Origin of the sequence: Streptomyces sp. BI87, from assembly GCF_025957665.1 — a bacterium.
Taxonomy (GTDB): Bacteria; Actinomycetota; Actinomycetes; order Streptomycetales; family Streptomycetaceae; genus Streptomyces; species Streptomyces albidoflavus.
This window is the reverse complement of record NZ_CP110079.1, coordinates 285,468-516,153: the sequence shown is the minus strand read 5'-3', so window position 1 is coordinate 516,153 and position 230,686 is coordinate 285,468. Positions and strand designations below refer to the sequence as shown.

Annotated in this window: 192 protein-coding genes, 2 tRNA genes, 5 pseudogenes and 1 riboswitch (2 of these 200 only partly in view); of the genes and pseudogenes, 112 read left to right on the top strand and 87 right to left on the bottom strand. The window is 73.8% G+C overall.

Annotated elements, in window-relative coordinates:
* On the top strand, positions 1-262 hold the final stretch of the coding sequence (locus tag OIM89_RS02175; protein WP_264490927.1) for an ABC-F family ATP-binding cassette domain-containing protein. It extends 1,376 nt beyond the left edge of the window; the window shows 262 of its 1,638 coding nt (coding positions 1,377-1,638); its start codon lies off the left edge, out of view; the stop codon is at positions 260-262.
* Between the two features lie 22 nt (positions 263-284).
* On the opposite strand, the gene OIM89_RS02170 is transcribed toward OIM89_RS02175, so the two are convergent.
* The 7 genes from OIM89_RS02170 to rsgA all read right to left on the bottom strand — a co-directional run bounded on the left by OIM89_RS02170 (position 285) and on the right by rsgA (position 8,652).
* Positions 285-1,661 (bottom strand): sodium/glutamate symporter, encoded by a 1,377-nt coding sequence (locus OIM89_RS02170; RefSeq protein WP_030694961.1) that lies wholly within the window; start codon positions 1,659-1,661, stop codon positions 285-287.
* A 350-nt stretch (positions 1,662-2,011) separates the two neighbouring features.
* A complete protein-coding gene (locus OIM89_RS02165; protein WP_264490926.1) occupies positions 2,012-4,438 on the bottom strand; it encodes a Tex family protein in 2,427 nt (808 codons plus the stop codon).
* 134 nt (positions 4,439-4,572) lie between these two features.
* A complete protein-coding gene (locus OIM89_RS02160) occupies positions 4,573-5,436 on the bottom strand; it encodes an SCO6745 family protein (RefSeq protein ID WP_030694963.1) in 864 nt (287 codons plus the stop codon).
* Between the two features lie 56 nt (positions 5,437-5,492).
* Positions 5,493-6,260 (bottom strand): enoyl-CoA hydratase/isomerase family protein, encoded by a 768-nt coding sequence (locus tag OIM89_RS02155; protein ID WP_047466629.1) that lies wholly within the window; start codon positions 6,258-6,260, stop codon positions 5,493-5,495.
* 43 nt (positions 6,261-6,303) lie between these two features.
* Entirely contained in the window at positions 6,304-6,570 is a 267-nt protein-coding gene (locus OIM89_RS02150; protein WP_264490925.1) for a hypothetical protein, read from the bottom strand.
* A 172-nt stretch (positions 6,571-6,742) separates the two neighbouring features.
* Entirely contained in the window at positions 6,743-7,252 is a 510-nt protein-coding gene (locus tag OIM89_RS02145) for a GNAT family N-acetyltransferase (RefSeq protein ID WP_047466991.1), read from the bottom strand.
* Positions 7,253-7,557: 305 nt separating this feature from the next.
* Positions 7,558-8,652, bottom strand: coding sequence for a ribosome small subunit-dependent GTPase A (gene rsgA, locus OIM89_RS02140; protein ID WP_151167529.1), 1,095 nt, complete (start codon positions 8,650-8,652; stop codon positions 7,558-7,560).
* A gap of 109 nt (positions 8,653-8,761) precedes the next feature.
* On the opposite strand from rsgA, the gene OIM89_RS29950 reads away from it, so the two are divergent.
* Positions 8,762-9,532 (top strand): transposase, encoded by a 771-nt coding sequence (locus OIM89_RS29950; protein ID WP_368423286.1) that lies wholly within the window; start codon positions 8,762-8,764, stop codon positions 9,530-9,532.
* Positions 9,525-10,067, top strand: a complete 543-nt coding sequence (locus tag OIM89_RS02135; protein WP_217685671.1) for an ATP-binding protein — start codon at positions 9,525-9,527, stop codon at positions 10,065-10,067. The genes OIM89_RS29950 and OIM89_RS02135 overlap by 8 nt, the downstream gene beginning before the upstream one ends.
* A gap of 3 nt (positions 10,068-10,070) precedes the next feature.
* Here OIM89_RS02135 and idi read toward each other — a convergent pair whose 3' ends face one another.
* Positions 10,071-10,667, bottom strand: a complete 597-nt coding sequence (gene idi / locus OIM89_RS02130; protein ID WP_175458047.1) for an isopentenyl-diphosphate Delta-isomerase — start codon at positions 10,665-10,667, stop codon at positions 10,071-10,073.
* A gap of 315 nt (positions 10,668-10,982) precedes the next feature.
* On the bottom strand, positions 10,983-11,921 hold the full coding sequence (locus OIM89_RS02125; protein ID WP_175458046.1) for a cation diffusion facilitator family transporter: 939 nt from the start codon (positions 11,919-11,921) through the stop codon (positions 10,983-10,985).
* Between the two features lie 549 nt (positions 11,922-12,470).
* On the opposite strand from OIM89_RS02125, the gene OIM89_RS02120 reads away from it, so the two are divergent.
* From OIM89_RS02120 to OIM89_RS02040, 17 genes are all read left to right on the top strand, one after another.
* Positions 12,471-14,273, top strand: a complete 1,803-nt coding sequence (locus tag OIM89_RS02120) for a DUF5941 domain-containing protein (protein ID WP_195731422.1) — start codon at positions 12,471-12,473, stop codon at positions 14,271-14,273.
* Positions 14,270-15,022, top strand: coding sequence for a sugar phosphate nucleotidyltransferase (locus tag OIM89_RS02115; RefSeq protein ID WP_151167521.1), 753 nt, complete (start codon positions 14,270-14,272; stop codon positions 15,020-15,022). Before OIM89_RS02120 ends, OIM89_RS02115 begins: the two co-directional genes overlap by 4 nt.
* Positions 15,010-16,071 (top strand): iron-containing alcohol dehydrogenase family protein, encoded by a 1,062-nt coding sequence (locus OIM89_RS02110; RefSeq protein ID WP_030694973.1) that lies wholly within the window; start codon positions 15,010-15,012, stop codon positions 16,069-16,071. Before OIM89_RS02115 ends, OIM89_RS02110 begins: the two co-directional genes overlap by 13 nt.
* Positions 16,049-16,828, top strand: a complete 780-nt coding sequence (locus tag OIM89_RS02105; protein ID WP_008413838.1) for a CDP-alcohol phosphatidyltransferase family protein — start codon at positions 16,049-16,051, stop codon at positions 16,826-16,828. The genes OIM89_RS02110 and OIM89_RS02105 overlap by 23 nt, the downstream gene beginning before the upstream one ends.
* Before the next feature lie 47 nt (positions 16,829-16,875).
* Complete coding sequence (locus OIM89_RS02100) at positions 16,876-17,721, top strand: glycosyltransferase family 2 protein (protein WP_051727042.1); 846 nt, start codon at positions 16,876-16,878, stop codon at positions 17,719-17,721.
* A 117-nt stretch (positions 17,722-17,838) separates the two neighbouring features.
* Complete coding sequence (locus OIM89_RS02095) at positions 17,839-18,777, top strand: ABC transporter permease (RefSeq protein WP_151167515.1); 939 nt, start codon at positions 17,839-17,841, stop codon at positions 18,775-18,777.
* A complete protein-coding gene (locus tag OIM89_RS02090) occupies positions 18,764-19,561 on the top strand; it encodes an ABC transporter ATP-binding protein (RefSeq protein WP_030694976.1) in 798 nt (265 codons plus the stop codon). Before OIM89_RS02095 ends, OIM89_RS02090 begins: the two co-directional genes overlap by 14 nt.
* Positions 19,562-19,973: 412 nt before the next feature.
* Entirely contained in the window at positions 19,974-20,885 is a 912-nt protein-coding gene (gene hpnC / locus OIM89_RS02085; protein WP_030694977.1) for a squalene synthase HpnC, read from the top strand.
* Positions 20,882-21,832, top strand: coding sequence for a presqualene diphosphate synthase HpnD (hpnD, locus tag OIM89_RS02080; protein WP_030694978.1), 951 nt, complete (start codon positions 20,882-20,884; stop codon positions 21,830-21,832). Before hpnC ends, hpnD begins: the two co-directional genes overlap by 4 nt.
* Entirely contained in the window at positions 21,829-23,205 is a 1,377-nt protein-coding gene (gene hpnE / locus OIM89_RS02075; RefSeq protein ID WP_264490924.1) for a hydroxysqualene dehydroxylase HpnE, read from the top strand. The genes hpnD and hpnE overlap by 4 nt, the downstream gene beginning before the upstream one ends.
* Positions 23,206-23,267: 62 nt before the next feature.
* The gene (locus OIM89_RS02070; protein ID WP_030694980.1) at positions 23,268-24,335 is read left to right on the top strand and encodes a polyprenyl synthetase family protein; all 1,068 of its coding nucleotides are present in this window, start codon (positions 23,268-23,270) and stop codon (positions 24,333-24,335) included.
* A gap of 194 nt (positions 24,336-24,529) precedes the next feature.
* The gene (gene shc, locus OIM89_RS02065; RefSeq protein ID WP_195730075.1) at positions 24,530-26,521 is read left to right on the top strand and encodes a squalene--hopene cyclase; all 1,992 of its coding nucleotides are present in this window, start codon (positions 24,530-24,532) and stop codon (positions 26,519-26,521) included.
* Positions 26,521-27,192, top strand: a complete 672-nt coding sequence (locus tag OIM89_RS02060; RefSeq protein ID WP_030694982.1) for a hypothetical protein — start codon at positions 26,521-26,523, stop codon at positions 27,190-27,192. The genes shc and OIM89_RS02060 overlap by 1 nt, the downstream gene beginning before the upstream one ends.
* Positions 27,193-27,197: 5 nt before the next feature.
* A complete protein-coding gene (gene hpnH, locus OIM89_RS02055; RefSeq protein WP_030694983.1) occupies positions 27,198-28,220 on the top strand; it encodes an adenosyl-hopene transferase HpnH in 1,023 nt (340 codons plus the stop codon).
* A 70-nt stretch (positions 28,221-28,290) separates the two neighbouring features.
* The gene (locus OIM89_RS02050; protein WP_226964740.1) at positions 28,291-29,715 is read left to right on the top strand and encodes an aspartate aminotransferase family protein; all 1,425 of its coding nucleotides are present in this window, start codon (positions 28,291-28,293) and stop codon (positions 29,713-29,715) included.
* Between the two features lie 67 nt (positions 29,716-29,782).
* Positions 29,783-30,400 carry a helix-turn-helix domain-containing protein gene (locus OIM89_RS02045; RefSeq protein WP_047466635.1) on the top strand — a complete coding sequence of 206 codons (618 nt, stop codon included), beginning with the start codon at positions 29,783-29,785 and terminating at the stop codon, positions 30,398-30,400.
* On the top strand, positions 30,397-30,579 hold the full coding sequence (locus OIM89_RS02040; protein ID WP_030694986.1) for a DUF6126 family protein: 183 nt from the start codon (positions 30,397-30,399) through the stop codon (positions 30,577-30,579). Before OIM89_RS02045 ends, OIM89_RS02040 begins: the two co-directional genes overlap by 4 nt.
* 9 nt (positions 30,580-30,588) lie before the next feature.
* On the opposite strand, the gene OIM89_RS02035 is transcribed toward OIM89_RS02040, so the two are convergent.
* Positions 30,589-31,404, bottom strand: a complete 816-nt coding sequence (locus OIM89_RS02035) for a tyrosine-protein phosphatase (protein WP_030694987.1) — start codon at positions 31,402-31,404, stop codon at positions 30,589-30,591.
* A gap of 289 nt (positions 31,405-31,693) precedes the next feature.
* Here OIM89_RS02035 and OIM89_RS02030 point away from each other — a divergent pair, with 289 nt between their 5' ends.
* From OIM89_RS02030 to OIM89_RS02010, 5 genes are all read left to right on the top strand, one after another.
* On the top strand, positions 31,694-32,482 hold the full coding sequence (locus OIM89_RS02030) for an SGNH/GDSL hydrolase family protein (protein ID WP_030694988.1): 789 nt from the start codon (positions 31,694-31,696) through the stop codon (positions 32,480-32,482).
* 147 nt (positions 32,483-32,629) lie between these two features.
* Complete coding sequence (locus OIM89_RS02025; RefSeq protein WP_264490923.1) at positions 32,630-33,859, top strand: MBL fold metallo-hydrolase; 1,230 nt, start codon at positions 32,630-32,632, stop codon at positions 33,857-33,859.
* Positions 33,860-34,256: 397 nt separating this feature from the next.
* Positions 34,257-34,664 carry a hypothetical protein gene (locus OIM89_RS02020; protein WP_264490922.1) on the top strand — a complete coding sequence of 136 codons (408 nt, stop codon included), beginning with the start codon at positions 34,257-34,259 and terminating at the stop codon, positions 34,662-34,664.
* A gap of 255 nt (positions 34,665-34,919) precedes the next feature.
* On the top strand, positions 34,920-35,348 hold the full coding sequence (locus tag OIM89_RS02015; protein ID WP_264490921.1) for a hypothetical protein: 429 nt from the start codon (positions 34,920-34,922) through the stop codon (positions 35,346-35,348).
* 10 nt (positions 35,349-35,358) lie between these two features.
* Positions 35,359-35,715, top strand: coding sequence for a DUF4190 domain-containing protein (locus OIM89_RS02010; protein WP_037664925.1), 357 nt, complete (start codon positions 35,359-35,361; stop codon positions 35,713-35,715).
* Here the strand turns inward: OIM89_RS02010 and OIM89_RS02005 are convergent.
* Positions 35,702-35,995: a dienelactone hydrolase family protein gene (locus OIM89_RS02005; RefSeq protein ID WP_229359950.1), complete on the bottom strand. Its 294-nt coding sequence runs from the start codon at positions 35,993-35,995 to the stop codon at positions 35,702-35,704. The genes OIM89_RS02010 and OIM89_RS02005 overlap by 14 nt on opposite strands.
* A 364-nt stretch (positions 35,996-36,359) precedes the next feature.
* Between OIM89_RS02005 and OIM89_RS02000 the strand changes: the two genes are divergently transcribed.
* From OIM89_RS02000 to OIM89_RS01980, 5 genes are all read left to right on the top strand, one after another.
* Positions 36,360-38,300 carry an ATP-binding protein gene (locus OIM89_RS02000; protein ID WP_264490920.1) on the top strand — a complete coding sequence of 647 codons (1,941 nt, stop codon included), beginning with the start codon at positions 36,360-36,362 and terminating at the stop codon, positions 38,298-38,300.
* Positions 38,301-38,383: 83 nt separating this feature from the next.
* Positions 38,384-38,818: a roadblock/LC7 domain-containing protein gene (locus OIM89_RS01995; RefSeq protein ID WP_047141765.1), complete on the top strand. Its 435-nt coding sequence runs from the start codon at positions 38,384-38,386 to the stop codon at positions 38,816-38,818.
* 2 nt (positions 38,819-38,820) lie between these two features.
* The gene (locus OIM89_RS01990; RefSeq protein WP_003952099.1) at positions 38,821-39,192 is read left to right on the top strand and encodes a DUF742 domain-containing protein; all 372 of its coding nucleotides are present in this window, start codon (positions 38,821-38,823) and stop codon (positions 39,190-39,192) included.
* Positions 39,170-39,763, top strand: coding sequence for a GTP-binding protein (locus tag OIM89_RS01985; RefSeq protein WP_030697734.1), 594 nt, complete (start codon positions 39,170-39,172; stop codon positions 39,761-39,763). The genes OIM89_RS01990 and OIM89_RS01985 overlap by 23 nt, the downstream gene beginning before the upstream one ends.
* Positions 39,760-40,314 (top strand): GAF domain-containing protein, encoded by a 555-nt coding sequence (locus OIM89_RS01980; protein ID WP_030697733.1) that lies wholly within the window; start codon positions 39,760-39,762, stop codon positions 40,312-40,314. Before OIM89_RS01985 ends, OIM89_RS01980 begins: the two co-directional genes overlap by 4 nt.
* A 9-nt stretch (positions 40,315-40,323) precedes the next feature.
* Here the strand turns inward: OIM89_RS01980 and OIM89_RS01975 are convergent, their stop codons facing one another.
* Positions 40,324-40,848 carry a DinB family protein gene (locus OIM89_RS01975; RefSeq protein WP_264490919.1) on the bottom strand — a complete coding sequence of 175 codons (525 nt, stop codon included), beginning with the start codon at positions 40,846-40,848 and terminating at the stop codon, positions 40,324-40,326.
* A gap of 183 nt (positions 40,849-41,031) precedes the next feature.
* Between OIM89_RS01975 and OIM89_RS01970 the strand changes: the two genes are divergently transcribed.
* The 3 genes from OIM89_RS01970 to OIM89_RS01960 all read left to right on the top strand — a co-directional run bounded on the left by OIM89_RS01970 (position 41,032) and on the right by OIM89_RS01960 (position 43,806).
* Positions 41,032-41,979 carry a lysophospholipase gene (locus tag OIM89_RS01970; RefSeq protein WP_264490918.1) on the top strand — a complete coding sequence of 316 codons (948 nt, stop codon included), beginning with the start codon at positions 41,032-41,034 and terminating at the stop codon, positions 41,977-41,979.
* A 44-nt stretch (positions 41,980-42,023) separates the two neighbouring features.
* Complete coding sequence (locus OIM89_RS01965) at positions 42,024-42,383, top strand: MmcQ/YjbR family DNA-binding protein (protein WP_030697730.1); 360 nt, start codon at positions 42,024-42,026, stop codon at positions 42,381-42,383.
* A gap of 106 nt (positions 42,384-42,489) precedes the next feature.
* Positions 42,490-43,806: an MFS transporter gene (locus tag OIM89_RS01960; protein WP_226964746.1), complete on the top strand. Its 1,317-nt coding sequence runs from the start codon at positions 42,490-42,492 to the stop codon at positions 43,804-43,806.
* Here the strand turns inward: OIM89_RS01960 and OIM89_RS01955 are convergent.
* Together OIM89_RS01955 and OIM89_RS01950 are read right to left on the bottom strand one after the other, a co-directional pair.
* A complete protein-coding gene (locus OIM89_RS01955) occupies positions 43,784-44,695 on the bottom strand; it encodes a transketolase family protein (protein WP_238470044.1) in 912 nt (303 codons plus the stop codon). The two genes, OIM89_RS01960 and OIM89_RS01955, sit on opposite strands and share 23 nt — an antisense overlap.
* Positions 44,696-44,747: 52 nt before the next feature.
* Positions 44,748-45,443 (bottom strand): hypothetical protein, encoded by a 696-nt coding sequence (locus OIM89_RS01950; protein WP_030697727.1) that lies wholly within the window; start codon positions 45,441-45,443, stop codon positions 44,748-44,750.
* Between the two features lie 141 nt (positions 45,444-45,584).
* Between OIM89_RS01950 and OIM89_RS01945 the strand changes: the two genes are divergently transcribed.
* Positions 45,585-45,658, top strand: a tRNA-Pro gene (locus OIM89_RS01945).
* Between the two features lie 79 nt (positions 45,659-45,737).
* Here OIM89_RS01945 and OIM89_RS01940 read toward each other — a convergent pair.
* Together OIM89_RS01940 and OIM89_RS01935 are read right to left on the bottom strand one after the other, a co-directional pair.
* Positions 45,738-47,171 carry a hypothetical protein gene (locus OIM89_RS01940; RefSeq protein WP_264490917.1) on the bottom strand — a complete coding sequence of 478 codons (1,434 nt, stop codon included), beginning with the start codon at positions 47,169-47,171 and terminating at the stop codon, positions 45,738-45,740.
* Positions 47,168-48,022: a hypothetical protein gene (locus OIM89_RS01935; protein WP_030697725.1), complete on the bottom strand. Its 855-nt coding sequence runs from the start codon at positions 48,020-48,022 to the stop codon at positions 47,168-47,170. The genes OIM89_RS01940 and OIM89_RS01935 overlap by 4 nt, the downstream gene beginning before the upstream one ends.
* Positions 48,023-48,183: 161 nt before the next feature.
* Here OIM89_RS01935 and OIM89_RS01930 point away from each other — a divergent pair, with 161 nt between their 5' ends.
* A complete protein-coding gene (locus OIM89_RS01930; protein ID WP_195731538.1) occupies positions 48,184-48,369 on the top strand; it encodes a hypothetical protein in 186 nt (61 codons plus the stop codon).
* A 56-nt stretch (positions 48,370-48,425) separates the two neighbouring features.
* A complete protein-coding gene (locus OIM89_RS01925) occupies positions 48,426-49,169 on the top strand; it encodes a VOC family protein (RefSeq protein ID WP_264490916.1) in 744 nt (247 codons plus the stop codon).
* Here the strand turns inward: OIM89_RS01925 and OIM89_RS01920 are convergent.
* The gene (locus OIM89_RS01920; protein ID WP_010640585.1) at positions 49,157-49,594 is read right to left on the bottom strand and encodes a DUF2267 domain-containing protein; all 438 of its coding nucleotides are present in this window, start codon (positions 49,592-49,594) and stop codon (positions 49,157-49,159) included. The two genes, OIM89_RS01925 and OIM89_RS01920, sit on opposite strands and share 13 nt — an antisense overlap.
* 128 nt (positions 49,595-49,722) lie before the next feature.
* Positions 49,723-50,154, bottom strand: a complete 432-nt coding sequence (locus tag OIM89_RS01915) for an Hsp20/alpha crystallin family protein (RefSeq protein WP_030697724.1) — start codon at positions 50,152-50,154, stop codon at positions 49,723-49,725.
* A gap of 150 nt (positions 50,155-50,304) precedes the next feature.
* On the opposite strand from OIM89_RS01915, the gene OIM89_RS01910 reads away from it, so the two are divergent.
* The 4 genes from OIM89_RS01910 (at position 50,305) to OIM89_RS01895 (ending at position 53,072) form a co-directional block, all read left to right on the top strand.
* Positions 50,305-50,979, top strand: a complete 675-nt coding sequence (locus OIM89_RS01910; protein ID WP_030697723.1) for a hypothetical protein — start codon at positions 50,305-50,307, stop codon at positions 50,977-50,979.
* Between the two features lie 55 nt (positions 50,980-51,034).
* Positions 51,035-51,673: a hypothetical protein gene (locus OIM89_RS01905; RefSeq protein WP_047466653.1), complete on the top strand. Its 639-nt coding sequence runs from the start codon at positions 51,035-51,037 to the stop codon at positions 51,671-51,673.
* Positions 51,674-51,832: 159 nt separating this feature from the next.
* Positions 51,833-52,468 (top strand): ATP-dependent Clp protease proteolytic subunit, encoded by a 636-nt coding sequence (locus OIM89_RS01900; protein ID WP_047466655.1) that lies wholly within the window; start codon positions 51,833-51,835, stop codon positions 52,466-52,468.
* 1 nt (position 52,469) lies between these two features.
* Complete coding sequence (locus OIM89_RS01895) at positions 52,470-53,072, top strand: ClpP family protease (protein WP_030697720.1); 603 nt, start codon at positions 52,470-52,472, stop codon at positions 53,070-53,072.
* Positions 53,073-53,117: 45 nt separating this feature from the next.
* On the opposite strand, the gene OIM89_RS01890 is transcribed toward OIM89_RS01895, so the two are convergent.
* Positions 53,118-53,558, bottom strand: coding sequence for a helix-turn-helix domain-containing protein (locus OIM89_RS01890; protein WP_275577957.1), 441 nt, complete (start codon positions 53,556-53,558; stop codon positions 53,118-53,120).
* 172 nt (positions 53,559-53,730) lie between these two features.
* Positions 53,731-54,594: a glycoside hydrolase family 16 protein gene (locus OIM89_RS01885; protein ID WP_264490915.1), complete on the bottom strand. Its 864-nt coding sequence runs from the start codon at positions 54,592-54,594 to the stop codon at positions 53,731-53,733.
* Between the two features lie 479 nt (positions 54,595-55,073).
* Between OIM89_RS01885 and OIM89_RS01880 the strand changes: the two genes are divergently transcribed.
* Positions 55,074-55,628 carry a type 1 glutamine amidotransferase domain-containing protein gene (locus OIM89_RS01880; protein WP_047466657.1) on the top strand — a complete coding sequence of 185 codons (555 nt, stop codon included), beginning with the start codon at positions 55,074-55,076 and terminating at the stop codon, positions 55,626-55,628.
* A gap of 440 nt (positions 55,629-56,068) precedes the next feature.
* Here OIM89_RS01880 and OIM89_RS01870 read toward each other — a convergent pair whose 3' ends face one another.
* The 4 genes from OIM89_RS01870 to OIM89_RS01855 all read right to left on the bottom strand — a co-directional run bounded on the left by OIM89_RS01870 (position 56,069) and on the right by OIM89_RS01855 (position 62,323).
* Positions 56,069-57,280: a CaiB/BaiF CoA transferase family protein gene (locus OIM89_RS01870; protein WP_175458381.1), complete on the bottom strand. Its 1,212-nt coding sequence runs from the start codon at positions 57,278-57,280 to the stop codon at positions 56,069-56,071.
* 92 nt (positions 57,281-57,372) lie between these two features.
* On the bottom strand, positions 57,373-58,857 hold the full coding sequence (locus OIM89_RS01865) for an ABC transporter substrate-binding protein (protein ID WP_175458380.1): 1,485 nt from the start codon (positions 58,855-58,857) through the stop codon (positions 57,373-57,375).
* A gap of 7 nt (positions 58,858-58,864) precedes the next feature.
* On the bottom strand, positions 58,865-60,850 hold the full coding sequence (locus tag OIM89_RS01860; RefSeq protein ID WP_047466661.1) for a hypothetical protein: 1,986 nt from the start codon (positions 60,848-60,850) through the stop codon (positions 58,865-58,867).
* Between the two features lie 210 nt (positions 60,851-61,060).
* Positions 61,061-62,323, bottom strand: coding sequence for an MFS transporter (locus OIM89_RS01855; RefSeq protein WP_051727181.1), 1,263 nt, complete (start codon positions 62,321-62,323; stop codon positions 61,061-61,063).
* Positions 62,324-62,409: 86 nt separating this feature from the next.
* On the opposite strand from OIM89_RS01855, the gene OIM89_RS01850 reads away from it, so the two are divergent.
* On the top strand, positions 62,410-63,435 hold the full coding sequence (locus tag OIM89_RS01850; protein WP_257381125.1) for an ArsR/SmtB family transcription factor: 1,026 nt from the start codon (positions 62,410-62,412) through the stop codon (positions 63,433-63,435).
* 36 nt (positions 63,436-63,471) lie between these two features.
* Here the strand turns inward: OIM89_RS01850 and OIM89_RS01845 are convergent, their stop codons facing one another.
* From OIM89_RS01845 to OIM89_RS01825, 5 genes are all read right to left on the bottom strand, one after another.
* Entirely contained in the window at positions 63,472-64,752 is a 1,281-nt protein-coding gene (locus OIM89_RS01845) for a YeeE/YedE family protein (RefSeq protein ID WP_047466665.1), read from the bottom strand.
* 382 nt (positions 64,753-65,134) lie between these two features.
* Positions 65,135-66,295 carry an acyl-CoA dehydrogenase family protein gene (locus OIM89_RS01840; RefSeq protein ID WP_151167489.1) on the bottom strand — a complete coding sequence of 387 codons (1,161 nt, stop codon included), beginning with the start codon at positions 66,293-66,295 and terminating at the stop codon, positions 65,135-65,137.
* Positions 66,296-66,387: 92 nt separating this feature from the next.
* A complete protein-coding gene (locus tag OIM89_RS01835; RefSeq protein ID WP_030697708.1) occupies positions 66,388-67,908 on the bottom strand; it encodes a 3-hydroxyacyl-CoA dehydrogenase in 1,521 nt (506 codons plus the stop codon).
* A 58-nt stretch (positions 67,909-67,966) separates the two neighbouring features.
* Positions 67,967-68,788 carry a CoA-transferase subunit beta gene (locus tag OIM89_RS01830; protein ID WP_195730063.1) on the bottom strand — a complete coding sequence of 274 codons (822 nt, stop codon included), beginning with the start codon at positions 68,786-68,788 and terminating at the stop codon, positions 67,967-67,969.
* Between the two features lie 67 nt (positions 68,789-68,855).
* A complete protein-coding gene (locus OIM89_RS01825; RefSeq protein ID WP_175458383.1) occupies positions 68,856-69,767 on the bottom strand; it encodes a CoA transferase subunit A in 912 nt (303 codons plus the stop codon).
* Positions 69,768-69,975: 208 nt separating this feature from the next.
* Here OIM89_RS01825 and OIM89_RS01820 point away from each other — a divergent pair, with 208 nt between their 5' ends.
* The 4 genes from OIM89_RS01820 to OIM89_RS01805 all read left to right on the top strand — a co-directional run bounded on the left by OIM89_RS01820 (position 69,976) and on the right by OIM89_RS01805 (position 74,298).
* Complete coding sequence (locus tag OIM89_RS01820) at positions 69,976-70,881, top strand: LysR family transcriptional regulator (protein ID WP_023415941.1); 906 nt, start codon at positions 69,976-69,978, stop codon at positions 70,879-70,881.
* 137 nt (positions 70,882-71,018) lie between these two features.
* Positions 71,019-72,257 carry an acetyl-CoA C-acetyltransferase gene (locus OIM89_RS01815; RefSeq protein ID WP_226964753.1) on the top strand — a complete coding sequence of 413 codons (1,239 nt, stop codon included), beginning with the start codon at positions 71,019-71,021 and terminating at the stop codon, positions 72,255-72,257.
* Positions 72,258-72,467: 210 nt separating this feature from the next.
* Positions 72,468-73,802 (top strand): MFS transporter, encoded by a 1,335-nt coding sequence (locus OIM89_RS01810; RefSeq protein ID WP_030697704.1) that lies wholly within the window; start codon positions 72,468-72,470, stop codon positions 73,800-73,802.
* 37 nt (positions 73,803-73,839) lie between these two features.
* Positions 73,840-74,298 carry a MaoC family dehydratase gene (locus OIM89_RS01805; RefSeq protein WP_047466669.1) on the top strand — a complete coding sequence of 153 codons (459 nt, stop codon included), beginning with the start codon at positions 73,840-73,842 and terminating at the stop codon, positions 74,296-74,298.
* An 81-nt stretch (positions 74,299-74,379) separates the two neighbouring features.
* Here OIM89_RS01805 and OIM89_RS01800 read toward each other — a convergent pair whose 3' ends face one another.
* The gene (locus OIM89_RS01800) at positions 74,380-76,464 is read right to left on the bottom strand and encodes an MDR family MFS transporter (protein WP_175458378.1); all 2,085 of its coding nucleotides are present in this window, start codon (positions 76,462-76,464) and stop codon (positions 74,380-74,382) included.
* Between the two features lie 70 nt (positions 76,465-76,534).
* Positions 76,535-77,089 (bottom strand): DUF309 domain-containing protein, encoded by a 555-nt coding sequence (locus OIM89_RS01795; RefSeq protein WP_030697701.1) that lies wholly within the window; start codon positions 77,087-77,089, stop codon positions 76,535-76,537.
* 166 nt (positions 77,090-77,255) lie between these two features.
* Here OIM89_RS01795 and OIM89_RS01790 point away from each other — a divergent pair, with 166 nt between their 5' ends.
* The 3 genes from OIM89_RS01790 to OIM89_RS01780 all read left to right on the top strand — a co-directional run bounded on the left by OIM89_RS01790 (position 77,256) and on the right by OIM89_RS01780 (position 81,269).
* Positions 77,256-79,883, top strand: coding sequence for an ATP-binding protein (locus OIM89_RS01790; protein ID WP_264490914.1), 2,628 nt, complete (start codon positions 77,256-77,258; stop codon positions 79,881-79,883).
* A gap of 86 nt (positions 79,884-79,969) precedes the next feature.
* A tRNA-Pro gene (locus tag OIM89_RS01785) sits at positions 79,970-80,043 on the top strand.
* A 335-nt stretch (positions 80,044-80,378) separates the two neighbouring features.
* Positions 80,379-81,269, top strand: a complete 891-nt coding sequence (locus OIM89_RS01780; protein WP_030697699.1) for a S1 family peptidase — start codon at positions 80,379-80,381, stop codon at positions 81,267-81,269.
* A gap of 159 nt (positions 81,270-81,428) precedes the next feature.
* On the opposite strand, the gene OIM89_RS29945 is transcribed toward OIM89_RS01780, so the two are convergent.
* The gene (locus OIM89_RS29945) at positions 81,429-81,755 is read right to left on the bottom strand and encodes a hypothetical protein (RefSeq protein ID WP_030697698.1); all 327 of its coding nucleotides are present in this window, start codon (positions 81,753-81,755) and stop codon (positions 81,429-81,431) included.
* 319 nt (positions 81,756-82,074) lie between these two features.
* Here OIM89_RS29945 and OIM89_RS01770 point away from each other — a divergent pair, with 319 nt between their 5' ends.
* A complete protein-coding gene (locus OIM89_RS01770) occupies positions 82,075-84,564 on the top strand; it encodes an SCO7613 C-terminal domain-containing membrane protein (RefSeq protein WP_264490913.1) in 2,490 nt (829 codons plus the stop codon).
* A gap of 67 nt (positions 84,565-84,631) precedes the next feature.
* On the opposite strand, the gene OIM89_RS01765 is transcribed toward OIM89_RS01770, so the two are convergent.
* From OIM89_RS01765 to OIM89_RS01755, 3 genes are all read right to left on the bottom strand, one after another.
* Positions 84,632-85,516 carry a lysozyme gene (locus tag OIM89_RS01765; protein ID WP_030697696.1) on the bottom strand — a complete coding sequence of 295 codons (885 nt, stop codon included), beginning with the start codon at positions 85,514-85,516 and terminating at the stop codon, positions 84,632-84,634.
* A 302-nt stretch (positions 85,517-85,818) separates the two neighbouring features.
* On the bottom strand, positions 85,819-88,107 hold the full coding sequence (locus OIM89_RS01760) for an FdhF/YdeP family oxidoreductase (RefSeq protein WP_264490912.1): 2,289 nt from the start codon (positions 88,105-88,107) through the stop codon (positions 85,819-85,821).
* 37 nt (positions 88,108-88,144) lie between these two features.
* A complete protein-coding gene (locus OIM89_RS01755; RefSeq protein WP_047466682.1) occupies positions 88,145-88,663 on the bottom strand; it encodes an SRPBCC family protein in 519 nt (172 codons plus the stop codon).
* 548 nt (positions 88,664-89,211) lie between these two features.
* On the opposite strand from OIM89_RS01755, the gene OIM89_RS01750 reads away from it, so the two are divergent.
* From OIM89_RS01750 to OIM89_RS01725, 6 genes are all read left to right on the top strand, one after another.
* Positions 89,212-90,156 (top strand): sterol desaturase family protein, encoded by a 945-nt coding sequence (locus tag OIM89_RS01750; RefSeq protein ID WP_030697693.1) that lies wholly within the window; start codon positions 89,212-89,214, stop codon positions 90,154-90,156.
* 70 nt (positions 90,157-90,226) lie between these two features.
* Complete coding sequence (locus OIM89_RS01745) at positions 90,227-99,637, top strand: non-ribosomal peptide synthetase/type I polyketide synthase (protein ID WP_264490911.1); 9,411 nt, start codon at positions 90,227-90,229, stop codon at positions 99,635-99,637.
* Complete coding sequence (locus tag OIM89_RS01740; RefSeq protein WP_151170343.1) at positions 99,627-101,309, top strand: phytoene desaturase family protein; 1,683 nt, start codon at positions 99,627-99,629, stop codon at positions 101,307-101,309. The genes OIM89_RS01745 and OIM89_RS01740 overlap by 11 nt, the downstream gene beginning before the upstream one ends.
* A gap of 53 nt (positions 101,310-101,362) precedes the next feature.
* Positions 101,363-103,036 (top strand): phytoene desaturase family protein, encoded by a 1,674-nt coding sequence (locus OIM89_RS01735; RefSeq protein ID WP_264491767.1) that lies wholly within the window; start codon positions 101,363-101,365, stop codon positions 103,034-103,036.
* Positions 103,033-104,088 carry an MDR family NADP-dependent oxidoreductase gene (locus OIM89_RS01730; protein WP_195730056.1) on the top strand — a complete coding sequence of 352 codons (1,056 nt, stop codon included), beginning with the start codon at positions 103,033-103,035 and terminating at the stop codon, positions 104,086-104,088. The genes OIM89_RS01735 and OIM89_RS01730 overlap by 4 nt, the downstream gene beginning before the upstream one ends.
* A 42-nt stretch (positions 104,089-104,130) precedes the next feature.
* Positions 104,131-105,330 carry a cytochrome P450 gene (locus OIM89_RS01725; RefSeq protein ID WP_030697688.1) on the top strand — a complete coding sequence of 400 codons (1,200 nt, stop codon included), beginning with the start codon at positions 104,131-104,133 and terminating at the stop codon, positions 105,328-105,330.
* A 55-nt stretch (positions 105,331-105,385) separates the two neighbouring features.
* Here the strand turns inward: OIM89_RS01725 and OIM89_RS01720 are convergent, their stop codons facing one another.
* Together OIM89_RS01720 and xylB are read right to left on the bottom strand one after the other, a co-directional pair.
* Complete coding sequence (locus OIM89_RS01720; RefSeq protein WP_030697687.1) at positions 105,386-105,988, bottom strand: N-acetylmuramoyl-L-alanine amidase; 603 nt, start codon at positions 105,986-105,988, stop codon at positions 105,386-105,388.
* Positions 105,989-107,259: 1,271 nt separating this feature from the next.
* Positions 107,260-108,690 carry a xylulokinase gene (gene xylB / locus OIM89_RS01715; protein WP_047466694.1) on the bottom strand — a complete coding sequence of 477 codons (1,431 nt, stop codon included), beginning with the start codon at positions 108,688-108,690 and terminating at the stop codon, positions 107,260-107,262.
* A gap of 186 nt (positions 108,691-108,876) precedes the next feature.
* On the opposite strand from xylB, the gene xylA reads away from it, so the two are divergent.
* The gene (gene xylA, locus OIM89_RS01710; RefSeq protein WP_030697684.1) at positions 108,877-110,043 is read left to right on the top strand and encodes a xylose isomerase; all 1,167 of its coding nucleotides are present in this window, start codon (positions 108,877-108,879) and stop codon (positions 110,041-110,043) included.
* A gap of 130 nt (positions 110,044-110,173) precedes the next feature.
* Entirely contained in the window at positions 110,174-110,701 is a 528-nt protein-coding gene (locus OIM89_RS01705) for a hypothetical protein (protein WP_030697683.1), read from the top strand.
* 79 nt (positions 110,702-110,780) lie between these two features.
* Here OIM89_RS01705 and OIM89_RS01700 read toward each other — a convergent pair whose 3' ends face one another.
* The 3 genes from OIM89_RS01700 to OIM89_RS01690 form a co-directional block, all read right to left on the bottom strand.
* Positions 110,781-111,128 carry a hypothetical protein gene (locus OIM89_RS01700; RefSeq protein ID WP_030697682.1) on the bottom strand — a complete coding sequence of 116 codons (348 nt, stop codon included), beginning with the start codon at positions 111,126-111,128 and terminating at the stop codon, positions 110,781-110,783.
* A gap of 273 nt (positions 111,129-111,401) precedes the next feature.
* Complete coding sequence (locus OIM89_RS01695) at positions 111,402-112,685, bottom strand: SWF or SNF family helicase (RefSeq protein ID WP_030697681.1); 1,284 nt, start codon at positions 112,683-112,685, stop codon at positions 111,402-111,404.
* 64 nt (positions 112,686-112,749) lie between these two features.
* Positions 112,750-115,629: a DEAD/DEAH box helicase gene (locus tag OIM89_RS01690; protein ID WP_264490910.1), complete on the bottom strand. Its 2,880-nt coding sequence runs from the start codon at positions 115,627-115,629 to the stop codon at positions 112,750-112,752.
* Positions 115,630-115,990: 361 nt separating this feature from the next.
* Here OIM89_RS01690 and OIM89_RS01685 point away from each other — a divergent pair, with 361 nt between their 5' ends.
* Together OIM89_RS01685 and OIM89_RS01680 are read left to right on the top strand one after the other, a co-directional pair.
* On the top strand, positions 115,991-117,046 hold the full coding sequence (locus OIM89_RS01685) for an acyl-CoA desaturase (protein WP_264490909.1): 1,056 nt from the start codon (positions 115,991-115,993) through the stop codon (positions 117,044-117,046).
* A gap of 104 nt (positions 117,047-117,150) precedes the next feature.
* On the top strand, positions 117,151-117,333 hold the full coding sequence (locus tag OIM89_RS01680; protein WP_047466699.1) for a hypothetical protein: 183 nt from the start codon (positions 117,151-117,153) through the stop codon (positions 117,331-117,333).
* A gap of 13 nt (positions 117,334-117,346) precedes the next feature.
* Here OIM89_RS01680 and OIM89_RS01675 read toward each other — a convergent pair whose 3' ends face one another.
* Positions 117,347-118,759: a tannase/feruloyl esterase family alpha/beta hydrolase gene (locus tag OIM89_RS01675; RefSeq protein WP_264490908.1), complete on the bottom strand. Its 1,413-nt coding sequence runs from the start codon at positions 118,757-118,759 to the stop codon at positions 117,347-117,349.
* A 142-nt stretch (positions 118,760-118,901) separates the two neighbouring features.
* Positions 118,902-119,723, bottom strand: coding sequence for a hypothetical protein (locus tag OIM89_RS01670; RefSeq protein WP_030696944.1), 822 nt, complete (start codon positions 119,721-119,723; stop codon positions 118,902-118,904).
* A gap of 204 nt (positions 119,724-119,927) precedes the next feature.
* On the opposite strand from OIM89_RS01670, the gene OIM89_RS01665 reads away from it, so the two are divergent.
* Positions 119,928-120,851, top strand: a complete 924-nt coding sequence (locus OIM89_RS01665; protein ID WP_047466703.1) for an oxygenase MpaB family protein — start codon at positions 119,928-119,930, stop codon at positions 120,849-120,851.
* A 6-nt stretch (positions 120,852-120,857) separates the two neighbouring features.
* Here the strand turns inward: OIM89_RS01665 and OIM89_RS01660 are convergent, their stop codons facing one another.
* Positions 120,858-121,457, bottom strand: coding sequence for a class I SAM-dependent methyltransferase (locus OIM89_RS01660; protein WP_264490907.1), 600 nt, complete (start codon positions 121,455-121,457; stop codon positions 120,858-120,860).
* Positions 121,458-121,646: 189 nt separating this feature from the next.
* Between OIM89_RS01660 and OIM89_RS01655 the strand changes: the two genes are divergently transcribed.
* Positions 121,647-122,225 (top strand): GTP-binding protein, encoded by a 579-nt coding sequence (locus tag OIM89_RS01655; protein ID WP_047466707.1) that lies wholly within the window; start codon positions 121,647-121,649, stop codon positions 122,223-122,225.
* A gap of 28 nt (positions 122,226-122,253) precedes the next feature.
* On the opposite strand, the gene OIM89_RS01650 is transcribed toward OIM89_RS01655, so the two are convergent.
* Positions 122,254-122,682, bottom strand: a complete 429-nt coding sequence (locus OIM89_RS01650; protein WP_030696940.1) for a PPOX class F420-dependent oxidoreductase — start codon at positions 122,680-122,682, stop codon at positions 122,254-122,256.
* A gap of 95 nt (positions 122,683-122,777) precedes the next feature.
* Between OIM89_RS01650 and OIM89_RS01645 the strand changes: the two genes are divergently transcribed.
* The gene (locus tag OIM89_RS01645; protein WP_003952166.1) at positions 122,778-123,197 is read left to right on the top strand and encodes a roadblock/LC7 domain-containing protein; all 420 of its coding nucleotides are present in this window, start codon (positions 122,778-122,780) and stop codon (positions 123,195-123,197) included.
* A 109-nt stretch (positions 123,198-123,306) separates the two neighbouring features.
* Positions 123,307-124,317, top strand: a complete 1,011-nt coding sequence (locus OIM89_RS01640; protein WP_030696939.1) for a DUF6397 family protein — start codon at positions 123,307-123,309, stop codon at positions 124,315-124,317.
* On the opposite strand, the gene OIM89_RS01635 is transcribed toward OIM89_RS01640, so the two are convergent.
* Genes OIM89_RS01635 through OIM89_RS01625 form a run of 3 tightly spaced genes read right to left on the bottom strand, consistent with a single transcriptional unit; the run spans position 124,287 to position 128,306 of the window.
* A complete protein-coding gene (locus OIM89_RS01635; RefSeq protein WP_217467540.1) occupies positions 124,287-124,820 on the bottom strand; it encodes a tetratricopeptide repeat protein in 534 nt (177 codons plus the stop codon). The two genes, OIM89_RS01640 and OIM89_RS01635, sit on opposite strands and share 31 nt — an antisense overlap.
* Positions 124,817-125,689 (bottom strand): acyl-CoA thioesterase, encoded by an 873-nt coding sequence (locus OIM89_RS01630; protein WP_217467541.1) that lies wholly within the window; start codon positions 125,687-125,689, stop codon positions 124,817-124,819. The genes OIM89_RS01635 and OIM89_RS01630 overlap by 4 nt, the downstream gene beginning before the upstream one ends.
* A 43-nt stretch (positions 125,690-125,732) precedes the next feature.
* A complete protein-coding gene (locus tag OIM89_RS01625; RefSeq protein ID WP_078951605.1) occupies positions 125,733-128,306 on the bottom strand; it encodes a DEAD/DEAH box helicase in 2,574 nt (857 codons plus the stop codon).
* A 107-nt stretch (positions 128,307-128,413) separates the two neighbouring features.
* On the opposite strand from OIM89_RS01625, the gene OIM89_RS01620 reads away from it, so the two are divergent.
* Positions 128,414-129,205 (top strand): metal-dependent hydrolase, encoded by a 792-nt coding sequence (locus tag OIM89_RS01620; RefSeq protein ID WP_047466718.1) that lies wholly within the window; start codon positions 128,414-128,416, stop codon positions 129,203-129,205.
* A gap of 40 nt (positions 129,206-129,245) precedes the next feature.
* On the opposite strand, the gene OIM89_RS01615 is transcribed toward OIM89_RS01620, so the two are convergent.
* A complete protein-coding gene (locus OIM89_RS01615; protein ID WP_217467542.1) occupies positions 129,246-131,027 on the bottom strand; it encodes an ABC transporter ATP-binding protein in 1,782 nt (593 codons plus the stop codon).
* Positions 131,024-132,832, bottom strand: coding sequence for an ABC transporter transmembrane domain-containing protein (locus OIM89_RS01610; RefSeq protein WP_264490906.1), 1,809 nt, complete (start codon positions 132,830-132,832; stop codon positions 131,024-131,026). Before OIM89_RS01610 ends, OIM89_RS01615 begins: the two co-directional genes overlap by 4 nt.
* A gap of 201 nt (positions 132,833-133,033) precedes the next feature.
* Here OIM89_RS01610 and OIM89_RS01605 point away from each other — a divergent pair, with 201 nt between their 5' ends.
* Positions 133,034-133,771 carry a L,D-transpeptidase family protein gene (locus tag OIM89_RS01605; RefSeq protein WP_047466723.1) on the top strand — a complete coding sequence of 246 codons (738 nt, stop codon included), beginning with the start codon at positions 133,034-133,036 and terminating at the stop codon, positions 133,769-133,771.
* A gap of 15 nt (positions 133,772-133,786) precedes the next feature.
* Here the strand turns inward: OIM89_RS01605 and OIM89_RS01600 are convergent, their stop codons facing one another.
* Both OIM89_RS01600 and OIM89_RS01595 read right to left on the bottom strand, forming a co-directional pair.
* Positions 133,787-136,723, bottom strand: coding sequence for an FAD-binding and (Fe-S)-binding domain-containing protein (locus OIM89_RS01600; protein ID WP_264490905.1), 2,937 nt, complete (start codon positions 136,721-136,723; stop codon positions 133,787-133,789).
* Positions 136,724-136,789: 66 nt separating this feature from the next.
* Positions 136,790-137,260 (bottom strand): MarR family winged helix-turn-helix transcriptional regulator, encoded by a 471-nt coding sequence (locus OIM89_RS01595; protein WP_047466725.1) that lies wholly within the window; start codon positions 137,258-137,260, stop codon positions 136,790-136,792.
* A 128-nt stretch (positions 137,261-137,388) separates the two neighbouring features.
* On the opposite strand from OIM89_RS01595, the gene OIM89_RS01590 reads away from it, so the two are divergent.
* Together OIM89_RS01590 and mltG are read left to right on the top strand one after the other, a co-directional pair.
* On the top strand, positions 137,389-139,242 hold the full coding sequence (locus OIM89_RS01590; RefSeq protein WP_264490904.1) for an ABC transporter ATP-binding protein: 1,854 nt from the start codon (positions 137,389-137,391) through the stop codon (positions 139,240-139,242).
* A gap of 10 nt (positions 139,243-139,252) precedes the next feature.
* The gene (gene mltG, locus OIM89_RS01585) at positions 139,253-140,089 is read left to right on the top strand and encodes an endolytic transglycosylase MltG (protein WP_264490903.1); all 837 of its coding nucleotides are present in this window, start codon (positions 139,253-139,255) and stop codon (positions 140,087-140,089) included.
* A gap of 24 nt (positions 140,090-140,113) precedes the next feature.
* On the opposite strand, the gene OIM89_RS01580 is transcribed toward mltG, so the two are convergent.
* From OIM89_RS01580 to OIM89_RS29940, 6 genes are all read right to left on the bottom strand, one after another.
* Positions 140,114-141,223 (bottom strand): NAD(P)/FAD-dependent oxidoreductase, encoded by a 1,110-nt coding sequence (locus OIM89_RS01580; RefSeq protein WP_264490902.1) that lies wholly within the window; start codon positions 141,221-141,223, stop codon positions 140,114-140,116.
* Positions 141,224-141,286: 63 nt separating this feature from the next.
* Complete coding sequence (locus OIM89_RS01575) at positions 141,287-142,453, bottom strand: LLM class flavin-dependent oxidoreductase (RefSeq protein ID WP_238470262.1); 1,167 nt, start codon at positions 142,451-142,453, stop codon at positions 141,287-141,289.
* On the bottom strand, positions 142,453-143,499 hold the full coding sequence (locus tag OIM89_RS01570) for an ABC transporter substrate-binding protein (RefSeq protein ID WP_195730045.1): 1,047 nt from the start codon (positions 143,497-143,499) through the stop codon (positions 142,453-142,455). Before OIM89_RS01570 ends, OIM89_RS01575 begins: the two co-directional genes overlap by 1 nt.
* A 61-nt stretch (positions 143,500-143,560) precedes the next feature.
* Positions 143,561-144,376, bottom strand: a complete 816-nt coding sequence (locus tag OIM89_RS01565; RefSeq protein ID WP_195730044.1) for an ABC transporter ATP-binding protein — start codon at positions 144,374-144,376, stop codon at positions 143,561-143,563.
* Positions 144,349-145,230: an ABC transporter permease gene (locus OIM89_RS01560; RefSeq protein WP_195730043.1), complete on the bottom strand. Its 882-nt coding sequence runs from the start codon at positions 145,228-145,230 to the stop codon at positions 144,349-144,351. Before OIM89_RS01560 ends, OIM89_RS01565 begins: the two co-directional genes overlap by 28 nt.
* Before the next feature lie 210 nt (positions 145,231-145,440).
* On the bottom strand, positions 145,441-145,524 hold the full coding sequence (locus tag OIM89_RS29940; protein WP_350495123.1) for a putative leader peptide: 84 nt from the start codon (positions 145,522-145,524) through the stop codon (positions 145,441-145,443).
* Between the two features lie 171 nt (positions 145,525-145,695).
* Between OIM89_RS29940 and OIM89_RS01555 the strand changes: the two genes are divergently transcribed.
* The 5 genes from OIM89_RS01555 to OIM89_RS01535 all read left to right on the top strand — a co-directional run bounded on the left by OIM89_RS01555 (position 145,696) and on the right by OIM89_RS01535 (position 154,266).
* The gene (locus tag OIM89_RS01555; protein ID WP_195730042.1) at positions 145,696-146,118 is read left to right on the top strand and encodes a secondary thiamine-phosphate synthase enzyme YjbQ; all 423 of its coding nucleotides are present in this window, start codon (positions 145,696-145,698) and stop codon (positions 146,116-146,118) included.
* A gap of 260 nt (positions 146,119-146,378) precedes the next feature.
* Positions 146,379-148,964, top strand: a complete 2,586-nt coding sequence (locus tag OIM89_RS01550) for a DUF262 domain-containing protein (RefSeq protein ID WP_195730041.1) — start codon at positions 146,379-146,381, stop codon at positions 148,962-148,964.
* Between the two features lie 550 nt (positions 148,965-149,514).
* Positions 149,515-152,928, top strand: coding sequence for a CHAT domain-containing protein (locus OIM89_RS01545; RefSeq protein ID WP_195730040.1), 3,414 nt, complete (start codon positions 149,515-149,517; stop codon positions 152,926-152,928).
* A complete protein-coding gene (locus OIM89_RS01540; RefSeq protein WP_195730039.1) occupies positions 152,925-153,593 on the top strand; it encodes a hypothetical protein in 669 nt (222 codons plus the stop codon). Before OIM89_RS01545 ends, OIM89_RS01540 begins: the two co-directional genes overlap by 4 nt.
* 151 nt (positions 153,594-153,744) lie before the next feature.
* A complete protein-coding gene (locus tag OIM89_RS01535) occupies positions 153,745-154,266 on the top strand; it encodes an IS3 family transposase (RefSeq protein ID WP_264490901.1) in 522 nt (173 codons plus the stop codon).
* 190 nt (positions 154,267-154,456) lie between these two features.
* Here OIM89_RS01535 and OIM89_RS01530 read toward each other — a convergent pair whose 3' ends face one another.
* Positions 154,457-155,488 (bottom strand): LacI family DNA-binding transcriptional regulator, encoded by a 1,032-nt coding sequence (locus OIM89_RS01530; protein ID WP_264490900.1) that lies wholly within the window; start codon positions 155,486-155,488, stop codon positions 154,457-154,459.
* 139 nt (positions 155,489-155,627) lie between these two features.
* Here OIM89_RS01530 and OIM89_RS01525 point away from each other — a divergent pair, with 139 nt between their 5' ends.
* From OIM89_RS01525 to OIM89_RS01510, 4 genes are read left to right on the top strand one after another with little or no spacing between them, the layout of a single operon-like run.
* Entirely contained in the window at positions 155,628-156,929 is a 1,302-nt protein-coding gene (locus OIM89_RS01525) for an ABC transporter substrate-binding protein (RefSeq protein WP_030696921.1), read from the top strand.
* Positions 156,926-157,819: a carbohydrate ABC transporter permease gene (locus tag OIM89_RS01520; RefSeq protein ID WP_047141959.1), complete on the top strand. Its 894-nt coding sequence runs from the start codon at positions 156,926-156,928 to the stop codon at positions 157,817-157,819. Before OIM89_RS01525 ends, OIM89_RS01520 begins: the two co-directional genes overlap by 4 nt.
* Positions 157,816-158,637, top strand: coding sequence for a carbohydrate ABC transporter permease (locus OIM89_RS01515; RefSeq protein ID WP_030696919.1), 822 nt, complete (start codon positions 157,816-157,818; stop codon positions 158,635-158,637). The genes OIM89_RS01520 and OIM89_RS01515 overlap by 4 nt, the downstream gene beginning before the upstream one ends.
* The gene (locus OIM89_RS01510) at positions 158,634-161,060 is read left to right on the top strand and encodes a beta-glucosidase (protein ID WP_195730037.1); all 2,427 of its coding nucleotides are present in this window, start codon (positions 158,634-158,636) and stop codon (positions 161,058-161,060) included. Before OIM89_RS01515 ends, OIM89_RS01510 begins: the two co-directional genes overlap by 4 nt.
* Positions 161,061-161,128: 68 nt before the next feature.
* Here OIM89_RS01510 and OIM89_RS01505 read toward each other — a convergent pair whose 3' ends face one another.
* The 4 genes and pseudogenes from OIM89_RS01505 to OIM89_RS01490 all read right to left on the bottom strand — a co-directional run.
* Entirely contained in the window at positions 161,129-162,265 is a 1,137-nt protein-coding gene (locus tag OIM89_RS01505) for a PQQ-dependent sugar dehydrogenase (protein WP_030696917.1), read from the bottom strand.
* A 208-nt stretch (positions 162,266-162,473) separates the two neighbouring features.
* Complete coding sequence (locus OIM89_RS01500; RefSeq protein WP_229359944.1) at positions 162,474-162,692, bottom strand: hypothetical protein; 219 nt, start codon at positions 162,690-162,692, stop codon at positions 162,474-162,476.
* A gap of 631 nt (positions 162,693-163,323) precedes the next feature.
* Entirely contained in the window at positions 163,324-163,923 is a 600-nt protein-coding gene (locus OIM89_RS01495; protein WP_030696915.1) for a TetR/AcrR family transcriptional regulator, read from the bottom strand.
* Positions 163,924-164,002: 79 nt separating this feature from the next.
* A pseudogene (locus OIM89_RS01490) lies at positions 164,003-164,290 on the bottom strand (malate synthase A); the annotation flags it as partial.
* 215 nt (positions 164,291-164,505) lie between these two features.
* A riboswitch (cobalamin riboswitch) is annotated at positions 164,506-164,631 on the top strand.
* Between the two features lie 62 nt (positions 164,632-164,693).
* On the opposite strand from OIM89_RS01490, the gene OIM89_RS01485 reads away from it, so the two are divergent.
* The 3 genes from OIM89_RS01485 to OIM89_RS01475 all read left to right on the top strand — a co-directional run bounded on the left by OIM89_RS01485 (position 164,694) and on the right by OIM89_RS01475 (position 168,169).
* Entirely contained in the window at positions 164,694-165,077 is a 384-nt protein-coding gene (locus tag OIM89_RS01485; RefSeq protein WP_047466743.1) for a hypothetical protein, read from the top strand.
* Positions 165,074-165,796, top strand: a complete 723-nt coding sequence (locus OIM89_RS01480) for a (2Fe-2S)-binding protein (RefSeq protein ID WP_151167445.1) — start codon at positions 165,074-165,076, stop codon at positions 165,794-165,796. The genes OIM89_RS01485 and OIM89_RS01480 overlap by 4 nt, the downstream gene beginning before the upstream one ends.
* A 144-nt stretch (positions 165,797-165,940) precedes the next feature.
* The gene (locus OIM89_RS01475; RefSeq protein WP_264490899.1) at positions 165,941-168,169 is read left to right on the top strand and encodes a protein kinase domain-containing protein; all 2,229 of its coding nucleotides are present in this window, start codon (positions 165,941-165,943) and stop codon (positions 168,167-168,169) included.
* 22 nt (positions 168,170-168,191) lie between these two features.
* Here OIM89_RS01475 and zwf read toward each other — a convergent pair whose 3' ends face one another.
* On the bottom strand, positions 168,192-169,619 hold the full coding sequence (zwf, locus tag OIM89_RS01470; protein WP_264490898.1) for a glucose-6-phosphate dehydrogenase: 1,428 nt from the start codon (positions 169,617-169,619) through the stop codon (positions 168,192-168,194).
* A 55-nt stretch (positions 169,620-169,674) separates the two neighbouring features.
* Complete coding sequence (locus OIM89_RS01465; RefSeq protein WP_151170341.1) at positions 169,675-171,087, bottom strand: sugar porter family MFS transporter; 1,413 nt, start codon at positions 171,085-171,087, stop codon at positions 169,675-169,677.
* Positions 171,088-171,836: 749 nt separating this feature from the next.
* On the opposite strand from OIM89_RS01465, the gene OIM89_RS01455 reads away from it, so the two are divergent.
* Positions 171,837-172,982, top strand: coding sequence for a peptidase C39 family protein (locus tag OIM89_RS01455; RefSeq protein WP_372588007.1), 1,146 nt, complete (start codon positions 171,837-171,839; stop codon positions 172,980-172,982).
* A gap of 163 nt (positions 172,983-173,145) precedes the next feature.
* On the top strand, positions 173,146-174,414 hold the full coding sequence (locus tag OIM89_RS01450) for an MFS transporter (RefSeq protein ID WP_217467043.1): 1,269 nt from the start codon (positions 173,146-173,148) through the stop codon (positions 174,412-174,414).
* Between the two features lie 28 nt (positions 174,415-174,442).
* Here OIM89_RS01450 and OIM89_RS01445 read toward each other — a convergent pair whose 3' ends face one another.
* The gene (locus OIM89_RS01445; RefSeq protein ID WP_217467044.1) at positions 174,443-175,141 is read right to left on the bottom strand and encodes an HAD family hydrolase; all 699 of its coding nucleotides are present in this window, start codon (positions 175,139-175,141) and stop codon (positions 174,443-174,445) included.
* Between the two features lie 37 nt (positions 175,142-175,178).
* Positions 175,179-175,646 carry an Lrp/AsnC family transcriptional regulator gene (locus OIM89_RS01440; RefSeq protein ID WP_030696906.1) on the bottom strand — a complete coding sequence of 156 codons (468 nt, stop codon included), beginning with the start codon at positions 175,644-175,646 and terminating at the stop codon, positions 175,179-175,181.
* A 301-nt stretch (positions 175,647-175,947) separates the two neighbouring features.
* Here OIM89_RS01440 and OIM89_RS01435 point away from each other — a divergent pair, with 301 nt between their 5' ends.
* On the top strand, positions 175,948-177,450 hold the full coding sequence (locus OIM89_RS01435) for an FUSC family protein (RefSeq protein ID WP_264490897.1): 1,503 nt from the start codon (positions 175,948-175,950) through the stop codon (positions 177,448-177,450).
* Between the two features lie 13 nt (positions 177,451-177,463).
* Here the strand turns inward: OIM89_RS01435 and OIM89_RS01430 are convergent, their stop codons facing one another.
* On the bottom strand, positions 177,464-178,099 hold the full coding sequence (locus tag OIM89_RS01430; RefSeq protein ID WP_030696904.1) for a DUF1345 domain-containing protein: 636 nt from the start codon (positions 178,097-178,099) through the stop codon (positions 177,464-177,466).
* Between the two features lie 146 nt (positions 178,100-178,245).
* Between OIM89_RS01430 and OIM89_RS01425 the strand changes: the two genes are divergently transcribed.
* Together OIM89_RS01425 and OIM89_RS01420 are read left to right on the top strand one after the other, a co-directional pair.
* Entirely contained in the window at positions 178,246-178,689 is a 444-nt protein-coding gene (locus tag OIM89_RS01425; protein ID WP_151167436.1) for a hypothetical protein, read from the top strand.
* Between the two features lie 274 nt (positions 178,690-178,963).
* Positions 178,964-180,569 (top strand): annotated as a pseudogene (locus OIM89_RS01420) (FUSC family protein).
* Positions 180,570-180,594: 25 nt separating this feature from the next.
* Here OIM89_RS01420 and OIM89_RS01415 read toward each other — a convergent pair.
* From OIM89_RS01415 to OIM89_RS01395, 5 genes and pseudogenes are all read right to left on the bottom strand, one after another.
* On the bottom strand, positions 180,595-182,967 hold the full coding sequence (locus OIM89_RS01415) for an FdhF/YdeP family oxidoreductase (RefSeq protein WP_264490896.1): 2,373 nt from the start codon (positions 182,965-182,967) through the stop codon (positions 180,595-180,597).
* A 150-nt stretch (positions 182,968-183,117) separates the two neighbouring features.
* A pseudogene (locus tag OIM89_RS01410) lies at positions 183,118-183,773 on the bottom strand (hypothetical protein).
* A complete protein-coding gene (locus OIM89_RS01405; protein ID WP_257381652.1) occupies positions 183,770-184,243 on the bottom strand; it encodes an Hsp20/alpha crystallin family protein in 474 nt (157 codons plus the stop codon). The pseudogene OIM89_RS01410 and the gene OIM89_RS01405 overlap by 4 nt, the downstream one beginning before the upstream one ends.
* Before the next feature lie 130 nt (positions 184,244-184,373).
* Positions 184,374-189,014: a cation-translocating P-type ATPase gene (locus tag OIM89_RS01400; RefSeq protein ID WP_264490895.1), complete on the bottom strand. Its 4,641-nt coding sequence runs from the start codon at positions 189,012-189,014 to the stop codon at positions 184,374-184,376.
* Positions 189,015-189,200: 186 nt separating this feature from the next.
* Positions 189,201-189,572 carry a hypothetical protein gene (locus OIM89_RS01395; RefSeq protein ID WP_030696899.1) on the bottom strand — a complete coding sequence of 124 codons (372 nt, stop codon included), beginning with the start codon at positions 189,570-189,572 and terminating at the stop codon, positions 189,201-189,203.
* 222 nt (positions 189,573-189,794) lie between these two features.
* Here OIM89_RS01395 and OIM89_RS01390 point away from each other — a divergent pair, with 222 nt between their 5' ends.
* Positions 189,795-190,829: a lactonase family protein gene (locus tag OIM89_RS01390; RefSeq protein WP_175458164.1), complete on the top strand. Its 1,035-nt coding sequence runs from the start codon at positions 189,795-189,797 to the stop codon at positions 190,827-190,829.
* 66 nt (positions 190,830-190,895) lie between these two features.
* Here the strand turns inward: OIM89_RS01390 and OIM89_RS01385 are convergent, their stop codons facing one another.
* Entirely contained in the window at positions 190,896-191,819 is a 924-nt protein-coding gene (locus OIM89_RS01385) for a sirohydrochlorin chelatase (protein WP_030696897.1), read from the bottom strand.
* A gap of 227 nt (positions 191,820-192,046) precedes the next feature.
* A complete protein-coding gene (locus OIM89_RS01380; protein ID WP_192831766.1) occupies positions 192,047-193,087 on the bottom strand; it encodes an N-acetylglucosamine kinase in 1,041 nt (346 codons plus the stop codon).
* A 136-nt stretch (positions 193,088-193,223) separates the two neighbouring features.
* Between OIM89_RS01380 and OIM89_RS01375 the strand changes: the two genes are divergently transcribed.
* The 4 genes from OIM89_RS01375 to OIM89_RS01360 all read left to right on the top strand — a co-directional run bounded on the left by OIM89_RS01375 (position 193,224) and on the right by OIM89_RS01360 (position 196,620).
* Positions 193,224-193,901, top strand: coding sequence for a uracil-DNA glycosylase (locus tag OIM89_RS01375; RefSeq protein ID WP_264490894.1), 678 nt, complete (start codon positions 193,224-193,226; stop codon positions 193,899-193,901).
* A gap of 150 nt (positions 193,902-194,051) precedes the next feature.
* Entirely contained in the window at positions 194,052-194,720 is a 669-nt protein-coding gene (locus OIM89_RS01370; RefSeq protein WP_030696895.1) for a DedA family protein, read from the top strand.
* Between the two features lie 95 nt (positions 194,721-194,815).
* Positions 194,816-196,012, top strand: a complete 1,197-nt coding sequence (locus tag OIM89_RS01365; protein ID WP_052231010.1) for a histidine kinase — start codon at positions 194,816-194,818, stop codon at positions 196,010-196,012.
* The gene (locus OIM89_RS01360; protein ID WP_047466754.1) at positions 195,976-196,620 is read left to right on the top strand and encodes a response regulator transcription factor; all 645 of its coding nucleotides are present in this window, start codon (positions 195,976-195,978) and stop codon (positions 196,618-196,620) included. The genes OIM89_RS01365 and OIM89_RS01360 overlap by 37 nt, the downstream gene beginning before the upstream one ends.
* Positions 196,621-196,627: 7 nt before the next feature.
* Here the strand turns inward: OIM89_RS01360 and OIM89_RS01355 are convergent, their stop codons facing one another.
* Positions 196,628-197,713: a WD40/YVTN/BNR-like repeat-containing protein gene (locus OIM89_RS01355; RefSeq protein ID WP_047466755.1), complete on the bottom strand. Its 1,086-nt coding sequence runs from the start codon at positions 197,711-197,713 to the stop codon at positions 196,628-196,630.
* A 255-nt stretch (positions 197,714-197,968) separates the two neighbouring features.
* Between OIM89_RS01355 and OIM89_RS01350 the strand changes: the two genes are divergently transcribed.
* Complete coding sequence (locus OIM89_RS01350; protein ID WP_226964777.1) at positions 197,969-199,306, top strand: hypothetical protein; 1,338 nt, start codon at positions 197,969-197,971, stop codon at positions 199,304-199,306.
* Between the two features lie 28 nt (positions 199,307-199,334).
* Here OIM89_RS01350 and OIM89_RS01345 read toward each other — a convergent pair whose 3' ends face one another.
* Complete coding sequence (locus OIM89_RS01345; protein WP_238470244.1) at positions 199,335-200,411, bottom strand: NADH:flavin oxidoreductase/NADH oxidase; 1,077 nt, start codon at positions 200,409-200,411, stop codon at positions 199,335-199,337.
* Positions 200,412-200,563: 152 nt separating this feature from the next.
* Between OIM89_RS01345 and OIM89_RS01340 the strand changes: the two genes are divergently transcribed.
* Positions 200,564-200,905, top strand: coding sequence for an ArsR/SmtB family transcription factor (locus OIM89_RS01340; RefSeq protein ID WP_030696889.1), 342 nt, complete (start codon positions 200,564-200,566; stop codon positions 200,903-200,905).
* On the opposite strand, the gene OIM89_RS01335 is transcribed toward OIM89_RS01340, so the two are convergent.
* Both OIM89_RS01335 and OIM89_RS01330 read right to left on the bottom strand, forming a co-directional pair.
* Positions 200,834-202,231: a nucleobase:cation symporter-2 family protein gene (locus tag OIM89_RS01335; protein ID WP_217465885.1), complete on the bottom strand. Its 1,398-nt coding sequence runs from the start codon at positions 202,229-202,231 to the stop codon at positions 200,834-200,836. The genes OIM89_RS01340 and OIM89_RS01335 overlap by 72 nt on opposite strands.
* Positions 202,232-202,353: 122 nt before the next feature.
* The gene (locus OIM89_RS01330; protein ID WP_047466758.1) at positions 202,354-203,016 is read right to left on the bottom strand and encodes a DUF305 domain-containing protein; all 663 of its coding nucleotides are present in this window, start codon (positions 203,014-203,016) and stop codon (positions 202,354-202,356) included.
* A 238-nt stretch (positions 203,017-203,254) separates the two neighbouring features.
* On the opposite strand from OIM89_RS01330, the gene OIM89_RS01325 reads away from it, so the two are divergent.
* Positions 203,255-204,706 (top strand): LVIVD repeat-containing protein, encoded by a 1,452-nt coding sequence (locus OIM89_RS01325; RefSeq protein WP_151167422.1) that lies wholly within the window; start codon positions 203,255-203,257, stop codon positions 204,704-204,706.
* A 186-nt stretch (positions 204,707-204,892) separates the two neighbouring features.
* Positions 204,893-205,138, top strand: coding sequence for a DUF2630 family protein (locus OIM89_RS01320; protein WP_030696885.1), 246 nt, complete (start codon positions 204,893-204,895; stop codon positions 205,136-205,138).
* Here OIM89_RS01320 and OIM89_RS01315 read toward each other — a convergent pair.
* Positions 205,126-205,848, bottom strand: a complete 723-nt coding sequence (locus OIM89_RS01315; protein WP_030696884.1) for an HAD family hydrolase — start codon at positions 205,846-205,848, stop codon at positions 205,126-205,128. The two genes, OIM89_RS01320 and OIM89_RS01315, sit on opposite strands and share 13 nt — an antisense overlap.
* A 441-nt stretch (positions 205,849-206,289) precedes the next feature.
* Here OIM89_RS01315 and OIM89_RS01310 point away from each other — a divergent pair.
* Positions 206,290-206,607 (top strand): annotated as a pseudogene (locus OIM89_RS01310) (GNAT family N-acetyltransferase); the annotation flags it as partial.
* Here the strand turns inward: OIM89_RS01310 and OIM89_RS01305 are convergent.
* The 3 genes from OIM89_RS01305 to OIM89_RS01295 form a co-directional block, all read right to left on the bottom strand.
* On the bottom strand, positions 206,597-207,283 hold the full coding sequence (locus OIM89_RS01305; protein WP_030696883.1) for a phosphatase PAP2 family protein: 687 nt from the start codon (positions 207,281-207,283) through the stop codon (positions 206,597-206,599). The pseudogene OIM89_RS01310 and the gene OIM89_RS01305 sit on opposite strands and share 11 nt — an antisense overlap.
* Before the next feature lie 147 nt (positions 207,284-207,430).
* On the bottom strand, positions 207,431-208,366 hold the full coding sequence (locus tag OIM89_RS01300) for a M56 family metallopeptidase (protein WP_030696882.1): 936 nt from the start codon (positions 208,364-208,366) through the stop codon (positions 207,431-207,433).
* A 107-nt stretch (positions 208,367-208,473) separates the two neighbouring features.
* A complete protein-coding gene (locus tag OIM89_RS01295) occupies positions 208,474-209,040 on the bottom strand; it encodes a DUF5134 domain-containing protein (RefSeq protein ID WP_151167420.1) in 567 nt (188 codons plus the stop codon).
* A gap of 229 nt (positions 209,041-209,269) precedes the next feature.
* Here OIM89_RS01295 and OIM89_RS01290 point away from each other — a divergent pair, with 229 nt between their 5' ends.
* Together OIM89_RS01290 and OIM89_RS01285 are read left to right on the top strand one after the other, a co-directional pair.
* The gene (locus tag OIM89_RS01290) at positions 209,270-210,964 is read left to right on the top strand and encodes an FUSC family protein (RefSeq protein WP_264490893.1); all 1,695 of its coding nucleotides are present in this window, start codon (positions 209,270-209,272) and stop codon (positions 210,962-210,964) included.
* Complete coding sequence (locus OIM89_RS01285) at positions 210,961-211,488, top strand: MarR family winged helix-turn-helix transcriptional regulator (protein ID WP_151167418.1); 528 nt, start codon at positions 210,961-210,963, stop codon at positions 211,486-211,488. The genes OIM89_RS01290 and OIM89_RS01285 overlap by 4 nt, the downstream gene beginning before the upstream one ends.
* A 33-nt stretch (positions 211,489-211,521) precedes the next feature.
* Here OIM89_RS01285 and OIM89_RS01280 read toward each other — a convergent pair whose 3' ends face one another.
* The gene (locus OIM89_RS01280) at positions 211,522-211,914 is read right to left on the bottom strand and encodes a VOC family protein (RefSeq protein WP_047142923.1); all 393 of its coding nucleotides are present in this window, start codon (positions 211,912-211,914) and stop codon (positions 211,522-211,524) included.
* Positions 211,915-212,040: 126 nt separating this feature from the next.
* On the opposite strand from OIM89_RS01280, the gene OIM89_RS01275 reads away from it, so the two are divergent.
* A complete protein-coding gene (locus OIM89_RS01275; protein ID WP_030696877.1) occupies positions 212,041-212,592 on the top strand; it encodes a GNAT family N-acetyltransferase in 552 nt (183 codons plus the stop codon).
* Here OIM89_RS01275 and OIM89_RS01270 read toward each other — a convergent pair.
* Positions 212,576-213,277: a glycerophosphodiester phosphodiesterase gene (locus tag OIM89_RS01270; RefSeq protein WP_030696876.1), complete on the bottom strand. Its 702-nt coding sequence runs from the start codon at positions 213,275-213,277 to the stop codon at positions 212,576-212,578. The two genes, OIM89_RS01275 and OIM89_RS01270, sit on opposite strands and share 17 nt — an antisense overlap.
* A gap of 334 nt (positions 213,278-213,611) precedes the next feature.
* Between OIM89_RS01270 and OIM89_RS01265 the strand changes: the two genes are divergently transcribed.
* The 4 genes from OIM89_RS01265 to OIM89_RS01250 all read left to right on the top strand — a co-directional run bounded on the left by OIM89_RS01265 (position 213,612) and on the right by OIM89_RS01250 (position 217,603).
* A complete protein-coding gene (locus OIM89_RS01265) occupies positions 213,612-215,060 on the top strand; it encodes a DUF6421 family protein (protein ID WP_030696875.1) in 1,449 nt (482 codons plus the stop codon).
* A gap of 5 nt (positions 215,061-215,065) precedes the next feature.
* Entirely contained in the window at positions 215,066-215,833 is a 768-nt protein-coding gene (locus OIM89_RS01260; protein WP_023415808.1) for an SDR family oxidoreductase, read from the top strand.
* A complete protein-coding gene (locus OIM89_RS01255) occupies positions 215,830-216,900 on the top strand; it encodes a threonine aldolase family protein (RefSeq protein ID WP_030696873.1) in 1,071 nt (356 codons plus the stop codon). The genes OIM89_RS01260 and OIM89_RS01255 overlap by 4 nt, the downstream gene beginning before the upstream one ends.
* A gap of 85 nt (positions 216,901-216,985) precedes the next feature.
* Positions 216,986-217,603: a transglutaminase-like domain-containing protein gene (locus tag OIM89_RS01250; protein WP_047466766.1), complete on the top strand. Its 618-nt coding sequence runs from the start codon at positions 216,986-216,988 to the stop codon at positions 217,601-217,603.
* Between the two features lie 76 nt (positions 217,604-217,679).
* Here OIM89_RS01250 and OIM89_RS01245 read toward each other — a convergent pair whose 3' ends face one another.
* Positions 217,680-218,411, bottom strand: a complete 732-nt coding sequence (locus OIM89_RS01245; RefSeq protein WP_030696871.1) for a lysophospholipid acyltransferase family protein — start codon at positions 218,409-218,411, stop codon at positions 217,680-217,682.
* Positions 218,412-218,679: 268 nt separating this feature from the next.
* Between OIM89_RS01245 and OIM89_RS01240 the strand changes: the two genes are divergently transcribed.
* The 6 genes and pseudogenes from OIM89_RS01240 to OIM89_RS29935 form a co-directional block, all read left to right on the top strand.
* Entirely contained in the window at positions 218,680-219,069 is a 390-nt protein-coding gene (locus tag OIM89_RS01240; RefSeq protein ID WP_264491766.1) for a thioredoxin family protein, read from the top strand.
* Positions 219,070-219,153: 84 nt separating this feature from the next.
* On the top strand, positions 219,154-219,738 hold the full coding sequence (locus tag OIM89_RS01235) for a flavin reductase family protein (RefSeq protein WP_030696869.1): 585 nt from the start codon (positions 219,154-219,156) through the stop codon (positions 219,736-219,738).
* A 201-nt stretch (positions 219,739-219,939) separates the two neighbouring features.
* A complete protein-coding gene (locus tag OIM89_RS01230) occupies positions 219,940-220,725 on the top strand; it encodes an electron transfer flavoprotein subunit beta/FixA family protein (protein WP_003952263.1) in 786 nt (261 codons plus the stop codon).
* 93 nt (positions 220,726-220,818) lie between these two features.
* A complete protein-coding gene (locus OIM89_RS01225) occupies positions 220,819-221,781 on the top strand; it encodes an electron transfer flavoprotein subunit alpha/FixB family protein (protein ID WP_030696868.1) in 963 nt (320 codons plus the stop codon).
* Positions 221,782-221,964: 183 nt separating this feature from the next.
* Positions 221,965-223,266 carry a DUF6986 family protein gene (locus OIM89_RS01220; RefSeq protein ID WP_195730020.1) on the top strand — a complete coding sequence of 434 codons (1,302 nt, stop codon included), beginning with the start codon at positions 221,965-221,967 and terminating at the stop codon, positions 223,264-223,266.
* Positions 223,267-223,353: 87 nt separating this feature from the next.
* Positions 223,354-223,602, top strand: a pseudogene (locus tag OIM89_RS29935) (DUF664 domain-containing protein); the annotation flags it as partial.
* Between the two features lie 34 nt (positions 223,603-223,636).
* On the opposite strand, the gene OIM89_RS01215 reads toward OIM89_RS29935, so the two are convergent.
* Positions 223,637-224,677, bottom strand: coding sequence for a LacI family DNA-binding transcriptional regulator (locus OIM89_RS01215; RefSeq protein WP_195730019.1), 1,041 nt, complete (start codon positions 224,675-224,677; stop codon positions 223,637-223,639).
* 257 nt (positions 224,678-224,934) lie between these two features.
* Between OIM89_RS01215 and OIM89_RS01210 the strand changes: the two genes are divergently transcribed.
* The 3 genes from OIM89_RS01210 to OIM89_RS01200 all read left to right on the top strand — a co-directional run bounded on the left by OIM89_RS01210 (position 224,935) and on the right by OIM89_RS01200 (position 228,295).
* Positions 224,935-225,906: an ROK family protein gene (locus OIM89_RS01210; protein WP_238470239.1), complete on the top strand. Its 972-nt coding sequence runs from the start codon at positions 224,935-224,937 to the stop codon at positions 225,904-225,906.
* 201 nt (positions 225,907-226,107) lie between these two features.
* Complete coding sequence (locus OIM89_RS01205; RefSeq protein WP_175458451.1) at positions 226,108-227,130, top strand: NUDIX domain-containing protein; 1,023 nt, start codon at positions 226,108-226,110, stop codon at positions 227,128-227,130.
* Positions 227,131-227,314: 184 nt separating this feature from the next.
* Complete coding sequence (locus tag OIM89_RS01200) at positions 227,315-228,295, top strand: threonine/serine dehydratase (protein WP_047466772.1); 981 nt, start codon at positions 227,315-227,317, stop codon at positions 228,293-228,295.
* Between the two features lie 72 nt (positions 228,296-228,367).
* Here OIM89_RS01200 and OIM89_RS01195 read toward each other — a convergent pair whose 3' ends face one another.
* Positions 228,368-229,738, bottom strand: a complete 1,371-nt coding sequence (locus tag OIM89_RS01195) for a dipeptidase (protein WP_264490892.1) — start codon at positions 229,736-229,738, stop codon at positions 228,368-228,370.
* Positions 229,739-229,898: 160 nt separating this feature from the next.
* Between OIM89_RS01195 and OIM89_RS01190 the strand changes: the two genes are divergently transcribed.
* A protein-coding gene (locus OIM89_RS01190; protein ID WP_030696861.1) for a geranylgeranyl reductase family protein crosses the window boundary here: on the top strand, positions 229,899-230,686 show its 5' portion. Its footprint extends 436 nt past the window's final position; only the first 788 of its 1,224 coding nucleotides appear in the window; it begins with the start codon at positions 229,899-229,901; its stop codon lies beyond the right edge, outside the window.

Below are 230,686 nucleotides of genomic sequence, written 5' to 3'. Positions count from 1 at the left end.
CGTGCTGCGCCCCGCCGCGACCCTCTCGCCGGGGGAGCGGACCCGCGCGGCGCTCGCCCTGCTCCAGGGCAAGGGCGTCAACCTGCTGGTCCTGGACGAGCCGACCAACCACCTCGACCTGCCCGCCATCGAGCAGCTGGAGTCGGCCCTGGAGGCGTTCACCGGCACGCTGCTGCTGGTCACCCACGACCGGCGGATGCTGGAGGCGGTACGGGTGACCCGCCGCCTGCGCGTGGCGGACGGGCGGGTCACCGAGGTCTGAGCCGGGGCGGGGGGCTACGGGGTCAGAGGCCCGCTTCCTCGCGGGGCGCGGGGACCGCCTCGCCCCCCGCTCGCCGTTTGGGCGCCCAGCCGAGCAGCCACGGCAGCAGCAGGGCGACCAGCCCGACCGCCGTCCACACCCCGCCGACCACCCAGACGGCACCGGCGGTGACCAGGACGGGCACGAAGGTGACGGTGAGCGTCTCGACCGGGGCCACCGGGATGTACGCCACCCCGAACTCCTCCAGGGTGCCGCTCTTGAGCTTCGGGTCGACCATCCGCAGCAGCGCGATGGCGGTGGCGGCGGCGCCGGTGGACCAGCCCCAGGTGACGACGGCCTTCTCGAACCAGTTGCCCGCGAAGAGCCGGGGCGCCACCCCTAGGAAGAGGAAGAGGCAGAGCGCGAGGCCCAGGGCGAACATCCCGAGCAGCGGCAGCCACCAGTCGGCGACGAAGCTCGGCACGATCGAGGCGATGCCGCAGGTGATGAGGACGTCGGTGGCGGTCCCGGAGACCGACTTCAGCGACTCGCCGTCCACGTACCCCCAGGCCGGGGTGCGGGCCAGTACGGCGCGGATGGCGAGGCCCACGATGAAGGCGAGGGCGAAGACCGGCACCATCAGCGAGGGGAAGAGGCCGGTGAACCACTCGGAGACGCCGTAGGCGACCGCCGAGATGATGAGGACCACGCAGATCTGGATGCCGAGCGGCTCCACCGAGGAGGGGGAGGTGGTGGCGAAGCCGGTCGCGGTCCGCTCCTCGGACTTGGTCACCAGGCCGGTCCGCAGCTCCTCGGGAAGCGTCTCGAAGCGGCCCATGCCCTGGGTGTGGCCCTTCCGGGCGCCCCAGTTGTTGAGGATGATCCCGCCGACGACGCCCGCCAGCATGCCGGCCGTCGCCGCGGTGAACCCGAGCGAGGAGGCGCCCTCCCAGCCCGAGGCCTCGAAGGCGGTGCCGAGCGCGGCCGCGGTGCCGAAGCCCCCCGCCCATCCGGCGAAGAGCAGCGTGCCGAAGCCGTCCGGCACGTCCCAGAAGAGGCCGAGCACCACCAGCGCGAAGATCATGCCGAGGCCGACCTGGAGCGCGTACGCCGCGACGCTGTACGAGCCGTAGGCGCCGGCCGAGCGGCCCATGCCCTTGAAGGAGAGCCCGTCGGTCAGCGCCAGGCAGGCGAAGACCACCACGATCAGCACCGAGGCGTAGGTGCCGAGCTGATCGGAGAAGGGCAGCAGCCCGAGCCCTTCGGGGCCGAGGGCCAGGCCGAGGAATCCTGCGATGACGCTGGCGGGGAGCATCAGGCGCTGCACCAGCCGGACGCGGGCCCGCAGAACGGTACCGGTGACCAGGAGGGCGGCGAGCAGACCGGCGTCGCTCAGCAGCGACCAGGGCGTGAAAGTCATACAGGCTCCGGAAGGCCCGGGTCCCTCGTGGGGACCGTGTCGAGTGGGGGGAGTCCCGGCGGCGGATCACGCGGGCCGGGATCTTCGAAAACGTTCCGGGGTTTTGTATCAGCTCCGCCACAGAAGCGGAAAATTTGCTTCCGCTTCAACTGCCGCTCAACCAACGGCTCCTCGCCCGGCAAAACCGGGCATAACGTGACCGAAGGGTGCGCCATCCGGCCTTCGGCCCGTTCATGCTGTGAGAGTCCTCGCGTCCGTTCGTGTGCGGATGCGGTGAAGTGGACGGGAACGGGCGCGCCGCGCCCGCCCCGGCCCGTGGGGGCCGGGACGGGCGCGGTGGGGGGCGGGTGTCAGCGCCGCTTCGGGTCGAGCAGCCCGGCCCGCCGCAGCGCGTCGGCCATCGCGTCGTTGGCCGGCGGCGGAGCCGACTGGCCCCGGCCGCCGCCCCGCCCCTGCCGCTGCTGCGGGGCGCGCGCGCCGCCGCGCCGCTCGCCCTGGCGGCCGCCGCCGCCCTGGCCCTGCTGCCCCGGACGGCCCCCGCCGGAGCGGCCCTCGCCGCCGCGCCGCTCACGGCCGCCGCCCGCCGCGCCCGGCTCGTCGTCCAGCCGCAGGGTGAGCGAGATGCGCTTGCGCGCCGCGTCCACCTCCATGACCTTGACCTTCACGATGTCGCCGGGCTTGACCACCTCGCGCGGGTCCTTGACGAAGTTCCGCGACATCGCCGAGACGTGCACCAGGCCGTCCTGGTGGACGCCGACGTCCACGAAGGCGCCGAACGCGGCCACATTGGTGACCACGCCCTCCAGCACCATCCCGGCCTCCAGGTCGGAGAGCTTCTCCACGCCCTCCCGGAAGGTGGCCGTCCGGAAGGCCGGACGCGGGTCGCGCCCCGGCTTCTCCAGCTCCCGCAGGATGTCCGTCACCGTCGGCAGACCGAACTTCTCGTCCACGAACTCCTGGGCGTTCAGCGACCGCAGCGTGGCCGCCGACCCGATCAGCACGTCGACACCGCCCGCCGCCTTCGCCATCCGCCGCACCACCGGGTACGCCTCCGGGTGCACCGCCGAGGCGTCCAGCGGGTCGTCCCCGCCCCGGATGCGCAGGAAGCCCGCACACTGCTCGTACGCCTTCGGGCCCAGCCGGGAGACGTCCTTGAGGGCCTTGCGGGAGGTGAACGGGCCGTTGCTGTCCCGGTGCGCCACGATGTTCTCGGCGAGGCCCGAGCCGATGCCCGAAACCCGGGCCAGCAGCGGCGCGGAGGCCGTGTTGACGTCCACGCCGACGCCGTTGACGCAGTCCTCGACCACCGCGTCCAGCGAACGGGAGAGCTTCACCTCGGAGAGGTCGTGCTGGTACTGGCCGACCCCGATCGACTTCGGGTCGATCTTCACCAGCTCCGCCAGCGGGTCCTGGAGCCGCCGGGCGATCGAGACCGCGCCGCGCAGCGACACGTCCAGCTCCGGCAGCTCCTGCGAGGCGAACTCCGAGGCCGAGTAGACCGAGGCGCCCGCCTCCGAGACCATCACCTTGGTGAGCTTCAGCTCCGGGTGGGCCGCGATCAGGTCACCGGCCAGCTTGTCGGTCTCCCGCGAGGCGGTGCCGTTGCCGATGGCGACCAGCTCGACCTGGTGCGCCCTGGCCAGCGCGGCCAGCTTCTCCAGCGACCCGTCCCACTGGTTGCGCGGCACGTGCGGGTAGATGGTGTCGGTCGCCACCACCTTGCCGGTGGCGTCCACCACGGCCACCTTCACGCCGGTCCTGAACCCCGGGTCCAGGCCGAGCGTCGCCCGGGTCCCGGCGGGCGCGGCGAGCAGCAGGTCCCGCAGGTTGGCGGCGAAGACCCGCACCGCCTCGTCCTCGGCGGCCGTCCGCAGCCGGCTGCGCACGTCGATGCCGAGGTGCACCATGATCCGCGTCCGCCAGGCCCACCGGGCCGTGTCCAGCAGCCACTTGTCCCCGGGGCGCCCCCGGTCGGCGATCCCGAACCGGGACGCCACCTCCACCTCGTACGAGGAGGGCGCCGAGGGGTCGGCCTGCGGCTCCTCCGGCTCCAGGTTCAGGTCGAGGACGCCCTCCTTCTCGCCGCGCAGCATCGCGAGGACCCGGTGCGAGGGGAGTTCGGTGAACGGCTCGGCGAAGTCGAAATAGTCGGAGAACTTCGCCCCCGCCTCCTCCTGACCCTCACGGACCTTGGCCGCCAGCCGCCCGCGCCCCCACATCCGCTCGCGCAGGGTGCCGATGAGGTCCGCGTCCTCGGAGAACCGCTCGGCCAGGATCGCCCGGGCGCCGTCCAGCGCCGCCTGCGCGTCGGCCACGCCCCTCTCCGGGTCCGCGAACGCGGCCGCCGCCGACAGCGGTTCGGCCGAGGGGTCGCCCAACAGGCTGTCCGCCAGCGGCTCCAGCCCCGCCTCCCTGGCGATCTGCGCCTTGGTGCGCCGCTTCGGCTTGAACGGCAGGTAGATGTCCTCCAGCCGCGCCTTGGTCTCGGCCGCCTCGATCGCCGCGCGCAGCTCGTCGGTCAGCTTGCCCTGCTCGGCGACGGATTCGAGGACGGCGGTGCGCCGCTCCTCCAGCTCCCGCAGGTACCGCAGCCGCTCTTCGAGGGTGCGCAGCTGGGCGTCGTCCAGCATCTCGGTCGCTTCCTTGCGGTAGCGCGCGATGAACGGCACCGTGGCGCCGCCGTCCAGCAGCTCGACGGCTGCCCTCACCTGCCGCTCCCGCACGCCGAGCTGCTCGGCGATCCTGCTCTCGATGGACCCGGTGCTGGGTGTGGTCACGATCTCCGTACCGCCTTCTCACTGAGGGTGCGCCGCAATTGTGGCAGCCCGGCCCGCCGGACCCGCACACCCGTCCACCGGCCGTGTCACCCCCGGGGCCCTGCCCGCGAGGGCGACACGTACGCCGGGAGAGCTCAGCCGCGCCCCAGCATGCCGTCGGGGAACGCCCCGGCCGCGAAGATCCGCCCGAGCAGGTCCTTGGCCAGCTCGGTCAGGCGCAGCGTGCCCTCGGCGCCCAGGTGTTCGTAGGGCCCGGCGTCCAACCGGTCGGTGCGCTCCTCCAGTTCGGCCCGGAGCGCCGACCCCTTTTCGGTGAGGGAGCCCTCCTGGTCGAGGATGCCGCGGGCGCCCAGCCGCGCGCTCGCCTCGTCCCACTCCTGCTGCGTCCAGCCGCGTGTCCCCAGCACCCACTTGGGCGCCATGCCGAAGCCGGTCGCGGTGTGGCTGATCAGCGCCTCCAGCGGGTCGAGTTCCGCGTCGAGCAGCGCGGCCAGGTGGGCGTCGCCGCGGTGCTCGCGCAGCAGGGTGGCGGCGTGCCAGTAGGCGAGGTGGGGCTCGGCCGGGACCGGCAGGTCGGCGTGGGCGGCGTAGAGCGGGCGGCCGGGGCGGGCGCACCCCTCGGCGGCGCGCAGCGCCAGCTCCGCGGCCTCGGCCACCTCCGGCGCGGCCACCGCCTCCTCGCCGAGCAGCCGCCGCAGGGTGCGGTCGGCCGCGCGCAGCCGTGCGTCGAGGACCTGGGCGGGGGTGGCCACCTCCCAGACGGCGGGCAGGTGGCGGGCGACCAGGTCGTGCCGGAAGTTGAAGAAGGTGGCGGTCACCGTGCCGGGGCCGACCGCGCCGAAGGCGGCGGCCCGGGAGGCGAAGTAGGCGGCGTCGGGGTCGGTGACGCCGAGCGCGGCCATCTCCTCGCGCAGGTCGGGGGAGAAGTAGACGGCGGAGTGGAACGGGTTGACCGCGTGGTGGCAGCGGCGTCCGGCGCGTGCGGGAAGAGTGCTCATGGCCCAGACGTTACCGACCAGTCGGTATGAGAGGGAAGGGCAGGCGCCCTCCCGGCTCACTCGCCCGTGGTCGCGGGCGTCCAGGTGAAGTGCGGCGCACGGCGCTCCAGGAAGGCCGCCACCCCCTCGGCGGCGTCGGTGCTGCGCCGGGCCTCGTCCTCCCAGTGGGCGATCCGGTCGGTACGGCCCGCCACGAACTCCTTCGCGGCCGCCTGGGTCAGCGGCGAACGGGCGGCCAGCACCGACGTGAACGCGGCCACCCGCGCCCCCAGCCCACCGACAGGCAGCACCTCGTCCACCAGGCCGCAGCGCAGCGCCCGCTCGGTGCCGATCAGCTCGCCCGAGAAGAGCAGGTACTTGGCGGTGGCGGGCCCGGTGAGGGTGGCCAGCCGCGCGGTGGACGAGGCGGGGTAGACGATGCCCAGCTTGGCCGGGGTCACCCCGAACCGGCTGCCCTCCTCGGCGAACCGCAGGTCGCAGGCGGCCGCCAGCTGGGCGCCGCCGCCCACGCAGTACCCGCGCACCGCGGCCAGTGTCGGCCGGGGGAAGGCGGCCAGCGCCTCCTCGGCCAGCACCGAGAGGCGTTGCGGGCCGTCGCCGCCCTCGGCGGAGGCGTCGAGCGAGGAGATGTCCGCCCCGGCGCAGAAGGTCCCCCCGGCGCCGGTCAGTACCAGGGCCCGCACCGACGGGTCCGCCGCCAGCTTCGCGAGGAGCGGCGGCAGCGCGCGCCACATCGCGGGCGTCATGGCGTTGCGCTTGGCCGGATGGTCGATGACGACCGTGGCGACGCCCTCGGCGACGGTGTGGCTCAGCTGCGGCTCCATGGCCCGGATGCTATCCGCACCGGGCGCGGCCTTCGCGGGCCGGCTACACCTCGTTGAAGCCGCGCGAAGCGTCGTAGATGTCGGCCTCGATGACGACCACGAACAAGCGCGTCACGACGTAGTGGATCATCAAGCGGTCTTCCGAGATCTCACGGGTCGCAGCGTCGTTCGTGTAGGCGAGGAGACTGCCGGCGGCTTCAGGATCTGCTGCGATCCTGTCGACGAGACGCTGGAACTTCTTTCGGTCTGCCGGCGGTATGCAGTCACGGAAACGTACAACCTGCTCGGTGAACTGCACGCGCTTCTTCATCGAGGCAGATCCTATGGACACGGCAGAGGCCCCTTCCCCCCCGGGCGCCCGGCGGCATGCGCTGCCGGGCCTGGGGCGTGCGGCTCTCGATTTCCGCGAAGACCGGCAGCCGGACCGCCCGGGAAAGCCGTGGCGCTCCGGGGGGACGAGCCCCGGGGCGCCACGGGAGCGGTCAGACGCCGAACGCGGCCGGGTACCGGATGGTGCCCGCCGGGACGGGGCGAGTGTCATCGAGAGCCATCGCCATCATGGCTTCGTCGGGTACGTCGAACGGGGCTCGGATGCCGAAGCGGGAGGCCGGTGTGAAGCCGAACCGAGGGTAGTAGCCGGCATGGCCCAGGACGACGACGAGGTTTTCCCCCATGGCCTGGGCGGCGGCCAGGGCGCTGCGGATGGCCGCGGAGCCGGCTCCGGCACGCTGGGCCGAGGGCAGTACCGCGCACGGGGCCAGGGCGAGGGCAGGCTGACCGCCGACGTGGCAGCGGGTGAGCAGCGCGTATCCGACCGGGGTGCTGTCAGGGGCTGTGGTGACCATCGACAGACCGTCGATCCACGCCTGGGCGTCGGCGCGCAGGGCGTCGACGATGTCGGTCTCGGCGGCGGTGGGAAAGGCCGCGAGGAGGATCTCACGGACGACGGGGATGTCGTCAGCGGTTTCGGGACGGGCGTTCCAGGTGGTCATGGTTCCGTTCTCGGTGGTGAGGTGGGGGCGGAGGATGCGGGCGGCGTAGTGGTAGCCCCTGTGTTCCCGCCGCATGTCGATCTGCGCACGGTGCGCGGAGTACACGAAGCCGTCGGCCCAGATCAGGTGCGCACCGGCCTCCTCCGCCGGCAGCAAGGCGGAGCGGCCGGGGCCGCAGCCCGCGTCCAGCACGTGCGGGCGCTCGGGCGGCGGCCCGGCCATTGCCACCGGGCGGCGTGTGGTGGCGTCCGGGCCGGGGCCCCGCCGGGGCAGATCTGTCACGGAGTCGGCGGGGCCGGCGCCGTTCACAGTTGGCGCTCCCGGAACTGGTAGGTGGCACGCAGGTGCCGGGTGATGTCCTTCCTGGCGGCCTCGCGGTCGCCGCGCAACCGGGCGTCGGTACGGGAAGCCGCATAGGCGTTCTCCCTCAGCAGTTGGCGATAGCTGTCCAGACGGCGCTGGGTGATCTCGCCTGTCTCGACGGCAGCCACTACGGCGCAGCCGGGTTCCCCCACATGCGCGCAGTCCCTGAACCGGCAGTCCTGTGCGAGGTGCTCGATCTCGGCGAAGGTCTGCTCCAGCCCGTCCTGGGCGTCGTGCAGGCCGATCGCACGCAGACCGGGGGTGTCCAGCAGGACCCCGCCGCCGGGCAGCGGAATCAGCTCCCGCCACGCGGTGGTGTGCCGCCCCTTGTTGTCCGCGTCGCGCACAGCCGCGGTCGCCAGCCGGTTCTCGCCCAACAACTGGTTGCCCAGAGTGGACTTACCGGCGCCCGAGGGCCCCAGCAGCACGACGGTGCCGTCCAGGACGGCTGTCAGGGTGTCCAGGCCCAGCCCGCTCACGGCGCTGGTGATCAGCACGTCGATGCCTGGTGCCACCTCGGACAGTTCCGTTGCGGCGCGTTGAGCGTCCGCACACTGGTCGGCCTTGGTGAGCACCACGACCGGCTGGGCGCCGCTCTCCCAGGCCAGGGCGAGCATACGTTCGGTCCTGCCGTGCTTCAGCGGCGTGTCCAGCGCGACCGTCACCACGACCGTGTCGATGTTGGCGGCCAGGACGTGGCCCTGGGAGGTACGCGAAGCGGTGGACCGAACCAGGGCGGTGCGTCGCTCCAATAGTGCGTGCAGTACCGGTCCGTGACGGGGAGTGGCAGGGCGAAGGGCGGCCCAGTCGCCCGTGCACGGTGACGACGGACTCGCCTGACCAGCGGCATCGGGGATCTCCGCACGGAGAATCCCGGCATCGGTGACCGCCTCGCACGAGCCGCGCTCGGCTCGCACGATACGAGCCGGGATCAAGCCGGCGGCCCGATGAGGGGTGAAGGTGTGCTCGCTCGCCTCGTCCCAGCCGTAATCCGTCAGGGAGTACGGCTGAGCATGGCCGAAAGTAGATTGATGCAACGTAGAGACCCTTGAACAGGGACCCCGTTGAGCGCGAGGCTCAGCCCCTTACGAGTCGTCAGGCTCAGGGAGATGAACGTCAGGTCAGACCGGGGCCCGGGACGTGAGGATGGTCCGGCGTGCGCTGCGCACGGCAGCAGCCTTCACGGCAGACATCGACTCACCTCCCTCTTCCAGCCTCGCGGTTGACCTGAAGGTCCCTTCCGCGTGGAGAATAACACGCGTCCGCGCGAACGTCCGACACGGCAAGAGACGGAGGGTGCGCCCCCCCTGCCACTCCGCTCCTCCTGCGAAGCAGCTCCTCCTCCCGATCCACGACGCGTTCCGGGCGCCGGCACCGGGAATCTCCGCGCTCGGCGATGAACGCCTTGTGCACGGCAGGCTTGGTCGGCGTCTCAGGGTCCGTGACGCGCTCACGGGGCCCCCGACTCGTCGGTGGCCGAGGTCGCCGGTGCGTCGACCTCGGCCCCGTCACCGCTGGGTGGTTCCTGGTGTCGTGACGCGTCGCCATGAACTGTCGGACGCCTGGCGGCAGTTCGTCCGGCCGCCGCTTCCGGATGCGTTGCGGGGGCGCGAGCGGCTGGACGATCGCAGGGCCTTGAACGGGACCGTGTGGAAGTTCCGGACCGGGACGACTTGGCGGGGTGTGCCCACGCGTCACGGACCGCGGGCGACGTCGCACGCGCGTTCTGGATGCCTCCTGGCCCGACCGGTCGAATCGGGACACGGGGCGCCATCGGCTGGTCGAGTCCGCTCGATACGCGGCATTTTGCGGTCAGGTACCGGACTCGGAGCCGGGCATTCCCAACACTCGGACCGTGGAAGCCACCGAGGCCCAGGACGCCGGAGAGACCGAGGACGGGGACCCGAACATGGATGACGGTGCACGAGGCGGCCCGGCGGGGCCGCCGCCGGGAGTCGCCGCACCGCCCGTGGCGGCGCCCGCGCCCCCCGGCCCGCTGCCGTACGAGGGCGTCTGGCGCTTCACCGCCGCCGCCGAGGACGCCGCGGTACCGAGCGTCCGGCACGCCGTACGGGACCTGCTGCGCCGCCAAAACGTTCCCGCACCCCCGGACCTGGTGCACGGGCTGCTGCTCATCGTCTCCGAGCTGGTCACCAACGCCGTACGGCACGCGGCCCTGCTCTCGCCGACGGTCGGCGTCGAGGTGGCCGTCGGCGCCGCCTGGGTGCGGGTCGCCGTCGAGGACAGCCACCCGTACCGCCCGACCGCGCTGGTCGCCGACCACGGGCAGACCGGCGGCCGGGGGCTGCTCCTGGTCCGGGAGATCACCGCGGAGGCCGGCGGCGTCTGCGACGTCGAGCACACCGCGGCCGGCGGGAAGATCATCTGGGCGGCGCTGCCGCTGGCCCCGGGGGCGGGCGGCGCACCGGTGCTCCCGGCCCCCGGAGGCTGAGCCTCACCAGCCGGCGCTGTCCCCGGTCAGCTCGCGGACGGCCGGGCGCGCCGCGTCCAGGACGGTCATGAACCAGGCCGAGAAGGGTCCGGCCTCGTGCCGCTCGGCCAGTTCGGCCGGGGTGACGAAGACGGTGTCGCCGACCTCCTCCGGGTCGGGCCGCAGCGGGTCGCGGACCAGCCCGACGAAGAGGTGGTTGTACTCCTGCTCCACCAGGCCCGAGACGGGGTCCGGGTGGTTGTAGCGGACCGTGCCGGCCTCGCCCAGCAGGGCGGGGGAGACCCCCAGCTCCTCGAAGGTGCGCCGGGCGGCGGCGGCGAAGGGTGCCTCGCCCGGGTAGGGATGGCCGCAGCAGGTGTTGGACCAGACGCCGGGGGAGTGGTACTTGCCCAGGGCCCGCTGCTGGAGCAGCAGGCGGCCCCGCTCGTCGAAGAGGAAGACGGAGAAGGCCCGGTGCAGGCGGCCGGGCGCCTGGTGGGCGGAGAGCTTCTCCGCCGTGCCGATGGTGTTGCCGTCCTCGTCGACCAGTTCGAGCAGAATGACGGCCTCCGGGGAGTCGTCCGACGAGCGGCTCACCGCGGTGGCAGGTGTGATCGGCATACCCATCCTTCGCTTCGGTCCTGAGCGACCAAGTCTGCCGCACAAATCCGGCGCTCTGGGTACCAGCCGTGCCCAGCGTGCCCGGATCGGACGCTACCCGTCCGCTTCCCGGCGCCCGGTGCGCGGTCCGTACCCGCCGGTCAGGAGCGGGTGCGGGGCAGGCCGGCAGGGCGTGGCGCGGCGCGGGCCTCTTCTCGGGGACGGGCCGGAGGCGGTGGATGGCTCCGGCGCACCCCGGCCCGGCCCGGGCGCCCCGGCGGCCCGCCGGGCGACCTGTGACGATCCTGTGACATCCCCCGGGGACGCCCCCCGGGCTCAGTGGCAGAGTCCCGCCTCGTGCGGCGCGTGGCCCGAGGGCTCCAGCTGGAAGGTGCAGTGCTCCACGTCGAAGTGGCCGCCCAGGCACTCCTGGAGTTCGTGCAGCAGCTTCTCGTGGGCGGCGGCGTCCAGCTGGTCCGCCTCGACGACCACGTGCGCGGAGAGGACCGGCATCCCCGAGGTGATGGTCCAGGCGTGCAGGTCGTGCACGCCGACCACGCCGGGCAGCTCCTCCATGTGGCGCCGCACCTCCGCCATGTCGACGCCCTTGGGCGCCGCCTCCAGCAGGATGTCGAGCGTCTCCCGCAGCAGCCGCAGGGTGCGCGGCACGATCATCGCGCCGATCAGCAGCGAGGCGACCGGGTCGGCCGCCTGCCAGCCGGTGGCCATGATGACCAGGGCCGAGAGGATTACGGCCACCGAGCCCAGCGCGTCGGCGGCCACCTCCAGGAAGGCCCCGCGGACGTTGAGGCTCTCCCGCTGGCCGCGCATCAGCAGGGAGAGCGAGACGACGTTGGCCAGCAGGCCCACCGCGCCGAAGGCCAGCGCCAGCGGCCCCGAGGTCTCGGCCGGGGTGAAGAAGAACCGCTCCACCGCCTCGTAGACCACGTAGCCGCCGACGCCGAGGAGCAGGAGGCAGTTGGCGAGCGCCGCGAGTATCTCCGCGCGGGCGAAGCCGAAGGTGCGCTTCTCGCTCGGCGGGCGGTTGGCGAAGTGGATGGCGAGCAGCGCCATGCCGAGGCCCAGCGCGTCGGTCGCCATGTGGGCGGCGTCGGCGACCAGCGCCAGCGAGTCGGCCAGCAGGCCGCCGACGATCTCCGCCACCATCACGAAGAGGGTGATGCCCAGCGCGATCCGCAGCCTGCCCCGGTGGGCCGAGGCGACCGTCCCGGTGGCGGGACCGTGTGTGTGCCCGTGATCGTGCCCAGCCCCCATGGGACGTGTCCTTTGCCTCGTCGGTCTCTTCGTCAGTGGCGTCGGCCGACCACAGTGAACTACGGGTGGGGGGTATCCGGCAACACGGCGGTGAATACCGTTGTCATTCCCCCTGACCTGCGAAAACGCGGTGCAGGTCAGCGCCCTGGAGGGCTCCCGGCGGCCCTGGTCGACCCGTTCGGGGAGCCGCTGCCGCCGCCTGGCGGAATCGTGCCTTCCGGCTGGTGTGCGGAGAGAACGGGCGAAGACCACCGAAGCGGGGCCATGCGGCGCGACCAGCGGCGGAAGGCGGGACGCGGTTTGTCGGCCGGGCAGTTGATCGACCATGATGGCGGCGGCCCCTCGCCGCGCCCCCCTCCGGGGAAGCCGCGTGCGCCCGGCCACGCCCGCCCTGCGCGCCCCCGCACGGGATGCGAACAGGTACCGAACGGGCGGTGAACGCGGGCTCCCCGCCTTCCGATAGCCTCAGCCGACGTGCCGCCAGGCCGTTGTCACAGGCACCCGAGCTGTCCGGCGCGGACCGCACCGGCACCCAAGGAGTGAGTTCGTCTGTCGACCGCCATCGTCACCGGTCAGCCGGTCCCCGGGTCGCCGATCGAGGGCGAACTGCGGACGCTGGGCTTCGACGTGCGGACCGCCTCCGACGCCGCCGAGGCAGCCGCCCTGCTCCGCACCGTGCCCGCCACCGGCCGCGTCGCCCTGGTCGACGCCGGCTTCGTCGGCCACCTCCACGCCCTGCGCCTGGGCCTGACCGACCCCCGCTTCCCGGCCGGTGCCGTCCCCGGTGCCGTCACCGTGCAGGACGCCTCCCGTGCCGCCCTCACTCGGGCCCTGGAGGCCGAGGCCGGCCGGCCCGTCCCCGGCGGCGCCGCGGTGCGCACCGGCACCGGGCTGCCCGACCGGCTGGCCGGCGCCCTTCAGGCCGAGGGCGTCGCCGTCCACCGGCCCGAGCTCGGCGCCCTCGTCGCCCGGGTCCCGCTCGCCCCGCAGGAGCGCAGCGAGGCCCGCCAGGCCGTCGCCGCCGTCGATGACGAGGCGATCCGGCTGCGGACCGCCGTCAAGTCCCGCGACGGCTTCTTCACCACGTACTGCATCAGCCCGTACTCGCGCTACCTGGCCCGCTGGTGCGCCCGGCGCGGCCTCACCCCGAACCAGGTGACCACCGCCTCGCTGGTCACCGCGCTGATCGCGGCCGGCTGCGCGGCCACCGGCACCCGCGCCGGCTTCGTCGCGGCCGGGCTGCTCCTCCTCTTCTCCTTCGTGCTGGACTGCACCGACGGCCAGCTCGCCCGCTACTCCCTCCGGTACTCCACCCTCGGCGCGTGGCTCGACGCCACCTTCGACCGGGCCAAGGAGTACGCGTACTACGCCGGGCTCGCCCTCGGCGCGGCGCGCGGCGGGGACGACGTGTGGGCGCTGGCGCTCGGCGCGATGGTCCTCCAGACCTGCCGGCACGTCGTGGACTTCTCCTTCAACGAGGCCAACCACGACGCCGAGGCCAACACCAGCCCCACCGCCGCCCTCTCCGGCCGCCTCGACAGCGTCGGCTGGACCGTGTGGCTGCGCCGCATGATCGTGCTGCCCATCGGGGAGCGCTGGGCGCTGATCGCGGTCCTCACCGCCGTCACCACGCCCCGCATCACCTTCGTCGTGCTGCTGACCGGCTGCGCGCTGGCCGCCGCCTACACCACCGCGGGCCGCCTGCTGCGCTCGCTGACCCGCAAGGGGAAGCGCACCGACCGGGCCGCCCAGGCCCTCGCCGACCTCGCCGACAGCGGCCCGCTCGCCGAGGCGCTCACCCCGCGCCTGCGGCCCTTCGCCAAGCTCCCCGCACCGGCGGTGGCGGCCCTCGGCGGCGTGATCCTCGTCGCGGTGACCGCGCTCACCCCGGCCGGTTCCGCCGGCCCGCTGCTCGCCGCCGTCGCCTACGTGCTCTGCTCCTCGCTCGCCGTCTCCCGGCCGCTCACCGGCGCCCTGGACTGGCTCGTGCCGCCCTTCTTCCGGGCCGCGGAGTACGGCGTGATCCTGCTGCTGGCCGCCCGCGCGGAGGACTCCGGAGCCCTTCCGGCGGCCTTCGGGCTGGTCGCGGCGGTCGCCTACCATCACTACGACACGGTCTACCGCATCCGCGGTGGCAGCGGCGCGCCGCCCCGCGCGCTGGTCCGCGCAACCGGCGGGCACGAGGGCCGCGTCCTCCTCGTCACGGCCGCCTCGCTGCTGGCCGCCTCAGGTTTCACCGTCGCGCTCACGGTTCTCGCCGTGGTCGTGGCACTCGTGGTGCTCGCCGAGAGCATCCGCTTCTGGGTCTCCGCCGGAGCACCCGCCGTACACGATGAAGGAGAACCCGCATGATCGGCCTTGTGCTGGCGGCCGGCGCCGGACGGCGTCTGCGTCCCTACACCGACACCCTGCCCAAGGCCCTGGTGCCGGTGGGTCCCGAGGGCGACGAGGAGAGCCTGACCGTCCTCGACCTCACCCTCGGCAACTTCGCCGAGATCGGCCTGGAGGAGGTCGGCGTCATCGTCGGCTACCGCAAGGAGGCCGTCTACGAGCGCAAGGCCGCGCTGGAGGCCAAGTACGGCCTGAAGATCACGCTGATCGACAACGACAAGGCCGAGGAGTGGAACAACGCCTACTCCCTGTGGTGCGGCCGTGACGCCCTCAAGGACGGCGTGATCCTCGCCAACGGCGACACCGTCCACCCGGTCTCCGTCGAGAAGACGCTGCTCGCCGCGCGCGGCAACGGCCAGAAGATCATCCTCGCCCTCGACACGGTGAAGAACCTCGCCGACGAGGAGATGAAGGTCGTCGTCGACCCCGACAAGGGCGTCCAGCGCATCACCAAGCTGATGGACCCCTCCGAGGCCACCGGCGAGTACATCGGCGTCACCCTCATCGAGGGCGAGGCGGCCGAGGAGCTGGCCGACGCGCTGCGCACCACCTTCGAGCGCGACCCGCAGCTGTACTACGAGGACGGCTACCAGGAGCTCGTCAACCGCGGCTTCAAGATCGACGTGGCGCCCATCGGCGACGTCAGCTGGGTCGAGATCGACAACCACGAGGACCTCGCCAAGGGCAGGGAGATCGCGTGCCGGTACTGACGCGCCTGATCCCCTCGCCCCTCGTCGTCGACATCCGGCGCGGCGCCCTCAACGATCTCGCCTCGGTCCTCGCCGACCAGCGGATCTCCTCCTCCGGCAAGCTCGCGATAGCGATCAGCGGAGGCTCGGGCGCCCGCCTGCGCGAGCGGCTCTCCCCGGCGCTGCCCGGGGCGAGCTGGTACGAGGTGGGCGGCGGCACCCTGGACGACGCGGTCAAGCTGGCCGACGCCATGAAGTCGGGCCGCTACGACGCGGTCGTCGGCCTCGGCGGCGGCAAGATCATCGACTGCGCCAAGTTCGCCGCGGCCCGCATCGGCCTGCCGCTGGTCGCCGTCGCGACCAACCTGTCGCACGACGGCCTCTGCTCGCCGGTCGCCACCCTCGACAACGACGCGGGCCGGGGATCGTACGGGGTGCCCAACCCCATCGGCGTCGTCATCGACCTGGACATCATCCGCGAGGCCCCGGCGCGGTTCGTGCGCTCGGGCATCGGGGACGCCCTGTCGAACATCTCCGCCGTCGCGGACTGGGAGCTCTCGGCCCGGGTCCGCGGCGAGGACATCGACGGCCTGGCGGCCGCCATGGCCCGCCAGGCCGGCGAGGCGGTGCTCCGCCACCCGGGGGACGTCGGCGACGACGGCTTCCTCCAGGTCCTGGCCGAGGGCCTGGTGCTCACCGGCATCTCCATGTCGGTGGCGGGCGACAGCCGCCCCGCCTCCGGCGCCTGCCACGAGATCAACCACGCCTTCGACCTGCTCTTCCCCAAGCGCGCGGCCAGCCACGGCGAGCAGTGCGGCATGGGGGCGGCCTTCGCGATGCACCTGCGCGGTGCCGTCGCGGAGTCGGCGCAGATGGCCGAGGTCCTCAGGCGGCACGGGCTGCCCGTGGTGCCGGCGGACATCGGTTTCACCGTGGACGAGTTCGTCCAGGTCGTGGAGTTCGCTCCGCAGACCCGGCCGGGCCGGTACACGATCCTGGAGCACCTCAACCTCTCCACCGACCAGATCAAGGACGCTTACGCCGACTATGCCAAGGCCATCGGTAGCTGAACTCCGCCCGGTCGTGCACCCCGCGGGGGTGAAGGACCGGCGCAGCGGTGAGCACTGGGCGGGACGCCTGTACATGCGGGAGATCTCGCTGCGGGTCGACCGGTACGTGGTGCCCACCCGCATCACGCCCAACCAGCTGACCTACCTGATGACGGTCTTCGGCGTGCTGGCCTGCCCGGCGCTGCTGGTGCCGGGCATCTGGGGCGCCCTCCTGGGCGCCCTGATGGTCCAGCTGTACCTGCTGCTGGACTGCGTGGACGGCGAGGTCGCCCGCTGGAAGAAGCAGTTCTCCCTCGGCGGTGTCTACCTGGACCGCGTCGGCGCCTACCTGTGCGACGCCGCGGTCCTGGTCGGCCTCGGCCTGCGCGGCGCCGACCTGTGGGGGAGCGGCCGGATCGACTGGCTCTGGGCCTTCCTCGGCACCCTGGCGGCGCTCGGCGCGATCCTGATCAAGGCCGAGACCGACCTGGTCGGCGTCGCCCGCCACCAGGGCGGGCTGCCGCCGGTCAAGGAGGCGGCCTCCGAGCCGCGCTCCTCCAAGGTGGCCTTCGCCCGCAAGGCCGCGGCCGCGCTCAAGTTCCACCGCCTGGTCCTCGGCATCGAGGCCTCGCTGCTGATCATCGTCCTCGCGGTGGCCGACCAGATCCGCGGCGACCTCTTCTTCACCCGCCTGGGCATCGCCGTCCTGGCCGGCATCGCCCTGTTGCAGACCCTCCTGCACCTGGTGTCCATCCTCGTGTCGAGCAGGCTGAGGTGACCGCCGTGAACAGCGCCTCCCCGACGGTCGGCGCCGTCATCATCACCATGGGCAACCGGCCCGAGGAACTGCGCGCGCTCATCGACTCGGTCGCCAAGCAGGACGGCGACCCGGTCCGGATCGCCGTGGTCGGCAACGGCTCGCCGGTGCCGGAGGTCCCCGAGGGCGTCCGCACCACCGAGCTGCCCGAGAACCTCGGCATCCCCGGCGGGCGGAACGTCGGCATCGAGATGTTCGGCCCCGCCGGCCGAGAGGTCGACATCCTGCTCTTCCTGGACGACGACGGGCTCCTCGCGCGCACCGACACCGCCGAGCTGTGCCGCGAGGCGTTCACCGCCGACCCGGAACTGGGCATCGTCTCCTTCCGCATCGCCGACCCCGACACGGGGGAGACCCAGCGGCGCCACGTCCCCCGGCTCCGCGCCTCGGACCCGATGCGCTCCTCACGGGTGACGACCTTCCTCGGCGGCGCCAACGCGGTCCGCACCCGGGTCTTCGCCGACGCGGGGCTGCTGCCCGCCGACTTCTTCTACGCCCACGAGGAGACCGACCTCGCCTGGCGGGCGCTGAACGCCGGGTGGCAGATCGACTACCGCTCCGACATGGTGCTGTACCACCCGACCACGGCCCCCTCCCGGCACGCGGTCTACCACCGCATGGTGGCCCGCAACCGGGTCTGGCTGGCCCGCCGCAACCTGCCCCTCCCGCTGGTCCCCGTCTACCTCGGGGTCTGGCTGCTGCTCACCCTGCTGCGGCGGCCCTCGGGCCCCGCGCTGAAGGCGTGGTTCGGCGGGTTCAAGGAGGGCTGGACCTCCTCCGCGGGGCCCCGGCGGCCCATGAAGTGGCGCACTGTGTGGCGGCTCACCCGGCTGGGCCGACCTCCCGTCATCTGACAAGCTCGGGTCTGAGACCATTCGGCCCGTACCGGTCCCCGACCGCGGACCACCCCCGTGCCGCCCGGTGCTGCCAGGGGTTCCGCCGGTGTTTCCCGAAGACGAAAGTTTCCCCTTGTGAGTGAGACAACGCAGGACGGTGGTGTCGCGGTGAGTGCTGCTCCGCCCTCCCCCGACGACGGGCTCTCCCCGGCCCAGCTCGCGGAGAAGTACGGTCTGTCGGTCAGCGGGGCACGGCCCGGCCTGCTCGCCTACGTCAAGCAGCTCTGGGGCCGCCGCCACTTCATCCTCGCCTTCTCGCAGGCCAAGCTCACCGCCCAGTACAGCCAGGCGAAGCTCGGCCAGCTGTGGCAGGTGGTGACCCCGCTGCTGAACGCGGCGGTCTACTTCTTCATCTTCGGCGTGCTGCTGGGTGCGAACCGAGGGCTGGAGAAGCACGTCTACGTGCCCTTCCTCGTGACCGGTGTCTTCGTCTTCACCTTCACCCAGAGCTCGGTCATGTCGGGCGTGCGCTCCATCTCGGGCAACCTGGGGCTCGTCCGCGCCCTGCACTTCCCCCGGGCCTCCCTGCCGATCTCCTTCTCCCTCCAGCAGCTCCAGCAGTTGCTGTTCTCGATGATCGTGCTGTTCGCCGTGGTGATGGCGTTCGGTTCGTACCCGACCTGGTCCTGGCTGCTGGTCGTTCCGGCGCTGGCGCTCCAGTTCGTCTTCAATACCGGGCTCGCGCTGATCTTCGCCCGCCTGGGCAGCAAGACCCCGGACCTGGCGCAACTCATGCCGTTCGTCATGCGGACCTGGATGTACGCCTCGGGCGTGATGTTCTCGATCCCGCACATGCTGGCCGACAAGGATCTCCCGGTCTGGCTGACCGACGTCCTCCAGTGGAACCCGGCGGCCGTCTACATGGACCTGGTGCGGTTCGCCCTGATCAAGGACTACACGCGGGAGAACCTGCCGGAGCACATCTGGTTCATCGCCCTCGGCTGGGCGCTGGTCGTGGGCTTCGCCGGATTCGTCTACTTCTGGAAGTCGGAGGAGCGCTATGGCCGAGGCTGACGTGGACCAGGGCGCCCAGGGCGGCGCCCGTACCCCCACGGTGATCGCGGACGACCTGCACATCGTCTACCGGGTCAACGGCACCAAGGGCGGCAAGGGCAGCGCCACCGCCGCGCTCAGCCGCATCCTCAAGCGCGGCGAGGAGCGCGGTGTCCGCAAGGTGCACGCCGTGCGCGGGGTCAGCTTCACCGCGTACCGGGGCGAGGCGATCGGACTGATCGGCTCCAACGGTTCGGGCAAGTCGACGCTGCTCAAGGCGGTCGCCGGCCTGCTGCCCGCGGAGAGCGGCAAGGTCTACACCGACGGCCAGCCCTCGCTCCTCGGCGTCAACGCGGCGCTGATGAACGACCTGACCGGCGAGCGGAACGTGATGCTCGGCGGCCTCGCGATGGGCATGACCCGCGAGCAGATCAGGGAGCGCTACCAGGGCATCGTCGACTTCTCCGGGATCAACGAGAAGGGCGACTTCATCACCCTGCCGATGCGCACCTACTCCTCGGGCATGGCGGCCCGGCTGCGGTTCTCCATCGCCGCCGCCAAGGACCACGACGTGCTCATGATCGACGAGGCGCTGGCCACCGGTGACAAGAAGTTCCAGAAGCGCTCCGAGGCGCGCATCAGGGAGCTGCGCAAGGAGGCCGGCACGGTCTTCCTGGTCAGCCACAACAACAAGTCCATCCGGGACACCTGTGACCGGGTGATCTGGCTGGAACACGGTGAGCTGAGGCTGGACGGCCCGACGGCCGAGGTCCTCAAGGAGTACGAGAAGTTCACCAGCAAGTAGCGACGGGCCCGCGCCGGCGGGCACGGCGTGCACGGGGCCCCGGCCCCGTCCCCCGGCCCGGGGGACGGGGCCGGGGCCCCGGCGCGCGGAGGGCCCTGTTCCGCGGCACGGGAACTCGGCGGGCCGGCCGGGAGTTGCCCTGGTCGGGGGCGCGCTGTGACCTGCCGAACACCCCGGCGCACCACGGGCGCGCGTGCCACGTAAGCTGTACCGGTGCTGATTCGCGTGAGTTGCGGCGATATGGCACCCGTCTCCCGAAGTCGAACAGATGGCGATCGCCGCCACGGCGGGCGGCGTGTCCGAAAAGGGATGTTTTGGGTCGGCAGTGTAGAACGGGAGATGTGACGGCAATGGCTACGGGTGATCTCCGGCTCCACGCGGCTTGTGCCGTTCCGGCGCGGGGCAGCCGGCGATGACCGCACCGGGCAGGGCGCAGCACGGCGCCCCGGCACGCGCCACCCTCGACAAGGCCGCCGCGGAGAACTTCCCCGTGGCCCCCTTCTTCGTCCCCCGCGCCTGGCGCCGGGGCCTGATGGCCGTCTACGGCTACGCCCGCCTCGTCGACGACATCGGCGACGGCGACCTCACCCCCGGCGGCGCCGACGCCCGCCTCCTCGGCGTCGAGGGGAGCGCGGCCGAGGACCGCCTCACCCTGCTGGACGCCCTGGAGGCCGACCTCGCCCGGGTCTTCGCCACCACCGGCCCCGGCCCCGCCCACCCGCTGGTCGCCGCCCTGCGCCCGGTGGTCCGCGCCCACGGCCTGACCCCCGAACCCTTCCGCGCCCTGATCCAGGCCAACCGCCAGGACCAGCTGGTCACCCGGTACGAGACCTGGGACGACCTCGCCGCCTACTGCGAACTCTCCGCCAACCCGGTCGGCCACCTCGTCCTCGGCCTCACCGGCACCCTGACGCCCGAGCGGGTCCGCCGCTCGGACGCCGTCTGCACCGGCCTCCAGATCGTCGAACACCTCCAGGACGTCGCCGAGGACCTCGGCCGTGACCGGATCTACCTGCCCGCCGAGGACCTGAAACGCTTCCGCGTCGCGGAGTCCGACCTCGCCGCCCCCACCGCCTCCGCCTCCCTGCGCGCCCTCGTCGCCTACGAGGCGTCGCGCGCCGGGGAGCTGCTGGCCGAGGGCGGCCCGCTGGTCGCGAGCGTGCACGGCCGGCTGCGGCTGCTGCTCGCCGGGTTCGTCGGCGGCGGGCGGGCGGCCCTGGCCGCGGTCACCGACGCGGGGTACGACGTCCTGCCCGGCCCGCCGAGGCCCACCAAGCCCAGGCTCCTGCGCGAGGTGGGAGCGGCCCTGCGAGGAGAGAGGTGAGCCCGACCGTGGAGGACAGCATCTCCCTGCCCGCACCGGTCCTCGCCGCGTACAGCTACTGCGAGACCGTCACCGGGTCCGAGGCCCGCAACTTCGCCTACGGCATCCGGCTGCTGCCGGTCGCCGAGCGCCGCGCGATGTCCGCGCTCTACGCGTTCTCGCGGCGGGTGGACGACATCGGGGACGGCACGCTGGCGCCCGAGGTGAAGGCGGACCGGCTCGGCGCCACCCGCGACATCCTCGACCGCATCCGCGACGGCAAGGTCGACGAGGACGACACCGACCCCGTCGCCGTGGCCCTCGCCGACGCCGCCCGCCGCTTCCCCATCCCGCTCGGCGGCCTCGACGAGCTGATCGACGGCGTCCTCATGGACGTCAAGGGCGTCACCTACGAGACCTGGGACGACCTCAAGCTCTACTGCCGCTGCGTCGCCGGAGCCATCGGCCGGCTCTCGCTCGGCATCTTCGGCCCCGCCCCCGGCGCCCCGCAGACCGAGAAGGCCGCCGAGTACGCCGACACCCTCGGCCTCGCCCTCCAGCTCACCAACATCCTCCGCGACGTCCGCGAGGACGCCGGCAACGGCCGTACCTACCTGCCCGCCGACGACCTCGCCAAGTTCGGCTGCTCCGACGGCTTCGACGGGCCCCACCCGCCCGCCGGCTCGGACTTCGCGGGGCTGGTCCACTTCGAGGTCCGCCGCGCCCGCGCCCTGTTCGCCGAGGGGTACCGGCTGCTGCCGATGCTCGACCGCCGCAGCGGCGCCTGCGTCGCCGCCATGGCCGGGATCTACCGGCGCCTGCTCGACCGCATCGAGCGCGACCCGCTGGCCGTCCTGCGCGGCCGCGTCTCCCTCCCCGGCCACGAGAAGGCGTACGTCGCCGTGCGCGGTCTCTCCGGCTTCGACGCCCGGCAGATCGGCCGCCAGGCCGGACGGAGGCGGGCATGACCACCGCCGCCGCCCGGGAGGCGGTCGTCGTCGGCGGGGGCCTCGCCGGCACCGCCGCCGCCCTCGCCCTCGCCGACGCGGGACTGCGCGTCACCCTCCTGGAGGGCCGCCCCCGCCTCGGCGGCCTCGCCTTCTCCTTCCAGCGCGGCGGCCTCACCGTCGACAACGGCCAGCACGTCTACCTGCGCTGCTGCACCGCCTACCGCTGGTTCCTCGACCGGGTCGACGGCGCCGCGCTCGCCCCCGTCCAGGACCGCCTCGACGTGCCCGTCCTCGACGGTGGCCGCGGGCGCCTCGGCAGGCTGCGGCGCAACGCCCTGCCCGTCCCGCTCCACCTCGGCCCGAGCCTCGCCCGCTACCCGCACCTGAGCCTCACCGAGAAGGCCGCCGTCGGCCGTGCCGCGCTCGCCCTGCGCCGCCTCGACCCCGCCGACCCCGCCCTCGACCGGCAGGACTTCGGCAGCTGGCTGCGCCGCCACGGGCAGAGCCCGCGCGCCGTCGCCGCCCTCTGGGACCTCGTCGGCGTCGCCACCCTCAACGCCACCGCCGACGACGCCTCCCTCGCCCTGGCCGCCAAGGTCTTCAGGACCGGCCTGCTCTCCGACGCCGGCGCCGCCGACATCGGCTGGGCCCACGTCCCGCTCGGCGAACTGCACCACGCCCGCGCCCTGACCTCTCTGGACAAGGCGGGCGTACGCACCGTGCTCCGGGCCCGGGTGCGCAACGTCGCGCCCGGCGGTGAGGGCGCCCGTTGGCGCGTGGAGACCGGCGACGAGACGCTCACCGCCGACACCGTCGTCCTCGCCGTCCCCCCGGCCGAGACCCACGACCTGCTCCCCGGCGGCGCCCTCGACGAGCCCGAGAAGCTCACCCGGATCGGCACCGCCCCCATCATCAACATCCACGTCCTCTACGACCGCAAGGTCGTCCGGCGCCCCTTCTTCACCGCCCTCGACGGGCCGGTGCAGTGGGTCTTCGACCGCACCGAGGCGTCCGGCCTCGACCACGGCCAGTACCTCGCGCTCTCCCAGTCGACCGCCCAGGCCGAGATCGACACCCCCGTCGCCGAGCTGCGCGCCCGCTACCTGCCGGAGCTGGAGCGGCTGCTGCCCGCCGCCCGTACCGCACGCGTCGAGGACTTCTTCGTCACCCGCGAGCGCACCGCGACCTTCGCGGCGGTCCCCGGCGTCGGCGCCCTGCGGCCCGGGCCCGCCACCCGCCTGCCCGGCCTGCACCTCGCCGGGGCATGGACCGCCACCGGCTGGCCCGCCACCATGGAGGGCGCCGTCCGCAGCGGACTCAACGCCGCCTCGGACGCCCTCGGGGCGCTCGGCCGGCCCCGGCCCGCCCCCGTCTTCGACGAGGCCGCGTGAGCCGCCCGCCCCGCCGCGCCTCTGACCCCCAGCCCTTCCGTACCGGAAACAAAGGAGCAACTGTGCCGACTGTGCCCACGGCCGACGCGGACCGTGACACCACGGACGTGGCCGCCCTGCTGGAGCGTGGCCGTACCCTCGCCACGCCCGTGCTGAAGGCCGCCATCGAGCGTCTCGCCCCGCCCATGGACACCGTCGCCGCCTACCACTTCGGCTGGATCGACGCCGCGGGCCACCCCGCCGAGGGCGACGGCGGCAAGGCCGTCCGGCCCGCCCTCGCCCTGCTCTCCGCCGAGGCGGCCGGCGCGGCGCCCGAGGCCGGCGTTCCCGGCGCGGTCGCCGTGGAGCTGGTCCACAACTTCTCGCTCCTCCACGACGACCTGATGGACGGCGACGAGCAGCGCCGCCATCGCGACACCGTCTGGAAGGTGCACGGCCCGGCCCAGGCCATCCTCGTCGGTGACGCGCTCTTCGCCCTGGCCAACGAGATCCTCCTGGAACTCGGCACCCTGGAGGCCGGGCGTGCCGCCCGCCGCCTGACCACCGCCAGCCGCGCCCTCATCGACGGCCAGGCCCAGGACATCTCCTACGAGCACCGCGAGCGCGTCAGCGTCGAGGAGTGCCTGGAGATGGAGGGCAACAAGACCGGCGCCCTGCTCGCCTGCGCCGTCTCCATCGGTGCCGTCCTCGGCGGCGCCGACGACCGCACCGCCGACGCCCTGGAGCGGTACGGCTACCACCTCGGCCTCGCCTTCCAGGCCGTCGACGACCTCCTCGGCATCTGGGGCGACCCGGAGGCCACCGGCAAGCAGACCTGGAGCGACCTCAGGCAGCGCAAGAAGTCGCTGCCCGTCGTCGCCGCCCTCGCCGCCGAGGGGCCGGCCGCCGAACGGCTCGGCTCGCTGCTCGCCGCCGACGCCAAGGCCAACGACTTCGAGAACTTCTCGGAGGACGAGTTCGCCGCCCGCGCCGCCCTCATCGAGGAGGCCGGCGGCCGCGCCTGGACCGAGGCCGAGGCCCGCCGCCAGCACACCGTCGCCATCGAGGCCCTCTCCGGCGTCGGCATGCCCGACCACGTACGCGAGCAGCTCACCGCCCTCGCCGACTTCGTCGTCGTACGGAAGAGATGATCACCATGGCCACGGAAACCGCGACGCGCGACGCCTGCCCGGCCTCGCGCGCCCTTCCCCTGCCCCCGGTCACCGGCAGTAACGGCACCACCCGCCGCATATGACGCGCTGTCGGCGGCCCGCGCCCTGATCCGGCGCGGGCCGACGGCACACCCCGAGCACACGCAGACCGACCACTGCATCAAGGGGACGCCATGACAGCGACGACCAACGGACCGGCCGGGGCCGCGCCCTCCCGCCCCGCCCCGGCCCGTACCACCGCGACCACCACCGACACCGCCGCCCCCGACGCGGCCGCCGTCGAGGCCGCCGCGGAGCGGGCCAGGGCCCGCGCCGCCGACCACCTGCTGGGCCTCCAGAGCCCCGAGGGCTGGTGGAAGGGGGACCTCGACACCAACGTCACGATGGACGCCGAGGACCTGCTGCTCCGCCAGTTCCTCGGCATCCGCGACGAGGCCACCACCCGCTCCGCCGCCCTCTTCATCCGCGGCGAACAGCGCGAGGACGGCACCTGGGCCACCTTCTACGGCGGCCCGCCGGACCTCTCCACCACCGTCGAGGCGTACGTCGCGCTGCGGCTCGCCGGGGACAGCCCCGACGCCCCGCACATGACCCGCGCCGCCCACTGGGTCCGCTCCCAGGGCGGCATCGCCGAGGCCCGGGTCTTCACCCGGATCTGGCTCGCCCTCTTCGGCTGGTGGCCCTGGGACCGGCTCCCCGAGCTGCCGCCCGAGCTGATCTTCCTCCCGCCGTGGGCCCCGCTGAACATCTACGACTTCGGCTGCTGGGCCCGGCAGACCATCGTGCCGCTCACCATCGTCTCCGCGAAGCGCCCGGTGCGGCCCGCCCCCTTCCCCCTGGACGAGCTGCACACCGACCCGGCCAACCCGGCGCCCCGCGCCCGCTTCGCCCCCCTGGCCAGCTGGAACGGCGCCTTCCAGCGGCTGGACCGCGCCCTGCACGCGTACCGCAAGGTCGCCCCCCGCGCCCTGCGCAAGGCCGCCATGGCCACCGCCGGGCGATGGATCGTCGAGCGGCAGGAGAACGACGGCTGCTGGGGCGGCATCCAGCCGCCGGCCGTCTACTCGATGATCGCCCTGCACCTGCTCGGCTACGACCTCGGCCACCCCGTCATGCGGGCCGGCCTGGAGTCCCTGGACCGCTTCACGCTCACCCGCGAGGACGGCTCCCGGATGGTCGAGGCGTGCCAGTCGCCCGTCTGGGACACCTGCCTCGCCACCATCGCGCTGGCCGACGCCGGGGTCCCCGCCGACCACCCGCAGCTGGTCCGCGCCGCCGACTGGATGCTCGGCGAGCAGATCGAGCGGCCCGGCGACTGGTCGGTGCGCCGCCCGCACCTGGCCCCCGGCGGCTGGGCCTTCGAGTTCCACAACGACAACTACCCGGACATCGACGACACCGCCGAGGTGGTGCTCGCCCTGCGCCGGGTACGCCACCCCGACACCGCGCGCATGGAGCGGGCCATCTCGCTGGGGGTGCGCTGGAACCTCGGCATGCAGTCGAAGAACGGCGCCTGGGGCGCCTTCGACGTCGACAACACCAGCTCGCTCCCCAACCGGCTGCCCTTCTGCGACTTCGGCGAGGTCGTCGACCCGCCCTCCGCCGACGTCACCGCCCACGTCGTCGAGATGCTGGCCGCCGAAGGACTCGCCGCCGACCCGCGCACCCGCCGCGCGGTCGACTGGCTGCTGGCCGAGCAGGAACCGAGCGGCGCCTGGTTCGGCCGCTGGGGCGTCAACTACCTCTACGGCACCGGCTCGGCCGTCCCCGCCCTGATCGACGCCGGGCTGCCCACCACCCACCCGGCGGTCCGCCGCGCCGTCGCCTGGCTGGAGTCGGTGCAGAACGACGACGGCGGCTGGGGCGAGGACCTGCGCTCCTACCGCGAGCAGGGCCGGATGGCCCGCGGCGCCTCCACCGCCTCCCAGACCGGCTGGGCCCTGATGGCGCTCCTGGCGGCCGGGGAGCGGGAGAGCAGGGCCGCCCGGCGCGGCGTCACCTTCCTCGCCGAGACCCAGCACGAGGACGGCAGCTGGGACGAGCCGTACTACACCGGTACCGGCTTCCCCTGGGACTTCTCCATCAACTACCACCTGTACCGGCAGGTCTTCCCGCTCACGGCACTGGGCCGGTACACCCGCGGAGCAGCACCCGAGGGTGCCTGATGACGCGCCCCGCGGCCGCCGGGCCCCGGCCGGGCCCGGCGGCCGGCCCGGCGCCCCTGGTCATCGCCTGCGCCCTCACCATCGAACGGCTCGCCCTGCGCACCGGCATCCGCGCCCCCGCGGACACCCCGACCCGGGTGCTCCGTACCGGCATGGGGCCCGAGGCGGCCGGCCAGGCCGTCGCCGAGGCGCTGCGCGACCCGGCGCTGGCCCGGGCCGGGGTGGTCGCCACCGGGTTCTGCGCGGGCCTCGGCGCGGGCATGCACCCCGGTGACCTGGTCGTCGCCGACGAGGTCCGCGACCCGCGCGGCGTCACCCGTTGCGCCGAGGCCGACGTACTGGCCGCGGCGGTGGCCCGCGCGGTGCCGGGGCGCACCGTGCACACCGGCCCGCTCACCGGCTGCGACCACGTGGTGCGCGGTGCTGAGCGGGCCCGGCTGCGGTCGCAGGGGGCTGTCGCCGTCGACATGGAGTCCGCCGCCACCCTGTACACCGCCCGGCGGGCCGGACCGCGCCCGGTTGCGGCCGTCCGGGTGGTCGTGGACGCTCCAGAGCATGAGCTGGTCCGGATCGGAACGGTACGCGGTGGAATATCGGCTTTCCGTGTACTCCGTGCCGTGATCCCCGCTTTCTACGAATGGCACCGTTCCTCGCTGCTCCCCCGGAGGTGAGCCAGATGGCCATGCCGCTCCGCCAGACCATCAAGGTGGCGACGTATCTCGCCGAACAGAAGCTGCGCAGGCGGGAGAAGTTCCCGCTCATCGTCGAATTGGAGCCCCTGTTCGCCTGCAACCTCGCCTGTGAGGGGTGCGGCAAGATCCAGCACCCCGCCGGAGTCCTCAAGCAGCGCATGCCGGTGGCCCAGGCCGTCGGCGCGGTCCTGGAGTCGGGGGCGCCGATGGTCTCCATCGCCGGCGGCGAGCCCCTGATGCACCCGCAGATCGACGAGATCGTGAATCAGCTCGTCGCCAAACGCAAGTACGTCTTCCTCTGCACCAACGCCATGCTGATGCGTAAGAAGATGGACAAGTTCACCCCCTCCCCGTACTTCGCGTTCGCCGTGCACATCGACGGGCTGCGGGAGCGGCACGACGAGTCGGTGGCGAAGGAGGGCGTCTTCGACGAGGCCGTAGCGGCGATCAAGGAGGCCAAGCGCCGCGGCTTCCGCGTCACCACCAACTCGACCTTCTTCAACACCGACACCCCGCAGACCATCATCGAGGTGCTCAACTACCTCAACGACGACCTCGAGGTCGACGAGATGATGATCTCGCCCGCCTACGCCTACGAGAAGGCACCCGACCAGGAGCACTTCCTCGGCGTCGAGCAGACCCGCGAGCTGTTCCGCAAGACCTTCGCCGACGGCAACCGCCGCCGCTGGCGCCTCAACCACTCCCCGCTCTTCCTGGACTTCCTGGAGGGCAAGGCGGACTTCGCCTGCACCGCGTGGGCCATCCCCAACTACTCCCTCTTCGGCTGGCAGCGGCCCTGCTACCTGATGAGCGACGGGTACGTCCCCACGTACCGCCAGCTCATCGAGGAGACCGACTGGGACAAGTACGGTCGGGGCAAGGACCCCCGTTGCGCCAACTGCATGGCGCACTGCGGCTACGAACCGACGGCCGTCCTCGCGACCATGGGCTCCCTCAAGGAGTCGCTGCGCGCCGCCCGCGAGACCGTCACCAGCAACCGCGCCTGACGCCCGCCGGGGCCGGGCGGCACTGAGCCGTCCGGCCCCGCGCGCGTTCCACCGAGAGGGGGACCCACCCATGACCACCGTCGACGGCGGCGCACCGGCGACCGGCGCCGGGCCCGCGCCCGGCTTCGACCTGCGGCGGCTCCTCGCCGAGCGCGGCGGCGAGCGGTACGCGCTGCACACCCGCCACCTGAACCCGCAGCTGCCCCGCATGCTCCGCACCCTGGGCTTCGACAAGGTCTACGAGCGCGCCGAGGGCGCCCACTTCTGGGACGCCGAGGGCAACGACCACCTCGACATGCTCGCCGGGTTCGGCGTGATGGGCCTCGGCCGCCACCACCCGGTGATCCGCCAGGCCCTGCACGATGTCCTCGACCTCTCGCTGCCCGACCTCACCCGCTTCGACTGCCCCCCGCTGCCCGGTCTGCTCGCCGAGCGGCTGCTCGCGTACACCCCGCACCTGCACCGGGCCTTCTTCTGCAGCAGCGGCACCGAGGCCGTGGAGACCGCGCTGAAGTTCGCCCGCCGGGCCACCGGCCGGCCGCGCGTCCTGCACTGCGCGCACTCCTTCCACGGCCTGACCACCGGAGCCCTCTCGGTCAACGGCGAGCGCTCCTTCCGCGAGGGCTTCGGGCCGCTGCTCCCCGACACCGCCGTTCCCCTCGGCGACCTCGACGCGCTCCGCCGCGAGCTGCGGGCCGGCGACGTGGCCGCCCTGATCGTCGAGCCCGTCCAGGGCAAGGGCGTGCACGCCGCCCCGCCCGGCTACCTGCGCGCCGCCCAGGAACTCCTCCACCGCCACAAGGCGCTGCTCATCGCCGACGAGGTGCAGACCGGCCTCGGCCGCACCGGCGACTTCCACGCCCACCAGCACGAGGACGGTGTCGAACCGGACCTGGTCTGCCTGGCCAAGGCGCTCTCCGGCGGGTACGTCCCGGTCGGCGCCACGCTCGGCACCGACGAGGTCTTCGCCAAGGTGTACTCCTCCATGGACCGGGCCCTCGTCCACTCGGCGAGCTTCGGCGCCAACGCCCAGGCGATGGCGGCCGGGCTCGCCGTCCTCGACGTCATGGAGCGCGAGGACACGGTCGCCCACGTCCGGCGGGTGGGGGAACGGCTGCGCTCGCGCCTCGCCGCCCTCGTCCCGCGCTACGAGCTGCTGCACGAGGTGCGCGGGCGCGGCCTGATGATCGGCATCGAGTTCGGGCGGCCCGAGTCGCTGCGGCTGCGCAGCCGTTGGGCGATGCTCCAGGCGGCCCGCAAGGGGCTCTTCGCGCAGATGGTGGTGGCGCCGCTGCTGCACCGGCACCGCATCCTCACCCAGGTCTCCGGCGACCACCTCGAAGTCATCAAGCTGATCCCGCCGCTGGTGGTGGACGAGGCGGACGTGGACCGCTTCGTCGACGCGTTCACGCAGGTCATGGACGAGGCGCAGGACGGCGGGCTGCTGTGGGAGTTCGGGCGGACTCTGGTCCGGCAGGCGGTGGTCCACCGCTGACGCCCCGGAGGTTTGCCTCTGAGGCAAGAAACTTGTCCCTGAGGCATGAATCTGGCTCAATCGAACCATGAGCACCGACCGTCCGGACGACCCGGCCGCGCTCCCCGCCGTCGCGCCCCACCTGCGTGAGCTGCGGCGCCGCGCCGGTCACACCCTGGAGACCGCGGCCCGTGCCGCCGGACTGTCGGCGGCTCACCTCTCCCGGCTGGAGACCGGCCGGCGCCAGCCCTCGCTGCCGATGCTGCTCGCCCTGGCCCGCGTCTACGGTACGACCGTCTCCGCCCTGCTCGGCGAGACGGGTGGCGAACAGCACGCCGTCATCCGGGGCGCCGAGGCCGAACCGGCCCCCGCAGGCGGCTGGACGTACTGGCCCGCCGGCGGTTCCGGGCGCGCCATGCAGGCGCTGCGGGTGCGCGTGCCGTACGGGGCGCAGGGCGACATGGTGCGGGTCCACCCCGGCGAGGAGTGGCTGCACGTGCTGCGCGGGCGGCTGCGGTTGCGCCTCGGGGAGAGCGAGCACCTGCTGCACCCCGGCGACGGGGCCCACTTCGACTCGCTCACCCCGCACCGGATCGGCGCCGCCGACGCCGACGGCGCCGAACTCCTCTTCGTCCACACCCTGCTCCAGAGCCCGGGCGCCCCGTGCCTCGGCCCGGGACACCCGAACCCGAAAGGCCCCGCATGAGCGAGCGACCCGACTCCGAGCCCGCCACCGCCGAGCAGGCTCCCGCCCGGGCCGGCCGGGACATGGAGGAGCGGCTGCCGCCCAGCCTGTGGATCAGGCTCCTGATCTACGTGGTGGTCGGCCACCTCCTGGCCGGCTTCATCTACCTGCTCTTCGAGGTGGGCAGCAAGGCGCAGTGAGGCCCGGACTCAGTCCAGCAGGCGGCCGTGCAGCTGGTCACGGAGCTCGGGGGTGAGCCGCAGCCCGTCGGTGAGGTACCGCTCGGTGCCGCCCCAGGTGGCGTCGATGGTCTCGAAGGCCGCCGCGAGGTACTCGGCGCGGGCCTCGAAGAGCGGGCTGAGCAGCTCCATGACCTCGGGCGAGAGCGCGTCGGGGGAGTCGGAGGCGCGGCGTATGCGGTAGCGGCGGTGCTGGGCGTTGGACTCCAGGTAGTCCGCCTCGATGACCTCGCGGTCCACGCCGAGCGCGAGCAGCGTGACCGCCACCGAGAGCCCCGCCCGGTCCTTGCCGGCCGCGCAGTGCATGAGCGCCGGGACGCTCTCCTCGGCGAGCGAGCGCAGCACCCGGCTGTGCTCGGCGGTGCGCCCGGTGATCATCTCGCGGTACGAGGTGGTCATCCTGAGCGCGGCCTTGCCGTCGCCCAGCAGCGAGCGGAGCTGGGGCAGGTCACCCTCGCGGACCATCTTCCAGAAGCCCGCGCCGTCGGCCGGGTCGCTCAGCGGGATGTTGACGTTGCGCACCCCGGGCAGTTCGACGTCGAGGCCGTCCAGGGCCCGGTCCGCGCTGTTGCGGAAGTCGAAGACGGTGTGCAGGCCGAGCCCGCTGAGGAAACCCGTGTCGGCCTCGGTGGCGTGGGCGAGGTGGCCGCTGCGGAAGAGCTGCCCGGCCCGCACGCGGCGCCCGTCGGACGTCGGCAGACCACCGACGTCACGGAAGTTCCGCACCCCGGTCAGCTCCGGCTCCGGCATCGACTCCGACCTCGTCGACGGGGACTGCTGCGTCACGTGGGCTCCTCCCGGTCGGCCGCCGCTCGGGTGCGGGCGGGCGCGCCTCGACGATACGACAGGTGTTCGCACCCGGGAACGGCGTGGACGTGCGGGAACGCGCACGCGAGGGGCGCTGGGCGGCACCGCGGGGCGCACGGGAGGGGGCCGCCGGGGGCGGCCGCGAGCCCGATGGGTGGCCTCCGCACCTATTCCGCCTCTGGGGGAACCTTGACCGGTGGTGTTTGTCACCCGCGTCAACCCCTTCCTACGGTGGCGTAACTCACTTCACCAGGTGAATGATGTGCCCGTGACAGCAGAGACGACTTCCCCAGCGCCAGATTTCACCTCGTACGCGGCAGTCGGCGACAGCTTCACCGAAGGGGTGGGGGACCCCGGACCCGACGGGGCCTTCGTGGGCTGGGCGGACCGCCTGGCCGTCCTGCTCGCCGACCGGCAGCCCGAACACGCCTTCCGGTACGCCAACCTCGCGGTGCGCGGCAAGCTGCTCGACCAGATCGTCGCCGACCAGGTGCCGAGGGCCCGGGAGCTCTCGCCCGACCTGGTCACCTTCTGCGCCGGCGGCAACGACGTGATCCGCCCCGGCACCGACCCCGACGACCTCGCCGAGCGGTTCGAGAAGGCGGTCACCGCCCTCACCTCGGATGTCGGCACGGTCGTGCTGACCACCGGCTTCGACACCCGCGGGGTGCCGGTCCTCAAGCACCTGCGCGGCAAGGTCGCGACCTACAACGGTCACGTGCGCGCCATCGCCGACCGGTACGGCTGCCCCGTCCTCGACCTCTGGTCGCTGCGCTCCGTGCAGGACCGGCGGGCCTGGGACGCCGACCGGCTGCACCTCTCGGCCGAGGGCCACACCCGGGTCGCGCTGCGCGCCGGGCAGATCCTGGGCGTCGAGGTGCCCGCCGACCCCGACGAGGAGTGGCCGGCCCAGCCGCCGCGCACCCCGCTCGACGGGCGCCGCGACGACATCCAGTGGGCCCGCGAGTACCTGGTGCCGTGGATCGGCCGGCGGCTGCGGGGCGTCTCCTCCGGCGACCACGTCAGCGCCAAGCGCCCCGACCTGCTGCCGCTCTGAGCCGGGGCCGGAAGGGGAGGCCCTTCCGGCCATGCCGGCCGCGTCCCGGGGCAGAGGCCAGTGGGGCGGTGCACCGCCGGGGCCGGATCGCCCGGGTGGCTCTTCCTCCCCGACAATGGAACACCTGACCGCTGCTCTGGAGGCACCGTGACCGGAATCCGTACGCCGAACCCCCTGGTCCGCGCCCTGCGGCCGGCCTCGTTCGGCGGTGACCCCTCGGGAGAGCGCCGGCGGCGCATCCTCAGCTCGCCGAACTTCGCGGACGGCTCGTTCCGCAACCCCGACGGCGGCCCGGCCACCCCCTCCGCCGCGACCCCGCGCGACCTGGTCCGCGCCTACCTGAGCAAGGAGGGCCGGGCCCGGCGTGCCCCGGCGGCCCCGATTCCGCTCCACCCCACCACCGTGGCGGACCTGGCCCGGCGGCCCGACGAGGGGCTGCGGCTCACCTGGACGGGCCACTCCAGCGTCCTCGTCGAGATCGACGGGGCCCGCCTGCTCTTCGACCCCGTCTGGGGCGAGCGGTGTTCGCCGTTCGGCTTCGCCGGTCCGCGCCGCCTCCATCCGGCGCCGGTGCCGCTGCGGGCCCTGGAGGCGGTCGACGCCGTGGTCATCTCCCACGACCACTACGACCACCTGGACATGCCCACCATCCGGGCCCTGATGCGCACCGGCACCGTCTTCGTGGTGCCGCTGGGGGTCGGCGCCCACCTGGAGCGGTGGGGCGTCCCCGCAGAGAGGCTGCGCGAGCTGGACTGGCGCGAGGCCACCCAGGTCGCCGGGGTCACCCTGACCGCCACCCCGGCCCGCCACTTCTGCGGGCGGGGCCTGCGCAACCAGCAGCACACCCTGTGGGCCTCCTGGTCGGTCCGGGGCAGCGACCACCGGGTCTTCCACAGCGGCGACACCGGGTACTTCCCCGGCTTCCGGGACATCGGCACCGAGCACGGCCCGTTCGACGCGACGATGATCCAGATCGGCGCGTACAGCGAGTTCCTGCCGCGCAGCCGGGGCGGGGCGACGCGCGACCCGGGCCCCTGGCCCGACATCCACATGACGCCCGACGAGGGGCTGCGCGCCCACCTCGACCTCCAGGGCGGCACGCCGCACGGCGTCCTGCTCCCGATCCACTGGGGCACCTTCAACCTCGCCCTGCACCCCTGGGAGGAACCGGCCGAGCGCACCCTGCTCGCCGCCCACCGCGCGGGCCAGCAGGTCATCACCCCGCGCCCGGGCGAACCGGTGGTCCCGGCGCACGCGCCCGCCGCCGACCCCTGGTGGCGCGCGGTCGCGGCGCGGGCTCCCGGGGAGGGCTGGGCCGCCTGGCCGCCGGCCGGGGAGCAGCGCGACGCACTGGACCTGGCGGCCCCCGAGCGGTGAGCCTCACCGCGGCAGGACGGCCCGGTCCTCGCGCAGGGCCCGGGCCGGCGCGGCCGGCCGGGGCAGGTCGAGGTGGACCACGGACTGCCCGGCGCCGGCGCCGGTGCCCTTGACCGGGGCGGCGCGGTAGGTGTCGGCGGGGCGCAGTTCCCGGGTGCCCCGTCACAGCAGGCGGCGCAGCACCGCGTCGCTCATCGCCCCGTCCACGCTCACGCTGCCGGTCACCGCGTCGAGGACACCCTTGAGGCCGAGCGGTCCGCCGGCGCCGGCGCGGAGCTTGGCGAGCAGTTCGCGCCGGATGAGCTGCGCCTGGCGTGGGCGAGGGCGGCCTCCCCGTCCAGGTGGCGCGCGGTCCCGTCAGGACCGGGCAGGTCGATGCCGCCGACCGGCCAACCTCGTGGCCGGGCTGCTGCTCGGCACCGGCCTCGCCGTCCTGCGCCAGCGCCCCGGCACCAGCCTCACCACCACCGCCCAACTCGCCGCGCACACCGGCGTACCGGTGCTCGGGGCCGCCCCGGTCGACGCCGACGCGGCCCAGCGGCCCACGGGGGAGAACGCCACCGGCCGCAGCCCCTGGGCCGAGTCCTTCCGCCACCTGCGCACCAACCTGCGGTTCGCCCGCATCGGCGAACGCCCCGGGGCCGTGGTCGTCACCAGCCCCCTGCCGGGCGAGGGCAAGACCGCCACCGCCACCGCCCTCGCCCTCTCGCTGGCCGCCTCCGGCACCAGCACCTGCCTGGTCGACGCCGACCTGCGGCGCCCGGTGTCGCCACCCGGTTCGGGCTCGTCCAGGACGCCGGCCTGACCACCGCCCTGATCGGCCAGGCCGAACCCGCCGACCTCGACCAGCGGGCCCCCGGCGGACTCGCGGTGCCGGCCGGCGGCCCCCTGCCGCCCAACCCTGGGTCTCGCACCCCACGCGGGGGCCGAGGAGGCCGACCGCACCGCCGGGGCGGGCGGGCCCCGGTGAGCGCACCCCGCGTGCTCTTCGTCCGCGCCGGCAACCTCTACCGCTCACCCCTCGCCGAACGCCTCCTCGCCGCCCGGCTGCCCACCGCCCGTGTCGGCAGCGCCGGCACCCACGCCCCGCCCCGGCCCCGGCGTGGACCCGGAGACCCGCCGTGTCCTGGCCGAACGCGGGGGCGACGACACCGGGTTCACCTCCCGTCAGCTCACGCCGAAGCTGGTCGGCGGGGCCGATCTGGTGCTCGGCACGGAGCGCGCCCACCGTGACGCGGCCGTCCGCCTGCGCCCGGGCGCGCTCCACCGGGCCTTCACCCTGCGGGAGTTCGTCCGCCTCGCCACGGGAACCCCGCCGGGCGCCGAGGACGAGATCGAGGACCCCCACGGCGCCGGGGAGGAGATGCTGCGCGACTGCGCCGAGCGTCTCGACGCTCTGGCCGCCGAGGTGGCGCGGGTGCTGGGCGGGCCGGGGCCGACCGCCTCCCCGGCCGGACTCACCACGCCCGCTACCTGGGCTTCTTGCTAAGGTCCTCGCCATGTCGGTCACCCAGACACTCCCCGGCTCCGCGACGGCGGAACGGGACAACCGAGCCGCCCGGGTCAGTGCCTACGCCGTAGCCTTCGCGGCGTTCGTCGGAGGCGGCGGCTACCTGCCCGCCGCGGTCTTCTTCCCGCTGACGCTCACGTGGATGGCCGTGATCTTCCTGTGCGGGATCACCGCGATCGTCGCGGGCCACGTCGCCCGCTTCCGCGCCAAACGCCATGGCCTGCGCGGCCGCTGGCTGGCCCTCGCCGGAATCGTCGGCGGCTGGATCTGCGTCCTGGTGGCCGTGCTGGCGCTGGCGGCCGTGGTCGGCGTGCTCGGCGGCCTGGCCGTACTCATCGACTCCTGAGACCACTCTCGCCGTGCGCGGCGAGGAAGTCGAGCGCCCGCCTGTTCAGCAGGGCGGCGGCCTCCGGGTCGTGGGCAGGCAGGGACGAGTCCGCGAAGAGGTGCTGGTCGCCGGGGTACAGGAACGGCTCCGCGTCGGCCGACTCCGCGACGAGCCGGTGGAGGCCGATCCGTTCTTCGCCGGGGACCGCGACACCGCCGACCGTGGACCTGCACCGGCACGCCCTGCGGCCAGGCGGGGCCGAACTCCGAGACGGGGATGCCAGGACGACCTCTGCCATGCCCGCGGCCCCTTGCCTCTCGCTCATCCGGCGCCCCTGTCGGACGCATGTGCGGAGCGTAACCCTCAAGGGATGACCGTGTCCGTCGTCCGGCCCTGCGCGCCGCCCCGCCGGGCGGCCTCCATGAGCCTTCGAACCCTTGTCCCCCTACGGATTTCGGGCTGGTGTGCGAGCTGTCGTCCGGGGGTGGGGTGCTGCCCGTCCAAGTGGTCAACTGCCCACCGCACGGGATGCTTTGATGACTACCGTGAGTGCTCGTCAGGTCGCGCGGAGCCCACGCCGGGGTGTCCGCGTTGCCCGCCAGGAGCCCCGCTACCGCACCCCCGCCCCACGCCGGACCGGGGGGTTTCTTCCGAGGACGTCGATGTCACAACTACGCGCACCGGCCGCCAACCGGGCGGACCGCCGTGAGGGCGGCGGCCGGCACGGCAAGGCCGCCCAGCAGCTCCCCGAGGCGCACATACGGCCTCAGCTGCTGCGGATCGCGGTCCTGCCGGCCGTCGCGGTCTCCCTCGGTGGCGCCGCCGCGGTGCTCTTCGCGCTGCGTTCCGCCGACGGCGGCGGAACCACCTCCCCGCTGCTCTGGGCGATCCTCGCCGGCGCCGCCGCCGTGGCCCTCGCCGGGATCGCGGTCGCCGCCGTCGCCGCCGACCGCACCGCGCGGAACATCCTGGACCGGGCCGCGCAGCTCCGCCGCACCAGCGCCCGCAACCAGGCCGAACTGCGCGACGTCCTCGACGCCCTCCGCCGGGGCGAGCAACCCACCGCCCAGCAGCCGCCCCTCGCCCCGCGCGGCGACGGCTTCGACCTGCTCGGCGAGGAACTGCACCGCGCCCACCGGATGGCCGTCCAGGCCGTGGTCCAGGCCGCCCAGCTCTCCAGCCAGGCGGGCAGCGAACAGAAGGTCGAGGTCTTCGTCAACCTCGCCCGGCGCCTCCAGTCCCTCGTCCACCGCGAGATCCAGCTCCTGGACGAGCTGGAGAACCAGGTCGAGGACCCCGACCTGCTCAAGGGCCTCTTCCACGTCGACCACCTCTCCACCCGCATCCGCCGCCACGCCGAGAACCTCGCCGTCCTCGGCGGCGCGATGTCCCGCCGCCAGTGGAGCAGGCCCGTCTCCATGACGGAGGTGCTGCGCTCGGCCATCGCCGAGGTCGAGCAGTACTCGCGGGTCAAGCTGGTGCCCCCGATCGACGGGGACGTACGCGGCCACGCCGTCGCCGACACCATCCACCTCCTCGCCGAACTGGTCGAGAACGCCACGGTGTTCTCCGCCCCCCACACCCAGGTCCTGCTGCGCGCCAGCCGCGTCGCCGCCGGGGTCGCCGTCGAGGTCGAGGACCGGGGCCTGGGCATGCCCGGCGACGAGCAGCGCCGGATGAACGCCCTGCTCGCCGACCCCGACCAGGTCAACGTCGCCAGCCTCCTCCAGGACGGCCGCATCGGCCTGTACGTGGTCGCCACCCTCGCCCGGCGCCACGGCATCGCGGTGCGCCTCCAGTCCAACATCTACGGCGGCACCCAGGCCGTCCTGGTGCTCCCCGCCACCCTGCTCGGCACGGTGCCCGACGCCCAGCCCGCCCCCGAGTCCCTCCCCGGCACCGCGGCGCCGGCCGCCCTCACCAGCACCCCGACGGCCGGTCAGCCCCTGCCCGACGTACCGCCGGCCGGACCCGTGGCCGAGCAGCCGCTCGGACCGCCTGCCCCGGCACCGCTCCCGCCCACCGCCGACGAGGAGCCCGCGCCGGCCGCCCCGTCCCTCGCCCCCGACCGCCCGGTCCCGGTCGCGCAGGACGAGGCCCCGGCGCCGCGCCCCGCCCCCGTCGACGGCACCCCGCCGCCCCTGCCGACCCGCACCACCCGCCGGCAGGCGGCCTCCCGGGGCCAGCACGCCGCGCCGCCCGAGGCCGGGCCCGAGCCGCGCGCCGCCGTGCCCGGCCCCCGCACCCTGCCGGTCCGCGACACGCAGGAGCAGCGGCCGACCCCGGCCGAGGCCCGCCCCGGCATCCGGCCCGAGCACCGGGACACCGTCGAGGCCAACGCCGCCTCCCCCCTCGTGCTCGGCAGCACCCTGAAGGACCAGCCGCCCGAGCGGCCCAGCCTGCCCCGCCGCCGCGCCCAGGAACACCTTGCCCCGCAGCTGCGCGACGGCCCCGTCGCCCGCACCACCGGCGAACTGCCCCACGTCGGCCACGACCCCGGGCTGATGGCCGCGTTCCGGCGGGGGATCGGCCTCGCCGAGGCCCAGGACGAGCTGCCCGCCGACCCCGCGCCCGACACCGGCCCCGCCCACCGGTCCGGGTGAGGCGGCACTCCAACTCCCCTCCGCAGTCCCCACGTTCCCGTAGCCCCACAGGTTCCCCCATGTATGCAAGGAGTCGATCCACCATGGCGAGCGATGCGCCGACCGGCCATGCCTCCGACCTCGACTGGCTGTTGAGCGGACTGGTCCAGCGGGTCCCGCACACCCGCAGTGCCGTGCTGCTCTCCGCCGACGGTCTGGTCAAGTCCCTGCACGGCCTCGACCCGGACAGCGCCGACCACCTCGCCGCCCTCGCCTCGGGTCTCTACTCGCTCGGCCGCAGCGCCGGAGCGCGCTTCGGCGAGGGCGGCGACGTCCGCCAGGTCGTCGTCGAACTCGACAGCAGCCTCCTCTTCGTCTCCACCGCCGGGTCGGGCACCTGCCTGACCGTGCTGGCCGGGCGCGAGGCCGACGCCGCCGTCCTCGGCTACGAGATGACGATGCTGGTCAAGAGCGTCCGGCCGTACCTGGTGACCCCGCCGCGCCGGCAGGCCCCCGAACCCACGGCGATGAGGAACTGACCATGGCCCTCCCGCAGGACGGGCCCTGGCTGGACGACGCGGCCGGGCGCCTCGTCCGCCCGTACACCGTCAGCGGCGGGCGGACCCGACCGACGACCGCGCTGGACCTGATGTCCCTGGTGATGTCCACCGGCACCCAGCCGCTCGGCTACCTCGGTCCCGAACACAGCGACGTCCTCGGGCTCTGCGAGGCGCCCACCTCCGTCGCCGAGGTCGCCGGGCAGCTGCGGCTGCCCGCCGTCGTCACCAAGGTTCTCCTCTCCGACCTGGTCGACTGCGGCGCCCTGACCACCCGGGCCCCCGACTACTTCCACCACCCCACCGACCGGTCCCTGCTGGAGGCAGTGCTCGATGGACTACGACGACGGCTCTGACCCCTTTCCCACCGCGCTCAAGATCCTGGTCGCGGGCGGGTTCGGGGTCGGGAAGACCACCTTCGTGGGCGCGGTCAGCGAGATCGCCCCGCTCAGCACCGAGGAGCTCCTCACCACCATCAGCGCCGAGACCGACAGCCTGGAGGGCGTGGAGAACAAGACCACCACCACGGTGGCGATGGACTTCGGCCGCATCACCCTCGACAGCCGCCACGTCCTGTACCTCTTCGGCACGCCGGGGCAGGAGCGGTTCTGGTTCATGTGGGACGAGCTGTCCGAGGGCGCGCTCGGCGCCGTCGTCCTCGCCGACACCCGGCGGCTGGAGGACTGCTTCGCCGCCGTCGACTTCTTCGAGCAGCGCGGGATGAGCTTCGTCGTCGCCGTCAACGAGTTCGACGGCGCCCACCGCTACGGCCCCGACGAGGTGCGCGCCGCCCTCGACCTCGGCATCCACGTGCCCGTCATCCGCTGCGACGCCCGCATCTCCAGCTCGGCCGTGCAGACGCTGCTCACCCTGGTACGGCACCTCCTCGCCGGGCACCCCGCCGAGAGCCAAGGAGCGCCCCTGTGACCTTCGACCCGCTCGGCCACCTCCTCCTGACCCCCGCCGACCCCGAGGCCCCGGCGCGCGAGGAGCGGCTGGGCAGGCTGGGGCTCGGCCGCCACGCCGACGCCGGGCTCGACGCCTTCGCCACCCGCCTCGCCGACCTGACCCGCGCGCCGTACGCCATGGTCAACTTCATAGGCACCGGCGGGCAGTTCTTCGCCGGGCTGCACACCCCGGCCGGGCCGCTCGCCGGGGGAGCCGCGCCCGCGAGCGCCTTCCGGCACATGGCCCGCGACCACGGCTACTGCCCCTACGTGGTGGTACGGCGCAAGGCGCTGGTGCTGGAGGACGTCTGCGACTTCCCGCGCTTCGCCGGGAACCCGGTGGTCGACGAGATCGGCATCCGCTCCTACCTCGGCGCCCCGCTCATCGACCGCACCGGCCTCGCCCTCGGCACCGTCTGCGTGGTGGACACCCAGCCGCGCCCCTGGGGCCGGGCGGGGCTCGACACCATCAAGGCGATGGCCGCCGAGCTGGCCGAGCAGCTCCAGCGCCGCGACCCGGGAGTCCCCTGAGCGCAGCGGTCACCGTCGCGCGGCGTACCGGAGCCGGAGCTGTCCGATCTCGGCGGCGTTCTTCATCAGCTCCGCGTTGACCCAGGCCGCCGTGTGCCCCACGGTCAGCCCCGCCTCCGCGTCCCAGGGGTACGCCGAGGGGCGGTCCAGCGCCGCGTCGTCCAGGCCGTCGAGGACCGCCGCCCACTCCTCGCGCAGCTCCCGCAGCCAGGCGACGGCCGCCGCACCCTCGCCGGGCCAGGCGACCTCCGTCCGCTCCGGCGGCTCGGCGCCCCGCACGACGGCGAGGGCGGTCGTCCACCACCAGCCGATGTGCCAGGTCAGCCAGGCGATCGTGGGGACGGGCACCGGGTCGGGCTCGCTCTCCGCCCAGTCCGGCCACCAGCGGCCGTCCGCGTCCTCGTGCACCGTCCAGCACAGGGAGGCCGGCTCGCGGAGGAAGTCGGCGGGTTCCAGCCGGTCCAGGTGGTAGGTGAAGAGCGACCAGGTCAGGTCGGCCTGCCAGCGCAGCAGCTCGGTTCGGGAAGTGCTCATCGGGCGATCCTGGCACGCGCGCCCGCTCGCGCCGATTCCTTTTCCGTCCTCGCCCGGCCGCCGTCAGGCCGTCGGCGCAGCCGAGGCATGAGCGGGCCCGTGACCGGGGAGGGGCAGGCAGAGCGCGCCCGGAGCACCCCGGGCACCGACCGCCCCAACACCGACCCCAGGGGAGCGCACCCGATGACCAGCCAGCCCGCAGCCGGCTCCACCGCCCACCGCCCGGGCGTCCTCAGCGCCCACGACGGAGTGGCCGTCGCCACCTACACCTGGCTGCCCGAGGGGCGCTCCCGCGCCTTCGTCCAGATCGCCCACGGCGCGGCCGAACACGCCCAGCGCTACGACCGGTTCGCCCGCCACCTCACCGCGCACGGCTTCGGCGTCGTCGCCTCCGACCACCGGGGCCACGGGGCGACCGCCCCGCTCACCGGCGGCTTCGGCGTCACCGGCGAGGACGGCTGGCGCTCGATCGTCACCGACCTCAAGGCCGTCGGCGACCAGCTCAGGGCCCTGTACCCGGGCGCCCCCGTCCTGCTGCTCGGCCACAGCATGGGCTCCATGCTGGCCCGCGACTACGCCCAGGAGTACCCGGACGACCTCGCCGGACTCCTGCTCACCGGCACCTTCCGCGCCCTGCCCGGGGCGGACCCCGCCCGGGACACCGCCCGCCTGGAGCAGGAGATCGACGCGCACGACCACGCGTACATCTCCTCCTTCGTCCCCGAACTCTTCGCCGCCTTCAACGAGCCCTACCCGCACCGCACCGGCTACGAATGGCTCTCCCGGGACGAGGCCGAGGTCGACGCCTACGCTGCCGACGACGCGTGCGGGTTCCCCTTCAGCGCCGGGTTCAGCCTCGACTGGGTCCGCGCCTCCCAGAAGGTCAACGACCCGGCCAACCTCGCCCGGATGCCCGCCGACCTGCCCGTGCACGTCGCGGTCGGCTCCGACGACCCCTGCCACCAGTCGATGGCCCAGGTCGACGCCCTCCTCGCCGACCTGCGCGGCGCGGGCGTCGAGGACCTCACCTTCACGGCGTACGAGGGCGCCCGGCACGAGATCCTCAACGAGACCAATCGCGAGGAGGTCCAGGACGACCTGACCCGCTGGCTCGACGCGCACGCGCTCTGAGCGGCGGCGCGCCCGCTGTCGGTGCCGTCGCCTACCCTCCCGCCATGGCCGAAGCCCAGGACGCCCGCACCATCGCCCTCTCGCTCCCCGAGACCACCGAGAAGATCGCCTGGTCCATGCCGACCTTCCGGGTCGCGGGGAAGATGTACGCCACCATGCCCGAGGACGAGACCTCGATCGCCGTCCGCTGCCCCAAGGAGGAGCGCGGCGAACTGGTCCTCGCCGAACCGGAGAAGTTCTGGGTCGCCGGCCACGAGGCGTCCTCGGCCTGGGTCCGGGTCCGCCTCGCCGCCGTCGACGACCTCGCCGAACTCCGCGACATCCTCACCGACTCCTGGCGGCAGGCCGCCCCCGGCCGCCTCCTGGACGCCCACCCGGAACTGGCCGCGCCGGGCGGCGGCTGAGCCGGCCCGGACGGAAAACGGCGCGCCCTCCGCCCCCGCCCGTGGCATGATCCCGCCCGGGCGGGGCGGGCGAGTCGCCGCCCGACGGTGAGGAGGGCGGAGGGCCATGGCGGCAGCGACCGAGGCGGGGACCGACCCGGACCCGGAGCCCCGCCGGGGCTTCTGGTCCCGCGACTTCGGCCTCTTCTTCACCGCCCGCGCGGTCGCCAAGCTCGGCGACACCATGCTCCCCGTCGCCCTCGCCGCAGGGCTCCTCCTGCACGGGTACGGCGCGGGCGCCGTCGGCCTCGCCATGGCCTCCTCGGTCGCCTGCTTCGCGAGTCTGGTGATCTTCGGCGGGGTCGTCGCCGACCGGGTCAGCACCCGGCTGCTGATGATCGGCGCCGACGCCGTCCGGCTGGTCACCCAGACGCTCGCCGCCGTCATGTTCTTCACCGGCCACGTCGTCCTGTGGCAGCTCTGCGTGATCGGCGCCCTCAACGGCGCGGCGGCCGCTCTCTTCCAGCCCGGCGTCGCCAGCACCGTGCCCCGGCTCGCCCGCGACGTGCAGGGCGCCAACGGTGCCATCCGCGTCGCCGAGTCGGTGATGTCGCTGGCAGGGCCTGCCGCCGCCGGCATGCTCGTCGCCTTCGTCTCGCCCGGCGGCGTCTTCGCCGCCCACGCCGCCACCTACGGCCTCAGCGCCCTCTGCCTGGTCCTGCTGCGCCTGCCGCCCGCCGCGCCCCGCACCGCCACCGGCAAGGGCGGCGCCGCCTTCCGCCGGGACCTCGTCGAGGGGTGGCGCGAGTTCCGTTCCCGCACCTGGCTGTGGGGGGTCATCGCGATCTGGGGGCTGTTCATGCTGGCGGTCTCCGGCCCCGCCGTCCCGCTGGTCGCCGCCGACGTCGTCCAGGAGCACGGCCCGCGCGCCTACGGCCTGGTCAACTCCGCCCTCGGCGCCGGCACGGTCGTCGGCGGCCTGCTCGCGCTGCGTGCCCGGCCGCGCCGGATGCTGCGCGCCGGGGCCTTCGCCGTCCTCGGCTTCGGCCTCTTCCCCGGCACCGTCGGGGCGGGGCTGGGGGTGCCCGCGATGTGCGCGGGCGCCGCCGTGGCGGGCGCCGGCATGTCCTTCTGGGGCGTCATGTGGGCCACCAGCGTCCAGACCCAGGTCCGCCCCGAGGTGCTCAACCGCATCCACGCCTACGACGTGGCCGGCTCGCTCGCCATGATGCCGGTCGGCCAGGCCCTCGCGGGCCCCGCCGCGGGCCTCCTCGGCACCGACGTGGTCCTCGTCTCCGGCGGCCTGCTGACGCTGGTCGTCGGCGCGCTCCTGCTCGGCGTACCCGCCATCCGGAACCTGGAGCGTGCCGAGGACCGGCCCGTCGCGGGCTCCCCCGTACCCGCTCCCGGCTCCAGCGCCGCTACGACGCCAGGAAGGCGCTGATGTCCCGGCGCAGCGAGGCCGCGTCCAGGCCGTGCGCGGCGTCGTGCTCCTCGGCGCGCCCGTAGCGCCGCAGCTCCTCCTTGCCCACGCCGAGCCCCAGCAGCCGGTGCGGCACCACGGAGAGCGCCTCGTCGGCCGCGCCCACCGAGGTCCCGGCCAGGTACGGCTCGACCAGCACCGCCTGGGCCGTCCCCTGGGCCGGGTCGACCGCCGCCCGGCGCAGCCCCGCCGCGTCGAAGGGCCGCACGGTGGTCGCGTACAGCACGGTCAGGTCGAGCCCCTCGGTCGCCGCGAGGACCGTGTCCAGCATCGGCCCGACCGCGACCACGGCCGCCCCGGAACGGCCCTCGCGCACCTGCCGGAACCGGGTGCCGTCCAGCGCGCGCCCCTCGGTGTTGGTCCGCTCGGAGAGGCGTACGTACACCTTGTCGTCCCCGGCGGCGACGGCGGCGCGGACCAGCGCCTCGGCCTCGTCCGGGTGGCCCGGGACGTGCACGGTCCAGCCGGGGAGGGTGTCGAGGAGGGCCACGTCGCCGGGGGACATGTGGGTGTAGCCGCCGGACGGCATGTCGTAGGAGGCGCCGGAGCTGACCAGTACGCCGCCCACGCCCTGGTGGCCGAAGTCGAGCTTGACCTGTTCGAAGGGCCGCTCCACCAGGAACGACGCGAAGGTGTGCAGCACCGGGCGCAGCCCCGACAGGGCGAGTCCGGCGCCCGCGGAGACGAGGAGCTGCTCGCGGATGCCGACGTTGACGACGCGGTCGGGGTGGGCGGTGATCGCGCCCTGGAGCCGGTCCCGGCTGATCTCGGCGATGACCAGGGCGACGCGCGGATCGGCGTCCATCAGCTGGTGCACGGTGTCCGCGAAGCGGTCGCGCATGGAGTCCACGGGAGGGTCCTTTCGGGAGGAGGGTGCGGGGGAGGGGTGTCGTCGGGGCCGGTCAGCGGCTGACGCGGGCCACCACGACGTGCGGGCGGCCGGGGTGGGGCGCGGTGAAGGCCCGGTGCAGCGCCTCGTGGTCGTGGCCGTCGACGGTCTCCGTCGACCAGCCGGCCACTGCGAAGCGGGCCGCGAGGTGCCCGGGGGCGGCGTGGCTGGCGGAGGCGTTGTCGACCACCACGGTGTGCAGGGACTCCAGCCCGGTCAGCCCCGCGAAGGCGATCGCCTCGTCGTTGGAGCCCTCGTCCAGCTCGGCGTCGCCCGTCATGACCCAGACCGCCGGCTCCGTCAGCCCTTGCGCCCGCAGCCCGAGGGCCACCCCGACGCCGATCGGCAGCCCGTGCCCGAGCGAGCCGCTGCCGATCTCCACCCCCGGCACCAGCGTCCGGTCCGGGTGGTGGCCGAGCGGCGAGGTGAACCCGCCGAAGCCGGTCAGCCACGCCTCGGGGAAGAAGCCGTGGGCGGCGAGGACGGCGTAGTACGCCATCGGGCCGTGGCCCTTGGACAGCAGGAACCGGTCACGGCCCGGGTCCTCGGCGGTCTCCGGCGTGACGCGGAGCACCCGGTCGTACAGCACCCAGAGCGGATCGAGGGTGGAGGTGGCCGCCGCGGAGTGCTTCTCGTCGCCGGTCTGGAGGCTCATGAGGCGGGGGATGTCGGCGTAGGACGGGGTCGTGCCCGAAGTGGTGGACGTCATGCGATCACCGTGCGACCTCAAGCTCGCTCGAGGTCAAGAGCGGCTCCCCCCCCCCGGAAAGGGGTGCGCGACCACCGACTCAAGTGAGGTATGGTTTTCCTGCGCGTTCGGCCAGGGGGAAACCCCAGGTCAGGCGGGCACCGGGACGTGGCGCAGCTTGGTAGCGCACTTGACTGGGGGTCAAGGGGTCGCAGGTTCAAATCCTGTCGTCCCGACTCGCGAGAGTCGTGGAAGGGCCGGTTCGGAGAGATCCGAACCGGCCCTTCGTCGTGTCGGGGGCCGCCGGCCGGAAGGTCAGCCGTTCCGGTGCCCGTTCTCGTGGTAGGCGTACTTCTCGTGCCGGGGCGTCATGCCGTCCGGGCGGGCGGCGAGGACGAAGGGGCGGCCCGCGTCGTCGACGGTGTGGTGGGTGCGGTTCCCGGAGTTGTCCTCGACGGTGACGTCGAGGGTGAAGTGGTACTCGGTCTCGTCGGGGCCCCATGCCTCGACCGTGAAGAAGAGCGTGCTGGTGGCGGGCTCGCCGTCGGTCTCGCGGAGGAGCTCTGCGGGCTCGCCGGTCAGGATGGGCAGGTGCGGGGTGTCGCGGGAGAGGCGCGCGGTTCCCGCCGACCGGCTGTCGTTGCTTTGGAGGCCCCAGAGGGCGGGGTAGCAGCCGTAGCCCTGGGGCGGGGGGCCCGCGCGGACGGTCTTCCTCACGTTCAGGGCGACGTCGACGATCCGTTCGGGGTCCTTGAGGGCGGACGGGCCGGCCATGCTGACGGCGTAGGCGGCACGGCCCGCCGGGAGGGCGCCGTCGGCGGCGAGGAGGCGTTCCATCCGCTGGCAGACGGCGCCGGGCACGTCCAGGTTGGCGGCGAGCCGGCTGACCTCGGGCACCTTGCGGTCCGCGACCATCCACATCTCCTGGCCGTTCTCGGCGAGGAGCCGCGACGCGCTCACCGACAGGGCGTCGGAGGGGCGGCCGACGGTGGTGCCCTCGCGGGCCAGGGCGAGATCCGTGGTGCCGTACTTCAGCGCGGCGCCCTGAGCCGGTGTGCCGATGCCCGCCACCGGCGGGGCGAGGGTGAAGGGGGAGCCGGCGTCGTCGATGCGTATCGTCCGCCGCCTGTCGCCCTCCCACACCTCCGCCTCGATCCACCACTGGCAGGAGCAGCCGGTGGTCCGGGTCTCGATCACGCCGCCGACGGTGGCGCCAGGGCTCACGGTCCGGCTCACCTTGAGGTCGCGCGGCCGGTCCAGGTTCAGCCGGCCCCAGCTCTCCATGGACGGGGGGACACCGCGGTCCACCGCGCCCAGGCACTCCACGTCGGTCCCCCTCGGCGGAGGCAGCGCGCGCCCCTTGACGACGCGCAGCGAGCGCACCACCAGGCCGCGGTCCCCGGGCGCCGTCAGTGTGAACGCGGCGGCCGCCGTGCCCCGGGGAACGGCCGAGTGCTCGGTGGCCCAGGTGAACAGTGCGGCGCAGCGCCCGGAGCCGAGCGCCCGGTCCGGTACGGCCGAGCCCTCCGGGACGGTGGCGGACCAGGTGGAGGACCAGGCCAGGCCCAGCGCCTGCCGTCCGGCCGCCCTGCTCCGGCCCTCGGCGGCGATGTTCGGCCCGGCGGAGGCGTTGGGGCGCGCAGTGGCGGGGGCCGGTTCGTCGGGAGTGAGGGCGACCGGCGCCGCCACCCCGGCCCAGACGGCGGCGGTCAGGAGGAAGGCCACGAGGAAGGGGCGGCGGCCGTTCACGGCTGCTTCTTCCAGTGGGTCATCGAGTCGTCGCACCGGTACGTGCTGTCGATGTCTCCCTCGTCGGGGGCCAGGACGAAGGGCTTGCCACCGTCGTCCACGACGACCCGGCCCTTCTCCGTGCCCTGCTGGTAGACGACGTCGAGCACGTAGGAGGCGGCCGTCTCGCCGGCCTCGACCCGGATGTCGAAGACGGCGGGCTCGTCCTGCTTGGCGAGCTGCATCTCCTGGGTCGGGTACTGGCCGACGGCCTTCTCCCCGTCGTACTCCTGCGCGGCCGTGTCCGAGGCGCCGAGGTCGATGCGGAGCCGGGTGATGCCGGTGCTGCCCTCGGCGCCGCCGCAGGAGAGCAGGTCTCCCTCGGCTGCCGGCTTCTCTTCGGTGACGCGGGCGCGGACCCCGGTGACGGAGACGGGGACCTTGGTGAAGTTCATCAGGGTGACCCGGACGCGCATCATCCCGGCGTAGGTGCCGTCGGCCTCGACCAGGCCGTCCAGGGCCGTGCCGGCGTCCATGGCCTCCTGTTCCAGCTTCGCCACGTCCGCGGTGCCGGGTATCCGGACCGCCTTGGTGTCCCGGGTCAGGTCCCACCAGACCTCGGACTCGGCGTGCAGGGCCCGGCCCGCGGGCACCGGTGAACGGCTGCTGCTCCACACGTCGAAGTAGGTGGTGACGGCCGCGGCCAGGGCGGTGCTCAGGACGACGCCGAGCGCGGCGGCGGCGATCGTCCTCATCCGGCCCCGTCCGGGCTCGGCGGCGTCCTGGGGCTGATGGGCGGCGGGCGCGTCGTCGTCAGGGGACGACGCGGGGTCGCCCGGCTCTGCGGTCTCGGTCTCCGGGGTCTCGGGCACGCGCTCGCCACCATCCGATCTCGGGCTGTGTGCAGGGGAGTTGGCGCTGAAGCGCTTCATCTTGGCACGTACACGGAGTAGGGCCGAAGGGATTTTCCCCGCAGGCCGGGCCGATCAGCAGGCGGACCGCGCGTCCCACTTCCCGGACCACTCCTGGTGCCGTGCCACCGCCTCGTGGAGAAAATGCCGGCCGAGCCGGACTGGACCCGCCCACCCCGCTGCTGCGCACCGGCGCCACCCCGGAGGAGCTGCGTGGCCCGGGCGACTTCGCCGCGCTGTGCGCCCGCGTCACCCAGGAGGTGAAGGCGGCGGCCGTGCCCGGGGAGCGGACCGGTGGCGTAGCCTGACGGGCGAGTGGGCAAGTTTGACTACTTGTCCTGACCCCCTCGGTGAGGAGGGCCGCGTGAGCGGTGAGAGAACGGTGCCGCTGCTGCCGTGCCGGTCGGTCGACGAGATCGCCGGCTTCCGCGCGATGCCGGGCTTCACCCGCACCTGCCGCCAGGAGCGCCCGAACCCGTACGTGGTGGTGGAGCGCGGCGAACTCCACCTGCACTTCTTCGGCCTGCCCGGCTTCCGCCCCGAGGACTCCTACGGGACCTGCCTCGTGGTGGTGCCCGACATCGCGGAGGTCTTCGACGCCTTCGCCGCCGGGACGCGGGCCGTCCACGGCGAGCTGCTGGTCTCCGGCATTCCCCGGATGGCCCGGCCGCGCCGGCGGAAGAACGCCGAGGGCATGACCGGGTTCGCCGTGATCGACCCCGGCGGGAACTGGATCAGGTTCACCGCGGGGGCCGAGGACGCCCCGGCCGGGCCCGGGCCCGGGGGCGGCGGGCTGGCGGGGGCGCTGCGCCACGCCGTGGTCATGGGCGACTCGCGCGGCGACCACGAGCGGGCCGCGCGTCTGCTGGACCACGCCCTTCGCCGTGGCGAGGCCACCGCCGGCCCCGCCGAACTGGTGGAGGCACTGGCCTACCGCGCCGAACTCCCGGCCCGTGCCGAAGACCCCCGGCGTAAGGGAGTTCCTCGCCCGGGCCGAGCGGGTCACCCTCGACGAGGCCGGGCGACGGGTGTCGGCCGACGCGCTGACCGCCCTTCGCGACCTGGCGGCCTCCTTCTCCGCCCGGCCCGCGCGGCTCAGGCCGGCTGACTGAGTTCCGCCCGGCCGAAGAGCAGGGCGTGCCCAGGCGGAAGCTGGTCGAGCAGGTCGTCCAGGAGGTCGGGGCCCGCCAGGTCGGCGACGACCGTGAGGACCGAGCCGGTGTCCCAGCGGGTGGTGGCGAGGGAGGCACCGGAGCGTGCGGCCAGCTCCGCCACCAGTTCCTGCCCGGTCAGGGGAGTGGTGGCGGGTATCTCGCGGACGAGGAGGCGGGCCGCTTCGGCGGGCAGCCGCGCGGCCAGGGCGACGCGCCCTTCCCCGCCGAGCTGGCGGCCCAGCCCGGCCAGCACGAGGCGCGCGGCCTCCTCGGCCCGCTCCCGGGTCGGGTAGACGCCCTGGTAGCGGACGGCCTCCAGGAACTGCGTCCACTCGGGCGCCGGGGCGGGGAAAACGGTCTGGTGGGGGCCGTGGGGCACTGCTGGTCGCCTTTCGTGTCGGAGGGTGGCCGCCGGGATGCGGCTGTCGGGGAGGGCGCGCCGCCCGGGCCCCGGGACGTACGCGGCGTCGCGGAGCCCGGGCGGCGCGGGGCAGGGGGCGGCCCGGCTCAGCCGGTGATCTGCTGGCGGGACTCGCCCTGGCCGACCTTCACCCGGCGGCGCTTGGCGCGCTCGGCGATCGGGATGCGCAGGGTCAGCACGCCCGCGTCGTAGTCGGCCCGCACCTGGTCGGTGTCGAGGGTGTCGGCGAGGACGAGCTGCCGGGAGAAGACGCCGAGCGGTCGTTCGGCGACCTCCATCCGGACGTTCTCCGCGTTGCCCGCCGGGCGTCGTTCGGCCTTGACGGTGAGCATGTTGCGCTCGATGTCGATCTCGATCGCCTCCGGGTCGACACCCGGCAGGTCGAAGGAGACCACGTACGTGTCGCCCTCGCGGCAGGCGTCCATCGGCATCGCCGTCGGGCGGCTCCAGGTGCCGGGGGCGGTCAGCTCGCGGGCGATCCGGTCGAACTCGCGGAAGGGGTCAGTGCGCATCAGCATGGGTGAACACCTCCAGAAGTCCAGGCAGTTGATGCCATGCGCTTCACCTGACACCGTTGTAACATGTCATCCGAACGATGACAAGCAAGCCGTCGTCCATCGGACGACGCACCGGAGTGCGCGACACGGCCGCGCGGCACAGGAGGCCCCATGACCACTGCCGACCGCCCCACCCCGGGCCCCAGCGGACGGCCCGGCCCGCCCTTCACCCCCGACCCGGCCTCCTTCCTGGCCGTCGCGGGCGCCCTGGAGGCCATCCGGGACGCCGTCGACGCCGCCGAGTCCGGCACGGCCGGGGCCGGCGGCGGGGGAGCGGGGGCCGAGGACGTCCTCGCCAGCCTGCTCCTGCTGCGCCAACTGCGGGAGCAGCTCGCCGTCTGGGAACCCGGCCTCGTCGAGACGGCCCGCGAGGCCGGAGCCAGCTGGGCCGATCTGGCCCACCCCCTGGGCGTCTCCAGCCGCCAGGCCGCCGAGCGCCGCTATCTGCGCAACCGCCCCGGTGCCACGGGCACCACCGGCGAGCAGCGCGTCCGGGCCACCCGCGAACGCCGGGCCGCCGACCGCGACCGCACCGCCTGGGCCCGGGCCAACGCCGCCGACCTGCGCCGCCTGGCCGCCCAGATCACCAGCCTCACCGGTTTGCCCGCCGCCGCCCGCCCCCCGGTCGCCCGCCTCGACCAGGCACTCGCCCACGACGACCCGGCCGCCCTCCTCGCCCCCCTCCGCGAGGCCGCGCGCCCGCTCCGCTCCGCCCATCCCGAACTGGCCGGCCGGATCGACGCCCTGTCCGGCCCGGACGGCACGGCCCCGTCCGGGCCGTCCTGACCTCCGCCCGGCGCTCTCGCGTGCGCGGCGGCCTCCCGTACCGCAGACTGCGGCTGTGACAGAGCGGCGGCAGCGCTTCGAGGGGTGGATCGCCGGGGTCGGGACGGGCTCCGGTACGCGGCTGGTGCTCGGGCACTGGGAACGGTCGCCGTTCGGCGCGTTCAGCGACGTGATGGTGGAGGAGGCCGACGGGCGGCGCACCCTGCTCGCGCCCACCGCCGAGGTCGCGGCGTACGTGGCCGCCACCTACCGGTTCGAGGAGGTGGCGGTGGTACCGGTGCGGGTCACTGCTGCCGGGCCCCGGTGGCAGGTGGCGGCCGGGCCGCTGCGGCTGGCGTTCACCACCGGCAGCCGGACCTTGCTGGGGCTGCTGCTGCGCGCCGTACCCGTGCCGCTCGGCCGGCTTCCCGCCTGGGCGGCGCTGCTCGACGGACCGGCGCGGCTGCTGCCCGGCGTACGGACCCGGGGGAGCGCGGGCGGCGGCCGGCGCGAGTGGTACGGCGCCCACGACCTGCGGCGGATCACCGCCGTGCGCGCGACCTGGGAAGGCCGGGAGCTGGGGCCGCTCGCGCCCGTGGCGCCGCCGGTCGCCTTCGGGTTCGGCTCCACACCGCGCCGGCCCGCGCTGGTCCGGGTGACGACGACGGTGGAGAGTGCCCCGTCCCGTCCCCGGAGGGCGACCGGAGACGGGTGATCCGGTGCCCCGGGACGGGGCCGCACCTCCCTGCCGGGGCGCGCTCTGCCCGTGGCGAATCTGCTCCCGGCAGAGAACCGGTTCCGGCTGTCCGGCAGCGGCCAGAGTGAGGTCACCGGGGCGCGTCGGCGTCCCGTACCGGACCTGAGGAGAACGGACATGGCGCCCTCGCACCCCGCCTGGTCGGCCGCTGACGCGGAGACCGCACCCACCCGCTACGACGACCAGCTCGCCGGACAACTGCTCACCCAGCGCATCGTCCTGCTCGGCACCCAGGTCGACGAGACCTCCGCCAACCGGATCTGCGCCCAGCTGCTCCTGCTGTCGGCGGAGGACCCGCGCACCGACATCAGCCTGTACATCAACAGCCCCGGCGGCTCGGTCACCGCCGGGCTCGCCATCTACGACACGATGCGGCTGATCCCCAACGACGTGTCGACGCTCGCCATGGGCTTCGCCGCCAGCATGGGCCAGTTCCTGCTGACGGTCGGGACGGCCGGCAAGCGGTTCGCGCTGCCCAACGCGCGCATCATGATGCACCAGCCCTCGGCGGGCATCGGCGGATCGGCCGCCGACATCGCCATCCAGGCCGAGAACCTGGAGTTCACCAAGCGCGCCATCGAACGGCTGACGGCCGAGCACACCGGCCGCAGCGAGGCCGAGATCAGCCGGGACAGCGACCGCGACCGCTGGTTCACCGCCGAACAGGCCAAGGAGTACGGGATGGTGGACCGGGTCGTGCACACCCTGGACGACGTCCGCCCCTCCGGCACGCGGCGGAAGGCGGGGATCTGACATGGCGCAGTACACGATCCCGACCGTCGTCGAGCGCACCGCGCGCGGCGAGCGGGCCTTCGACATCTACAGCAGTCTGCTCTCCGAGCGGATCATCTTCCTCGGCACCGAGATCGACGACGGCGTCGCCAACGTGGTCATCGCCCAGCTCCTCCACCTGGAGTCGGTCGCGCCCGACCAGGAGATCGCGCTGTACATCAACTCGCCCGGTGGCTCGTACACCTCGTTGATGGCGATCTACGACACGATGACCTTCGTGTCGGCGCCCCTGTCGACCTTCTGCGTGGGTCAGGCCGCTTCCACCGCCGCCGTCCTCCTCGCGGGCGGCGACCCGGGCCGGCGGCTGATCCTGGAGCATGCCCGGGTGCTGCTCGGGCAGCCGGCCAGCGGCGGCAGCCAGGGCACCGTTTCCGACCTGACGGTGCAGGCCAAGGAGGTGGCCCGGGTCCGCAGCCAGACCGAGGAGGTCCTCTCCCGCCACACCGGGCACAGCGTGGAGCGGCTGCGGGCCGACATGGACCGGGACAAGGTGTTCACCGCCGAGGAGGCCGTCGCCTACGGCCTCGCCGACGAGGTGCTGACCCGCAGGCGGCCGCAGGGCTGAGCGGTGGTGCCCCGGTACGGGGGTCCGGGGCACCCCTCGACGGCCTCAGGCGGCCAGCCGGACCTCTGCCCGGACCGGGCCGCTCCCGGCCTGCGGGCGGCCGGGCAGCCGGGTCACGCTCGCCACCCGCAGTGGTGCCGCCGGCGCGGCGGACGCCTCGGGCCGGCCGCGGCGGTCCGCCGGGACCAGGTCGCGCTGGGTCAGGGCGAGCAGGTCCGCGAGGCTCAGTCCGAGTGCCCCGGCGGCTGCCGCCAGGACCTCCGAGGAGGCTTCCTTGCGGCCGCGCTCGATCTCGGAGAGGTACGGCATGGAGATCCGCGCGGCCTCGGAGACCTCCTTGAGGGTGCGGCCCTGCGCCTGGCGCTCACCGCGCAGCGCGCCGCCCACCACCTGCCGCCAGAGGGGTTCCTTCGCCGCCTGTCCGCGCGGGCGGGGGCCGGGGCCCGGGCGGGCGTCGGGATCGGGGTTCGCCGAGTGGTTGCTCACCGTCCCAGCCTAGGAGCGGCCCGGCCTCCCGGGCACCGCCTGGCGTTCCGCCCGCGGCGAACCAGGCGGAGCGGGAAACTCCGTTCGGCCCGGCGCCGCGAACCGCCCCGGCCCCGGCACCGCTCAGCGGTACCAGGGCCGGGGAGGTGGCTCCCGTAAGGGAAGCGCGGGGTCAGTCGCTGGTCGTCACCCGGACGTAGTCGACGACGAGTTCCTGCGGGAAGGTGGTGTTCCCGTCCGGCGGACCGGGCCAGTCGCCGCCGACCGCCAGGTTCAGGATGAGGAAGAACGGCTTGTTGAAGACCCACGGGTTGCCGCCCGTGTCGGCGGGGGTGCGGGTCTGGTACACCTGGCCGTCCACCGACCAGCTGATGCGGTCCGGCGCCCAGTCCACCGCGAAGGTGTGGAAGCCGTCGGCGAACTGCTCGCCGCCCGGCAGGGTGTACCCGGCGCCGATGCCGTTGCCGCCGGAGTAGCCCGGGCCGTGCAGGGTGCCGTGGACCGTGGACGGCTCGTAGCCGACGTTCTCCATGATGTCGATCTCGCCGGAGGCGGGCCAGCCCACCTGGCCGAAGTCGGCGCCGAGCATCCAGAAGGCCGGCCACATGCCCTGGCCGCGCGGCACCTTGAGCCGGGTCTCGACGTGGCCGTACTGGGCGTTGAACCGCTCGGCCGTGTTGAGCCGGGCCGAGGTGTACTCGCACCGCCCGTACCAGCACTGGTAGTCGCGGGGGTTCTCCTTGCGGGCGGTGATGACGAGGTTGCCGTTGCCGTCGAGGGCGGCGTTGTCGGCACCCGGGGTGTAGTACTGGCTCTCGTGGTTGTTGACGTTGTCGCCGGTCTCCAGCTGCCAGCGGCCGCCGTCGACCGCCGAGCCGGCCGGTCCGTCGAAGTTGTCCTCGAAGGTGACGGCCTGGGCGCGGGATGAGCCGGCCGACTCGTCGGCGGCCGCGGTGGCTGCCGGGGCCAGGAGGCCCGCGCAGCACAGGAGGGAAGCCGCCCAGAGGGCGGTGGGGAGGCGTCGGGAACGGTGCACGGTGGCATCACATCGCTTCACGAGTAGTCGTGCTCATGTCAATGCGGTGGGGGGACTGCCGGGTGTCGCTGTGCTCTGTGGAGGAGGTTCCCGGGCCGGGGTGGGGTGTCCGGCCCGTTCCTTCACAGGTTGATTGAAGTGGTGTCCTGGGTGGGCGTCAAGGGTTCGTGTTCCAGAACCTTTCGGCGCTGTGAGCGTCGGCCCGCGCCCGGCGAGGGGGCATGGGTTCAGGTCGTGAAGGGGGCGCCCGCGGTGGGCTGCGGGTTTGCCGCCGCCGGCGGGTGGGCCTGGCGTGGCCGTCGGGGTCGCGAGGGGCGGAAAAGACCGGCCCGGCCGGGAGTGCATGCCCCGGGTGTCGCCGGGCACGCGATCCGGGAGCCCGGGCAGGACGTGCCGTATGCTCGCTGTTGTGAGGAATGTCTTACTTTGGAGGGCGGGGGCAGATCCCCGCCCGACGACGTACACCCGGAAGGACGAACATGAGTGACAACGGCCCGAGCCGTGTCCTGGCGATCGTGACCAACTACGGCGTCGAACAGGACGAACTGCTGGTGCCGGTCCGGCACCTGCGCGACCACGGCACCCCGGTCGACGTGGCCGGTGTCTCCGCAGGGGAGATCCGCACCCTGGTCGGCGACAAGGACCCGGGAGACTCCGGCACCGCCGACCTGGCCCTCGCCGACGTCGACCCCTCCGCCTACGACCTGCTGCTCATCCCGGGCGGCACGCTCAACGCCGACTCGCTGCGGCTCGACGGCAAGGCGATGGAGATCGTCCGCGCCTTCACCTCCTCGGGCCGCCCCGTCGCCGCCATCTGCCACGGCCCGTGGGCCCTGGTGGAGACCGGAGCCGTCCAGGGCAAGCGCCTGACCTCGTACGCCTCGCTCCAGACCGACGTGCGCAACGCCGGGGGCGAGTGGGTGGACGAGGCCGTGGTGACCGACGACACCGGCGGCTGGACGCTGATCACCTCGCGAAACCCCGGCGACCTGAAGGAGTTCCTCCGCGAGATCGACGCCACCCTCACCGCCTGACCGGGCCGCGCGGCGGCGGCGCGCATGACAGCATCGGCACCCGTGACCGACGTCCGCGACCGTCGCCGCCCGCCCCGCACCGCGCTCTCGGGCTGCTCGTCCTGTACACCGAGCGGCTGGAGGCGTGCCGGGCCTTCCACGCCGGACTCGGACTGGCGCTCGTCGCCGAGCAGCACGGCGCCGGGCCCGCCCACTGGTCCGCCCGACTCGGCCCCGGCTGCGTACTGGCGCTGTACCCGGCGGGCGGGCGGCCGCCCACCGGGAGGCTGCGTCCCCCGCCCGGCGCGCGTCCTGCTCGAACACCGTGACCCGATGGCCCCGCCGCCCCAGCATGAGCGCTGCCGCCGACCCGCCGACACCCCCGCCGATCATCGCGACCCGCGCCACAGAATCCCCTTCGCGTCGTGGTGCGCCAGGAGCCTGGCGGGGGCCCGGCCCTGTCAGTCGTCGGCCTCCGCCACCCCCGCCGCCAGCAGGCGGGCGATCTCCCCGGGGGTGCGGCCGAGCGAGGCCAGGATGTCGCGGGTGTGCGCCCCCGCCGCCGGGACCGGGTCCATGCGGGGCTCCACGCCGCCGAGATCGGCCGGGGGCAGCAGGGCCCGCACCGGCGCGGGCGCGCCGGGCACCTCGACCCGTCGCCAGCGGTCCCGCTCCGCCAGCACCGGGTGGTCCAGGAACTCCGGCACCGAGTTGACCCCGGCCGCCGCGATCCCGGCGTCCGCCAGCAGCTCCAGCGCCTCCTCGGTGGCGAGGGCGGCGAAACGCTCCGCCACCCGTGCTTCCAGCGCCTCCCGGTGCGCGACCCGGTCGGGCCCGGTCGCGAACCGCGGGTCCACCGCCAGCTCCGGGGTGCCCAGCACCACCGTGCAGAGCGCCGCCCACTCCCGCTCGTTCTGCACCGACAGCAGTACGTCCTTGCCCTCGGCGGTGGTGAACGGGCCGTACGGCGCGATGGTCGCGTGCCGTGCCCCCACCCTGGGCGGCGGCGTGCCCCCGTACTCCGTGTAGAGGGCCGGCTGCCCCATCCATTCCGCCAGCGCCTCGAAGAGGGAGACGTCGACGGTGGGGGTGCGGCCGGTCGTGGCCCGGGTGTACAGCGCGGTGAGGATGCCGGAGTAGGCGTACATCCCGGCGGCGATGTCGGCGACCGAGATGCCCGAGCGGACCGCCTCGCCGGCCGTGCCGGTGATCGACAGCAGCCCGGTCTGGCACTGCGCCAGCAGGTCGTACGCCTTGCGGTCGGACCACGGGCCGTTCGCGCCCCAGCCGGTGATCCGGCACGGGACCAGCGAGGGGTGGCGGGCCTGGAGCCCCTCCGGGGCCAGGCCGAGGCGGTCGGCGGCGCCCGGGGCCAGGTTCTGCACGAAGACGTCGGCGCCGGTGAGCAGTTCCTCCAGGATCTCCCGGCCCTCGGGCGACTTGAGGTCGAGGCAGACCGACTCCTTGGAGCGGTTGAGCCAGACGAAGTAACTGGCCTGGCCGTGCACGGCCGTGTCGTACCGCCGGGCGAAGTCGCCGCCGCCGGTGCGCTCGACCTTGATCACCCGCGCGCCCAGATCGGCCAGTTGCCGGGTCGCGTACGGCGCCGCCACCGCCTGCTCGACACTGACCACCGTCACACCGGCGAGGGGGAGAGGGGGCGGGGAGGGCATGGCGGACTCCTGGCGGGCTCGGCGCGGGGAGGCCACCGTACCCGCGGGCCCGCACGGCACCCGGCGCGGGGCCGGGCGCCGTGGGGCGGGCGTCAGCCCTGGCCGGCCGGTTCGCCCGTGGCGGCCGAGACGTCGGCGAGGACGGAGCGGCCCGAGGGAGTGAGTTGCAGGATCGGCACCGCCTTGTCGCGCGGGTCGCCGTTCTTCTTGAACGAGAGGAAGCCGCTGGCCCCGGCCACCTGCTGCGCCCCCGACATCTGGTGGAACATCCGTGCCACCGAGGGACCGGTCACCTTGTCCTGCCCCTGCCACTTGGACGCCATCTCGACGCCCTTCGCGGCGGTCAGCACCGCGTCGTGGCCCATGATGTCCTGCCCGTCGTACCGGGGGTCGTCCGGGAACCACTTGTCCATCTGACCGCCCGGCAGGAAGTGCCCGGCCGACAGCTTCGACACCGCCTGCGGGTTCTTCTCGTACATGTCCTGGTGCGCCAGGCCCGTGTAGTACACCTGCACCCCGGTCCGCGCCGCGTCGGCGAGCTGCTCCGGCGTCAGGTTGGTGGTGTCGTCACCGGTCAGCACCGTGAACTCGCGGTCCTTGCAACTGCTGCGGTTGGCAAGGGCGTTGAGGAAGTGCGCCAGGTGCCGGCCGCGCCCGGCGAAGTACACCGCCTCCGGCTTCTCCTCGCAGAGATGGCCGGGGATGTACCGCAGCTCGCCCTCCCAGGCGCTGGGGACCGAGGAGTCGTACGACAGGGAGTCGCCTACCAACCGGTGCTCGCCGTCCGGGTACTCCTCGCGGAACGCCTTCGCCAGGGTGGCGGCGTACAGGTTGGACTTCGCGTCGTCCTGGACGATCGCCGCCGTCCTGAACCCCTCCCGCTTGAGGTACGCGGCGCCCGCCCGGGCCTCGTCGACGTTGGTCGGCGCGACGCGCACGAAACCGTCTATGCCCTTGATGTTGGTGGCCGTCATGATGCTCGCCACCGTGGCCACGTCGTTGTCGGAGAGCTTCTTGAGCGCTTCGAGGTTCCGCTCCGTGCTCGGTCCGAGCCCGGTCACGGCGACCAGCCGGTCCGGCCCGTCCTTGAGCTCCAGCAGCCGGTCGACCGCGTACTCCCACTGCGTGGAGTTGCTGCCGGTGTTGGCGACCAGCAGCCGGATCTTCGGCGAGGCCGACAGGTCGCCCTGGTTGTGCCGGTACTGCGCCAGGTAGGCGCCCTCCAGCTCGTGACGGACCGAGTCCTCCGAGTTGCTGTCGTCGTCGGTGAGGGTGAACGAGGTCAGGTACGCCACCGAGACGTACGGGTGCTCGTCGCCCTCCGCCTCGACCCGGGCGTTCTCCTTGGCGATGAGCTTCTGCACGTCCTCCAGGTGCGTGTCGAAGACATGGCCTCCGGCCGTCACCCCTACGCACTCGTCGTGCGGACCGCGCCGTACGACGTCCTCGTGGCAGGTGGCCCGCGACTCCTGCCACCAGTTCCACGCCACCACACCCGCCACCGCCAGCACTCCGGCGGCCACGACCCCCACCACGGTGCGGATCACCAGGTGCAGCGGCCACTCGATCCTGCGCATCCGGCCCTCAGCTCCCGTTCGTCGTCGTCCGTGAGGGGCGCCAGTGCAGATAGCGCTCCGACTCGTTCAGCAGGGCCACGTTGTCGCTCCTCCCCAGCCGCGAGAGCTGGATGAATCCGTCCGCCAGCACATGGCCCAGCCGCATGCCGGGGTCCGCCAGCGGATCACTCCACAGCCAGCGCGCCGCCACCAGGCCGCGCACCACCGACCGGCCCGTCACCGCGCCGCCCGGTTCCGGCGGCGCCAGGGTGGCCAGCAGCTCCAGCGGGCCGCCCACGCTCGCCAGCCGGTTCGGCGCCGCCGTCACCTTCTCCAGCTCGCTGATCCAGGTCGTCGCCGGCAGCGTGTCGAAGCGGCTCAGCAGGTGGTCGGTGACCTCTTCGAGGCGGCCGGTCGCCAGCAGGTGGTACATCCGGTCGGGCGTCCTGCCCGCCTCCCGGGCGTGCTCGGCCAGCAGGTCGTGGGCGGCCTCCCAGTCGCTGGGCCGCGCGGCCAGCTTCCACAGCAACAGCCGCCGCAGCCACGGGTGGAGGGCCGGAGTGAACGCCCCCGGCCCGTCGATCAGGCGGCGGATGCGCAACTGCGTGAAGAGCGCCTCGCCGTATCCGAGCACCTGGGTGCCCACGTACAGGTCGGGCGCGGCCGCGCACTCGGCCAGCCGGTCCCGCTCCCGGTCGTCGAAGCCGTCGAGCAGCGAGTCGAGCGCGGCGTCGGCCAGCGTCCGCTGCTCCTCGCCGACCAGCACGATCCGGTCCGGCAGCGTCCTGAGCCACCGCTCCTGCGCCGGGCCGGGCGCACGCTCCCCGTCGGCCTGCTGGAGCGCCTGGAGGACCTGGCTGACGCCTTTGGGCAGGCCGCCGGTGAGCCGGTGGATGAAGGGCGTCAGCCGGGTGAAGGGCGAGAGGCCGGGGTGGGTGTGGAGCTGCTTCTCGACCAGGGTGTGCACCTCCTCCTGCTGGAGGTCGCGCAGCCGGATCGGGTACCACCACGTGTCCTCGCCGTCCCGCGGCGGCCGGTGCGCCCGCCAGTCCTCCAGCGACGCCCCGTCCGGCACCCGCAGCTGCCACGGCCACTGCTCGCCCGAGGCCGGGCCCCAGCGCGGCAGCCACCGGTTGCAGCTCGCCACCACCGTCAGCGGGTCGCAGGGGCCGCTCGCCACCACCGTGTCGTCGTGCCGGGCGCGCAGCAGCAGGTCCAGGAAGCGGCGCCCGTACCGGGTGTCGGTCTGGTCGAGCAGGAGCAGGAACGACCGGGGCGAGAACGACGGCGCCGCGCCCCGCCGCAGATCCTCCAGGAAGGCGGAGAACAGGATGCGGTCGAGCCGGTCCCGGTCCTCCTCGTGACCCCGGTGGCGCCAGGAGTTCAGCTCGGTCAGCGCCTCCCAGCGGTCCTGGGCGCGGGTCAGCGGATGGGCGCCGTACCAGTACGCGGCCTGCCCCAAGCGGTTGCCGCCGGGCAGCCGCCGCCGGCCGCGCCGCAGCGCGTCGTTGAGCAGCGCGAGGGCCGCCGTCGAGGCGCCCTCGGGGGCGCCGATCGCGCCGCCCGCCACCTCGAAGAAGGCGGCCAGGTAGTCGCCGTAGCGGTTCTCCGCCTGCTGCTGGAAGTGGCGCAGCCGCTGCTGGATGGAGCGCCGCCCCTCCTCCAGCGAGGTCATCGACAGGTCCTCGTCGGAGGCGAGCAGACCGAGCGTCAGCAGGGGGAACGACATCCGGCGGTACTGCGGCAGCCGCCGCTCCAGCTGGCGCGCGAGCAGACCCAGCGCGTACCTCGGCAGCAACGCCTGACCGGGGGCGAACCGCAGGTAGGCGAAGGGGTACGAGGGCCCGTACCGCTCCATCAGCGCGCTGTGCGTCTCGCTGGCGCCGCTGCCGCGCGGCCCGAGCAGGACGGTCACCGGCCGTTCCTCCTGAGGCGGACGGCCCAGCGCCTCACCGGCCAGGGAGACGATCCCCCAGCGTCCCAGGACGCCCGCGCCCACCGCCGAATCCGTCACCTTGCCGAGTCCCCCTCGTCCGTGCTGCGCCCGCCCCGGACCGGCCGCCGGTACGCGGCGCCCGGTCCGGCACCGCCGTGCGGCCTCGCTTCCCCGTGACCCGCCCACGCGCGGCGCCCCTGCGCTTCCCGTACCCTCCGCCGCCGTCCGGGACGCCTGCGCGACCGTGGTCCGCGATGGTACGCGCGTAGCTCACGCTTGCGAAACACCTTAAGGCGTACGCGTGTTGGGGAAACGGGCGGTCGAGGGGCCCGGGGCTGCCCGTACGGGCGACCGGCGTGTCGCGCCCCGGCAGAGCAGGAGGACCGCCGACCCGAGCAGCCCCGCCCCGGCCACCACGAGCGACGGATCGAGAAACTCGGCCACCGCCCCCGCCGCCGCGAACCCCAGCCCCTGACCGGCCATCAGCCCGGCGAGCGCCAACGTCAGCGCCCGGCCGCGCAGCGGAGCCGGAGCCGCCTCCAGGGTCCGCTGGTCCAGCGCCATCGCGTACGGGTAGCCCAGTCCGCTCACCACCAGCAGCGCGGTGGCGGCCAGGAGTCCGGGTCGGAAGACGAAGCCCAGCAGGGGGACGAAGATCAGCGCGGCGGAGGGCACCAGCAGCCGCGCCCGGGTGGCGGGGCTCAGCAGCGTCCCGTACAGCAGTTCCCCGGCGACCGAACCGGCCGGCGCGGCGCAGAGCAGCAGCGCCACCCCGGCGGGACCCGCGCCCAACTGCGCCGCGTACGGGGCGGCCAGCGCCTCCGGCGCGACGGCCAGGGCGGGCGGCAGCCAGGTCAGCAGGAGCAGCGGCCGCAACCCGGGCACCGCCCACACCTGCCGGACTCCCGCCAGCGAGGCCCGGGCCACCGACCCGCCCCGCCCGAGCCGCGCCGGCCGCCGCCGCGTCCCGTACCGCAGGAGCACGGCGGCGCCCGCGAACCCGGCGGCCGAGGCGAGCAGGGCGTGCGCCGCCGGGACCGCGAGGAGGAGCAGACCGCCGACGGCGAAGCCCGCGACCTGGGTGGACTGGGCGACCAGGCGCAGCAGCGAACGGCCCAGCGGGTAGCCGCCGTCGGGCAGCAGGTCGGGCAGGGCCGCGGCCCGCGCGCCCTGGAAGACGGGCGCGGCCACCCCGAGCACCAGCACCAGCGCCAGCAGCACCGGGACCGGCAGTCCGGGCAGCGCCATGGCGGCGGCCACCGCGCAGCTCAGCGCCTGGCAGACCACGAGCACGTCCCGTGCCGGGCACCGGTCGGCCACCGCCGACAGCAGGGTCGCGCCGAACAGGTACGGGGTGAAGCCGAGGGCGAAGGCGAGCGAGGCCAGCAGGGCCGAGCCGGTCCGGGCGTACACCAGGACCGACAGGGTGGTCTGGACGACGACGGTGCCGCAGGTCGCGAGGGTCTGGGCGAGGAGCAGGGCGCGGAACTCGGGCACGGCGAGCACCGTGCGGTACGAGGCCGGGCGGGCCGGGGAGTCAGGGATGGGCATGGCCGGGAGCCTGCGCGGGCCGCCGCATCCGGTTCAATGCATTCGTTCCCGGCCGAATCCCCGGCCGCCGGGAGAAGGGGGACGGTGTGCCCGTACAGCTCGACGTGGGAACCGCGGACCTGTTGCGCTGCCGGTTCGCGCTCTCGCCGCTGTGGGAGACGGTGGCCGCCGTGCGCACGCTGGCCGAGCCGGGGCGGCAGGTGTATCACCGGCCCTGGCTGCGCGAGGTGGCCGCCGGGCACGACCCCGCCCGCACCGCACCGCTCGCCCTGCTGCTGCCGCGCACCGGGAGCACCCCCGACTTCCTCACCCCGCCGCCCGCCGGGCCGCACGCGGAGATCGAGGAGGAGCTGGCCCGGGTCGCCGCCACCCCGCTCGACCAGGTCGAGTCGGAACTGCGCCGGTCCCTGCTCGGGCCACCCGGCCGGGACGTGGTGCCGCCTCCAGAGGCCGCCGCCCGCCTGCTCGCCGACCCCGGCCGCACCCTGCGGGAGCTGACCGAACTCCTGCGCGGCTGCTGGCACAGTCTGCTCGCGCCCCGGTGGCCACGGGTGCGGGACCTGCTGGAGGCCGACATCGCCGTACGCTCCCGGGACCTCGCCCGGGCAGGGCTCCGGCGGACGCTCACCGGCCTGCATCCGGCCGTCGGCTGGGAGGAGCCGGGGACGCTCCGGATCGAGGCGCCGCACCGGGCGCACCGGCGGCTCGACGGCGAGGGCCTGCTGCTCCTGCCGAGCGCCTTCGTCTGGCCCGCGCTCACCGTCGTCACCGACCCGCCGTGGCAGCCCACCCTCGTCTACCCGGCGCGCGGCGTCGGCGAGCTGTGGCACGGCGCCGGACCGGCCGCGCCTCGCGCGCTCGCCCGGCTCCTCGGGCGTACCCGGGCCCTGCTCCTGGCCGCCCTCGACGAGCCCGCCACCACCACCCGGCTGGCCCGCGCCCACGGCCTCGGCCCCGCCACCGTCTCCGCCCACCTCACCGCGCTGCGCGAGAGCGGCCTGGTCTCCCGGCGCCGGATCGGCCGGACCGTCGCGTACGCGCGGACGCCGCTCGGAGTGGCTCTGCTGCGCGGCGGCGAGGAACCGGGAACGCCCGCGCCCCCGCCCCGGTGAACAGGACGGGGGCGCGGGGCCCGGGTGTGCGGGTGGTCAGCAGACGCTGTCGGTCGGCTTCGGGTTGCCGAGGCCGAAGAAGGGGCGGAGCTTGAGGCCCGCCCAGGTGCCCGCGATGGCGACGGCGCCCCAGAGCCAGCCGTGCAGGGAGCCCGAGGCGATGCCCGCGAGGTAGGCGCCGATGTTGCAGCCGCCCGCGAGCCGGGCGCCGATCCCCATCAGCACACCGCCGAGCACGGCGGCCACGGCCGTCTTGGCCGGGATGCCCCGGTGCAGGGTCCAGACGCCGCCGGCCGCCGAGGCGAGGGCGGCACCGATCATGATGCCGATGTCGGTGAGGCTGTTCTTGTCGGCCAGCACCGGGCCGGAGAGCTGTGCGGCGCTGCCCGGCTGCTGCCAGAAGGCCCAGGTCTCCGGGGAGCCGCCGAGGAAGCCGACCAGCTTCGAGCCCCACAGGGCGAAGGCGCTGGTGATGCCCCAGGCACCGCCGGAGACGAGCAGCACGGCCGCGCCGAGCACCGCGAGGGCCACCGCGCCGACGGCCAGCGGCCACGAGCCGCGCACCACGCGGGCCAGGGTGGAGCGGGCCGAGGGCGGCGCGCCGACCGGCGGCGGGTTGCGCCGGGCCTGCACGGTACGGGCGATCCACCAGACGGCGGCCAGCGCCAGCACGGTCACCGCCCAGGAGCCGAACCAGCCCACGTGGTCGGAGAGCAGGACCGGGTCGAGTGCCGGAAGGTCGCTCCACAGGCCGAACTGCCAGGCGGCCAGCGTCGACCCGGCGATGAAGCCGAAGAGGGTCAGCACGATCGAGGACTGGCCCGAGCCCACCGCGAAGAGCGTGCCCGAGGCGCAGGCGCCGCCCAGCTGCATCCCCACCGCGAAGACGAACGCCCCGATCAGCAGCCCGATGCCGAGCGGGCCGGCGCTCGGCGCCGGGGTGGAGCCGAACAGGCCCGTCCCGGTGCCGATGATCAGGGCGAAGAGGGTGGCGGTGGTGCCGAGCAGCAGGGTGTGGGCGCGCAGCCCCGTCCCGTTGCCGACGGAGACCAGCTGCCGCCAGGCCGAGGTGAAGCCGAAGCGGGAGTGGAAGAGGGCGTAGCCGAGGCCGGTGCCGAGCAGGAGCAGCACACCCGGCTTGGCGCCGTGCTGGACGAAGACGTACGCGCAGAGCAGCACGCCGATGACGGCGGCCACCGTCAGCGGTACGCGGCGTACGGCGGGGGCGGGCGGCGCCTCGGGGGCGGGCACCGAGGTGGGGGAGGGGGAGATCAGGGCGGCGCGGGGAGGCGCCCCGGCGGGGGGAGCGGTGGTCACAGCGGTACTCCGGGAAGAGGTGGGGAGGCCGGACGGCACGGGCGGACGCGCACCCGGGGGAGAGGGGCGCGAGAGGGGTGTCAGCTGCGACAGAGCGCGTCGTCCACGCTCCACGGCGTGGCCGCGAAGAGGGCGAGCGCCAGGCGGCGTGCGGGTCCGAACATGTGCGCCACTGTAAGGACGGTGCGGGCGATCAGGGGAATGTGTCTCGCATCGCGAGAAGAAAAATGAGACGCGGCGGTGGGGGTGGCCGAGAAACCCCAGGTGGGAGATGGCGCCGCGCCGCGTCACGGAGTCCCGGGCCGCTCTCGCCCGCGACGCGGCCGGGCGCCCACACCCCCTGTCCAGGATGCGGACGCCCGGCCGGACGGAGCCGTGCGGCTCAGTTCATCGCGTCCACGCCGGTCAGGGCGCGGCCGATGATCAGCTTCTGGACCTGGCTGGTGCCCTCGTAGAGGGTGAGGACGCGGGCGTCGCGGAGGTACTTGCCGACGGGGTACTCGTCGATGTAGCCGTAGCCGCCGAAGACCTGGAGGCAGTTGTTGCTGACGCGGACGGCGGCCTCGCTCGCGTGGTACTTGGCGACCGAGGCGTCCGTCGCGTACTCCTTCGGGCTCGCCCCGGCGTCCGCCATGCGGGCCACCTGGTGGGTGAGGAGCCGGGCCGCGCGCACGTCCACCTCCGAGTCGGCCAGCAACTCCTGGACCAGCTGGAACGAGGCGATCGGCTTGCCGAACTGGGTGCGCTCCCTGGCGTACCGGACGGCGGCGTCGACGGCGCCCTGGGCGAGGCCGACGGCGCCGGCCGCGACCGAGACGCGGCCGCGCGAGAGGGTGCCCAGCGCGATGCCGAGGCCCCGGCCCTCCTCGCCGAGCCGCGCCGTGTCGGGGACGCGGACGCCCTCCAGGGTCAGTTCCGCGGTGGCCTGGCCGCGCAGGCCGAGCTTGCCGTGGATCTCGGTGGCGGTGAATCCGGGGGTGCCGGTGGGGACCAGGAAGGCCGTCAGGCCCTTCTCGCCGGTCCGGGCGAAGACCAGCGCCACATCGGCGACTGTGCCGTTGGTGATGAAGATCTTGGCGCCGTCGATGACCCAGTCACCGCCGTCGCGGCGCGCCCGGGTCGACACCGACCCGGCGTCCGACCCGGTCCCCGGCTCGGTCAGCGCGAAGCAGCCCAGCGCCTCACCGGCCGCCAGTCGCGGCAGCCACTCGGCCTTCTGCTCGTCGGTGCCGTGGGTGGCGATCGTCTTCGACACCAGGCCGAGCGAGACGGAGACGATCCCGCGCACCGAGGAGTCACCACGCCCCAGCTCCTCGGTGACCAGCGTGTAGGAGAGCATGTCGGCTTCGACGCCCCCGTACTCCTCGGGCAGCATCAGCCCGAGAATGCCCAGCTCGCCCAGGCGCTTGACGATGCCCGGGTCGACGCGCTCGGCCCGGTCCCAGTCGCGTACGTGCGGCACGATCTCGTTGTCGACGAACTCCGCGGCCAGGGACCGGAAGTCGCGCTGGGTCTCGGTGAGGCCGAAATCCCTTGTCAGCACGGTGTGTTCTCCTTCAGCGCGCCGGCGCGCCTGGCGTGCCGGACGGACGGGTGGGTGCGGGTGCGGGTGCGGGGCGGGCGTCGCCCGGCCGGTCAGGCGTACGCCGCCTCGGGGCCGGTGCCCGGATCGGTGAGGGCCATGCCCAGCCGGGCCCGTTCGGCGAGCCAGCGGGTCGGCCGGTGGCGCGGGTCGCCGGTCGCGGCGAGCAGCGCCGACTGGAGCTCCAGCAGGCGGTCCGCGCCGACCAGGTCGCCCCAGGCGAGCGGCCCGTGCGGGTAGCCGAGCCCGGCGGTGACGGCGGTGTCGATGTCGGCGGGCCGGGCCAGTCCGCGTTCGGCGACCGAGGCGGCGACCGAGACGATCGAGGAGAGCAGCCGCTGCGCCACCGAACCCGCCGTGTCACGCACCGCCGTGACGGTGTGCCCGCCCGCCGCCAGCACCGCCCGGGCGTCCCGGGCCGCCACCGGGTCGGCGGCCGGGGTCACCGACAGCACCCGGCGCGGCCGGCCCACCGAGAGCGGGTCGACGCCGAAGCTCCGCCCACGGGGCAGGCTCATCTCGGCCACGGCCCGCGCGACGCTGTCGCCCCAGACGGGGACCAGCACCAGCGCGTCCGGCGCGTCCTGCCCCTCGGGCAGCAGCGCGGCCCCGTCCGCCGCGAGCGCCTCGCGCAGCGCCACGGCGTGCGGCCCGGTCCCGGCGACGCGCACCGCGCGCCGGGCGTCCCCGGTCACCGGCGGTTCGGGGACGGGCTCGGGCGCGTCGGGACCGTACCGGTAGAAGCCCTCGCCGGTCTTGCGGCCGTGCAGTCCGGCGGCGACGCGGTTGGGGGTGAGGAAGGAGGGGCGGAGCCGCTCCGAGTACCGGAAGCCCTCCCAGATCGTGTCGACCACCTTCGACGTGACGTCGAGACCGGTCAGGTCCATCAGCTCGAACGGGCCCATCCTCAGCCCCAGCACGTCCCGCGCGATCCGGTCCACCGCCTCCACCGGCGCGGCCTGCTCCTCCAGCAGCGCCAGCGCCTCGGTGACCAGGCCCCGGCCCGCGTGGTTGACGAGGAAGCCCGGCGTGTCGGCGACGGTGACGGCGGCGTGGCCGCTCGCCCGGACCGTCTCCGCCAGCTCCTCGGCCAGCCCCGGCCGGGTGCGGGCGCCGGGGATCACCTCGACCACCTTCATCAGCGGCACCGGGTTGAAGAAGTGCAGCCCGACCAGCCGTTCCGGCTCGCGGAGCCCGGCGGCGATCCGGGTGACCGGCAGCGAGGAGGTGTTGGTGGCGAGGACGGCGGTGGCCGGCAGCACCTCCTCCAGGCGGCGGAACAGTTCCGTCTTGACCGCCAGGTCCTCCAGGACCGCCTCGATCACCAGCTCCACGCCGTCCCCGGGCGCGTCCGGCGCGTCCAGGGGCACGAGCCGCCCGGCAGCGTCGTCCGCCTCGGCCCGGCCGAGGCGGCCCTTCTCGGCCGCCCGGTCGAGCATCCGCCGGACGAAGGCGACGGCCTCGTCCACCGACTCCCGGCGGGCGTCGCCCAGTTCCACGGTGTGCCCGGCGGTCACCGCCCACTGGGCGATGCCCCGGCCCATGACTCCGGCGCCGACGACTCTGATGCGCATGACGGGGTGCTCCTCGGTAGGGGTGACGGTGAGGGGAAGGGTGAGCGTGGGCGCCCGCTCAGCGGAGGTAGACCCGGCCCGGGTCGACGTCCTCGCGCAGCAGCCGCAGTTCGGCGGCGGAAGGCGGCTCGATCACCGCGACCTCGTCGGCGACGGCCAGCTCCCAGCCGGTCGCCTCCCGCACCTGGTCGACGGTGACCCCGGGGTGGACGGCGGTCAGCCGCAGCTCCTCGCCGACCCCGGCCCGCTCCAGGAGCCCGAGGTCCGTGACGACCCGGGTGACCCCCGAGCCCAGTGGCCGGATGCCGTCGGCCAGCGCCCGGTCCGGCCCCGGCGAGGTGCAGAAGTCCAGCTCGGCGGTGAAGGAGCGCGGCGTGTGACGGCGCATCACCACGAAGATCTCCCGCGCGTTGGCCATCACCTCCATCGCCCCGCCCGCCCCCGGCAGCCGCACCTGCGGGCGCTCCCACTCCCCGATCACCGAGGAGTTGAGGTTGCCCCAGCGGTCGATCTGGGCGGCGCCGAGGAACCCGACGTCGATGTGGCCGCCCTGGAGGACCGCGCCGAAGAGCGTCGCCATCGGCAGCACCGCCTCGGCGCCGGTGATGAGCACCGCGTCGGCGATGGTCTCGGGCAGCCGGGCGGGGTGCGCCCCGCAGACCCCGGACTCGTAGACGATCTCCAGGCCGGGGGCGACCGTCAGGTGGGCCAGGGAGGCGGCCAGGGTCGGCAGGCCGATCCCGGCGAAGACCGTGCGGCGCCCCGCCAGCGCGCGGGAGGCGACGACGGCGAGCAGTTCGGAGGAGGTGGCGCCGGCCGCCGGGGCCTCGGCGGCACCGGAGATCCCGGGGGCGGCGGCGGGCGGGGGAGCGGTGGTCATCGGCGGGACTCCTTCGGCGGTGCGGGGGAGGGCGGGGCGGGGGCTGCCACGGTCGCGGGCGTCGGGCTCACAGCCGCCGCCCGTAGTCGACCTGCCCGCTCAGCGCCTCGCCCACCGCGAGGTGGTCGCGGAAGTGGCCGGCGAGCTTGGCGGCGTACTCGGTGTGGTCGCGGGTGCCGTACACCCACTCGTCCAGCCAGGCACGCAGCCGCTCGGCATCCTTGCTGATGTGGGACCAGGAGCGGTAGAAGGCGTTGTCCCGGTCGTAGTAGCCCTGGGCGAAGGAGGGGTGGGCGCCACGCGGGCAGTGCACCACCGCGTCCACCGCGTGCGCGGGGACCACGGTGCGGTTGGGGTCGGCACGGATCACCTCGTCGTCGACGATCTCCTCGACCACCACCACGGCGCGCTTCGCCGCGTACACCGCCTCCGCCTGGACGCCGGTCAGCCCCCAGATCTGGGTGTTGCCGAGCCGGTCGGCGCGCTGGGCGTGGATGAAGGTGACGTCCGGGTTGACCGGCGGGACCACGTAGATCTGCTCGGGCTCGCCGTCCGGGCCCGGGTAGGGCGAGGTGACCTTGCGCAGCGCCGGGTTGATGCCGGGCAGGTCGCTGCCGGCGTAGGAGCGCAGCGGGAGGAAGGGGAGGCGCTGGGCGCCGGCCTGGTAGCGGCAGACCATGCCGTGGTGGCTGTACTCCTCGAACTCCAGCGGCTCGGGGTCGGCCCGCTCGATCCGGCGGCGCAGCTCACCGAGGGAACCGGCGGAGGAGTTGCCGACGAACGAGGAGACGAGGCGCTTGACGCAGCCGCCCGCCAGCATCTGGTCGACCACGATGTCGGCGGTCATCCGCACCACCGTCAGGTCGCGGCGGCGCTGCCGGATGATCTCGTGCCCGGCGGCCGTGGGGATGAGGTGGGTGAAGCCCTCCAGGCAGACCGTGTCTCCGTCGTGCACGAACGCCGCCACGGCGTCCCTCATCGACAGGGTCTTGTCCGGCGGGGCCACGGATCGTTCCACGGCAGGCAGCTCCTCGGCGCGTACGGATCGGAAACGGCGCGCCCCCGGGGCGTCCTCGACGTCCCGCACGGCGGCCGGGTCTCACGGTGCCAGCGACTATTGATTGCCGTCCAATACCGAATTAAGGTCACATCAAGACGCCCAGCTGAACAATCTTCCGAGGAACACCGTGGAACTGCGCTATCTCACCGCCTTCGTGGCCGTCGCCGAGGAGCTGCACTTCGGACGCGCCGCCAAGCGGCTCCAGATGGCACAGCCCCCGCTGAGCCAGCAGATCCGCCAGCTGGAGAAGGAACTGGGCGCCCAGCTCTTCGAACGCAACACCCGCTCGGTCCGCCTCACCAGCGCCGGCGAGTCCTTCCTCGGCCCGGTCCGCACCGTGCTGGACGACCTCGACCTCGCTGTCCGCGCCGTCAAGGCCGCCGGGCGCGGCGAGTACGGCCGGGTCACCGTCGGCTTCGCCGGTGCCTCCAGCCACGAGGCACTGCCGCTGCTCACCGGCGCCGTCCGCGCCGCCCACCCCGGCATCGCGCTGATCCTCACCGGCCAGACCTACGCCGACACCGCGCTCGCCCGCGTCGCCGAAGGCAGCCTCGACCTCGGCTTCGTCCGCCTGCCCGCCTCCCGCCCGGGGGTGCGCACCCGGGTCATCGGCGAGGAGGAACTGATCTGCGCCCTGCCCGGCGACCACCCGCTGGCCGCCCGCGAGCGCATCGCCCTGACCGACCTCGCCGACCAGCCCTTCGTCAGCTTCCCGGCCAACGCCGGCTCCAGCCTCCGCGACGCCATGGTCCGCGCCTGCGAGAGCGCCGGGTTCACCCCGCGCGTCGTCCAGGAGGCCCCCGACTCCCACACCATCCTCGCCCTGGTCGCGGCCGGGGTCGGGGTCACCCTCACCCTCACCTCGGTCCAGCACGTCCAGTCCACCGGCCTGGTCTACCGCCCCCTGGACGCCGAGCCGGTCCGCCTCCACGCGGCACTGGCCTGGCGCGCCGACAACCCCTCCGCCGCGCTGCGCAGCGTCCTCGCCGTGGCCGAACAGGCGCTGCCCACGCCGCCCGGCGCCGCCGATTGAGACGTACGCCGTCTCAGTCAGCGAGTAACTGAGTATTGGAAGTCGCGGGCCCGCCAGTGCGAGGGTCGACGCGGGCCGCCCCCGCCCCGAACGGGGGCGGCCCGCGCACCCGTACGCGCCCTCAGGAGGCCCCGCCCATGTCCGCAGCCCCGACCCCCGCCGCGTCCCCCGACGACATCGTCGTCTGCTCGCCGCTGCGCACCCCCATCGGCCGGTTCGGCGGTGCGCTGGCAGGGCAGCGGCCCGCCGCGCTCGCCGCGCACGTCATCTCCGCCGTCGTCGAGCGGAGCGGCGTCGACCCCGAACGCATCGACGAGGTGATCCTCGGGCACGCCTACCCGACCAGCGACGCCCCCGCCATCGGCCGCGTCGCCGCCCTCGACGCGGGGCTCCCCGACCGGGTGACGGGCGTGCAGATCGACCGGCGCTGCGGCTCCGGGCTCCAGGCCGTCATCGACGCCGCCCTCCAGATCGGCGGCGGCTTCAGCGAGGTCGTCGTCGCGGGCGGCGTCGACGTGATGAGCGCCGCCCCCTACTACACGCACGAGGGCCGCTGGGGCATCCGCGGCCCCGGCCTCCAGCTCCACGACTCGCTCGCGCGCGGCCGCACCGAGGCGGGCGGCGTCCACCACCCGATACCCGGCGGCATGATCGAGACGGCTGAGAACCTGCGCCGCGCCTACCAGGTGAGCCGCGAGGACCAGGACGCGCTGGCCCTCAGCTCCCAGCGCCGCGCCGCCGACGCCCTGGCCGCCGGCCGGTTCGCCGAGGAGACGGTGCCCGTACCGGTCCGCACCCGCAAGGGCGAGATCCGCGTCGACACCGACGAGCACCCCCGCCCCGACACCACCGCCGGACAGCTCGCCGCGCTCAAGCCGATCCTGCGCGCCACCGATCCCGAGGCGACCGTCACCGCCGGCAACGCCAGCGGCCAGAACGACGCCGCCGCGGCCTGCCTCGTCACCAGCCGGGCCACCGCCGAACGGCTCGGGCTCACCCCCCTCGTCCACCTCGTCTCCTTCGCCCGCACCGGCGTGCCCGCCGAGACGATGGGGCTGGGCCCGGTCGCCGCCACCGCCACCGCCCTGGAGAAGGCCGGACTGACCCTCGCCGACCTCGACCTGATCGAGCTGAACGAGGCGTTCGCCGCCCAGACCCTCGCCTGCACCCGCCTGCTGGGGCTCACCGCCGACGACCACGAGCGGATCAACGTCAACGGCTCCGGCATCTCGCTCGGCCACCCCGTCGGCGCCACCGGCGCCCGCATCCTCGCCACCCTCGCCCACGAGATGCGCCGCCGCGAGGCCCGCTGGGGCCTGGAGACCATGTGCATCGGCGGCGGCCAGGGCCTCGCCGCGGTCTTCGCCCGCGCCTGACCCTCCCCTCCCGGTGATACCGGGACCGTCTCACTGCATCAGCTATTTGGTATTGGACCGCTCTCGGTGCCGCCTGGCACCGTAGCGGCCATCACACCGGAGGCCACCGGGGCGGGACGCCCCCGAAGCCCCGCGTTCGTACCGCGGCCACCCCCAAGGCCCGCCCCCACCCCACCCTTCCGCTGATCAACGCTGCCCATGGGAGCCGTCATGAGCACCACCGCCGACCAGGCGCGGAGCAAAACCGCCCGCCGAGCGGGAATCGGAGCCTTCATCGGCTCCACCATCGAGTGGTTCGACTTCTACATCTACGGAACCGCCGCCGCCCTCGTCTTCGACAAGGTGTTCTTCCCCGAACTCGAAGGCGCCCTCGGCACCCTCGTCGCCTTCGCCACCTTCTGGGTCGGCTTCCTCGCCCGCCCGCTCGGCGGCATCATCTTCGGCCACTTCGGCGACAAGCTCGGCCGTAAGACCACCCTGGTCATCACCCTGCTCCTGATGGGCATCTCGACCACCGCGATCGGCCTGCTGCCCAGCTACGAGAGCATCGGCATCGCCGCCCCGATCCTGCTGGTCTGCATCCGCATGATCCAGGGCATCGGCCTCGGCGGCGAGTGGGGCGGCTCCGTCCTCATCGCCTCCGAGCACGCCCCCAAGGGCAAGTCGATCCTCTACGGCGCCTTCGCCCAGCAGGGCTCCCCGGTCGGCAACACCCTCTCCACCCTCAGCTTCCTCGCCATCAGCCAGCTCCCCGACGACGCCTTCGTCGCCTGGGGCTGGCGGGTGCCCTTCCTTGCCTCGGCGCTGCTGGTCGTCGTCGGCCTCTTCGTCCGGCTCAAGGTCACCGAGTCGCCCGCGATGGCCCGCGTCATCGAGAAGCGCGAGACCGCCAAGGTGCCGCTCTCCGAGGTCCTGCGCAGCCACCCGATGCTGATCGTCCTCGGCATCGGCGCCTGCACCATCGGCCTCTCCGCCACCTACTTCAAGTCGACCTTCGCGCTCTCCTGGGCCACCACCGAGCTGAGCTTCGACCGCAGCTCCTTCCTGACGATCATCCTGGTCGCCAACATCACCCAGATCATCGCCCAGCCCTTCGGCGCGGTCCTCGCCACCCGGATGCGCAGCTGGTCGCGGGCGGTCACCTTCATGCTCGTGCCCGAACTGGTCCTGATGCCGCTGATGTTCCTCCTCATCGGCACCGAGAGCTACGGCCTGGCCATGCTCGGCGTCGCCGTCGCCACCATCCCGCACTGCCTCTACTACGCCGCCCTCGCCGGCATGCTCGCCAGCCGCTTCCCCGCCCACCTGCGGTACACCGGCATCTCGCTCTGCTACCAGCTCTGCGGCACCCTGCTCGGCGGCACCACCCCGATCATCGGCCAGTTCCTCCTCAACCAGACCGGCTCCATCACCGCCGTCATCGCCTACGCCGTCTTCCAGGTCGCCCTCACCCTCGGCTGCATGCTCCTGCTCCTCAAGCGCCGCAACTACGAGCAGGAGGACGAGGCGCCCCGCGCGGCCGCCCCCGCCGTCGCCACGGCCTGACCCCGCCGCTCCACCCCGCTCGCAGAAAGGCGCCCCCGTGCCCCGCACCGCCCACGGCATCGAGGAGATCACCGCCCTCGCCGGCCAGGACCTCGGTCACTCCCGCTGGTGGGAGGTGAGCCAGGAGACCATCGACACCTTCGCCGCGGTCTCCGGCGACCACCAGTGGATCCACACCGACACCGCCCGCGCCGCCGAAGGCCCCTACGGACGCACCATCGCCCACGGCTACCTGGTGCTGAGCTGGGGCATCCCGATGTTCGCCGAACTGCTCCAGGTCACCGGCGTCGGCATGGCCCTCAACTACGGCGTCAACAAGGTCCGCTTCCCGGCCCCCGTCCCCGTCGGCAGCCGCGTCCGCCTCCACGCCCGGGTGGCCTCGGTCGAACCCGTCAAACGCGGCGGCGTCCAGATGACCCGCGCCTTCACCTTCCAACGCGAAGGCACCGACAAGCCGGTCTGCGTCGCGGAGTCGCTGACGCACTTCTACCCGTGACAGCCTGACCGGCCCCGACGTAACGGCCTCCGCCTCTCACCGGGCGGAGGCCGTTCCCGTACGGAGGGAGGCGGCCGGGCGTCAGAGCACCGCCTTCGCCGACGTCGACCCCACCGGCCCCCGCTGCTCCGTCAGCCCCAGCGCCAGGTCCTCTGCCAGGAGCCGCTTGGCGATGGCGTCCACCGCGCGGCGCAGTTCCCGGTCGGCGGGTACGCCCCGGTCCTCGTCGAGCCGGGAGCGGAGCCAGTGGGCCCACGCCTCGGTGATGACCCGTGCCTCCCGGGCCCCGGCGGGCGTGTGGTCGATGAGGGTGCCGTGGCGGGTCAGGTAGCCCTCGTCCACCATCCGGTCGAAGACCGGGACCAGCACCTCCGGGGGCATCTGGCGGCGGGCCGCGATCAGGCCGAGCCCCGCGTGCCCCACGAGCCGGGTGAACAGCTCCACCTGCATCACCGCCCAGGCCCCGGCCGCGTCGAGCCGCGTGTCCGAATCGGCCACGATCCTGCGCGCCGTACGGGAGTCCGCCGACCGCAGGACGCCTGCCACCTCCCACTCCAGCAGCCGTTCCGAGTCGCCCGTGCCCGGGGTCGCGAACCCCTCGCCCATGTCGGTCGAGCCGTGCCGCGCGCTGTCCCGCAGCCGGACCTCCTTCAGGAAGAGCGCCACCACGAACCCGAGCAGCGCCACCGGCACCGTCCACAGGAACACCGTGTGCAGCGTCTCCGCGTACGCCTCCACCACCGGGCCGCGCGCCGTCCCGGGCAGCCCGTGCACCCCCTGCGGACTCCGTGCCGCCTGCGCCAGCGCCGCCGGGTCCACCCCGCCGGCGGCGGCCGCCGACCGTACCCCCTCGTCGAGGTTGGGGCCGAGCGCCGAGGCGTAGATGGTGCCGAAGACCGCCGTGCCGAAGGCGCTGCCGAGGGTGCGGAAGAAGGTGACGCCGGAGGTGGCGGTGCCCAGGTCCGCGTAGTCGACGGTGTTCTGCACGACGATCGTCAGCACCTGCATGGACAGGCCGATCCCGGCGCCGAGCACCACCATGTAGAGCGATTCGAGCCAGTCGCTGGTGTTCGCGTCCATCTGCGACAGCAGGAACAACCCGAGCGCCATCACCAGCGACCCCACCACGGGGAAGACCCGGTACCGCCCCGTCCGCCCCACCACGGTGCCGCTCAGCACCGACGCCGCGAGCAGCGCCACCACCATGGGCAGGGTTCGCACCCCGGAGAAGGTCGCCGAGTCCCCGTCGACGTACTGGAGATAGGTCGGCAGGAAGGTCAGCGCGCCCAGCATCGCGAAACCCACGATGAAACTGAGCACCGCGCAGACGCTGAAGACCGGGTTGCGGAAGAGCCGCATCGGCAGCATCGGCTCCCGGGCCCTGGTCTCCACCAGGCAGAACAACGCCAGCGCCACCAGGCCGCCCGCGAACAGGCCGATGATCACCGGCGAGCCCCAGGCGTACTCGTTGCCGCCCCAGGCCGTCGCCAGGATCAGGGCGCTCGCGCCCACCGCGACCAGCGCGATCCCCAGATAGTCGATCTTCGGCTTGTGCGCCGCGCGCACCGCAGGGATGGTCCGGGCGGCGGCGATCACCACGACGATGGCGATCGGGACGTTGACGTAGAACGCCCACCGCCAGGTCAGATGGTCGGTGAAGACCCCGCCGAGCAGCGGACCGACCACCGTCGACACGCCGAAGACCGCACCCATCGCGCCCTGGTACTTGCCGCGTTCCCGCAGCGGGATGACGTCGGCGATCAGCGCCATCGCCGTCACCATCAGCCCGCCCGCGCCGACGCCCTGCACCGCGCGCCAGGTGATCAGCAGCAGCATGTCGGTGGCGAGGCCGCACAGGAACGAGCCGGTGATGAAGACGACCGCCGAGATCTGGAAGACCACTTTGCGGCCGAACAGGTCGCCGAACTTGCCGACCAGGACCGTCGCCACCGTCTCGGCCAGCAGGTACGAGGTGACCACCCACGACATGTGGGAGGCCCCGCCCAGCTCCGCGACGATCGTCGGCAGCGCCGTCCCCACGATCGTCTGGTCCAGCGCCGCCAGCAGCACCCCCAGCGTGACCGTGACGAAGACGATGTTGCGCCGTCGCCGGTCCAGTACCGGCGGAGCGGCGGTCTGCGGCACGGTCTCATCGGTGCTCGTCACATCCGCCAGCCTCACACCGCCCCACCACCGACGCACCCGGACCCGGTCCGCACCGGTGACGCCGCCCCGCTCAGCGCCGGGCGCGCAACTCCGGCGCCACCGCCGCCGCGTCCGCCACCTGCCCCTCGGCGTCGACCCGCTCCGCCAGCGCCCGCGCCCACGCCACCACCCCGCCGGCGTCCAGCCCGCCCGGCGCCGGTGCCCCGGCCGAGCCCGCCCACCGCTCCACCTCGTCGGCGCCGCGCCGCAGCAGCCGGGCCCCGCCGGTCGTGTTCCCCCGCGCCGCGTGGGTGAGCCCCACCGCTGTCTGGGCCAGCCCGCGCCACAGGGCGCGCTGCTCGGCGGGCCCCGACTTCCAGGCGTCCTCGAACACCTCGTGCGCGTGGAAGGGCCGGCCCGCCCGCAACAGCTCCTGCGCCTCGTCCACCGACGCCCCCGCCGTCCGGACCACCCCCTCCGGCGCCCTCGGCACCCCCGGCGCGCCGTACGGCAGGGGGCGGCCCAGGCCGTCCCGGGGGCGGGCGTTGCGCGCCTTGCCCTCGGCGTCCCGGTCCCGTCCCCGGTCCGGCCGCACCGCCGCGCGCTCCTCGCCGGACTCCGCGCTCCTGTCATCCCTGGGTTCCATGCCCCCATCCTGCCCGCCACCCCCGAGCAAGGGCGCGCCACCGCGCACGCCTCGCGCGCCCGGGTGCGCCGGGCGTCCGGAACAGGCCGAAGTGTGTCGTCCGTACCACCGGGGCCACTAGGCTCGTCGGAGCAACCGCCCCCCGTACGAGCCCCCTTGGACAGGCATGACGACCACGCCGCCCCCGTGGCCCGGCGACCCGCTGCTCGAACGCGAGCTGGAACTCGCGGCGGCGGACCGCGCGGTCGACGCACTGTGCCGCCCCCGCCCCGAAGGCGGCCTGCTCGTCTACAGCGGCGCGGCAGGCATCGGAAAGACCTCCGTCCTCGCCCGCGTCCGCGCCCGGGCCGCCGAGCGCTGCACCGTCCGCACCACCCGCGCCGACCCCGCCACCACCGCCGTCCCCTTCCACACCGCCCGCGCCCTGTTCGCCCCCGACCTCGCCGACACCGACGGCCGCGCCGCCCTGCTCGGCCCGCACCGCGCCCTGGTCGGCCCCGCCCTCGGCCTCACCGCGCCGGGGACCGACCCCGCCGACCCGCAGGGCGTCCAGGACGGCCTGGTCGCGCTGGCCGCCCGCGCCGCCCGCCGGCACCACGCCCGCCCGCTGGTCCTCGTCCTGGACGACGCCCACTGGGCCGACGGCGAGTCGCTCGGCTGGCTCGCCGCCCTCGGCCCCCGCCTGGCCCGCCTCCCGCTCCTCCTGGTCGTCGCCCACCGGCCCACCGAGCACGCCGCCGAGGAGAGCCGCCCGCACCTCGACGCGCTGGGCACCGCCGCCCGCCTGCGCGTCACCCTGCGCGCCCTCACCCCCGAGGCCGCCGCCGACCTCACCCGCCGCGCCCTGGGCGCCGGCACCGACGAGGCCCTCGGACGCGAACTGTGGAACGCCACCGGCGGCAGCCCCTACGAACTGGCCGAACTCCTCGCCCGCCTGCGCGAACATCCCCTCGACCCCGGGGCCGACCGGGCCACCGCCGTCCGGGAACTCGCCGCCACCGTCCGGGGCCACCGGCTCGCCGACCGCCTCGGCGACCTCGGCCCCGACGCCGCCCGCCTCGCCTGGGCCGCAGCCGTCCTCGGCGCGGGCGTCCCGCTGCGGCTCGCCGCCAGCCTCGCCGGAATCTCCCCAGGACAGCAGGCCACCGCCACCGGACAGCTGTGCGCCGCCCGCGTGCTGAACCCCGGCGACACCGTCGACTTCACCCACCCGCTGGTCGCCGGAGCCGTCTACGACGCGGTGCCCCGCTCCCTGCGCACCGCCTTCCACGGCCGCGCCGCCTGGCTCCTGACCGCCGAGGGACACGGCCCGGCCGCCGCCGCCCGCCACCTCCTGGAGGTCCACCCCGACCAGGACCCCGCCCTGGTCGAGCAGTTACGCCGGGCGGCCCGCGAACACCTCGCCGTCGGCGCCCCCGACGCCGCCCGCCGCTGCCTCGAACGCGCCCTGCGCGAACCGCCCGAACACCACCTGCGCGCCCTCGTCCACCACGAACTGGGCTGCGCCGCCCTGCTCACCTCACCCGCCGACACCGTCCGCCATCTGCGCACCGCCCTCGAACTCCCCGGCCTCGACGACACCTTGCGCGCCGACGCCACCTTCCGCCTGGCCCAGGCGCTCGCCCACAACCAGCAGATGCGCGAAGCCTCCCTCAGCGTCGCCTTCGCCGCCGCCACCACCGAACCGGGCCCCGAACGCCTCCGCCTCCAGGCCGCCCACTTCATGTACGACGCGTTCCGCGCCACCGAGGACGACGGCCCCGGCCGCTCCCGCCGCCTGGCCCAGCTCGCCGACCCGCTGGCCGGCGAGACCAACGCCGAACGCGCCCTGCTCACCCTGCGCGCCTTCGACGGCATGCTGCGCGGCGAGAACCACACCGTCGTCGCCGAGTTCTGCGCACGGGCCCTCGCCGACGGCCGCCCGGCGCCGGGCCTCGGCTGGACCGACACCGCCTGGGGCTTCGAGTACCCGTGCCTCGCCGGGATCACCTACGCCTGGATCGACGAACTCGACCGCGCCGAGGAGCTCTTCGACGAGGCGGTCCGCGCGTACGAGATCTCCGGCTGGAGCGGTGGCCACCTCGCCTTCGCCCACATGCTGACCGGCGCCGTCCTGCGCCGGCGCGGGCGCCTCGCCGAGGCCGAGACCCGCCTGCGGGAGTCCCTGCGGCTCGCCGACCGGATCGGCACCGGGCTCCCCGTCCACTGGGACGCCGTCTGCCTCCTCGTCGACACCCTCCTCGCCCGGGGCCGTACCGCCGACGCCCAGCGCCTCGCGGAGGCCCGCGGCTTCGGCCCGCCCTACCCGGACGCGATGATCCTGCCCGACGCCCCCAGCGTCCACGGCCGCCTGCTGCTCGCCCTGGGCCGCGCCGACGAGGCCGTCGCCGGACTCGAGGCCGCCTCCGCCCTGGCCGGACGAGGCCGCCACAACCCGGTCTGGGCCCCCTGGCGCCGCGACCTGGCCGCCGCCCTCGCCGAGCGCGACCCCGAGCGGGCCCACGCCCTCACCGGCCGCCTGCGGGTCGACGCCGAACGCTTCGGCACCCCGACCGCCCTCGGCATGGCCCTGGGATGCGAGGCCGCCCTCGCCCCGGCCGGCGCCGCCCCGGCGCTGCACGCCCGCGCCGTCGCCCACCTGGAGGAGTCCCCGGCCCGCGACGAACTGGCCCGTGCCCGCGTCGCCCTCGGCCTCGCCACCGGCGACCGCGACCAGCTCCACCGCGGCCTGCTCCTGGCCCGCACCTGCGGTGCCGACGCCCTCGCCGAACAGGCCCGCGCGGCCCTCGCCTGAGCCCCCGCCCGACGGGTGCGGAACCACCCCCGGACGTGGGGTAAAGTTCTTCTCGCGCGGTCGGCGGAACACCGCAGAGCGCGCATCGGGACGTGGCGCAGCTTGGTAGCGCACTTGACTGGGGGTCAAGGGGTCGCAGGTTCAAATCCTGTCGTCCCGACTCGTGAGAGTCGTAGATCAGGGCCGGTTTCGGAGCAATCCGAAACCGGCCCTGAGCGTTTCCGTGGCCGGTGTTCGTCACCTCGCCGCTCGTTTTCCGTCATTCCCCGTTCCCCCGGCCGTTCTCCGATCCACCGGTTTGGTGGTGTCTGGATCTCGCTGGGGAGCTGCATATCGGCCAGGGACGCAGCGGGGGTCTTGTGTGGGTCCCCCTGGCTGTACAGGATTGAACCAAAGTTGTCAGGGACGCGTCGGCTGGATCGCGCCGCTCCTGACGACACGTCATGGGCGTCCACCCAACGCCCCGAGTTCCCCCCACGATCTGGAGGACTTGCAGTGCGACTCTCTCTCCCCCACGGCCTGTCGAGACGAGCACGACTCATCACCGGGGCCACCGCCCTGGCCGCATCCGCGGCGCTGATCGTCCCCGCCGCCACCGCGACCGCCCAGCCGGCGCCGAAGACGTTCAGCGCCAGCGCGCTGAACCAGACGGCCGACTCCGTGCGGAGCGCGGACATCGCCGGTACCGCCTGGTACGTCGACGCCGAGTCGGGCAAGGTCGTCGTCACGGTCGACAGCACCGTCAGCAAGGCCGAGATCGCCGAGATCAAGGCCGAGGCCGGCGCCAACGCCGCCGCGCTCGAGGTCAAGCAGACCCCCGGTAAGTTCTCCAAGCTCATCGCGGGCGGCGAGGCCATCACCACCGGCGGGTCCCGCTGCTCCCTGGGCTTCAACGTGCAGGACAGCGCGGGCACCAAGTTCGCGCTGACCGCCGGCCACTGCACCAACATCGGCAGCTCGTGGTCGATCGGCACCACCGCCGGCTCCAGCTTCCCGGGCAACGACTACGGCATCATCCGGCACTCCAACCCGAGCGCCGCCGACGGCCGTGTCTCCCTCTACAACGGCGGCTACCAGGAGATCACCGGCGCCGGCAACGCCTCGGTCGGCCAGTCCGTCCAGCGCAGCGGCAGCACCACCGGCCTGCACGGCGGTTCGGTCACCGGCCTCAACGCCACCGTCAACTACGGCGCCGACGGCATCGTCTCCGGCCTGATCCAGACCAACGTCTGCGCCGAGCCCGGCGACAGCGGCGGCGCGCTCTTCGCCGGCAGCACCGCGCTCGGCCTCACCTCGGGCGGCAGCGGCAACTGCTCCTCCGGCGGCACCACGTTCTTCCAGCCCGTCACCGAGGCGCTCAGCGCCTACGGTGTGAGCATCATCTGAGTCCCGCACCGCACAGGGTCCCTCTCCTCCGGACCTGAACGCTGCCCCCGCCGGTTCACCGGCGGGGGCAGTGCGCGTGGTGGACGGCCGCCGCCGCGGGCTACAGCCGCAGAATGCGCTCCGCGTTGCGGTGGGCGATCTTCTCGCGGTGGTTGGCCGTCAGGTGCGCGCTGCGCAGGAAGCTGACGGCCTGGGAGCTCCTCTCGAAAGGGTAGTCGAGGGCGACAGGACGTTGTCGACGCCCACCGCCCTGACGGCGGCCTGGAGCATGGTGTCGTCCATGACTCCGGAGGTGGTGATGGCGATGTTGTCGACCACCTGCACCCCGCCCCCGCCCCGGCGGGCGACTGGGAGATCACGCGCGACCGGCCGGAACTGGTCGGCCCGCTGTACAGCTGGGCGGCCGAGACCGCCGGACACGCGATGCGCGTCATCGTCGGCGGGGTCTTCGACGACTTCCCCGGCGCCCGGCTCGTCCTCGGGCACAAGGGCGATTTCCTGCCCTTCCACATGCCCCGGCTCGACCGGCGACGCCGTGCTCGTCCATGTCGGCGAGCCGGTACTCGGTGATGTCGGGAAGCCGCTTCAGCCACTCCTCGGCCACCTCGGGCTGCGCTCATGTCCGCTGCTTCTTCCGAGGCGTGTTCGCTTACACGCAGTGACTTCATCGATGGTGAAACGCGAGGAGCCGGTGTCAATCCTCCGAGCGCGATCACGTCGAACTGCCCGGGACGGGTTACTCAGCTCCGGAAGTGAGTACGGGAACGCATGTCCGGCCCGCCCGCCCCTCGGCACACTCCGGTGCATGACACCTCTGCCGTCGTCCCCCGCCGAGGAACTGGCGCTCCTCGAACGTGAGCTGATCTGGCTGGACACCCGCCGGGCGCAGCTGCTGCGCCGCCGCTCCTGGCTGAAGGCCGCGTTGCGCGCGCAGTCGGGGCGAGGGTGGCAGCCGCCGCCCGGCGTCCCGGGCGGCTGGGCGCACGCCCCGGCGGCGCATCCCGCCCGGGCAGCGCACCCCGCCCCGGCGGCGCATCCCGCGCCGGCGGTCCCGCCGGGCTCCGCCACCGGCGGACCCGGCGCGCAGCACGTGCTGCTGATCCTCGGCGGACTGCTGCTCGCCGTCGCGGCCATCGCGTTCACCCTGTTCAGCTGGGGTGAGCTGGGGATCGTGGGGCGGGCCGTGGTGCTGGCCGGGGTGACGGCGGGGGCGCTGGGGGCGCCCGTGCTGCTGCTGCGCCGGGGGCTCGGCGCGACGGCGGAGGCGGTGGGCGCGGTGGCGTTGCTGCTGACGGTGCTCGACGCCTACGCGCTCCACGCGGCGGTGCTGCCCGAGGCGGACGGCGCGGGGTACGCGGCCTTCGCCTCCGGGGCGCTGGCGGCGGGGTGGACGGCGTACGGGGCCGGCGTGGGCCGGCTGCGGCTGCCGCTGCCCGCCGCCGTGGTCGCGGGGCAGTTCCCGCTGGTGCTGGGGGCCTGGGCGGCCGGGGGCTCCGTGCTGGTGATCGGCTGGGCGCTGCTGGTGACGGCTGCCGCGAGTGTCGTGGTGGCGGTGCGCGGGCCGGGGCTCGCGGTGCGGGCCACCGCCTGGTCGGGGGCCGGGGCGACCTGGGCGGGCGGGCTGCTGATCGGCCTGGGGGAGTCGGTGTCGGCGGGCGGTCCGTTCGACGCGGCGGGGCCGGGGGCGCTGCTGCTCGGTGCCGCGGCGGTGGCCCTGACCGCCGCGTGGCGGGCTCCGCGGGAGATGGCGGTGACCGGGGGAGTGGTGGCCGGGCTGGCGGCCGTGGCCGGTGTCGGCGGGGTGCTGCGTACGGAGGTGCCGTGGAGCTGGGCGGTCGTGGTCCACCTGCTGTGCGGGGCGGCGCTGGCGCCGGTGGCGCGGATCGCCGTGGTGCCGCGACCGGTGCGCGGCGGGGTGCTGGGCGCGGCGGCGGGGGTGACGGGCCTCGCGGTGCTGGCGGTCCTCCCTTCGGCGGCGGCGACGCTGCTCGGGCCGGCCGCCGTGCTGACCGGGCTGTGGGCCGGGGCGCCGGGCGGGGTGCGGGAGGTGGCCGCCGGGGCCGGGGCGTGGCCGGACGACATGTCCGTACCGGTGGTGCTGCTGGTGGTGGCCGTGCTGCTCGGGGCGGTGTACGCGTCCCTGGTCCAGGAGGGCCGGGCGCCGGCGGGACGGACGGGGGCGGCGGGGGCCGTGGCGGTCGGTCTGGTCTCGGCGGCCGTGCCGGTGCTGCTGGTGACGGCGGGCGTGGCGTACGCGGCGGCGCTGGCGGTGGACCTGCTGCTGGTGGCGGGGCTGCTGGGGGCGGCTCTCGCGGTGCGCCGGGTGCCGGCGGCGGCCGGGGCGACCGCGCTGTGGTGCGCGGTGGCCGTGGCGGCCCACACGGGGCTGCTCGCGCTGGCCGCCGAACCGGCCACGTACGCGGTCTCCGGTCTCCTCCTGGTGCTCTTCGCGGCCGTGGCGGCCCGCTCCGGGGAGGTCGTGACCCGCTCGCTCTCCCTGGTGCTCTCCGTGGTGTGCGCGCTGGTGGTGGCGGTGGCGGCCGGGGCCTCGCTGGAGCTGGGCGCCCCGCGCATGGCCGTGCTGGTCCTCGCCGTCCCGGCGGTCGCGGTGGTGCTGGGGCTGTGGCTGCGGACGCCCGCCGTGGTGGTGCCGCTGGAGGCCGGGGCCGGGGTAGGCGCGCTGGTCGCGCTGGGGCTGGCGCTGACCGACGGGGCGTACCTCTCCCTGGTGCTGGCGCTCTGCGGGGTCCTGGCGGCCGCCACCGCGGTACGCCCGGAGCGCAGGCCCGGTGCCGGGTACCTGGCGGTGGGGCTCTTCGCGCTGGCGACCTGGGTCCGGCTCGTCTCCGCCGGGGTCACGCACCCGGAGGCGTACACCCTGCCCGTCTCGGTGATCGCCTGCGCGGTCGGCCTCCTGCGCCGGCGCACGGACCCGGAGGCGTCCTCGTGGGCGGCGTACGGTCCGGGGCTGGGCGTGACCCTGGGGCCGAGTCTGCTGGCGCTCTGGTCCGACCCGCACTGGCAGCGCCCGCTGCTGCTGGGCGCGGCGGCGCTGGCGGTCACCGTGACCGGGGCGGTGCGCCGGCTCCAGGCGCCGCTGCTGCTGGGCGGCGGCACGCTGGCCCTGGTCGCCCTGCACGAACTGGCGCCGCACGTGGCGCAGGTCTTCGACGCCCTGCCGCGCTGGTCGGTCCCGGCCCTCGCCGGGCTGCTGCTCCTCGCGCTCGGTGCCACCTACGAGCAGCGGCTGCGCGACGCGCGCCGGCTGCGCGAGCACGTCGGGCGGATGCGGTAGCCGCGCCGGGCGCGGGGGAGGGCCGGGGGTGCGGCGTGCGTGCCGTACCCCCCGCCCTCCGGCCGTCTCACGCCGTGTTGTTGGCCAGGGCCAGCAGACGGGCGGCGGAGCCGTTGAACTTGTTGCGGTCGACGTCCCCGCTGACGCCGCCGACCCGGCCGGTCGCCGAGTACTGCCAGAACGTCCACGTCGGGAAGCCGCTCGGCACCGTCGGCGCGCTCACGCCCCAGTGGGCCACCCAGAACGGGGACTTGGCCGCCATGCCGTTCCAGCTGCCGGTGCAGGTGTTCCACCAGCTCGCCGTCGTGTAGATGACGACGTCGCGGGTGGTGCGCGCCTTGTACCGGGCGTGGAAGTCGTTGATCCAGGTGCGCATCTGCGTGGTGGAGAGCCCGTAGCACATGGCACCCGAGGGGTTGTGCTCGATGTCCAGGACGCCCGGCAGGGTCCGGTTGTCGCGGGACCAGCCGCCGCCGTTGCTGGCGAAGTAGTCGGCCTGCGCCGTGCCGCTGGAGGCGTTCGGGCGGGCGAAGTGGTAGGCGCCGCGGATGATCCCCGCGTTGTACGCGTTGGTGTAGTTCGCGTTGAACCGGTCGTCCTTGTAGTTGGTGCCCTCGGTCGCCTTGATGTAGGCGAAGGACATCCCGGCCGACTTGACCGAGCTCCAGTTGATGGAGCCCTGCCAGTGCGACACGTCGATCCCCTGGACACCGCTGGTGTCGGCCGGGCCGATCGTGCGCTCGTCGGGGCCGGCGCCGAGCCCCTGCTCGATGCGGGTGCCGACACCCATGTACGCCTCGCCGGGCCCGACGTCCTTGCCGGGCGGGGGCGCGAGGGGCGCGGCGGCGGCGGTGGGCGCCAGGGTGAGCGCCAGGGAGGCGCTGACGAGACCGCCGAGCAGGACGACCGCGGGTCTGCGGCCGCGGCGGGCGAGAGAGCTGTACGCGGGCATGACTGCCTCCAGGCACGAGTGGGGGATGTAGCCGTGGAACGCGCGAATGACCGGTGCTTGCCCTGGCGGTGGCGCCCGGAAGAGGGCGCTCGCCATGAGCACGACACCAGTAATGCACGCGCGTAGACCCCCGTAAAGACCCACCTGTCGGCTCCGCTGGTCTATATCAATGGCGGCGCGCCTGACCTGCCGCTCCGTGCCCGGCCACGCCGAAAGTTTCCGTCATGGAAGCCCTGGGGCCTTACGGAACAGGCCCCCGTGACGTGGCGTCACGGGGGCCTGCGGGGATGTGCGCGGGACGGTCAGCCGGTGGGCTCCAGCCGGACCAGGATGCCCTTCGAGGTGGGCTGGTTGCTGATGTCCGCCACGCTGTCCAGCGGTACCAGGACCTGTGTCTCCGGGTAGTACGCGGCGGCCGAGCCGCGCGAGGCCGGGTACGGGACCACCTGGAAGCCCTCGGCGCGGCGCTCGACACCGCCGTCCCAGACGCTCACCACGTCGACCCGGTCCCCCTCGGCGAGTCCGAGGGCGGTCAGGTCGTCCGGGTTGACCAGCACCACCTGGCGGCTGCCGTGGATGCCCCGGTAACGGTCGTTGAGCGTGTACGGGATGGTGTTCCACTGGTCGTGGGAGCGCAGGGTCTGGAGGAGCAGGTGGCCCTCGGGCACCTGAGGCATCTCCCAGGAGTTGCGGGTGAACATCGCCTTGCCGGTCGCGGTCGGATAGACGCCCTCGTTGACCGGGTTGGGCAGCCTGATCCCGCCGGGCCGGATCACCCGCCGGTTGTAGTCGTGCAGTCCGGGCACGATGCGGGAGATCCGGTCGCGGATCGCCCCGTAGTCCGCCTCGAACTCCTCCCAGGGCAGGTCAGGAGTGGCCCCGAGGGTGTGACGGGCGAGCCGGGAGAGGATCGCCACCTCGCTGAGCAGGAGCGGCGAGGCCGGCTTCAGCTTCCCGTGTGAGGTGTGCACCTCACTCATCGAGTTCTCGACGGTGACGAACTGCTCCCCACCGGCCTGGAGGTCCTTCTCCGTCCTGCCGAGGGTCGGCAGGATCAGCGCCGTCTCCCCGCAGACGGTGTGCGACCGGTTGAGCTTGGTGGAGACGTGCGCGGTCAGGCGGCAGCGTCGCATCGCCGCCTCGGTGACATCGCTGTCCGGGGCCGCCCGGACGAAGTTGCCCGCCACCCCCAGGAAGACCTTGACGCGGCCTTCGTGCATCGCCCTGACCGTGTTCACCGAGTCCAGGCCGTGCGGGCGCGGCGGCTCGAATCCGAACTCGTCCCGCAGCGCGTCCAGGAAGTGGTCCGGCATCTGCTCCCAGATGCCCACGGTGCGGTCGCCCTGCACGTTGCTGTGGCCGCGCACCGGACACGCACCCGCGCCGGCCCGGCCGAGATTGCCGCGCAGCAGAAGGAAGTTGACGATCTCCCGGATGGTGGGCACAGCGTGCTTGTGCTGGGTGACACCCATCGCCCAGCAGACGATGACCCGTTCGCTGCGCAGCACGTCGTCACGGACCGCCTCGATCTCCGCGCGGGTCAGCCCGGTCGCGGCGAGCACGTCCTCCCAGCCGACCTGCCGGGCGTGCTCGGCGAACTCCTCGAAGCCACTGGTGTTGCTCTCGATGAACTCGCGGGCGAGCACCTCACCGGGCCGCGCGTCCTCGGCCTCCAGAAGTAGCCGGTTGAGCCCCTGGAAGAGGGCGAGGTCGCCGCCGGGGCGGATGTGCAGGAACCGGTCGGCGATCTGGACTCCCCGGCCGACGATCCCGCGCGGCTTCTGCGGGTTCTTGAACCGCATGAGCCCCGCCTCGGGCAGCGTGTTCACCGCGACGACGCGGGCTCCGTTCAGCTTCGCCTCCTCCAGCGCCGAGAGCTGGCGGGGATGGTTGGTGCCCGGGTTCTGGCCCACCAGGAAGATCAGATCGGCGTGGTGCAGATCCTCCAGGCTGACCGTGCCCTTGCCGGTGCCCAGCGTCTCGTGGAGCGCGAAGCCGCTCGATTCGTGGCACATGTTGGAGCAGTCCGGCAGGTTGTTGGTCCCGAAGGCACGCGCGAAGAGCTGGAGCACGAAGGCGGCCTCGTTGCTGACCCGGCCCGAGGTGTAGAAGGCGGCCTCGTCGGGGGAGGCGAGCGCCTTCAGCTCATCGGCGAGCAGGTGCAGGGCGTCGCGCCAGCTGATCGGCTCGTAGTGGTCGGAGCCGGGGCGCTTGACCATCGGCTCGGTGAGCCGGCCCTGCTGGTTGAGCCAGAGGTCGGAGCGGCGCGCCAGCTCGGAGACCGGGTGCTCACGGAAGAACTCCGCGGTGATCCGGCGGGTGGTCGCCTCGTCGTTGATGTGTTTGGCGCCGTTCTCGCAGTACTCGTTGCGGTGCCGGTGGCCGGGGGCGGGGTCCGCCCACGCGCAGCCGGGGCAGTCGATGCCGCCCACCTGGTTCATGGTCAGCAGATCGACCGCGGTGTCCCGGGGCGAGGTCTGCTCCAGGGAGTACTCCAGCGCGTGCACCACCGCCGGGACGCCCGCGGCCCAGGTCTTGGGCGGGGTGACGGTCAGGTCTTCCTTCGGCTCTTCGCGGGGCGGTTTCTTCACCGGTTCGCCTCTCGTCGTCTCTGGTGGCGCGCGGGGGTCAGCCCATGGGCCAGGTGGGCGTGGGGCTCTTGGCCTCCTCGGGCATGCCGGGCTGGATGTGCCCGTCGTGGATGGTGCCGCGCCAGCCCGCGGTGGCCTCGCCGAGCCCCTCGACGAAGTCCCGGAAACGGGTGAGGTCGCGGTGCAGGACGCGGCCGGCCACGCCGGGCACGGCCCCGAGGGCGCCCGCCAGGTTCCGGCCCCCGAGTCCGACGCGCAGGCCGACCTCCGTACTGTCGTCGGCCAGCGCCCGGAACCGGACCTCTCCGCGGGGGAGGTCGCCGCGGCCGAGGGTCCGCCAGACGAGGTGGGAATCGGGTGCCTGCTCCAGGATCTCCACCGTGAACTCCTGGCGCAGCGGTCCGGCGCCGACCACCCAGACGCTCACCCCGCACGTCTGCTGACGCACCCGCTTCACCCCGGACAGGAAGCGGGGGAATGTCTCGAACTGGGTCCATTGGTCGTACGCGGTACGCAGCGGTACCGCCACCGCGACGGTTGTCTCGATCGTCTTCATCGCATTCTCCTCCTGAGCCGCCCTGGTCAGTCTCACCGCAGGGCCGGTGAGCCGCCACGCGGCGGGGCGAAGGGGGCGCCCGGGACCCGCCTGCCCGCGCTCGCTCGGGCCACACGACGGAGCGGCCAGGGCGCGGCCACCCGGCCGCGAGAGTGACCCGACAATCATATTAAGTAACTCACATTGGCGACAGTGGCCCGCATTTTCCCCCGGCCTCCTCCGTCGTCCGGTTCAATGTGTGCGAAGTGAAATGAGGTCGTTCCGGCGGCGGTGAACCACTCTTTAGTGGAGGGTTGAAGCCGCCGGAAAGGGAAAAGAATCACTCGGATTCGCTCCGGGTGAAGGATCGGATGCGTTCCGGGCGAGGTCGGGTTCCTCGTCCGTCTCCCGAAAGCACAGCGTAGTGCTGGGTTCTTGTCGGTTTCCCCTGGTCTCTTCCTGAGGTGCCGCGCGAAATTCCTCGCGGCTTCCCCGATGTGCGCGGGCTCTTTTCGCGTGTCCGCTCACTGGCCTTTCCGTCGACGCTTGCATTCCTGGGGGTGTTCTGCATGTCCAACAGTGATCCGGAATTCGAAGGCATTGCCCCGGACGGATTCCTTTCCGGAGGAATTCCTGTTCCCGGATCACTGGCCGGACGGGCCCGGGCCGTGCTGCGCGTCGCCGCGTACCCGCTGCTCCTGGCGGCGACCGTCGTGGTGGCCGGCGCCGCGCTGAGCCTGGAGTGGGACCCCGCGCGGGTCAGCCCGCTCTTCCTGGTGGGCGTCCTGCTCTACCTGACCCTGCTGGAACGGCTGATCCCGCACCAGCGCGACTGGCACCCCAGCACCGCCGAATGGCGCTGGTACGGCGTGTACTTCCTGCTGACCATGGTGGGCAGCGCGCTGGCCCAGCTGCTGGTGGCCACCGCCGTCGGCATGGTGGCGCCGGCCGACCCGGCGCTCCCGCTGGGGGCCGAGATCCCGGCCGCCCTGCTGAGCGGCTCCCTCGCCGGCTACCTGGCGCACCGCCTCGGCCACACCAACCGCTGGCTCTGGCGTCTGCACGGGGTCCACCACGTCCCGCAGAAGGTCAACGTCGCCAACAACGGCGTCAACCACGTGGCGGACATCGTGGTGGCCCAGGGGGCCGTCCAGCTCACCCTGGCCCTCGTCGGCTTCTCCCCGGAGTCGGTCCTCGCGGCCGGCCTGTTCACCGCCGCCCAGGGCTACTTCGTCCACGCCAACATCGACGTCCGCATCGGCCGGCTCAACCACGTCCTGGCCAGCCCGGAACAGCACCGCCTGCACCACAGCACCGACCTGGCCGAGGCGGGCCACTACGGCTCCGACCTCTCCCTGTGGGACCACCTCTTCGGCAGCTTCACCTGGTACCCCGGCCGCGAGCCGGCCGCCGTCGGACTCCACGACCCCACGTCGTTCCCCGCGACCGGCGAGATTCTCGCCAGTCTGCTCCATCCCCTCCACCGCGCGAAGCGGCGCCGGCCTTCCGCCTGACCCGCCCCCGCCGCCGTACCGCCGACCGCGCCGCACCAAGGCGGCGCGACCACCTGAGGAGTGTGCGAACTTGGCTGACGCGATCAACGACGCCTCGACGGGCAAGGTAGCGATCATCGGCATCGGCTGCCGGCTGCCCGGCGGCGCCGGCGACCACCGCGCCTTCTGGCGGAACCTGCTCAGCGGCAAGGACTGCCTCACCCCCACCCCGCCCGACCGCTACGACGCCGCCACCCTCGCCAGCCGGCACCGGGACAAACCCGGGAAGCTGGCGGCGGGCCGGGGCGGGTACATCGACGGCTTCGACGAGTTCGAACCGGCCTTCTTCGGCATCAGCCCCCGCGAGGCCGACCACATGGACCCGCAGCAGCGCAAACTGCTGGAGGTGGCCTGGGAGGCGCTGGAGGACGCCGGGCAGCGCCCGGCCGACCTGGCCGGCAGCAACACCGGTGTCTACGTCGGCGCGTTCACCCTCGACTACAAGATCCTCCAGTTCGCCGACCTGAGCTTCGAGACCCTCGCGGCGCACACCGCGACCGGCACGATGATGACGATGGTCTCGAACCGGATCTCGCACTGCCTCGACCTCCGGGGACCGAGCCTCACCGTCGACACGGCGTGCAGCTCCTCCCTGGTCACCGTCCATCTGGCCTGCCAGAGCCTGCTGCGGGGCGAGAGCGACCTGGCGCTCGCGGGGGGCGTCCTGCTGCACTCGGCACCGCAGTACACGATCGCCGAGACCAAGGGCGGTTTCCTCTCGCCGAGCGGCCGCTCCCGGGCCTTCGACGCCTCGGCCGAGGGGTACGTACGCGCCGAGGGCGTCGGCCTGGTCGCCCTCAAGCGGCTGGACGAGGCGCTGGCCGACGGCGACCCGGTGCACGCCGTCATCCTCGGCAGCGGCGTCAACCAGGACGGCCGCACCAACGGCATCACCGTGCCCAGCGCCGACGCCCAGATCTCCCTGGTCCGACGGGTCTGCGCCGAGGCCGGCATCACCCCGGGCGACCTCCAGTACGTCGAGGCCCACGGCACCTCCACGCCCGTCGGTGACCCCATCGAGGCCAACGCCCTGGCCCAGGTCCTCGCCGAGGGCCGCGCCCCCGGTGCCGCCTGCCACGTCGGGTCGGTCAAGACCAACATCGGGCACACCGAGTCGGCGGCGGGCATCGCCGGGCTGATCAAGACCGCGCTGGCCCTCAAACACCGGGTGATCCCGGCCCACATCAACCTCGACACCGTCAACCCGGCCATCGCGTACGAGAGTTCGCCCTTCACCATCCCCACCGAGGCCACCCCCTGGCCGGCCCACGAGGGGCCCGCGCGGGCCGGGGTCAACTCCTTCGGCTTCGGCGGCACCAACGCCCACCTCGTCCTGGAGGAACCGCCGGTCCGCCCGGCCGCCCCCGGCCGCCGGACCGCGCGGGAACTGGCCGAGGAGACCGCCCGCCCCGAGGGCCCCGGCTGGAGCATCCTGCCGCTCACCGCCCGCCACCCCGACGCCCTCGCCGAGGTGGCCGCGGGCATCCGCCGCGAACTGGACGGGGGGAACGGCGCCCGGCCCGCCCTCGCCGACCTCGGCCACACCCTCGCCCACCGCCGCCAGCACCTGGAGTCACGGCTCTCCGTCGTCCACTCCTCCCGCGCCTCCCTCGCCGAGGCGCTCGACGCCCACCTGCGCGGCGAGCCCCACCCCCGAGTGGTCCAGGGGCGGCGGCTGGAGCCCGAGGACCGGCGCCTGGTCTGGGTCTTCACCGGCATGGGGCCGCAGTGGTGGGGGATGGGCCGGGGGCTCCTGGAGAGCGAGCCGGTCTTCCGCGAGGTCGTCACCGCCTGCGACCGGGAGATCCGGCGCCTCGCCGGCTGGTCGCTCCTCGACGAGATGGCGGCCGGCGCCGAGACCTCCCGGATGGCGGAGACCTGGCTCGCCCAGCCCGCCAACTTCGCCGTCCAGGCCGGACTGGCCGCCCTCTGGCGCTCGTACGGCGTCACCCCCGACGCCGTCGTCGGCCACAGCACGGGGGAGATCGCCGCCTTCCACGAGGCCGGCGTCTACTCCCTGGAGGAGGCGGTGGGCATCGCCGTCCACCGCAGCCGGCTTCAGCACACCCTCGCCGGCACCGGTGGCATGCTCGCCGTCAGCCTCTCCGAGGAGGAGGCCGAGCACCGGGTACGGCCGTACGCCGACCGGGTCTGCGTCGCCGCCGTCAACAGCCCCACCGGGGTCACCCTGGCCGGAGACCGCGACACCCTCGTCCGGCTCTCCGGGGAACTCCGCGACGAGCAGATCTTCGCCAAGCTCCTGACCGTCCAAGTCCCGTACCACAGCCCGCAGATGGACCGTATCAAGGACGAGCTGCTGGACTCCCTCGCCGGACTCGCGCCGCGCCCCGCCCAGGTGCCCGTCCACCTCACCGGGATCGAGGGGCCGGCCGACGGGGTGGTGCTGGACGCCGCGTACTGGTGGCGGAACGTCCGCGACCGGGTCGCCTTCCGGGCCGCCGTGGACCGGCTCGCGGACGAAGGGCACCGGCTCTTCCTGGAGATCGGGCCGCATCCGTCCCTCGCCCACTCCCTCCGCGAATGCCTGGAGGCCACCGGGCGGACCGCCGTCACCGTGCCCTCGATCCGCCGCGAGGAGGACGAACCCGAGCGGTTCGCGGCCTCGCTGGCCACCCTGCACAATCTCGGCGTCGCCGTCGACTGGGACGTGCTCCAGCCCACCGGCAGGACCGTGCCGCTGCCGCGTTACCCCTGGCGGCGCGACCGCCACTGGACCGAGCCGCAGAACGTCGCCCGGGTCCGCCTCGGCCACCTCGACCACCCGCTGCTGGGCCGCCGCACCGACCACGCGGGCCCCGCCTGGCAGAGCGCCCTGGACACCGAGCGGCTGCCCTACCTCGCCGACCACCGCATCCAGGACTCCGTGGTCTTCCCCGCCGCCGGCTACCTGGAGATGGCCACCCAGGCCGTCCTGGCCCTCACCGGCGGTACCTCGGCCGTCCTCGCCGACGTCGACCTGCGCAAGGCCCTCTTCCTCGCCGAGGACGAGACCAGGACCGTCCACCTGACGGTCGACCCGGAGAGCGCCGACTTCGCCATCGCCTCCGCACCGCCCGGACCCGGGGGCGAACGCGCCGTCCACGCCACCGGCGCCGTCCGCACCGCCCAGCACCCGGCGGCCGGACCCCCGCTCGACCCGGCGGCCGTCCAGGCCCGCAGCCGCCAATGGCTCACCGGCTCCGCCTGCTACACGGGACTCGCCGCCCTCGGCTACCAGTACGGGCCCGCGTTCCAGGCGCTCGACGAGGTCTGGATCGGCGACGGCGAGGTGCTGGCCCGCATCACTCCGCCCGAAGTCCTCGGCGCCGACGCCGCCCGCCACCACCTCCACCCGGCCCTCCTCGACGCCTGCTTCCAGTCGCTGCTGACCCGGCAGATCCCCGCCGACGGCGACCCCGCCCCCGGCACCGGCATCCGCCTGCCCCTGTCGATCGCCGAACTGAGCCTCGCCCCGGTCGGCGACCGGACCCTGTGGGCGCACGGCGTGATCACCCGCGACGACGGGAACGAACTCCTCGCCGACCTCGCTCTGTACGCCGAGGACGGCACCCCGCTCGGCCGCCTCACCGGCTTCCGCGCCGCCGACGTCGAGAAGGCCTCCGCCGCCGTCTCCCGGGCCACCGTCGACTCCTGGCTGGCCGTCCCCGCCTGGACCGACCTGCCGCTGCCCGAGGACGCCGAGGCGGCGGCCGGACCGGGCGGCGACTGGCTGCTGTTCACCGACGGCGACCCCGGCGGTGTCGGCGCCGCCTTCGCCGCCCTGGTCACCGGCCTCGGCCACCGCTGCCGCGCGGTGACACCCGCCGCCGCCTACACCCGGAACGCCGACGGCACCGCCTTCACCCTCGCCCCCGACTCCGCCGACGACCTGGCCCGCCTCTTCGCCGACCTCGACGCCGACACCGGGCCCTTCCGCGGCACCGTCGTCCACCTCGGCAGCCTCGGACTCCCGCCGTACGAGGGCTGCGCGCGCGAGACGCTGCGGCAGGCGGCCGGGGGCGGCGCCTGGGGGCTCGTCGCCCTGGCCAAGGTCCTCCAGAACCGGCCCGCACCCGGCGCCCTGCACGTCGTCACCCGAGGGGCGCAGCCCGTCACCCCCGGCGAGGCCGTCGAACCGCTCGGCGCGCCCGCCTGGGGCGTCACCCGCGTCCTGCGCCACCAGGAACTCACCGCGCACCGCGGCAAGCTGATCGACCTCGACCCCGCGCACGACCGGAGCCCCGCCGGGGCACGGGCCGAGGCCGAGGCGCTGCTGCGCGAGTTCCGCACCGAGGACGAGGAGGAGATCGGGCTGCGCGGCACCCGCCGCGCCACCAGCCGGCTGCGCCCCGCCGACGACCTCACCCGCCCCCTGCCGCCGAGGCTGCGCGCCGACGGCAGCTACCTCGTCACCGGCGCCTTCGGGGCACTGGGCCGGCTGCTCTGCCGCACCCTGGTCAAGCGCGGCGCCCGGCACCTCGTCCTGATGGGCCGCACCCCGCTGCCGCCCCGCCGGGAATGGCGGCGCACCGACCCCGCCACCGCCCAGGGCCGCGCCGTCGCCCTCCTCAAGGAGCTGGAGGCGCTCGGGGCGCACCCGGTGGCCGCGCCGGTCGACGTCACCGACGAGGCCGCGCTGACCGCCTGGCTGGAGGAGTACCGGCAGGGCGACCCGCCGCCCCTGCGCGGCGTCTTCCACCTGGCCGGGCAGGTCCGTGACAGCCGGATCGCCGACCTGGACCGGGCCGCCTTCGACGCGGTCCACGACCCGAAGACCGTCGGCGCGTACCTGCTCGACAAGCACCTGAGGGACGAACCGCTCGACCACTTCGTCCTGTTCGCCTCGGTCGCCTCCCTGCTGACCACCGCGGGACAGACCAACTACGCGGCCGGCAACGCCTTCCTCGACGCCCTCGCCCACCGCCGCCGCGCCGAGGGCCGGCCCGCCCTCAGCCTCGACTGGGGCCCCTGGGCCACCGGCATGATCGAGGAACTCGGCCTGGTCGAGCACTACCTGCACAGCCGGGGCATGAGCAGCCTCACCCCGGACGCCGGCATGAGCGTGCTGGAACGCGTCCTCGGCCAGGACCGGGCCCAGCTCGTCGTCGCCACCGTCGTCGACTGGCGGACCTTCCTCGCCTGGTACGACACCCCGCCCGCCCTCGTCGCCGACCTCGCCGCGGCCGCCCTCGACTCGGCCGCCGACAGCGGCGGCGGCTTCCTCGACACCTTCCGCGCCGCCGACGGCGCCGGGCGCCGCGCCCTGGTCGCCGAACGCTTCACCCACCTCGTCGCCACCGTCCTGCGCACCCCGGTCCAGGACGTCGACCCGGCGGGCGGGCTCGGCGCGCTCGGCCTCGACTCGCTGCTCGCCATGGAGGTACGGGCCAAGGCCCAGGCGGAGTTCGGCGTCGCGCTGCCCGTGGTCGCCCTGCTCAGCGGCACCTCCGTCGGCGAACTCGCCGACCGCCTCCACGACGGGCTCGCCGAGCGGATCGCCGCCGACCAGGACGGCGGCGCCGAGGCGGCCGCCGTGGAGCTCTTCAGCGACGAGGGCGACCACCCGCTGACCCAGAACCAGAAGGCCCTCTGGTTCCTCAAGCAGCTCAACCCGGACGGCTACGCCTACAACATCGGCGGCGCCGTCGAGGTGCGGGCGGCGCTCGACCCGGAGCTGATGTTCGAGGCGGTCCGCCGCCTGATCGCCCGCCACCCCGCCCTGCGCACCACCTTCCACCTCAGCGACGGCCGCCCCGTGCAGCGCGTCGCCGCCGAGGCCGTGCCCGACCTCGCCTTCTTCGACGTCGAGGGCCAGGAGTGGGACGAGATCCGGCGGACCATCATCCGCGAGTACCGCGAGAGCTACGACCTGGAGCGGGACGCGCTGGTCCGCTTCCGCCTCTTCCGGCGCGGCGACGACCGCTGGATCATCATGAAGGCCGTCCACCACATCGTCTCGGACGCCATCTCCACCTTCACCTTCATCGAGGAACTCCTCGCCGTCTACGAGGCGTTGAAGCGAGGCCAGGAACCCTTCCTGCCACCGGTGACCGCCCGCTACGTCGACTTCCTCAACCAGCAGAACCGCTTCCTGGCGAGCCCCGAGGCCGGCGCCATGCTCGACCACTGGCGCTCCCACCTCCCCGCCGAGGTCCCGCTGCTGGACCTGCCGACCGACCGGCCCCGCCCGGCCGTGCAGACCCACAACGGCGCCTCCGAGTTCTTCGTCCTCGACGAAGAACTGAGCGCCCGCGTCCACACCCTCGCCCAACGCCACGGGGTCACCCCCTTCATGGTGCTGATCTCCGCCTACTACCTGCTCCTGCACCGCTACTCCGGCCAGGACCACGTCATCGTCGGCTCCCCGGTGACCGGCCGCACCCAGCAGGAGTTCGCCTCGGTCTACGGCTACTTCGTCAACCCGCTGCCGCTCCACGCCGACCTCTCCGGCGCCCCCTCCGTCGCCGAACTCCTCGACCAGGTCCGCGCCACCGTCCTGGGCGGCCTGGACAACCAGGAGTACCCCTTCGTCCTGCTCGTGGAGGAGCTGGGCCTGACCCACGACCCCAGCCGCTCGGCCGTCTTCCAGGCGATGTTCATCCTGCTCACCCACAAGGTCGCCACCGAGCAGTACGGCTACCGGCTGGAGTACATCGAACTCCCCGAGGAGGAAGGGCAGTTCGACCTCACCCTCTCGGTCTACGAGGACGAGGCCGAAGGGCGCTTCCACTCCGTCCTGAAGTACAACACCGACCTCTTCGACCCCGAGACCGTCCGCCGGATGGCCGGCCACTACGTCCACCTCCTCGACAGCATGACCCGCGCCCGGCCCGAGACCCCCACCCCCGAACTGGAGATGCTCGGCGCCGAGGAGCACGAGCGGCTCGTGGAGGAGTGGAGCGGTGCCCGCGAGGCCGCCGCCGCCGAGCGCGCGGGCGGCGCGCACCGGCCCGTCCACCGGCTCTTCGCCGAGGCCGCCGCCGCCCGCCCCGGGGCCACCGCCGTCACCGTCCCCGCCCCGCACGGCTCCTCCACCCACGTCACCTACGGCGAACTCGACCGGCGGGCCGACGCCCGGGCCCGGCGGCTGCGCGCGCTCGGCACCGGGCCCGGCACGGTGGTCGGCGTCCAGCTGGAGAAGTCGCCGGAGCTGATCGTCACCCTGCTCGCCGTCCTCAAGGCCGGCGGCGCCTACCTCCCCCTCGACCCCGCCCTCCCCGCCGACCGCACCGCCCAGGTCCTCGCGGGAGCCGGCGCCGGCCTGCTCATCACCGGACCGGGCACGCTCTCCGCGCCCACCGGGCTCTCCTGCCCGGCCGTCGCCCCGGACCAGCTCCGTGCCGCCGAGAGCGACGGGCCCGCCCCCGAGACCCCCGACGACCCGGACGCCCCCGCGTACGTCATCCACACCTCCGGCTCCACCGGCGTCCCCAAGGCCGTCCGGGTCAGCCACCGCAACCTCGCCGCCGCCTACGCGTCCTGGCGCACCGCCTACCGCCTGGAGCGGGACGTGCGCGTCCACCTCCAGACCGCCCAGCCCTCCTTCGACGTCTTCACCGGCGACCTGGTGCGCGCCCTCTGCTCGGGCGGCACCCTGGTCCTCGCCGACCGCGACCTGGTCTTCGACACCGCCCGGCTGTACCGCACCCTGCGCACCGAACGCGTCGACTGCGCCGAACTGGTCCCCGCCCTGGTGCGCGGCCTGATGGACCACTGCGCCCGCGAGGGTGAGCGGCTCGACTTCCTCCGGCTCCTGATCGTCGGCTCCGACACCTGGAAGACCGCCGAGTACCAGCGGCTGCGCGCACTCTGCGGCCCCGGCACCCGCGTCCTCAACTCCTACGGCGTCACCGAGGCCACCATCGACAGCGCCTGCTTCGAAGGCCCCGCCGAGGAGCTGGACCCGGGCCTGACGGTGCCGATCGGACGCCCCCTGCCACACGCCACCCTGTACATCCTCGACGCGTACGGCGCCCCCGTGCCCCCGGGCGTCACCGGTGAGCTGTGGATCGGCGGCGAGGGCGTCTCCCTGGGCTACGCGGGCGACCCGGAGCTGACCGGGCAGCGCTTCACCACCCGTACCCTCGGCCGCGGACCCGGCGCGCGGCCGGTGCGCCTCTACCGGACCGGCGACCTCGCCCGCTGGGACGCCGAAGGCCGCGTCCACCTCCTCGGCCGCCAGGACGGCCAGGTCAAACTGCGCGGCCACCGGATCGAGACCGGCGAGATCGAGGCCCATCTGACCGCCCGCCCCGGGGTGGCCCGGGCGGTGGCCGCCGTCCGCACGGACGCCACCGGCGAGGCCGTCCTGTGCGCCTACTGCGTCCCCGAACCCGGCGTCACCCTGGACATCCGCGCCCTGCGCCGCCACCTCGCCGCCGCCCTCCCCTCGCACATGGTCCCCGCCCACCTCGCCGAGGTCTCCGCGCTGCCGCTGACCGCGCACGGCAAGGTCGACCTCCGCGCCCTGCCGCAGCCGCAGGGCGAGCGGCACCGGGCCTACGAGGCGCCCGTGACCCTCTACGAGGTGAGCATGGCCCGGCACTGGGAAGCACTGCTCGGCCTCGACCGGGCCGGGCTCGGCGACGACTTCTTCGAGTCCGGAGGCAGCTCCATCAAACTCATCGAACTCCTCCACCACCTGCGGACCGAGTTCGGCGTCGCCGTCCCCGTCAGCCGCCTCTACCAGGTGACGACCCTGCACGGCATGGCCGCCGCGGTCGAGGAACGCGTCACCGGCACCACCGCCGACGAACTGCCCCACCTCACCTTCAACGAGGCCGCCCCCGACCCCGTCTTCTGCTTCCCGCCCGCCGGCGGCCACGGCCTCGTCTACCGCGGCCTAGCCGCCCAGCTCCCCGAGTACCGCGTCGTCGCCTTCAACTACCTGCCGGGCGACGACAAGGTGGCCCGCTACGCCGACCTCGTCGAGGCGGCCAGGCCCGAGGGCGCGTGCCGGCTGCTCGGATACTCCCTCGGCGGCAACCTCGCCTTCGAGGTCGCCCGCGAACTGGAGGCCCGCGGCCGCGACGTCGGCCACGTAGTCATCCTGGACTCCCGGCGCGTCACCGAGGCGTTCGCACCCGGCCCTGACGGGCTGAAGGCCTTCGAGGCGGAACTCGGCGGCCACCTCTACAAGCACACCGGCTCCGAGACCGTCACCAGCACCCTGCTGGAACACGCCGCCGAGTACCTCAGCTTCTGCGGCCGCAACCCCAACACCGGCACCGTCGGCGCACCGGTCACCGTCGTCTCCGACGAGGAGAAGACCGAGCTGTACGCGGCCGGCGTCCCCGGCACCTGGTACGGCAGCTCCACCACCGGCAACCGGGTCCTGCGCGGCTCCGGCAAGCACGCCGACATGCTCGACGCCGACCACCTCCCGCGCAACGCCGCCCTGGTCCGCGCCCTCCTCGCGGGGGAGGCCGGCCGTGCGGCGTGAGGAGGACACCGAGTGGACCCGGCGCGAGCCCGCGCCGGGCAGCCCGCCGCGCGTCATCGTCGTCGGCGCCGGGATGGCCGGCCTCTCGACCGGCTGCTACGCGCAGATGAGCGGGATGCGCACCCGCATCTTCGAGAAGCACGTCCTCCCCGGCGGCTGCTGCACCGCCTGGTCCCGGGACGGCTACCTCTTCGACTACTGCATCGAGTGGCTGATCGGCACCGCCGAGGGCAACGAGGCCCACCAGGTCTGGCGGGAGCTGGGCGCGCTCGACGGGAAGACCGTCACCAACTTCGAGCTGTTCAACAAGGTCACCGATGTCAGCGGCCGGTCGGTGGTCTTCTACAACGACCCCGGCCGGCTGGAGGCCCACCTGCTGGAGATCTCCCCGGCCGACGCCCGGCTGATCCGCTCCTTCTGCCGCGACCTGCGGCGGTTCACCGAGATCGAGCTGTACCCCTTCCTCACCGCCCCCGCCCTCCGGACGGTCCGCGAGAAGGCGGCCACCCTGCGCACCGTGCTGCCGGCCTTCCGGCTCTTCTGGCGCACCGCCGCCACGCCGATGCACCGCTTCGCCGACCGGTTCGAGGACCCGCTGCTGCGCAAGGCGTTCCGCAACATCTTCTTCCAGGACCCCGAGGGGTTCCCCCTCCTGCCCTACCTCTTCAACATGGCCGCCGCCCACCACGGCAACGCGGGCTTCCCGCAGGGCGGTTCACTGGGGCTGGCCCGTTCGGTCGAGGAGCGGTACACCTCGCTCGGCGGCACGGTCAGCTACCGCGCCCGCACCGAGAAGATCCTGGTCGAGAACGACCGGGCGATCGGCGTCGAACTCCGCGGCGGCCGCCGCTACTACGCCGAACACGTCGTCTCCGCCTGCGACGGCCACACCACCATCCGCGGCCTGCTGGACGGGAAGTACACCGGCCCGCGCGTCGACAAGCTCTACGACGAACTGCTGGAGAGCCCCGGCACCCTCTTCCCCGCCGTGGTCTCCGCCTTCGTCGGCATCGAGGGCGACCTGCCCGAGGAGGACGCGCACAGCACCACGTACCTGCTCGGCGCCGAGGAGGCCGCCGCCCTGCCGGGCGCCCTCCAGGACAGCCTCGTCGTCCAGCTGCGCTCCCGCTACTCCGACGGCTTCGCCCCGCCGGGCAAGTCGGTGGTCCACTGCACCTACTTCAGCGACTACGCCCACTGGGCCGACCTGCGCCGCACCGACCGCAGGCGCTACCGCGAGGAGAAACACCAGGTCGCCGACTTCGTCCGGACCTTCCTCGGCCGCCGCTGGCCCGAGGTGGCCGGGCGGATCGAGCTGGTGGACGTCGCCACCCCGGCGACCACCCGGCGCTACACCGGTAACCACAACGGCTCGATCCTCGCCTGGAAGGCGTTCTCCGACGCCGACGACCTCGCCGCCGGCCTGGTCGGCAAGGACCGTATGCGGCTGCCCGGCCTTGCCGGGTTCTCCATGGCAGGGCAGTGGGTGGGGATGGGCGGCCTGATCCGGGCCGCCTCCACCGGCCGCTTCGCCGTCCAGTACCTCTGCGCGGAAATGGGCCTGCCGTTCCGCGCCCACGAGAGCACCGGCACCGAGCCCTGGCATCCGGGCCGCCTCGGCCGGCTGCCCCAGCTCGACCGCTGGTACGCCAAGGAAAGGCGCAGCTCATGACGACAGCGGGGGAGCGGACCACCCGGCCGGGGACGGGCCGCCGCAGGGAGACCATGCTCATCATCGGGGCGGGGCTCGGCGGCCTCTCCACCGGCTGCTACGCCCAGATGAACGGCTACCGCACCAAGATCCTGGAGATGCACGAGCTGCCCGGCGGCTGCTGCACCTCCTGGGAACGCGGCGACTACACGCTGGACGCCTGCGTCAGCTGGATGCTGGGCAGCGGCCCGGGCAACGAGATGCACCAGATCTGGCTGGAGCTGGGCGCCCTCCAGGGCAAGGAGGTCCGCCACTTCGACGTCTTCAACATCGTGCGCGCACAGGACGGCCGGGCCGTCTACTTCTACTCCGACCCCGACCGCCTCCAGGCCCACCTGACCGCCCTCTCACCCGCCGACGCCCGGCAGATCAAGGAGTTCTGCGGCCACCTGCGCGCCTTCCGCAAGGCCCTCGCGGTCTACCCCTTCCTCAAACCCGTCGGGCTGATGGGCCGCGTCGAGCGGCTGCGCATGCTCGCCTCCTTCGTCCCGTACGCCAACGCCGTCCGCAAGACCATCTCGGTGCTGATGGCCCAGTACTCGGGCCGCTTCAAGGACCCGCTGCTGCGCCAGGCGTTCAACTTCGTCCTCTACGAGAAGCACCCCAACTTCCCCGTCCTGCCCACCCACTTCCAGCTCGCCTCGCACGCCAACCTCTCCGCCGGCGTCCCCGAGGGCGGCTCGCTCGGCGTCGCCCGGTCGATCGAGCGGCGCTATCTCGGCCTCGGCGGCGAGGTCGCGTACAACACCAAGGTCGAGGAGGTGATCGTCGAGAACGACCGGGCGGCGGGCGTACGCCTGAGTGACGGGCGCGAACTGCGGGCCGACATCGTGGTGTCGGCGGCCGACGGCCCCACCACCATCAACAAGTTCCTCGGCGGCCGCTACCTCGACGACGCCTACCGCAAGCTCTACACCGAGACCCTGCACCAGCCCGGCATGGTCTTCCCCGGCTACTTCACCCTCTTCCTCGGCCTCAAGCGGAGCTTCCCCGAGGCCGACCCCTGCACCACCTACCTCCTCGACCCCGAGCAGGCCGCCGAGCTGACCGGCATCCGCCACCCCAGCATCAACGTCCAGTTCCGCAACCGCCATTACCCGGAACTCTCCCCGCCGGGCACCAGCGTCGTCTACGCCACCTACTTCTGCGACATCGCCCCCTGGCGCGCCCTGGACGAGGGCCCCGAGCAGGCCACCCGCCGCCGGGGCGGGCAGGAGCTGCACACCCTCCCCGTCCGCCACGGCCGGGGCTACTACGCGGCCAAACGCCGGGCCAGGAACGCGCTGGTGAAGTTCCTGGAGGAGCGCTTCCCGGGCCTTGAGGAGTCCATCGCCGTCCGCGACGTCTCCAGCCCCCTCACCCAGGTCCGCTACACCGGCAACCACGACGGGACGGTGCTCGGCTGGCAGCCGTTCGTGGAGAGCGGCGAGACGCTGGAGGAGCTGGTGAAGAAGCACGGCCCCGGGCTGCCCGGCCTCGCCGACTTCTACCAGTCCGGCGTCTGGGCGACCACCGGCGGCCTGATCCGCGCCGCAGCAGCCGGCCGCCACGTCATGCAGTTCGTCTGCCGCGACGACGGCGTGCCCTTCACGGCCTCCGTCGACACCTCCGCCCCGCCCCCCACCCACCTCGTCATCCCCGTCGGGCCGCAGGACGGCCCCGCCCTGGCCCCGAAGGAGCAGCAGTGAAGATCAGCAAGTGGGTGGTCCGCGAACACGTCGAGGGCGCCCCGGACGTCAGCCGGGTCTACGAGAAGGTGACCGAGGAGGTCCCCGTCGACCTCGCCGAGGACGAGATGCTGCTCAAGACCCTCTACGTCTCGGTCGACCCCTACCTCCAGGGCATCGCCCTCGACACCCCGGTCGGTGACGCCATGGGCGCCGACTCGATCATGGAGGTGCTGGCGGCCGGGCCCCGCGCCGCCCACCGCCCCGGCGACCTCGTCCAGGGCTTCGGCGGCTGGCAGTCCCACGTGATCAGCGACGGCGCCCCCAGACTCTGGCAGACCGGCACCTTCCCGATGGTCTTCCCCGCCTACCGCCGCCTCCAGCGCCACTGGTACGACGAGGCGCTGCCCCTGGAGACCGCGCTCAGCGCGATGGGCGGCCCCGGCATGACCGCCTGGGGCACCCTCACCACCTTCCTGGACCCCCGGCCGGGCGAGACCCTCGTGGTCAGCGGCGCCTCCGGAGCCGTCGGCACCCTGGTCGGCCAGCTCGCCCGGCTCGCCGGCGCCCGCGTCGTCGGCACCACCTCCAGCCCGGCGAAGGCGGACTACCTGCTGGGGCTCGGCTTCGACGAGGTCGTCCGCTACCGGCACGGCGACAGCGCCGAGCAGGTGGGCGAGGCGCTGGACCGGGCCGCGCCCGACGGCGTCGACCACTACTTCGACAACCTCGGCGGCGCCGTCACCGACGCGGTCTTCGCCCGGCTCACCGTGGGCAGCAAGGTCGCCGTCTGCTGGCAGTGGGCGACCCAGGTGGGCCGCGAGGCGGTCGGGCCGCGGCTCCTGCCGTACATCATGTTCCCCCGCACCACCGTGCGCGGGATCTTCTCCCTGGAGTGGTTCACCGAGGCCAACTGGCAGGCGCTCCACGCCGATCTGGGCGAGCGCCTGCGGCGCGAGGAGGTCGTCTGCGACCACACGCTGCACCAGGGGTTCGACGCCATCCCGGACGCCTACGCCAGCCTCTACCACGACCGCACCGCCAACTTCGGCAAAGTCCTGGTCGCCCTCTGACCAGCGGCGCCCGCCCCCGTACGACCACCGCCCGGAGGTACCTTGTCCGCCGCATCCCCCGCCCCCGCCGAGGCCGTTCCGCCACTCGCCCCGCTCCACCGCCGGGCGCCCGCCGAGCCGGGACCGCCCCGGCCGTGCACCCTGCCCGACGGTTCCCCCGGCTGGCTGGTCGACCGCTACGCCGACGTACGGCAGGTGCTCAGCGACAGCCGGTTCGGCCGCGCCGGGCTCTACCTCCAGGACGGCCCCTCCCGCTCCCAGGCGGCGGGACTGGTGGACGACCCGGAGCTGATGTTCAACCAGGACGGCGTCGAGCACCTGCGGCTGCGCCGGACCCTGCGGCGGGCGTTCACCCCGAGGGCCGTCGCCCGGTGGCGTCCCTGGATCGCCTCGATCGTCGACCAGCTGCTGGACGACCTGGCCGCGCGGAGCGGACCGGTGGACGCCGTCGCCGAGTTCACCCTGCCGCTGCCGGTCGCCGTGATCAGCCGTCTGATGGGCCTCGATGCCTCGGTGCGCGGCCGGATGCGCCACTGGAGCGAACACGCCTTCTCCGACGGCACCCGGCCCCAGGGCGAGGTGGACGCGGCACTCGCGGAGTTCTCCGCCTTCGGCGCCCGGCTGCTCGCCCAGCGGCGCCGCGCCCCCGGCGACGACCTGGTCAGCAGCCTGGTGCGGGCCGCCGACGCCGAGGGCGGTATTCCCGAGGACCGCCTCGTCAGCCTGGTCTGCGGCCTGGTGGCGGGCGGCCACGACAGCACCATGACGATGCTCGGCAACTCCCTGCTCTACCTGCTCGGCGAACGGCCGGAGGTCTGGCCCCGGCTGGCCGACGAGGCTTCGGCGGAGCTGGCCGCCGCCCGCCTGCTCCACCTGATCCCGCTCGGCGACGACCCGGGCAGCACCCGCTGCGCCAACGAGGACGCCGAGGTCGGCGGCGTCCTCATCCCGGCCGGCGCGGTGGTCCTCGCCGACTCCACCACCGCCAACCGCGACCCGTCGGTCTTCCCCGCAGCGCAGACCGAGGCCCTCTTCACCCCGCTGCCGGCGCCCACCCTCGCCTTCGGCGCCGGACCCCACTACTGCCTGGGCGCCTGGCTCGCCCGGCTCGAACTCCACCTGGCCCTGCACCGGCTGGCGGACCGCTTCCCCGGACTGCGGCTCGCGGAACCGGAGAAGCCGGTCCGCTGGCGCCCGGCCGGCACCTCACGCAGCCCGGAACGGCTCCTGGTCACCTGGTGATCCGGAGCCCCCGCGTGGGGTGCGCGCCGCCGCACGCACCCCACACGGGGACCGCTCAGGCGGCCTTGACGAGCTTGATGTACCGGTCCCAGTCCCACAGCGGACCGGGGTCGGTGTGCGTGGCGCCGGGCACCTCGTGGTGGCCGATGATGTGCGCCCGCGTCCTCGGGATGGCGTACGAGTCGCAGATCGCGGCGGTGAGCGCGGCCGAGGCGGAGTACATCGCGTCGGTGAAGTACTCCGGTTTGTCGACCCACCCCTCGTGCTCGATGCCGACGCTGCGGGTGTTGTAGTCCCAGTTGCCCGCGTGCCAGCCGACGTCCGCCTCGCGCACGCACTGGGCGACCCGGCCGTCGGCCGAGCGCACCACGTAATGGGCCGAGACCTTCTTGGCCGGGTTCTGGAAGATGCCGAGGGTGTCGGCGTAGGTCTCCTGCGTCACGTGGATGACGACGAAGTCCACCGGGTACTGGCGCGGCCGGTTGGCGACCGTGTAGTTGCCGGGTGCGGCCGGCACCCAGTCGGCGTCCGGGCGCTGCTGGGCCTCCACCCGGCCCGCGAAGGCGGGCCCGGCCGAGCCGGCGAGCAGCACGGCCGGCAGGGCGGCCGCACCCTTGAGCAGTCTTCTGCGGGCGACGGAGCTTGGGGGACGTTCCACGGCGGTCCTGCCTCTCGGTGGGGGGGTACCGGGCCGCCGCCACGGCAGCCCGCTGAACCGCCCCGCCCCGGGCATGGGGCACCGAGGCGGGGGTGGCGCGCGTACAGAGGGTGCGGGTGGCACCGCGAGCCGGGCGTGCGCGCGGGCGCGGTGACGACAGCACGGTACGCGCGTAGATGACCGGAGGGTAGGGGGTGCGGGGGCATGCTCCCGTGGTTCGCCGTCCGGGCGTTCCCGGGAACGATCCGCACATGCCGGTCTCGCACCGGTGCGGAACCCGCGCTTCCCTGCCGCAGTGCCTCCCTGTGAGCCGTACCCGCCGTGTCGTGCGCGCCGTGCGGGCCGTCCTCTTCGCCGCGGTGTGCGTCAGCCTCGCGGGGGCCGGTCACGCGCTGTCCTCCTCGCACCCCGTCCCGCCGTGGGTGCGCCTCGCGGCGCTCCCGCCCTTGGCCGTGGCCGCCTGGTGCGCCGCGGGCCGTGCCCGGGGGACGGCCGCGACCGGCGCGGGCCCGGTCGCCTCCCAGCTCGTGCTCCACCTCGTGCTCACCGGGGCGCACGCGTTCTCCGGACACGCCCGGGAGCCGCACCGTTCCGGTACGGACGCCCGGCACATGGCGACGGCGGCGGCCGGATGGGCTCCACCGACGGACGGGCCGGCGACGACGGACGCCCTGTCCATGGAAGCGGCGGCGCACCTGCTTGCCGCCCTGGGGTGCGCGTGGTGGCTGGCGCGTGGTGAACGCGCGTCCGTCCAACTCGCGCACGCCACGCACACCGCCCTGCTCCGGCCCTTCCGGAGACTTGTCCCCGGCCGGCTTCCGCAACGGCCGCCGGGCGTGCCCGCAGTCGCCGCGGACGAGCAGCACCCGGCTGTCCGGCTGCTCCGCGACGCCGTGTCGCGACGTGGACCGCCCGGCGCGTACGGCCGGTCCCCGCACGCGCCGTACGGTGCGGCACGGGCCGGTCTCCCGCTGCCCGTGCCGCGTTCCGTCCGACCCTGACCGGGTGCCGGACGAACCGGCCCCGTCCGGCACCCGCCACCGCGCCGGTCGCGCGTGTGCCCCGTGCCGCGCGCACGCCGTCCTCCAGGGACACGACATGACCGACATCACCGGCGTCCCGGACGCCGCCTCCGCCCCACCAGAAGGCGGACCGCCACCCCGCGAGCCGAACGACGCCCGCCGGCCCGGCGCCTGGGCCGCCCTGCGTCCCTTGGCGCTCCGCCTGCGCTTCTTCGCGGGGCTGCTGGTCGGACGAGACCCGCGTCGGCCTCAGTCCTCGGCCCAGAGCGCCCCCGCGTCCCGCACCACCCCCGCGATCCGCTCCGCCGTCGCCTCGTCGCGGGGCAGCGGGTCCAGCAGCGGGCCGTCCGTGGTGCCCCAGCGGCGGGCCACGGCGGCGGGGTCCTCGCCGGTCAGCAGCCCCGCGGCCTGGGCGGCGGCGCCGAGCGCGACCAGTTCGGCGGCGCGCGGCACCCGCACCGGACGCCCCGTCAGCCGCCGCACCGTCTCCTGCCAGGCCGTGCCCCGCGCCCCGCCGCCGATGAGCAGCACCGGCTCGGCCGGGTCGGCGTCGGCGTCCAGGACCAGGCCGAGGGCGTCGAGCAGGGAGTGCACCGCGCCGTCGTAGGCGGCCTGGAGGATCTGGCCCGGGGTGGTGTCGTGGCGCAGGCCCGTCAGCAGGCCCGAGGCGTGCGGGAGGTTGGGGGTGCGCTCGCCGTCGAGGTAGGGCAGGAAGGTGGCGGAGCCGCCCGGCTCGACCGCCTCGCGGTCCAGGCCGAAGAGGGCGGCGACGCGGTCCACGGCCTGGGTGCAGTTGAGGGTGCAGGCCAGCGGCAGCCAGTCGCCCCGGGCGTCGGCGAAGCCGGCGACGGTCCCGGTCGGGTCGGCGGGCCGGTGCGTGGAGACCGCGTAGGCCGTGCCGGAGGTGCCCAGGCTCAGCACCGGGGTGCCGGGGCGCAGCCCGAGGCCGAGCGCGGCCGCCGCGTTGTCCCCGGTCCCGGCGGCGACCAGGGTGCCCCGGGCGAAGGGCAGCTCGCCCTCGCGGACCGTCCCCGCGACCTCCCCGGGCGCCACCACCTCGGGGAGCAGCCCCCGGTCGAGGCCGATCAGCTCCAGCACCGTGTCGTCGTACGCCTCCTTCTGCCCCGCCCACCAGCCGGTGCCCGAGGCGTCGCCGCGGTCGGTGGTGCCGCGTCCGGTGAGCCGCTCGGTGAGGTAGTCGTGGGGGAGGCGGACGGCGGCGGTGGCGCGGGCGGCCTCGGGCTCGTGCTCGGCCAGCCAGGCCCACTTGGCGGCGGTGAAGGAGGCGCCGGGGACGCTGCCGATCCGGTCGGCCCAGACCTGCGGACCGCCGAGTTCGGCCACCAGGCGGCGCGCCTGCGGGGCCGAGCGCACGTCGTTCCAGAGCAGCGCCGGGCGGACGGGGGAGCCCTCGGCGTCCAGGGTGACCAGGCCGTGCTGCTGGCCCCCGACCGAGACGGCGGCGGCCCGGTGGGCGGCGGGGCCGCAGGCACGCACCGCCTCGGTCAGCGCCGACCACCAGTCGCGCGGGTCGCTCTCCCGGCCGGCGCCGGTGGTGACGCGGTGCGGTGCCTGGCCGGTCGCGACGACCCGGCCCGTCCCCGCGTCGACCACGAGGGCCTTGGCGGACTGGGTGGAACTGTCGATTCCGACGACGAGCGGACCCTCGGCGGTTGACATCGGCCTCTCCGTCTCTGCTGGTGGGCCGCCGCGCGCCGGGGCGCGTGCGGACGGCTGTGTCCGGGGTGGTGGGCCGAGCCTGCCACGCCCGGCCTCCCGGGTCGACCGTCCCGGCCCCTTCCCATCCCGCCCTGGCGCCAGTAATTTGTCAACGCCGCGAACGAATACCTTTCAGGGAGCCGCTCCATGACGTACCAGCCCACCCCCGCGGACAAGTTCACCTTCGGCCTGTGGACCGTCGGCTGGCAGGGCCGCGACCCGTTCGGCGACGCGTCCCGGCCCGCCCTGGACCCGGTCACCTCGGTGCACCGGCTGGCCGAACTCGGCGCCCACGGCGTCACCTTCCACGACGACGACCTCATCCCCTTCGGCGCCTCGCACGCCGAGCGCGAGGCGGTCGTGAAGCGGTTCCGGCAGGCTCTGGACGCCACCGGGATGAAGGTCCCGATGGCCACCACCAACCTCTTCACCCACCCCGTCTTCAAGGACGGCGGCTTCACCGCCAACGACCGCGACGTCCGCCGCTACGCCCTGCGCAAGACGCTGCGCAACATCGACCTCGCCGCCGAACTCGGCGCCACCACCTACGTCGCCTGGGGCGGCCGCGAGGGCGCCGAGTCGGGCGGCGCCAAGGACGTCCGCCTCGCCCTCGACCGGATGAAGGAAGCCTTCGACCTGCTCGGCGAGTACGTCCTCGACCAGGGCTACGACCTGCGCTTCGCCATCGAGCCGAAGCCCAACGAGCCGCGCGGCGACATCCTGCTCCCCACCATCGGCCACGCCCTCGCCTTCATCGAGCGCCTGGAGCGCCCCCACCTGTACGGCGTCAACCCGGAGGTCGGCCACGAGCAGATGGCCGGACTCAACTTCCCGCACGGCATCGCCCAGGCCCTGTGGTCCGGCAAGCTCTTCCACCTGGACCTCAACGGCCAGTCCGGCATCAAGTACGACCAGGACCTGCGGTTCGGCGCCGGTGACCTCAGGTCGGCGTTCTGGCTGGTCGACCTGTTGGAGACCGCCGGGTACGACGGGCCGAGGCACTTCGACTTCAAGCCGCCGCGCACCGAGGACATCGAGGGCGTCTGGGAGTCGGCCGCCGGCTGCATGCGCAACTACCTGATCCTCAAGGAGCGGGCGGCCGCCTTCCGCGCCGACCCCGAGGTGCAGGAGGCGCTGCGCGCCGCCCGCCTGCCCGAACTGGCCCTGCCCACCGCCGAGGACGGCCTCGCCGGACTGCTCGCCGACCGCTCGGCCTTCGAGGAGTTCGACGCGGACGAGGCCGCCGCCCGCGGCATGGCCTTCGAGCGCCTCGACCAGCTGGCCATGGACCACCTGCTGGCCGCCCGGGGCTGACCAGACCCCCGGTCCCGTACGGCCGCCGGGCGGACCCCCGCTCCGCCCGGCGGTCCGAAGTTGTCCGGGGTCTGTCGCGATTCCCGCCCAGGGGTGGCCACCTGACAGGGCATCAGGCGAACCTGGTGTCATGGCCACCCCGCCCGAACCACCCCAGCCCCCGACCCCTCCGCCCGGCGACGGCGGATCCGGCCGTGAGCCGGTGCCGCCGCCGCCCGGCCCGCCCGTGCCGGGCCCCGACGACCCCGGGGCGCCCGGGACGCTCGCCTTCGGCTCCGGCGGGGGCGGCCACCAGGGCGGGCCCTGGCCGCCGCCCCCGCCGGGCGACGGCGGCCGGCGCCGTGGCCTGCTGATGCTGATCGCGGCCGCCGTGGCCGTGGCCGCCATCGCCCTCGTCCTGATCCTGCTCGCCGGGCGCGACGAGGAGGACGACCGGCCGCCCTCCGGCCCGCAGCCGACGGCCACCACCTCCGAGGAGCTCCCGGAACCGGAGGAGACGAAACCGGACGAGGCACCGACCGCCTGGCCCTCGGACTTCCCCTCCGACTTCCCGACGGAGTTCCCGAGCGGCTTCCCCTCGGATTTCCCCACGGAACTCCCGAGCGACTTCCCGACCGAGGCGCTGCCCTCGGACTGGCCCTCGGGCTTCGGAGGCTGACCGCACACGCCGACGGCGCCGGCCCGGGAAGCGGGCGGCGCCGTCGGGACCGGCGGGAGGAGGACGCCGGTCGAGGGGGTCAGCAGTGGTTGGGCACGTTGCCCTTGTCGTTGCCCTTCAGGTAGATGGCGCTGACGTAACCGATCCCCCCGCTGTTCAGCTGCAACCGGACCCAGTTGCGGTTGGAGATGCCCTTGTCGTTGACGAGGTCTCCCTCCAGCCAGCACAGGCCGGTGTAGCTGTAGCCGTTGTTGACGTGGCTGACGACCCGTTCCCCGAGGGCCGGTCCCGCGTGCACCTTGCCGTGGGTCCAGGCGACGACCGCCGTCGCCGCCTGGGCCGGTCCGGCTCCGATCGCCAGGGCCCCCACCAGGGCCGCCCCCGTTCCGGCGATCCTCAGTGTGCGCTTCAGCCTGCTGGTGGACATGTGCTCTCCCGTTGTGGTGTGGACACGGCACGGCGGGTCCCACCGCCGTGGCCGCGCGCCGGCCGCCGGACGCCCCGGCGGCGCGCTCCCGGGGTTCCGGCCGCGGTCCGGGCCCCTGAAGCCATGTCCCCCACGGTCGCCGAACCAAGATCACCCTTCAATCGCCCGCCGGGGGGAGAGCGCGGCCGGACGTTCGCGGCGCACGGGCCGAAGCGGCCCCGCGCGCCGGTACACGCCCCGGACCTGCGGACCGGAGCGGTCGGCCCCCACCGCTCACTCCCCGGCCCTGGCCAGCGCCAGCGCCTGGGCCGGGTCCAGGACCGGCGGCCCCGCCGGGGTCCACCGCCCGCGCTCCTTCCGGTACGGCCACCAGCGGCCGTCCGGCGCGTACCGCACCTGGACGCCCTCGTCCGGCAGCGTCCACCGGCCCCTGGCCGCCCGGAACGCGGGGCGCTCGGCCTCCTCCCACGCCGCGTCGAGCGCCGCGCGCGCCCGCACCGCCTCCTTCGCACCCAACGGCTCGTCCTCCTCCAGCACCCGCAGGGCCGGGGGCCCGCCGAACTCCCACGCCCGTACCGCCAGTTCCAGTGCCTCCCGGCTACGCCCCGACGCCTCGGCGAGCCGTCCGGACGCCTCGGGACCGGGCCGGGCCGCCGCCAGCCGTACCGCGTCCGCGGTGAGCGGAGGCTCGGCCTCCACCGGCGTACCGGCGTGGTCCGGTCCCACGGCGCGTGCCAGCCGCCGCCGGGCCTCCTCGGCCGCCTGGCCGGCGAGGAAGGTGAGCAGGCCGGGGTCGACCCCGGGGGCGGGGGCCGCCTCCGTGTCCAGGTTCGGGCCCTCGCCTGCGTATTCCGGCGGCTGCGGCAGAGGCGGCAGCGGCGGGAGCAGCGCGCCCAGGGCGTACGCCTCACCGGCGGCCACGCCCTCCTCCGGAGCGGCCGACGCGGGGCCGGAGTGCGGGGCGCCGCGCACCTGGAGGCTGTCGAGCAGGGCCCGTTCCGGGCGTCCCCGCATCAGCAGCAGGACGAACGGGTCCTGGTCGAGCAGCCGTGCCATCTGGTAGCTGAGGGCCGCCGTGTGCCCGCAGTGGTCCCATGCCTCGCAGGTGCAGGACGGCTCCAGATCGCCGATGCCGGGGAGCAGGTCCACACCCGCCTGGGCCGCGTCCTCCACCAGGTGCGGCGGCATCTCCCGGTCCAGCAGCGCCGCGATGTGCGCGGCCCGTTCGACGGCCATGTCCACGAAGCGGTCCCAGCCCTGTGCCGACAGCGGCTCCCAGACCACGTCCGCCCGGTAGGCGCCCGCGCGGTCCTGGACCACCGCCGTGATCCGCCCCGGCCGGACCGAGACCGCGCCGACCGCCCCGGCGCGCGCCAGCCGCCGCCCCGCCTTCAACTGCCCCAGGTCCAGCGCCGTCTCCTCCAGCGCCCGCAGCCACGACTGCCCCCACCAGCTGGTGGCGAACGCGCGCCCGTGCGCCGGGGGCAGCGCGGCGAACGTCCGCTCCTCGCTCCCGGCGGCGCCCTGCCCGCCGGACTCCTCGGCCTCGTCCCTCATGCCGTACTCCTCCGTCATCCCCGTTCCTGCCCTTCCGCGGTCCCGTCGTCCGTGGCCGTGCCGGTCACCGGGTGGCCGTCCGCAGGGTGACCAGTTCCGCCAGCTCGGCGTCGCTCAGCTCGGTCAGGGCCGCCTCGCCGCCGGTCAGCACCGCGTCGGCCAGCGCCTGCTTGCGGACCAGCAGCTCGGCGATGCGGTCCTCGATGGTGCCCTCCGTGACGATCCGGTGGACCTGCACCGGCCGGGTCTGCCCGATCCGGTAGGCGCGGTCGGTGGCCTGCGCCTCGACCGCCGGGTTCCACCAGCGGTCGACGTGGATCACGTGCTCCGCGCGGGTCAGGTTGAGGCCGGTCCCGGCCGCCTTGAGGGAGAGCAGGAAGACCGGTACCTCGCCGTCCTGGAACCGCCGCACCATCTCCTCCCGCGCCGGGATCGGCGTCTGCCCGTGCAGGAACTGGGTGGCCACCCCGCGCGCGGCGAGGTGGCGCTCCAGCAGCCGGCCCATCCGCACGTACTGGGTGAAGAGCAGCACCCCGGCGCCCTCGGCCAGGATGGTGTCGAGGAGTTCGTCGAGCAGTTCCACCTTGCCCGAACGGCCGCCGACCCGGGGCCGGTCCTCCTTCAGGTACTGGGCGGGGTGGTTGCAGATCTGCTTCAGCGAGGTCAGCAGCTGCACGATCAGGCCGCGCCGCTCCATGCCGTCGGCGGCGGCCACCGCGGCCAGCGTCTCGCGGACCACCGCCTCGTACAGCCCCGTCTGTTCGGCCGTCAGACCCACCGCGTGGTCCGTCTCCGTCTTCGGCGGCAGCTCCGGGGCGATCCCCGGGTCGGACTTGCGGCGCCGGAGCAGGAACGGACCCACCAGCCGGGCCAGGCGGCGCGCGGCCGCCGGGTCGTCGCCCGACTCGACGGCGCGGGCGTAGACCCGCCGGAAGGTGCCCAGCCTGCCCAGCAGCCCGGGCGTGGTCCAGTCGAGCACCGCCCACAGCTCCGAGAGGTTGTTCTCGACCGGCGTACCGGTCAGCGCCACCCGCGCCTTCGCGGGGATGGCCCGCAGCCGACGGGCGGTCGAGGAGTACGGGTTCTTGACGTGCTGCGCCTCGTCGGCGACGACCATTCCCCACCCCGCACCGGCCAGCGCGGCCGCGTCCAGCCGCATCGTCCCGTACGTGGTGAGGACGAAGCCCTCCGCCGGCAGGCCGGCGGCCGCGCGGGAGGCGCCGTGGTACCGGCGGACCGGGGTGCCGGGGGCGAACCGCTCGATCTCCCGCTGCCAGTTGCCCATCAGCGAGGCCGGGCACACCACCAGCGTCGGCCCCGCCGTGGCCGGGTCGGCCTGGCGGTGCAGGTGGAGGGCGATCAGGGTGACGGTCTTGCCGAGGCCCATGTCGTCGGCGAGGCAGGCCCCGAGCCCCAGCGAGGTCATCCCGGCCAGCCAGCTCAGCCCGCGCTGCTGGTAGTCGCGCAGGGTGGCCGCCAGCCCCTCCGGTACGGGGACGGGCTCGGCCCGGTGCGGATCGGCGATCCTTGCCCGCAGCTCCTCCAGCGCGCCCGAGGCCCGCACCTCGACGCGCTCGCCGCCGACGTCGGCGGCGCCGGTCAGCGCGGCACCCACCGCCTCCATCGGCGCGAGGGTGTGGTCCCGCCGGTCGCGCGCCCGGCCGGCCTGCGCGGGATCGATCAGCACCCACTGGTCGCGCAGCCGCACCAGGGGCCGTTTCGCCTCCGCCAGTACGTCCAGCTCCTCGCGGGTCAGCCCTCGGCCGCCGAGGCTGAACCGCCAGCTGAAGGTGAGCAGCGAGTCGGCCGAGAGGAACCCCGCCCCCGCGTCCTGCCTGCCCGCCGCCTCGCCGCCTGGGCCGACCACGCCCCGGGCCGTCAGCTCGCGCGCCGGCTCCCGGGGCCAGTGCACCTCGACACCGGCACCGGCCAGCGCCTTCTGCCCCTCGCCCAGCAGCTCCGCGACCTCCTCGTCGGCCAGCTCCACCGTGTCCGGCACCCCCGCCGCCAGCAGCGGGGACAGCGGCGCCCACGCCCCGGCGGCCCGGCGCAGCGCGAGCAGCGCGTCGACCCGGGCGCGCGGCCCGAACGCCCCGTCGTCCGCCCCGGTAGCGGCCCAGACCTCCGCCGCGTCGGCGATCCGGCCCGGGTCGCTGAGGCTGTGCAGCTGGAGCACCGCGCGGAAGGCGCCCACCACCTCGGCGCCGGTCTCCTCGTCCCCGGCCCCGGCGGGCGTCTCGATCCGCAGCGAGAGGCGTACCCCCGCGTCGTGCCCGGCGGCCACGTCGGCGGCCCAGGCGCGCTGCCCGGGCAGGTGCTGCGGCGGCCCGGCCGTGTAGGCGTCGCTCCCGGTGAGGGCCGGAGCGGCGGCCGTGCGGGGCAGGGTGTCGGCGACGGCGTCGAGGAAGTGCCGCAGCAGTCGCTCCGGTTCGGCCAGCGGCAGCTCGGCCGCGTCGCTCCCGGGCGGCGCGGCGACCGGGCCGCAGTGCGCCACCGGGGGCATGGAGGCGGCGAGTTCGCGGACCCGCGCCAGTTCGCCGGGGCCCAGCGGGCCGCACCGCCACGCGTCGTGGTCGGCGGGGGAGAGGCCGGGCAGCAGCAGGCCCCGGGCGAGCAGGTCGAGGGCGAGCAGGACGGCGCCGCCCCAGAAGGCGGTCGACGGATGGGCGTCGTCGTGGACCCGGGCCCGGGTCAGCACGGGCAGCGCCCGTGCCACGGGCAGCAGCGTCGCGTGAACCGGCCGGACGCGCAGGGTCCCGTCCTCGTCGGGGAGGACCAGGGAGAGTTCCCGCGGTTGGGCGCCGGGCACCTCGGGCGGGCCGGAGCCCTCCGCCGGGAAGAACGCGAGGGACCCGGCGCGGGCCGGGTCGCCCGGGACGAAGACCGCGGCACAGGCCGACAGGGCACGGACCTCGGCGGGGGAGAAGGCAGGGCACATCTGCACGGCGATGGCAATTCCTCAAATTTGACTACCTGCTGCTGAGCGGCCGAGGGTACAGCACCGGAACCCGGGAAGCCCGTTCCGCGCCTGTGATCCGGGCCACTGCCGCACCGGTGCCGTGGTGGGGCTACCACCACCCCCTTGCTGGGTCGTTCCCCCGGCCGCTCGCGGCGTTCTCCCCCGCACCGTTCCGGAGGCTTGCGCCATGGGCCGGGCCCGCCGCGCTCCGTAGCGTGAGGCCGTCGGAGACGGACCGCCGCGCACCGGCGAGCGGAGCCCCGACACCCTCGTGCCCCGCCCCACCCCAGCCCGCCCGCCGCCACGGGCACGCACCGCCGTGCCCCCACGCAGAACCGGAGACCCCATGACCCAGACGGCCGCCCCCGCCCCACGCCCGCCCCTCACCCCGGCCGGACCCGCGCCGGGCAGCGAGTTCAGCCCCCTGCTGCGCGAGGTGCGCGGCCAGGGCCTGCTGGAGCACCGCACCGGCTGGTACGTCCGCACCATCACCCTCAACCTGCTCGCCCTGGCCGCCGTCCTCACCGGCGTGGCCCTGCTGGGGGAGAGCTGGTGGGCGCTGCTCCTCGCCCCGCCGCTCGCCGTCCTCTCGGCCCGCACCGCCTTCGTCGGCCACGACGCGGGCCACTCCCAGATCACCGCCGACCGGCGCCTCGCCCGCCTCATCGGGCTCGTCCACGGCAACCTGCTCCTCGGCATGGGCTACGCCTGGTGGAACGAGAAGCACAACCGCCACCACGCCAACCCCAACCACACCGAGAAGGACCCGGACGTCGCCGCCGACGTCCTCGTCTTCACCGGCCACCAGGCCGTCACCCGCACCGGCTTCCGCGCCTGGCTCACCCGCCACCAGGCCGGACTCTTCCTCCCCCTCACCCTCCTCGAAGGCATGGCCCTGAAGGTCTACGGCTTCCAGGACCTGCGCAACCACCCCTGGCGGGTCCGCCTCGTCGAGGGCGGCCTGCTCGCCGCGCACGTCACCGGGTACACCGGCCTGCTGCTGGTCCTCCTGACCCCCTGGCAGGCGCTCGCCTTCGCCGCCGTCCACCAGGGACTCTTCGGCCTCCATCTCGGCCTGGCCTTCGCGCCCAACCACAAGGGCATGGAGATGCCCGACCCGGAAGGACCGCGCTGGGGACACCTGCGCCGCCAGGTGCTCACCTCGCGCAACATCCGCGGCGGCCCCGTCACCGACTGGCTCCTCGGCGGTCTCAACTACCAGATCGAGCACCACCTCTTCCCCAGCATGCCCCGCCCGCACCTGCGCCTGGCCCAGCCGCTGGTCCGCGCCCACTGCGCCCGGCTGGGCGTGCCGTACACCGAGACCGGGGCCGTGGACTCGTACCGCCAGGTCTTCGCCCACCTCCACGAGGTGGGTGAGGGTCTGCGCCCGGCCGCCTGATCCGCGAAGCCCCGCGGCGCGGATGCGAGCACACTGGAACCAGCGGCGCGGGCGCCGCGTTGTCACCACAGACGGCGGACCCCGCCACCGAGGAGGTCATCGACATGTCGACGAACACCAAGATCGCCGTGGGAGGGGTGGCGGTCGGCCTGCTCCTGCTGATCTGGCTGCCCTGGTGGGCCGCGCTCCTGATCGTGCTGGGCATCCCGGCCGCCGCCTACCTCACCCTCGACCCCTCGCAGCGCCGTCGGCTGCGCAACCGCGGGCGCCGCGAGATCGGGCGCTGAGCGGGGGCGCGGCTCAGCGCAGCGGGCAGGAGTTCACCACGTCCCCGCCGGACGGCCGGGCCACGGTCCGGTCGGCCGGCGGCGGTGTGCCGCGCTCCACCCACGCCGTCAGCGCGTCGAAGGCCGAACGGTGGCAGGGCAGGATCGGCCGCAGCCGGTCCGGATGGGTGTCGTACAGGCCGTCGGTGTGGGTGCCGTCGGCCACCGTGTAGAAGCGGTGCAGCCGCCCGGCGCCCGCGCGGTCGATCATCCGGGTGTAGACGGCCGAGTCGGCGGCGAGCGGCAGCAGGGTGTCCAGGTCGCCGTGGAGCGTCAGCATCGGCTTGCCGATCCGCCCGGTCAGCGCCACCTTCTCCAGCGCCCGCCGCACCGGGGCCGGACGCCGCCCGAGGTCGTAGCGGGCGTCCGAGGCGCAGGGCGCCAGGATCTCCTCCACCGTCGAACCGGCCGAGGCCCCCGGACAGGCCGGGTCGTACGAGGGGTCGAACTCCGCCCGGTACGTCTTCTGCGTGACGCCCCAGTAGGCGGTGCGGTGGTACTCCCACAGGAACTCCGAGCCCCGCGCGAATCCGGCCCGGTACATCGCCGCGTCGTCGGCCGCGCCGGTGCCGTGCGCCACCGCCGTCGGCAGCGAGGTCAGCAGGCTCGGCCCGTCGGCCGTCCACAGCGCGCCCTCCCAGTCGACCCCGCCGTCGTACAGCTCCGGCCGGTTCTCCAGCTGCCAGCGGGCCAGGTATCCGCCGTTGGAGATCCCGGTGACGTAGGTGCGGCGCGGCGCCTTCCCGTACCGCTGGGCCACCACCTTCTTCGCCGCCCGGGTCAGCTCCGTCGTCCGCCGGTTCCACTCGGCGACCGCGTCACCGGGCCGCTTCCCGTCCCGGTAGAAGTCGACGGTGCTGTTGCCCTTGTCGGTCGCCGCGTAGGCGTAGCCGAGGGAGAGCACATGGTCGGAGATGGCGGTGTCCGTCGCGTACTGCTTGCGGGTGCCGGGGGCGCCGGTCACCACCAGCCCGCCGTTCCACCGCTCGGGCAGCCGGATCACGAACTGCGCGTCGTGGTTCCAGCCGTGCGTCGTGTTGAACGAGGAGTCGTCCGGGAAGTACCCGTCCACCTGCCGCCCCGGCACCCCCGAGGGATTCCGCGTCCCCGCCGCCGTCAGCCCCGCCTGGTCCGCCATGTCCGTGTACGCGGTCCCGGCCAGCCCCGCCGTCGTCAGGTCCACCAGACACGCCAGGCGCTGGTGCTCCGCCCCCGGCACCCGTAGCCGCTCCGGCCCCGCGCACCCCGAGCCCCGCTCGGGGCCGGCTCCGGAGGCCGGTGCCGCGCCGGTCACCGCGACGGCCGCCAGGGCGGTGGCCAGCAGGACCGTGACGGGGCCGCGCGGGGCGCCGGAGCCTCCCTCCGACCCGGTCCTCGTCCGTCGCACCCTGCGAAAAATCTCCATGGCTTGCCTCCCGGGCAGCACGTTGTGACGCTGTGAGCGCCCCATCGTGCGGCGGGCCCGCGGGCCGGACCATGGCCCGGAACCACACACGGCGGCCGGGAGCGGTGTGGCCCCCGGCCCCGCCTCAGCTCTCCGGCGGCGCCAGCGCCGCCAGCCCCTCCAGCAGCGCCGGGAGCCGATCTCCCCGGCCGACCGGGAGCACCTGGGCGGGCTCCTCGTCCAGCAGCACGAAGGCGATGTCGTCGGTGCGCGCCACCAGCGACCAGCCCGGCCCGTCGACCCGCAGCGTCCGCGCCTCGCCCGAGGCGAAGGCCGAACGCACCCGGCCCGGCGGAGGCGGGGACTCCAGGTAGCCGTGTGCCTCGCCCAGCGCCCGGCGTACCCCGGGGTGCGCGTGGGTGATCTCGGCGGGAGCCGCTTCGTCCTGCCCCTCCTGGGGGCCGGACGAAGTGAACTCCGAGGTGTCCGTCTCCTCGCGCCACTGGGCCCAGCGCAGCGCGATCTCGTCGGCGCCCAGCCGCCGCTGCGGCCCGCCCCACCCTCCGGCGTCCGGCGGCGCGAGCCTCGGCAGCCCCGCCAGGTCGCCCTCCGGCTCCGGGTCGTGCGGCGCGGGTACCCCGGGCGCCTGCACCGCCAGTTCCACCGGCCACCCCGGCAGGGCGGCCACCACGGTCTCCTCACGCGGCGACAGGTCGTACTCCATACCGCAGTCCCAGGCGGCGATCGCCACCGCGACCAGCGGCACATCGTCCACCACGACCGTCCAGCGCGCCCCCGCGCCGTCCTGGCCGAGGACCAGCCCGTAGCCGTCGGCCGCCGGGAGGAGCCCCAGCGCGGCACAGGCCGCCGGATAGTCGTCGCCGAAGACCCCCGGGAAGCGGCCCGGGGTCACCACCATCGCGGTCAGCACGTAGAGCGAGTCCTCGCCGTCCTCGACGTCCGCCATGGCAGCTCCCCACGTCATCGGTCCCGCGCTGTCGTCGGCGCACCTTAACCAGCCGGTAACCCAGGCGTCGAGAGCCCCGCGGCCACCGTTCCGGGACGTTCACCGAACCCGCCCCCGCCCGCCTCCGGCGAGAACGACGTGACGCTGTGACACCAACCGTGGCACACCGTAGAGTTGAGCCCCCACCACCGAAGGGGGCAGCCCGTGCAGCGTTTCGACCGGCTCCGGTACATCCGCACGCTCGACCCGGCCGAGGACCACCTCGAGATCTACCGGCTCACCGCGGCCCTGGAGTTCCCCTGGGACTACACCCGCGCCCTCGAACTCGCCCTCTACCGCACCTACGCCGTCCCCAGCATCGGCCGTCTCCTCGCCGAGACCGCCGAACTGACCGAACGCACCCAGAAGCGGTACGACGACACCTCACTCCTCCTCGACGCCGTCGTCGAGCACGGCTTCGACCACGAACAGGGCCGCACCGCCATCCGGCGCATCAACCGCATGCACCGCAGCTACGACATCAGCAACGACGACATGCGGTACGTGCTGTGCACCTTCGTCGTCGTCCCCAAGCGCTGGATCGACCGGTACGGCTGGCGCCGTCTCTCCCGCCACGAGGCCGAGGCCGCCGCCGCGTACTACCGCACCCTCGGGCGGCACATGGGCATCCAGGACCTCCCCGAGGACTACGCCGCCTTCGAGGAGTGCCTCGACTCCTACGAGCGCGCCCACTTCGGCTGGGACGAGAAGGCCCGCACCGTCTCCGACGCCACCTTGAACCTGATGGCGTCCTGGTACCCCAAGCCCCTCGCCCCGCTGCTGCGCACCGCCACCCTCGCCCTCCTGGACGACCCGCTCCTCGACGCCTTCCGCTACGACCACCCCAGCCCCCTCACCCGCCGCCTGGTCCGGGGCGCCGTACGGCTGCGCGGCCGGGCGGTCCGGCTGATGAGCCCGCGCGTCGTGCCGCACTACGCCCGGCAGAACCCGGAGATCAAGGGGTACCCGGACGGCTACCGCGTCGCCGAACTGGGCACCTTCCCGGTCCCCGGCGTGCGCGGCTGCCCCGTCCCGCACCAGGCGGCTCCCGAAGCACGGGCGGCCGAGGCGGCGGCCGAGGAGAGCTGAGGCAGCTCAGCCCGTCCGCCCGGCCAGCACCAGATACCGGTCCGGCTCGTCTGCGTACGACCGGACCCGCCAGCCGCCCGCCTCCAGCAGGGCCGTGACGGGAGCCTCGGCCCGCAGGTCGTCCGGGGTCAGCGTGCGCCCCCGCCGGGCGGCGAGCGCGGCCCGGCCGACCGGGTGGAAGAGCGCCAGGGTGCCACCGGGACGCACCACCCGCGCCCACTCGCGGACCCCGGCCACGGGGTCCGCGAGGTGCGAGATCATCCCGGCCGCGAAGACCGCGTCGAGCGCCCCGGTCCGCACCGGCAGCCGCTCCGCGTCCGTCAGCAGCAGCGCCCCCGCCTCCCGCCGGCCCGCCCGGACCGCCTCGGCCAGCATCGCCTCCGTCAGGTCGGCGCCCAGCACCGCCCCCGCCGCGCCCACCGCCGCGCGCAGCGCGGGCAGCGCCCGGCCGGTCCCGCACCCGGCGTCCAGGACCGCATCGCCCGCGCGCAGCCCGAGCGCCCGCACGGCCGCCTCGTACGCCGGCCCGTCGTCCGGAAAACGGCTGTCCCAGGTGGCGGCGCGCGGCGTGAAGAACTCCCGTACGTGTGTGTGATCGTGGCTCATGCGCCCATGATCCCTCGCCGCGGCGCCGCCAGCGTGGCCATCGGCTGTCCCCCGGTGATCGCGGTCCGACAGGCCCCGGCAGTTTGCGACCGCTTCCGAAACGCGCCCCCGCCGCCCGCCACCCGCGCGGCTAACGTCCCGGAGCCAGGGGAGCCCACCCCGACACACCGCCCGGAGACGAGAGCGCCGATGAACGCAGTGCAGCCCACCGCCACCCGCGCCGGTGAACCGCCGATGACCCTGAAGGTCGTCGTCGCGGGCGGCTTCGGGGCGGGCAAGACCACCCTCGTCGGCGCGGTCAGCGAGATACGCCCGCTGCGCACCGAGGCCGAGCCGAGCAGCCCCGGCCCCCGCACCGGCGGCACCACCGTGGCCATGGACTACGGCCGGATCACCCTCAAGGACGGACTGGCCCTCTGCCTCTTCGGCACCCCCGGCCAGGACCGGTTCTGGTTCCTCTGGGACGACCTCGCCCACGGCGCCCTCGGCGCGGTCGTCCTCGCCGACACCCGCCGCCTGCCCGACTGCTTCCCGGCCGTCGACTACTTCGAGGACCGCGAGATCCCCTTCGTCGTCGCCGTCAACTGCTTCGGCGGCCTCCGCAGCCACCAGGGCGACGACATCGCCGAAGCCCTCGACCTCGACCCCGGCACCCCGGTCGTCCTCTGCGACGCCCGCGACCGCGAAGCCGTCCGGGACGTCCTGGTCAGCCTGGTGGAGTACGCCGGACGGCAGCACGCCGCCCGCCTGCTGGCCGCCGTGGGGTGACCGTCCGCAGGCGGGGGCGCGAGCGTGCTCAGTCGGTCAGGTCGGCCATGGCCGTGGCCTTCTCCACCGTGACCCGCACCAGGAGTTCACCGGGCACCGCGTTCCGGGCGCCGAACTCCTCGGCCTTGTCCTCGCCGACGTAGCGGGCGGCGATCCGGGTCGCCCAGTGCAGCATTTCGGCCGGGTCCTCGCTCAGCTCGGCCCTGCCCTGGAGCACCGCGAAGGAGAACGGGGGCCGTTCGTCGTCCACGCAGAGCGCCACCCGGCCGTCCCGGGCCAGATTGCGGCCTTTCACCGTGGCCGCTCCCGTGTTGAACACCACGTCCCCGCCGTCCAGAACGAACCAGACCGGGGCGGTATGGGGGCTCCCGTCCGCCCGTACCGTGGCCACTTTGGCGGTCCGCGTGCCTTCCGAGACGAATGCGCGCCATGCTGCTTCAGTCATCTTCTGAGCCATCTCCCCATCATGCTTGCCCGGACGGCGGCAGTGGTGAAGGCTTGCGGACCAGATCCTCCGGTCAGGGGGGGACGGACACGGGGAGAGACCGGATCATGGCACAGAAAAAGGGACTCGGCTGGTTGCTGGACGACCTCACCCAGCGGGTGAGCTTCGTCCGCCACGCCCTCGTCCTCTCCAACGACGGCCTGGTCACCGGGGCCAGCAGCGGCCTCGCCCGGGAGGACGCCGAGCACCTCGCGGCGGTCTCCTCCGGACTGCACAGCCTCGCCAAGGGCTCCGGCCAGCACTTCCGGGCCGGCGGGGTCCGGCAGACGATGATCGAGTTCGACGACGCGGTCCTCTTCGTGACCGCCGCGGGCGACGGCAGCTGCCTGTGCGTCCTCAGCTCGGCCGACGCCGACCTCGGCCTGGTCGCCTACGAGATGACGCTCCTCGTCAACCGGGTGGGCGAACACCTCGGCGTGGACGTACGCATCCCGGAGAGCCGGCCGGGCGGACTACTCGGCCGCTGACCTGCGGCGTTGCAGGGGCCGGCGGAGTTATCCACAGGCTCGGCGAGATCGCCGGGACGCGGTTACGGTTCTTTTCCAGGGCAAAGCACCGCTCACGGGGAGAACCGTCATGCCGCAAACCGACCTGCCGTCAGCCGTACCCGCGCCGCGCGCCGTTCACGGCCCGTCACCCCAGCCGTGGACCGTGCCACCGGGACCGCCCGACGCGGGGCCACCGCTGAGCGCCGAGGCCGCGGCCCGCGCGCTCGGACTGCGGCGGAGCGAGATCGAGACAGCCGTCGGGCTCGGCCTCCTCGCCACCACCGAGGGGGCCGGGGAACCGGGGGAGCGGCCCAAGGTGCCCGCCTCCGAGATCCGGAGGCTGCTCCCCTCCGTCGACCGACCCGACGGCCTGCGCGCCCAGGTGGCCACGACCGGGGCGCGGGACGGCGCCGCGCTGCTCGGCATCACCGAGGAACGCTTCGCGAAGCTCGCCCGGCTCGGCCTGCTCACCCCGGTCCGCTGCCACCTCAACCGCTACCACTGCGTCGTCTGGCGCTACCTCGCCGACGAACTCCGCGCCGTCCGCCGCCACCAGGCACCCCACCTGACGGGCCAGCTCCCGCCGCCCCTGCGTCAACTCCTCGCCACCGGCGACGACGCGCGGCCCCGCACCTGGCGCCGCCGGGTCCTGGCCGAGCGCCTGGGCCGCGCCGGCACCACCTGGGAGCGGGCCGCCGCCGTGGCCGCGCCCTTGCCCCGCTCCCACACCGCCGCGCTGCTGACCCCCGACGAACAGCGGCGCCTCGACGCCGCCCGGCCCCGCCCGCTTTTCGCCCGGGCGAGGAGCGGAGCCGCCGAGCACCTTCTCGAACCCCTCACCCGGGCACGCCCCGGCCCCGAGACGGAGCAGTACGCGGCCGAGTTCGCCGAACTGCTCGACGAAGCCCGGACGACGGCGCGAACACCGCACTGTGTCCCGCGTGTCCGGCGCTCGGCCGGGCGGCTGCGCAGGCCCACACCGACGCGCCCGCCCCAGCCCCCGGGCCCCGGCTTCACCGGCCCCGCCCGCAAGCACCGACAGGAGCGCGCCCGGCACGCCCCGCGCGGTCAGGACAGGTCGTCCAGATCCCTCGCGTAGTGCCGGATCGCCTGCTCGTAGGCGGTGACCCCGGGATCGGCGCTGGTGTCGGCCACCACCGTCAGCGCCAGCTCCAGGGCCTCCTTGGGGCGGCCGGCGCTGTACAGGGCCATGGCGAGGAAGGTGCGCAGCGCCGCGTCGTCCGGGAACTCCTGTACCCCGCCGCTGAGCGTGGCCACCGCCTCCTCGGCGCGGTCCAGCACCCGGTAGGTCGAACCGAGACCGAGCAGCGCCCCGCGCCGGTCGGTCTCGGACAGCCCGGGCAGGGAGAGCGCCCGCCGGTAGTGGGGCACCGCCTCCGCCTCCAGGCCCAGCACGTCGTGGGCCCACGCCGTCTGGTAGGCGACCTCGGCGTCCTCGGGGTGCTCGGCCCCGAGCCGCACCAGCAGCTCACGGGCCTCCTCGGACCGGCCGTCCTCGCGCAGCCGGACCGCGGCGCCGAGCCGGTCGGCCAGGCCCTCGGGGCGGCCGGGCGCCTGCCCGGCCTGCTCCGTCGCGCTCACCGGGAGAGCTCCCGGAACAGACCCTCCTGGACGACCGAGACGAGGAGGTTGCCGTCGCGGTCGTAGATCCGGCCGCGGGCGAGGCCGCGTCCGCCGGTGGCGACCGGGGACTCCTGGTCGTACAGGAACCACTCGTCGGCCCGGAAGGGGCGGTGGAACCACATGGCGTGGTCCAGCGAGGCCATGTCGAAGCCGCGCGGGCCCCAGAGCGGCTCCACGGGGATGCGGACGGCGTCCAGCAGCGTCATGTCGCTGGCGTACGTCAGGGCGCAGGTGTGCACCAGCGGGTCGTCGCCGAGCGGACCGACCGCGCGCATCCACACCGCGCTGCGCGGCTCCGCGTCCTGGATCTCCTCGGGCGACCAGCGCAGCCGGTCCACGTACCGGATGTCGAAGGGCTGGCGGCGCGCCATCAGCTCCAGGGCCTCGGGAAGTTCGCCGAGGTGTTCGCGGACCTCCTCCGCGACGGTCGGCAGCGTCTCCGGGTCCGGCACCACCCGGGCCGGGGGCAGCTGATGGGTGAAGCTGCCCTCCTCCGGCTTGTGGAAGGAGGCCGTCAGGTTGAAGATCGTCCGGCCCTCCTGCACCGCGGTGACCCGGCGCGTGGTGAACGACCGGCCGTCGCGCACCCGTTCCACCTGGTACACGATCGGCACCCCGGGCCTGCCGGGCCGCAGGAAGTAGGCGTGCAACGAGTGGACCGGCCGGTCGCCCTCGGTGGTCCGCCCGGCCGCGACCAGCGCCTGGCCGGCGACCTGGCCGCCGAAGACACGTTGCAGCGACTCCTGGGGGCTGCGCCCCCGGAAGATGTTGACCTCGATCCGCTCCAGGTCCAGCAGATCCACCAGCCGTTCGGCCGCGTTCGTCATGTTCCGTTCTCTCCCGTGTCCACTCGGCCCGATCCGCCCCGCCCTACAGCCGGCCGACGTCGGTGACCCGGACCACGGCCCGGCCCTCCGCGTCGGAGGCGGCCAGGTCGACCTCGGCGCTGATGCCCCAGTCGCGGTCGCCGCTGGGGTCCTCGAAGGTCTGCCGGACCCGCCACAGCTCGTCCTCGGGCCGCTCCTCGATCAGCAGCAGCTTGGGACCGCGCGCGTCGGGACCCGTACCGAGGTCGTCGTACTCGTCCCAGTACGCGTCCATCGCCTCGCCCCACCGTTCGGCGGTCCACCCGGCGTCGCCGTCCAGCTCGCCCAGCTCCGCGACGTTGTCCAGGGCGGCCAGCTCCACGCGGCGGAACATGGCGTTGCGCACCAGCACCCGGAAGGCGCGGGCGTTGGCCGTCACCGGCTTCACCTGGTCGGCCTTCTCGCGGGCCTCGTCCGCCGTCATGTCCTCCGGGTTGGCGAGCTGCTCCCACTCGTCGAGCAGGCTGGAGTCGACCTGGCGCACCAGCTCGCCCAGCCACGCCGTCAGGTCCTCCAGGTCCTCCGACTTCAGGTCGTCGGGGACGGTGTGCTCCAGCGCCTTGTAGGCACTGGCCAGGTAGCGCAGCACGATGCCCTCGGTCCGCGCCAGCTCGTAGAAGGAGACGTACTCCGTGAAGGAGAGCGCCCGTTCGTACATGTCGCGGATGACCGACTTCGGCGACAGCGGGTGGTCGCCGACCCAGGGGTGGCTCTGCCGGTAGGTGTCGTAGGCGTGGAAGAGCAGTTCCTCCAGCGGCTTGGGGTGCGAGATCTCCTGGAGCCGCTCCATCCGGTCCTCGTACTCCACCCCGTCGGCCTTCATCGCCGCCACCGCCTCGCCGCGCGCCTTGTTCTGCTGCGCGTGCAGGATCTGGCGCGGGTCGTCCAGCGTCGACTCGACCACCGAGACCATGTCCAGCGCGTACGAGGGCGACTCGGGGTCGAGTAGGTCGAAGGCGGCCAGCGCGAAGGTGGAGAGCGGCTGGTTGAGGGCGAAGTCCTGTTGGAGGTCGACGGTGAGCCGGACGATGCGGCCCTCGGCGTCCGGCTCGTCCAGCTTCTCCACGATGCCGCCGTCGAGCAGCGAGCGGTAGATGGCGATGGCCCGCCGGATGTGGCGCAGCTGCTGCTTGCGCGGCTCGTGGTTGTCCTCCAGCAGGTGACGCATCGCCTCGAAGGCGTTGCCCGGCCGGGCGATGACCGACAGCAGCATCGTGTGGGTGACCCGGAAGCGCGAGGTCAGCGGCTCCGGCTCGGAGGCGATCAGCTTCTCGAAGGTCTGCTCCGACCAGGCGACGAACCCCTCGGGCGCCTTCTTGCGGACCACCTTGCGCCGCTTCTTCGGGTCGTCACCGGCCTTGGCCAGCGCCTTCTCGTTCTCCACCACGTGCTCCGGCGCCTGCGCCACCACCAGCCCGGCGGTGTCGAAACCGGCCCGGCCCGCACGGCCCGCGATCTGGTGGAACTCACGGTTGCGCAGCACCCGCACCCGGGTGCCGTCGTACTTGGTGAGCGCGGTGAACAGCACCGTACGGATCGGGACGTTGACGCCGACGCCGAGCGTGTCCGTCCCGCAGATCACCTTCAGCAGCCCGGCCTGGGCCAGCCGCTCCACCAGCCGCCGGTACTTCGGCAGCATCCCCGCGTGGTGCACGCCGATGCCGTGCCGGACGTACCGGGAGAGGTTGCGGCCGAACTTGGTGGTGAAGCGGAAGTTGCCGATCAGCTCGGCGATGCGGTCCTTCTCCTCGCGCGTGCACATGTTGATGCTCATCAGCGCCTGCGCCCGCTCCACCGCCTGGGCCTGCGTGAAGTGCACGATGTAGACCGGCGCCTGGCGGGTGTCGAGCAGCTCGGTCAGGGTCTCGGTGAGCGGGGTCGTCCGGTACTCGTACGACAGCGGGACCGGGCGGGTCGCCGAGCGGACCACCGAGGTGGGGCGGCCGGTGCGGCGCGTCAGGTCCTTCTCGAACATGGCGACGTCGCCGAGGGTCGCCGACATCAGCACGAACTGCGCCTGCGGCAGCTCCAGCAGCGGGATCTGCCAGGCCCAGCCCCGGTCCTGCTCCGCGTAGAAGTGGAACTCGTCCATCACGACCTGGCCGACGTCGGCGGCGCGCCCGTCCCGCAGCGCGATCGAGGCGAGCACCTCGGCGGTGCAGCAGATCACGGGGGCGTCGGCGTTGACCGAGGCGTCACCGGTGAGCATGCCGACGTTCTCGGTGCCGAACATCTTGCAGAGGTCGAAGAACTTCTCCGAGACCAGCGCCTTGATCGGCGCGGTGTAGAACGTCACCTTGTCCTGGGCCAGCGCGGCGAAGTGCGCGCCCGCCGCGACCAGGCTCTTCCCCGAGCCGGTCGGCGTGGACAGGATCACGTTGGCCCCGGAGACCACCTCGATCAGCGCCTCCTCCTGAGCCGGATAGAGGGTGATGCCCCGTTCCTCGACCCAGGACGAGAAGGCGTCGAAGAGGGCATCGGGGTCGGCGTCCGGCGGCAGCTGATCGATAAGGGTCACGCCCCCATCTTGCCTTCCTTCCGTACCGATCACGGAATCGGACGACCGTGCGAAGATCATCGACGCTAAGGTGAACCGCCAACTGGGCAGCGAACAGAAGCGATCCGACGCGACCCCTGCCCACGGGACGACACACGGACAGCGGAAACAAGGGGCGGGACACAGCCATGATGGGACCGGCGCACTCACTGTCGGGAGCAGCGGCCTGGCTGGGCGTGGGAGCGCTCGCCACCGCGATGGGCCACACCATGCCGTGGCCGGTACTGGTCACCGGCGCGCTCATCTGCGCGGGCGCCGCCCTCGCCCCCGACCTCGACCACAAGTCCGCGACGATCTCGCGCGCCTTCGGCCCCATATCCCGTGGCCTCTGCGAGATCATCGACCGGCTCTCGGCCGCCGTCTACAAGGCCACCCGGGGCAAGGGCGACCCCCGGCGCAACGGCGGCCACCGCACCCTCACCCACACCTGGGTCTGGGCCGTGCTGATCGGCGCCGGCTCCTCGGCCGCCGCCGTGATCGGCGGCCGGTGGGCCGTGCTCGCCCTCCTCTTCGTCCACATGGTCCTCGCCGTCGAGGGCCTGCTCTGGCGGCAGGCACGGGTCTCCAGCGACGTCCTGGTCTGGCTGCTGGGCGCCGCCGGAGCATGGATCCTCGCCGGCATCCTGGACGAGCCGGGCAACGGCGCGGGCTGGCTCTTCACCCAGCCCGGCCAGGAGTACCTGTGGCTAGGCCTGCCGATCGTCCTCGGCGCCCTCGTGCACGACATCGGCGACGCCCTGACCGTCTCCGGCTGCCCGATCCTGTGGCCCATCCCCATCGGCCGCCGCCGCTGGTACCCGGTCGGCCCGCCCAAGGCCATGCGGTTCAAGGCCGGCAGCTGGGTGGAGATCAAGGTGCTGATGCCCGCCTTCATGCTCCTCGGCGGCATAGGCGGGGTCGCCGCCCTCAACCTCGTCTGACCACGGGCCCCCTGCTCCGCGGAGCAAGGGGCCGTCCGTCTCACCCGTGCCAGGAGCGCCAGAGCGCCGCGTACGCGCCATCGGCCGCCACCAGCTGGTCGTGCGGGCCCAGCTCGGTGATCCGGCCGCCTTCCACCACGGCGATCAGATCCGCGTCGTGCGCCGTGTGCAGCCGGTGCGCGATCGCCACCACCGTCCGGCCCTCCAGCACCCGCGCCAGCGAACGTTCCAGGTGGCGCGCGGCCCGCGGGTCGAGCAGCGAGGTCGCCTCGTCCAGCACCAGCGTGTGCGGATCGGCCAGCACCAGCCGGGCCAGGGCCACCTGCTGGGCCTGGGCCGGGGTGAGCGCCAGCGCGCCCGACCCGACCTCGGTGTCCAGCCCGTCGTCCAGCGCCCGGCCCCAGCCGTCCGCGTCGACCGCCGCCAGCGCCTCCCACAGCTCCTCGTCCCCGGCGTCCGTCCGGGCGAGGCGCAGATTGTCCCGCAGCGAGCCGACGAAGACGTGGTGCTCCTGGTTGACCAGCGCCACGTGGGAGCGGACCTCCTCGGCGGGCATCCGGGCCAGCTCGGCGCCGCCGAGGGTGAGCCGCCCCGTGCGCGGTCCGTAGATGCCCGCGAGCAGCCGGCCCAGCGTCGACTTGCCGGCGCCCGAGGGACCCACCAGCGCCACCCGGGTCCCCGGCTCCACCGCCAGCGTCACCTGCCGCAGTACGTCCACCCCCGTCCGGTAGCCGAAGTGGACGTCGTCGGCCCGCACCGCGCGCCCCTCGGGCCGCTCGTCGGAGTCGCCCGCCTCGGGCTCCACCTCGCGCACCCCGACCAGACGGGCCAGCGACACCTGCGCCACCTGGAGCTCGTCGTACCAGCGCAGCACGATGCCGACCGGTTCGACCAGCATCTGGGAGATGAGCGCCGCCGTGGTGAGCTGGCCGACGCCGATCCAGCCCTGGAGCACGTAGAAACCGCCGATCAGCAGGACCGAGGCGAGCACCAGGACATGGGTGAGGGAGACCACCGGGAAGAGGACCGAGCGCAGCCACAGGGTGTAGCGCTCCCATCCGGTCCACTCGGAGATCCGGCGGTCCGACAGCGCGATCCGCTCCGGGCCCAGCCGCAGCGACTCCACCGTGCGGCCCGCGTCGACCGTCTCGGTCAGCGCCGAGGCCACCGCCGCGTACCCGGCCGCCTCCGACCGGTACGCCGCCGGGGCCCGCCGGAAGTACCACCGGCAGATCAGCAGCAGCGCCGGCAGGGCGATCAGCACCACGGGGGCCAGCGTCGGCGCCGTCACCGTGAGGCCGCCCAGCAGCAGCAAGATCCACACCAAGCCGATCGCCAGTTGCGGCACCGCCTCGCGCAGCGCGTCGGCGAGCCGGTCGACGTCGGTGGTGATGCGGGAGAGCAGGTCGCCGGTCCCGGCCCGCTCCAGCACGCCCGGCGGCAGCTCCACCGAGCGGACCAGGAAGTCCTCCCGCAGATCGGCCAGGACCTCCTCGCCGAGCATCGCGCCACGCAGCCGGACCCGGTGGATGAAGAACGCCTGCACCACCAGGGCCCCGGTGAACAGCAGCATCGTGCGGACCAGCGGGACGTCCTCGGCGCCCGCCGAGACGTCCTCGACCAGCGAGCCCAGCAGGTACGGACCGGCCATGGAGGCGATCACCGCGACCGCGTTGACCGTCACCAGCAGCAGGAACGCCTTACGGTGCCGCCGCGCCAGGTCGGCGATGTACGCCCGGACCGTGGCCGTGCCCGCCACCGGGAGTTTCGTCGCCTCGGTGGGCGCCGCCGGGTCGTAGGCGGGGGGTGCCAGCCCGATCATGCCTTCTCCTCGATCTCGTCCCGGTCCTCGCGGGCTTCCTGCTCCGCCTCGGTCTCCCGGGTCACCACGGCGCGGTACCGCGGGTCGCTGTGGAGCAGTTCCTGATGGGTGCCGACGGCCACCGCCGCGTCCCCGTCGATCAGCACCACCCGCTCGGCGCCGTCCAGCAGCAGCGGCGAGGAGGTCAGCACCACCGTGGTGCGCCCGGCCCGGGCCGTCCGCAGCCGTCCGGCGATCCGCGACTCGGTGTGCGCGTCCACCGCCGACGTCGGCTCGTCCAGCACCAGTACGGGCGGGTCGGCCACCAGCGACCGGGCCAGCGCCAGCCGTTGCCGCTGGCCGCCGGAGAGCGACCTGCCCCGCTCGGTGATCCGGGTCCGCGTCGGGTCGCCGTCCGGCTCGGCCGAGGCCTGCGCCAGCGCCTCCAGCACGTCCCCGCAGTACGCCGCCGTCAGCGCCTCCTCGCCGGAGACCCGGCCCGAGCAGGGCACGTCGAGCAGTTCGGCGAGGGTCCCCGAGAGCAGCACCGGGTCCTTGTCCTGCACCAGCACCGCTGCCCGGACCGCCGCCAGCGGCAGCTCGTCCAGGGCGGCGCCGCCCAGCAGTGCCGAGGGCACCGGCGCCTCGCCCTCGTCGCGTGGCGCGTGCCCGCCCAGCCGCTCGGCCAGGCGGCCCGCCAGGTTCGGGTCCCCGCAGACCACCGCGGTGAACACGCCCGCAGGGGCCAGCAGGCCCGTCGCCGGGTCGTACAGGTCACCGCGCGGCACCACAACCTCCGACCCGGCCACTGACCCGTCCGCCCCGGCGTCCTCCCGCCGCAGCCCCAGCACCCGCGCCGCGCGCTGCGCCGAGGGCCGCGAGAAGGAGTAGGCCATGGCGATCTCCTCGAAGTGGCGCAGCGGGTAGGCCAGCAGCATCACCGCGCTGTAGACCGTGACCAGTTCGCCCACGCTGATCCGGCCCAGCTGCGCCAGATGCACGCCGTACCAGACCACGCCCACCAGCAGCAGCCCCGGCAGCAGCACCTGCACCGCCGAGATCAGCGCCCACATCCGGGCGCTGCGCACCGCCGCGTGCCGGACCTCCTGGGAGGCGTCGCGGTAACGGCCGAGGAAGAGCTGCTCGCCGCCGATCCCCCGCAGCACCCGCAGCCCGGCGACCGTGTCGGAGGCCAGCTCCGTGGCGCGCCCGGCCTTCTCCCGCTGGTGGTCGGCGCGCCGGGTGGCGGGCGGCAGCAGCGGCAGCACCGCGAGGGCCAGCACCGGTACGCCGACCGCCACCACCGCGCCCAGGGCGGGCTGGTAGACGAAGAGGGCGGCGCAGACCGCCAGGACGGTGACGGCGGCCGCCGTGAACCGGGAGAGCGCCTCCACGAACCACCCGATCTTCTCGACGTCGCCGGTGGAGACGGCCACCACTTCACCGGCGGCGACCCGCCGGGTCAGCGCCGCCCCCAGCACGGCGGTGCGGCGCGCCAGCAGCTGCTGGACCCGGGCCGCCGCCGTGATCCAGTTGGTCACCGAGGTGCGATGGAGCATCAGGTCGCCAACGGCGACGCCGATCCCGAAGACCGCCAGCACCCCGCCGGCCACCGCCAGCCCGCCGCTCTCGCCCGCCACCACCGCCTCCACGGCGATCCCGACCCCGTAGGGCAGAGCCGCGATGGAGAGGAAGTGCAGCAACCCCCAGCCGAGCGACTTGAGCTGGCCTCTGAGCTGCATACGTCCGAGCCAGAAGAGGAAACGGGGTCCGGAGCGCGTGTCGGGGTCGCCCGGATCGGTGAACGGAAGGTCGCGGATCTGCATGACGTCCCAGGACTCGGTGGAGCAGGAGCAGAAGTCGGTTCAGCAGGAGCAAACCGTGACAGCCTCGCCTGCCGCGACCGGAGCGGCAACCGATTAAACGGCCGCTCCGGACGGCTTTCGGCCGCACGCCCGGCGCACGCGCCGGAGCCCGCCGACCGGGGCGTCGTCCGCGCGTGCGAGGCCGGTGCGACCATGGAAGCCATGCGCCCGACCGCGATTCGCCCGACCGTGTTCCGCAGCGTGCTCGCCACCGCCGCCGCGGCCCTCCTGCTCACCTCGTGCGGCTCCGGCGGCGCGGCCCCCGAGCCGAAGGGGGAGGCGCGGCAGCCCGACGCCCGGGCCTCCTCGGCCGATCCGGGAGGACTGCCCGGCATCTCCGAGCGCTTCCGGGAGCAGATCCCCGACGACACCCGGCAGGTGGTCGCCGTCTACGGCGACGGCGCCGACCGCGCCACCGCCACCGTCGTCCTCTACACCAAGGACGGCGACGGCTGGAAGAAGCGGGCCGACTGGCCCGCCCACAACGGCAAGAAGGGGTGGACGCCCGACCACCACGAGGACGACAAGCGCAGCCCCGTCGGCGTCTTCACCCTCACCGACGCCGGCGGCGTCCTCGCCGACCCCGGGCCCGGCGGTCTGCCGTACACCCGCAGCGACGCCTTCGCCGCACCCCGCACCTGGGCCGAGTCGCACTGGCACGACTTCGACCTGGTCATCGCCATCGACTACAACCGCGTCAAGGGCACCCCGCCCAACGACCCGACCCGCCCCGAGGGCCAGTCGAAGGGCGGCAGCATCTGGCTCCACATGGACCACGGCAGCGGGACCTCCGGCTGCGTCAGCCTCTCCGAGCAGGGCATGCGCCATCTCCTGCGCACCCTCGAACCGGACCGGCACCCGGTGGTGGTGATGGGCGACAAGGCGTCCCTGCGCGCCTGAGGACCCGCCCTCTCCTCACCCGTACCCGGGCCGGGTCGCCCGCTCCAGCTCCAGCAGCGCGGAGCGGTACGTCCGGCCGGTGGCGTGGTCCATGCCGATCTCGCACATGCGGTTGGCGCTCAGGTACGCGTCCCACTCACGGGCCGTCACCTCGGCCGCCTCGCGGGCCGTCGCCGACTCGGTCAGCTCCCGGTGGAGCAGGCCGCGGTCGCCCGCGAAGCCGCAGCAGTGCGCGGAGTCGGGGAGCAGCACCTCGTCCGCGCAGGCTTCGGCGAGGGCCATCAGCTGCGGGACGTCGCGCAGGTGCTCCATCGAACAGGTCGGGTGGACCACGGCCGAGCCGACCGTCCGCAGGATCTCCAGCTCGGGCAACAGCTCCTCGGCCGCCCACACCAGGGAGTCGACCACCGTCAGTTCCCGATGCAGCTCCCGGTTGGCGGGGGTGAGGTACGGGACCACCTCGTGGGCGATGCCGAGGGTGCACGAGGAGGCGTCGACCACCAGCGGCAACCGGCCGCCGTCGGTCCAGCCCCAGGCGGCCTCGACGATGCGGTTGGCCATCACGGCGTCGGCCTGCTCGTACCCCTTGGAGTGCCAGATGGTGGCGCAGCAGGTGCCCCGTACGTCGCGCGGGATCCACACCGGCTTGCCCGCGCGGGCGGAGACGGCGACCACGGCCTCGGCCAGGCTCGGCCCGGAGTGGCCCTCGGGTCCGCCGAAGATCCGGTTGACGCAGGCCGGGTAGTACACGGCCCGGGCGTCGAACCGCGAGGTGTCGGGCAGCCGGTGCTTGGCGGGTCCGGGCACGGCGGGCAGCCACTCCGGCATCAGGTCCGGGCGGACCACTTTCCGCAGCCCCCGGGTGACGGCCGACAGCAGTCGGTCGTCGATCTTCGCCGCGGCCGCCACGGCGAGCCGGGCCCCGGCCTCCACCACCCGGAAGTGCTCGGCGGTCAGTGTCGCCACCCGCTCCTCGCGGGCCGAGTGCCGCCGGTGCCGGAACGCCTTCATCATCGCCCCGGTGTCGATCCCCACCGGGCAGGCCAGTTTGCAGGTGGAGTCCCCGGCGCAGGTGTCCACCGCGTCGTAGCCGTACGCCTCCAGCAGCCTCGCCTCGACGGGCGAGCCGGAGGGCTGGCGCATCATCTCCCGGCGCAGCACGATCCGCTGACGCGGCGTGGTGGTGAGGTCGTTGCTCGGGCAGGTCGGCTCGCAGAAGCCGCACTCGATGCAGGGGTCGGCGACGGGCTCGACCGTCGGGATGGACTTCAGGCCGCGCAGGTGCGCCTCGGGGTCCCGGTCCAGGACGATCCTCGGGGCGAGCACCCCGGCCGGGTCGATCAGCTGCTTGACCCGCCACATCAGCCCGGTGGCCCGCGGGCCCCACTCCAGCTCCAGGAAGGGGGCGATGTTCCGCCCGGTGGCGTGCTCGGCCTTGAGCGAGCCGTCGAACCGCTCGACGGTCATCCGGCAGAACGCGTCCATGAAGGCCGCGTACCGCGCGACGTCCGAGGGGCGCCCGGCGTCGAAGGCGAGCAGGAAGTGGAGGTTGCCGTGGGCGGCGTGACCGGCGACGGCCGCGTCGAAGCCGTGCCGGGTCTGGAGCTCCAGCAGCGCCTCGCACGCCTCCGCCAGCCGGTCCGGCGGCACCGCGAAGTCCTCGGTGATCAGCGTCGTCCCCGAGGGCCGCGAGCCCCCGACCGCCGTCACGAACGCCTTCCGCGCCTTCCAGTACGAGGCGATGGTGCCCGGGTCGCGGGTGAAGGTGTTGGTCACCGAGGGGACCGGGCTGACCAGGGTGAGCCGGGGGAGCACCGCCTCGGCCGCCGCTTCGAGGGCGGCCAGCCGCTCCTCGTCGGGCGCCCGGAACTCCACCAGCAGCGCGGTGGTGGTCCCCGGCAGGTGCGCCCAGTCGGCCGGCACGCCCTCCACACTGACGGAGGCGCGCAGCGTGTTGCCGTCCATCAGCTCGACGGCGAGCGCGCCCGCCTCGTTGAAGAGCGGGACCGCGGCGGCCGCGGCGGGCAGCGAGGGGAAGAAGAACAGCCCGGTCAGGACCTCGCGGTCCAGCGGAAGGGTGTCGAAAACGATCTCGGAGAGGAAGCCGAAGGTCCCCTCCGAGCCGACCATCAGCCCTCGCAGGATCTCCACCGGCGTCGCCCCGTCGAGGAAGGCGTCGAGCCGGTAGCCGTTGGTGTTCTTCAGCGTGTACTTGGCCCGGACGCGTGCCGTCAGCTCCGCGTCGTCCTCGATCTCGCGCTTGAGCGCCAGCAGTCCCGCACAGAGCTCCGGCTCGGCGGCGGCGAGCCGTTCGTCCGCGTCGGGCGCCGCCGTGTCCACGACGGTGCCGGTGGGCAGGACCACCGTCAGCGAGGCCACCGTGCGGTAGGAGTTGCGGGTGGTGCCGGCCGTCATGCCCGAGGCGTTGTTGGCGACCACGCCGCCCACGGTGCAGGCGATGGCGCTGGCCGGGTCGGGGCCGAGCACCCGGCCGTGCCGGGCGAGCGTGGTGTTGGCCCGCAGGATCGTGGTGCCCGGGGCGATCCGGGCCCGCCGGCCTTCGTCCAGCACCTCGATCCCCACCCAGTGGCGGCGCACGTCGACCAGGATGTCCTCGCCCTGCGCCTGGCCGTTGAGCGAGGTGCCGGCGGCGCGGAAGACCACCTCCCGGCCGTGCTCGCGGGCGTAGGCCATGACCGCCGCCACCTCGGCCGTGGTTTCGGGGAGCACCACGACGCGCGGCAGGAAGCGGTACGGGCTGGCGTCCGAGGCGTAACGGACCAGGTCGGAGAGGTGGGTGAGGACCTTCTCGGGGCCGAGGAGGGCGAGCAGGTCACCGCGGAGCGGCTCGGGAGTGCCGCCCGCGCTGGCGTCGATCACCCGGTCGGGTGAGGCGTCCTCGGGGCGGACGTCGGGACGCAGCGCCCCGGGGTCGGGTTCCAGCAGCGGCATGGTGGCTCCTCGGACGTCGTCGCGGCACGGGACGACGCCCCCGCGCGAGAGCGCCGCCCGCCCGCCTCAGCCGCTTTCCTCCGGCGGGGGAGCGGTTTCGGTGGGGCGGCCGGGGCTGTCCACCAGGGTCGACAGCAGGCCGCCGAGTACCGACCGCTGCTCGGCGGTCAGTGGGGTCAGGATCTCCTCCACCGCGCCCCGGCGCGCGCTGCGCATGGCGCGCAGCGCCTCGCGCCCGCCCTCGGTCAGCTCGATCCGGACCACCCGGCGGCTCTCCGGATCGGGCACCCGGCGCACCCGGTCCGCCTCCTCCAGGCCGTCGACCAGGCTGGTGACCGCGCGGGGGACCACTTCGAGGCGCTGGGCGAGGTCGGCCATCCGCGGCGGCCGCTCGCAGACGGCGACCGTGCGCAGCAGGCGGGCCTGGGCGGGGGTGATGCCGAGCGGCTCCAGCTGGCGGCGCTGGAGCCGGTGCAGCCGGCGGGTGAGGCGCAGCAGCTGCTCGGCGAGGACGCCGTCGGGGTCGGGTGAATCCATGCGGGAACATTAACAGGACCTGGTTCATTGTGTACATAGGTAACAATGAGCTATGGTCTGCGTTGCCCCGCGAGGTGCGCGCCCGCGCGCCCCGCCGGCACCCCTCACCCCGCCCCTCGAAGGAGCCCATGCGTCCCGAACCGTCCCCCACCTGGACCCCACCGCCCAAGAACGCCGACGAGCCGGAGCAGCCGCGCCAGGTCCGCCGGATCGTCCGCCTCTTCCGTCCGTACCGAGGACGGCTGGCGCTGGTCGGCCTGCTCGTGGCCGCCGCCTCGCTGGTCTCGGTCACCACGCCCTTCCTGCTCCGCGAGATCCTCGACACCGCCATCCCCGAGCAGCGCACCGGCCTGCTGAGCCTGCTCGCGCTGGGCATGATCGCCGCCGCCGTCATGACCAGCGTCTTCGGCGTGCTCCAGACCCTCATCTCCACCACCGTCGGCCAGCGCGTCATGCACGACCTGCGCACCGCCGTCTACGCCCGGCTCCAGAGCATGTCGCTGGCCTTCTTCACCCGCACCCGCACCGGCGAGATCCAGTCCCGGATCTCCAACGACATCGGCGGGATGCAGGCCACCGTCACCTCGACGGCCACCTCGCTGGTCTCCAACCTCACCAGCGTCATCGCCACCGTCGTCGCCATGCTCGCCCTGGACTGGCGGCTGACCGTGGTCTCGCTGCTGCTCCTCCCGGTCTTCGTCTGGATCAGCCGCCGGGTCGGCCGCGAGCGCAAGCGCATCGCCACCGACCGGCAGAAGCAGATGGCCGCCATGGCCGCCACCGTCACGGAGTCCCTCTCCGTCAGCGGCATCCTGCTGGGCCGCACGATGGGCCGCGGCGACTCCCTCACCCGCACCTTCCGCGAGGAGTCCGACCGCCTGGTCGACCTGGAGGTCCGCTCCAGCATGGCCGGCCGCTGGCGGATGTCGGTCATCAGCGTCGTGATGGCCGCGATGCCCGCCCTCATCTACTGGGCCGCCGGCCTCTCCCAGCACGTCCAGGGGCCCGGGATATCGCTGGGCACCCTGGTCGCCTTCGTCTCCCTCCAGCAGGGTCTCTTCCGCCCCACGGTCAGCCTGCTCACCACCGGCGTGCAGGTACAGACCTCCCTCGCCCTCTTCCAGCGGATCTTCGAATACCTGGACCTTGAGATCGACATCACCGAGCCCGACAAGCCGGTCCGCCTGGAGAAGATCCACGGCGAGCTCCGCTTCGAGAACGTCGACTTCGGCTACGCAGGACAGGAGCACCCCGTGCTCTCCGGCATCGACCTCGACGTCCCGGCCGGCACCTCCCTGGCGGTCGTCGGCGAGACCGGCTCCGGCAAGAGCACCCTCAGCCACCTCGTCCCCCGTCTCTACGACGTCACCGCAGGGCGCGTCACCCTCGACGGCGTCGACGTACGCGACCTGGACTTCGCCACGCTCGCCCGCGCGGTCGGGGTCGTCTCCCAGGAGACCTACCTCTTCCACGCCTCGGTCGCCGACAACCTCCGCTTCGCCAAGCCCGAGGCCACCGACGCGGAACTGGTCGCGGCCGCCCGCGCCGCCCAGATCCACGACCACATCGCCGCCCTGCCCGAGGGGTACGACACGGTGGTCGGCGAGCGCGGACACCGCTTCTCCGGTGGCGAGAAACAGCGCCTGGCCATCGCCCGTACCATCCTGCGCGACCCGCCCGTCCTCGTCCTGGACGAGGCGACCAGCGCCCTGGACACCCGCACCGAACAGGCCGTGCAGGAGGCGATCGACGCCCTCTCCGCCGACCGCACCACCCTCACCATCGCCCACCGCCTCTCCACCGTCCGCGACGCCGACCAGATCGTCGTCCTCGACCACGGCCGCATCGCCGAACGCGGCACCCACCGGAGCCTCCTCGCCCAGGACGGCCTGTACACGGCACTCGTCCGCAAGGACGCTCGCCCCGCGGCCGCCACCCCCGTCCTCGGCGACATGCCCGAATTGAGCACCTCGGCGGGATAGCGTGCGCCCCATGCCGCACGCCCCCCGCCGACGGAGCACCCGCCTCACCGGACGGGGCCGGCTCGCCCTGCTCACCGCCGGCCTGTTCGCCGCCGTGGCCGTCGCGGGCGCCGTGGTCCTGCTCCGCCCCGACGGGGAGAGCCCTCGCGACCTGGGTTCCCTGACGGTCCCCGAGGGCCGCCGCGCCACCCAGGTCTACGCCCTGGCCGACCAGGCTCTCGGCCTCACAGAGGGCACCACCCGGCAGGCGGCGAAGGACACCCGCCTCGCCCTCCCCGCCGCGGCCGACGGCAACCCCGAGGGATACCTCTTCCCCGCCACGTATCCCCTCGACGAGTCCACCACCCCCGCCACCCTGCTGGCCTTCATGGCCGACACCGCCGACGAGCGGTTCCGCGAGGCCGGGCTCGACGCCGGCGCCCGGCGGCTCGGCCTCTCCGCCTACCAGGCCGTCACCCTGGCCAGCATCGTCCAGGCCGAGGCCGACACCCCCGCCGACATGGGCAAGGTCGCCCGCGTCATCCACAACCGCCTCGACCAGGACCGCGCCCTGGAGATGGACTCCACCCTCAACTACGCGCTCGGCCGCACCAGCCTCGACACCACGCACGAGGACACCCGCACCGACAGCCCGTACAACACCTACCAGCGCCCGGGCCTGCCGCCCACCCCCATCGGCAACCCGGGCGAACAGGCGCTGCGCGCCGCTCTCGACCCGCCCGCCGGCGACTGGCTGTACTTCGTGACGGTACGCCCGGGCGACACCCGCTTCAGCGAGGACTACGCCGAACACCGCGCCCACGTCGAGGAGTTCAACCGTGAGCGCGCCGCAGAGGGCGAGGGCTGAGCGGCAGGGTCGGGCCGGGCCCGCTCAGACCGTGACCGGCTCCCGTGCCAGCAGCGCGCGTATCTCCCGGACCGCCGCCCGGCCCGCCCGGTTGGCGCCGATGGTGCTGGCCGAGGGGCCGTAGCCGACCAGGTGGACACGGGGATCACGGACCACCCGTGTCCCCTCGACCTGGATGCCGCCGCCGGGCTCGCGCAGTCTCAGCGGCGCCAGATGGTCCACCGCCGCCCGGAAACCCGTCGCCCACAGCACCACGTCGGCCTCGAAGACCGTCCCGTCCGCCCACACGGCTCCCTCGGGGGTGAGCCGCTCGAACATCGGGCGCCGGGCCAGCGTCCCGTCCGCCATGCCCCTGCGGATCGCCTCGTTCATCGGCAGTCCCGTCACCGAGACCACGCTGCGCGGCGGCAGCCCCTGCCGTACCCGCTCGTCGACCCGCGCCACCGCCTGCCGGCCCTGGTCCTCGTCGAAGGGGCCCTCGTGGAACTCCGGCGGCCGGCGGGTCGCCCAGGCGGTGGCCGCGGCGACCGGGGCGATCTCCAGCAGGTGCTGCACCGCAGAGGTGCCACCGCCCACCACCAGCACCCGCTGCCCGGCGAACGCCTCCGGCCCCGGATAGCCCGCCGTGTGCAGCTGCCGCCCCCGGAACCCCTCCTGCCCGGGGTAGCGCGGCCAGAACGGCCGGTCCCAGGTACCCGTCGCACTGATCAGGGCCCGCGGCGCCCACACCCCGTCCGAGGTCTCCACCCGCAGCCGGCCACCCTCGCCCTCCCGCACGGCCCGCACGTCCACGGGACGGCGCACGCGCAGTCCGAACCTCTCCTCGTACGCGCGGAAGTACGCGCCGATCACCTCGGAGGAGGGCCGTGCGTCGTCCGCGCCCGTCAGCTCCATGCCGGGCAGGGCGTGCATGCCGTGCACCCGCCCGTAGGTCAGCGTCGGCCAGCGGAACTGCCACGCCCCGCCCGGGCGCGGCGCGTGGTCGAGCACCACGAAGCCTCCCGGCCCCTGGACCGGCTCCATCCCGGACCGGCGCAGGTGGTACGCGGCCGACAGGCCCGCCTGCCCCGCGCCGGCCACGAGCACGTCGACGGGGCGGGGGGCTTCGGTCTGCGGTGTCCCGTTCTGCTTCACGTCCGTGCCAACGGGCGGGGGCGCCGGGTTCTTCCCGACGCCCCCACCCGCACCGCCGACCGGTCAGCGACCGCCCGCCACCAGCAGCGGAGCCCCGCCCACGCCACCCTTCCCGGGCCGCTCGAACAGCCCCCTGGCGGCCAGCTCCGGCATCACGCCCTCCCCGAACCAGTACGCCTCCTCCAGGTGCGGGTAACCCGAGAGGATGAAGTGGTCGACGCCGAGCGCGTGGTACTCCTCGATCCGGTCGGCCACCTCGGCATGGCTGCCGACCAGCGCCGTACCCGCGCCGCCGCGCACCAGACCGACCCCGGCCCACAGGTTCGGGGAGATCTCCAGCTGATCGCGGGAGCCGCCGTGCAGCGCCAGCATCCGCTGCTGGCCCACCGACTCGCTGCGCCCCAGCGCCTCCTGCGCGGCCGCCACCGTGTCGGCGTCCAGCTCGTCGAGGAGGGCGCGCGCGGTCCGCCACGCCTCGGCGGAGGAGTCGCGCGAGATCGCGTGCAGCCGGATGCCGAACCGCACCGTCCGCCCCTCCCGCTCGGCGAGCCCGCGAATCCAGTCGATCTTCTCCTTCACCTGGGCCGGCGGTTCACCCCAGGTCAGGTACACGTCCGCGTGTCGCGCCGCGACCGGTCCCGCGGCGGGCGAGGAACCGCCGAAGAAGACCTCGGGCAGCGGGTCGGGCGGCAGCGCGGTGAGGCCGCCCTCCACCTGGTAGTGCCGCCCGTCGAAGTCGTACGGCTTGCCCGTCCAGGCGCCCCGGACCACGGAGAGGAACTCGTCCGTCCGCGCGTACCGCTCGTCATGGCCGAGATGGTCGCCGAACCGCCGCTGCTCGGTGCCGTCGCCGCCGGTCACCACGTTGAGCAGCAGCCGCCCGCGCGTCACCCGCTGGTAGGTCGCGGCCATCTGCGCGGCCAGCACCGGCGAGATCACCCCGGGCCGGAAGGCGACCAGGAACTTCAGCCGCTCGGTGTGCTGGGCGAGTGCCGCCGTGGTCAGCCAGGCGTCCTCGCACCAGGTGCCGGTGGGCGTCAGCACCGCCTCGAAGCCGAGGTGCTCGGCGGCCTTGGCGATCTGCGCCAGGTAGTCGATGTCCGGCGGCCGTACCCCGCTGACCGGCGTGACCCGGGAGCGCGTGACCCCGCCGTCGGTGTAGGCGTGGCGGTCGACGAGCGTACGACCGTCGCCGCCGGTCGGCAGGAACCAGTGCAGGCGGACCGTCATCAGGAACCCTCCTTGTAGCCGCGGCCCTCGGTGGTGGAGGGCGGCAGGCCCTTGTTGAACCGGGTGTCGACGTAGTCGGCGAAGTCGAAGCGGCGCGGCACGAGTTTCAGCTCGGCGAAGGTGTCGGCGATCTCCTGCTCGGAGGCGATGGCCTCCTTGTCCACGGCCACACTGATCCGCGTCCCGTACGTCCGCTTCACCGCCGCCAGCGCCACCTCGTACGGCAGCCCGGTGTCCTTCGCCCAGACCTCGGCCCACTCCTCCGGGTGCTCGTACACCCAGTTCTCCGCCCGCCGCAGCCGCTTCAGGTAGTCCCCGATGGCCGCGGACTTGCCCTTGTCGGCCAGCGCGCCCGGCGCCGCCACCTGGAAGTTCAGCCCGTTGACGACCCCGCGCCCGTCGGTGAGCACCTTCCCCTGCTTCGCGGTGAGCACCTGCGAGGTGTACGGGTCCCAGACCGCCCACGCGTCGACCTTGCCGCCGGTGAACGCGGCCAGCGCGTCGGCAGGCTGGAGATACGTCACCCTGACGTCGCTCAGCTCCAGACCGGCCTTCCGCAGCGATGCCACCAGCTGGTAGTGGGCGGACGAGCCCTGCGCCACCGCCACCGAACGGCCCTTCAGGTCCTCGGTGCGCCTCAGTTTCGAGTCGTTGGGGACGAGGATCGTCTCGCCCGAGGGGTCGCCGTGGGTGGCCGCGACCACCGTCACCTTCGAATCGGCGCCGGCCGCGAAGACGGGCGGGGTGTTGCCCACCGAACCGATGTCGACGGCCTTGGCGTTGACCGCCTCCAGCAACGGCGGACCGGAGGTGAAGGTCGACCACGTGATGCGGTAGCCGAGATCGTCGAGTTCCCCGGCGGCCCGCAGCACCGCCTCCGCGCCGCCCTTCTGGTCACCGACGTTGAGGACGACCGACCCCTTCCCGTCGGTGCTGCTCCCGGACCCCCCGGAGGAGGCGGCGGGGGAGGGGCCGGAGCAGCCGGAGGCCAGGAGCGAGAGCGGGATCAGCAGGAGCAGGGCGAGGGGGAGTGGCCGGCGCTTCATGGGGTTCCGTTCGTGGGTTCGTACGGTTCGGGGGAGGGGCGAGTGGCGAGTAGTGGGGCGGTCAGGCGGCGGCCGAGGCGTCGACGCCCAGCCGCTCCAGCAGCCCGGCGCGGAGCGCGGCGAAGCGCGGATCGGTCAGGCCGCGCGGGCGCTCCAGCGGGACGTCGACCTCGTGCGCGATGACACCGCCGTCCATCACCAGGACCCGGTCGGCCAGCAGCACGGCCTCCTCGACGTCGTGGGTGACCAGCAGCACCGCGCAGCCGTGGCGCTGCCAGACCTCGCCGACCAGGTGCTGCGCCTTGATCCGGGTGAGCGCGTCCAGCGCCCCGAACGGCTCGTCGAGCAGCAGCAGATCGGGCTCGCGGACCAGCGCCCGGGCGAGGGAGGCCCGCTGCGCCTCGCCGCCGGAGAGGGTCTTCGGCCAGGCGCCTGCCCGGTCGCCCAACCCCACCTCCTCCAGGGCGCGTTCGGCTCGGGCCCGGTCGGCGGACGACCCGTCGAGGCCCAGCAGCACGTTGCGCCACACCCGCTTCCACGGCATCAGCCGGGGCGCCTGGAAGGCCACCGCCTTGCGGCGCGGGACGAGGGCGGTACCGCTGATGTCCCGGTCCAGTCCGGCGAGGATGCGCAGCAGGGTCGACTTGCCGCACCCGCTGCGGCCCAGCAGCGCGACGAACTCACCCGGCGCGATCTCCAGATCGAGGTCGTCCAGGACCCGCCGGCCGTCGAAGACCCGGCTCAGGCCCTGCACGCGTACGGCGGCGGGGCGTTCCTGGTCGCCCGCGGCGGCCGTGTCGACGGGAGGCTTCGTGGTGGCGTCGGTGGCGGGCTCGGGCCCGCTAGGGGTCACCGTCCGGTGAAGGTCGGGCGCCATTGCAGCAGCAGCCTTTCGAGAGTGCGGACGGCGAAGTCGGCCAGCAGGCCGAGGAAGGCGTAGACGATGAGGCAGACCACGATGACGTCGGTCCGCAGGAAGTCCCGGGCCTGCACCATCAGGTAGCCGATGCCCGCGTCCGCGTTGACCTGCTCGGCGAAGACCAGCGCGAGCCAGGCGATACCGAGCGAGTACCGCAGGCCGGTCATCGCCCCGGGGAGCGCCCCCGGCAGGACGACGTGGCGCACCAGACCCCACCGGGAGAGGCCCAGCGACTCACCCGCCTCGATGAGCTGCGCGTCCACCCCGCGGATACCGGCGTAGACGTTCAGGTACAGCGGGAACATGACACCCATCGTGATGATGGCGACCTTCGGCGCCTCACCGATGCCGAACCAGATGATGAACAGCGGGATCAGCCCGACGAACGGCACGGTCCGCAGCATCTGCACGCTGGCGTCGACCAGGTCCTCGCCGACCCGGAACAGCCCCGACACCAGAGCCAGCCCGACCCCCACCACCAGCCCGAGCAGCAGCCCCACCGCGACCCGCTGGAGGGAGACGGCCATCGCCGACGGCAGCGACCCGTCCGCGACGAGGTCGACGGCGACCCGGGCGATGGTGCCTGGAGCGGCGAGGATGTCGGCCGGCAGGGCGCCCGTACCGCTGAGCACCTGCCAGAGCGCCAGCAGCAGAAGCGGCCCGGAGGTCCGACGCACCCAGCGCGGCACCCGACTGCGCCGCCCGGCGGCCGCCGCCAGCGGCACCAGCTCCGGGTCCTTGCGCGGTGGGACGGCTGAGGGCGGCAATGAGGAAACAGGGGATATGTCGGGCGGTGCGTGATCGACGCTCATGAGGGCTCCACGGCGAGGGAGGGCGAGGGGCGGGGAGAGAAGGGGGTGGCGCGAGCCGAAGGCCCAACCGCCCACGCGGACCGCTGGAGCAGCTCCGTGCGGGTACGGCGGCGAGGCGGATCAGGGGACGCGCATACGCGGAACGGGCGGCGCTCCGCTCAGCGGATCACGCCACGTACGTGTGCGCGGGAAGGAGGGGGAGGAAGGGCGTCAGCAGCCGCGTCGACACGCGGCGGAAGCCACCCGCAGCAGGTCGATGTGACCGCGCGTGGTGAGCAGAACTGATCGCAACATGCCGCCGAACGTAGCGAGATGCTCCACGGACGGTCAATGGCGTCTCGATGGGTGGACGTGGCGTATCAGGTCGGGCGCCACAGGGGGCGCGCCCACTCCGGCAGGTCGCACTCTCCCGCTCCTGGGCGGGTCACCCCCGGCCTGCTGCGCCGCATCCCCGAGGATGGAGGCATGCCTGACGCCTTCGACACCCGAGTCCTGCACCTCACCACCGGCTCCCGCGAGACCGTCCGGGACCTCACCGCCGACTGCGCGAGCTTCCTCGACGAGGTGGCGGCCGGCCGCGACGGCCTCCTCAACATCTTCGTCCCCCACGCCACCGCCGGCATCGCCGTCCTGGAGACCGGCGCGGGCAGCGACGACGACCTCCTCGCCATCCTCCACACCCTCCTCCCCGCCGAGCACCCCTGGCACCACCGCCACGGCACCCCGGGCCACGGCCGCGACCACGTCCTGCCAGCCCTCGTCCCGCCTCATGCGACGCTGCCGGTGGTCAACGGGAGGCTGGAGCTGGGGACTTGGCAGTCGGTGTGTCTGGTGGATACGAATCGCGACAATGCGGACCGTCAGGTCCGGCTGTCGTTCCTCGGGTAGGGACACATACGTCGTCGCTGTAGGAGCGACTTCCGGCCACACCAAACAAGACGCCGCCCGGATCGATGATGGGCCTCGCGGGCGGTTGAGCGTTCTAGGGCCGACCGCTCCTGGCAGGCGATCGGTACCTGGCGTGACTACCGCGACCTGCTCGTCGCCGCCAGCTGCTGACGGCGACGAGATTGTCCGGTTACTCCCGTGCGCACCTGTGATCGTGGAGAATGGGCAGCCGGTCGAAGACGCCCAGGGGAGAAGCACACGTGCACGCTCAGGAGACCACGTTCAAAGAGCTCGTCCAGGGCGAGAAGCAGTACCAGGTGCCGCTCTACCAGCGCACCTACAGCTGGCAGCGTGATCAGCTGCAGCAGCTCTGGGACGACGTGCAAGAGCTGGTCGAGGAGCAGTTGGAAGGGCGGGCTCCCGCAGCGCACTTCCTCGGCTCCGTCGTGCTGGCACCGGGCCGGATCACCGCCGGCGGCATGCAGCGCTGGCTCGTCGTCGACGGCCAGCAGCGGCTCACCACCCTCATGCTCGCCTTTACCGCGCTGCGGGACCGCCACCGGGAACGCGGCGACGCGGAACGGCAGGCCGACCGCATCCATGACCTGATGCTCGTCAACAAGTACCGCAACGGTGACGACCACTACCGGCTCCTGCCGACGCAGGCGGACCGGGAGGCCTTCACGGCATGCGTCGAGAGCTCACCCAAGGCAGGCGGTCCCGGCAATGTGGGCGCCGCCTATCGGTTCTTCCTCGCCGCGCTGACCGAGGGTGAGGAGAGCGGCGGTGAGGCGTGGACGGAGGCGGTGGAGGCCGTACTGAGCGGCCTGCTGTCGGTCGTCGAGATCACCGCGGCCGAGGGCGACAACGTCTACCGGATCTTTGAGTCGATCAACAACACCGGTGTCGGACTCAGCCAGAGCGACCTACTGCGCAACTACCTCTTCATGTATCTGCCGACCCGTGGCGAGTCGGTCTACCGCAACTGCTGGCTGCCCATGCAGGAACTGCTCGGTCCGGCCAACCTCGAACTCCTGGTCTGGCTCGACCTGGTCGTGGCCGGCAACAGCCGGGCCAAACAGAGCGAGATCTACCGCGACCAGAAGAAGCGCCTGGAACCCCTGAGCGCGGACGAGGCGGCCCTCGAAGCCGAGATCGAGTCCCTCTCACGGCGGGCCGAACGCCTGATGCGGATCCTGGAGCCCGAACGGGAGCCTGACCCAAAGTTGCGCGAGGTGCTGGAAAGACTGTCCCGCTGGGGCGGCCAGACCCACTACCCGCTGGCGCTTCAGCTGCTCGACCGGGTGGACGGTGGACAGGCCACACCCCATCAGGCCGCCCGCGCACTGGCGTACGCCGAGAGCTACATGGTGCGACGTCTCTTCGCGGGCTACTCCACCACAGGCAGCAACCGGGTCTTCATGGAGATGCCCAAGGAACTGGAGAAGGACGAGGACCCGGCGGAGGCCGTACGCCGCATCCTGTCGAAGAACAAGGCGGGCGCGCGCGTGTGGCCTGACGACGACGCAGTCCGCACAGCGATCCGCACCCGGCCCTTCTACAAGGCGGGCCGCAGCAATCAGCGGCTTCAGGTTCTGCGCAGGCTGGAGGAGAGCTACGGGGGGAGCGAGCCGGTCGACTACGCCAAAGCGCGTCTCACCGTCGAACACGTGCTGCCGCAGAACCCCGCCCAGCAGTGGTTCGACCTGCTCGCCGAAGAGGCCGAGGACGGACAGGGCCCGGACGAGCTCCATGCCCTGCTCGTCCACACACTGGGCAATCTGACCCTCTCTGCGGACAACGCCAAGCTCTCGAACCATCCGTTCCGGCGCAAGCAGGAGATCCTGGACTCCAGCGCCCTGCGCATGAACCAGGAGATCGCCGGGCGGGAGCGGTGGGGGAGGGCGGAGATCCTCGACCGCGCCGCCAGCCTGGCCGACCGGGCGGTGCGGCTGTGGCCCGGCCCCGTCGCCGGAACGGTTCCCGGGGACGACGAGTGGTCCGGCTGGAAGGAGCTGCGGGCCGCGCTCCTTGCTATGCCGGCGGGTACGTGGACCACGTACGGCGATGTCGCGGCGCTCATCGGCACCCATGCCGTCCCGGTGGGCCAGCACCTGGCGTCCAAGGCCGGCCTGCACGGCGCCTACCGGGTGCTGACGGCGGACGGCCGCGTCTCGGCGGGCTTCCGGTGGCCTGACGGTCAGGAGCCCGGGGATGTGCGAACCCGCCTGGAGGCGGAGGGCATTCCCTTCGACGACGCGGGCCGGGCCCGCCGCTCCCACCGGCTGACGACGGCCGACCTGGCGGCCCTGCTCGGCAAGGAAACCGTCGCGGAGGCCGTGCCGTCCCCACAGGACGAAGACGAGCAGCTGTCGGCGGCCGACCGGTTCGAAGCGCAACTGCGTGACAACCAGACCAAGGAAACCGCCGAAGGCGTTCTGGGCGCGCTCCGCTTCTGGGAAAAACAGGGCGGCCACCTCGCCTACGGCCGGGCGAGCGAGACCAGCTGCTTCCCCATGGCGCGGTTCGGCGGCACGACCGACACCCGAGCTCTGTGGCCGCTGGGGCTCTACCCGGTCTCCGGGACGGTCGAAGTCGTCTTCCAGTACCTGAAGCGGCGCCCCCCGTTCGACGACGAGCCACTGCGGCGTGAGCTGATGACCCGGCTGAACGGCATCGAGGGCATCGACCTGGCAGAGGCCAAGCTCGATCTGCGCCCGTCCTTCCCTGTGGAGGTCTTCGCCGGGCACAGCGAGGAGATCTGCGCGGTGCTGGAGTGGTTCGCGCACACGGCCGCCCTCGCGGAGGCCCGCCGCATGCTGGACGAGGGCCCCGGCACTCTCTGACGCCCCGCATCCGTCGCGCGCGTGGGGCTCAGGGAACTCCCCGGGGCCTCACGCAGATCAGACTCGCTCGGCGCTACGGGCGCGGGCCGTTGACCGGGGCCAGGAGAATTTCGGTCCCGGAAGGTCGCTGCCGTACTCACCCGGCACGGCCTGGTCGGCTCGATGGGCCGGGGCGGGGTCGCCGGCGAAACGCCGCGATGGAGAGGCCCTGTGAGCCCGTTGTACACCTGCTCCGGTGCTGCGGTCGTCACTTGGCAGGATCACCCGACGCTGTAGGCAGGCTTGAACTGACGGGCCAGGAGGAAACCAACTTCAGTTGTCGGGACAAGTTGTGCGAAGCAGTAGAAGCGAGTCGGAGTAGCGGCGGCATCGGCCTTCGTGGGCGAGGCTTAGATCAACAAGTGCAGCAGGTGCGTATGGACGGGTGCACGGGGTGGCATCCACGTTGCCGCCCTTCAGATCATTGTCCCGTGCCCGGGAACCGACTGGTTCGGCCGTTGTCCGTGCCACCGTTGAACCTGTCGATGGCTGGCAGCGCGAAGGGGATGGCGTGAGACTGTCACGCGAGGTCACCGGGTGGGCGTTCCTCGCCGATGCGGAGGGTGTCCGGCATGCCGGCCTGGCCGTCGGCCTGTCCGGCATCTGCCCGTTTATCACTGGTGGTGGGTCAGGAGGCAGCCTGTTCACCCGCGCGTACGCGCGGGGCCTCCCGGTGCTCCTCTCACTGGACGAATTGCCGTTCAGCCACTCCCTCTCCCCCCGGTGGTGTGTCACGCAAGACGAAGAAGGTGTGCTGTCCGTCGGGGATCCCGACGGAGCGCTCTTCGTGCACGACCTCGACGTGGAAATGCCGGCGGGGTGGTGGGAGGCCGCGGACGCTTCGGGCTCAGTCATGCTGGTCGTGTCCCACGTGCTGCCTGCCACAGACGATCCACTTGGCGCGCTGATCTTCGAAACGCGGCGAGGGAAGGTGTGTGCCGGCCTGGTGCGCTTCGGTGAGCCTGACTCCGAGGCGGGCGGCAAGCCGACCGGCACCTTCGTGATCGACCCGGTGGGCGTGCTCATGGAGCTGGCCCAGTACGTGCGTGACCGGATCATGTCGCTGGATGAGGCGAAGCGACGGGCGCGCGAAGTGGAGGAAATGCGGCAGGCTTTGGCGGGGCACGGCGCGATGTCTACCGAGGCGATGATGGATCTGCTGTTCCGGGACGAGTTCCTCGATCACCGCGGCCTGGTGGAGTTCATGTACGTCTACTGGCGACTGGTCGCGGAGGTCGCCGACGCCTGCGCGATGAAGGCTGCTTGGCGGGTCGCGGCGCTTCAGACCGTCGAGACGGGCGTCCAACTGATGGCGGACCGGTGTGACCGCGTGGTGTTCGAGGAGTCCGAAGCCCTGGCGGATCGGCTGGTCGACGAAGTGAGCGATACCGCCGACCTGGAAGCCTCGCTGCTGGCTGCCGCTCGGTTGCGGATGGCCATCAGGGGACAGGAGGACGCGGCCGCCGACGTCTACGCTCGTGAGCCGCTGCTGACCACATGGTCCGCTCGGCTGACCGCGGACCTGTACCGCACGTGGTTCACCGAAGAGGAACCCTTCCAGAAGGAGTCCCATCGGCTGGTGGCAGAAGCGGGACACCTGGTGGTGCGTGCGCTGGAGTTAGATGGTGGGGTGAGGAGGCCTCGGCTCCTGGCGACACTGGCGCAGATCCTCGCGGACGAGGAGGGAGTCCACCGTGGTGCTGCTCGCGCTGCGCTCTCGGCATGGCACGACTCTTCCGCCGACGACGAGCCGGATCTCGCGCTGTTCCTCCTCAGGACGATGGACAGAGCGGCCCCGGAGACGACCGACGGGCTGCTCATAAGGGTATTCGGGACGCCACCCGCCGGTTTCGTCATCGACCACGGGAGTACGGTGACCGCGAAGGCGATCAGCCAAGGTGTCAACCTGGCCCGGGAACGAGCCGACCGACGGCTGCTGCGAACCGTGTTGGACTGGGCTGGGCAGCTCGACATTCGGTGGGCCTCTGCCCATCGCAGGCAACTGATCGAGGCCAGGCTCCACGTGTTACCCGACGACCCGAGCGCATGCCCAAACCCCCACCAAGAACTACCGGTCTCAATACCGGAGTTCTGGACATCGACGCAGCGATCTGCGGCTCTGTTGCATGCGGCCGCACACGCCCGCGATCGGGGGCAGCCGTCGTGGGGGCTCACCCTCCTACGCCAGGCGGGCGACGCCCGTAACGAAGAGGTCCGGCTGCTCACGGCCGACCTGTACTACCAATCGGCGGAGGCGGGCGAGCCGGTCTCCAGCCCTGTCCCGTTCCCATGGGGCTATTACACGTATGCGGCGCTCTCCTACGCCTCGCTCGGCTTCGAGGAACTGGCCCAAGCGAGCTTGGTGCCGCTTGTGCAGCAGCTGGGTAACCTCCGCGGCGATGAACTCAGGAACGCCGTGTACGCGATCATCGTGGATGCGCCGAACTTCGACACCAACGGCGCGCCCGAACTCGGCGCGATACTGCGAGACCTCGTGCACTCGGCGGTCTGGCAGCTCACCGCCGAAAGCGAGACGCTGCCGATGGGGCTGTTACTCGGCCTGCATCAAGCGGGCAAGGGTGCGGAGTTGGGCGCGTGGTGGCGCATCGAAGACCCACTCGTGCTGCCCGCGCACATCCAGCACTTCCTCGGTAAGCTGCGCGACTGGGAGGAGCCCACCGCCGCAGGTGGCGCCTTGCTGAACCTGCTGAACGCGGTGGACGCCGATCATCGCCCTGGCGGCCACGACAACACGCAGATCGCCCGGAATCTACGGTGGCGCACCTCGTCGTTCATCGACGACGAGCTGCGTCGGCGTTCGACAGCGCTCATCGACGACCAGCACATCTGGGCCGAGGCACATGATCTGCTGGACGATCGAACGGTGCTGTTGACGTGGTTCCTGCCCGCGGCGGTGAACGGCGCGACCGTGCTGCTCGCGGTCACCAGACAGGGCCGGGAGCTCGTGGTGCACCTCGGCGAGGGCGCGGACGAGAACGACGACCGGCACCCGGATGCGGACCGCGTCGAGGCGATCCGGACAGAGATCGAACGCGACCCGCTGTTCGGCGACGTGACACCGGAGGGCGGTCGGCTGCTGGAGTCGGCCGACCTGCCGCTCGGAGGCAGCGAACTGTGGGACAACTGGCGTGCCCAGGGCAAGGACCGAATCCTGGCCTGGCCGCACGGCGCTCTGCACTACCTGCCCCTACCGCTGTGCCGCAGGGGCGGCCGCCTGATCGCCGACGACTGGACGGTTACTACGATCGCCGGCCTCGAAGCCCTGGCATCCGCCGAAGTACCTGCGCGTGAGGGCCGCACCGTTGTGCTGGCCTCCGCTGCTGGCGGTGTTCCCTTTGGTCTGCATGCCGAACCGGCGCTGGAGGAGCATGCGCGGAAGGTCGCCGAGGCGGTAGACGCTGAAGCCCTTACCGGCCGTGCGGCCACTCGCGACAGGCTGCGCGCGGAGATGTCCGTGGCGGACGTCGTCCACATCGCCGTACACGGGACACTGGACGAGGACGCGCCGTGGATGCACTGCCTCTATCTCTCGCCGGACGGCGACGACGACGGCCGGGTATTCGCCTACGACTTCCTGGACATCGACCTGCGCGGCGTCCGCCTTGTCACGCTCGCCGCTTGTGAGTCCGCGCTCGGCCGATTCGACCGCGGTGACAACGTTCGTGGCATCCCTTCGGCACTGATCACCGCCGGAGCGCAGGCCGTCGTCGGATGCCTGTGGCCCGTGCGCCCGGAACCGGCCACGTACTTCTACCACCACCTGCATCTAGGAGTCGCGCGCGGCACTGAGCCGGAGCAGGCCTTCCGGGGTGCCCAACTCGCCACGCGTGCCGCGTATCCCCAGTACCGTGACTGGGGAGCGTTCATCTATGTGCATGGTAGGAACAAGGGAGCCAACCCATGACCGAGATTCGGCTGCACGATGTCGAACTCGTGCCGGAGCGTACGCTCGGCAGCCCAGCGGATGACGCACCGCTGCGTGGCAGGTTCACCTTCGGCTGGGACCTACTGCCTGCCGACCATGCGGGCGCGCCAGCCGGCTGGTTGTCCTATCTGAGTGCCATCCCCGACCGGGAGTTCCGGCAACTGCTCATGGTGTGCTCGTTTCGCCCCGAGACACCGGAGAGCAGAGGCGTATTCCGCCATGCCTCCCTGGGTGTCGCACTGTCGACACCGGAGCGTGAGACACAGCCGATCGCGCGCCTGATCGACCCTGGCGAGCGTACTCACCCGGTCCCCGGCCCCGGGACCGGCGTCAGCTTCACGGTCACGACGGGAGTGCTGGATGTAGGGGTGGAGAAGCCGCCGGCATCCGGACCGGCGAGAGAGGAGTGGATCGTCCGGGGCCACGGAGCTTCCCAACCGAACCCGCAGTGGGAGTTCCGACGAGTCAAAGGATTCCCTCTGGTCGGCGATCACCCGGTGGCCGTGCTGGTGGAGCTCGTGCCCGACTGCATGAACACAGCCGAGGTGCTGGTCGCGGCGGAACTGGAGCACCGTAGCTGGGGCGTGCGTCGCTACCGGGCGCAGCTCACGCCGACACCGCACACGATCGTGCTGGCGGAGTGACCCGATCCCGGGGACAAGGTCGCCTCGGGAACGGCACGGGCGTCTGACCACGCGGAGCGTGAGGAACTGCGCCGGCTGCGCAGAGAGAACCGTGAACAGCAGCAGACGATCGAGACCCTGAAAAAAGCGACGGCCTTCTTCGTGCAGGAGAGTGAACGCCTGGCGCGAGGGCGAGACCGCCCGCCAGGCCCGGGCGGCCGACGACGCGCTCGCCCACGAGATCATCATGCTCCACATCGCCTCCCGTCGCACCTACGGCGTCCCGCGCATCCACGCCGAGCTGCGGCGCCTGGGGCACCGGGTGAACCGCAAGCGCATCGCCCGCGTCATGCGCGAGCGCGACATCCGCGGTGTCACCCGCCGCAAGCACCGCTCGCTGACCCGGCCGGATGCGAAGGCGAAGCCGGCCCCGAATCTGATCGGCCGCAACTCAACGCCGCAGCGGAGAGTTTCGGGGCCCTGTTCAAAGAAGGGATCGGAACCCGGACCTGGCCCGACCGGGCCACCGCCCGCGCTGAGGTCTTCACCTTCATCGAGACCTTCTACAACCGCCGCCTGCGCAAGCACAAGATCTTCGGCTACCTCACACCGTCCGAGACCAGGCAGCGACATCAACACGCCCTCGCGGCATAACGAACGACTGTCCAGGATCACGGGGAAACTTCAGCTTTGAGTCCACCCTGTGTCTAGGCCGACCTCTCCTCCATGCGAAGCCCGCCGACGACCGATCCGTGGGACGTGACCAGGTAACGTGACGGTTGTCCTAACGGAGTTTGGTGGACACGAACGTGGACAACGTCGACCGCAAGGTGCGGCTGAGTTTCTTGAGCTGAGGCCGACGGGTGGGCCTCTGCGAGTGCCGCTCAGCCCCCCGCCGGCGCCCCCGTGCTCTTCCGCACCACCAGACTCGTCGCCAGCTCCAGCCGTGTGGCGACCGGTTCCTTGTCCCGTAGGCGCATCAGCATCTGGGTGGCTTCCTCCGCCATCTGGCGGAGGGGCTGGTGGATCGTGGTCAGGGCGGGGCTGGCCCAGCGGGCGAGGGAGACGTCGTCGTAACCGACGACCGAGAGGTCGTGGGGGACGCGCAGGCCGTGGACCCGGGCGGCTTCCAGGACGCCGAGTGCCTGGAGGTCGCTGCCGGCGAAGATCGCGGTCGGGGGGTGGGGGAGGGAGAGCATCTCGGTGGCGCGGTCGTAGCCGCCCTCCACGTGGAAGTCGCCGAACAGGATGAGGCCGGGGTCGACTTCGAGCCCCGCCATGGTCATCGCCGAGCGGTAGCCGTCGAGCCGGGCGCGGGAGCAGAGCATGTCCTCGGGGCCGGTGATGACCCCGATGCGCCGGTGTCCGCACTCGACGAGGTGGCGGGTGGCGGCCAGTCCGCCGTTCCAGTTGGCCGAGCCGACCGAGGGCACGTCGGGGTCGGGGTCGCCCGCCGGGTCGATGATGACGAAAGGGATCGAACGCGCCCTGAGCTGCTCCTTCACCTCGCAGGGCAGGGCGGAGAAGACCAGGACGACACCGAGCGGGCGGCGTTGGAGCATCGCCTCCATCCACTCGGGGCCGGGCGCGTGGCGGGTTCCGCTCTCGGTGAGGACGACGCCGGCGCCGTGGGTCTTGGCGACGTTCTCCACGCCCCGGATCAGCTCCATCGCCCAGATGCTCTCCAGCTCGTGGAAGACGATCTCGATGAGGGGCGCCTCGTGGGCCGACCGTGTGGTGCGCCGGTACGCGTGCGCCTCCAGCAGGCGTTCCACCTTGATCCGCGTGGGGGCCGCCACGTCCTGCCGCCCGTTGAGGACTTTCGAAACTGTCGAAATGGAGACGCCGGCCCGCTGGGCCACCTGCGCCAGGGTGATGCGGCCCGTCTTCTCGTCATCGCGCATGGCCAGGAGCATAGATCACGGGCCAACTGCCGCCCAGACGTAACGCTTTGATAACCCGGTGACCGAGGGTTGACCCCCTGTGAGGGGGAGTCCTAGCGTCCCGACCCACGAAGTTTCGGCACATGGTCGAAAAGGTTTCGAAGGGTGGGTCATGAGACAACGCGCACGGTTCTCGCGGACCGTCGTCGTCGGTGCTGCCGCGCTGGCCCTGGTGTTGCCCCTGTCCGGGTGCGGGGCGGACTCCGGTGCGGCCGCCGGCGACACCATCCACGTCCTGGTCTACGGGGACGCGGCGAACAAGGTGGAGAAGGAGCTCGTCGCCACCTTCAACAAGACCTCGAAGGTGAAGGCGGTCCTGGACACCATCCCGGGCGCCGACTACCAGGCCAAACTCCAGACGATCATCAACAGCAAGCAGGCGCCCGACGTCTTCTTCAACTGGGGCGGCGGCAGCATCAAGCCGTTCGTCGACGCGGATCTGCTGCTCCCGCTGGACCCCTTCATCGAGGAGGACCCCGCCCTCAAGGAGAAGTTCCTGCCCTCCGTCTTCAACAGCGCGGTGATCGACGGCGCCTCCTACGGGGTCCCCATGCGCGGGACGCAGCCCGTGCTGCTGTTCCACAACGACAAGGTCCTGAAGAAGGCGGGCGTCGAACCCCCCGAGACCTGGGGCGACCTGCTCGCGGCGGTCAAGGCGCTGAAGTCCGAGGGCGTCACCCCGATCGCGCTGGGCGGCGGCGACCGGTGGCCCACGCTGATGTGGTTCGAGTACCTCTACGACCGCATCGCCGGCCCGGAGCTCTTCGAGAAGGCCCTCGCGGGCGACCGGGAGGTCTGGGCGAGCCCGGACAGCCGCAAGGCGCTGGGCAAGATCAGGGAACTCGTGGACGCCGGGGCCTTCGGCACCAACTACGACTCGGTGAAGTTCACCGACCAGGGCTCCGCCACCCTCCTGGCGACCGGCAAGGCCGCCTTCGAGCTGATGGGCTCGTGGGAGTACTCGACACAGCAGGACGCGCACCCCGAGTTCGCCGAGAACGACCTCGGGTACAGCGCCTTCCCCTCCGTCGAAGGCGGCAAGGGCGACCAGGCCAACATCGTCGGCAACACCAACAACTTCTACTCCGTGCTGAAGCGGACGAAGCACCCGAAGGCCGTCGCCGAGTTCCTGAAGCTCATGTACTCGGACCAGTTCGTCAAGGCGCAGCTCGACATCGGCAACCTGCCGACGACGACCAACACCGAGGAGTTCCTGGACACCGCCGCCAGCCCCGAGTTCGCCGAGTTCCAGTACGACCTGGTCAAGGAAGCCCCCGCGTTCCAGCTCTCCTGGGACCAGGCGTACCCCCAGTCGGCGGCCACCTCGATGTACCAGGCGCTCCAGCAGTTCTTCAACGGCTCGCTGGACGAGGACGCCTTCATCGCGGCCATGCAGGCGCTGCCGACCCCATGACCCGAACCGCGACCCCCGCCGGACCGGCCCGCCCGGGATTTCTCTGGGCGGTCCCCGCCGCCGTCTTCTTCGGCCTCTTCGCCGTCGTCCCGCTCGTCATGGTCGCCGTCCTCTCCTTCGCCGAGTGGGACGGGCTCAGCGGCCCGCGGTTCGCCGGCCTCGACAACTGGAGGACGCTGCTCGACGACCCCGTCATGGTCAAGAGCCTCTGGCTGAGCGTCCTGCTCACCGGGCTCGGGGTCCTCGTCCAGACCCCGTTGAGCATCCTGCTCGGCGTCTGGGCGGCGGGGCGCCAGCGCAACCGGGCCGTCCTGTCCGCCGTCTACTTCCTCCCGATGCTGCTCTCCATCGCCGCCGTCTCCGTGCTGTGGCGAGCCGTCCTCGACCCCAACCTCGGGGTGCCCGCGCACGCCACCTGGCTCTTCGGCGACGGCAACCTGTTCGGGTCGCAGGCCACCGCGATCGGCGTCCTGGTCTTCGTCAGCACCTGGCAGTTCACGCCCCTGCACACGCTGATCTACCAGGGCGCGGCCCGGGCGATACCGCAGGTCCTCTACCAGGCGGCGCAGATCGACGGCGCCGGCACCGTCCGGCAGTTCTTCCACATCACCCTGCCGCAGCTGCGCAACGCGCTCATCACCTCGGTGATCCTGATGGTGGTCGGCGGACTCACCACCTTCGACACCGTGCTCATCCTGACCCAGGGCGGACCGGGCAGCGACACCACCATCAGCGCGTACTACATGTACCAGAAGGCGTTCAAGAGCTTCGACTACGGAGCGGCCTCCGCCGTCGCCCTGCTCCTGGTCCTCGTCTCCACGGTCATCTCCCTGATCGTGGTGCGGCTCTCGGGCTACGACAAGATGCGCAGCACGATGGAGGGGCTGTGAGCAAGACCCGTCCGAACCACCTCGCCGGTTTCGGTTCGCTGCTCTGGCTGCTGGTCGTGGGCCTGCCGCTGTACGTGATGCTCGTCGCCACGTTCCAGTCGCGCCCCGACTACGCGGCCAACGGCCCGCTGGCCCTCCCCGAGCGCTTCACGCTCGACAACTACCTCGACGTCCTCGACAGCGGCTTCGCGCAGTACTTCCTCAACACCCTCGTCGTCACCGTCTGCGTGGTGGGCATCGTCCTCCTGCTCGTCCCGCCGCTGGCGTACACCATCGTCAGGAGCCGGGGCCGCGCCACCACCACGGTCTTCCGGCTGTTCCTCCTGGGGCTGGCGATCCCCTCGCAGGCCGTCATCGTCCCGATGTTCTTCGTCATCAGCGAGGCCGGTCTCTACGACAGCCTCATCGGCGTCATCCTGCCGACCGCCGCCTTCGCCATGCCGGTCAGCGCCCTGATCCTGTCGGGGGTGATGCGGGACATCACCCCGGACCTGTACGAGGCGATGACGGTCGACGGGGCCTCGCCGCGCCGCGTCTTCTTCCAACTGGTGCTGCCCCTGTCCCGGAGCGGACTCTCGACCATCGTCGTCTTCTCCGCCCTCCAGGCGTGGAACGGCTTCCTGTTCCCCCTCGTCCTGACGCAGTCGGCCGAGACCAAGGTGATCACCCTGGGGCTCTACGAGTTCCAGACCGAACACGGGGTCGACACCCCCGGCCTGCTCGCCGCCGTCGTCCTGTCCATGCTCCCCATCCTGCTCGTCTACCTGTTCGCTCGCCGGTCCCTGGTGCAGGGGCTGATGGGGGTAGGAGGAAAGTGACCGCCAACATCGACAACGCCGGAACCGGGACACCGCCGGCGGCCACGGACCGCCCGACCGGGCCCTGGCACGACACCACCCTCACCCCCGAGGCCAGGGCCGACGCCCTGCTCGCCGCCATGACCCTCCAGGAGAAGACCGCCCAGCTCGTCGGCGTCTGGGTGGGCGCCTCCGACGAGGGTGGCGAAGTCGCCCCGTTCCAGCACGACATGGAGGAGCCCGTCGACCTCGACGCGCTGCTTCCGCACGGCCTCGGCCAGCTGACCCGCCCGTTCGGTACGGCCCCGGTCGACCCGGCCGTGGGCGCCCTCTCGCTGGCGCGCAGCCAGGAGCGGATCACCGGCGCCAACCGGTTCGGCATCCCGGCCCTCGCCCACGAGGAATGCCTCGCGGGCTTCGCCACCTGGGGCGCGACCGCCTACCCGGTGCCGCTCTCCTGGGGCGCCACCTTCCACCCGGAGCTGGTCGGGGAGATGGCCGCCGCGATCGGCCGGGACCTGCGCTCCGTCGGCGTGCACCAAGGGCTCGCCCCCGTCCTCGACGTCGTACGCGACGCCCGGTGGGGCCGCGTCGAGGAGACGATCGGCGAGGACCCGTACCTGGTGGGAACGGTCGCCACCGCCTACGTGCGGGGACTGGAGTCGGCCGGGGTCGTCGCCACGCTCAAGCACTTCGCCGGGTACTCCGCCTCCCGCGCGGGCCGCAACCTCGCCCCCGTCGGTATGGGCGCGCGGGAGCGGGCCGACATCATCCTGCCCCCGTTCGAGATGGCCGTCCGGGAGAGCGGCGTACGGTCCGTCATGCACGCCTACACCGACACCGACGGCATCCCCTCCGCCGCCGACGGCCCGCTCCTGACCGGCCTGCTCCGCGACACCTGGGGCTTCGGAGGGACCGTGGTGGCGGACTACTTCGGCATCGCCTTCCTGAAGACGCTGCACGGCGTGGCCGGGAGCTACGGGGAAGCGGCCGCCGCCGCACTCGGCGCGGGCGTGGACGTGGAACTGCCGACCGTGAAGACCTTCGGCCGTCCGCTGGCCGACGCGCTCGCCGAGGGCCTCGTCCCCGAGGCCCTGGTGGACCGTGCGGTACGCCGCGTACTGGTCCAGAAGGCGCAGCTCGGGCTGCTGGACGCGGAGTGGAGCCCGGTGCCCCCGGCGCTGGCGGACGTGGAGGGCGCCGACCCGCAGGAGTTGCGCGGCACCGTCCGTCTCGACACGGAGGAGAACCGCGCGCTCGCCCGCCGCGTCGCCGAGGAGGCCGTCGTCCTCCTGCGCAACGACGGCACCCTGCCCCTGGCGGCGGACCCGCCCGCCGGAGCCCCCGCCCGCATCGCCCTCGTCGGGCCCAACGCCGACACCCCCACCGCCGTCCTCGGCTGCTACTCCTTCCCCGTCCACGTGGGAAGCCGGCACCCCGGCACCCCGCTCGGCATCGCCCTGCCCACGCTGCGCGAGGCGCTGGCGGCCGAGTTCCCGCACAGCGAGATCGTCACCGCCCCGGGCGCCGAACTCGACGGCACGGCCACCCACGGCTTCGGCGAGGCCCTCGCCCTGGCCGAAGGCGCCGACCTCGTGATCGCCGTGCTCGGCGACCGGGCCGGCCTCTTCGGGCGCGGCACGAGCGGGGAGGGCTGCGACGCGGAGGACCTGGAACTCCCCGGAGTCCAGCAGCAGTTGCTCGACGCCCTGCTCGACACGGGCACCCCCGTCGTCGTCACCCTGCTCGCCGGACGCCCCTACGCCCTCGGGCGCGCGGCGGACGAGGCCGCCGCCGTGGTGCAGGCGTTCTTCCCCGGCGAGGAAGGGACGCGGGCCGTCGCCTCGGTGCTCAGCGGCCGCACCGCACCCTCCGGCCGACTGCCCGTCAGCGTGCCGCGCCACCCCGGCTCCCAGCCCTCCACCTATCTGGCGGCACGGCTGGGCCACGCCAGCGAGGTGTCCCACGTCGACCCGACCCCGGCCTTCGGCTTCGGCCACGGCCTGACGTACACCACCTTCGCGTGGAGCGACCTCGTCGTGGAGCGGGAACAAGCGCCCACCGACGGCGAGTTCGCCCTCTCCTGCACGGTCCGCAACACCGGCGGGCGGGAGGGGACGGAGGTGGTCCAGGTCTATCTGCACGACCCGGTCGCCTCCGTGGTCCAGCCGGTGCGGCGCCTCATCGGGTACGTACGTCTCGACCTCCGGCCGGCGGAGGCGGCCAGGGTGCGGATGACGGTCCCGGCGGATCTCGCCTCCTTCACCGGCCGCGACGGCCACCGGATCGTCGAGCCGGGCGCTCTCGAACTGCGGCTGGGCGCGTCGAGCACCGACACGCGCCTCGCGGCCCGGGTCACGCTGACCGGGCCGGTGCGCACGGTCGACCACACCCGGCGGCTGCACATGGGCTTCGAGACGGAGGTCCTGACGGACGCGCCGTAGCCCGGCAGGGACCGGCGGGAAAGCTCTTCCCTCCGGTCCCCGCCGGGCAGTCGCCGGGCCGCTCGGTCCTACGCGGGGTCGATGCGCTGGATCTCGCCGCCGATGTTGAGGACGTACAGCTCACCGTCGCCGGACTCGGCGAACGAGATGACCTCGCCGCCGCTGACGCCGAGGTCGCCCTCGCCGGTCACCTCGCCGTTCTCGATCTGCAGGGTGCGGATCGTTCCGTCGCAGTAGTCGCTGAACACGTACTGCCCCTGGAGTTCCGGCAGCGCCTCGCCACGGTAGACGTAGCCACCGGTCACCGAGCAGCCGAGGCCGCTGCGGTCGTACTCGTGGACCGGCGGGACGTGGTTGGCGGGCTCGGTGCCGCCCCGGAAGGGGTGGTTGCCCTCCATCGAGGACCAGCCGTAGTTCTCGCCGCCCGTGCTGCCGGCCGGGGCCCAGTCGATCTCCTCCCAGTCGCTCTGCCCGACATCGCCGATCAGCAGGTCGCCCGTGCCCTTGTCGAAGGAGAACCGCCAGGGGTTGCGGAGTCCGTACGCCCAGATCTCGTCCCGGGCCTCCGGGTCGTCCACGAAGGGGTTGTCGGCCGGGATCGCGTACGGGTCGCCGCCGCTCGGGTCGATCCGCAGGATCTTGCCGAGCAGGGTGTCCAGGTTCTGTCCGTTGCCGTGCGGGTCGCCGCCCGAACCGCCGTCGCCCAGCGCGATGTAGAGGTAGCCGTCGGGGCCGAAGGTGATGGCCCCGCCGTTGTGGTTGGAGTACGGCTGTTCCTGGGTGAGGACGGTGCGCCGGCTGTCGGGCTGGACGGCGCCGTCCTCCACGGCGAACTCCTCGACGGTGCTGGTGCCTTCGAGGTCGGTGTACGAGAGGTAGAAGTGCGCGAGGCTCTCGTCGAACGCGATGCCCAGCAGGCCGCGTTCGCCGTCCGTCGTGGTCTGGTCGGAGATGTCGAGCACCGGGTCGCTCAGGCCTTCACCGTCCAGGACCCGTACGGTGCCCGCGCGTTCCGCGATCCACACGGTGTCGTCCGGACCGGCGGCGCCGGCGGTCGGGTTCTGTGCCTTGGCCACATCCGTGAGGGTGACCGCGTCCGGCTGGACCGGTGTGTCGGGCTCGTCGGCCGATGCCGTGGCCAGGGCCACGGATGCGACGAGGCAGAGGGTGCCGATGACGGCGGAGCATCTGGTGCGAACGTTCACCGTGGCCTCCTGGAGGCGGCGACATGGGGGGAGTTCACCTGGCTGCTCGGGTGGAGCTGCGTGCGTGGGGCCCGAGCCAGTACGCAACCGGGTGGGGGATCGGTGGGTCACTGGCCACGGTTGAGGATAGGGGGACGGAGGGGTTTGGCCTAGACCATCGGCACCGTCAACTGTCGCCCCGCAGGGTGCGCCAGGGGCCGGGCCGGAGTTACCCGGCGGTCTCCGGGGCCTGTGCCAGGGCCGCGGATTCCAGCATGGCGCCGATCGTCTCGGGGCTCAGGGTGGCCAGGTGGGGGAAGAGGCCGCTGGAGCGCAGGGCGATGACGCCGGCCAGGCAGGAGACCAGTACCTCGGCACGGGCGTCCGGGTCCTCGGCCCCCTCCCCGGCCAGCCGGGCGGCGAGCGGGGCGACCAGGCGGGCCCGCATCTCCTCGGCCGCGGAGGCGCGCGCCTCGGGGGCGCCTCGCCGGTCGGCCCGGTCGAGGGCGTAGGCGGTGAACGAGGCCAGGTCGGCGGGTTCCGGGGAGGCCGCCCCCTCGCGGCTCTCCTCGGTGACGGCGGACCGGTACGGGGCGGCCTTGCTGCCGAAGTACCGGGCGACCAGCGAGCCGTCCGCCCCGGCGCGCTCGCCGATGTCCCGCCAGCGTCACCGCCTCGTAGCCGTGCCGGCCGAACAGTTCGCGCGCGGCTTCCAGCAGCGCGGCCCGGCTGGCGTCCGCGTCGCGCTTCCTGCCCCGCGAGGGGCCCGAGGGTGCGGCCAATGGCTGGTCCGTTCCGTTCCGGCTCGCGGTTCAGTGCCGGTGATCGCGCCGGGCGATACCCGACGGGACCTCGGCCGTCCGTGCCCGCGGTGCGGGATGCCGGGTCACGACCGGCTCCGCCGCCGCGGAGGCGGAGCGGCGACCGGGCGGCAGTACGACGGCCACGACGTGGGAGTTCTGCCTGGGCGCCGTTGCCGTCAATGGATGTCATCGACCAATGACATTGGCTCCCGGATGGGGAGTGCGGGCCGGCCGGGCCGCCGGGGTGGCGCTCGCCCGGCGCTCGCCCGCCCGCGGCTACCGCCGGGTCTCGGGGTGGAGTGCCGGGGCGGTGTCGGACAGGGCGTGGACGGCCGTCGTCACCTGGGTGGTGACGGCCTCGGGCGTGGAGGCGTCGAGTTTGCCGTCGAGGTGGAGGAAGGCGAGGCCGTGGACGAGCGCCCAGACCGTGGTGGACAGGGCCTCCGTGTCGGCCCCCGGGAAGGTGGTGCGGACGACGGAGCGGACGTACTCGTGGATGGCGTTGGTCGCGGCGACCCGTTCCTCGCTGGTCGGGTCGCAGGGCTCGGCGAACATCGCGCGGAACAGGGCCGGGTGGTCCAGTGCGAACCGCACGTACGCGACGGCGACCGCGGCCAGTTCGTCGGGGGTCGAGGGAGCGGGGTGGGCCTGGGCCAGGTGCTCGGCGAGTTCGCGGTAGCCCTCGGCCGCGACGGCGGAGACCAGCGCCTCGCGGTCCGCGTAGTGGCGGTAGGGCGCCGTCGCCGACACCCCAGCGCGCCGGGCGACCGCGCGCAGGGAGAGGCCGGCGCCGCCGTCCTCCTCCAGGAGTTCGCGCGCGGCCCGCAGGCAGGCGGCGCGCAGGTCGCCGTGGTGGTAGGCGTTGGTCCTGGCCATGGGTCGTCCTTATGGGTGCAGAGTTCACATTCCCTTCGTGATGTGAACGATGTGTACATCGTAGTCGGTCGGTGCGGCGGGCGGCGTCGAGCAGGGTGAGCTGGCCGCTGATGATGTGGGCCCAGGTGGGGCGGGGGTGGTGCCGTCCTCGAAGACCGCCACCCGGACGTTGGCCCCGGAGGCCAGGGCCCGCACGGCGGTGCGGCGGTCAGGCGGGCCGACGGATCTCCCCGCTCCGGTCCTCCGTGCCCGGAGCAGTGCCCTGCCGGGGGCCGGTGAAGGTCGCGGTCAGCCGGCCCCCGAAGTCGCGGGCGGCCGGCGTGAGGATCTCGTCGTGACGGGCACCGGGTGCTGCGAGAACGGGCATCCGCTGGTCGCGGTCGGCCAGTTGGGCGCCGGTTGATCAGCTGCCGGGGTGGCGATACGGAGACTGGCGCTGACGCTGAGTCCATCAATTAGTGACGGCTGCCAACTCGTGCCCATCTTCCCGGCCGTTTCCGCCAAGGTCGCGAAGGCCGGGGGCCCTGGCGGACGGTCTGCCGCGCCGGATGGAAGGATGGCCCGGCAAACAGGCGACGGCGGACGAGGAAGCCGGTGGAAATCCGGCGCGGTCCCGCCACTGTGATCGGCGAGCACGTTCCGCAGATGCCACTGCCCTGCCGGGTGGGAAGGCGCGGAGCGGGCGGCGAGCCGAGAGCCAGGAGACTCACGCGGTCGCCTCCTCGACGGTTGACCGGGGCGGATCTCCCCGGAGAGAGGAACGATGCCGCGTGCCCGCCGACATCGCCCCCGTCCCACCCGGCCGCGAGCCGGTGCCCTGCCGCGTCGTCGTCTGCCGGGACTGCTGCTGCGGCACCCCCAAGATCACCGGGGTCGACCACGCCGCCCAGACCGCGCGCCTGCGCGCCCTGGTGCCGGTCCGGGTCTCCGCATGCCTCGACGTGTGCGAGCAGGCCAACGTCATCGTGGTCCAGCCCTCGGCCGAGGGGCGGGCCGCCGGTGCCCGGCCGGTCTGGTTCGGGCTGGTCAACGACCTGGACGCCACGGAGGACATAGCCGCCTGGGCCCGCGCCGGCGGCCCCGGCGTCGCTCCGCTGCCGGACATCCTCGACCTTTACATCGTCACGCCCCCGCGACGGCGTACGCCGTCGTGACCGGACCACGTGCCGTACGCCTGCCCGACGCCGCCCGCGCCCCGGCCGGAGCCGTGGCCGACGCCCTCTCCGAGGTGGCCCGCCTCGGCGGCTTCTTCGTGGTGCGCGTGGGCGGCCCCGACCGGGGCTGGCAGCCGCTCGCCCGTTCCTCGGCGAGCATCACCGACCTTGCCGAGGCGGTCGCGCGCCGCCACCGCACCGACGAGCCGCGCGTCGGTGTCTCCATCGCCCAGCTCGGTCACGCCGCCCGGCTCTGGTCGCCCGTCCTCGCCACCGCCGTCCGGCACGGGATCGTGCTCGACCTCGACGGCCTCCAGCGGGCCGACGACGGACCGGCGCTGCGGCTGCCGAGGGCGGCCGGCTGGTACGCCGACGCGCTGGGCGACCTCGCCGCACCCGCCCTGTACGCGCAGGTGACGCGGCAACTCCGGGCGCTGGCCGAGGGCCTGCGGGTCAAGGTCGCCCCGCGCCTGCTGGACGGGAACTCCGCCTCGGCCCTGGTGGAGGCGGCCCGCGCCCTGCTGGCCGCCGACCCCGCCGCACGCGAGGCCCTCACCGCCCTCACCGGGCGCCTGCTGGACACCGGGCACCTGCGGGGCACCGGTGCGACGACCGGCCCCGGCCTCGGCTTCCGCCGCCGCAGCTGCTGCCTGTACTACCGCGCGCCGAACGGGACGAAGTGCGGCGACTGCGGGCTTGCGGGGACGGGCGTGCCCTGACCTCCACCGCTCGGCGAGAGGGCCGGGAGCCGGCCCCGCCCCACCCGCGTTGCCCGCGGGGATCGCGCTCCGGCTAGTTTGGGGCGAGATAGGTACGCGGCCCCGTGGTGGCAGAGATGCCCGGGGGAGGGGAGTTCCGGAAGAGTGTCGCTGCGCGGAAGTGACCCGGCCGAGATCGGTGGCTATCCGCTCGAGGCGCGGCTCGGGTCGGGGGGAATGGGCACGGTCTTCCTGGCCCGGACGAGCTCGGGGCGGCCCGTCGCGATCAAGCTGATCCACCAGCAGTTCGCGGGGGACGAGGAGTTCCGCATCCGCTTCCGGCAGGAGGTGGCCGCGGCGCGGCGGGTCAGCGGCGCGTTCACCGCCGCCGTGGTCGACGCCGCCCCCGAGGCCGAGCAGCCCTGGATGGCGACGACGTACATCGAGGGGGCGACCCTCGCCGAGCACATCGCCGCTGCCGGACCACTGGACGGCGTGGAGCTGCGGAGGCTGGCCATCGGGCTGGCGGAGGCGCTGCGTGACATCCACCGCGTCGGTGTCGTCCACCGCGACCTGAAGCCCTCCAACGTCGTGCTCTCGGCCGAGGGCCCGCGCGTCATCGACTTCGGCATCTCGCGCGCCGCCGACCAGCAGACCCTGACGATGACGGGCCGGGTCATCGGGACGCCGCCCTTCATGTCGCCGGAGCAGTTGCAGGCGCCGCGCGGGGTGGGGCCCGCCTCCGACATCTTCTCGCTGGGGACGCTGCTGGTGTACGCGGCCACCGGCAGCGGGCCCTTCGACGCGGACAGCCCGTACATGACGGCGTACCAGGTGGTGCACGAGGAGCCCTCGCTGGGGGCCGTGCCCGAGGCGCTGCGTACGGTCGTCGGGTCGTGCCTGGACAAGGAACCGGCGGGCCGTCCCTCCGCCGACGACCTCCTCGTCCTCCTGCGGGACCTGCCGGCGGACCTCGGCGGGGCCGGACCCACCGGGACGCGGGCGGGGCGTACCCGCGACGTGATCACCCAGCACCACGACGCGCTGCCCACCCCGGTGCCCACCGCCGTGGCCGAAGCCGGCACGGCCGACACCGGCACCTCCGTCGGCCGCCGGCTGCGGAACCGGTGGCGGCCCGTCTTCGCGGCGGCGGTCGCGGTGGCGGCCATCGCCGGCGGCGTGGCCGCGCTCCAGTCCGGCGACCGGGCCGGGGGAGACGGCGGCGACAAGGCCGGGAACGTGGCCGAGCCGGGCGCCTCGCTGCCCGAGGGCTTCACACCGTGGCACAAGACCGTGGCGGGCGGCCGCGCGGACATCCCCGACGAACTGCGGTGCGTCGCACGGGGCGAGGCGCTCTTCTGCGGGGGCGGCGGCGTCGTCGCGGCCCGCGTCGACGCCCGCGACGGCTCGCGCGCGTGGACGGCGAAGAGCCCGGGCGTCCCCGTACACGGCGCCTCCCTGGTCGGGGCCACCGACGACACGGTGGTCGGCTACCGCTTCGCCGCCGAGGACGCCCCCCAGGACCCCCAGAGCGAGGTCGTCGCCCTCGACGCCGAGAGCGGCCGCGAGCTGTGGTCCGCACCGACCGGCGCCCAGTCCACGGCGGTCACCGGCCGGAACCAGGACGCCGTCGTGTCCGGCTCCGCCGTCCTCATGGTCGACGCGGCCAACTCCCGCCTGGAGGCCCGGAACGCGCGCAGCGGCGAGGTCACCTGGGCGACACCGTTCCCCTCGGGGACGCGCTGCGCCCCCGTCCTGGCCGGGAGCCGCCCCCTCGCGATGTGCGCCCCCGACGCGGAACTCGCCGAGTCGAAGGTGAGCAACCCCGTCGTGCACCCGCTCGACCGGGCCTCCGGGAAGCTGGGCCGGCCCGTCGCCGTCAAGGGCCCGGCCGTCGTGGCGGGCGACGCGGACGGCGCACTCGTCCTCCTCCAGGAGCACTGGGAGGGCCCGGCCATCACCGGCTACGACGGGATCGCGCGCGTAGACCCGGCCTCCCACGAGGTCGCGTACGCCCGTCTCAAGGACACGTACGCGGGGACGCCCGGGATGGCCGGTGGCGTCGTCCACGTGAGCGGGGCGACCGGGCGGATCACCGCGCTCGACCCCGTGACCGGCCGCGAGAAGTGGGCGCGGCAGACGGCGGTGGAGGGCGCCTCCGGGCCCACCGCCGGGGAAGGGGCGCTCTACTTCAGCTCGCCCACCGGGCGGGTCGTGGCGCTGGACCCGGAGAACGGGAAGATCCTGTGGTCCACGGACCCGCAGGCCGACGGGCTCACCGGCGAGCAGGGCGCGAGCCCCCGCGTGACCCTCGCCGGGCGGGCGGTGGTCGTGGCCGCCGACAACAACACCCTCTTCGCCTTCGACGCGCGGAACCCGCCGAAGCCGGGCTGACGCGCCCCGGGAGGCACGCGCCTCACTCGTCGCCGAAGAGGCGCGGGGAGGGCTGGTGCCACTGCCGCAGGCCGGGGAGGCGGGCTGCCTCGGCCGGGCCCCAGCTCCCGGGAGCGTAGGGGAGCGGGGGCTCGGGCGGGTCCAGGACCGGGTCGACGATCCGCCAGGACTCCATGATGGTCGGGAAGAAGGCGAAGTACTCGGCGTTGCCCACCGTGGCGCCGAGCAGGACCGCCTCGTAGGGCAGTTGCTGGCGGCCGAGCACCCGCTCGAAGTCGATGCCGACGGGAACCGTCACCGGGGTGCCGTCGGCGTCCGGCTTGCGGAGCATCAGCTCCGCGCGGATGCCGGTGTCGCCGTCGACGCGGAAGCGGATGATGTTGGCGGGCGTGCCGCCGCTCTTCGCGCCGAAGAGCTCCAGCGGCGGCTTGCGCAGTTCGACGACGACCTCGGTGGCGGTGACGGCGAGCGCCTTCCCGCTGCGCAGGTAGAAGGGGACGCCCGACCAGCGCCAGTTGTCGACGAAGAGGCGGGTCGCGACGTACGTCTCCGTGGTGGAGCCGGGGGCCACCCCCTCGATCTCCCGGTACCCCTCGTACTGGCCGCGCACCGTGTTGGCGGGGTCCATGGTGCGGGTGGCGCGCAGCACCCGCCACTTCTCCAGCCCCAGCGCGGAGGTGTCGTCGGCGCCCGGCGGCTCCATCGCCAGGTAGGTGAGGATCTCCAGCATGTGGTTCTGCACCACGTCGCGTACACAGCCGACCGGGTCGTAGAACGAGCCCCGGTCGGCGACCCCGAAACTCTCGGCCAGGGTGATCTGGACGTTGTCCACGTAGTCGCGGTGCCAGATGGGGGCGAGCAGCGTGTTGGCGAAGCGGCCCACCATCAGTCCCTCGACCGCCTCGGAGCCGAGGAAGTGGTCCACCCGCAGCAGGTGCGCGCTGTCGAAGTACCGGCTCAGCTCGTCCTGGAGCTCCCGCGCCGAGGCCGAGTCGTGCCCGAACGGCTTCTCCACGACGAGGCGCGCCTCGCGGTTGAGTCCGGCCCGCGCCAGCGCGGCGGCCACCGTGGTGAACAGGGCGGGCGGAACGGCCAGGTAGTACGTGACGAAGCCGAACCCGTCCACCGCCGTGCGGAGCCTGGTGAAGGTGGCGTCCTCCGTGATGTCCCCGGAGACCATGGAGAGCCGGCCCGCCAGCCGGTCGAGGACCGCGGGGTCCGCGTCCGGGACGGCCTCCACGACGGCCTGCCGCGCGTGCGCCCGCAGCGCCGCGTCGTCCCACCCGGTGGAGGCGACGCCGACGACCGGCACGGTGAGGTCGCCCCGCGCGGTCAGGTGGTAGAGGGCGGGCAGCAGCATCTTGCGCGCCAGGTCACCGGTGATCCCGAACAGCACCAGGGCATCGGCCCGTTCCAGGTCGAACGGGGTGTACTGGGTGTCTTCTCGCATCGGGGCTCTTCCTTCCACTGTCCGGCCGGCAAGATGTGCCCGTACGCCGCGGCCGCTACTGCCGCGACCTGAAGCGCTGGTGGAGGGCCCGGTCGATCTCGTCGGCGTCGCGGCCCTTGGTCTCCGGGAGGTACCTGGCGACGAAGAGGAAGGCGAGGACGCAGATCGCGGCGAAGATCCAGAAGGTCTCGCCCTGGCCGAGCGCGGCGGCCAGGGGGAGGAACGTCAGGCTGACCGCGAAGTTCGACACCCAGTTGACGGCGGTGGAGACGCTGGAGCCCTCGGCGCGCACGGAGGGCGGGAAGATCTCGCCGATCAGGGTCCAGAACACCGGCCCCAGACCGCCGGCGTAGGCCGCGATGTACACCACCATGAAGAGCAGCGTCAGCCCCGAGCCCAGCTCCACGACGAACGACAGGCCCAGCAGGAAGACCGAGACCGCCATCAGGGCGAGCGAGACCAGCACCATGGGACGCCGCCCGGCCCGGTCGACCAGGCGGAGCGCCACCAGGGTCATCACCAGGTTGATCACGCCGATGCAGACCGAGTACAGGATCGAGTTGGACGAGCTGAGACCGGTCTGTTCGATGATGGTGGGGGCGTAGTAGATGATCGTGTTGATCCCGCCCAGCTGCTGGACGGCCGCGAGGGTCAGGCCGATGACCAGGGCCGGGCGGACGTCCGGCGCCAGCAGCTTCTCGCGGCCGGCGCTCTTCTCGCGGTCCGCCCGCTGCCCCGCCGCCCGCCGCTGCGCGCGGCGGACGATCTCGTCGGCCGCGTCCTTCCCGATCAGCGCCGTGATGCCCCGGTGCGCCACCTCGGGCCGCCCGTGGGTGATGAGCCACTGCGGCGACTCCGGCAGCAGCCAGAGCGTGGCGGCGACCAGCAGCGCGGCGGGGACCGCGCCCACCGCGAACATCGCCCGCCACTGCTCACTGGCGGAGAACGCGAGGTTGACGAGGTAGGCGACGAGGATGCCCACGGTGATCATCAGCTGGTTGAGGGTGAGCAGCCGTCCGCGGATCGCCGGGGGCGAGATCTCCGAGAGGTAGACCGGCACCGTCGCCGACGCGGCGCCCACCGAGAGTCCCAGCACGATCCGGCCGGTCAGCAGCATGAGGAAGCCGTCGGCGAAGGTGACGACCGCCGTCCCGCCCAGGAAGACCAGACCGACCAGGCCGAGGGTCCGGCGCCGGCCGATCCGGTCGGCCAGTTTTCCGCTCAGCATGGAGCCGACGACCGCCCCGATCAGCAGCACACTGACGACGCTGCTCTGCTGGAGGGAGCTGAGGGCGAAGTCCTCCCTGATGAAGAGCAGCGCGCCGGAGATGACACCGGTGTCGAAGCCGAAGAGGAACCCGCCCAGCGCGATGGCGGCGGCCCACAGGGTGATCTTCCGGGCCGCCCGCTTCGGCACCTCCTCGAGGGGGCCGTGCGTACCGGGTTCCCGGGAGAAGCCCTGTGCCATGTCCCGTCCCTCGCTCGTCGGCTCGGACACGCCCTTGGGTTGCATCCTGACCACAGAAGCAGCGCGGGGGAAAGCGGGGTGGCCGGATCGGGCTAACGCCGACGGCGTCGTGGCCGGACGCCCTCCGCCCGCCCCTCGCCGAGGGCCCTCACAGGCCAGGGCCCTGCTCCCGGCACCGGGGCCGACAGGCTTCGGCCGCATGGCCGGTCCGTCCCCCGCGGAGGCGAGCCCCGGGATGTGGCGGCGCGAGGAGGGCACCGAGGTGCGCCGGGCCGTGGCCCTCCCGGAGCAGGCGCCCTTCGCGATCCTCTCCGAGTCCCAGGTCCCCCGCGCCCCACGGAGTGGTCCCCGCACGCCCACCCGCGCCACGAACTGGTCTGGGTACGCGGAGGGACGCTGACCTCCCGGGTGGCCGACCGTATCTTCACCGTCCGAGGGGCACGGGCTCTGGATGCCCGCCGGAACGGTGCACGGCGGCCGGGCGACGGCCGGGGCGCAGTTCCACGACGCCTTCTTCGCCCCGGAGCGCACCCCGCTCGGGTTCCGGGAACCGGTGGCGATCACCATGACGCCGCTGCTCGAATCGCTCCTGACCCACCTGGCCCGTACCGACCTGGAGGCGGCGGCCAGGGCGCGGGCGGAGGCCGTCGTCTTCGACGTGCTCCAGCCCTCGGAGCACCAGTTCGCGCTGCAACTGCCCGGCGACCCGCGCATCGACCCGATCGCCGAGGCCCTGCTCGACGATCCCGGTGACGGCCGCTCGCTGGAGGAGTGGGCGCGTCAGCTGGGGACCAGCGACCGCACCGTCACGCGCGCCTTCCGCCAGGCGACCGGTCTCTCCTTCGCCCGGTGGCGCCAGCTCCTCCGCGCCCACCAGGCGCTGCTGCTCCTCTCCGCGGGCCACGAGGGGCGCCGTCCGCAACCCGCTCGCCGAACCGGGCGTCCTCGGCATCACCGCCGGCGCCGGGCTGGGCGCCGCCGCCGTCGTCACCTCGGGCCTGCCCGGCGGACGCCCGGTGCTCATCGTCGTGGCGGTCGCGGCGGGGCTCGCCACCTTCGCGGTGATCGCCCTGCTGGCCTGGCGCGGTGGCGTCGAAGCCGTCGTGGCCCACGCCCGCTGCCAGAAACTCGCCCAGGTCGAGGGGGAGGGGTGGACGGCCACTCCGGAGCAGGCCGCCGCGGCCGGCTTCACCCCACTGTGCCCTCCCGGCACGCGGGAGCAGGCCGGGCCGGAGACCGGCTACGTGCGCCGGCTGCACGACGGCGCCGTGGCCGAACCCCCGTACTACGGCCAGACCACCCCCTTCACCTGCGGCGCCGTCACCGCCCTGGTGGCCCAGGCCCACGCGGGGGCGCTGGAGCCGGCGGCGCTCGACCGGCGGGCCGAGCTGACGCTCTGGCGCGAGGCCACCAACTTCCCCGTCTGCGAACCGGTCGGACTGGGCGTCGCCGTGCGGCGCGCCCGGCCCGCCTGCCCCGTCGCGGTCCACCTCGACACCGACGGGCCCGTCCTCGTCGACCACCACCCGCAGAGCGAACAGGAGTGGCGCGCCGACCTCCAGCGCATGTCCCGCGAGGACGCCGCCCGCACCGGCGTCCCCGTCGACCCGCGCCCCCTGACCGCCGGCGAGATCCGCGAGGCCGTCGGGCGGGGCGAGCGCGTGCTGCTCCTCGTCTCGCTCGTCAGGATGCAGGGGTTCGACGTGCCCCACCGGGTGCTCTGCCACGGTGCCGTACCGGGCGCCCTGGTCATCGAGGACCCGTGGACCGGCGCCGAACGGGGGGAGAGCTGGGTCGACGCCCACCTCCTGCCCGTCGCCGACGCCGAACTCGACGCGATGTCCGCCTTCTCCGCCGACGGCCTCCACGGCGCCGTGATCCTCGGCCGCCCCTGACGGAGCGGCCGCCCCTCCGGCGCGTCAGCTGACGGGCCGGAGGGGCCACGTACGGGGGACCGGCCGCGTGTTCCCCGGCGGGCCGGGCCCCGCCGGGGCCAAGATCTGCTCGGCGTCCCCGGGCGGGCCGGAGTCCGCCACCCGGCACCGAGGAGGGCGGCCCATGCGCACGGAGAAGGCGGCGGGGTGGCGTACGGCGGTCGCCTCGGCCCTCGGCCTCGCCTGCGGGCCCAGCGTGCTCGCGGTGATGAGCTTCGGGATGTTCATCGCCCCGCTCCACCAGGAGTTCGGGTGGCCGGTGCCCGCGATCGGCGTCGGCGCGTCCCTGCTGAGCCTCACCATCGTCGTCGTCTCGCCCGTGCAGGGGATGCTCGTCGACCGGTTCGGCGGGCGCCGGGTGATCCTGTGCAGTGCCCCGCTCTTCGCGCTCTCCCTGGCCGCGATGGCCCGGCTCCCCGACAGCCTGCCCCTGTTCTACCTGGGCTGGGTGCTGATCCCGCTCTGCGGTACGGGCCTGTGGCCGGTCTCCTACCTCCGTGTCACCGCGGGCTGGTTCGACCGCAGGCTGGGCCTGGCCCTGGGGATCGCCAACTCCGGCATCGGCGTCGGGACCGTCCTCGTCCCCGTTCTCACCGGGGCGCTGATCGGCGCCTTCGGCTGGCGGACCGCCTTCCTCGGACTGGCGGCGGTCGCCCTGGCGGCCTTCCCGGCCGCCCTCTTCCTCCTGGCCGAACCGGGCCCGCGCGCGGCCCGCGTGGAGAGGGACGGCGACACCCTGCGCACCGCCGCCACCCGCCGCCCCTTCTGGCTCGTCCTCGCCGCCTTCCTGCTGCTCGGCGCGGTCGGCACCGGCATCATCGTCCACCAGATCCCGCTGCTGCTCGACGCGGGAATCGCCCCGAGCACCGCGAACCTGGTGCCGGTCGCCCTCGGCATCGCCCTGGTCGCGGCCAGGATCGTGACCGGCTGGCTGCTGGACCGCTTCACGGTGGCCCGGGTCATGACGGTGCACCTCCTCGGCGGGGTCGTGGCGGTGCTGCTCTTCGCCTCGGGGCCCGGCGTCCCGGCGGCCCTGGTGGCGGCGGCGCTGGCCGGGATGCTGATCGGCGCCGAGTTCGACGTCCTCAGCTACCTGGTGCCCCGCTACTTCGGGCGCCGCGCCTTCGGCCGGATCTACGGCGTAGCCTTCTCCGTCTTCCAGATCGGCGGCGCGGTGGCCGCCACCGCCGTCGGCGTCAGCCGCGAGAGCCACGGCTCCTACACCCCGGCGATGCTCGCCCTGGCCGCCGCCTGCCTGATCTGCGCCGCCCTCTTCCAGGGGCTCGGCCCCTACCGGTACGAGGCGACGGAGGCCGCCCGGGACCTCCTCCCGGAGCCCGCGCACCCCACGACCCGCAAGCCCGGGGACGCCCCGTCCGCGCCGGGACGGTGAAAGCGGCCAGCCGCCCCCGCGCCGTGGCTCAGGCCGGGACCCGCATGATCCAGTCGTACGTCTCCGCCGCGCGGAACGACGGCTGGCCCTCGGGGAAGAGGAGGCCCGCAGCCGAGAAGACCGGGTCGTCGGCGGCGGGCGGGACCGAGGGCACCGCGACGCAGCGCATCCGGGCCGCCAGGGCCGCCGCCACGCCCGGTTCCGCGTCCTCGATCACCACGCAGTCCACGGGGGCCGCGCCCAGGCGCCGGGCCGCCTCCAGGAAGACGTCCGGGGCGGGCTTGCCGCGGGGCACCTCCTCGGCGGAGACGGCGGGGCCGAGCAGGTCGTCGAGGCCGGTACCGGTGAGGACGGCGGTGATCGCGGAGTTGGAGGAGCCCGAGGCGACCGCCATCGGCACCCCGGCCCGGTGCAGCCGCTCCACCAGCAGCGCCATCTGCTCGAAGACCGGCGTGCCGGCCCGGGCCAGCGTGAGGTAGCGGTCGTCCAGCTCCTCCACCAGCGCGTCCAGGGAGGCGGTGAGCGCGTACCGGCGCCGCCAGTCGGCGAGCGTCTCCCGGGTGCTGACCCCGATGTACCGCTCGTGGTCGGCCCAGGTGAAGCCGGCCACGCCGTGCTCCTCCAGGAGGGCCCGGCCCGCCTCGAAATAGTTCGGCTCGCTGTCCACCAGCGTGCCGTCCAGATCGAAGACGACCGCCGGGAGTGCGGCCTCGGTCACGTTCGCCATGGCCCCAGCATGGCAGAAAGGGCCCGGACCGCCCGGCTCACCTGCGGGCGACCGAGGCCACCAGCGGCAGCACCCGGTGCGCCACCCGCTCCCGCAGGGCCACCTCGGTACGGGTCCGTACCACCCCCGGGAGGTTGATGAGCTGCTGGATGACGTCCTCCAGGTGGCCGTTGTCCCGGGCCGCGACCCGGGTGAGCAGGTCGCCGCCGCCGGTGATCGAGAACGCCTCGATGATCTCCGGCACCGCCGCCAGCGCGTCCCCCACCTCGTCGAGATGGCCCTGCGTCACCTCGATGTGCACGAAGGCGAGCACCGGGTGGCCCAGCGCCGCGGGCGAGAGCGACGGCCCGGTCCCGGTGATGACCCCGTCCCGCTCCATCCGGTCCAGCCGGGCCTGGAGGGTGCCCCGGGCCACGCCGAGCAGCCGCGCGTACTCCCGCACGCTGGTGCGGGGTTGCTCCAGCAGGAGCGTCAGGATGCGGGTGTCCAGCTCGTCGACCGCCATGGTCCGTTGGCCTCCTCCTGGTACGGCTGCACTGCCCGAGACTGTACCAATGGCCCACTCCTTTGGGCTCCGGTTGAGCCACTGCCCGCCAGGATGCTTCTCTAGGTGTCCTACTGGCGCCGCAGCGTGCCGGGACGGCGAGGAAGCCGGCCCGGACCAGCGGCGCCTTTTCGATGCCGCGAGGGGCGCCCGGGCGCCGCGCTACGGACAGGGGTGGACGCACACGGTGGAGCAGCGGAAGAACGGCGTGGGCCGGGGGACGGGCAGGGGGCTGGACGCGCCGCGACCTCCGAGGACGCGGATGATCAGGAAGTTCGTCGCCCCCGACCCCGGGCTGGCGCGGCTGCGCAGCGCGGCCCGGGCGGTGCTCGGCATCGGACTGGCGGCGACCGTCTCGGGAACGGCCGGGCAGTCGCTGACCATGGCCGTGGCCGGCGGGCTCGCCGCCCTCCTCGCCCTGTTCACCGTCACCGACGCGACCGTGCGCGGCCAGGTCCTCACCACCGCCCTGCTGCCCGCCGCCGGCTTCCCCGTCCTCGCGCTGGCGGTCCTGCTCCACGACCGGCCGCTCCCGCGCGACCTCGCCTTCCTCGCCGTGGTCGGCGTCGGCGTGTACGCCCGCAGGTGGGGCCCGCGCGGCAACGCCCTGGGCATCTTCGCCTTCATGAGCTTCTTCCTGGCCCAGTTCCTGCACGCGGTCCCCGCCCAGCTGCCCCAGCTCGGCGCCGCCGTCGTCCTGGCCCTGCTCACCTCGTCCGCCGTCCGCTTCGGCCTCTGGTGCTACGAGCGGCGCCTGCCCGAGCCCAGGCCCGCCCCCGCGCCGCTCGGCGGGCGCGGACTCGCCCGCCCCACCACCCGGCAGGCCGTGCAGGCCACCGCGGCGAGCGCGATCGCGCTCGCCGCCGGGCAGGCGCTCTCCGACGAGCGCTGGTACTGGGCCGTCGGCACGGTCTGGTGGATCTTCGTCAACACCGCCTCGCGCGGTGAGACGCTGATCCGGGGCTTCCGGCGGGTCCTCGGCACCGCCGCGGGTGTCGTGGCCGGCCTCGGCGTCGCGATTCCGCTGCACGGCGACCCCGTCGCGGCCGCCGCCCTGGTGGCCCTCTGTGTCGGCGGGATCTTCTACGTGGCCGCAGTCTCCTACAGCTGGATGATCTTCTTCGTCACCGTCCTGGTCGGCGTCCTCTACGGCACGCTCGGCACCGTCGACCCCGGCCTGCTGGCACTGCGCCTGGCGGAGACCTTCGCGGGTGCCGTCGGCGCCGCCCTGGCCGTCCTCCTCGTCCTGCCCGTGACCACGCACGCGACCACCGACGCCTGGGTCCGGCGGGCACTGCGCTGCGTCCACCTCTGTGCCGTCGAGGCGGCCGGCCGCCTCGCGGGCTCCCCGGGCGCCGACCCCGCCCCGCGCGTCGCCGAACTGGAAGCGCTCCTGGAGCGCGTACGCGTCTCCGTCGCCCCGCTCGTCCATCCGCTGAGCCCGCTCGGCCACCGCAAGGCCCGGGCCCGCCGGGTGCTCGCCCTCCTTGACGCCTGCGCCCACGAGGTACGCGGTCTCGCCGCCGTCGCCGCCGACCCGGAGGGCTCGCGCACCGACCGCCTCACCGTGGCCTGCGCGCGGGTGGCGGCCGCCGTGCAGGCCCTCATCGCCGACGGCACCACCCGGGCCGAACCGCTCCGCTCACCGGCCCACCCGCCCGCCGACGAGCCGGCCCTCACCCACCTGCACGGCCTGGAGCGGGCCCTCGCGGAACTGGCGGAACCGCTCCGGGGGACCCGCCGCCCGGCTCTCGCCGCCAGGTGACGGCCGGCCCCGGTCACCCGCCGACGATGCCGATGACCAGGTTGATGGCGGTGGCCAGGATGCCGGTCCCGAAGACGTACGACAGCAGGCAGTGCCGGAGCACCACCGAGCGGATGGTGGGGTCGGAGACGTTGGTGTCGGAGACCTGGTAGGTCATGCCCAGGTTGTAGCTGAAGTAGAGGAAGTCGCGGTACGTCGGGGGCCGCTCCTGATTGAAGTCGATGCCGCCCTGCTTGCCCAGGTAGTACAGGTATCCGTAGCGGGTGGCGTACATCAGGTGGACCGCCGCCCAGGCCATGAAGACGCCGCCGAGCGCGGTGGCCGCGGCGGCGTGGCCCCGGGCGGTGTTGCCGATGAGCAGCAGGATGACGATGCCGACCAGTCCGCACAGGGCGGTGGCCACCACGGCCAGTTCCTCCACGAGCGGGCGGAAGTCCTCCCGCCGCGCGTTGTGATGGGTGGCGGGCGCGTCCATCCGCCACAGCACCGCCCAGCCCGCCAGCACGAAGACCGCCTCTGTTGCGCCGATCGCCGCCAGCACGGCCAGCACCGGGTCGACGAGCAGGCCGACCACCACGCCCGCCACCGCCCCGACGGCGATCGACACGGCAAGCCTCAGAACAGCGGGCAGCGGCAGCACGACACTCATGGCGGCAAGATAGTCGAGAACGCTGCAAAGTCGGACAGAAGGGGCGCGCGGCTCTGCTGAACGGCGGTCACCCCGTCCCGGCGCCGCCTCCGCTACGCTCCGCCCGGCACCTCCGCGCGTGCGCGGGGCGACGAGGAGGGCGGGGGATGGGCAGAATCCAGGAGCTGTGGGCCGCCGGGGAGATGCCGTTCGGCGACGCCCTGTACCGGCCGGACGATACGGCACTGGCGCTGCGGGTGGAGGGCCCCGGCGCCTACCACCCGGACGCCGGCCAACCCGCCCCCTTCCGCGTCGGAGGCCCGGTCGACGTGGCCCGGATCATCGAGGAGGACGGCACGCTGGAGGCCGGCCCCTGCTTCGAACGCCCGCTGCCGGACGGGTCCGGGCGGATCACCGGCGGAGGCGGCGGCATGGGGAACATCGGTCATCTGGCCCGGATCGCCCAGGACGGCACCCTGTGCTGGGTCGCCGTCATGTACCTCTCCAACCCGTTCGTCGCCGTGCGCTTCGAGGGGAGCCGCGCCGTCTTCACCGACGACTGGCGCAACCTCCTCACCCTCGACCTCGCCGCCCCGCCCTTGGCGCCCTGACGCCTCAGGAAAGGTCCGGGACCCCCGGGACCCCGGGCAGGCTCTCCGGCGCCCCCGCCACGTCGGCGTGGCGGGCCACCTCGGTCAGCGCGCGGGCCATCGCCGAACCCGGTTCACGGGCGGTTACCACCAGGCCCACCGGGACTGCCCGCACCGGCTCGACCAGCGGCAGGGCGCGCGTGCCGTCGCCTCCTGCTGATCCGGCCCGGACCCACCGGCGCCCCCGTCCCCGGCGCGACCTAACCAGCAGCGATTCAGGTGGTATACAGCGGATATGCGTCGTTCGCGCACCTCCCAGCCCGCGGCGGCCACGGCCGGACGGCGGCGCTCGGTGGCACGGGTGCTCTCGCCCCGTGGCGCCTTCACCCTGCACCAGGTGGACGGCGCCTTCACCTTCGCCCTGCGCGCGGCGCTCGCCATGGCGCTGGCCGCCCTCCCGCTGGTGGTCGCCGGCCGCCCCGAGGACGCCGTCTACGGCATGCTCGGCGCCTTCACCACCACCTTCGGCCGCAACCTCCCCTACCCCCGGCGGGCCCGCGCCCTCGCCCTGGTGGCCCTGGCCATGACGGCCTGCGTGGCGGGCGGTTCGGCGCTCGCCGCCTGGGCCCAGCCGAGGGAACAGACCGGCGGCGCCGCCGTGGTGATCGCGGGGACCGCCCTGGTGGCGGGGGCCGCCAAGTTCGTCTGCGACGCGACACGGCTGCGGGGACTCGGCGCGGTCCTCCTCCTCTTCGCCTTCGCGGTCGCCGCCAACAGCACCCCCGCCTATGCGGACATCCCCCGGTACACCGTGCTGACGGTGCTCGGCGCGGCCGCCGCCTGGGTGCTGGCCGTCCTCGGGGTGCTGGTCCACCCGGACCGGCCGCAGCGCCTGGCGGTCGCCGCCGCCCTGCGCGCCCTCGCCGCCCTGCGCGAGACCCCCCTCTCCCGGGACAGGGAGGGCGCCGCCCGCACCCATGCCACCGCCGCCGTGCTGCGCGCGTACCAGTCGGTGGGCCTGGGACCGCCGGCCCCGGCCGACCCGGAGGGCCGCGGCGGGGCCTGCGCCCGCCTCACCGACCTCTCCTGGTCGCTGCTGATCGGTTCAGGACTCCGCCGGGAGAACACCCCGGTGGGCCTCGCCCACCTGTTGCGCGCGCAGGCCCGCGTCCTCGCCGACCGGCGCCGCCGCACCGCCGTCCTGCTGCCGGAACTGGCCCGCCTCGACGCGGCCGCGCCGACCGGCGCCGGTGCCCCCTCCCCGGCCCGCCGGGCGCGCGGCCGGTTCACCGAACTGCGCGCCGCCCAGCTGGCCGTGGGGCCGGGCCCCGGAGACCTCCGGGACCGCCTGCGCGTCCTGGTCGTCCCCGCGCTGCGGATGGTGCTCGGCACCGGACTGGCCGGCGGGATCGCGCTCGCTCTCGATCTCGGGCACGGCTACTGGGCGGCCATCTCCGCCGCCGCCGTCCTGCACTCCGTCAACGTCCGGACCGCCTCCCAGCGGGCCGTCCAGCGGGCCGTCGGCACCACGGCCGGCCTGGTGATCGCCTTCGGCGTGCTGGCGGCCGGCCCCACGGCCCGCACACTGATCCTGGTGATCGTGGTGCTGGAGTTCCTCCTGGAGTACGTGGTCGCCCGCAACTACGGACTGGGCATCGTCTTCCTGACCCCGCTCGCCCTGCTGCTCAGCGACCTCGCCGGCCCGGAACCCGCCGGTGCCCTCGTCCTGGACCGGGCGGCGGGCAGCGCCATCGGCATCGCCGTCGGGCTGGCCTGCGCCCTGCTGGTCGTCCACGACCGACGCGGCGGCGGGCGAGCTCCTGCCCGCCGAACTCGACCCGGCCGCTCTGGCCGCCGCCGAACAGCGCGCGTACCTGCTCCTGGAACGCCTCGCCCGTTAGGTGCTCCAGGAGCCACGACGGCCCGTCAGGAGGCGGGCAGCACCATCGGCGGGGCGGGCACGCCGCTGGGCGTGACCTTGACCCGGACGTTCTTCATCAGCGGCTGGTCGCTCTGAGTGCTGTAGTCGGCCTTGCCGATGAGCACGTTCATCTCCGGCATGTACCCGGCCGCGCACCCCCGGGGGATGTCGTAGGCGAGCGCCCGGTACTCGTTCAGGGTGCGGATGCTGCCGTCCTTGGAGGTGGCCGCGATGTCGACCAGGCCGCCCGGGGAGATGCCGCGGGCCCGCATGTCGGCGGCGTTCATGAGGATCAGGGTGCGCAGGTTCTTGATGCCCCGGTACCGGTCGTCGTCGGAGTAGATCGTGGTGTTCCACTGGTCGTGCGAGCGCATCGTCTGGAGGATCAGCACCTCCTCGTCCTCGGGCACCACGTCCGGCAGCGGCGCGGCCGAGAACTCGGCCCGCTGCGACGGCGTGAAGAAGACCAGCTCCCGGGCCGGCTGCTTGATGCGGAAACCCAGCGGCAGCCGCACCCGCCGGTTGAAGTCCTCGAAGCCGTCCAGCGCCACCGACATGGTGTCCCGGATGCGGTCGTAGTCCTCGGTGTACTCCTCCCAGGGCGTGGCGCTGTCGGGCAGCGTCGCCCGCGCCATCCCGGCGATGATGGCCGGCTCCGAGAGCAGGTGCGGGGAGGCCGGGCGCTTCATGCCGACCGACAGGTGCACCATGCTCATCGAGTCCTCGACCGAGGTCGACTGGAGCCCCCGGCGCTGATGGTCCTTCTCGGTGCGCCCCAGGCACGGCAGGATCAGCGCCTTCTTGCCGTGGACGACATGGCTCCGGTTCAGCTTGGTGCTGACCTGCACGGTCAGCTCGCACGTGCGCATGCCCTCCGAGGTGTACGGGGTGTCGGGCGCCGCCATCACGAAGTTGCAGCCCATGCCGACGAAGACCTTGACCTTGCCCTCGTGCATCGCCGCGATGGTGCCCACGGTGTCGAGGCCGTGCTCGCGCGGCGGGTCGATGCCGCACGCCTCGGTGAGCATGTCCAGGAACTCCGGCTCCGGCCGGTGGTCGATGCCGCAGGTGCGGTTGCCCTGGACGTTGCTGTGCCCGCGCACGGGGGAGGGGCCAGCGCCCTCGCGGCCCAGGTTCCCGCGCAGCAGCAGTACGTTGACGATCTCCCGGACCGTGTCCACCCCGTGCTCGTGCTGGGAGACGCCCAGACACCAGCTGATGAGGGTGCGATCGGCCCGCGAGTAGACCTGGGCCGCCTTCAGGATGTCCCGGCGGCTGAGCCCCGACTGCCGCTCCAGCTGCTTCCACGGCGTCGCCTCGCACAGCGTCCGGTACTCCTCGAAGCCGTGCGTGTGGCGGTCGATGAAGACCCGGTCCAGGGCGTTCGGGTCGGTCGCCGACTCCTCGATCACCGCCTTGGCCATCCCGCGCAGCAGCGCCATGTCGCCGCCGGCCCGCACCTGGAGGTTGAGGGTGCTGGTGCGGGTCGACTTGAAGAGAGCCATGTCCAGGAAGTCGTGCGGCACGATGGTCCGGGTGGCGGCCGCCTCCACCAGCGGGTTGACGTGCACGATCTGCGCGCCCCGGTCGTACGCCCCGGCCAGCGCGGTCAGCATGCGCGGGGCGTTGGAGGCGGCGTTGACGCCCATGATGAAGAGCGCGTCGGCCGACTCCCAGTCCGCCAGGTCGGCCGTGCCCTTGCCGGTGCCGAGGGCCGCGGTCAGGGCCCGCCCCGAGGCCTCGTGGCACATGTTGGAGCAGTCGGGGAGGTTGTTGGTGCCGAACTCGCGGGCCCACAGCTGGTACAGGAAGGTCGCCTCGTTGCCGAGCCGGCCCGAGGTGTAGAAGGACGCCTCGTTCGGGTCGTCCAGGGCGCGCAGCTCCCGGCCGACCAGCTCGAAGGCGGCCTTCCAGGTGATCGGCTCGTAGTGGTCGGTCTCCGGGTTGTAGACCATCGGCTCGGTGAGCCGGCCGGTGTCCTCCAGCGCGAAGTCGGTCCAGGTGGCCAGCTCGGAGACGGAGTGCCTGGCGAACAGCTCGCGCCCCGCCCGCTTGGGCGTCATCTCCCAGGTGACGTGCTTGATGCCGTTCTCGCAGATGTCGAGCTTGAGGCCCTTGGTGTCGTCCGGCCACGCGCAGCCCGGGCAGTCGAAACCGCCGTTCTCGTGGTTCATCTTGAAGATGGCGCGCGGGCCGTCGACGAAGGCGTGCTCCTTCGCCAGGACGTGCGTGACGCTCTTCGCCGCGACCCAGCCTGCCGCCGGGTGGTGGTAGTGGCGCTGTACGGGGGTCCCCTCGTCGGCGGGCCCCTCCCCGCCCTCGGGCGGTGGGGCGTCCGCGCCGCCGGGAGGGCTCTGGCCTGCTTCCGCCGTGGTCATCCTGATCAGCCCTTCGTCCGGTCGCCCGACGGCGTGTTCCCCGGCCGGGCCGCGACCGGCACGCTACCGCCGCCGCGCGGGCTTCCGGCGGCCCCGCGCGGGACGCCACCCGACTGGACGGAGCACCCCGCCACCCGCACGGAGGGAGCGCTACCGGCCCCTCTCCGCCGCATGGTGGAAGGCCGTGCTCGGCGACCGCCGCTCCCCGGGGTGCGGGGGCTGACGCCGCAGCTCCGGCAGCAGCCGCCCCAGGTCGTGCAGGAGCATGTCCGCGAGGTCGCGGGTGAAGCCGTTGCGGCAGACGATCCGCAGCACGGAGAGGTCCTGACGGTGCGGCGGGCAGGTGTACGCGGGCACCAGCCATCCGCTCTCGCGCAGCCGCCGCGACACGTCGAAGACGTCGTACGCCCGCACGTCCGCCCCCGTGGTGAAGGCGAAGGCCGGCAGCTGGTCGCCCCGGGTCAGAGGTCGGCGAGGATCGCCACGCAGCGGCGCTCGATCTCCGCGGTGCGCGGGTACTCGTCCTTGTCGATGAGGTTCTTGTCGCGGCACTGCGCCATCACCGCCGCGCCCTCGGGCTCCATCCAGGTGGTCACGAAGGTCGCCAGGTTCTGCCGCGCGTTCCCGTCGAGCATCACTTCGTCGTGGATGATCCGCCGGGCCACTTCCGGCGGCAGCGCGTGGGTGCTGAGCCTGCTGGCCGGCGGTACCGACAGCATCGCGGCGGCCGGGCCGGCCGCCAGGTGGAACGGGTTGAGGGACAGCCGCGCGCCGTTCCCGGACGCCTCCCCGTCCGCCGCGCTCATCCGCCGGCCGCCGTACCGACGGCAACGGGGCGCGTCGCGTGCTCCCCCGACTTGGTGAGCCGGACGGTCAGCACGCCGTCCACCAGGTCGGCGCGGACCTGGTCGTGTTCGGCGTCGCCGGGCACCCGGACACCGAAGGAGAAGGTGCCGATCCGCCGGCCCAGCGCGTTCTGGGCGGAGGACTCGTCGAGCGTCCCGGAGATGTACAGCTCGCGGCCGTCCATCTCGACCCTCACGCACTCCCGGGGGATGCCCGGCAGCTCGGCGCGGACGAGGTACGCGTCGCCGCCGTCGGTCTCCTCCACGGTCGGCATCCAGTGCCGCGCCGCCGGCTCACCGCCCCGCTCGACTCGGTCGGCCGGCTGCCTCAACTCCCCGCACAGGCGGCCCAGTTCCCGGCTCGGGTCCTTCTCCGGCCACCAGGAACCCCGTGCTGCCCCGGACCGCCCGGTGGACGCGGAACGGCTCATCCCCTGACTCCCTCTGTCGACCGGCACCCGGAGCCGAGGCGGCCGCACGCCGGTGTTGGTCCCGCTGCCCCTCCACCCTCGGCGGGCCGGGGGCACCGGGCCACCGCGCGTAGGCCGTTCGGACCGGCCCTCACGCCGGTGCGGGAGCCGGGTCCAGGGCGGCTGCCGCACCGGTGACCGGCGCCGGGGCCCGGCGGGCGAGCAGCCCAGGGGCGAGCGCCGCCGCCACGGTCGCCGCCGTGGAGCAGGTGGCGACCGTGGTCCAGGCGACCGGGCCGAGCGGGGTGCAGCCGAAGAAGTGGCTCACCCCCGGCGTCTGGATCACCCCGGCCAGGACCACCGTGGAGGCCGCCCCGGTGAGCAGCACCAGCGGACTGCGCCAGTCCGTGGCGAGCGTCTGGCCGAGCTGTGTGCCCACCAGCGCGGCCAGCCCCATGGTGTTGGCCCGCACCGCCCGCCCGCTCATCCGCCCGAGCTGCCAGGCGGTCACGGCGCCCAGCGCGGTGGCGGTCCCGCGTACGGCCAGCACCCGCCCCAGCTCCAGGGCGAGCGAGTCGGCCGCGTGGCCGGTCCCGGCGGCGTCGCCCTCGCGGGCCGGCCGGCCGGGGGCCACGGCGAGGGCGAGGGCGGGCAGCATGTCGGTCAGCAGGTTGACCAGGAGCAGCTGGCGGGTGCCGAGCGGTGCCCGCCCCGACAGGGCCGTGCCGAGAACGGTGAAGGCGACCTCGCCCGCGTTGCCGCCGGCCAGGATGCCCACCGCGTCGCGGACCCGGCGCCACAGGGCGCGTCCCTCCAGCAGCGCGTGGACCATGTTCTCGGGGGAGGGGTCGGTGAGGACCAGGTCGGCGGCGGCGCCGGCCGAGCGGGAGCCCGGGGCGGAGAGGCCGATGCCGATGTCGGCGAGTCTGATGGCGGCCGCGTCGTTGACGCCGTCGCCCGTCATCGCCACCACGCGGCCCGCGCGCTGGAGGTCCTTGACGATCCGTACCTTGTGCTCGGGCGAGACCCGGGCGAAGACGGCCGACTCCAGCACCTTGGCGATCCGCTGGGACTCGGGGAGCGCGTCCAGTTCCGCGCCCGTCACCACGGCGTCCGCGCCCGGGATGCCGAGCCGGGCGGCGATGGCCCCGGCTGTCGTCGGGTGGTCACCGGTGATCATGGTGACCCGTACGCCCGCCTCCCGGAGGTGCGCCAGCGTCTCGGAGGCGCCGGGGCGCGGGGTGTCGCTGATCGCGAGGAAGCCGCGCAGCGTCAGCCCCGTCACCTGTTCGGGCAGCTCCTCCGCCGTCAACGAGGCGTCCTCCAGCGGGCGTTCGGCCACCGCCAGTACCCGCAGGCCCTGGCCGCCGAGCCGGTCCACGAGGCGCCTGGCTTTCCGCCGCAGGGCCGCGTCGAGCGGGACGGGGCCGGCCGTCCCGGGGGCCGACGGCGTCACCGCCTCGCACCGCTCCAGGATCTTCTCGGGCGCGCCCTTGACCGCCAGGACCCCGCCCTCCGGGGTCTTCCCGGCCGAGGCGGAGTAGCCCCGCCGGGCCTCGAACGGCAGCTCCCGCGTCAACTGCCAGTCGACGTCCGGGAAGGCGTCGGCCGTCACCGCGTCCAGCACCGCCTGGTCGGTGGCGTGGGCGGCGGGCCTGCCCTCCTTCGGCTGGGGGCAGGCGCGTGCGGCGAGGCCGAGCAGGTGCTGGCCCGCCTCGCCGGACGGCTCCTCGTCCCCGTCCAGGAAGGCGACACCGGTCACCGACAGCCGTCCCTCGGTGAGCGTGCCGGTCTTGTCGTAACAGACCACGTCCACCCGGCCGAGGGCTTCGAGGACGCGGGCGGAACGGGTGAGGATGCCGTACCGGGAGAGCCGGTGGGCGGCGGCGCTCTGGGCCATGGTGGCGACCAGCGGCAGTCCCTCGGGCACCGCCGCCACCGCCACCGCGACGCCGGAGGCGAGCGCCTCCCGGGCCGGGACGCCCCGCAGCAGCCCGAGGGCGGTCACGGCGGCGCCGCCGATGCCGACGGCCGGCAGGGCGATCCGGCCGAGGTGGGCGAGGTGGCCCTCGATCCCGGTCGGCCGGGGCGCCTCGGCCGCCAGCTCCGCCGCCCGGCCCGCCTCGGTCTGCGAGCCGGTGGCGACGACGACCGCGTACGCCGAACCCGTGAGCACGGTGCAGCCCTCGTAGACCATGCAGGTGCGCTCCGCGAGGTCCGCGCCGGGGACGGCGTGCGGGTTCTTGCCCACCGGTACGGACTCGCCCGTCAGGGTCGACTCGTCGACCTCCAGGGCGTCGCACCACAGCAGCCGCGCGTCGGCCGGGACCACGTCGCCGTCGCGCAGGGCGATCACCTCGCCCACCCGCAGCTCGCCGGAGGAGACGGTGGTGTGCGCGGCCGTCTCCCGCAGCGCGGCGAGCTGAGCCTCGGTCACCCCGGCGTCCGGGGTCCACTCCACCCGGCAGGCGGTGACCTGCTCGGCCAGCAGCAGCTTGCGCATCGCCTCCTCGACCCGCATCCGCTGCGCGCCGCTGATCAGCCCGTTGCCGACCATCACGCCGCCGACCAGCGCCGAGTCCACGGTCGAGCCGACGGCTGCGGAGGCGGCCGCGCCGAAGGCGAGGACCGGGGTGAGCGGATCGCGCAACTCCTCGCGCACCGCCCGCAGCAGCCTGGCCGTGCCACGGGCGGCGGCGCCCAGGCCGGGCGTCCCGGAGAGCGCGTCGTCCCCGCGCACCAGCCAACCGGGGGAGGGCTCCTCCCCTTCCGGCTCCGGGGCGCCCGCGTACGCACCCCGGCGGTGCAGGGTCCGCAGGACCTCGACGGCTCCCAGCGCGTGCCAGGGCTCACCGCGCAGCCTCGGCTCGGGCAGCGGCTCGCGGGCCAGGCGCCGGCCCGCGCTGAACCCCATCCACTGGGCCATGAACGCCGCCCCGTAGACCGGCGTGGTGGTGAGCGCGACCATCGGCGGGCGGGACCCGGCGGCGGCCACGAGCGCGCCGAGCGCCGAGCCGCCCACCGCCAGGTGGGCCGCCTTGCGGCTGACCGTGCGCGCGGTGTCCACCGCGTTCAGCACCCGCCACAGGGAGGCCAGTCCCGGGCCGCAGACCAGATCGGCCGACCAGTGGGCGGCGGTGTGCCCCGCGCGGGCGTGCGGCAGCACCGCGACGCCCACGTCCGCCGCCGCGAGGGCGCGCGGGTTGTCGGCGCTGACCAGCAGCACCACCTCGCCGCGCTCCTGAAGCGCCGTCACCTCCTCGGCGAGGCAGGTGTCCGCGCCGAGCACGGTGTCGGCCCAGGGGAGGAGTTCCCCGGTGGCCGCGTGCGCGGTGAGGTGGAGCCGGGTGCCGCCGGCCCGCGCCGCCGTCACCACCGCCTCGGCGAGCGGGTCGAGTTCGACCCCGACGACCACCTCGCCCCACCACTGGCCCTCGGGGTCGCAGACCTCCAGCCGCAGCCCCTCGGGCCCGCCCGGCCCGGAGCTGTCGGTGGTGGCGAGGGCGGGCCGCTGGAGCCGCCAGCCGTCGTGCGCCCACGGTCCGGGCCCGGCCAGCTCCTGCGGGGTGTGGGCGGCGACCACCGCCTGGGCCGCGCCCCACACCTCGGCCTCCTCGATCGCCCCGGCCACCTGCACCGACATCAGCCGCGGCCGGGTCCCGCACAGCACGTCGGAGTCGATCACCGCCACCGTCACCCGGTCCAGCACCCGCAGGGTGGAGCCGTCCAGGGGCACCACCCCCGCGTCGGCCAGGTCGCGCCCGAGCCGGGCGCAGAACAACTCCCGCCCCATCCGGGCCGCCTTGGGCGGCGTCGCCAGCACCGCCTGCGCCGACTTGGCGGCGTCCCGGGTCCAGGCCAGCACCGCCCCGGCGCCGAGCACGCCGGCCGCCGAGATCCGCTCCGCGTACTTCTCCACCTCCCCGTCCGGCAGCGGTACGGGCCGGGCGGGACGGGGGGTCAGGTGCGCGGGCATCTGCTCGCCGTCGCCCACCAGCTCGTGCTCCCGCCGCGCCCAGACCTCCTGCCGCCCCCGGAGCTCGGCGAGCTGGCTCAGGCGTTGGCAGGCGTCCAGGGCGAGCGGCGCCACGCCGTGCGCGAGGGCGTGCGCCGCCGCCCCGGCGAGGCTGATCGCGGTCTCCGCCTGGTGCCTGCCCAGCCTGTTCTCCAGCAGCCGCCGCAGGCGCGGCTGGGACTCGGTCACCACCACCGGGAGCGGCAGCATGGTCAGCGGCTTCAGCCCCCGGGCCGCGGCGAAGGCGATGCCCACGCAGTCCGAGACCAGTGACATCTTGGCCAGCGCCGTCGGCGCCGTGTCGTACGGGGGGAGCGGCCGGCCGCCGGGGAAGTCGTCCGCGTCGGTGCCGTGCTCCGTCTCCAGCCGTTCCACCAGGGCCAGGAGGTCGTCGAGGTCGAGTCCGTCCTGCTCGTAGCCGACCACCAACTGGCCGACGGTCGCGTTGATCTCGGCCCAGTGCACGGACCGGAGGGCGCGCGCGGCGGCGGTCAGCGCGTGGCAGAGGGGGTCCGCCTGCGGGCTGCGTCCGCAGAGCCCGCGCACCTCGATGTGGGCCCGGCCCTCGCCGGACCAGACATGCCGGCGCCGCCGGCCGGCGCCCCCGTCCGCGAGTACCGACGCGGCCTCCGCCAGATCGGAGGGCAGCTCGCGCAGGGCCTCGAACGCGGCCTGCCCGCCGCGCCGTACGCGGTCCTGAGCCTGACTCGCCCCGTCCGCCAGCGCCCGCGCGGGCGCCGACGCCAGTTCCAGAACCCGACTCAGTGAGGTCAGCACCCGTTGCTCCTGTCCCGGTGTCCGGTACGGGGCCCCCGTCGCGCCCGGCACGCCACGGGGGGAGCGGGGGCCGCGGTGTGGCCGCAGGACCACTCTGGTGACAGAAGGACCGGACCGACACTCAGGGGGCTCCGGGCGGGTGAGGTGAGCGCCCGGAGCCCCCTGCGTGTCGGTCCGGAGGACGGGTTACGCGGTCTTGGCCTGCTCGGGCGGGTCGTCCAGCAGCCCGGTGCGGCGCAACACGGCGTATCCGACGCCGATGCCTGCCGCGACCGGCCACTGGAGGACGCCGGCGATGCCCAGCGCTCCCAGCCCCGCGTACATGGGCAGTCCGCCCTTGGCGGGCACCGCCTTGCGGGCGGCTCCGACCGGCGCCGACACCAGCTGGGTCACCTTCTCGGCGGCCTTGCCGACCGGGATGGTCACCGTGAGGTCGCGCGGATGGTGTTCCTCCGCGCCTGCCTGCCGCTTCTGCGGGCCGGTACCGCTCTTGGCCGCCTTGGTCGTGGGGGTACCGGACTTGGCGGTCGTGGCCTTGCGCGTCTTCGCCGTGGGCATACCGACCTCGCTCTCCCCGAAATGTCCTGTCGGCACAGACTGTTTCGTCATGTGCCGGAAAACCCGATAAGTATCGATTCTACCGCCGTGTGCCATGGTGTTCATCTCGGCGGAGGCCGGACGGGAAAGCCTCCGGCGCGCGGTCGCGGCCGTCCTGGTCTAGACCTGCTAACGTCGCGGGCGCGCCGGACGGCGCGGCAACTGCGAAGAGGGGACGGGCCAGTGGGTGGCGGAGAGCGGACCGCGAGGGCGTACATCGGATCGTTCACGGCGGCGGGCGGAGCGGGCGTGATCACCGCCGCCGTCGCCCCCGACGGTGGCCTCACCGTCCTCGGCGCCACCGCCGAGGTCCCCGACCCCTCCTACCTCGCGCTCGGCCCCGGCGGTGACCTCCTCTACGCGGTCAGCGAGACCGCCGACGGTGCCGTCGCCGCCTTCGACCCGGCCGGCGACACGGCTCGCCTCCTCGCCCCGCCCGCCCCGGTCGCCGCCGAGGGCCCGACCCACCTGTGCGTGCACGGCGGCCGCGTCTTCACCGCCAACTACGGCTCGGGCAGCGTCTCCGTCCTGCCGCTGCGCGCAGACGGCCCCCCCGCCCCCGCCGCGCACGTCCTCAACCACCACGGCTCCGGGCCCCACCCTCAGCGCCAGCAGGGCCCGCACGTCCACCAGGTCCTGCCCGACCCCAGCGGCCGCTGGCTGGTCGCCGTGGACCTCGGCACCGACTCCGTGCGCGTGCACGCACTGCGCGACGGCATGCTGACCCTCCACCGCGAGTTCGCGCTCCGCCCCGGCTCCGGCCCCCGCCACCTGGCCTTCCACCCCGACGGGCACCACCTCTACGTCCTCAACGAACTCACGCCCACCCTCACCGTCTGCCGCTGGGACGCCGACGGCGGCGACCTGCGCCCGCTCGGCGAGACGGCCGTCCTCCCCGGAGCGCCCGGAGCCGACGCCTACCCCTCGGAGGTCGTCGTCTCGCCCGACGGCCGCTTCCTGTGGACCGCCACCCGCGGCGAGGACGTCCTCTCCGTCCTCGCCCTCGACCCGGCCGGCGACGCGGCCCGGCTGCTCACCACCGTCCCCTGCGGCGGCCACTGGCCCCGCGACCTCGCTCTCTCTCCGCAGGGCCTGCTCTACGCAGCCAACGAACGCTCCGGCGACGTCACCTGGTTCACCGTCGACCCCGACTCGGGCACCCCGGCCCTCGCGGGCTCCGTCCCCGCCCCGGCCGCCTCCTCGGTTCTCTTCGGCTGACCCCGGAAACGGCTTCGGGCCCGCTCCCCGTCCAGGGGGCGGGCCCGAACCATGAGCCGGCGAACCTCAGTGAGCCGGAACCCCCGGCGCCGGCTGCGGCGTGATGCCCAGCGCCGTCGTGTACTGCGCGAGCGCGAGCTTGCCGATCGCCGGGTACGCGCCCAGCGCCTCGGCCGAGGCGCACTCCGCCTCCTTCGCGGCGAGGTCGAGCAGCCCCTCGCCCAGCTCGGGGCCGATCAGGTACGGCGCCAGGGCGAGCTGCGTGGAGCCCGAGGAGCGCAGCTGCTCGGCGGTGGCCGCGATGGCCCCCTCCTGGTCGAGCGCGGCTGCCATCACCGGCACCGCCAGCCGCGCGGCCAGCAGCATCCCGGTGATCCCGGCCGCCTGCACGGCCTCCTCGCCGCCGACCGTCGCCAGGATGATGCCGTCGGCCGCGGTCGCCACCGTGAACAGCCGTGCCCGGTCCGCGCGGGCCAGCCCGGCCTCGGAGAGCCGCACGTGCAGCGCCTCCGCCAGCAGCGGGTGCGGGCCGAGCACGTCGGTCAGCTCGACCGGCGCCCGGCTGTCGATCACGGCCTGCCGGATGCGGCGGGTCAGGGCGCTGTCCGGGCCGGCCAGCAGCGGCACGACCACGGCGACCGGGCCGTCCGGGTCGGCGACCTCGGCCCCAGCGGCACGCGCCTGCTGGACGCGGGCGGTCCGCTCCTCCGCGGCGTGCGCGAGCACCGACTGCAAGGCCGGGAACTCCTGGTCGTCGCCCTCCAGGAAACCGATGCGGGCGTCCAGGCCGGGGAGCTCGGAGCGGGCGATGCTCACGACCTCCTCGGCGAGGCTGCGGGTGGGTGCGCCGGGGGCCCCGGGGACGGCGAGAACGAGGGCGGGCGCGCCCTCGGGAGCCACCACCGGTTCCGGGCGGCGGTGCCGACCGGACTGGCGGGGTCGCGGCATTCGTACAGGCAGGCCGGAAGCGGGCCCAGTGGGGGAGCTCATGGCGCCGCATGCTACTGGTTTCCCGTCCGCCGCTGTTCGGGGAGGGGGCGGCTGTAGGGCATCCGTCCGTATTTATCCGTTCCAAGTGCCCGGCTCAGGTGCCCTTTTTGGGGTTGTGTGCACCGATGTGGTGAACTCTGCGACCGTGCTGCCCTGTTGTCCGGCTCCCGGGTGACAACTCCGTGTGACGGGCGGGCCACTCAGGGGGTTCGCGCACCGAACCTGCCTCAGATCTCCACCTCGCCCGGTCCGGACGCGTCCGCCGGGCACCACAGCAGCCGCCCGTCCACCGGCAGCCCCTGCGTCCCCGAGGCCAGGGCCGAGGCGAGCACCACGGCGCCGTGCAGGGGATCGCCCGCCGCCGGCACCACCCGTGCCCGGGGCAGCCTGCGCGCCAGCTCCTCGCCCACCGGCACCGTCAGCGGAGTGCCCAGTCGCAGCAGCCCGCCGGTGCACGCGACCTCGCCGTCCGGGCCGGGCAGCACCGCCTCGACGGCGTCCACGACATGGCTCGCCGCCCCGGTCAGCAGGGCTGCCGCCGTCGGGTCGCCCTCGCCCGCGCACAGGGCGACGTCCGGCGCGAACGAGGCCAGCACCGCCGCCCGGTCCGGCCGGGGGTAGAGCTGGGCCGGAAGCCCCGGCAGCGGCCCGAACCGCTCCTCGGCCGCCGCCAGCAGCGCCTTCGAACCCCCCGCACGTCCGTCGAACGCCCGGTAAGCCGCCTCCAGACCGGCCCGCCCCAGCCACGCACCCCCGCCGCTGTCCCCCAGCAGATGCCCCCAGCCGTCCGCCCGCCGCCAGTCGCGCAGATCCGTGCCGAGCGCGATCATCCCGGTGCCCACCGCGACCACCGCCCCCGGCCGCACCCCGAGCGCCCCCGTGTACGCGGTCACGGCGTCGGCGGCCAGCGCGAGCGGCCCCGTCATCCCCTGGGCCGCCAGCGCCCCCGGCAGGGCGGCCCGCAGATCGTCGCCGAGCGTCGCCATCCCCGCCGCACCCACGGCCACGGCCACCGGAGGTTCCCCCTCCGGTGCCACCCGCTCCCGCAACTCCCGTACCAGCGGCAACAGCAACTCCATGAAGTGCCCGGCGTCGATACCGCGCGAGGAGGTCCGTACGGGCTGCGAGCCGCTGGCAGTCACCGCCTCCCCGGGCGCCCCCGCCGGCGCGAGCGCCGCCCGGAGTCCCGAACCGCCCGAGTCGACGCCCAGCACCGTCCTGGCTCGGGCTGAAGTGCCGGGCGTACGCGGGGTGTTCAGCGAGGGCAACGGCCTGCCTTCTCTCTTCCTCGGAGCGGGTGTCGGGACTGCGACGAGGCGAAGGGTAGTCCCGCCGGACCGCCCGCGTCCCGCGGGGACGAGGCTCGGTGTGGGGTGACGCGCCGATTGTCGCTAGAGTCCCCCTGTGGCACCACGACCTTTGCATGAATTGGTGGAAGCGGGCTGGGCGAAGGCCCTGGAACCGGTGGCCGGACGCGTCGCGGAGATGGGGGAGTTCCTCCGCGCGGAGATCGGCGCGGGACGCACCTACCTCCCCTCCGGGCCGAACGTCCTGCGCGCCTTCCAGCAGCCGTTCGACGAGGTGCGCGTCCTGATCGTCGGGCAGGACCCCTACCCGACCCCCGGCATGCCGATCGGACTGAGCTTCGCCGTCGCCCCCGAGGTCCGCAGGCTCCCGCCGAGCCTGGTCAACATCTTCCAGGAACTCCAGAGCGACCTCGGCCTGCCGCAGCCCTCCAACGGCGACCTCACCCCCTGGACGAGCCAGGGTGTTCTGCTGCTCAACAGGGCCCTGACGACCCGCCCGGGCTCACCCGGCTCGCACCGCGGCAAGGGCTGGGAGGAGGTCACCGAACAGGGCATCCGTGCCCTCGCCGAGCGCGGCACGCCCCTGGTCTCGGTCCTCTGGGGCTCGGACGCCCGCAGCCTGCGCCCCTTCCTCAGCCGCTACCCGGTCATCGAATCGGTCCACCCGTCCCCCCGCTCCGCCGACCGCGGCTTCTTCAACTCCCGCCCCTTCAGCCGCACCAACGACTTCCTCGCCCAGCAGGGCGCGGCGCCGGTGGACTGGCGGCTGCCGTAGGCGGGGGCCGCCCGCACCCGGCACATTACGGAACACCCCACTCGGTCCGACGGTGAACCGCGTACCGCCGCCGCACCACGCTTCCTAGCGTTCCCGGTACGGCGCGGCACCGCTCGGGTGCCGCCTGACGCCGAGCCAGGAGGCCACCGGATGGACCACGTCACGTTCCCCCTCGCGCAGGAACCCGCGGCCGGAGTCGCGGGTTGGGCCACGGGCCTCGTGGAGTCGATGGGAGCCCCGGGTGCCGGGCTCGCCATCGCCCTGGAGAACCTCTTCCCGCCCCTGCCCAGCGAGGTGATCCTGCCCCTGACCGGCTTCGCCGCCGGGCAGGGCGTGATCAGCCTCGCCTCCGCGCTGTTCTGGACGACGCTCGGCTCGGTGGTCGGCGCGGCCGCCCTGTACCTGCTCGGCGCGGTCTTCGGCCGGGCGCGGATGCACGCCCTCTGGGCCCGGCTGCCGCTGGTCAGGAGCGCCGATCTGGAACGGACCGAGCGGTGGTTCGCCCGGCACGGGACCAAGGCGGTCCTCCTCGGCCGCATGGTGCCCCTCTTCCGCAGCCTCATCTCGGTGCCCGCCGGGGTGGAGCGCATGCCGCTGCCCCTCTTCCTCGCCCTCACCACCCTCGGCAGCCTGGTCTGGAACACCGCCCTCGTCATGGCCGGTTACGCGCTCGGCGACCGGTGGGAACTGGTGGAGACGTACGTCGGGCTGCTCTCCAAAGCGGTCCTCGTGCTGGTGGCCGCCGCGCTCGCCGGGTACGTGACCGTGCGGGTGCGCTCCCGGCGGCGGACCCCCGCCCAGCACCGGCGCACCTACTGAACCGGGCCCGCGCCGTGCGGAACGACCCACTCCGGCCCGCCGGGCCAACTGGCGTGTCTTGCCCGGCGAATGGGCCCTCGCTAAGGTCGGCGCCCGTGACCGGAGACCAGCGCGGGGGAACCGCCCGCCCGCTGCCTGCCCCTCGCCCGGTCAGAGCCGCCGGGCTCCTCCTCGGCTGCCTCACCGCCCTGTTCGGCCTGGCCTACCTCCTGGTGGCCGGGGCCGCCCTCGGTGCCTTCCTGCTCTGGCCGAGGACGCGGCCCCGGGCCCGTACGGCCCTGGTCGCGGGAGCCCGTGAGCTGGTCGCGCTGGAACGCGCGCGCCGGACGCGCTTCTTCGGCGACGCCTTCCCCGAGCACCGCCCCGAGGACCAGGCCGTCCTGCGCTATCTGGCGGCCCGCGCCGCCGCCGGGCTGCTCTGCGCCGTCGTGGCCGGACTTCTGGTCTTCGGGGTGCTGCTCGCGGTCCTGCTGGTCAGGGGCGTCGTCCGCGCCTCGGTCAGCTGGCCGGAGCTGCTGACGCAGACGCTCCTCGGCGGCGTCCTGCTCTTCCTCGACCTCCAGGGGCTGCGCTCCCTGGCCGACCAGGACCGGCGCCTGGCCCGCGCCTGTTTCGGGCCCTCCGCCCACGCGCTGCTCGTCCGGCGCATCGACGAACTGGCGGCCAGCCGGGCCGCGGTGGTGGCGGCTGTGGACGCCGAACGGCGGCGGGTCGAGCGCGACCTGCACGACGGCGTCCAGCAGCGCCTCGTCGCCCTCGCCGTGCTGCTCGGCCGGGCCCGCCGGGGCGGCAGGGCGCCGGAGCGGACCGACGCCCTCCTCGCACAGGCGCACCGGGAGGCCCAGGAGGTCCTCACCGAACTCCGGGAGGTGGCCTGGCGCGTCCACCCGTCGGCCCTGGACAGCCTCGGCCTGCGCGAGGCCCTCGTCGGAGTCGCCGAGCGCTCCGCCGTCCCGACCCACATCGTGTACGAACTCCCCGAGCCGCTGCCCGAACCCGTCCGCACCGCTGCCTACTTCGTCGTCTCCGAGGCCGTGACCAACGCGGCCAAGCACGCCGAGGCCGACGAGGTCCTGGTCCGCGTCGCCCGGGCTGGCGGCCAGGTCGAGGTGACCGTACGCGACGACGGCCTCGGCGGCGCCGACCCGGCGGGAGGCGGGCTCACCGGACTGCGCGGCCGGGTGGCCGCCCTCGACGGAAGACTGACGGTCCACAGCCCTCCCGGGGGCCCCACCACGATCACCGCGGAGCTGCCGTGCGCGTCATCCTCGCCGAGGACTCCACCCTGCTGAGAGAGGGCCTGGTGCGCCTCCTCGCCGAAGAGGGCCACGAGGTCCTCGCCGCCGTGGGCACGGCCGAGTCGCTGCTGGGCGAGGTGGCGGCGACTCCACCGGACGTGGTGGTCACCGACATCCGGATGCCGCCCACCCACACCGACGAGGGCGTGCGCGCCGCCGTCGAGATCCGCCGCCGCAGGCCCCAGGTGGGCGTTCTCGTCCTCTCGCAGTACCTGGAACGCACCTACGCCGCACAGCTCCTCGCGGACGGTGCCGAACGGGTCGGCTACCTCCTCAAGGACCGGGTCGCCCAGGTCGAGGAGTTCCTCGACGCCCTGGAGCGCGTCCACGCCGGCGGCGCGGCCATCGACCCGGAGATCGTGCGACGGCTGGTCGTCCGCACCACCCGTACCGACCCGCTGGCCCGTCTGACACCCCGGGAGAGCAGCGTGCTGGAGGCGCTGGCGGAAGGGCTCACCAACGCGGCGATCGCGCGCCGGCTCCACCTGTCGGTGAGTTCGGTGGAGAAGGGTCTCCAGTCGGTCTTCGACAAGCTGGAGCTGGAGCAGACCACCGGGTACAGCCGGCGCGTCCTCGCGGTGCTGCGCTACCTGGAGTCCTGACCCCGCCTCACCCCACCACCCCCGCCCGTACGCACAGCACGTCCGGCAGGTGGGCGGCGAGCTGCTGCCAGCTCGCGCCCTCGTCCGCGCTGGCGTACAGCTCGCCGTTGCGGTTGCCGAAGTACAGGCCCGCCGGGTCGGCGCCGTCGGTGCACAGGGCGTCACGCAGCACCGTGCCGTAGTGGTCCCCGGTGGGGAGGCCCGAGGCCAGGGGCTCCCAGTGGGCGCCGCCGTCCGTGGTGCGGAAGAGGCGGCACCGGTGCTCGGCCGGGACCCGGTCGCTGTCGGCGGCGATCGGGAAGACGTACGCGGTGTCCGCGCGGGACGGGTGGGCGAGCACGGTGAAACCGAAGTCCGAGGGGAGGCCTTCGCCGATGTCCGACCAGTGGGCGCCGGCGTCGTCGCTGCGGTAGACGCCCCAGTGGTTCTGGAGGTAGAGCCGGTCCGGGTCCACCGCGTCCCGGGCGACCTTGTGCACGCACTGGCCGAACTCCGGGTGCGGGTCGGGGAGGAAGACCGCCGAGACCCCGTCGTTGGACGGGGCCCAGCTCGCGCCGCCGTCGGCGCTGCGGAAGACCCCGGCGGCCGAGACCGCGACGGTGAGCGCGTCGGCGTCCCGGGGGTCCGTCACCACGGTGTGCAGTCCCTCGCCGCCGCCTCCCGGCTCCCACCGGGACCGCGTCGGATGCTCCCAGAGGGACCGCACCAGCTCGAAGGAGTCGCCGCCGTCCCGGGAGACGAAGAGCGCGGCGGGCTCGGCTCCCGCGTACACCACGCCAGGCGCCTCCGGGCCGGCCGGCTGGAGCTGCCAGAGGCGCTCCAGGGAGGCCCCGGTGTCCTTGGGGAACCGCACGGTGGGCGAGGCCGGCTCCTGCCAGCTCGCGCCCAGGTCGTCGGAGCGGGAGACCGACGGGCCCCAGTGCGCGCTGTCCGCCCCCACCAGCAGGCGCGGCGCCGGCCCGCGGAGGTCGAGCCCCACCGCGTACACCGCCTCGCCGGTGAAGTGCGGGCCGTCGAACTCCCACGTCCCGGCGCGCCGCCGCCCGAGGAAGAGTCCCTTGCGTGTCCCGACCGCCAGCAGTACGTCCGACATCCCGCCACCTCCACGAAGTGCGTCACCTGTCCCGGTCAGTCTGCGCGCCCTCACTGACAACGGCCCGGAAGCGGCCTCGGCCAGGGCGGACGCCCACCCGGACGGCCTGCGCGGCAGGTAGGGGCAGGGCGCGGGCACGGTTGTCCATGGACTGGATCAAGCCCTCCTCTGGCCGAATCGCCGCGTCGGAGCCGAGCTGTTCATCTGATCGGCTACGGTGAGTAGTCGTATGAGTGCGGAGAGGGGGCGGCCGTCATGAGGTCGACCGAAACGGAGCGGATGCTACGGCTGCGCGATGTCGCGCGGCTGCCCGCCGAGGTGCTGGTGAAGCGGTTCGAGGAGGACTTCGGCAATCTCGTCACCGCGGCCGTGGCCGACGCCACGCGCCGGCTGCCGGCTCCCGTCCGCAGACTGCTGGACGGCCTCGAATGGCACTTGGACTGGGTCGACGCGCTGGTCTGGGCCGAAGGGGAGCTCCAGGTCTCCGCCGAGCGGATGACCCTGCTCGGCGACCTGCGGCTGCGGCGCGTCGAGGGTCAGCTCCGCCAGGTGCGCGTCCGCCTCCACGAGGCCCGCTGCGTCGCCGCCGACTACCGCCGCCAGGACCGGGAGCGGCTGGAGCAGGGTCGGCTGCTCACCGCCCGAGCCACCGCCCTGAGCTGGCTGAGCAAGGCCCTCCCCGAGGAGTACGCGGCGCTTTTCGCCGCCCGCGTCGCCGAGCTGGGCATCCCGCCGCTGCGCCGCCACACCGCCTCCCGGGACGTCTTCGACTCGATCGAGCAGGCCGTCGCCCAAGGCCGTCTCCAGGTCACGGCCGGCCCTGAGGTGAGGGCCCTGCTGGAGCTGCCCGACGACACCTTCCGGGCCGCCGTCGCCGACGACGTCCGCGAGCAGAACGCCCGCAACGTCCTGCTCCGCCACCCCCTGGTCCTGCGCCGCTGGCACGCGGGGCTCGCCCGCCTCTGCGAGCTCACGGTCGACCCCGCCCGCGCCTCCTCGGCCACCGCCCTCGGCCGGCTTCCCGTCGACCTCGCCGAACTGCCCCGGCAGGAGGCGATGCAGATCATCAACGCCCGGCGGTTCTTCTGTGCCGTCCAGCAGCGCCGCCTGGACTGCGACCGGACCGTCCGCGCCCTGATGGCGGAGATCGTCCGCCGCGAGCGCGCCGACCCGGTCAACACCGCCCGGCGCGAGGCCGGCGCCCACGCCCGGCTCCGCCTCGCCGAGGCCCACCCCGAGGCGTACGCCCGCATCCGCGAGGAACTGCGCGCCTACGAGAGCGAGCCGGGCCACCTGGACCCGGCCCGGCTCACCTCCGACGCCCGGGGCGCCCTCAAGGCCCGGCTCCTGGCCGAACTGGGCACAGGCGGCGGCGACCCGGTACCGCGCCCGCCCGTCGCCCAGCCGTCCCCGCCGCCCCGGCCCGCCCCCAGGCCGAAGCCGGGGGCGGCGGAAAGCCGGGCGGGCCGGGACCGCCCGGGCCTCGGGCAGGGGCGCGGTCCGCGCCCGGTCCCCGGGCCCCCGGCGCGGACCGCCGCCGGGCACCCGCCGCTCCGCAAGGCCGCCTGCCGCCGCGCGGAGTCGAGCCGCTGAATGCACCGCTCCAGGTCGTCGGGAGCGATCAGCTCCGGCCGTACTGCTGCGGTACGCGCACCGTGCCGCCCAGTTCGCGGGCGGCGCGACGGGGCCAGTGGGCGTCGCGCAGCAGTTCGCGGCCGAGGAGGACGGCGTCCGCCTCGCCGTTGGCCAGCACCTTCTCGGCCTGCTCCGGCTCGGTGAGCAGCCCCACCGCGGCCGACGGCAGTCCGGCCTCGTTGCGGACGCGGGCGGCGAAGGGGACCTGGTAGCCGGGGCCGACGGGGATGGTGACCTTGGCCACGTTGCCGCCGGTGGAGGCGTCCAGCAGGTCGACGCCGCGCTCCTTGAGGAGCGGGGCGAGGCGGACCGTGTCGTCCGCGGTCCAGCCGCCCTCGTCCAGCCAGTCCGTGGCGGAGATGCGGAAGAAGAGGGGCTTCTCCTCCGGCCACACCGCGCGCACCGCGTCGACGACCTCCAGGGCGAACCGCGCCCGGTTCTCGAAGGACCCGCCGTACGCGTCGGTGCGGTGGTTGCTGTGCGGGGAGAGGAACTCGCCGATCAGGTAGCCGTGGGCGCCGTGGATCTCGACCACCTCGAAGCCGGCCTCCAGCGCCCGGCGCGTGGCCTCGGCGAACTGCCGGACCACGCCCTGGATCTCGTCGGCCGTCAGCTCGTGCGGGACGGGGCTGTCGGCGTCGAAGGGCACCGGGCTCGGGCCGACCGGCTGCCAGCCGCCGTCGGCGGGGGAGATGGCCTTGCCACCGCGCCAGGGCGCCTCGCAGGACGCCTTGCGCCCGGCGTGGGCGAGCTGGATTCCGGGCACCGTCCCCTGCGAGGTGAGGAACGAGGTGATCCGGCGCAGCGCCGCCGTCTGCCCGTCGTTCCACAGGCCGAGGTCCCACGGGCTGATCCTGCCCTCGGGGGCCACGGCGGTCGCCTCCAGCAGGATCAGGCCGGCGCCGCCCGCCGCGCGGGCACCGTAGTGCTGGAAGTGCCAGTCGGTGGGACGGCCGGCGGTGGGGCCGGCCGCCGGGGCCGAGTACTGGCACATCGGCGCCATCCAGATGCGGTTCGGGAGGGTGAGGGACCGCAGGGTGAGCGGCTCGAACAGGGAGGGCATGGGGTACTCCAACGCGTCACGGGAACCGAACGATGCCAGTACGATAGTCTTCGTAGTACGTTAGATGTCAAACTACGGCTCCCTTCGTACAATGCGGAGTCCGCGCCGCCGGGTGAAGGCCCCGCGCACCGTGCCAGTCAGGAAGGGCCGAGATGACCGCCACCGAGAGCCCCCGCACCCTCGCCCACCCGCCGCGGGACCGCATCCGCCTGGAGGAGGTCCTGCACGCCCTCGCCGACCCGATGCGGCTGCGGGTGGTGTGCGCGCTGGACGCCGGTGACACCGAGCAGTCCTGTACGGAGCTACAGCTTCCGGTGACCAAGTCGACCAGCACGCACCACTTCCGCGTGCTCCGGGAGAGCGGCGTGATCCGCCAGACCTACCGGGGGACCGCCAAGCTCAACGCCCTGCGCAGGGAGGACCTAGACCTGCTTTTCCCCGGTCTGCTCGACAGCGTTCTCGCCGGGGCCGCCCGCCAGGTCCACGGGGAGTGACGTCTCGGGAGCGCCGGCCGTGCTCCGGCCCGGCAGGTGGTTGAAGAGCAGGTTGAGCACGATCGCCGCGACGCATCCGGCGCTGATCCCGCTGTGCATCACCGTCTGGAACCAGTCCGGGAACTGGTCGTAGACGGTAGGCACCCCCACCGGCAGCAGGCCGACGGCCACCGAGACGGCCACCACGGTGAGGTTGTGGTTGTCCCGGAACTCCACCTGCGCGAGGGTGCGCAGCCCGCTGGCGGCCACGGTCCCGAACATCACCAGCCCCGCCCCGCCGAGGACCGGCGCCGGAATCGCCGCCACCACCGCGCCCAGCTTCGGCAGCAGCCCGAGCAGGACGAGCATGCCGCCCGCCGCGGCCACCACCCAGCGGCTGCGGACGCGGGTCATCCCCACCAGCCCGACGTTCTGGGCGAAGGCGGTGTAGGGGAAGGTGTTGAAGACGCCGCCCAGGACGGTCGAGAGGCCGTCGGCCCGCAGCCCGTCGGCCAGCCCCCGCGGGTCGATCTTGCGACCCGTCATCTCGCCGACGGCGATGAAGTCGCCGGAGGTCTCCGTCATGCAGACCAGGGCGACGATCAGCATCGAGACGATCGCCCCCGTCTCGAAGGTCGGCAGGCCGAAGTGGAACGGGGTGCTGACGCCGATCCAGCCGGCCTGGCCGACGCCGCTGAAGTCGGTGAAGCCGAGCGGCACCGCCACGGCCACCCCGGCCGCGATGCCGACCAGGACGGCGATCCGGCTCAGCAGCGGCGGGCCGAAGCGCTGCGCGACCAGGACCACGACCAGCACGAAGGCGGCCAGCGCGATGTTGGCGGGCCGGCCGAAGTCCTCGGCGCCCGCGCCGCCCGCCACCCAGTTGCCCGCCACGGGCATCAGGGAGAGGCCGATGATGAGGATCACGGTGCCGGTCACCAGCGGCGGGAAGAACCGCAGCAGCTTCCCGAAGACCGGGGCCAGCAGGATCATCGCCACCCCGGAGACGATCACGGAGCCGTAGATCGCGGGCAGTCCTCCGCTGCCGGTACCGATCATCACCATCGGCGCGACGGCGGCGAAGGTGCACCCCTGCATGATCGGCAGCCGGATGCCGAACCGCCAGAAGCCGACGCACTGGATCAGCGTGGCTATGCCGCACATCAGCAGGTCGGCGGTGATCAGGTAGGCGAGGTCCGCGACGGACAGGCCCATCGCCCCGCCGACGATCAGCGGGACCGCGACCGCGCCCGCGTACATCGCGAGGACGTGCTGGAGGCCGAAGGCGCCGAGCTGGGCGACGGGCGGGACCTCGTCGACGGGATGGACGGGGGGTGAGGCGGCCATGGGCACTCCAAGCGCGAGCGGTGGGACGGTGCAGTGCGGGAGACGCTAAGCGCCTTGCACGTTTTGTTGATTACGCCTCTGTTGCCGCTGTGTGTCCTGCCCGCGGGGCCGCCCGACCCCGGTCAGGCCATGTCGCGCATCCGGTCGATCTCGGTGGTCTGGGTCGCGATCACGTCGTTGGCCATCTCCTCGACCGTGACGTTGTTCCCGGCGCCCAGCACCTCGGTGGCCATCGAGACGGCTCCCTGGTGGTGAGTGGTCATCAGCTTCAGGAAGAGCCGGTCGAACTCCTCGCCGTCCGCCTTCTCCAGCTGTTCGAGCTGCCTCGGCGTCGCCATCCCGGCCATCGCCTCGTGGTCGTGCCCCTTGCCGCGCGGCCCGCCGTTGTTCTTCAGCCACGCCTTCATGGCGCCGATCTCCGGCTTCTGCCCCGCCTCGATGCGGTCGGCGAGCGCCCGCACGCGCTTGCTGTGGACCCGCTCGGGCACCAGCCGGGTCATCTCCAGGGCCTGCCCGTGGTGGTCGATCATCATCTGGATGTACGCGAAGTCGGCCGAGTTGGGGCTGTCGTCCGGCTTGCGGCGCTCCGCCTCCTCCGGTGACAGCGTCTCCGCCTCCTCGCCCGGTCTGCCCGGCGCGATCACCGAGGGGCCCGTTGCGGATGCGGCCTCCGCGGCCGGTTCCGGGGTGCTGGAACATCCGGCGAGCAGCCCCGCCGCGGCGAGCGCCGCCAGGGCGAGCGGTGCGCGTCGGCGGAGCGCGGCGGTGGAGCGGGATATCGGCACAACTGCCTCCTGAAGTGCGAGGAAGGGGTGGGACTGTCCTAACACGGGGTCACGGGCGGGGGCCGGAAAGTTTGATGACAAGTATGTTGCCACCTGTTGATCTGTGCATGGCGAAAGCGATACTGCGGAGATCCGTGCACCGTTCGAGCGAACGGCGACTAGGGAGGACGCAGTGACCCTGTTCAACACCCCCCGGTCGAGGCGTAGACGCCTCACCGTTGCTGCCGCGGCAGTCGGCATGCTCGCGTCCCTGCTCACCGCTGGGCCCGCCATGGCCGTCCCGGGTCCGGGGGACACCCCCGAGGTCTCGGAGCGCGTGAGCAAGAGCGAAGCCGCCGACACCAAGGAGGCCATCTCCGCCGGCGACATCCCCGGAGTGGACGAGATCGTCCACTCGGAGAACATCAAGCACCTCGCCAACATCCCCAAGGACGCGCTCTCCGGCACCAACTCCGACCTGGCCTTCCAGGGCAAGTACGCGTTCGCCGGCAACTACGACGGCTTCCGCGTCTTCGACATCAGCAACCCGAAGAAGCCCAAGACCGTCTCCCAGGTCCTCTGCCCCGGGTCGCAGAACGACATCTCGGTCTCCGGCGACCTGCTCTTCCTCTCCACGGACTCCTCGCGCAGCGACGACTCCTGTGCGAGCACCAGCCAGCCCGCCACCGAGAAGTCCTCCTGGGAGGGCATGAAGGTCTTCGACATCAGCGACAAGCGCAAGCCGCGCTACGTCGCCGCCGTCGAGACCGCCTGCGGCTCGCACACCCACACCCTGGTCCCGGAGCGCAAGAACGTCTACGTGTACGTCTCCTCGTACTCGCCGAGCGCCGCGTTCCCCGACTGCCAGCCGCCGCACGACGGCATCTCCATCATCAAGGTGCCCCGCAAGGCGCCGCACCAGGCCGCGGTCGTCGACTTCCCCGTGCTGTTCCCCGGTGACGGGCCGGACGGCGGCGGCAACCCCGGTGCGCCGGCCAATCCGGGCGTCTCCAAGACCACCGGCTGCCACGACATCACCGCGCTGCCGCACAAGGACCTCGCCGCCGGAGCCTGCATGGGCGACGGCATCCTCCTCGACATCAAGAACCCGGAGAAGCCGAAGGTCGTCGACCGGGTCCAGGACAACGAGAACTTCGCGTTCTGGCACTCCGCCACCTTCAACCAGAAGGCCGACAAGGTCGTCTTCACCGACGAGCTCGGCGGCGGCGGCGCGGCCACCTGCAACGCGGAGACAGGCCCGAAGCGGGGCGCCGACGGCATCTACGACCTGGTCCGCAAGGGCAAGGACAAGACACCCGAGCTCGTCTTCCGCAGCTACTTCAAGATCGACCGCCACCAGGCCGACACCGAGAACTGCGTCGCGCACAACGGCTCGATCATCCCGGTCAAGGGCCGCGACATCATGGTCCAGGCCTGGTACCAGGGCGGTCTCTCCGTCTGGGACTTCACCGAGTCCACCAAGCCCCGCGAGATCGCCTACTTCGAGCGGGGCCCGCTGAGCGAGGACACTCTCGTCGGGGGTGGCTCGTGGTCGGCGTACTACTACAACGGCTTCATCTACTCCAACGACATGGCGAAGGGCTTCGACGTCCTCAAGCTGGACGACCGGCGTACCGACCCCGCCAAGAAGGTCAAGCTCGACGAGCTGAACGTCCAGACGCAGCCGGACTACTTCGACCGGTCCCGCTAGTCCTGCCACCCGTTCCCGGCCCCGCCAGGGAACACGCACGACCTGATCGGTCCCCGTCCCCCGGAGCGGCGCACGCCCGCCCGGGGGACGGGGCGTTCCCGGGGGCCGCCCGGCCGGACGCGCTCCGATCGCAGGACTCCGGGCCCCTTCCTAGAGTGGGCACAGGGGGTCGAGGAGGCAGCCGACATGGACCAAGAGGACATCCTGCGACGCATCACCGGGATGGTCGACGACGAGAAGCGCCTGCGGGCGTCGCTGGAGGCCGGGGAGATCGACCCCGCCACCGAGCGGGCCAGGCTCGCCGCCCTCGAACGCGAGCTGGACCAGTGCTGGGACCTGCTGCGCCAGCGCCGCGCCAAGGCCGAGTTCGGGGAGAACCCCGACACGGCCCGGGCCCGCCCCGTCAGCGAGGTCGAGGGCTACGAGTCCTGAGCCACCCCCGCCGCCAGCTCCAGCACCGGCAACAGGCCGCCGGGCCGCTGATCCACGGGCAGGTGGTCCACGAAGTGCACCGCGCAGCCGAGCGCGGCGGCGCCCCCGTCGGCCCGCCGGTCGTCCCCGACCATGAGCGCGGCCTCCGGGCCGACCCCGATCCGCTCGCAGGCCAGCGCGAAGAGCCGCGGATCGGGCTTCTGGACACCGTGCTCGTACGACAGGACGCTCGTGTCCGTCCACCGCTCCAGCCCGTGGGCGCGCAGTACCGGCCGCAGATCCCAGCCGATGTTCGAGACGACCGCCACCCGTACTCCCCGCTCGCGCAGCGTGCGCAGCACCTCGGCGGTGTCCGGGTAGGGGCGCCAGGCGGCGGGCGTCATGTGCCGCTCGTAGAGGACGTCGTGGAGCGCGTCGGAGCCGAGCTCCACCTGGCGCGACAGGCCGGTGTAGGCCGCACGGTGCTCGTCGGCGCTGCGGTCGCGGTGGTCCCAGAGCGCCGAGAGGTGGTCCGGGACCCGTTCCGGGGCGGGCCCGCCCGGCTGGGCGCCCGCCCGCGCCAGCCGCGCGGCCGCGGCCCCGAGGTCGCCGTCCGGCAGCAGCTCCGGACCCGCCCCCAGCTCCGCGAGCCCGCCGCGCAGCCACTCCTCGGGGGACTCGATCCGCATCAGGGTGCCGGAGAAGTCGAAGAGAACACCGGTGATCGCCATCCGCCGGATTCTGTCCGCCACCGGCCACGGACGGCAAGAGGCCACCGTGCTGGCGTGAATGTGCTCCGCCCGCCCCGGGGCCCGGCGGAACGGGAAGACGTACGCACCGCGAGGGAGGGGGAGGTGGGGAGATGACTGTCCAGGCATGTGCTGCCGCGCGCGGCACCCGGACCTTCCCCGCGTCCCCGGTTCCCGGTTCGATCTGACCCCTCGCCCCGCCCGCGGGCCACCGGCCGCGACGACGGTCCGGCCTGCCACCGGTCGTCGTCCCCGGAAACCCCCACCGCGAAGGGTTTCCCCTTGACCGCCGGACCACCCCGTCGGCCTGCGGCCGATCCCCGCGATCACACCGATCCCGGACGCCCGCACAAACGTCATGGCCGTCGCTCCCGACCGGCCCGCCCCGCCCCCCCGCGTACCACCCCGAAGAACGGGACCGCCGTGCCGGCCTGGACCACCCGCCCCGAGACGCCAGCCGACATCCCCGCCTTACGGGAGATCGTCACCGCCGACTTCCCCACGGCTGAGGAGGTCGACCTCGTCGACGCCCTGCGGGCCGACCCGAAGGCGTGGATCGACGGCCTCTCCGTCGTCGCCGAGACCGCTGACGGCACGCTCGCCGGGCACGCCCTGTTCACCCGCTGCCACGTCCACGGCGCCCCGGCGCCGGCTCTCGCCCCCGTCGCCGTCCTTCCCGCCTTCCAGCGGCAGGGCGCGGGCGCGGCCGTCATCCGCCGCGCCGTGGCCGTCACGTCCTCCGGTCCGCCGCCCCCACGCGCTCGTAGGCCAAGGCCGCCAAGGCCACCGTCAGCCCGCCCAGCAGCCAGCCGCCCAGGACGTCGGTGGGCCAGTGGACGCCCAGCCACACCCGGGTCAGGCCGACCCCGGCCACCGACACCGCCGCCACCGTCCAGGCGGCGACCAGGACGGGGCGCGCCGCCCTCACCAGGTGCAGCACCCAGACCACCAGGCCGCAGGCGACCGTGGCGGTCATGGCGTGGCCCGAGGGATACGCGGCGAAGTGCGCCGTGTCGACCGGGTCGGGCCACTCCGGGCGCTCCCTGCCGACGGCGGCCTTGAGGAGCTGCTGCGCCACGGCGGCGCCCAGGCAGGCCACGCCGACGGTGACCGCCAGCCGCACGGTTCCGCGCCGCCAGAGCCACAGCACGGTCAAGGCGGCGAGGGCCCGCATCGTCCACGGGTCCCACACCCAGTCGCTGAGTACACGGTTGGTGTGCGTCGTCCCCGGGTGGGCGAGGGCCGCCTCGTGCGCCCGGCCGGCCACCGAGGCGTCCCAGCCGGTCAGAGGTGGCCAGCCGACCGCGACCAGCGTCAGCAGCAGGGCGGAGAGGCCGGCCAGAATCGCCGCCCACCTCCCGGCGGCGGACGGCGGGGAGCTGGGAGTGCTCTCGGGAAGAGGGGAGCGGGGTGCCATGGTCACGATGGTCACCTACCCGATCGCACCCGGACATGCCCGCCGCACGCACCCCGGGACTGCGCGGGAGCACACCCCTGCCCCGTGCGCTCCCGTCTGCCGGGACACCACCCTCGCCGGGCGGGCGGACGGGGGAGTGGAGCGGGGTCAGTTCAGGGCGAGGAGACCGGGGCCGAAGGCGACCACCAGCGGCACCACGGGCACCACCGCCGCCGCGGCGGTGAGCCGCAGCCGGTGCATGGGCGCGAGCCGGGCCTGCGGCGCCAGCAACCGGTGCACCCGCTGCGGCAGATGGGCCTCGGGGGCGGGGCTCGGGCCGAACACGCCCCGGTCCTCGTTCAGTTCCACCAGGGCGAGGGCCGTGGTGAGGCGGCCGAAGCGGCGGGAGGCCATGTCGTCGGCGGCCAGTTCCACCAGCCGGTGCATCTCGTCGCGGAACGCCGCGAAGAAGGCCACCTGCGGGAAGCCGTGCGCGAGGGCGGCCGAGATGTGGCGCAGCCAGTCGTGGCGCATCGTGGCGTGGCCCTGCTCGTGGGCGGCGATGGCGTCGAGCTGACGGCCCTTGAGCCGGCGCAGTGCCGCCGTGGTGATCACCAGCTGGGGGGAGGGACCGGGAAGCCACCAGGCGTCGGGCCGGTCGCCCTCCAGCACCACCAGGCGCTCCTGGTCGCGCTCCTCGCCCGGCAGCAGGGGCGAGCGGACCAGCAGGTCGGCCCGGCGCTGCCGGCGGCGCGAGCGCGCCCGGGCGATCTCGCGGGCCAGCATCGCCACCGTCCACACCCCGCCCAGCGCCAGCACCACGGCGGTCGCCGGCGCCCAGGGGCCGTAGGCGCCCAGCGCGTACGCCTCGACGACGGCGTGCGGGGCGGGGGCGAAGACGTGGCCGCGGACCAGGTGCCAGGCGGCGGCGCCGGTGAGCGCCATCGCGAGGAAGCAGCACAGCAGCACCCCGGCGACGACGCACTGCCACACCCAGAGCGCGACGACAGGCTCCCTCTCCCGCCAGTACGCCCGCGCGAGAAGGCGCGGAGCGAGCGCGGCGGTCAGGGCACCCAGCAGCAACAGCGCGACGGGGAGCATCATGTCCACAGCATAGAAGTGGCTTCCGCCTCGGTACCCCGCCGTGTGGCGCCAAGTGACACACGACACGTTTGCCGTCGGGGTGCCGGGCCTTCGCCCGGTCGCCACCGCTACATGGCGAGGAGCATCGACACCATGGCTATCGCCATCGTGAGGCGGCAGACCAGCGCCAGTTCCGCGCGCTCCCCCCATCCCGGCGTGCCGGGCACCGGCCCGGCACCTCCAGGCGCGGTGGCCGGGGCCGGTATGAGGCGGACCCCGGCTAGCAGGGCGTACCCGGCGAAATAGACGAGAAGCAGCCCGGTGACGGCGGGCAGGCCGCCCGGGCCCGCGTGCTGGCCGTGGTGGGCGGCCGGGGCGGCGGCCATCACCAGGCACATGTAGACCATCGCCGCCGAGCCCACGAGGTGGTGCAGGTGGTGCGGGCTGCGCCGGGCCGTCAGGGCCGCGTGGACCCCGGTGGCCGTGAAGGCGGCCGCGCCGGCGAACCAGGCCGCCTCGGGCAGCGTGACGAAGGCGGCCGGGACCGCCATCACCGCCATCCCGAACCCCATCAGCGCCTCGCCCGCCGCGCCCTGCCCCTCCTGGCCGCGCGTGCGCATGCGCAGCAGGCAGTACGCCCCGCTGGCCAGGCAGAGCGCCACCAGCAACCAGGCGGCCGAGACGGGTCCGTGCACGGTGAAGACCTCCCCGGTGGTGCGGTCCGCCCCCGTCGGGCGGTGTCGCAGGTGGTCATGCCCGGGGCTCGCCCGCCCCACCCGGGCGCACGGATGTGCGAAGGGGGGCGCACGGGGTGCCCGGTGAGCCAGGCGTGCGCCTGCGCCCTCGGCTGCTCGCACCCACCGGCCGCAAAGGTAGGTGTATCCAGAAATGTTTCGCGAGTAAAACACCTGCTAAGGTTTTTGTATGAGCAGCACGCCACCCTCCACCTCGCACACCGCGCCGGCGCGGCGCGTCCACCGCCTCCCCCTCGCCGGACTCCTCGCCCTCGGGGCGCCCGCCGACATCTGGTACAAGCGGGCGTACAGCGTGGTCGTCGCGGCGGGGCTGCCCAACATCACGCTGCTGCTCCTCGGCCGGATCGACCTCGCGATGTTCACCATGGCGGGCTCCCTCTGTGCCCTCTACTGCCACAACCTCCCCTACGCGGCCCGCGCGCGGACCCTCGCCGGCGTCTGCGCCGGAATGGTGGGGGGCTTCGCCCTCGCGCTGGTCGTGGCCGCGCTCACCGACTCGCCGTACGTGCTCATCGCCGTCGGCGCGCTGATGGCCGCCGTGCAGAAGGGGGTCTGCGACGCTGTGCGGATCGGCCCGCCCGGCCAGCTGATCCTCACCTTCATCTCCTCCGCCACCCTCTTCACCCCCTCCACCCTCGGCCAGGTGCCCGGCCGCGTCGCGCTCGCCGCCGGAGGCGCCGTGCTCGCCTGGGCGGTCTGCATGGCCCCGGCGCTCGTCCGCCGGCACGGTCCCGAGCGGATCGCGGTGAGCCGCGCGCTCCGCGCCACCGCCGCCTACGTGGCCAAGGTCCGGGAGGCGGGAGCGGAGCACGCCGGCGGGCCGCGCGGCCAGGCCGCCGGCGCCACCCACGCCGCCTGGCAGTCGCTCCTCGCCACCGGCACCCGCACCCCGGTCCGCCGCGACCTGGAACACCTCCTCGTCCACGCCGAGGCCGCGCTGGCCCGCCCGGACGAGAGCGACCCGGCCCTCCTGCGCGACTGGGCGGACCGCACCACCGGCGCCGGGCCCGTGCCCCGCCCGGCCGACGCGGCCGGCACCGCCGACGAACTCGCGGGCGTCGCCGTCGAACGCGCCTACCGGGCGAGGTCCGGCGGTGCGCTGCTGCGCGGATTCCGCCCCGGCTCGCCCCTGCTGCCGATCATGCTGCGCTCCGCCGTGGGCTGCGCCCTCGCCGGATACGTCTCGTACGCGCTCGGCGTCGGCCGGCCGTACTGGGCGATCGTCACCGCCGCCTCGATCTTCCAGGCCAACATCACGCTCACCTGGTCCCGGGGCGTCCAGCGGGTGTTCGGGAACCTCGTCGGCGTGGCCCTCTTCGTCGCCATCGCCCCCCTGAGCCACCTCAACCAGGCGGCCCTCGTGCTGTGCTGCCTCGCCTTCAACTTCAGCGCCGAGGCCCTCATCGGCCGCAACTACTGGCTCGGCACCGTCTGCGTCACCCCGATGGCCCTGCTCATCACCGAGTTCGGCCACTTCCAGAACACCGGGGAACTCGCCCTCGACCGGGTCGTGGACACGCTGGTCGGTGCCGCCGTCGGCATCCTCGCCGCCGTCCTCGTCACCAACCGGCGCGCCACCAGCCTCATCGGCGACGCCCTCGCCGCCACCGCCCGCGCCCAGGCCGAGGCCGACGCCGCGCTGGCGGCCCCCGACGCCGACCCGGTCACCCTGGAGGGCCGGCGCCGCCGCCTCACCGGCGCCCTGGTCGAGTTGCGGAACGCGGTCGACGCGGCCTCCGGCGAATGGTGGCAGCGCGCCCTGCCCCAGCAGGAGGTCCTGCTCGCCGAACAGGCCGCGCACCGTACGCTCGCAGCGACAGTACGACGGCAGGGGCTCCCCGTCCCGAAGGGTGCGAGCACATGAACACCGGTACGGCAGCGCGGCGGCGGGACGGCGACACCGTCGCCGGGGTGATCCGGCAGTGGCAGAGCGTCCACCCCGGCCTCGACACCGCTCCGATGGAGATCATCGGGCGCGTCAACCGCTGCGCCGCCCTCCTCCAGCAGGCCGAGGACGCGCCGCTGCGCCGGGCGGGGCTGAGCCGTGCCGAGTTCGACCTGCTGGGGGCGCTGCGCCGGACCGGCGACGAGCTGACCCCCGGGGAACTGGCCCGCGAGACCTTCTCCTCCGGCGCCGCCGTGACCAAGCGCGTCAAGCAGCTCCAGGAGCGCGGACTGGTCGAGCGCCGCGCCGACACCCGTGACCGCCGCGTCGCCCGGGTCCGCCTCACCGACGCCGGGCGGGCGCTGGTCGACGGCATCCTCCCCGAGCAGTTGGCCTACGAGAAGGCCGTCCTCGCCGGACTGGACGAGGACGGCCACGAGGAACTGACCGGCCTGCTCTCCGGCCTCCTCCTCCAGCTCGAAGGACGGCTCGGCGGGCTGTAAGGGCCCGCGAGGCGCCTGGCCGCCGGGAGGCGGTCAGATGCCGGGGCGGTACCTCAGCGGATGCTCGGCCGGGATCTCCACCAGTACGATCCGGGTGCCGTCCGGGTCGGCGATCCACATCTCGATCAGCCCCCAGGGCTCCTGGCGCGGCTCCCGCAGGATCTCCACCCCGCGCTCCGCCAGCTCCTGGTGGGCGGCGGCCACGTCGGCGACCTGGAGCCAGAGGCACAGGCCCGGAGTGACGGGGTCCGTGGCACGGCCGGAGACCTCCAGGAAGCCGTTGCCGAGGAAGTACACCGTGCCCCGCTCGGGCCCGGTGCCGAACTCGCGGTGGACGGCGAGCCCGAGCGTCTCGCCGTAGAAGCTCCGCGACCGCTCCGGGTCGGCGGGGCGCAACAGGGTCCGGCTGCTCAGCACATGCACCATGCCGCCGAGTCTAGGGGGCCGGCGGACCACGTGCCGGACCGGCCGACGGACGGCCGGGGAAGCGCGTTACTCTCGGCCGTGCCCGCCCACGGCGTGCGCTCCACCGCCCCACGAAAGGCCCGCTCCATGGACACCGTGCCCGCCCCCGCCGCCGGAGAACTGCTCTACCGCGATGCCACCGAGGCCGACGTGGAGCAGCTGGTGGCGCTGGTGGAGTCGGCGTACCGGGGCGTGTTCAGCCGGGTCGGGTGGACCACCGAGGCCGACCTGCTCGAAGGGCAGCGGACCGACAGCCAGGGGGTCCTGGACATCATCCGGGGCGAGGGCAGCCGCCTGCTGATGGCCGAGCGGGACGGCGAGCTGATCGCCTGCTGCCAGCTCGACCACCGCGGGGACCACGCCTACTTCGGCATGTTCGCCGTCCGGCCCGGCCTCCAGGGCGGGGGAGTGGGCCGCCGGGTCATCGCGGAGGCGGAGCGCCTGGCCGTCGAGGAGTGGGGCGTAGGCGCCATGCACATGACGGTGATCTCGGCCCGCGAGGAGCTGATCGCCTGGTACGAGCGGCGCGGCTACCGGCGCACCGGTGAGACCACGCCGTTCCCGTACGGCGACGAGCGGTTCGGCCTGCCGCTCCGCGACGACCTCGCCTTCGAGCTGCTGGTCAAGCCGATCGGCTGACCCCGCGCAGCCGGGCGGCCGCCTCCTTGATCTCCGGGAGGTCGGTGGTGACGCCGTCCGCGCCGAAGGCGAGGGCCAGCCGCAGCTGCTCCTCGGTGTTGACCGTCCAGGTGAAGAACCGCAGGTCGGCCTTGTGCGCCCGCTGGGCGATCTCCAGCGTGAGGCGCCGCAGGTTGAGCACGAGGGCGGTGGCGCCGACGGCCAGGGCCCGGTCCACCACGTCGGTGCCGTAGCGGCTCGCCACCAGCGCGGTCCGGACCCCGGGCAGCAGCCGGGCGGTCTCGGCGAGGGCCTCGTCGTGGAAGGAGATGACCTCGACCCGGTCGGTCAGCTGCCGCTCGGCGAGCACCTCGGCGAGCGCGCGGGCCGCCGCCACGTCCTTGATCTCCGCCTGGAGCGGGGCGTCGACGGCCTCCAGCACCTCCTCGAAGACCGGGACGCGCTCGCCCTGGCCCGCGTCCAGCTCCCGCAGCTCGGCGAGGGTCTTCTCGGCGATCGGGCCGCGCCCGTCGGTGGTCCGGTCCACCTCGGCGTCGTGCATGACGACCAGCGCGCCGTCCTTGCTCAGGTGCAGGTCGAGTTCGATCAGGTCGACGCCGGACCGCTCGGCCCGGACGAAGGACCGCAGGGTGTTCTCCGGCTCGTGGCCCATGGCTCCCCGGTGGCCGATGGTGAGGAAGTTCAAGTTCCGCTCGTTTCGTCGACGGCTGTGCCGCGGCCCGTACCACTCAGGTGCCGCGTCGGCATGCAGCCTAGGCCCTGACCGGCTCTTCCCCCTCGGACGTGGGCGTGTCGCCGCCCCCGGCTTGACGTGCGGGAAAGGCCGGCCGGGGCCACGCTGGAGCTAGCTCCCGCAACGCGGGGCAGGAGGCCCCTGTCTTCCGGCGAGCGGAGGGTGACAGGAAAAACAGCGGCGATCAAGGGGTGTGGCCGCAGTATCTTTCGAGATCCCTTGTGTTGACGTGAGACGTCTGCCTACGGTGAGCCGTACGTGAAGTTCTTCCCGGGAGGTACGAGGCATGACGGAAATTCTTGCGCAGGACGCCGCGCTGGAGGGGCGGACGTCCGGTGACTCGGCTCCCCGCGTCGTGGACGACCCCGCCTGGCCGCTGCTCAAGGAGGCCGTCGAGGAGCTGCGCCTCCTCCAGCAGGCCGACGGCTCCGTCGACCTCGCCGCCGACGGCGCACCCGCCCCGGAGGCGGTCCGCGCCCTCGTCGAGCGCGTGATCGCCGGCGTCGAGGCGCTCGCCCCGCTCCTCCCGCACGACGCCGCGTACCACCGCGCCCTCGTCGCGGACCTCCGCCGCTGGGCCGACGACGGCTTCGGCGTGCCGGACTTCCTGGAGGCGCTGCTCGCCTTCCAGCCCGCCGCCGGGCGGACCGACGGCCTCCAGCACCTCGTCGTCTTCCCGATGTACACGCAGAACGGCAACCCCGACCGCAACTTCGAGGCGGTCGTCCTGCGCATGGTCTGGCCCGACTGGCTGGCCGAGCTGGAGCGCACCCGCTACGACAACCCGCTGTTCTGCGGCATCACCTTCGAGGACTTCACCTCGGGCTACGACACCAACTCGGCCGTGCTCTTCCCCGAGACCGTGGCCGTCCGCGAGGCCCCCGAGCGCTTCACCTGGGGCGGCATCTTCTGCGACCGCGAGGCGGCCCGCTTCCGCAAGGTCACCGAGGCCGCCGTGGACATCCTCGGCCTGGAGCTCCCCGACGACATCCGCGCCCTCGTCGCCGACCAGGACCGCAGCCAGCAGGCGTTCGTCCTGTGGGACATGGTCCACGACCGCACCCACAGCCACGGCGACCTGCCCTTCGACCCGTTCATGATCAAGCAGCGCCAGCCGTTCTGGATGTACGGCCTGGAGGAGCTGCGCTGCGACCTCACCGCCTTCAAGGAGGCCGTGAAGCTGGAGGCCGACGGCTTCCCGCAGGGCCGCGACGTGCAGTACGCGGTCCTCTTCGACCGCATGTTCCGCTTCCCGGTCACCGGCGAGCGCAACCGGAACTACGACGGCCTCGGCGGCCAGCTCCTCTTCGCCTACCTCCACCGCCACGACGTCGTCCGCTGGACCGACAACCGGCTCAGCATCGACTGGGAGCGGGCCCCGCAGGTCACCAACCAGCTCTGCGCCGAGATCGAGAAGCTCTACCGCGACGGCATCGACCGCCCCAAGCTCGTCCACTGGTTCGCCGCGTACGACCTGGTCTCCACCTACCTCGCGCCGCACCCCGGCTCCCGCTGGGCCAAGGGCCCCGACGCCCTCGACCTCACCCTCCCGCCGCGCAAGCTCGTCGACGACGTGCTGCCCGACGAGTTCCCCCTGAGCATGTTCTACGAAGCCCTCAAGAAGAAGCTCAAAGGTGTGATCGCCGCCACGAAGGGGATCACTGCCCAGGACCCGGCAACGGCCGGGGCCGCCAGTGAGACCGGTGCGGACGCCTCCGCCCCGGCGGGAAGGTGACGGCCATGAACGACACACAGCACAGCGCGACCCCGCAGTCCCTCGAAGGAGCCGTCGTCGCGGTCGCCGGCGCGGCCGGACCCGCGGGCCGGGCGACCCTGCTGCGCCTGGCCGAGGCCGGCGCCACCGTGATCGGCGCCGACGCCGACGTGGAGCGCCTGGCCGAGGCCGTGGACGCCGCCCGCTACGCCCACGGCGGCGCCACCGTCATCGGCGAGACCATCGACCTCCTCGACCTGCACGCCACCCAGGACTGGGCCGACCGCGTGCAGAAGGACTTCGGCCGGATCGACGGTCTCGTCCACCTGGTCGGCGGCTGGCGCGGCGGCGCGGACCTCACCGACTCCGCCCTCCAGGACTGGGACCTGTTGGAGAAGCTCCTCATCCGCACGGTCCAGAACACCTCCTTGGCCTTCCGCCCCGCCCTGGAGCGCAGCGACCGCGGCCGCTACCTGCTGATCAGTGCCGCCGGAGCCAGCAAGCCCACCGCCGGCAACGCCGCGTACGCCGCCGCCAAGGCCGCCGCCGAGGCATGGACGCTCGCCCTCGGCGACGCCTTCCGCAAGGCCGGGGGCGAGGACGGCCCCCGCGCCGCGGCTGCGATCCTGGTGGTCAAGGCGTTGGTCCACGAGGCGATGCGCGCCGAGCGCCCCAACGCGAAGTTCGCGGGCTTCACCGACGTGACCGACCTGGCCCAGGCCATCGTCGAGACGTGGGGAGACCCGACCAGGGAAGTGAACGGAAACCGTCTGTGGCTGACCGAGAAGCCGTGAACCCGCCCCGCACCGACGCGCGGCGCCGCCACGATCCGCAGATCCGCGGGTTCGCCAGCGACAACTACGCCGGCGCCCACCCCGAGGTCATGGCGGCCCTCGCCCTGGCCAACGGCGGGCACCAGGTGGCGTACGGGGAGGACGACTACACCGAGCACCTCCAGCAGATCGTCCGCAGCCACTTCGGCGGCTCGGCGCAGGCGTTCCCGGTCTTCAACGGCACCGGCGCCAACGTCGTCGCCCTCCAGGCGCTGACCGACCGCTGGGGCGCGGTGATCTGCGCGGAGAGCGCCCACATCAACGTCGACGAGTGCGGGGCGCCCGAGCGCGTCGGCGGGCTGAAGCTGCTCACCGTCCCCACCCCGCACGGCAAGCTCACCCCCGAGCTGATCGACCGCGAGGCGTACGGCTGGGACGACGAGCACCGGGCCATGCCGCAGGTCGTCTCGATCACCCAGAACACGGAACTGGGCACGGTCTACACGCCCGAGGAGATCCGCGCGATCTGCGACCACGCCCACGAGCGCGGCATGAAGGTCCACCTCGACGGCGCCCGGATAGCCAATGCCGCGGCCTCCCTCGACGTCCCCATGCGCGCCTTCACCAACGCGGTCGGCGTCGACGTGCTCTCGTACGGCGGGACCAAGAACGGCATGCTCTTCGGCGAGGCGGTGATCGTCCTCGACCCGGACACCGCCCGCCACATGAAGCACCTGCGGAAGCTGTCGATGCAGCTGGCCTCGAAGATGCGGTTCGTCTCGGTGCAGCTGGAGGCGATGCTCGCCAAGGACCTCTGGCTGCGCAACGCCCGGCACGCCAACGCCATGGCTCGCCGCCTCGCCGAGGCCGTGGAGACGGTCGACGGCGTGGAGATCGTCCACCCGGTGCAGGCCAACGCCGTCTTCGCCCGGCTCCCGCACGACGTCTCCGAGCGCCTCCAGAAGCGGTTCCGCTTCTACTTCTGGGACGAGCAGGCGGGGGAGGTCCGCTGGATGTGCTCCTTCGACACCCAGGAGGAGGACGTCGACGCCTTCGCGGCCGCCCTCCGCGAGGAGATGGGCCGCTGACCCCGGCACACCCCTAGGACTCATACCTATGCGGCCACCCGTAAATGCATTGCATGCGGGTGGTCGCTCGCCCTAGATTCCGCCCATGCCGTCCACCCTCGCACAACCCTGGAACACGCCCGCCTACCTGCACTCCGACGAGGTCGTCGACCACGGGGCCTCCGTGGTCCGCCGACTGGCCGCAACGCTCGGCGCCGACCGGCTACCCGTGCATGAATATGCCGAAGCCGCCTTCACATACGTACGCGACCGGGTCGCCCACTCCGACGACACCGGCGATCCCCGCGTCACCTGGCGCGCCTCCGACGTGCTGACCTCCGCCACCGGCATCTGCCACGCCAAGGCGCACGCCCTCTGCGCGCTGCTGCGGGCCGGCGGCATCCCGGCCGGGCTCTGCTACCAGCGGCTGCGCCGGAGCGACGAGGAGCCGGCGACGGTCGTCCACGGGCTGATCGCCCTCGCCCTGCCCGGCGGCGACGGCTGGCACCGGCAGGACCCGCGCGGCGGCGAACCCGGCCGCGCCGCCCGTTTCTCCCTCACCGCCGAGCACCTGGTCTGGCCGGTACGTCCCGCACTCGGCGAGGCCGACCTCCCCGGCGTCCACGCCACCGCTCACCCCCGGGTGCTCACCGCCCTCCAGGGCGCCCGGGACCGTACGGAACTGGGCGGGCTGCTCCCGGCCGACCTCGCGGACCCGCGCTGACGGCGGCGGCGCAACGGCGGACGGGCGCCTCCCGTACAGGGAAGCGCCCGTCCGGCGGGGAAGGGCCGACGTGGCGTCAGTCCTTCTGCTCGGCCTCGCGTACCGCCTCCGGGGTCGGCGCGGTGCCGCCCAGGTGGGCCGGCATCCACCAGGTGTCCTCGGGGCCCTTGGGGCGCACCGGGTAGGCGCGCTGCGCCGCCTCCAGCAGCTCCTGCATCCGTTCCCGCAGCCGGCGGGTGATCGCCCCGGCGTACTGGTCGGCGGGTGCCTCCAGCGGCTCGCCGACGCGGATGGTGATCGGGATGTGGCTGCGCCGGAAGTTGCGCGGGTGGCCCTTGGTCCATATCCGCTGGGTGCCCCACAGCGCCATCGGGATCAGCGGGACCCCGGCCTCCTGCGCCAGGCGGGCCGCGCCGGACTTGAAGGACTTCAGCGTGAACGACTGGGAGATGGTGGCCTCGGGGAAGACGCCGATGATCTCGCCGGAACGCAGGGAGTTGAGCGCGTGCGCGTAGGCCGCCTCACCCTTCTTGCGGTCGACCGGAATGTGCTTCATGCCGCGCATCAGCGGACCGGAGATCTTGTGGCGGAAGACCGAGTCCTTCGCCATGAACCGCACCAGCCGCTTCTGCGGCAGCGCCGCCAGGCCGTTGAAGATGAAGTCCATGTAGCTGATGTGGTTGCTGACCAGCACCGCACCGCCGACACGCGGGATGTGCTCGGAGCCCCGGCACTCGATCTTCAGGTCAAGTGCCTTGAACATCGTTTGCGCGGCACCGATGACCGGTCGATAGACGAGTTCTGCCATGTAAGTGGGGACCCTTCTGTACCCGGGGAGGGCTCTCCCGGTGGAAGTTACGGAGCCGTAGGTTTTCGGCGTTGCGCAGATCGTGCCCCAAGAACGGGCCGGAGACCAGCCCCGGTTCCGGTACGCCGAGAGAGCTTCGTCACGTCTGACCTGGTTCTTCCGCGCGCGGAGGGTGAAACGGGTGGCCTTCGTGGGGGAATCAGGAGTGCCCGTCACCGGTTCGGCAGGATGGACGTGACGCGTGGGGCGAGACGAGAGTGAGGCGGCCATGGCGGACGGGCGGGAGACCGCGACCGGCGGTACGGCCGGGGACGGCGGCGAGACGCCGCTCCAGGTGGGCGAGACGCCGCTCCAGGTGCTGGACGCAGGCCGGCTCGGGACCGAGCTGGGGGAGCGGGCCACGCTGGTGCAGTTCTCCACCGCCTTCTGCCAGCCCTGCCGCGCGACCCGGCGTGTCCTCGACGACGTCGCCGCCCTGGTGCCCGGGGTCCGCCACGTGGAGATCGACGCCGAGGCCCACCTCGACCTGGTCCGCGCCGTGGGCGTCGAACGGACGCCCACCGTGCTGATCCTGGACGGCCGGGGTCGCGTGGCCCTCCGCGCCACCGGCGCTCCACGCAAGGCCGACGTCCTGGCGGGGCTCGCCCAAGCCCTGTGACTTCGGCGAACGTCCGCGCGCCCGGCGGCTCGGACCACCCGGTTCCGCTTGACGTGCCGCCCCACCTCTCGTCAGGGTGACGTCATGTCGCCCGCCGAAAACCGCACCGCCCCCCGACTCCCGTCGCCTTCCCCGCCGAACCCCGGGAGCCCGCACGGCGGTACGGAGGGGAACGCGGACGCCGGCGCCCCGCTCGACGGGTCGCCGGAACTCCTGCGGGCCGCGTTCCGGCGCCACCCGGCCGGTGTCGCGGTGATCACCGCGCGCGGGAGCCGGCTCGCCGGATTCACCGCCACCTCGCTGACCTCGGTCTCGGCGGAACCGCCGCTGGTCTCCTTCGGCGTCGGTACGGCCTCCAGCAGCTGGCCGGTGATCGCCGAGGCGGAGCACGTCGGCGTCCACCTGCTCGGCGAGCACCAGCGCGAGCTGGCCGGCACGTTCGCCCGGAGCGGGGCAGACCGGTTCGCGCCGCCGACCCGGTGGCGGGAGGGACCCGAAGGGGTGCCCCTGCTGGAATCGGTGCCCGTGTGGCTGGTGTGCCGTGTGGTGGCGCGGGTCCCGGCGGGGGACCATCGGGTCGTGGTGGCGGAGGTGGTGGCCGGAGATCCGGCCGGACCCGGCCGTCCGCTGGTCCACCACGACGGGCGCTACAACGCCCTGCGGGACTGAATCGTTCCGGGTTGGCCGGCCCCGGCCGGGGTAGGCCAGATCACAGTGCAAAGCGCTTGCTTACCGGGCAGGAGCTGGGTGTACTGACGAGTAATATTTCGGTCGGAGCGCGGTCCGCCCCCATCGGGATTCGCCTCTTCAGGCGCCTATGCTGCGTTCCAGTACGCAGCCAAGAAATGACGATGCAGTAGGAGAGCCGGCGTGAGCTTGAGGATCGTTGTCTGTGTGAAGTACGTGCCCGACGCCACCGGCGACCGGCACTTCGCCGATGACCTGACCCTGGACCGTGACGATGTCGACGGTCTGCTGTCGGAGCTGGACGAGTACGCGGTCGAGCAGGCGCTCCAGATCGCGGACGAGGCGGACGACGCGGAGATCACCGTGCTGACCGTCGGCCCCGACGACGCGAAGGACGCGCTGCGCAAGGCGCTGTCCATGGGCGCCGACAAGGCCGTCCACGTCGAGGACGACGACCTGCACGGCACCGACGTCATGGGCACCTCGCTGGTGCTGGCCAAGGCGATCGAGAAGACCGGCTACGACCTGGTCATCTGCGGCATGGCCTCCACCGACGGCGTCATGGGTGTCCTCCCGGCCGTCCTGGCCGAGCGCCTGGGCGTCCCGCAGGTCACCCTCCTGTCCGAGGTCTCGGTCGAGGACGGCACCGTCAAGGGCCGCCGCGACGGCGACACCGCCACCGAGCAGCTGGAGGCCGCCCTCCCGGCGGTCGTCTCGGTCACCGACCAGTCCGGTGAGGCCCGCTACCCGTCCTTCAAGGGCATCATGGCGGCCAAGAAGAAGCCGGTGGAGTCCCTGGACCTGGAGGACCTCGACATCGAGGCCGACGAGGTGGGCCTGGAGAACGCCTGGACCAAGGTCGACTCCGCGACGGAGCGCCCGGCCCGCACGGCCGGCACGATCGTCAAGGACGAGGGCGAGGGCGGCAAGCAGCTCGCGGCCTTCCTGGCGGAGCGGAAGTTCGTCTGAGGCGCAGCCTCACCGGCCGCAGCGCGCGCGACAGCGCCGGGACCGGCCACCCCACCGCCCTCTCACCCTTCGCAAGCAGGAGATTGAAGTCCCATGGCTGAAGTTCTCGTCTACGTCGACCACGTGGACGGCGCCGTCCGCAAGCCCACCCTGGAGCTGCTGACGCTGGCCCGCCGCATCGGCGAGCCCGTCGCCGTCGCGCTGGGTGCCGGTGCCGCCGACACCGCCTCCGCGCTCGCCGAGCACGGCGCGGTCAAGGTCCTGACCGCCGAGGCCCCCGAGTTCGCCGACTACCTGGTCGTCCCGAAGGTCGACGCGCTCCAGGCCGCGTACGAGGCCGTCTCCCCGGCCGCCGTGCTGCTGCCCTCCTCGGCCGAGGCCAAGGAGATCGCGGCCCGCCTGGCGCTGCGCATCGGCTCCGGCATCATCACCGACGCCGTCGACCTGGAGGCCGGCGACGAGGGCCCGGTGGCCACGCAGTCCGTCTTCGCGGCCGCGTTCACCACCAAGTCCCGCGTCTCCAAGGGCACCCCGGTCATCACCGTGAAGCCCAACTCGGCCCCCGTCGAGGCCGCCCCGGCCGCCGGCGCGGTCGAGGCGCTGACCGTCTCCTTCTCGGAGAAGGCCACCGGCACCAAGGTCGTCTCGCGCACCCCGCGTGAGTCCACCGGCCGCCCCGAGCTGACCGAGGCCGCGATCGTCGTCTCCGGCGGCCGTGGCGTCAACGGCGCGGAGAACTTCGCGATCATCGAGGCGCTCGCCGACTCGCTCGGTGCGGCCGTCGGTGCCTCGCGTGCCGCCGTCGACGCCGGCTGGTACCCGCACACCAGCCAGGTCGGCCAGACCGGCAAGTCGGTCTCGCCGCAGCTCTACATCGCCAACGGCATCTCCGGTGCGATCCAGCACCGCGCCGGCATGCAGACCTCGAAGACCATCGTGGCCGTCAACAAGGACGAAGAGGCCCCGATCTTCGAGCTGGTCGACTACGGCGTGGTCGGCGACCTCTTCGAGGTCGTCCCGCAGCTCACCGAGGAGGTCAAGGCCCGCAAGGGCTGACGACCCCGCGCAGTACGCCCTGAGCCCCCGCCCCCGGCCCACCCGGCCGGTGCCGGGGGCTCCGGCGTACCGTCCGCGGGGTGCCCGCCGTCGCCGGACCGGTGTTGACCGGAGCAGATCACCCGGATAACTTCGCAGTGCGGATCTTTGATTCCGACAAGCGGAAATGAGGAGAGTGTGGGCATGGGTCAGCACGAGCAGGCGGCCACCAGTTTCGGCAGCGGTCTCACCGAGGAGATCGGAGCCCTGCTGGCCCCGGTCGACGCGGAGCTGGAGCGCCGCTACCCAGGCGACCCCGGCACCCGCCAGCCCGTCCACACGGTCTACGTCCCCGCCGACGCCTTCGGCCCCACCACCCTGCGCGACTGGGGCGACGAGGCGCTCGAGGCCCTCGACGCGCACGCTCCCGACGCCGCCTCGTTCGCCGCCGTCCTCGGCCTCGCCGACGACCTGGCCGCACCGGTCTACGACCGCGTCCGCGCCAAGCTCACCCGCGAGCCCGTCGAGGACCTGCGCATCGACTTCGAGGACGGCTACGGCCCCCGCCCGGACGCCGAGGAGGACGAGGCCGCCGTCCGCGCCGCCCGTACCGTCGCCGCCGCCTACGCCGACGGCAGCGCCGCCCCCTACATGGGCATCCGGATGAAGTGCATGGAGGCCGCCGTCCGCGACCGCGGCATCCGCACCCTCGACCTCTTCCTCACCACCCTGCTCGACTCCGGACCGCTCCCCTCCGGCCTGGTCCTCACCCTCCCCAAGGTCACCTACGCCGCCCAGGTCACCGCCATGGCCCGGCTGCTGGAGGCGTTCGAGAAGGCCCACGGGCTGGACGCCGGACGGCTCGGCTTCGAGATCCAGATCGAGACCAGCCAGTCCATCCTGGGCCCCGACGGCACCGCCACCGTCGCCCGCATGATCGACGCCGCCGAGGGCCGCGCCACCGGCCTGCACTACGGCACCTTCGACTACAGCGCCTGCCTCGGCGTCGCCGCCGCCCACCAGGCCAGCGACCACCCCGCCGCCGACCACGCCAAGGCCGTCATGCAGGTCGCCGCCGCCGGCACCGGCGTCCGGGTCAGCGACGGCTCCACCAACGTCCTGCCCGTCGGCCCCACCCCCAAGGTGCACGACGCCTGGCGCCTGCACTACGGCCTGACCCGCCGCGCCCTGGCCCGCGCCTACTACCAGGGCTGGGACATGCACCCCGCCCACATCCCGACCCGCTACGCCGCCGTCTTCGCCTTCTACCGCGAGAGCTTCGAACAGGCCGCCGCCCGCCTCGCCGCCTACGCCAACCGCACCGGCGGCGACGTCATGGACGAGCCCGCCACCGCCAAGGCCCTCGCCGCCCACCTCCTGCGCGGCCTGGAGTGCGGCGCCCTCGACAACGGCGAGGTGGCCCGCCTCAGCGGCCTCACCCGTGCCGACCTGGAGACGTACGCCCGCCCCCGCCGCGCCGAACTGGGCGCCGGGCGGGGAGCCTGACGAAGCGCCGGGCGGGCGCGGCCCTTCCCGCCGCCCGCCCGGCGAGCCCCGCTCGTCAGAGCCGTACACACCCGGCGAGCCCGCCCCATGGCGTCCCACCCGCGCCTCCCGACCCCCGCACGACGCCGACGAACGGGCCCTTCTCACCGGCTGCCCGGACCACCAGCGCGCCACCCTCGCCCGGCAATGCGAGGACCTGACCCCGGACCAGCTCCGCATCCCCGCCGTCCCCGCCGTCGGCCTGCTGGGCCTGGTGCGCCGCGCCTTCGCTACGTCCTCACCCGCATGATCGAGGAGTACGCCCGCCACCACGGCCACGCCGACCTGCCGCGCGGACGCCTGGACGGGAGGACCGGGGAGTGGTGCGGCGCTACCGCCCCGCAGGCGGCAGCTCCCCCGAGCCGCGCACGATCAGCCGCGTCGGCAGCTCCACGCGGCGGGGCCGCGCCGGTTCGCCCTCCAGGCGGCCGAAGAGGAGGTCGGCGGCGGTGCGGCCGATCAGGGCGGCGTCCTGGGCCACGACCGTCACCCCGGGGCGGAGCAGGTCGCCCAGTTCGATGTCGTCGAAGCCGACCAGGGCGACGGGCTCCTCCCGGTCGGCCAGTACCCGCAGCGCGGTGACGGTGACCCGGTTGTTCCCGGCGAACAGGGCGGTGACCGGCTCCGGGCCCGAGAGCAGCCGCGCGGCCTCGGCCGCCACCCGCTCGGCGCCGGTCGGCCCCATCGAGACCCAGCGCTCGTCGACCGGCGCCCCCGCCTCCACCATCGCCTCCCGGTAGCCGCGCAGCCGCTCGGCGGCGGTGTGGATGTGCGGCAGGTCGCCGATGAAGCCGATCCTGCGGTGGCCGTGGGCGAGCAGGTGGGCGACGCCCTCGCGGGCTCCGCCCGCGTTGTCGGAGAGGACCGCGTCGGCCTCGATGCCCCCGGCCGGGCGGTCGACGAAGACCGTGGCCACCCCGGCGGCGATCTCCGGCTCCAGGTAACGGTGGTCCTCGCCCGCCGGGATGACGACCAGGCCGTCCACCCGTCGGGCGCACAGGGCGAGGGCCAGCTCCCGTTCCCGCTCGGGGTCCTCGGCGCTGGAGCCGTTGATGAGCAGGGCCCCGTGGGCGCGGGCGACCTCCTCCACGGCCCGGCTGAGCGGCCCGTAGAAGGGGTCGGCGAGGTCCTCCAGGATCAGGCCGACGCTGGCGGTGCGGCCCTTGCGCAGGACGCGGGCGCTGTCGTTGCGCCGGAAGCCGAGGGCGTCGATCGCCTCGCGGACCCGCCGTTCGGTCTCCACCGTCACCCCGGGTTCGCTGTTGACCACCCGGGAGACGGTCTTCAGCCCCACGCCCGCCCGGGCGGCCACGTCCTTCATGGTGGGGCGGTTGCCGTAACGCGGTGCGGGGCGGCGGACGGTCTGGGCCACGGTGCGCTGTCCTGTCCTCGGGCCGGACGCCGGCCCGGTGCCTGACGTGGCCAGCCGCCCGGCTTCCGGCCCCGCCTGCTGCGGGACGTACGCCCGGCCCGGTCGCGCGAACGGCCGGTCTGGCCCGGCCTGTCGGGGCCGTGGCGTCGAGCATAGAGTGTGGACAACGTTGTCAAACCGGGGGGACAATGGATCAGGACCAAGAGACGTACTCAGGGGCGCCCGCGACGGCCGGTGCCTCCACAGGAGCTCCGACCGTGACCCGTACCGACCTGACCGCCGCGCTGGACATCGGCGGCACCAAGATCGCCGCCGCCCTCGTCGACCGGGAGGGGCGCGTCGTCCGGCGGGCGCAGCGGCCGACCCCGGCGGACCAGGACGGCGAGCGGGTGGTGGCCGCCGTCCACGCGGCGCTCGGGGAACTCGCCGCGCACCCCGACTGGGAGCGGGCCGGAGCGCTCGGCATCGGCAGCGCGGGACCGGTCGACGCCTCGGCCGGCACGGTCAGCCCGGTCAACATCCCGGGCTGGCGCGACTTCCCGCTGGTCGAACGGGTCCGGGAGGTGGTGGGCGCGCGGCCGGTGCGGCTGATCGGCGACGGTGTCGCCGTCGCGGCCGCCGAGCACTGGCAGGGTGCGGCACGCGGTTACGACGACGCGCTCTGCATGGTCGTCTCCACCGGCGTGGGCGGCGGACTGGTCCTCGGCGGCCGCCTCTACGCGGGGCCGAGCGGCAACGCCGGTCACCTCGGCCACATCAGTGTCGACTTCGAGGGCGACCTCTGCCCGTGCGGCGGCCGGGGGTGCGTCGAACGCATCGCCAGCGGCCCCCACATCGCCGCCCGGGCCCTGGCGGAAGGGTGGCGACCCGGGCCCGACGGTGACACCTCGGCCGCCGCGGTGGCCGCCGCCGCCCGTGCCGGTGACCCGGTGGCCCGGGCCTCCTTCGCCCGCGCGGGCGGCGCGCTGGCGGCCGGGATAGCCGCCACCGCGACGCTGACCGAGGTCCGGATCGCGGTGATCGGGGGCGGGGTGGCGGCCGCGGGCGAGGTGCTCTTCGCCCCGTTGCGCCGGGCGCTCGACCAGTACGCCACCCTTGCCTTCGTCCGCGGCCTGACGGTGGTTCCGGCGCGGACCGGGACGGACGCCGGGCTCATCGGGGCGGCCGCCGCCGTTCTCCGGGAGGACGGCTGGGGCGGATCGGCGGAGAGCCGCCGGCAGGCCGCCTGACGGGGCGTACGCCGTCACAGGTGCGGGGCGCGTGTGAGGGCCGAGCGCGGTGGGCCCGCCAGTCGTGCAGCCCGGCGCACGGGCGCTTGGAGGGGCGCACGACCGGCGCATTCGGCGGCGGGCGGCCCTCTCTGAACGCGGTGGGTTTCCGTGGCACTGTGGGGCGGGCAAGCCACTGGCGTCTACGGATGAGGGGGAACCGTGATCATCTGGGTCAACGGTGCGTTCGGGGCGGACCAGACCGCCGTGGCGAAGGAACTGACGGAGCTGCTCCCGCGGAGTGTGCTCTTCGACCCGGAGACGGTCGAGGAGCAACTCGTCCGGCTGCTGCCACCGAAACGGCTGGCCGAGGTGGCGGACCTCCAGGAGCTCCCGATGTGGCGGCGGCTGGTCGTCGACACCGCCGCCGCGCTCTTCGCGGAGACCGGCGGCGACGTGGTCGTCCCCGGCAGCCTGCTGCGCCAGGAGTACCGGGACGAGATCTTCGGGGCTCTCGCCGCCCGCCGCATCACCGTCAGCCACGTACTCGTAGACCCTGGCGAAACGATCCTGCGGGCGCGCTCCGCCGAGACGCCGACCGGGACCCGGACCGCCTCCCGCCCTCCGCACGATCCCGCCGCGTACGGTGCCGTGCTCGCCGCCTGGCTCGCGGCGGACGCCCACGTCCTCGACACCCGGGGGCTCTCGCCCGCCCAGAGCGCACGGCGCATCGCCGACCTGCTCCACGAAGGCGGCGCGCGCACCTGCGACATCGTCCAGACCCCCCAACCGACGGCCGAGACCGTCGCCTCCGGAGTCCTGCTCTTCGACGAGCGGGAGCGGGTCCTGCTCGTCGACCCGACCTACAAACCCGGCTGGGAGTTCCCCGGCGGGATAGTCGAACCCGGTGAGGCGCCCGCCGCCGCAGGGGTGCGCGAGGTCGCTGAGGAGACGGGGCTGAGCCTGGAACAGGGCCGGCTGCGCCTGCTGGTCATGGACTGGGAACCGCCGATGCCGCCCGGCTTCGGCGGCCTGCGGCTCCTCTTCGACGGGGGACGGCTGGACAGCCGCGCCGCCGCCTCGATGCTGCTGCCCGGCCCGGAACTGCGGGCCTGCCGGTTCGTCGGCCTCGACGAGGCCGAGGGGCTGCTGCCGCCGGTACGGTTCGAACGGTTGCGGTGGGCCGTGGCGGCGCGGGGGACCGGGGGGCCGCTGTATCTGGAGCGGGGGGTGCCGTTGAGGTGAGGGTGGTCCCCCGCCATGCTGTTGAGGGCCGATGCGGCCCGACCTGCGCAGGGCTGCCCGGCGGCCGGGTGCGGCTCCCCGTTGCTGAGGAACCCCGGCTGCTCACCGCTCAGTTCATGACGACGGATCGACGGCGCCGCTCGACCACCCGGGCCCGCCCCAAGACCACCTCCAGGGGGCGGCCGTGCCGCAGACGCGTCTCGACACCGCGCGCATTCTGGCGGCCCGCCGGCTGATCGACCCGGTCTTCCTCGACACGCCCTTCTACCGGTGCGAGGCGCTGGAGCCCCGCCTCGGGTGTGCGGTGAACATCAAGCTGGAGACGGCCAACCCGGTGCGCAGTTTCAAGGGGCGCGGCACCGAGGTGGTGGCGAGTCTGCTCGCCGACGCGGGCCGGGGGGCAGCGGTGTGCGCCAGTGCGGGCAACCTCGGGCAGGCCCTCGCCTGGTCCGGGCGTACCCGGGGCCTCGACGTGACCGTGGTGGCCTCCCGCAGCGCGACCGCGGCCAAGCTCGACCGCATCCGGGCCCTGGGCGCGACGCTGGAACTGGTCGACGGCGACCACGAGTCGGCTCGCGAGCGGGCGGCGGACCTCGCCCGGCACGCGGGCATCCGTCTGCTGGAGGACAGCCTGGACCTCGAGACCTGCGAAGGCGCGGGGACCATCGGCTGGGAGCTGGTGAACTCCGGTCCGCCGTTCGACACCGTCGTACTCGCCCTCGGGGGTGGGGCGCTGGCCACAGGGGTGGGTCACGTACTCAAGGAGCTGGCGCCGCACGTCGAGGTGGTCTGCGTGCAGGCGCTGGGCGCACCGGCGTTGGCGTACTCCTGGCGCCGGCGCCGCGTCGTCACCACCCCGTCGGCCGACACCATCGCGGACGGGGTGGCCGGACGGTTTCCGATCCCTGCCGTCCTGGACGATCTCCTCCTGGTCGCCGACGACGTCGTCCTGGTCCGGGAGGAGTCGATCGTCGCGGGGATGCGGTTGCTTCTCGACCACGCCGGTCTCGTCGTCGAGCCGTCGGCCGCGCTCGGCGTCGCCGCGCTCCTCGAAGACCGCGACCGCTTCGCCGGCCGTTCCGTGGCGACGGTTGTGTGCGGCAGCAATGTCGACATGGCCGCTCATCGCCGCTGGACCGGCGGGGCGCAGGCGCGCGAGCGCTGACCTGCGCCGCGCCGGGGTGCCGCGACGGGCCCGTCACGGGTTCGCCGCGGGCCCCGCCCGGCTGAGGGCCGGTCAGCCGGTGGCGGCGGCCGTCCGGGCGTAGTTCTGGAGGAAGTACGCCTCCGTCACCGCGAGCCGCTCCAGTTCCTCCGGGGAGACCGACTCGTTCGGGGCGTGGATCTGGGCCTCGGGCTCCGAGAGGCCGATGAGGAGGATCTCGGCCTCCGGGTAGAGGGAGCCGAGGGTGTTGGTGAGGGGGATCGAGCCTCCCTGGCCGGCCTCCTGCATCTGCTCGCCGGGGTAGGCGGCGGCCATCGCCTCGGCCATGGCCCGGTACGCGGGGCTGCTCGTGTCGGCGCTGAAGGGCTGGCCCTCGCCGATCTGCTCGACCCTGACCCGCGCGCCCCACGGCACGTGGCGCTCCAGATGCGCGGCCAGCAGCTTCATCGCCTCGGCCGCGTCCACCCCCGGCGGAACCCTCAGGCTGATCTGGGCCCGGGCGCTCGCCTGCACGGACGGCGTGGCCCCGACCACCGGCGGGCAGTCGATGCCGACGACGGTGACGGACGGCCTGGCCCAGATGCGGTCGGCGACCGTGCCGCTTCCCGTCAGCCGGACGCCGTCGAGGACCTTCGCGTCCTTGCGGAACTCCTCCTCCGGGTACTGGAGGCCGGGCCAGACCGCGTCGTTCGCCAGACCTTCCACCGTGGTGGAACCGTCCTCGTCGCGCAGCGAGTCCAGCACGCGGATGAGCGCCGCCAGCGCGTCGGGGGCGGCACCGCCGAACTGGCCCGAGTGGAGGTTGCCCGCCAGCGTGTCCACGGTCAACCGCGCCATGGCCATGCCGCGCAGGGTGGCGGTGACCGTCGGCACGCCGAGGCGGAAGTTGCCGGTGTCGCCGATGACGATCGCGTCGGACCGCAGCAGCTCGGGGTGGGCCTCGGCGTACCGCTCCAGGCCGCCGGTGCCCCGCTCCTCGGAGCCCTCCGCGATGACCTTGACGTGGACCGGGACCCCGTCGGCCGCCTTGAGCGCCCGCAGGGCCAGCAGATGCATGATGAAGCCGCCCTTGCAGTCGGCGGCGCCGCGCCCGTACCAGCGCCCGTCCCGCTCGGTCAGCGCGAAGGGCGGGGTGACCCAGGCGGCTTCGTCCAGCGGCGGCTGCACGTCGTAGTGGGCGTAGAGGAGTACGGTGCGCGCGCCCTCGGGGCCGGGCAGGTAGCCGTAGACCGACCGGGTGCCGTCGGGCGTGTCGAGCAGAGCCACGTCCTGGAACCCCTCGCCACGCAGGGCGTCGGCCACCCAGTCGGCCGCCGCCTCGCACTCCGCACGGGGGAACTGCTCCTCGTCCGCCACCGAACGGAAGGCCACGAGTTCCGTGAGCTCCTCCTTCGCCCGCGGCATCAGCGCGGCGACGGTCTCGGCGATCGGAGTGGACGGCATGGGCACGCTCCTGGTGGGTGCGACGTTGAACGAGTGGCGCGCGGATGGGCGCGCGTCGAATGCACGGCCGATCCTCCCACAGCGGCCGGGGGACGGCCGCGGTCGTAGGATGCCCGTGGACAGGCGCGGCAGGAAGCTGGATCGGGAGCGGTAGACCATCGTGAGCAGCGAGAACTCAGCCGGTGACGACCGGCAGGTGTGGGACGTCGTCGTGGTCGGGGCAGGCCCCGCGGGAGCGTCGGCGGCCTACGCGGCGGCCGTGGCGGGGCGTCGCGTCCTGCTGCTGGAGAAGGCGGAACTGCCCCGCTACAAGACCTGCGGCGGCGGCATCATCGGCCCCTCCCGGGACAATCTGCCGCCCGGTTTCGACCTGCCCCTCCAGGACCGCGTCCGTGCGGTGACCTTCTCGCTGGACGGGCGCTTCGCCCGTACGCGCCGGTCCCGGCAGATGCTCTTCGGCCTCGTCAACCGCCCCGAGTTCGACCAGCGGCTGGTCGAGGCGGCGCAGAAGGCGGGGGCCGAGCTGCGGACCGGCGCGACCGTGCTCCGGGTGGAGCAGCACGGTCCGGCCGTACCCGACCGGCGGACCGTCGCCGTCTTCGTGCAGACCTCCGGGCCCGGCGGCCAGCGCGCGGAGGAGACGCTGCTGGCCCGCGCCGTGGTCGGGGCGGACGGCAGTGCCAGCCGGATAGGCGCACATGTCGGGGTGAAGCTCGATCAGGTCGACCTCGGGCTGGAGGCGGAGATTCCGGTGCCCGAGACCGTGGCCGAGGACTGGCAGGGGCGGGTGCTCATCGACTGGGGGCCGATGCCCGGCAGTTACGGCTGGGTCTTCCCCAAGGGGGACACGCTGACCGTCGGTGTCATCTCCGCCCGTGGCGAGGGCGCGGCCACCAAGCGCTACCTCACCGACTTCATCGCCCGGCTCGGCCTGGCCGGGTTCGAGCC

Bases quoted from the DNA above. Each gene is read 5' to 3' on its own strand.
- OIM89_RS02170 (WP_030694961.1), bottom strand. From the start codon at position 1,661: ATGACTTTCACGCCCTGGTCGCTGCTGAGCGACGCCGGTCTGCTCGCC.
- OIM89_RS02160 (WP_030694963.1), bottom strand. From the start codon at position 5,436: ATGAGCACTCTTCCCGCACGCGCCGGACGCCGCTGCCACCACGCGGTC.
- OIM89_RS02155 (WP_047466629.1), bottom strand. From the start codon at position 6,260: ATGGAGCCGCAGCTGAGCCACACCGTCGCCGAGGGCGTCGCCACGGTC.
- OIM89_RS02150 (WP_264490925.1), bottom strand. From the start codon at position 6,570: ATGAAGAAGCGCGTGCAGTTCACCGAGCAGGTTGTACGTTTCCGTGAC.
- OIM89_RS02145 (WP_047466991.1), bottom strand. From the start codon at position 7,252: ATGACCACCTGGAACGCCCGTCCCGAAACCGCTGACGACATCCCCGTC.
- OIM89_RS29950 (WP_368423286.1), top strand. From the start codon at position 8,762: ATGGTCCGGCGTGCGCTGCGCACGGCAGCAGCCTTCACGGCAGACATC.
- OIM89_RS02135 (WP_217685671.1), top strand. From the start codon at position 9,525: ATGGATGACGGTGCACGAGGCGGCCCGGCGGGGCCGCCGCCGGGAGTC.
- idi (WP_175458047.1), bottom strand. From the start codon at position 10,667: ATGCCGATCACACCTGCCACCGCGGTGAGCCGCTCGTCGGACGACTCC.
- OIM89_RS02125 (WP_175458046.1), bottom strand. From the start codon at position 11,921: ATGGGGGCTGGGCACGATCACGGGCACACACACGGTCCCGCCACCGGG.
- OIM89_RS02115 (WP_151167521.1), top strand. From the start codon at position 14,270: ATGATCGGCCTTGTGCTGGCGGCCGGCGCCGGACGGCGTCTGCGTCCC.
- OIM89_RS02105 (WP_008413838.1), top strand. From the start codon at position 16,049: ATGCCAAGGCCATCGGTAGCTGAACTCCGCCCGGTCGTGCACCCCGCG.
- OIM89_RS02100 (WP_051727042.1), top strand. From the start codon at position 16,876: ATGGGCAACCGGCCCGAGGAACTGCGCGCGCTCATCGACTCGGTCGCC.
- OIM89_RS02090 (WP_030694976.1), top strand. From the start codon at position 18,764: ATGGCCGAGGCTGACGTGGACCAGGGCGCCCAGGGCGGCGCCCGTACC.
- hpnC (WP_030694977.1), top strand. From the start codon at position 19,974: ATGACCGCACCGGGCAGGGCGCAGCACGGCGCCCCGGCACGCGCCACC.
- hpnE (WP_264490924.1), top strand. From the start codon at position 21,829: ATGACCACCGCCGCCGCCCGGGAGGCGGTCGTCGTCGGCGGGGGCCTC.
- shc (WP_195730075.1), top strand. From the start codon at position 24,530: ATGACAGCGACGACCAACGGACCGGCCGGGGCCGCGCCCTCCCGCCCC.
- OIM89_RS02060 (WP_030694982.1), top strand. From the start codon at position 26,521: ATGACGCGCCCCGCGGCCGCCGGGCCCCGGCCGGGCCCGGCGGCCGGC.
- hpnH (WP_030694983.1), top strand. From the start codon at position 27,198: ATGGCCATGCCGCTCCGCCAGACCATCAAGGTGGCGACGTATCTCGCC.
- OIM89_RS02050 (WP_226964740.1), top strand. From the start codon at position 28,291: ATGACCACCGTCGACGGCGGCGCACCGGCGACCGGCGCCGGGCCCGCG.
- OIM89_RS02045 (WP_047466635.1), top strand. From the start codon at position 29,783: ATGAGCACCGACCGTCCGGACGACCCGGCCGCGCTCCCCGCCGTCGCG.
- OIM89_RS02040 (WP_030694986.1), top strand. From the start codon at position 30,397: ATGAGCGAGCGACCCGACTCCGAGCCCGCCACCGCCGAGCAGGCTCCC.
- OIM89_RS02010 (WP_037664925.1), top strand. From the start codon at position 35,359: ATGTCGGTCACCCAGACACTCCCCGGCTCCGCGACGGCGGAACGGGAC.
- OIM89_RS02005 (WP_229359950.1), bottom strand. From the start codon at position 35,995: ATGGCAGAGGTCGTCCTGGCATCCCCGTCTCGGAGTTCGGCCCCGCCT.
- OIM89_RS02000 (WP_264490920.1), top strand. From the start codon at position 36,360: ATGTCACAACTACGCGCACCGGCCGCCAACCGGGCGGACCGCCGTGAG.
- OIM89_RS01995 (WP_047141765.1), top strand. From the start codon at position 38,384: ATGGCGAGCGATGCGCCGACCGGCCATGCCTCCGACCTCGACTGGCTG.
- OIM89_RS01990 (WP_003952099.1), top strand. From the start codon at position 38,821: ATGGCCCTCCCGCAGGACGGGCCCTGGCTGGACGACGCGGCCGGGCGC.
- OIM89_RS01985 (WP_030697734.1), top strand. From the start codon at position 39,170: ATGGACTACGACGACGGCTCTGACCCCTTTCCCACCGCGCTCAAGATC.
- OIM89_RS01975 (WP_264490919.1), bottom strand. From the start codon at position 40,848: ATGAGCACTTCCCGAACCGAGCTGCTGCGCTGGCAGGCCGACCTGACC.
- OIM89_RS01970 (WP_264490918.1), top strand. From the start codon at position 41,032: ATGACCAGCCAGCCCGCAGCCGGCTCCACCGCCCACCGCCCGGGCGTC.
- OIM89_RS01965 (WP_030697730.1), top strand. From the start codon at position 42,024: ATGGCCGAAGCCCAGGACGCCCGCACCATCGCCCTCTCGCTCCCCGAG.
- OIM89_RS01960 (WP_226964746.1), top strand. From the start codon at position 42,490: ATGGCGGCAGCGACCGAGGCGGGGACCGACCCGGACCCGGAGCCCCGC.
- OIM89_RS01950 (WP_030697727.1), bottom strand. From the start codon at position 45,443: ATGACGTCCACCACTTCGGGCACGACCCCGTCCTACGCCGACATCCCC.
- OIM89_RS01915 (WP_030697724.1), bottom strand. From the start codon at position 50,154: ATGCTGATGCGCACTGACCCCTTCCGCGAGTTCGACCGGATCGCCCGC.
- OIM89_RS01910 (WP_030697723.1), top strand. From the start codon at position 50,305: ATGACCACTGCCGACCGCCCCACCCCGGGCCCCAGCGGACGGCCCGGC.
- OIM89_RS01900 (WP_047466655.1), top strand. From the start codon at position 51,833: ATGGCGCCCTCGCACCCCGCCTGGTCGGCCGCTGACGCGGAGACCGCA.
- OIM89_RS01895 (WP_030697720.1), top strand. From the start codon at position 52,470: ATGGCGCAGTACACGATCCCGACCGTCGTCGAGCGCACCGCGCGCGGC.
- OIM89_RS01880 (WP_047466657.1), top strand. From the start codon at position 55,074: ATGAGTGACAACGGCCCGAGCCGTGTCCTGGCGATCGTGACCAACTAC.
- OIM89_RS01870 (WP_175458381.1), bottom strand. From the start codon at position 57,280: ATGCCCTCCCCGCCCCCTCTCCCCCTCGCCGGTGTGACGGTGGTCAGT.
- OIM89_RS01865 (WP_175458380.1), bottom strand. From the start codon at position 58,857: ATGCGCAGGATCGAGTGGCCGCTGCACCTGGTGATCCGCACCGTGGTG.
- OIM89_RS01855 (WP_051727181.1), bottom strand. From the start codon at position 62,323: ATGCCCATCCCTGACTCCCCGGCCCGCCCGGCCTCGTACCGCACGGTG.
- OIM89_RS01835 (WP_030697708.1), bottom strand. From the start codon at position 67,908: ATGCGCATCAGAGTCGTCGGCGCCGGAGTCATGGGCCGGGGCATCGCC.
- OIM89_RS01830 (WP_195730063.1), bottom strand. From the start codon at position 68,788: ATGACCACCGCTCCCCCGCCCGCCGCCGCCCCCGGGATCTCCGGTGCC.
- OIM89_RS01825 (WP_175458383.1), bottom strand. From the start codon at position 69,767: ATGAGGGACGCCGTGGCGGCGTTCGTGCACGACGGAGACACGGTCTGC.
- OIM89_RS01815 (WP_226964753.1), top strand. From the start codon at position 71,019: ATGTCCGCAGCCCCGACCCCCGCCGCGTCCCCCGACGACATCGTCGTC.
- OIM89_RS01810 (WP_030697704.1), top strand. From the start codon at position 72,468: ATGAGCACCACCGCCGACCAGGCGCGGAGCAAAACCGCCCGCCGAGCG.
- OIM89_RS01795 (WP_030697701.1), bottom strand. From the start codon at position 77,089: ATGGAACCCAGGGATGACAGGAGCGCGGAGTCCGGCGAGGAGCGCGCG.
- OIM89_RS01790 (WP_264490914.1), top strand. From the start codon at position 77,256: ATGACGACCACGCCGCCCCCGTGGCCCGGCGACCCGCTGCTCGAACGC.
- OIM89_RS01770 (WP_264490913.1), top strand. From the start codon at position 82,075: ATGACACCTCTGCCGTCGTCCCCCGCCGAGGAACTGGCGCTCCTCGAA.
- OIM89_RS01765 (WP_030697696.1), bottom strand. From the start codon at position 85,516: ATGCCCGCGTACAGCTCTCTCGCCCGCCGCGGCCGCAGACCCGCGGTC.
- OIM89_RS01755 (WP_047466682.1), bottom strand. From the start codon at position 88,663: ATGAAGACGATCGAGACAACCGTCGCGGTGGCGGTACCGCTGCGTACC.
- OIM89_RS01750 (WP_030697693.1), top strand. From the start codon at position 89,212: ATGTCCAACAGTGATCCGGAATTCGAAGGCATTGCCCCGGACGGATTC.
- OIM89_RS01735 (WP_264491767.1), top strand. From the start codon at position 101,363: ATGCTCATCATCGGGGCGGGGCTCGGCGGCCTCTCCACCGGCTGCTAC.
- xylB (WP_047466694.1), bottom strand. From the start codon at position 108,690: ATGTCAACCGCCGAGGGTCCGCTCGTCGTCGGAATCGACAGTTCCACC.
- xylA (WP_030697684.1), top strand. From the start codon at position 108,877: ATGACGTACCAGCCCACCCCCGCGGACAAGTTCACCTTCGGCCTGTGG.
- OIM89_RS01705 (WP_030697683.1), top strand. From the start codon at position 110,174: ATGGCCACCCCGCCCGAACCACCCCAGCCCCCGACCCCTCCGCCCGGC.
- OIM89_RS01700 (WP_030697682.1), bottom strand. From the start codon at position 111,128: ATGTCCACCAGCAGGCTGAAGCGCACACTGAGGATCGCCGGAACGGGG.
- OIM89_RS01695 (WP_030697681.1), bottom strand. From the start codon at position 112,685: ATGAGGGACGAGGCCGAGGAGTCCGGCGGGCAGGGCGCCGCCGGGAGC.
- OIM89_RS01685 (WP_264490909.1), top strand. From the start codon at position 115,991: ATGACCCAGACGGCCGCCCCCGCCCCACGCCCGCCCCTCACCCCGGCC.
- OIM89_RS01680 (WP_047466699.1), top strand. From the start codon at position 117,151: ATGTCGACGAACACCAAGATCGCCGTGGGAGGGGTGGCGGTCGGCCTG.
- OIM89_RS01670 (WP_030696944.1), bottom strand. From the start codon at position 119,723: ATGGCGGACGTCGAGGACGGCGAGGACTCGCTCTACGTGCTGACCGCG.
- OIM89_RS01660 (WP_264490907.1), bottom strand. From the start codon at position 121,457: ATGAGCCACGATCACACACACGTACGGGAGTTCTTCACGCCGCGCGCC.
- OIM89_RS01655 (WP_047466707.1), top strand. From the start codon at position 121,647: ATGAACGCAGTGCAGCCCACCGCCACCCGCGCCGGTGAACCGCCGATG.
- OIM89_RS01650 (WP_030696940.1), bottom strand. From the start codon at position 122,682: ATGGCTCAGAAGATGACTGAAGCAGCATGGCGCGCATTCGTCTCGGAA.
- OIM89_RS01645 (WP_003952166.1), top strand. From the start codon at position 122,778: ATGGCACAGAAAAAGGGACTCGGCTGGTTGCTGGACGACCTCACCCAG.
- OIM89_RS01640 (WP_030696939.1), top strand. From the start codon at position 123,307: ATGCCGCAAACCGACCTGCCGTCAGCCGTACCCGCGCCGCGCGCCGTT.
- OIM89_RS01630 (WP_217467541.1), bottom strand. From the start codon at position 125,689: ATGACGAACGCGGCCGAACGGCTGGTGGATCTGCTGGACCTGGAGCGG.
- OIM89_RS01625 (WP_078951605.1), bottom strand. From the start codon at position 128,306: ATGATCTTCGCACGGTCGTCCGATTCCGTGATCGGTACGGAAGGAAGG.
- OIM89_RS01620 (WP_047466718.1), top strand. From the start codon at position 128,414: ATGATGGGACCGGCGCACTCACTGTCGGGAGCAGCGGCCTGGCTGGGC.
- OIM89_RS01615 (WP_217467542.1), bottom strand. From the start codon at position 131,027: ATGATCGGGCTGGCACCCCCCGCCTACGACCCGGCGGCGCCCACCGAG.
- OIM89_RS01610 (WP_264490906.1), bottom strand. From the start codon at position 132,832: ATGCAGATCCGCGACCTTCCGTTCACCGATCCGGGCGACCCCGACACG.
- OIM89_RS01605 (WP_047466723.1), top strand. From the start codon at position 133,034: ATGCGCCCGACCGCGATTCGCCCGACCGTGTTCCGCAGCGTGCTCGCC.
- OIM89_RS01600 (WP_264490905.1), bottom strand. From the start codon at position 136,723: ATGCCGCTGCTGGAACCCGACCCCGGGGCGCTGCGTCCCGACGTCCGC.
- OIM89_RS01595 (WP_047466725.1), bottom strand. From the start codon at position 137,260: ATGGATTCACCCGACCCCGACGGCGTCCTCGCCGAGCAGCTGCTGCGC.
- OIM89_RS01590 (WP_264490904.1), top strand. From the start codon at position 137,389: ATGCGTCCCGAACCGTCCCCCACCTGGACCCCACCGCCCAAGAACGCC.
- mltG (WP_264490903.1), top strand. From the start codon at position 139,253: ATGCCGCACGCCCCCCGCCGACGGAGCACCCGCCTCACCGGACGGGGC.
- OIM89_RS01575 (WP_238470262.1), bottom strand. From the start codon at position 142,453: ATGACGGTCCGCCTGCACTGGTTCCTGCCGACCGGCGGCGACGGTCGT.
- OIM89_RS01570 (WP_195730045.1), bottom strand. From the start codon at position 143,499: ATGAAGCGCCGGCCACTCCCCCTCGCCCTGCTCCTGCTGATCCCGCTC.
- OIM89_RS01565 (WP_195730044.1), bottom strand. From the start codon at position 144,376: ATGGCGCCCGACCTTCACCGGACGGTGACCCCTAGCGGGCCCGAGCCC.
- OIM89_RS01560 (WP_195730043.1), bottom strand. From the start codon at position 145,230: ATGAGCGTCGATCACGCACCGCCCGACATATCCCCTGTTTCCTCATTG.
- OIM89_RS29940 (WP_350495123.1), bottom strand. From the start codon at position 145,524: ATGTTGCGATCAGTTCTGCTCACCACGCGCGGTCACATCGACCTGCTG.
- OIM89_RS01555 (WP_195730042.1), top strand. From the start codon at position 145,696: ATGCCTGACGCCTTCGACACCCGAGTCCTGCACCTCACCACCGGCTCC.
- OIM89_RS01540 (WP_195730039.1), top strand. From the start codon at position 152,925: ATGACCGAGATTCGGCTGCACGATGTCGAACTCGTGCCGGAGCGTACG.
- OIM89_RS01530 (WP_264490900.1), bottom strand. From the start codon at position 155,488: ATGCTCCTGGCCATGCGCGATGACGAGAAGACGGGCCGCATCACCCTG.
- OIM89_RS01525 (WP_030696921.1), top strand. From the start codon at position 155,628: ATGAGACAACGCGCACGGTTCTCGCGGACCGTCGTCGTCGGTGCTGCC.
- OIM89_RS01520 (WP_047141959.1), top strand. From the start codon at position 156,926: ATGACCCGAACCGCGACCCCCGCCGGACCGGCCCGCCCGGGATTTCTC.
- OIM89_RS01500 (WP_229359944.1), bottom strand. From the start codon at position 162,692: ATGCGGGCCCGCCTGGTCGCCCCGCTCGCCGCCCGGCTGGCCGGGGAG.
- OIM89_RS01495 (WP_030696915.1), bottom strand. From the start codon at position 163,923: ATGGCCAGGACCAACGCCTACCACCACGGCGACCTGCGCGCCGCCTGC.
- zwf (WP_264490898.1), bottom strand. From the start codon at position 169,619: ATGCGAGAAGACACCCAGTACACCCCGTTCGACCTGGAACGGGCCGAT.
- OIM89_RS01465 (WP_151170341.1), bottom strand. From the start codon at position 171,087: ATGGCACAGGGCTTCTCCCGGGAACCCGGTACGCACGGCCCCCTCGAG.
- OIM89_RS01450 (WP_217467043.1), top strand. From the start codon at position 173,146: ATGCGCACGGAGAAGGCGGCGGGGTGGCGTACGGCGGTCGCCTCGGCC.
- OIM89_RS01445 (WP_217467044.1), bottom strand. From the start codon at position 175,141: ATGGCGAACGTGACCGAGGCCGCACTCCCGGCGGTCGTCTTCGATCTG.
- OIM89_RS01440 (WP_030696906.1), bottom strand. From the start codon at position 175,646: ATGGCGGTCGACGAGCTGGACACCCGCATCCTGACGCTCCTGCTGGAG.
- OIM89_RS01435 (WP_264490897.1), top strand. From the start codon at position 175,948: ATGATCAGGAAGTTCGTCGCCCCCGACCCCGGGCTGGCGCGGCTGCGC.
- OIM89_RS01430 (WP_030696904.1), bottom strand. From the start codon at position 178,099: ATGAGTGTCGTGCTGCCGCTGCCCGCTGTTCTGAGGCTTGCCGTGTCG.
- OIM89_RS01425 (WP_151167436.1), top strand. From the start codon at position 178,246: ATGGGCAGAATCCAGGAGCTGTGGGCCGCCGGGGAGATGCCGTTCGGC.
- OIM89_RS01415 (WP_264490896.1), bottom strand. From the start codon at position 182,967: ATGACCACGGCGGAAGCAGGCCAGAGCCCTCCCGGCGGCGCGGACGCC.
- OIM89_RS01405 (WP_257381652.1), bottom strand. From the start codon at position 184,243: ATGAGCCGTTCCGCGTCCACCGGGCGGTCCGGGGCAGCACGGGGTTCC.
- OIM89_RS01395 (WP_030696899.1), bottom strand. From the start codon at position 189,572: ATGCCCACGGCGAAGACGCGCAAGGCCACGACCGCCAAGTCCGGTACC.
- OIM89_RS01385 (WP_030696897.1), bottom strand. From the start codon at position 191,819: ATGAGCTCCCCCACTGGGCCCGCTTCCGGCCTGCCTGTACGAATGCCG.
- OIM89_RS01370 (WP_030696895.1), top strand. From the start codon at position 194,052: ATGGACCACGTCACGTTCCCCCTCGCGCAGGAACCCGCGGCCGGAGTC.
- OIM89_RS01355 (WP_047466755.1), bottom strand. From the start codon at position 197,713: ATGTCGGACGTACTGCTGGCGGTCGGGACACGCAAGGGACTCTTCCTC.
- OIM89_RS01350 (WP_226964777.1), top strand. From the start codon at position 197,969: ATGAGGTCGACCGAAACGGAGCGGATGCTACGGCTGCGCGATGTCGCG.
- OIM89_RS01345 (WP_238470244.1), bottom strand. From the start codon at position 200,411: ATGCCCTCCCTGTTCGAGCCGCTCACCCTGCGGTCCCTCACCCTCCCG.
- OIM89_RS01340 (WP_030696889.1), top strand. From the start codon at position 200,564: ATGACCGCCACCGAGAGCCCCCGCACCCTCGCCCACCCGCCGCGGGAC.
- OIM89_RS01335 (WP_217465885.1), bottom strand. From the start codon at position 202,231: ATGGCCGCCTCACCCCCCGTCCATCCCGTCGACGAGGTCCCGCCCGTC.
- OIM89_RS01325 (WP_151167422.1), top strand. From the start codon at position 203,255: ATGCTCGCGTCCCTGCTCACCGCTGGGCCCGCCATGGCCGTCCCGGGT.
- OIM89_RS01320 (WP_030696885.1), top strand. From the start codon at position 204,893: ATGGACCAAGAGGACATCCTGCGACGCATCACCGGGATGGTCGACGAC.
- OIM89_RS01315 (WP_030696884.1), bottom strand. From the start codon at position 205,848: ATGGCGATCACCGGTGTTCTCTTCGACTTCTCCGGCACCCTGATGCGG.
- OIM89_RS01305 (WP_030696883.1), bottom strand. From the start codon at position 207,283: ATGGCACCCCGCTCCCCTCTTCCCGAGAGCACTCCCAGCTCCCCGCCG.
- OIM89_RS01300 (WP_030696882.1), bottom strand. From the start codon at position 208,366: ATGATGCTCCCCGTCGCGCTGTTGCTGCTGGGTGCCCTGACCGCCGCG.
- OIM89_RS01290 (WP_264490893.1), top strand. From the start codon at position 209,270: ATGAGCAGCACGCCACCCTCCACCTCGCACACCGCGCCGGCGCGGCGC.
- OIM89_RS01285 (WP_151167418.1), top strand. From the start codon at position 210,961: ATGAACACCGGTACGGCAGCGCGGCGGCGGGACGGCGACACCGTCGCC.
- OIM89_RS01280 (WP_047142923.1), bottom strand. From the start codon at position 211,914: ATGGTGCATGTGCTGAGCAGCCGGACCCTGTTGCGCCCCGCCGACCCG.
- OIM89_RS01275 (WP_030696877.1), top strand. From the start codon at position 212,041: ATGGACACCGTGCCCGCCCCCGCCGCCGGAGAACTGCTCTACCGCGAT.
- OIM89_RS01265 (WP_030696875.1), top strand. From the start codon at position 213,612: ATGACGGAAATTCTTGCGCAGGACGCCGCGCTGGAGGGGCGGACGTCC.
- OIM89_RS01260 (WP_023415808.1), top strand. From the start codon at position 215,066: ATGAACGACACACAGCACAGCGCGACCCCGCAGTCCCTCGAAGGAGCC.
- OIM89_RS01250 (WP_047466766.1), top strand. From the start codon at position 216,986: ATGCCGTCCACCCTCGCACAACCCTGGAACACGCCCGCCTACCTGCAC.
- OIM89_RS01245 (WP_030696871.1), bottom strand. From the start codon at position 218,411: ATGGCAGAACTCGTCTATCGACCGGTCATCGGTGCCGCGCAAACGATG.
- OIM89_RS01240 (WP_264491766.1), top strand. From the start codon at position 218,680: ATGGCGGACGGGCGGGAGACCGCGACCGGCGGTACGGCCGGGGACGGC.
- OIM89_RS01235 (WP_030696869.1), top strand. From the start codon at position 219,154: ATGTCGCCCGCCGAAAACCGCACCGCCCCCCGACTCCCGTCGCCTTCC.
- OIM89_RS01225 (WP_030696868.1), top strand. From the start codon at position 220,819: ATGGCTGAAGTTCTCGTCTACGTCGACCACGTGGACGGCGCCGTCCGC.
- OIM89_RS01220 (WP_195730020.1), top strand. From the start codon at position 221,965: ATGGGTCAGCACGAGCAGGCGGCCACCAGTTTCGGCAGCGGTCTCACC.
- OIM89_RS01195 (WP_264490892.1), bottom strand. From the start codon at position 229,738: ATGCCGTCCACTCCGATCGCCGAGACCGTCGCCGCGCTGATGCCGCGG.